We start from the raw sequence: 224,154 nt of genomic DNA on the forward strand, positions 1-224,154 counted from the left end.
GCCCAGGCCGGCGGCAGGGCGGGGCGGCCGGTGAGCGCGGTGTAGCGTCGCAGGATCTCCTTCGGGGTCGGGCCGTAGACGAGGAAGTATTCCAGCGTCTGGTCCTCGACGCTGAACTGCACCTGGCCCACCGATTCGGAGCCGACCTCGTAGGAGACCTTGCCGGGGTGGTTGACGAAGACGCCGTAGCCGCGGTTGGTCAGGTGGAAGGGGATGTTCTTGTAGGCCTGCTCGCTGCTGGTGCCGCCGTCGGCCTGCCAGATGTCCACCACCTGGCCGTTGCGCACGAACGGCGTGAACCGCTCCCCCAGCCCGTACACCAACTCCCCCACACCCAACGCCAGCTGGCCGAGCATGTGATGCCCGCCCGCCTCGTCGGTGACGAATCCGGTCCCCCGCTCACCGGCCGAGGTCAGCACCCGCCCGCCCGCGGTGAACTCCAGGCGCCAGGGCTGGGAGGTGTCGACCCGCAACGCCAGCTCGCCGGCGACGAGTTCCGCCACGGCCCCGTCCCGCCGGACCTTTCCGGCGCCCTGCTCCGTGCCGGGCAGGGCGAACTCCGGTCCGCGGCGCACCGATCCGGCGTGGTGGGTGGTGCGCACCCCGATCACGCCCTCGGCCGGGGACCAGCACTCCACGGTCAGCAGCGGGCTGTTGAGCGTGTCACCGCGGCCCCGCACCTGCTTCACCGGCGCGTACAGGGTCATCCGGTGCTCCTCGGCCCGCACGTCCGCGACCTCCGCGGCATAGCGCACGGTGAAGCCGGGGCGCATCAGCCAGTAGCCGTCGGTGAACTTCATCGGGCGGCTTCCTCCGTCCGCGCACGGTGCGCGGTGATCAGGCCCCGGTACCAGTGATAACTGTCCTTGGGCGTGCGGGTCAGGGTGTCGTAGTCGACGTGCACCAGGCCGAAGCCGATCCGGTCGGGTTCGTGGACCGCGCCGTCGGGCGTGACGGTGTCGGCCTCGGCGGAGCCGTTCCCGGTGATCCACACCGGCGGCAGGTCCGGGTAGCGGGCGGCGAGCCCGCACAGCAGCCCGGCGAACGCGGCCTCCTCAGGACGAGTCGGCCCGGTCATTCCGCCGGCACCAGCCCGCGCTCGGCCAGCCAGGCCAGTTGGGTGGGCGGGGTGGAGCCGCAGCCGCTGCTGTGGTCGGCGAAGGGCCAGACGGTCATGCTCCGGTCCTCGCCCGCGTAGCTGTTGTAGGCGGCGTAGACGGTGAGCGGCGGGCAGGTCTGGTCCATCAGGGCGACGCCGAACTGGGCCGGCACGGTGGCGCGCCGGGCGAAGTGCACCGCGTCGAAGTAGTCGAGCGTGGCGAAGGTCTGCTCCACCTTGTGGCGGCTGTGCCAGCGCAGGTAGTTGACCAGCTCCGGGTAGGGACCCTCGGAGGCGAGCCGCACGGCCTGCCGGAAGTGGCTGAGGAACGGGACGTCTGCCAGCACCGCCGCGAGCTTGTCGCCCGCCAGCGCGGCCACGGCCAGCGCCAGTCCGCCGCCCTGGCTGCCGCCGGCCACCACCACCCGCCCGAGGTCCAGGCCGGGCAGCTCCTCGAGCGCGTCCACGGCCCGTACGCAGTCGCTGATCACCCGCCGGTAGTAGTACTCCTCCGGCGAGTTGATGCCGCGGGTCATGAAGCCCTCGCTCCACTGGGTGCCGCTGCCGGTCCACGGGTCCGGGGTGTCGTGGCCCTGGCCCCGGGTGTCGACCACCAGTTGGGCGAAACCGGTGGAGGGCCAGAAGAGGTGCTCGCTGGGCTCCCCGCGGCCGCTGCTGTAGCCGAGGCAGCTGACGAGGACCGGCAGCGGACCGGTCGCGCCGCGCGGGCGCAGCAGCCAGCCGGCCACCGGCTCGCCGTTCCAGCCGGGAAAGCGCACGTCGTCCACCTCGACGGTGCGCAGCCCGTACTGGGCGGTGACCCGTTCGGCCTTGACCGGCGCGGCGTGCGAGCGGGCCTCGGCGAGGGTGCGCTGCCAGAACGCGTCGAAGTCCTGGGGCACCGTCACCTCCGGCCGGTAGGCGGCGTACTGGTCCTGCCCGAAGTCGGCGAGCGACATGAGTGGTTCTCTCCGGTGGTGCGAGTGCGAGTTGGGGGTGGGACGCGGGCCGGTGGCCCGCCCCGGGCGGGACGGGCCGCCGGCCCCCGGGAGGCGGCCTCAGTCCGCGGCGGCGAGCCGGAAGCCGGCCAGGCGGAAGGCACCGCGCAGGGTCAGCACCAGGTCGTGCACGCCGTCCAGCGGGGTGGCGAACTCCGCAGCGGAGGTGGTCCAGGCGTACCGGTCACCGCTGACGGGGATCTCGATCGCGGCCAGCAGCCTTTTCCCGGCGCGCAGTTCCAGCACGGCCGGAACCTCGCCGGCCTCGGCCCGGGCGGTCTCGGCCTCGATCCGGACGGCGCCGGTGAGGTCGGCCTCGCGGAACAGCAGGGTCGCCATGCGGTGCGGATCGGTGGGCGTGACCGCATCGCCCTCGACCAGGGTGGCGTCGACGATGGTGATGTCGGTGTGGTCGTCGAAGTCGACCGCGCGGGTGCGGCCGCCGACCAGCGCACGCGGTCCGGGGGCCGCACCGGTCACGGTGACCGGAGCGCTGAGGACCGGGTGGCCGGCGGAGCGGCCGACGATCACCTCGTAGGCGCCGGGGTCGACGGTGAAGGCGCCGGTCGCCACGTCCCAGTGGGCGAACCGCTCGGCCGGCAGACGGAAGGTCAGCTCGCTCTCCTGGCCCGCCGCCAGGCGGACCTTGCGGAAGTCGGCCAGTCGCAGGAGCGGCGCCTCGTACCGGGCGTCCACGGCCCGCAGGTAGAGCTGGACCACCTCGGCGCCGGGCCGCGAGCCGGTGTTGGCCAGGGTCACGGTGGCCTCCACCGTGCCGTCCCGGTCGATCCCGGACTGTGCGAGGGCCAGGCCGCGGTAGGAGAACTCGGTGTAGGAGAGGCCGTGGCCGAACGGGTAGAGCGGCGCGGTGCGGTGGTACTGGTAGGTCCAGCCGGCCTTGATGATGTCGTAGTCCAGCGGCTGCGGCAGCCGGTCGTCGCCGCGGTACCAGGTCTGCGGCAGGCGGCCGGCCGGCTCGGCGTCGCCGAGCAGCACGGCGGCCACCGCGTGGCCGGTCTCCTGCCCGCCGTGCGAGGTCCACAACACGGCGGGCAGGTGCTGGTCGGCCCAGTCGACGGCGTAGGGGTAGCTGCTCACCAGCAGCAGCGCCGTCTCCGGGCGGGCGGCCGCGACCGCGCGCAGCAGCGCGTCCTGCGAGCCGGGCAGCGCGGTGTCCAGCCGGTCCTCGGTCTCCCGGCCGTTGACCATCGGGTGGTTGCCGAGGACGACCACGGCCGCGTCGGCCTCGGCCGCTGCGGCCACCGCCTCGGCGAGGCCGTCCCGGAGCAGCTCGCGCTGCCAGCGCTCGGCCTCCTGCGCGGTCTCCGCGGTGACCGTGACGAGCCCGTCCGCGTCCACGGCGGCGTAGCGGCCGGTGCGCACCGCCTGCAGCAGCACGGTGCCGTCCTCGGCCTCGGTGAGCCGGAAGGTCTCGTTGACCTCCCAGCTCTTCAGCTGCGCCTGGTCGGCCGCCAGGGTGGCGTCCTGCTGGACGCAGAGGAAGAGCCCGGTGTCGGCGTCGTTCAGGGTCAGCACGCCGTGGCCCCACTCGGCCACGTCGAACTCGGTGCCGCCGAGCAGTTCGCCGGTGCTTCGCGAGCGCAGGGTGATCCGGTCGGTGCCGGGCACCCGGACCACCTGGCCGCCGTGCGGACCGGCGGCGGTGGCGAGGCCGTCCGCGACGGTGACGCGGTACGGCATGGTGCCGCTGTACCAGTCCTCGTAGAGGGTGTCGGCCAGCGGGCCGATCACCGCGATCCGGCGGGTGCGCTCCGGCTCGATCGGAAGCAGGCCGGAGTTCTTGAGCAGCACCACCGACTCGATCGCCGCCTCGCGCGCCAGGTCGCGGTGCTCGGGGCAGTCCACGACCTCCGCGCCGATCCCGGCGTAGGGGTCCAGCTCGGGGTCGAACTCGCCGAGCCGGAAACGCAGTTCGAGCTGGCGGCGGATGGCCCGGTCGACGTCCTCCTGGTCGGTCAGGCCGCGCTCCAGGGCCTCGCGCAGCCGGCCGAGGACCGTCTCGCTGTCCTCGCCGTGGTCGGTGAAGCTGTCGATCCCGGCCTTGAGCGCCGCCGCGTGCGAGGCGGCGTGGTCCTCGTAGTAGTGCTCGGGGTCCACCAGGTTGGACGGCGCCTCGGCGTCGCTGACCACGAAGAGCTCGTGGCCGGTCGGCCGGGCCCAGCGGCGCAGCTCCTCCTCGATCAGCGGACTGACGTGGCAGGGACGGCCGTTGACCAGGTTGTAGGCGGCCATCGCACCGGTCGCGGCGCCCGACTCGACCACGGGGCGGAAGGCCGCCAGGTCGTACTCGTGCAGCACCCGCGGGCGCAGCCCGGAGGAGGTGGTGCAGCGGTCGTCCTCGTTGTTGTACGCCAGGAAGTGCTTGAGCACCGGGGCCGCCCGCAGGTAGTCCGGATGGTCGCCGGCCAGGCCGCGGCAGTAGGCCTCGCCGATCCGGGCGGTGTGCACCGGGTCCTCGGAGTAGCCCTCCTCGTTGCGCCCCCAGCGCGGGTCGCGCAGCAGGTTCAGCACCGGCGCCCAGGCCTGCAGGCTGTTGGCCCCCCGGGTCGGGGCGAGGACGGACGGACGGTGGTAGTGGAAGGCGCGCAGCTCGACCGAGACCGCCTCGGCGACCCGGCGCACCAGTTCCTCGTCCCAGCTCGCGCCCAGGCCGACGGCCTGCGGGAAGACCGTCGCCACACCCAGCCAGGAGACACCGTGCAGCGCCTCGCTGCCGGTCCGGAACGACGCGACACCCAGGCGCGGGACAGCCGGCGCGTACTGGTGCAGCATCGCGAGCCGCTCCTCCGGCGTGAGCCGGTCGAGCAGGTCGTCGACACGCTTGCGCAGGGAGAGCGCGGGATCGCGGAACGGCAGCAGTTCGGCTGCGGACGGAGACGCGGAACTCACGTGGGAAACCCTTCGGGCGGGCTGGGCTCGATGGCCGCAGGTCGAAACGCTTCGACGCTGACACGCTCCAGAGAGCCTGTCAACACCCCCTACACAGAACGAATTTGCATTTGTTCAGAGCCTTGCTGAACCGGTAACTCGTCGTTAGTCTCGCCGAAACATCCAAGCGCTTCGACATCCAGTGCGGGGAAAGGCCGGCCATCATGACCTCGGAGCTGAACCGGAGACGGTTTCTGACCACCAGTGCGTCGCTCGCCGGAGCAGCCGCCATGGCGCCGCTGCTCACCGCCTGCGGCGACGGGTCGGCCCACAAGACGGGTGCGAACACCGCCACCGGCCTCAAGGCGGCACTGCCGGCCTTCGTGCCGAGCACGGCCCTCAAGGCGGACATCCCGTCCGTCGAGGGCGCCGCCGGGGCGGCGACGGACCCCGGCTTCCTCAGCTACCCGGCCTCCCCGCTCTCCACCGTGTCCGGCACGCCGGGCAGGGGCGGCAGCTACACGGCGGTCACGCCGCTGTGGGGCACCGTGCCGCAGCCCGGCAACTCGTTCTACCAGGCCATGAACAAGGCCCTGGGCACGAACTTCACCATGAAGCCGGCCGACGGCAACAACTACGACACCATCCTGCCGACCATGACCGCCGCCAAGAAGCTGCCCGACTGGGTCCAGCTGCCGAGCTGGTGGAACTCCAACTTCAACACCGGCGAACTGGTCGGCTCCCAGCTGGCCGACCTGACGCCCTACCTGTCCGGCGACAACATCAGGAAGTACCCCAACCTGGCCGCGCTGCCGACCGGCGCCTGGCAGGTCGGGGTGTGGAACGACAAGCTCTACGGCATCCCCTGCTTCCCCACCAGGTTCGCCGTCGCCGGCATGCTCTCCTTCCGCCAGGACGTCTTCCAGTCCCGCGGGATCACCGCCGACCAGGTGCGATCCGCCGACGACCTGATGAACCTCGGCAAGGAGCTGACCGACGCCAAGCGCGGCGTCTGGGCCTTCGACGACATGTGGACCTACCTCTACACCTCGTTCGGCGCGCCGCTGACCTGGAAGGTCGACAGCGGCAAGCTGGTCCACCTCTTCGAGACCCAGGAGCTCCTGGAGTCCCTGGACTGGTGCTACCGCGCGGCCACCGCCGGCTACGTGCACCCGGACGCCCTCGCGGGCGACAACGCCAACGGCACCACCCGCTTCTACGGTGGCAAGGAGCTCATCACCGGCGCCGGTACGGGTGTCTGGACGCTCAGCGACTACCAGTCCGGCGTCGCCGCCAACCCCGACTACCGGCGCGGCGCCTTCGACTTCTTCGCCGCCGACGGCAAGGGCACGCCCCTGGTCTACATGGGCGCCGCCGCCAGCATGATCAGCTACCTCAACGCCAACCTGAAGCCGGCCCAGATCGAGGAGCTGCTCGCGGTCGCGGACTACCTGGCCGCGCCCTACGGTTCGGCCGAGTACACGATGGTCAACTTCGGCGTCGAGGGCACCCACTACAACCGGGTCAACGGCGTGCCGACCTTCACCGACGAGGGCAAGAAGGACGTCCAGGCGCAGACCTTCCCCTTCCTCTGCTCCACCTCCTCCGTGATCAGCAACCCCGGCTCCGACGTGGTCACCAAGGACTACACGGCCTGGCAGGCCGCCAACGTCAAGTACATGGTCAAGCCGCCGTTCTGGGCCATGAACTACAGCATGCCGCAGGAGATCGCCAGCGCCCAGGCCGCCCAGGCGGTGAACGACACCATCAAGGACTGCTACCACGGCAAGAAGAAGGTCTCCGACGTCCAGGACGCGGTCGCCACCTGGAGGTCCGGCCAGGGCGCGAAGCTCAAGCGGTGGATGACCGACAACGTCCTCGACAAGTACGGCACGGGCCAGTGAGCACGGCGCGGTCGGAGCGCCGGGAGGCGCCGGTGCGGCTGAACTGGCGGATCAGGCTGCGGCGCGACCGGTCGCTGCTGCTGATGACGGTACCGGCGGTCGTCCTCCTCCTGGTCTTCAACTACGCCCCGCTGTTCGGCCTGGCCACCGCGTTCCAGGACTACGATCCGCTGATCGGCGTCTGGCACAGCCAGTGGGTCGGGTTCGACCAGTTCCAGCAGCTCTTCGGGGACCCGCTGTTCTGGGAGTCTCTGAAGAACACGCTGTACCTGAGCTTCGTCCAGCTGGTCCTGTTCTTCCCCGTCCCGATCGCGCTCGCCCTCCTGCTGAACTCGGTGCTCAGCGAGAGGATGCGCAACTTCATCCAGTCCGTGCTCTACCTGCCGCACTTCTTCTCGTGGGTGCTCGCCCTGACGATCTTCCAGCAGATGCTGGGCGGCGCCGGCGTGCTCAACCACTTCCTGCGGCAGCACGACACGGGTACCTGGGACATCATGACCAACCCGCACACCTTCGCCCTGCTGATCACCTCCCAGGCGGTCTGGAAGGAGGCCGGCTGGGGGATCATCGTCTTCCTGGCCGCCCTGAGCGCGATCAACACCGAGCTGTACGAGGCCGCGGCGGCGGACGGCGCGGGGCGGTTCCGGCGGATGTGGCACATCACCCTGCCCGGGCTGCGCGGCGTGATCGTGCTGATGCTGGTGCTGCGCCTGGGCAACGCCCTGTCGGTCGGCTTCGAGCAGTTCCTGATCCAGCGCGCGGCCGTCGGCCACGACGCCGCCGACGTGCTGGACACCTTCTCCTTCTACTACGGCATCGCCACCGGCAACTACAGCTACGGCGCGGCGGCCGGGCTCTTCAAGAGCGTGGTCTCGCTGCTGCTGATCTGGGGGGCCAACCGCATGGCGCACGCCTTCGGCGAGGACGGGCTCTACCGGAAATGACGAACGTACTCAGCATCGGCCGCGGCAAGCGCGCGAGCGACCCGGCGGCCGCCTCCCGACGCTCCGCGCGGACCGCGCGCCCGCCCTGGCAGGAGCCGCCGAGCACCGTCGGCCAGGCCGCCAAGGGGCTGACCCTCACCGGAGTGGTGGGCGTCGTCCTGGTCCCGCTCTGGATCATCGTGCTCACCAGCCTCTCCACCCCCGGGGCGGTCAACCGGGCCGGCGGACTGGTGATCTGGCCGGACGGCCTGACCCTCGAGTCCTACCGCCAGATGCTGGACAACCCGACCGTGATCACCGCGCTGCTGGTGAGCCTGGGCATCACCGGCGTCGGCACGGCGGTGTCGATGGTGGTGTCGGTGCTCTGCGCCTACGGGCTCTCCCGCTCCCGCTCGTTCGGGCACCGCTTCATCCTGCTGCTGCTGGTCGTCACGATGTTCGTCAGCGGCGGCCTGATCCCGAGCTTCCTGGTGGTCACCGGACTCGGCGGCTACGACCAGTGGTGGGCGCTGATCCTGCCCGGCGCGGTCTCGGTCTTCAACATCCTGGTGCTGCGCGCCTTCTACTCCGAGACCTCCGGCGAGCTGATCGACGCGGCCCGGATGGACGGGGCGGGCGACTGGCGGATCCTCTGGTCGGTGGTGCTGCCGACCTCGCGGGCGGTGACGGCGGTGATCGCGCTCTTCTACGGCGTGGGCTACTGGAACTCCTTCTTCAACGTCATGCTCTACATGCCGACGGACAGTCAGAAGTGGCCGCTGCAGTACGTGTTGCTCACCTACGTCAACCGGGGCAACGGACTGCCCGGTTCGGTCAACTCCGGATTCGGCAGCACCCACGCGCAGACCGCGCCGCTCTCGCTGCAGATGGCCGTGGTGGTGCTCACCCTGGTGCCGCTCGTCATGGTCTACCCGTTCGTCCAGAAGCACCTGCGGACCGGGATGCTCACCGGGGCGATCAAGGGCTGACCGGGCCCCGGGCCGGCGGACCCGCACCGAACGGACCGGTCCAGGCACCCGCCTCCTCGCCGAGCGCCGGGACCACTCTCCACCCCGATCCGAAGGAAGCAGGACCGTCGATGGTGACTCTCGCCGACGTGGCCAGACACGCTGGCGTCTCGTCAAGTACCGTCAGCTACGCGCTCAGTGGCAAGCGCCCGATCTCCCAGGAGACCCGGGAGCGGATCGAGCGGGCCATCACCGACCTCGGCTACCACCCCAACGCCGGGGCCCGCGCACTGGCCGGGAAGCGCTCGCACATCATCGCCCTGGTGGTGCCGCTGCACACCGAGGTCTACGTGCCGACCATGATGGAGATCGCCATCGCCGTCACCGTCGCGGCCCGCGCGCACGGCTACGACGTGCTGCTGCTCACCAACGACGAGGGCCCCGAGGGCGTGCTGCGGGTGGCCGCCAGCGGGCTCGCGGACGGGGTGATCCTGATGGACGTGCGCATCGGCGACGACCGCATCGCGGTGCTGCGCGCCCAGGGCACCCCGGCCGCCCTGATCGGCCTGCCCGACGTTCCGGACGGACTCTCCTGCGTGGACCACGACTTCACCGCCGCCGGCGCGCTCTGCGCCGACCACCTGGCGGACCTCGGCCACCGGGACGTCGCCTTCATCGGCTACGGCAGTGCCGTCTACCGGCGGCACGCCGGCTACGCCGAGCGCACCCTGAGCGGATTCGGCGCCCGCGCCGAACTGCGCGGCCTGCGCTTCGTGCACCGGCCCTGCGAGAGCACCTACGAGAGCACCGCCGGCACCCTGTCCCGGATCCTCGCGGACCGCCCGGACACCACCGGCTTCGTGGTGCAGAACGAGGCCGCGATCGGCCCGGTGCTCAATCTGCTGCGGGCCGGCGGGCGCACCGTTCCGGAGGACGCCTCGGTGATCGCCCTCTGCCCCGAGCAGCTGGCCGAGCAGCACTCGCCCCGGCTCACCGCCGTGACCGGCCCGCGCAGGGAGCTAGGGCGGGTGGCCGTGGAGCAGGTGATGGCCCGGATCGCGGCAGTCGCCGCGGGCACCGAGCCGATGGACCAACTCGCCCTGACCCGGCCGGAACTGGTGGTCCGCGAGAGCACCGGACCGGCGCCGGCGCCCGGCCCGCGCCGCTGACGCCACCCCCGAGACGCCCCCCGAGACGTCCCCACGAGAGGAACACTTCCCGATGTCGACCCGTCAGCTCACCGACCGCCTCGGCGGCCTCGCCTTCGGCGGGGACTACAACCCGGAGCAGTGGGACCCGGGGACCTGGAAGCAGGACGACGAGTTGATGCGCCGGGCGCGGGTCAACCTGGCCACCGTCGGCGTCTTCTCCTGGGCCCTGCTGGAACCCGAGGAGGGCCGCTACGCGTTCGACTGGCTCGACGCGCACCTGGACCGCCTGCACGCCAACGGGGTCGCCGTGGACCTGGCCACCCCGACCGCCGCCCCGCCGCCCTGGTTCACCCTGGCCCACGCCGACGCCCTGCCGGTCCGCCCCGACGGCACCCGGCTGGTGCACGGCAGCCGGGACACCTACTGCCTCGCCGCCCCGGCCTACCGCCGGGCCGCCCGCCGGATGGCCGAGGCCCTCGCCGAGCGCTACGGCGACCACCCGGCGGTGGCCCTGTGGCACGTGCACAACGAGTACGCGACGCTCTGCTTCTGCGAGCACACCGCCGCCGCCTTCCGGGTCTGGCTGCGGGCCCGCCACGGCAGCCTCGACGCGCTCAACGAGGCCTGGGGAACCGCCTTCTGGAGCCAGCGCTACGGCTCCTGGGAGGAGATCCTGCCGCCGCGCGCCACCCAGTGGCACAAGAACCCCGGCCAGGCCGTGGACTTCCGCCGGTTCTGGGCGGACGAGGCGCTGGCCGCCTACCGCGAGCAGCGCGACGCGATCCGCGCCCGCAGCGACCGCCCGGTGACCACCAACCTGATGGTGCCCGACTACCAGAACCTGGACCTGTGGGCCTTCGGCCGCGAGCTCGACCTGGTCACCATCGACCACTACCCGGCCGCCGCCGGCGTGGAAGCCGCCGCGGCCGCCGCCTACGACGCCGACCGGGCCCGCTCCTTCGCCGGCGGCGCGCCCTGGCTGCTGATGGAGCAGGGCACCAACACCGTCTACGCCGGCGACCGGGTGCTCCCCAAGGAGCCGGGTGACATCCTGCGGCACAGCCTGGCCCACATCGCCCGCGGTTCGGAGGGCGCGCTGTTCTTCCAGTGGCGCCAGTCCCGGGCCGGGGCGGAGCAGTGGCACTCGGCGATGGTCCCGCACGCCGGGCCGGACAGCCGGACCTTCCGCGAGGTCGCGGAGCTGGGCCGGGCGGTGGCCCGGCTCGGCGAGCTGGCCGGCTCCACCGTGCGCGCCCAGGTCGCCGTGCTGCACGACTCCGATGCCTGGTGGGCCCTGGAGGTGGACGGGCTGCCCTCGGCCGACCTCGACTACCCGGGCACGCTGCGCCGCGCCCACCGGGCGCTCTGGGAGGCCGGCGCCACCGTCGACCTGGCCCACCCCGAGCAGGACCTGAGCCGCTACCGCCTGGTCCTGGCACCGGCGCTGCACCTGCTCACCGACGCCGGCGCCGCCAACCTGCGCGGGTACGTGGCGGGCGGCGGGACGCTGCTGGTGCAGCAGTTCAGCGGCGCGGTGGACGAGCGGATGCACTCCCGGCTGGGCGGCTGCCCGGCGGCGCCGCTGCGCGAGGCGCTCGGCATCCGGGTCGAGGAGTACCGCCCGCTGCCGCGCGAGGAGCGGATCGCCCTCTCCGACGGGTCGCACGCCACCTCCTGGAGCGAGTCGCTGCGCACCGAGGGCGCCGAGACGGTCGCCGCCTACACCCACGGCATGCTCGCGGACGCTCCCGCGCTCACCCGGCACGGCTTCGGCTCCGGCCACGGCTGGTACCTCTCCACCCGCCTGGACGAGGCCGACTACACCGCCCTGGTGGCCCGGCTGCTCGCGGAGGCCGGCGTCGAGCCGGTGCTGCCCGGCCTGCCCGCCGGGGTGGAGGCCGTCACCCGGCACGGTGCGGACGGCCGCCGCTGGCACCTGCTGATCAACCACCTGGACCGGGCCGTGCCGCTGCCCGAACCCGCCCACGACCTGCTGACGGACGCCCGGGCGAGCGAACTCGCGCCCGGCGGCTGCGCGGTGCTGCGCGCGCACTGATCCCCCGCTGTCCGCCGACAGGCCCTCTTCGAAGGGAATTGTGAGCGCTCACACCATCAGCCCGGGGCCGTCGGCTTCAAGGCCGCCCGGTCCCACCCCAGCACACCGGAACCCTCGAAAGGACATGACCGCGTGTCAGGCCGGCACCCGGCGGACGCCACCGTCGCCAACCCCGTGATCCCCGGCTTCCACCCCGATCCCAGCATCTGCCGGGTGGGCGACGACTACTACCTCGTCTGCTCCAGCTTCGAGTACTTCCCCGGCATCCCCGTGTTCCACAGCCGCGACCTGGTGAACTGGAGCCAGATCGGCAACGCCCTGGACCGGCCGAGCCAGCTGCGCCTGCCCCGCGAGATGCCCTCCTCCGGCGGGATCTACGCGCCCACCCTGCGCCACCACGACGGCCGGTTCTGGCTGATCGTCACCAACGTGGGCTCCAGCGGCAACGTGCTCTACACCGCCACCGATCCGGCGGGCCCGTGGTCCGAGCCGCTGCCGCTGCCCGGCGTTCCCGGCATCGACCCCGACCTGGCCTGGGACGAGGACGGCACCTGCTGGTGCACGGTCGCCGGCATCTCCCAGCTCCGCCTCGACCCGGCCACCGGCGAGACCCTGAGCGAGCCGGAGCGGACCTGGTCCGGCGCTCCCGGCGCGCAGGCCCCCGAAGCACCGCACCTCTACCGGATCGGCGAGTACTGGTACCTGCTGATCGCCGAGGGCGGCACCGAGCGCGGCCACAGTGTCGCCATCGCCCGAAGCGAGTCGCCGACCGGCCCGTTCGAGCCGTGCCCGGCCAACCCGATCCTGACCCACCGCAGCACCCATCACCCGATCCAGAACACCGGCCACGCCGACCTGGTGCAGGCACCCGACGGCTCCTGGTGCCTGGTCCTGCTCGCCGTGCGACCGGGCGGCGGCACCCCCGGCTGGCACGTCCTCGGCCGCGAGACCTTCCTCGCACCGGTGAGCTGGGTCGACGGCTGGCCCGTCGTCGGCGAACTCTCCCTGGAGATGCCCGCGCCCGCCTGGCCGCTGACGCCCGTTCAGCCAGTGCCGGAGCGGGACGACTTCGACCAGGCCGAACTGCACCCGCAGTGGATCTCGGTGCGCGAGCGCCGCCCCGAGCTGTGCGGCACCAAGGAGCGCGCCGGCTGGCTCACCCTGCACGCCGCCGGCACCTCACTGGACGAGCCCGACGTGGTGTTCACCGGCCGCCGCCAACAGCACCTGACGTGCAGGGTGCGCGCCCTGGTCGACGCCTCCGCCGGCCGGGGCGGCCTGGCCGTCCGACTGGACGAGCAGCACCACTACGAGATCGAGGCCGACGCCGGCACGGTCAAGGTCCTCGCCCGGATCGGCCCGCTGCGCACCGAGGTTGCGTCCCGACCGCTGCCCGCCGGCCCGGTGGTCCTGGGCCTCGACATCGCCCTGGCCCCACCGCAGGACGCGCGGACCGGCCCCGACCTCCTCTCCTTCGGCGTCGAGGAGCCGGACGGCACGTTCACCGTGCTCGGCACCCTCGAGGGCCGCTACCTGTCCACCGAAGTGGCCGGCGGCTTCACCGGCCGGGTGATCGGCATGTACGCCGCGACCGGCACCGTCCACGTCGACTGGTTCGACTACCGAGCCGCATAGACCTCCCGCCCCCCACCACCCCACGAGAGGCCCCCGTGAACCACGCACCTCGAACCACCGGCCCGCGCAGCCGCCGTCTCACCCGCACCGCGAGCCTCCTGGTGGCCCTGGTCACCACCGGCGGCCTGGCCTGCGGCACCGCCGTCGCCGCCCCGGCCGACGCGGCGACGACGGACGCCGCCTCCACCTGGGTCCCCAACGACCCGATGGAGGCCGTGGCGAAGATGCAGCCCAGCTGGAACCTCGGCAACACCCTGGACGCCATCCCCGACGAGACCTCCTGGGGCAACCCCCTCACCACCAAGGCGCTCTTCGACTTCCTGAGGGCCCAGGGCTTCCACAGCGTCCGCATCCCCGTCACGTGGTACCCCCACCAGTCCACCACCGCCCCGTACACCGTCGACCCGGTGTGGATGGCCCGGGTCAAGCAGGTGGTCGACTACGCGCTGGCCGACGGCCTCTACGTCGACCTGAACGTGCACCACGACTCCTGGCAGTGGATCTCCGCGATCGCCACCGACCACGACAACGTGATGGCCCGCTACGACGCCACCTGGCAGCAGATCGCCGCCGTCTTCAAGGACGAGCCGCGCAAGCTGCTCCTGGAGAGCGTCAACGAGCCGGTGATCTACAACGCCACCGACGTGCAGAAGACCCAGTACCTGAACGAGCTCAACACCGCGTTCTTCACCATCGTGCGGGGCTCCGGCGGCGGGAACAAGAACCGCCTGCTCGTCCTGCCCACCCAGGGCTGCACCCCGTCCCAGCCCCTGATGGACGACCTGAACGGGGAGATCGCCTCCCTGCACGACCCCAACCTGGTGGCCACCGTCCACTACTACGGCTACTACCCGTTCAGCGTGAACATCGCGGGCGGCACCACCTTCGACGCCCAGGACCAGCAGATGCTGGCCGACACCTTCGCCCTGATGCACAGCGAGTTCGTCGCCAAGGGCATCCCGGTCTACCTGGGCGAGTACGGCCTGCTCAGCGAGCCCAACTCGGGCACCGTCGAGCACGGCGAGATGCTGAAGTACTTCGAGGACGTCAACTACCACGCCCGGCTCAACGGCGTCACCAGCGCCCTCTGGGACGACTACAACTACCTGGACCGCACCGCCCTGCAGTGGCGCGAGCCCGACCTGTTCGCTCTGATCAAGTCCTCCTGGAAGGTCCGCTCGGGCACCGCCTCCAGCGACAACGTCTTCGTGCCCAAGGGCGGCCCCTTCGCGGCCCGGACCCTCACCCTCAACCTCAACGGCACCACCTTCAAGGGCCTGTGGAACGGCCACACCAAGCTGGCCGAGGGCCCCGACTACACCGTCGACGGCGACCAGCTGACCCTCACCGCGCAGGCCCTCGCCCGCCTCAGCGGCAACCAGGCCTACGGGATCGACTCGACCATCAAGGCCGAGTTCTCCACCGGCGTCCCCTGGCAGATCAACATCCGCACCGCCGACAAGCCGGTGGCCTCCGGCGCCACCGGAACCACCACCGGGCTCACCATCCCCACCCGGTTCAACGGCGACCTGCTGGCGACCATGAAGGCCGTCTACGCCGACGGAACCAACGCCGGCTCGGCGAGCTGGACCGCCTACCAGGCGTTCAACTCGGCCTTCGCGCCGGACTACGCGAACAACGCCCTGATCCTCAAGCCCGACTTCCTGAACGCGCTCAAGGACGGCATCCCGGCGACGCTCACCTTCCAGTTCTGGACCGGCGCCACCGTCAGCTACCAGGTGACCAAGTCCGGCACCACGGTGACCGGCACCGCTTCCTGACCCGACCCCGCCCCGAGGTGCACCCATGTTCCCGCTGCCCGACCGCGTCCTGTTCGGCGCCGCCTACTACCCCGAGTACCAGCCGTACGAGCGGCTGCAGGAAGACCTCGACCTGATGGCGGAGGCGAAGTTCACCGTCATCCGGGTCGGCGAATCCGTCTGGTCCACCTGGGAGCCGGAGGACGGCCGGTTCGAGCTGGAGTGGCTGCAACCGGTGCTCGACGCCGCACACGAGCGCGGCATCTCCGTCATCCTCGGCACGCCCACCTACGCCGTACCGCCGTGGCTGGTGCGGCAGTACCCGGAGATCGCCGCCGAGCAGTCCACCGGGCAGCGCGTGGGCTGGGGCGCCCGGCAGGAGGCGGACTTCACGCACGCCGCCTTCCGCTTCCACGCCGAACGGGTGATCCGCGCGATCCTCGCCCGGTACGCGGCGCACCCGGCCGTCATCGGCTTCCAGCTCGACAACGAGCCCGGCCTGCGCCTCCCGCACAACCACGCCGTCTTCCAGCGGTTCACCGACCACCTGCGCGCCGAGTACGGCGACGTGGAGACCCTCAACCGCGAGTGGGGCCTGGTCTACTGGTCGCACCGGCTGAGCACCTGGGCCGACCTGTGGACGCCCGACGGCAACCAGCAGCCGCAGTACGACGTCGCCTGGCGCGCCTTCCAGGCACGCCAGACCACCGAGTTCATCGCCTGGCAGGCCCGCATCGCCCGCGAGTACACCCGGCCCGACCAGTTCGTCACCACCTGCCTCGCCTACGGCTACCCGGCGCTGGAGGACGACGAACTGACCGACGCCCTGGACATCACCGCGGCCAACCCGTACTACGACATGCAGGACGGCCTGACCCTGCCCGACCTGGAGCTCAACCCGTCGTGGATGGGCACCGGGGTCTGGTCGGTGTTCCAGAGCGCGGACCGGATCTTCTCCTCCCGGCAGGAGCCGTTCCTGGTCACCGAGACCAACGCCCAGGCCATCAGCGGCACTTCGGAGAACCGGCCGGCCTTCGACGGCCAGTGGCGGCAGGCCGCCTGGGCGATGGTCTCCCGGGGCGCCCGGATGATCGAGTACTGGCACTGGCACACCCTGCACTTCGGCACCGAGACCTACTGGGGCGGGATCCTGCCGCACAGCGGCCGTCCGGGCCGGGTGTACGCCGAACTGGCCCGGCTGGGAGCCGAGTTCGAGACCGCCGGGGCACTGGTGGCCGGACTCGACCCCGATGCCGACATCGCCATGGCCTACTCGATGCCCAGCAAGTGGCTGATGCAGAAGTACCCGCCGCTGGGCGGCGCGAACGGTGAGGCCGACGGCGGCTCCTACCACCGGATCTTCGACTCCTTCTACCGCGGCGCCTTCGACTCCGGCCGCCAGGTCCGCATCCTGCACGTCCGCCAGTTGCACGACCCGCGCGGCGACCGGGACGGCACGGCCCCCGAGGCGGCGGCCCGGCGCCACCCCGTGCTGGTGGTCCCCGGCCTCTACCTCGCCGAGGACTCCACCCTGGACTGGCTGGAGGCCTACGCCCGGGCCGGCGGCCACCTGGTCCTCGGCCCCCGCACCGGCTACGCCGACCAGGAGGCCCGGGCCCGCCACGAGCCGACCCCGGCCCGCCTCACCGACGCCGCCGGCGCGCACCACGAGGAGATCAGCAACCTGTCGGCCCCGCTCGCGCTGCGCACCGCCCCCGACAGCCCGCTGACGCTCCCCCAGGACGCCACCGCCACCCACTGGGTGGAAGGGCTGAACAGCACCGGCGCCACCGTGCTCGCCGGGTACGACCACCCGCACTTCGGCCGCTGGGCCGCCGCCACCACCCACGCCCACGGGGCGGGCCGGGTCACCTGTGTCGGCACCGTGCCCGGCCCCGGCTTCGCCCGTGCCCTGGCCGCCTGGCTCGCCCCGGCCCCGGTCAGCGGCTGGCACGACCTGCCCGCCTCCGTTACCGCGACCACCGGCACCAGCCCCGACGGGCGCCGCGTCCACGTGGTCCACAACTGGAGCTGGGAGCCGGCCGAAGCCCCCGCTCCTGCCGACCTGACCGACGTCCTGACCGGCACCGCGGCCGCGGCCGGCAGCCCGGTCCGGCTGGGGCCCTGGGACGTGCGGGTCTTCGTCGCCGGCTGACCACCACGTCGGTCCGACCGTCCGTCCGTCAATGATCCGACCTCCCGGAGGAGCCGAGCCGCCCGCACCCGCGAACCAGTGCGACCCGCGTCCCGCCGCCCCCGCCCCGCCACCGCCCGGGGACCGCCCGAGGACCCACGCCGGCGGTACGACCGGCGGCGCTCACTGGGCCGAGAAGCGGTACACCGTGGTCGAGCGGTACTCCTCCCCCGGGTTCAGCAGGGTGGAGGGGTACTCGGGGTGGTTGGGCGAGTCCGGGAAGTGCTGGGTCTCCAGCGCGATCCCGGCGTGCGCGCGGTACGGGGTGCCGTAGCGGCCGGTGAGCGAGCCGTCGAAGTGGTTGCCGGTGTAGACCTGCAGGCCCGGTTCGGTGGTCAGGCACTCGATCCGCCGGCCGTTGCCGGGGTGGCTCAGCACGGCGACCTGCCGCAGGCCGGCGCCGTCGAGCACCCAGTTGTGGTCGAAGCCGCCGCCCGCCCGTCTGAGCTGCGGGTGGCCGGCGGCGATCCGGCCGCCGATCTCCCGGGCCTCGCGCAGGTCGAACGGCGTGCCGGCGACCGGTGCGGGGGCGCCGAGCGGGATCAGGTCGCGGTCCACGGGGCTGTACTGCTCGGCGTTGACCTGGAGCAGGTGGTCGAGCACCGACGAGCGGCCCTCGCCCGCGAGGTTGAAGTAGGCGTGATTGGTGAGGTTGACGACCGTCGGGGCGTCCGTGGCCGCCCGGTAGTCGATGGAGAGGTCGCCGTCCGGGCCGAGCAGGTAGGTCACCTCGGCCGACACGGCTCCCGGGAAACCCTGGTCGCCGTCCGGGCTGTGCAGCCGCAGCCGGACGCCGACCTGCCGGCCCGCGCGGACCAGCGCGCCGTCCCAGAGCCGGGTGGCGAACCCGTCCGGTCCGCCGTGCAGGGTGTGCCCGGTGGGCTGGATGGCCAGCCGGTGCACCCGGTCCCCCAGGGGCAGCATGCCGTGCGCGATCCGGTTGGCGTACCGGCCGACCGTCGCGCCGAAGTACGCGGCCTCGCCGAACAGATCGGGCACCTCGTCGCTGCAGAGGACGACGTTGGCCCGCATCCCCTCCCGGTCCGGCACGTGGACGGCCTGCAGCCGGGCGCCGAGGCTGAGCACCTCCACCGTGACGCCCTCCGGGAAGCCGAACGTCCAGCGGGTGATCCGCCGCCCGTCCGGGTGTGCTCCGGCGATCTCCTCGGTGACCTTGGGTTCAGCGGCGGATTCGCGTGTGTATCGCGACACGGGACACTCCGTTCGGCACTGTGCGGAAAGCGAAACGCCCGCCCTGGGGGCGGGCGTCGTCGGTTCGGGGTCGGTGGGGCGCCGGTTCGGTCCCGGCGGTCCCCGCCACTGGCGCGCCCCCGTCCGGGGCAGGGCGGGACACACCGGCGGCGGGATCGCGATGCCGAGAAGTTCAAATCCCAACTATCGCGCAAGCCTGATTGTTAACGCTCACAATGGTCCTGTCAAGTCAGCTGGATCTTGCCGCTGTCAACCATCCGTTCGAAGAGGAATTCGTGCTTGAGGAAGGAGACGTCGTACTCGTGGCCCGGGTACGGCGGGATCAGCTGGGCCGCCTGGAAGAGCCGCCAGCCGTCCTGGAGCGCCGCCACCCCCGAGCTGTAGGGCGGCTCGTCGCTGTCGCCCGTGGTGGGCGAGGTGCGGCCGGTGCCGTCGTACAGCGACCAGCCGACCACCCAGGAGTCGAGCGCCGAGTCGGACAGGTAGAGCACCAGCACCTGCTGACGGAGCGCCGTGCGCTCCTCGGCGGCCGGGTCGGTGGTGGTCATACCGCGGCCTCCCGGGGGCGGTTGGAGACCCTGGTCACCCAGTGGTCGAGGTCGAATCCGTGGTCGCCGGTCAGCTCCCGCCAGAGCAGGATGCGGTTGTACCGCTCCAGTCGGCCGGTCGCCTGCTCGTACCAGGGGAACATCACGTCCAGCTCGGCGGCCACCCGCGGGTCGGCGAGGTCCGAGGTGTCCCAGAGGCGCTGCTGGCGGACCCTGGGGTTGAACCGGATCTTGTACATGTAGCGGAGCGTGTCGCTGTCGTTGCGCCGGCCGCCGTGCCAGAGGCCGTGGTGCAGAAACACCACCGTCCCGGCCGGGCAGACCAGCCGGTCCTGCCCGCGCAGGTTCTGGTAGCGGCCGGTGTCCGTCTCGTTGATCCGCCGCAGGTGGCTGCCCGGCACGCTGAGCGTGCCGCCCATCTCCAGCGTCACCGCCTGCGGGTAGTACATCAGCTGGACGTCGAAGGCGTCCGGCCGGACGTCGATGATGGCGTCCCCGTGCAGCGGCTGCGCCGCACCGCCGCGGGGCTCCCGGGTGTGCACGTGGTGGTGGTCCACCCACGGGTCCGGGCCCACCAGGCTGTACAGGGCTCCCGCCACCTGCGGCAGTTCCAGCAGCCGGCGGACGAAGGAGCCCTGCGGGTAGGCCTCGGAAACCGGCGTCCCGTACGGCACCGACGGCACCCCGTCCGCCAGCACCGCCAGGCCCTCGGCGTTCAGCTCCGCCGGGACCACCGCGTCCAGCCGCAGCGAACCGCGCGCGACGAAGCGCGCCATCCGCACCGAATCGAGCAGTTCCATCCTGTTCTCCATGACCGCCACGCTAGGTCCGGCCGCCGCCCCGCCGCGTGGGCCGCAGTCACCCTCCGCTGGTCGATTTCCACCATCCGCCGCGCCCTCGCCGGCCGCCGGCCGCCGTGGTAGAACCTGCGACCATGCGCTCAGCACTCGCCCGTCTGGACGAGCCCCCGGTCCTGGCCACCGTCGGCATCGGCGTGCACGGGCTGGCCGGCCCGGTGGACGTGTTCTCGCTGCCCGAGCTGTGGCAGCTCCATCTGTACGGCTACCAGGCCGAGTTGACGGTGGACGGCACCGAGCACCCGGTCCGCCCCGGCACGGTCAGCCTGGTGCCGCCCGGCGCCGAGGTCCGCTACCGCTACCGGGGCCGCTCCCAGCACCTCTACGTCCACCTCCGGCTGGGCTCGGCCGGCGCGCCCCGGAGCATCCCGGTGGTCCAGCAGGCCGGCGCCGAACTCGACCTGCTCACGGCGCAGTTCCGCCAGGCGCTGGCCGCCTGGCCGCACACCCCGGCCCAGGCCACGGCCGAGGTGTGGTCCGCCCTGTGGCGGATCGCCGAGCTGGCCCCCGGCACCAGGCGAACCGCGCCGGCGGCCCACCCGGCCGTGGCGGCCGCGATCGCCCTGATCGAGGCGCGCCTGGCCGAGCCCCTGACGGTGCCGGAGATCGCCCGGGCGGCCGGCCTCTCCCACAACCACCTGACCCGGCTGTTCCGCAGCACCACCGGGACGACGGTGGTCGGCTACATCCGGGCCCGCCGGATGGCGCGGGCGCGGCACTTCCTGCGGGCCACCACCCTCTCCATCCCGGCCGTCGCGGCCTCCGTCGGCATCCCCGACCTGCAGGCGTTCAACAAGGCCTGCCACCGCGAACTCGGCGCCTCCCCGCGCGGCGTCCGCGCCGGCCGGGCGGTCGGGGGCCTGCCGGTCACAGAGCCGTGAAGGCCCACTGCAGGTTGGTGCTGCCGTCCCAGGTCCACTGCTTGGTCGGCGCGCCGGAGGCGACACCGCCGCCGCCGTCGAGGACCAGGCCGGTGGCGCGGTTGGCGATGCTGCAGTAGCCGTTGCCCCGGTCGGTGATCAGCCACTGCTGGGCGGTGCCGCCGTTCCACGGGTTCTCCACGGCGGCGGAGCCGTTGGCGGTGGCGCCCGCGCCGTCGGCGACCAGGCCGTTGGTGCGGTTGACCAGCCGGTAGTAGCCGGTGCCGAGGTCGACGGCCTGCCACTGGAGGTTGGTGCTGCCGTTCCAGGTCCACTGCTTGAGGCCGGAGCCGGCCGCGACGTTTCCCCCGCCGTCCAGCACCAGTCCGTCGGTGAGGTTGGTGATCCGGAAGTAGGCGGCCGGGTTGAAGGTCACCTTCAGCGAGACGATGGCGTCGTTGTTCCCGCTCGGCCGCAGGTCGGCGCTGTCGCTGGTGAAGGTCCAGGCGGTGCCGGTGAGGTTGTCGCCGGAGTAGCCGACCAGCTGGTAGCCGGGCGGGACTTGGAGCGAGGAGATGCTGCTGGGGGCGAGCCCGGCCGCCTGCAGTTGCGCCGAGGTGTAGCTGCCGAGGAGCAGCTTGGCGCCGGCACCGGAGTAGTCGACGTCCTGGTAGACGCTGACGGTGTTGCCCGGGCGCAGCTGCGGGATCGGGCCCGAGAAGCTGAGCTTGACCACGTAGGCCTGGGCGGGGAAGGGCGCCGTGGCCGAGGGCAGGGTCACGTGCAGGCCGGTCGCGTCCTGGGTGTGGCCGGTCAGGGTGGTGTAGGTGCCGGCGGTCGGACCGAGCAGCTGCACCGAGGCCAGGGTGCCCAGGTCGATCCGGACCGAGCTGAGGGTGGTGATCGGCAGGCTGCTGCCCGGCCAGCCCAGCACGGTGGCGTAGAGGGTGGTGCCGGCCTTGTCGCGGGTGAACCGGATGTCCTGCGGGGTGCCCGCGGTGGGCGTGGTGAAGGAGCCGCCGCCCATCTTGGTGGGTCCCTCACCGTAGACGGTCCAGGCCCGGGTGGCGTAGATGGACTCCCCGAAGGCCCCGAGGTAGGCGCCGATGCCGAGCAGCAGGTCCTGCTGGCCCTGCGGGATGGTGCCGTCGGCCATCGGGGCGATGTTGAGCAGCATGTTGCCGTTCTTGCTGACCCGGTCGATCATCGAGTGCAGCAGCTGCGGGAGCGTGTAGTAGCCGATGCCGGTGGTGTAGCACCAGCTGGAGCTGCTGATGCTGTCGTCGGTGAGCCAGTAGGGGCTGGTGATGTCGGCCGGGCCGCCGCGCTCGTAGTCGAAGACCTCGCCCTTGTTGTCGTAACCGTCCTTGTAGGTGGCGACCACCTCGGTGCCCCAGGTCTGCGCCTGGTTGTAGTAGTACGAGAGGAAGTTGAGGCGCTGCCCCTCGTCGACCTTCGACAGGTCGAAGTCCTCCCAGAGGATGTCCGGCCGGTAGCCGTCCACGACCTCCTTGAGCTTGTCGTACCAGAGCTGGTTCTCCGCGGTGGTGCCGAGCTGCCCGAAGAGCTTCTGCAGGGTGGGGGTGCTCTGCGCGGGGACGTGGTCGTAGTAGCCGTTGAAGTGGTACGCGTGGTGCATGGCCACCAGCAGCTTGAGGCCCTGGCCGCGGATGGCGTCGGCGTGCAGCCGGAGCAGGTCCAGGCGCGGGCCCCGGCCGACCGAGTTCCACTCGTTGACCTTGCTGTCCCACATGGAGTAGCCGTCGTGGTGCTCGGCGACGGGGCCCGCGAACCGGGCGCCCGCGGCCTTGAAGAGCCGGGCCCAGGCGACCGGGTCGAAGCCGCCGCCCGCGGAGGCGAGCTTCGGGGCGAACTGCACGTGGTTGCCGGCCTTGTCGTAACCGCCGTCGATGAAGTTCTGGTACGGCCACGCCGAGGGGTCGCCGAAGGTGGCGAGGTGGTGGGTGTTGACGTCGTCCCCGCTGATGTACATCCGGCGCGGGTACCACTCGTTGCCGTAGGCGGGCACGCTGAACGCGCCCCAGTGGAAGTAGATCCCGAACTTGGCGTCCTGGAACCACTCGGGGGCCGGGTTGTGCTGGTCGACCGAGGGCCAGGACGGCGTGTAGGTGACCGTCGCGGCCCGGGCGCCGGGCGCGCCGAGCACACCGGCCGCGGTCACCGCGGCGGCCACACCGGTGGCGCCGGACAGGAAGGTTCGCCTGCTGATGGGCATGAGCCGTCTCCTCGGGGTGGGGTGGAGTGTCATGCATATGCCAGAGCAGTCGACGCCCGACGCCCAAGACATGGGATCGATTCTTGATGCGCCGTTACTCGCTTGTCCAGAGGCGTGCCGGAACTGCCGAGAAGTGCCTGGTGAAGCGAGGCAGTTGCCGAACGCCGTTCGCCGCCGGCCGTGAGGCCCGCAGCGAACTCATCGCATTCATAGGATGTCTGACGGTCAGCCTGCGGACTCGGTGCGGGTGCGCAGCGTCACGCCGAACTCGGCGGGGGCCACCGCCAGGCGGTGCTGCGGCAGCACGTCCGGGCCGCAGGAGGCGGAGCCGATGCCGTGCTGGGCCAGGTCGAGGTTGACCCAGACGCGCTCGCCGGGGACCAGGTCGGTCGTGTGGCGGGCGGCGTCCAGCTGCTCCGTGGTCCAGCGGCGGGCCGTGAGCGCGAAGAGCGGCGCTCCCTCGACCCGCAGGGTCTCGCCGGAGGCCGCGGCGAACTCGGCCCAGCGGACGTCGATCCGGCTGCCGTTCTCCTGCGGGAGCACGTACGGGGTCTGCATCGCGTCCACCGAGCGGGAGTAGCGGCCGATCCGGGCCGCCTCGCGGGTGTCGGGGTAGGCCTCCCCCGGGCCGCCGCCGAACCAGGTGACCCGGTCCAGCCGTGCGGGCAGGCCCAGCCGGAGCCCGAGGCGCGGCAGCGGGCCGGGCCACTCCCCCTCGGGCCGCACGGCGACGGTCAGCCGCAGGCCGCCGCCCGGGGCCCCGTCCGCGGTCCACCGGTAGGTCACCGCCAGGCCGAGGCCGATCGCGGCGGCCGTCAGCCGGGTCCGCACCGTCAGCGAGCTGCCGTCGGTGGCGACTTCGTCGATGCGGTGGCGCATCCGGTCCAGCCCGATGCGCCGCCATCCGGCCGCGACCGGGGCGTAGGGTTCCCAGCTCGGCCCGTTGTCGTTGTCCGTGGGCGCGCGCCAGACGTCGAGCTGCGGGCCGTCCAGCTCGAGTCCGCCCAGCCGCAGCAGCCTGCCCGTGGCGGCGTCGAACTCGCCCGTGCCGAGCGTGATCCGCGCGCCGTCGGCGACGGGGGCGAGGCGGCCGGCCGGGGTGACGGCGGCCGGGGCCTCGGCACTCGTGGCGGGGAACTGGGTCCAGGCGACCTCGTGGCCCTGCTGCGCCCACTCCGTCGGCGCGGCGAGGCAGGCGCGCACCGTCCACCAGCGCTCGCCGGCCGGGAGCCCGTCCGGCAGGGCGGGCAGCTTCACCGCGGCCGACTCCCCCGGCCCGAGCGGCGGCACCTCGAGCACACCGGCCGCGGCCTCGACGCCCTCGCACTCCACGGTCCAGCCGAAGGCCAGGTGGTCCAGACCGGCGAAGTCGTGGCCGTTCGCCACGGTCAGCAGCCCGGTCGCCGCATCGCCGCTCAGCCGGACGGGTTCGATGACCTTCTTGTACTCCAGCAGCCCCGGCGACGGGCTCCGGTCGGGGAAGAGCAGGCCGTCGCAGACGAAGTTGCCGTCGTGCAGCTCCTCCCCGAAGTCGCCGCCGTAGGCGAAGAACGGCCGCCCGTCGGCGGTGCGCTGCGCGAGGCCCTGGTCGATCCACTCCCAGACGAAGCCGCCCTGGCAGCGCGGGTGGCGCTCGAACAGCCGCTGGTACTCCGCGAGTCCGCCCGGCCCGTTGCCCATGGCGTGGGCGTACTCGCAGAGGATGAACGGCATGGCGCGCCGCCTGGCGTCCAACTCCGGGTCCTCCAAGGGTGGTTCGGCACGGCGGCCGATGAGCTCCAACTCCTCGTGGGGGACGTACATGCGGCTGTACACGTCCGCGTCGCGGCAGCTGCGGTCGCCCTCGTAGTGGATCGGGCGCTGCGGGTCGCGCGCACGGATCCAGTCGGCCATCAGCCCGAGGTTGCGGCCGGTCCCGGCCTCGTTGCCGAGCGACCAGAGGATCACCGAGGGGTGGTTCTTGTCGCGTTCGACCATCCGGCGCGCCCGGTCGAGCAGCGCGTCGGCCCAGCGGGGGTCGTCGGACGGGTTGCCCCGCCAGCCGGCCCCCTCGAAGCCGTGGGTCTCGTAGTCGCACTCGTCGATCACCCACAGGCCGTAGCGGTCGCAGAGCTCGAGGAAGGCCGGGTGCGGCGGGTAGTGGCTGGTGCGCACGGCGTTGATGTTGTGCTGCTTCATCAGCAGCACGTCCGCCAGCATGGTCTCCGCCGGCACCGCGCGCCCGTGCTCGGGGTGGAACTCGTGCCGGTTGACGCCGCGCAGCAGGATCGGGCGCCCGTTGACCTTGAGCAGGCCGTCCTCGACCAGGACGGTGCGGAAGCCGATCAGCAGCGGCACCCGCTCGCCGGCGGTCACCAGCTCTCCCTCGTACAGGTGCGGGGTCTCGGCGGTCCACGGCCGGACCGGGACGACCGCCTCCGTTCCGGTGGCGACGTCGATCCCGAGCGCGGGGACCAGGACGCGCCCTTCGGGGGTGGCGGTCACCCTCAGGCTGCCGTGGCCGGTGCGGTGGTCGTAGGAGGCGTGGACGAAGTGGTCCGCGACCGATCCGGCCCGGCGGTGCAGCAGGGTGACGTCGCGGAAGATCCCCGGCAGCCACCACATGTCCTGGTCCTCCAGGTAGCTGGCGGCGGACCACTGGTGGACCCGCACGGCGAGCACGTTCCCGCGCTCGCCCAGCACCGGGGTCGCGTCGAACTCGACCGGCAGGCGGCTGCCGCTCGAGGTGCCCAACTCGCTGCCGTTGAGCCAGACCCGGAACCAGGACTCCACGCCGTCGAACCGCAGGACCGTCCGCGCCCCCTCCTCCGGTCCTGCCCCGGGCCAGCCGGCGGGCAGGTCGAAGAGCAGGCGGTGGTCCCCGGTCGGGTTCTCGGTCGGCACCCGGGGCGGGTCCAGCGGGATGGGGTAGGCGATGTTGGTGTACCAGGGGGAACCGTGGCCCTGGAGCACCCAGTGGGAGGGGACGGGCAGCTCCGCCCACCCGCTGTCGTCGTGCCCCGGCTCGGCGAACTCCTCCGGCGCGTCCGCCGTGGCGGACAGCCGGAACCGCCAGGTGCCGTTGAGCGAAAGCGCGGGCGCGTCCGACCGGTGCCAGGCCCGGGGCGCGAGGGCGTTCCGGCCGGGCGCCGGGTCCTCGTGCTCGTTCCGGCGGCGGGGGGCGGCAGGGCGAGGTAAGTACTCGGACATCTGTGAACGCTAACATTCACCGCTCGGCGCTTCAATCACGCGAGGCCTGAACGGGGTTGCACCATCCGACCGGGAGACCGGGAGAGCCGAGTGGAAGGTGACCGGCAAGCGGGACACGCCGGCAGCCCGTCGGTGCGCGGCACCGTGGTGGCGGGGATCGCCGGATTCGGGGCCCGGCGCTCCCTATGATCGAGTGGTCCCTGCGACAGCGGACCGGGAAGGGTGAGGGCATGGCCGACGGAGTGGTCTTCGAACGAGTGGAACCGGTGGTGCCGGTACGGGACTTGGCGGCCGCCCTGGACCGGTACCGCCGGCTGGGCTTCAGTGTCAGGGCCTACCAGGGCGAGGCCCGGTACGGGTTCGTCTCGCGCGGCGCCGTCACGCTGCACGTCTCGGAGTGGGCGGAGCACGACCCGAAGGTGTCGGGAGCGGTGGTCTACCTCTACGTCTCCGACAGCGACGCGTTGCACGCCGAGTGGGCCGCCGCCGACCTGCCCGGCCGCCTGACCGAGCCCACCGACACCGACTACGGCCTGCGCGAGTTCGGCTACGTGGACCCGGACGGCACGCTGCACCGGGTCGGTTCGCCGCTCTAGGGAGTCTCCTCCCGATCACACCGGCCGGTCGCGACCCGGCGTCAGCCCGACGAGCCGTCGAGCACCAGCTCCTCGAAGGCGGTCAGGGTGCGGAACCCGAGGCGCCGGTAGAGGTCGATCGCACCGGGGTTGTCGGCCCGGACGTTGAGGCCGATGGTGTCGGTGCTCGCGGCCAGCCGGCGGCACAGCGCCGTCACGCAGGCGGCCGCCGCGCCCTGGCCGCGCAGGGCGGGCAGGGTGGTGACGTTGCCGAGCGCGGCCACCCGCTGGTCGGCGCTGTGCGCGTGGATGCCGGCGGTGGCGATCAGCCGGCCGTCCTGGCGGATGCCGACGTAGTGGCCGGTGGCCAGCATCCGCTCGTCGAACCAGTTGCCGGGGTAGGCCTCGGCGAACAGTGCGAGCAGGTCGGCCAGGTCGCCGGGGCCGAGCGGGGCCGGGTGCCAGTCACCGGTGGCTCCGCTGAGCGAGGTCAGCGCCATCCGCAGCATCGGCACCCGGTGCGCTACCCGGTAGTCCGGCGCGAGCGCGTCGGCCGCCCGCTCCGGCAGGTGGGCGAGGAACCGCCTGGGGAGCACCGGCAGCATCGCCCGCAGCAGTTCGGCCACCCCGGGGGCGTGCGGGCCGGGCGCGGAGAGCAGCACCGTGGGCAGCTCGCCCACCGCGTAGAGCAGGGCCACCGGGCCCCGGTCCGCGAGCGTGTACCAGCTGGTGTGCGGCCACAACAGGTCGTCGAGGTCGCCGAGTTCGAACAGGTGTAGCGCGGGGGCGGTCCGGAACCGGGCCGCCAGGCCGGCGCGGTCGTGCAGGCTGGTCAACTGGGGCATCGCGCCAGCTTAGGGCGTGCCCTTCGGAGCGCGGCGCCCGGCCGGGGCCGGGACGCCCGCGCTCCCTCCCGGCCGCGCACCGGACCGGAATTCGCCCGCCGCCCGCGCGGCTCCCGTTCAGGCAGTGGCGGGAGCCGCACCGGCGGCAGGCCTCGTCCCGCTCCCCACCCTCGGGAGGAGCGGAACCCTGGGCCGCCGGCCGGAGGTGTGGGCCTGGGGGCAGTCACCTCGGGCCGGCGGAGTTCTCACTTGACAGCAAGAAGATTGTTAACGCTCACAATTGGGCTGTCAAGCCATCTGGCGTCGGCTTCAGCCGAGGGACCACTTCTGGTTGCTCTGGCCGCTGCAGGTCCAGAGCTGGGCGAGGGTGCCGTTGGCGGTGGCGGCTCCGGTGACGTCCAGGCACAGGCCGGACTGGACGCCGGTGATGCTGCCGTCGCCGTTGAGGTGCCACTGCTGGTTGCTCTGGCCGTTGCAGGTCCACACCACGACCTTGGTGCCGTTGGTGGTGCCCTTGCCGGAGGCGTCCAGGCACAGCTGGCTGCTGCCGCTGTAGACGGTCAGCTGGTCCGAGGAGGTGTGGGTCCAGGTCTGGTTGGTACCGCCCCAGCAGTCGTAGATCTGCACCTGGGTACCCGCCGTGGTCGAGGCGTTCGGCACGTCCAGGCACTTGCCCGCACCCACCGCATGCAGCTCACCCGTCGCACCGGCACTGGTGGAGGTGGTGTAGCCGGCGGCGGTGATGTTCGCCTGGACGGCGTTCTCGGTGGCGTCGCTCGGATAGCCGGAGGTCATCACGCCTTCGTAGAAGGTGCCGGCCGCGCCGTTGCTGTTGTCGCCGCCGATGCCGAGGATGATCGCGCCCTCCTTGTGCATCGGGTTGTAGCCGTTGACGTTGGGGCGCGGGCCGCTGTAGTCGGTGGCCAGGCCGCCGGACTGGGCGTTGCCGGAGCGGATCGCCCACTGGTTCGGCCCGCCCTTGACGATGGCGGTCAGGAAGCGGTCGTTGACGCTCGGGTCGTTGGCGTTGTAGCCGGCGTTGACCCCGGAGAACAGGCCGTTCTCCTGGTCCGCCATCACCCACGGCCCGTTGCCGGAGCCGTAGCCCCAGACCTTGATGTTGCCGAAGTAGATGGCCTCCATGGTGCCGTTGCCGTCGTCGTGGTTGGTGGTCTCGGCGTTGCCGTAGTCGAAGCAGCAGCCGCCGTTGTAGTGGCTGCCGTCCAGCACGGCGTACATGCCCTCCGGCTGGTCGCCGGTGGCGATGCCGTTGGTGTGGTCGTCGCGGTAGCCGGTGCCCTGCGGGATGAAGACGCCGTACGCCGCGTGCCCGCCGACGGTGACGGGCGCGGAGGTGGCGTTGGCGAGGTTGTCCGGGTTGGGGGCGGCACCGCCGCCGGGGGCCTGGGTGAGGTTGTTGCCCTTGCCCGACTGGTCGTAGATCACGGTGATCACGCAGCTGGTGCCGGAGCAGAAGGAGTCCTGCGCGGCCGCGTTGGCGTAGCCGCCCGCGGCCAGCAGGCCGATGTCGGCCGTGCTGCCGTCGGAGGCGCGCCGGACCTGGTAGAGCGGGCCGTTGTACGAGCCGTACAGCGCCCGGGTGGTGGAGTGCGCGGCCACGCAGGGCGTGCCGCCCGCCGCATAGAGGTCGCACGGGCCCTGGGTGGCGGCCTGGGCCGGCCCGGCCGCGGTTCCGGCGGTCACCAGCGCACCGAGCAGGATGACGACCGCGGCGCCCGCCCGGGCGGGCGTGGTGCTTCGCAGTGACCGCCGCAGGCGGCGCCAGACATGGGGGATTTTCATCCGGACTTCTCCCTGAAGCGCGAACGGGGGGTGGGGTGTTAGCGCTAACATCCTGGGCCCCGGGATGCCGGTCCACGGGGAGGACGTCACGGGAAGAGACGGTGCAGCGCGCCCGGCCGACTGTCAAGGGAGCGCGCAGAAAAGGGTTTTGGGCCCGGCGGGCGGTCGGACCGGCCCTGCCCTGGTCAGCGGCCGATCGGCACCCCTCGCCGGGGGTAGAACTTTCGAAATACCGCCGAAACTTTCAACCTCGTATTGACGCCCGGATCGGCCTGCGGCTTTCCTGGCCACGGGAGCCGACCCGCCGAGTGCCGTTGCCGGACGGCCAGCGCCGTTGCCGGACGGCCTGTGCCGCGCCTGCCGGCTCGGCCGCTGGGCGGTGGTCGCCGTTCCCACTCCCCCACACCCCTTTCCGTGCGCACCCATGAGCCGCCGGCCGTACACCGGCGACCTCGGCGTGCGCCCCCACCCGGAACGACCGCTGGAGGTCGAAAGATGCATCCCGAAACGGCGCGGAGGGCACTGCACCGTGCCCGCTCCGTCCTGCTGACCGCCGCCCTGGCGACCGCGATCGGCCTGCCGGCCGCGGCCACCGCCACCCCCGCCGCGGCGGCCGGCACGACGCTCAAGGCCGCGGCCGAGGCCGACTCCCGGTACTTCGGCACCGCGCTGACCGACGGCGATCTCGGTGTCAGCGGCGAAACCTCCATCGCCGGAGCTCAGTTCGACATGGTGACCCCGGGCAACGAGATGAAGTGGGACACCACCGAACCCTCCAACGGCAACTACAACTTCGGGCCCGGCGACCAGATCGTCTCGTTCGCCAAGGCCAACGGCATGCGGGTGCGCGGCCACAACCTGGTCTGGCACAGCCAGCTGCCCGGCTGGGTCAGCAACCTGCCCTCCAACCAGGTGAAGGGCGTGATGGAGTCCCACATCACCACCGAGGCCACCCACTACAAGGGCCAGGTCTACGCCTGGGACGTGGTCAACGAGCCGTTCAACGAGGACGGTTCGCTGCGCCAGGACGCCTTCTACAACGCCATGGGCAGCGGCTACCTGGCCGACGCGCTGCGCACCGCGCACGCCGCCGACCCCAACGCCAAGCTCTACCTGAACGACTACAACATCGAGGGCGAGAACGCCAAGAGCAACGCGATGTACAACCTGGTCGCCTCGCTCAAGTCCCAGGGCGTGCCGATCGACGGCGTCGGCCTCGAGAGCCACTTCATCGTCGGGCAGGTACCCAGCGACATGAAGGCCAACATGCAGCGCTTCACCGCGCTCGGCGTGAACGTCGCGGTCACCGAGCTCGACGACCGCATCCAACTCCCGGCCAACAGCGGCAGCCTGGCCCAGCAGGCCACCGACTACAGCACGGTGGTGAACGACTGCCTCGCCGTCACCGGCTGCGTGGGCGTCTCCCAGTGGGGCATCGACGACGGGCACTCCTGGATCCCCGGGACCTTCCCCGGCTACGGCGCGGCCACCATGTACGACAACAACTACCAGCCCAAGCCCGCCTACGGAGCCGCGCTGGCGGCCCTCGGCGGCTCCCCCGGCGGGGGTGGTGGCGGCGGCGGAACCACCGGTGAGCTGCATGCGGTGGGTGCGGGCAAGTGCCTGGACGTGCCGAACGCCTCGACCACGGCGGGTACCCAGGTGCAGATCTACGACTGCTGGGGCGGTACCAACCAGACCTGGACCCACACCTCCTCGGACCAGCTGACCGTCTACAGCGGCAGCAGCCAGCTGTGCCTGGACGCCTCCGGCAAGGGCACCACCAACGGCACCAAGGTCGTGGTGTGGACCTGCAACGGCCAGAGCAACCAGCAGTGGCACCTCAACGGCGACGGCAGCATCACCGGCGTCCAGTCCGGCCTGTGCCTGGACGTCACCGGAGCCGCCACCGCCAACGGCACCCTCGCCCAGCTCTGGACCTGCAGCGGCCAGAGCAACCAGAAGTGGTCCCTCGGCTGACCGGCTGACCCGGCCCCGCTGAGGGCCGTGGACGGGCTCGGGCGGCGCGGCGCAAGACGCCGTCCGGGCCCGTCCACGCGCGGGAGCTCCTGCTACGGGCTCCCGCGGACCGGGGGTTGTCGACAGCTCCTAGAAGCCCTGGGCCAGGCGGTGGTAGGCCTGGTTCCAGCGCAGCTCCCGGGTGAACCGGCGCAGCGTGGTGTCGGCGTCGATCACCAGCAGCTCCACGGCCAGCATCTCCGCGAGGTCGTCCAGCTCCTCGGTGCCGACCGCGCTGGAGAGCACGGTGTGGTGCGGGGCGCCGGCGGTCAGCCAGGCCTCCGCGGAGCCGGCCAGGTCGGGGCGGGGCCGCCAGACCGCCCGGGCGACGGGCAGGTTGGGCAGCGGTGCCGGGGGCTCGACCACGTCGATCTCGTTGGCGACCAGCCGGAACCGGTCGCCGAGGTCGGCCAGGCCGACCACCACGGCCGGGCCGGGGGCGGCGTCGAAGACCAGCCGCACCGGGTCCTCCCGGCCGCCGATGGAGAGCGGGTGGATCTCGCAGGAGGGCGTGTCGGCGGCGATGCTCGGGCAGACCTCCAGCATGTGCGCGCCGAGCACCAGCTCCTCGCCCGCCGCCAGGTGGTAGGTGTAGTCCTCCATGAACGAGGTGCCGCCGGGCCGGCCGGCGGACATCGCCTTGAGGGTGCGCAGCAGCAGCGAGGTCTTCCAGTCGCCCTCGCCGCCGAAGCCGTAGCCGTCGGCCATGAGCCGCTGCACGGCCAGGCCGGGCAGCTGGCGAAGCCCGCCCAGGTCCTCGAAGTTGGTGGTGAACGCCTTGAAGCCGCCCGCGTCCAGGAAGCCGCGCAGGCCGAGTTCGATCCGCGCCGCGTAGCGCAGCGACTCGTGCTGCTCGCCGTCCGCCCGCAGCTCGGGGGCGAGGCGGTAGCTCTCCGCGTACTCCTCGACCAGCTCGCCGACCTCCTTGTCGGAGGTCGAATCCACCGCTGCCACCAGGTCGTTGACGCCGTAGGTGTTGACCGAGACGCCGAACCGCCGCTGTGCCTCGACCTTGTCGCCCTCGGTCACCGCGACATCGCGCATGTTGTCGCCGAACCGGGCCAGCCGCAGGCTGCCGAGCTCGGCGCGACCGGTGGCGGCCCGGGCCCAGGCCGCGATCCGGGCGGTCACGGCCGGGTTGCTCACGTGGCCGGCGACGGTCTTGCGGGCCACCCCGAGCCGGGTCTGGATGAAGCCGAACTCGCGGTCGCCGTGGGCGGCCTGGTTCAGGTTCATGAAGTCCATGTCGATGGACTGCCAGGGCAGGTCGACATTGGCCTGGGTGTGCAGGTGCAGCAGCGGCTTGCGCAGCGCCGACAGGCCGGTGATCCACATCTTCGCCGGGGAGAAGGTGTGCATCCAGGTGATCAGGCCGATGCAGCGGTCCTCGGCGTCGGCCTCCAGGCAGATCCGGCGGATCGCCGCGTCGCCGGTGAGCACCGGCTTCCAGACGATCCTGGCCGGCAGCTCGGCGGAGTCCGCCAGCAGGTCCGCGATCGCCCGGGACTGCTCGGCGACCTGGCGCAGCGTCTCCTCGCCGTACATCTCCTGACTGCCCGTCAGGAACCAGATCTCGGGTCCCTCGGTGGTCCGGTTCACTGCTGGCTCCTTACTGGGCCGCGGGGCGCTGGCCGTAGACGTTCTGGTAGCGGAAGTTGAGGCTGTCGATGTCGGCCTGGGCGATCGGCAGGGGATCGCCGAGCTGGCGGGAGATGTGCACGGTACGCGCCACGTCCTCGCACATCACGGCGGCCTTGACCGCCGCCTTGGCGTCCTTGCCGATGGTGAAGACGCCGTGGCTCTTCATCAGGACGGCGGGCGAGCGGTGCCCCTTCAGGGTCTCCACGATCCCGCGGCCGATCGAGTCGTCGCCGATCAGGGCGAACGGGCCGATCGGGATCTCGGCGCCGAACTCGTCGGCCATCGCGGTGAGGACGCAGGGGACGGCCTCGCCGCGGGCCGCCCAGGCGCAGGCGTAGGTGGAGTGGGTGTGCACCACGCCGCCCACCTCGGGCAGGTGGCGGTAGACGTAGGCGTGCGCGGCGGTGTCGGAGGAGGGCGAGTGCCCGCCCTCCACCACGTTGCCGTCCAGGTCGCAGAGGATCATGTTCTCGGGCGTCAGCTCGTCGTAGGAGACGCCGCTGGGCTTGATCACCAGCAGGTCCTCGCCCGGGACCCGGGCGGAGACGTTGCCGGCCGTCCAGACCACCAGGCCGTAGCGCACCAACTCCTGGTGCAGGTCGCTGACCTGGCGGCGGATCGCGTCGATGGTCGTGGTCACGGTGCCTCGCTCGGGGCGGTCGGGGCGGCGCCGGCGGCGGCCAGCGCGGCGTTGCGGATGCGGCGCAGCCGGTGCAGCGCGCCGTCGGTGCCGAAACGGTCGTGCAGTTCGCGGTACTCGGCGTAGAGCAGGTCGTAGGCGTCGGCCCGGGCCGGGTCCGGCTGGTACACCGCCTTGCGCACCCGGCCCATCGCCGCCGAGGCGGTCCGCACGTCGGGGTGGGCGCCGGCGGCGACGGCGGCGTGGATGGCGGAGCCGAGGGCCGGTCCCTGCTCGGAGACGGCGAGCGAGACCGGGCGGCGCAGCACGTCGGCGTGGATCTGCATCAGCAGGGCGTTCTTGCCGAGCCCGCCGGTGACGATGTACTCGGTGACCGGCACCCCGCCCTGCTCCAGCGCCTCCACGATGACCCGGGTGCCGAAGGCGGTGGCCTCCAACAGGGCGCGGTAGACCTCCTCCGGGCGGGTCGCCAGGGTGAGGCCGACGATCACGCCGGAGAGGTCGTGGTCGACCAGGGTGCTGCGGTTGCCGTTCATCCAGTCCAGCGCCACCAGGCCGTGTCCGCCCACGGGTTGGCCCGCGGCCTTGCGGGTGAGCAGCTGGTGCGCGTCCTCGCCGGCGGCCTCGGCCTCGGCCAGGTAGTCGGCGGGCAGGCCCTGGCGCAGCCACCAGGCGAAGATGTCGCCGACGGCGCTCTGGCCGGCCTCGTAGCCGTAGCTGCCGGTGACGATGCCGTTCTCGACCACGCCGCAGATGCCGGGCACCTCGGCGAGCACGGGCCCGTTGACCACGTGGCAGGTGGAGGTGCCCATGATGGCGAGCAGCTGGCCGTTCTCCACGGCCCGGGCGGCGGGCGCGGCGACGTGGGCGTCCACGTTGCCGGCGGCGACCGCGATGCCCTCCGGCAGGCCGGTCCAGGCGGCGGCCTCGGCGGTCAGCGAGCCGACCCGGGAGCCGAGCGGGGCGAGCGGGTGCTCCAGCCGGGTGCGGGCGAAGTCGGCGAACCCGGGGTGCAGCGCGGCCAGGTAGTCCTCGCCGGGGTAGCCGCCGTCCTGGTAGATGCCCTTGTAGCCGGCGGTGCACGCGTTGCGGCTCTCGGCGCCGGTGAGCTGCCAGACGATCCAGTCGGCCGCCTCGATCCAGCGCTCGCACGCGGCGTAGACCTGCGGGTCCTCCTCCAGCACCTGCAGCGCCTTGGCGTACTGCCACTCGGCGGAGATCTTGCCGCCGTAGCGGGCGATCCACTTCTCGCCGCGGGCGTGGGCCAGGGCGTTGATCCGGTCGGCCTGCTCCTGCGCGGCGTGGTGCTTCCACAGCTTGGGCCAGGCGTGCGGGCGCTCGGCCCACTGGGCGGTCTCGGCGAGCGCGGTGCCGTCGGCGCGGGTGGGCAGCACCGTGCAGGCGGTGAAGTCGGTCGCGATGCCGATGATCCGGGCCGGGTCGATGCCCGCCGCGGCCACCGCGGCGGGGACGGCGGTCTGCAGCACCTCGCGCCAGTCGGCGGGGTGCTGGAGCGCCCAGTCCGGGGGCAGCGCCGCGCCGGTGCCGGGCAGCCGCTGCTCGATGACGGCGTGCGGGTACTCGTGGACGGCGGTCCCGAGCTCCTCGCCGTCCCGGACGCGGACCACCACGGCTCGACCGGAGAGGGTGCCGAAGTCGATGCCGACGACGTAGCTCTCCGGGTCCGGACTGGCAGGCGGCACGGTCACGTGATGGTCCTTCGCTTCGAGATTCGAGAGGAGTGCGCTGTCGCGGCCGGTCGCCGACGCGTCCCCGCGCCATCGCGGGGGTCGGCGACCAGCCGTCCGCTCCGCGCTTCCGGGGAAGGCGGAGCAGGGCCGCCGACGGCGGGAAGCGGGATCCGGTGCCGTTCGGCGGAGTCGGGGGCTGAGGTGGCCGGCAGCAGCCGGCGAACCGATTGTTAGCGCTAACAATTGGCCTGTCAAGACCTGTGTCCGACTGCGCGGCCACGGCTTGATCCGCCGTGGTCAGCGGGGGGTCGGCGCGGGGTCAGCGGGGTGCTCCGCGCCGGCGGGCGCGGCACCGCGCGGCGCGGAAGGGCGGCGTGCGGCGTCCGGCGCGGAGGGGGGGCATACGGCGTGCGGCGCGGAGGGCGGCGTGCGGTGGACAGCGGACGGAGAGCGGGGCGCCGTACGCCGGAGTGCCGCGCCGCACGGCCCCCACCGCGCGAACGCGCCGTCATGTCACGGTCCGGGCCCGCCGGTTCAGCCGCGGGCGGCGGGCCCTGTGCTGCGGCGCAGCACCGTCTCGGGCGAGATCCGGACCTCGGCCGGCGTCCGGACCGCCCGGCCGACCGTCAGTTCCGCGACGAGCAGTTCGAGGGCCCGCCGACCCAGCTCCCCGAAGTCCTGCCGCAGGGTGGTCAACGGCGGGGTGAAGTAGGCCGCCTCCGGGATGTCGTCGAACCCGACCACGCTGATGTCCCCGGGGATCGACCGGCCCGCCTCGTGGAAGGCGCGGAGCAGGCCGAGCGCCATGTGGTCGTTGGCACAGAAGACCGCGGTGACCCCTTCGGCCCGGGCGATCCGCAGTCCGGCCTCGTAGCCGGAGCGCGCGCTCCAGTCGCCGGTCTCGGCCTTGGGCACCTCGGCGCCGGCCGCCTCCAGGGTGGCGCGCCAGCCGGCCTGGCGGTCCTCGCTCTCCATCCAGCCCGCCGGTCCCGCCAGGTGGTGCACCGTGCGGTGCCCGAGGTCCAGCAGGTGCCGGGTGGCGGCCTCGGCGCCCGCCCGGTTGTCCACCGAGACCATCGGCACCCGGGCCTGGGCGCCCGAGCCGACCGCCACCACCGGCACCGAACTGGACAGCCTGGCGACCGCGCTGGTCGCCGAGGTCTGCGGCGCGATCACCACGACGCCCTCCACGCCCTGGTCGCGCAGCCGGTCCACCGCCTCCTGGACCGAGCGGGTGTCCAGCGAGCGCAGGCTGGCGACGCTGACGAAGTATCCGGCGCTGCGGGCCGCCCGCTCGAGGCCGTCCAGCATCGAGGCCGGCCCGTACAGCGTGCTGTCGAAGCTCACCACGCCGAGCGTCTGCGACCGCCGGGTCACCAGCGCGCGGGCGGCGGAGTTGGGCCGGTAGTCGAGCTCGCGGATCGCCGCCAGCACCCGCTCCCTGGTGTCGGGACGCACGTGCGGCGCGCCGTTGAGCACCCGGGACACCGTCTGGTGGGAGACCCCGGCCAGCTTCGCGACGTCCGCCATCACCGGCTGGCGCTGCTCCGTGCCGTCGGCTGCTGTTCCCACGGGCGCTCCCTCGTCGATGCCTGGACACGGCTGCTCCCAGGTCGGGGCATTCTATCGATGCGCGCGGATATGAGCGTTCACACCTGCGCGGCGGCCGGAACCGCCGCGCACCTTCGGTCAGCCGCCGGACTCCGGTGGCACCAGCCCGACCCGGTAGGCGAGGGCGACCGCCTGCACGCGGTCGCGCAGGCCGAGTTCGGCCGGGATATCGGCCAGGCGCAGGCCCAGTTCACGGGGGGTCAGCACCCGCACCACGTCCCGCCCCCGGGCAGTTCGCAAAAGGGGAAGCCCGACCGCCCGTCAGGAGCCGGGCGGCTGCGGGGAGTCGCCGGTCAGTGCGTCCGCGGTCCGGGTGAGGTGCCGGACCAGCACCTCCGCCGCGGTGTCGGCGTCGCGGGCCAGTGCCGCCTCCTCCAGCCGCCGGTGCTCCTCGATGCCGTCCCGTCCGGGCGTGCGGCGCGCCGACCAGCGCCGGGCCAGCTCGCTCGCGGTCCACAGCCGGTCGAAGGTCTCCAGCAGCACGGGGTTGCCGCACCCCTCCAACAGGGTGCGGTGGAACACCCGGTGGGCCTCGGCCCAGGCACTGCCGTAGTGCTCGCCCTCCCCGGGCAGGTAGGCCGGGGTGCGGGCCAGGCGGTGGTGGGCGGCCCGCACCCGCGCCTCCCAGTCGACGTCCCCGCGCTCGACGGACATCCGCAGCACCGCCGGCTCGACGGTCCCGCGGGCCTCCGCCACCTCCTGCCAGCGGCGGTCCGAGAAGGCCGGGAGGGCGAAGCCCCGGTTGGGCAGCCGGTCGGCGAGGCCCTCGCCCACCAGCCGGACCAGCGCCTCGCGCACCACGGCCAGGCTCACCCCCTGCTCCCTGGCGAGGTCCTGGGGCCGCAGGGGGTCGCCGGGGGCGTACTCCCCGCGCATGATCGCCTCCCACAGGTGCGCGTGGACCTGCTCGGAGAGCGTGCTTCCTCCGGGCGAGGACGGGCCGTGGGTCGTTCGAGTCATGGGGTGAGCATAGACAGCAGGGCAGATAATCGATTATCTGTCCTATGATCGATCGACACTCTCCGGGTCGGCTGCCGGCCCGGTCGCGTCATGCCTGCCCATCTCCCGAAGGGGTCAACCGAGATGCACCCTGACGCCGTCCGCGAGGCCGCCCGAGCTGTGAGCGCGGCCCACCTGTTCATCTACCTCGTCCCCGAAGCCGCCGAGGAGGCCGCCGAGTTCGGCGTGACCGACCGCGCGCCCAGGTACTTCGCCCTCCGGTCGGCCGCCCTTGGCGCGGTCCCCTGGCAGGTCACCCTCGCCGCCTTCTACAACTTCAGCCCGCGGGCCGTGCAAACCATGGTGGGCGTCTGGGACGCCGCCCCGCCCGCCCAGTGGCAGCAGGCCCGCTTCCGCGCGGCCGAGCGGGCGATGCGGCGCGTCGGCGTGCCCCTCACCGCCGACCGGATCGAGGAGGCGCGATCGCTGATCGACCCGGTCGTCGCCGGCGCCGACTACGCCGGCAAGGTCCTGGCGGCCGCGAACGCCTCCGTCCCGCTGCCCTCCGACCCGCTCACCGCCCTCTGGCAGCAGATCACCGTGGTCCGGGAGTGGCGCGGCGACGCCCACCTCGCCGTCCTGGCCGCCCACGACCTCGGCCCGTGCGACTGCCTCGTCCTGCACACCGCGACGGGGGGCCTCTCCGAAGCCCTCACCAAGGCCACCCGCCACTGGACCGAGGAGGAGTGGGCCGCGGCCGCGGCACGCCTGGTCGCCCGCGGATGGCTGACCCCCGACGGCGCCGCGGTCACGGAGTCCGGCCGCGCGGCACGGGAGCGGATAGAAGCGGAGACGGACGAGCACTGCACCGCCCTCTGGTCCCCGATCGGCGAGGCGGGCGCCCGCCGCTTCGCCTCGCTGATCGCGCCGATCGCCGAGGCGTTCGCTGCGGCGGGGACCTTCCAGGCCCTCGGTGCGGCCCGGCCGTGAGACGGCGCCCCGCCGGCCAGGAGGCTTAATTCACGCGGTCTCTGTCGACCCATCACGTATCGTCACGCCGAACCGGCCTGCCAGCCCGACCGGCCGGACGAGCGAGAGATGGAGATGCCACAGATGGTGAACCGACCCCGCCTGGTGCTGCTCACCGGTGCCGCCGGCCGTATCGGGAGCAGCCTGCGGGAGCTGCTGCCCGGCTACGGCTACCGGCTGCGGTCCTTCGACCTCCTGCCGGTGCCCGGGGATCCCGGGGCGATCACCGCCGACCTGCTGGACGCCGGGGCGCTGGCCGCGGCGATGGAGGGGGTCGACGCGGTGGTCCATCTGGCCGGGATACCGGGGGAGGCGCCGTTCGCCGACATCCTGGCCGCCAACATCGAGGGCACGTACCGGCTCTACGACGCCGCGCGGGCGGCGGGGGTGCGGCGGGTCGTGTACGGCAGCAGCAACCATGCGGTCGGCTTCACCGAGCGGCCCGCGGAGGGCGGCTCCGTGCCGGCCGATACCCCGCAGCGGCCCGACACCTACTACGGGGTCTCCAAGTGCTTCGGCGAGAACCTGGCCTCCCTCTACGCCGACCGGCACGGCATCGAGACGGTCTCGCTGCGGATCGGGTCCTTCGCCCCGGCGCCGCGCAGCGTGCGGATGCTCGGCAGCTGGCTCAGCCCAGGTGACTGCGCCCGGCTGGTGGACGCCGCCCTCAGCGGGCCGGTCTCCGGCCACACCGTGGTCTACGGGATCTCGGCGAACACCCGGGCCTGGTGGGACCTCTCCTCGGCCCGGGCACTGGGCTACCGGCCGCAGGACGACGCCGAGGCCTTTGCCGCCGGGCTGCTCGCCGAGCTCGGCGAACTGTCGGCCGACGACCCGGAGTTCCGCTACCTCGGGGGCAGCTTCACCCAGTCCGGGCGCTGATCCGCCCGGTGTGCGCCAGGTGGGTGGTCCGCGGCGGCGTGCCCGCGAGATGACCGGGGTCGGCGACGGAGACGGCTAGCTTCGTCCGTATTCCAACTTGTCGTACTTCGCGGGAAGGCCCGGTTGCTGATGGAGTATCACGAGCGGCGCCGCGCCACCGCCTGGTCGGCCGAGGCAGCGGCGGAGGCGGAATCCGAGGCCGTCCCGCCCGGCGCGCCCGCGAACGACGGGTGCGGCGCCGGCCCGGTCGGTCTCGGCGCCGGGCAGCTCTACCGCAGGGTCAGCGGCGTCGACGCGCAGGCCGTGCCGATGGACCCGCAGCAGCTGGCCGGGCTGGGCGATCCGATGGCGGTGCTGTTCTTCCGCAAGGGCGTGTTCCCGATGACGGTCCAGGACCTGCTCGCCGGCCTGCCGCAACCGCCCGGACCGCTGCCGAACGCCGTCTACCTGATCGGCGAGGCCGGCCAGATCCCGCCGACCGCCTCCCCCGCCCCGCTGCGCGACTTCCGCTGGGCGATCACCCGGACGGCCCTGCAGCCCAAGGACGTGGACCTGCTGATCAGCACCGGCGCGGGCGAGGACCCGGCCACCACCTTCCTCCAGGTGGCGGCCTGGGATCCGGGCGCCGGGGTGTTCAACTACTACTCGCGGATCAGCCCGAGCTGGGTGTGGGCCGGCGACTCCTGGTCCGCGCTCGCGCCGGCCTCGCGCGGCCGGGGCTGCTTCGACAGCCACATCAACGGCAGCGTGGTGATGAAGGAACTGACCCTGCCCTGGAGCAACTGGCAGTCCCAGTCGGCCACCATCCACCTGCCCGCCGGCAGCCCGGTGTCGGCCGACCCGCTGCTCGCCCAGTTGGTCGGCGCGGAGAACCTGGAGCTGACGGTCCGTTCGCTGGTGGCCCGCTGGACCACGGCGCGGCTGGCCGCCGTCACCAGGACCGGGACGGTCGACCACCCGGACCACCTGCTGCGCCAGCTCTTCACCACCACCTCGGTCAACCTGGCCAGCAGCGCCGTGCAGAGCGCCACCGTCACGGCCGCCGGCCCCGACTTCCCGCTGCCGGTCGGCTTCTGGCTGAACGGCGACGCGCTGATCAACGACCTCGCGCTGCCGGTCACCGCCGACCTGCCCAAGGCCCCGGCGGCCGAGTACCTCGCCGCTCTGACCACCTTCGGCTTCCACCTCCGGGAGCGGGTCAGCGGCTTCAGCCAACCCGGCGACACCTTCTTCGCCTTCGTGGTGCCCGAGCCGGCGCTGGAGGACAACGACGTCGTCCGCCAGATGGTGCAGACCGGGCTGATCACGGCGAAGTTCGCGGCCTGCGCGCTGATGGTCGACTTCGCCAACCCGGTCTTCAGCGCGGACCGCGCCCACCTGCTGACCTATGTGCCGACCACCCCCACCCCGGCCGCCACCCTGACCGAGCAGGTCGCCCAGGCCATCACCACGGCCGCGGGAATCCTGCCGCCCACCAGCCCCGAGGCCCGCTTCGCCGCCGACTGGGCGCTGCCCGACACCGCCTGGCAGCAGGCCTTCGCCACCCGCATCGACGGCTACCTCGGCCGGGTGGCCGCCCGGATCGCCACCCGGGCGGGCTTCGAGGAGTACGTGCGGCTGGCCGAGTCCCGCCGCCGGGAGTTCAAGGCGATGCGGCTCAACGAGTTCGAGCTCACCCTGCCGGCCACCACCATCCCCGCCTCGGCGCACCGCCTCCGGATGCTCGAAGACGCCACCGTCACCTCCTGAACCCCCCTCCACCGCAAGGGAGCCCCCGCATGAGCACGCTGCCCTCGTACGCCCCGCCCGGCAACCTCACCGACCTGGACGCCAACGGGAAGGCGGCCTGGAACACCTTCATCAGCGACAGCGTCGACCAGGCCGTCAAGGGCCCGGACCCCGGCCAGGCCCTCAACGACAGCCCGCGTGGCCAGTTCTACGACCTCACCAAGACCGACACCGCCGCCGACGCCACCCAGGCCACCGTCACCTGGACCGCCTTCCCCCGGATCATCAAGGTCAACTCGATCAGCGACCCGCAGCGCTGGCAGCGTGCCGACGCCAGCCGGGACGTCCAGGACGAGTACTGCGAGTGGAGCGTCTTCCGCGACACCAGCGGCAAGATCACCAAGGTCACCTTCACCTGCGAGGGCCCCGAGTACTGGTCGCTGCTGGCCCAGACCGACCCCGCCGCCGTCCTGGCGCTCTACCGGACCCACATCGACCCGGGCGTGCAGCACGGCGACCTGTTCACGGTGGCCGGCGAGTACAAGCCGCGCAACCGCTGGAACGACTCGACCACCAACGGCGCGATGCACCTCGTCCAGGCCAACAACACCCTCGGCGCCGAGATCGAACTCGCCGCGGCCGCCAGCATCGTGCGCGTGATCAACGGACAGCCGCTCAGCACCGAGCAGGAGCTGATCCAGTGCGGCAAGTACGGGCAGGCCGAGCGCAACAGCGACCCGCACATCGGCGGCGCCGTCAACGCCCTGGCCCGGCAGAAGGCCGACATCTCGCTGGCCGACCCGGTCGGGCTCTACTTCAACGACCTGGCCACGGACGGCTGGGCCACCCCTGACGGCTCCGACCCGAAGAGCTACTGGAGCTACCAGCGCGGCGACGCCACCCATCCGGTGCGCGCCGTCTACGAGGTGCCGCAGGGCCGGAACTTCACGGTCGGCGACATCACCATCAACGGCCGGCCGATCCGGTTCGGCGCCCAGATCGCCGACTTCATCACCATCAAACTCACCGCCACCGCCTGCCGGTTCGGCCTGAGCACCGCCGCACCGCAGACGGCCTGCGTGCAGTTCCCGCAGCCCTCCCCGGTGCCCGTCCCCGCGCACACCTCGGTCCCGGCCCGGCCCTCGCGGCGCTGACGGCGCTGACGGCGCGCGCCCCCGCCACCGTGGGACGGTGGCGGGGGCGCGCACTGCAGGCGGTCCGGGCGTCAGCTCCAGGGCTGGGCGACCAGCCAGCTGGTGTCGTCGGCCCAACTCGAGGCGGCGTCCCAGGCATTGCTGCCGCCGTTGCTCGCGATGTAGACGGTGTAGGAGTAGTGGCGCAGGTACCTGGTCGGGAAGTTGACCGACTGGAAGGAGTACCCCGTGCCGCTGTTTCCGGCCTTCGGGCAGAAGGTGGCGTCCTGCCCGAAGGTGCCTCCGCCGTCGTCAACGCTCGAGTAGAGCTCGTAGTTGGAGTGCCGCAGGAACTTGCCGGGCTGGTTCGCCGACTCGAAGGTCAGGCAGGAGGAGTTCGCCAGGCCGGCCCGCACGATCCAGGAGGCGTCCCCCTTCAGGGTCGCCGAACTCGCCGAGGTCACGGGCGAGATGACGACCTTGCTGTCGGCGTCGTCATGGGTGACGTAGTCGCCGGTGCAGCAGGCGGTGGTGGCCTTCAGCGAGACCCGCGAGCCGGGCGTGAGCGCCGTGCCGGCCGTGCTGGTGCTGGCGTAGCCGACGGCGGCGATGTTGGCCTGGACGGCGTTCTCGGTGGCGTCCGAGGGATAGCCGGCGGTCATCACGCCCTCGTAGAAGGTGCCCGAGGAGCCCTTGCTGTTGTCGCCGCCGATGCCGAGGATGATCGCGCCCTCCTTGTGCATCGGGTTGTAGCCGGCGGCGTTCGGGCGGGCGCCGCTGTAGTAGGTGGACAGCCCGCCCGACTGGGCGTTGCCGGCCCGGATCGCCCACTGGTTCGGCCCGCCCTTGACGGCGGCCGTGACGAAGCGGTCGGAGATGCTCGGATCGTTGGCGTTGTAGCCGGTGCCGGCACCGGAGAACAGGCCGTTCTCCTGGTCCGCCATCACCCACGGCCCGTTGCCGGAGCCGTAGCCCCAGACCTTGATGTTGCCGAAGTAGATGGCCTCCATGTGGCCGTTGCCGGTGTCGGTGTCGCTGGTCTCGGCGTTGCCGTAGTCGAAGCAGCAGCCGCCGTCGTAGTGGGTGCCGTCCAGCACCGCGTACATGCCCTCGGCCTGGTCGCCGGTGGCGATGCCGTTGGTGTGGTCGTCGCGGTAGCCGGTGCCGGGGGCGATGTAGACGCCGTAGACCTGGTGGCCGCCGACCGTGACGGGGGCCTCCACCGCGTTGGCCAGGTTGTCCGGGCCGCCCGCCGCGCCGCCGGCGGGGGCCTGGGTGAGGTGGTTGCCCTTGCCGGACTGGTCGTAGATCACGGTGATCAGGCAGCTGGTGCCGGCGCAGAAGGCGTCCTGCGCCGCCGCGTTGGCGTAGCCGCCGGCGGTCAGCACCCCGATGTCCTTGGTGCTGCCGTCGGAGGCCCGCTTCACCTGGTAGAGCGGCCCGTTGTAGGCCGCGTAGAGCGCCCGGGTGCTGCTGTGCGCGGCCACGCACGGCGTGCCGCCGGCCGCGTAGAGGTCGCAGGGGCCCGAGGCGGCGGCCTGGGAGGTGCCGGCGGTGCCGGCGAGCAGGCCGGCGGCCAGGGCGATGGCCGCCCCGGCCCCCAGCAGTGTGCGCCGGGCTCGGTGGAGCCAGGTGCTCTTCGACATGGTGAACTCCCTCGGTGGGTGGGGGGGTCGCCCGAGCGTTGGTAGGGACGCTCCGGCGACCATCGGGAGGTGGAACTCGGTGAAAGGTGGAACCCGGCTCGGGGTCAGCTGCGCTTGGCGACGGCCTTGGCCCGCAGGCGGTCGGCCAGGATGGCGATGCCGAGCACGCCGCCGAGCACGATCTGGGTGTAGTTGGAGTTGATCTGCAGGGTGGTCAGGCCGTTGCTGATCAGCTCCAGCAGCACGGTGCCCGCGACGATGCCGATGATCCGCCCCTGCCCGCCGGTGAGGCTGACGCCGCCGATCACGGCCGCCGCGATGGCCTGGAGCTCCCAGCCGACCCCGACGCCGCTGGCCGAGCCGACGCCCATCCGGCCGAGCACCAGCATCGCGCCGATCCCCGAGAGCAGCGAACTGGTCACGTACATCGACACGATCCGCCGGTCGCCGCGGATGCCCGCCAGCCGGGCCGCCTCCGGGTTGCCGCCGACCGCGTAGACCTGGCGGCCGGCGAAGGTGCGCTCCAGGAAGAACCAGCCCGCCACCACCACGATGACGAACAGGATCAGCGGAACCGGTATCTGCGCCAGGTACGACTGCCCGATGTCGCCGAAGAAGCCGGAGATGCCCACGATCGAGGTGCCCGAGGTGATCGCCAGGGTGACGCCCTGGGCCACCGTGTAGGTCACCAGCGTGACCACGAACGGCGGCATCTTCAGCCGGGTCACCGCGAGGCCGTGCCACAGGCCGATCAGTCCGGTGATGGCCAGGGTGGCCAGCACCGCGACGCCGGCCGGCAGGCCCGCCCGCACGTTGAACCAGGAGATCAGGATCACCGAGGTGCCGAGCAGCGCGCCCACCGACAGGTCGATCCCGCCGGTGAGGATCACCAGCGACTCGCCGATCGCGATCATGCCGTACTGGGCCAGGTCGAAGCCCATGCCCTGCAGGTTGACCGCGCTGGCGAAGGTGTCCCGGGCCAGGGCGAGGGCGATGAACACCGCGACGCACGCGACGACGACGCCCACCTCGGGTGTCTCGACCAGCGTCCGCAGCCAGCTGCGCGAGGGCGCGCCCACTCCCGGCTTGACTTGGGTGGTCTGGGTGGTCATGCCGTTGCCTCCGAGCCTGCGATCAGCGGCTGGGTACCGGCCGCCGCTGTCATGATCCGTTCCTTGCTGAACTGCTCGCGCGGCAGGTCCGCGACGATCCGCCCGTGGGCCATGACCACGATCCGGTGGCACATCCGCAGCAGCTCCTCGAGTTCCGAGGAGGCCACCAGGACGGCCAGTCCGTTCGTCGCGGCCCGGTCGATGAGCTGGTAGATCTCGGCCTTCGCCCCGACGTCCACGCCGCGGGTGGGCTCGTCCAGCAGCAGCAGGTCGGGCTCGGCGTGCAGCCAGCGCCCGAAGACCACCTTCTGCTGGTTGCCGCCGGAGAGCGACCCGATCGGCTGCTCCTGGGAGTGCATCCGCACGCCGAGGTCCTTGACGATCTGCTGCGAGCGCTCCTTGTCACCGGCCGGGGTGAGCACGCCGTGCCAGGAGTCGCGGCGCAGCGTGGCCAGGGTGGCGTTCCACCGCACCGGGTGCTGGAGCAGCAGGGACTGCTCCTTCCGGTCCTCGGGGACCAGCCCGATCCCGGCCGCCACGGCCTCGGCCGGGTGCTTCGGGTGGAACGGCCTGCCGTTGAGCCCGGTCTCGCCGCCGGTCCGGGGCTGGGCGCCCATGATGGTGTGCAGCAGCCGGCTGCGGCCCGAGCCCATCAGCCCGGCCACACCGACGATCTCACCGGCCTTCAGCTCCAGGTCCACCGGGCCGAGTCCGTCGGCGGTGAGCCCGCGGGCGGTCAGCACGGTGCGGTCGGTCGTGGAGTCGGGCGGAGCGGTGTCGCTGTGGGCGAGTTCGCTGCCGACCATCTCGCGGATCATCCGCTCCTCGGTGGCCTGTTCGGGGGTGAGGTCGGCGACCAGCCGGCCGCCGCGCAGCACCACCACGCGGTCGGCGATGTCGCGTACCTCGTCCAGCCGGTGGCCGATGAAGAGGACCGCGCCGCCGTTGGCGGTGTGCCGGCGGGCCAGGTCGAGCACCTTGCCGGCCTCGACCGGGCCGAGCGAGGAGGTCGGCTCGTCCAGGATCAGCACCAGCGGCCGGTTGCCCCAGCCCTTCGCGATCTCGATCATCTGCCGCAGCGGGACCGGGAGTTGCGAGACCGGGCGGTCCACGTCGATGCCGTGCACGCCGATGTCGGCGAGCAGGTCCCGGGCCTCCTCGCGGGTGCCGGATCGGTCGAACAGCGCCCGGCGCAGCGGGCCCGCCTTCGCGCTGGCCCGGGTGTGCCGGCCCAGCAGCAGGTTCTCCGCCACGCTGAGCCCGCCGACCAGCGGGAACTCCTGGGCCACCATGCTGACGCCGAGCGCCTTGGCGTGGTCGGGCCGTCCCGGCTGCAGGGCCTGACCCGCGATCAGCACCTCACCCCGGGTCGGGGAGACGGTGCCGGAGAGCACACCCATCAGGGTGGACTTTCCCGCACCGTTCTCCCCGACCACGCAGGTGATCTGACCACGCTTCAGCTCCAGCTCGGGGATGTCCAGTACGGTGACCGGCCCGTAGCTCTTCTGCACCGCGCGCAGGACCGCGGCCGGTCCGGCGCCGGTGGGGGAAGCGTTGCTGGTCACGACATCACCCCGTGATGCCGAGCTGCATCTGCTTGGCCGAGAAGTCGCTCTGGTTGGCCTGGGTGACGACGCCGACGCCGGAGCTCAGCGTGGTGCCGTCGGACTCCAGGTAGGGCTTGACCAGGGCGAGGGTCGCGTCCTTGCCGAGCACCTTCAGGGCGGCGAGCAGGTAGGCGCCGGTGTAGCCCTGCTGGTAGGGCGACTGGACGATGGTGGCCTGGATGACGCCCTGCTTGATGAAGGTCAGGGTCTGCGGGTCGGAGTCGTCCGAGATGACCTTGACCTTGCCGGACTTGCCGGCCGCCTGCACGGCCTGCGCGGCGGACGGGCCGTCGTAGGAGTAGACGCCGTACAGGCCGGTCACGTTGGGGTCGGTCTGGATGGCGGTCTGGGCGTTGGTCAGCGCCTTGGAGGCGTCCATGTTGTCGGCGAGCTTGTTGATCACCTTGATGTCGGTGCCCTTGAGCGAGTCCTCGAAGCCCTGGATGCGCTCGACGGCGTTGGAGGCGGTGAGCGAGCCGACCAGGACGACGACCTCGCCCTTGCCGCCGAGCGCGGCCTTCATCGCCTCGCCGGCCTTCTGCCCGGCCTGGTAGTTGGGGGTGCCGAGGTAGAGCGCGGCGCCGTCCTCGGCCGGCAGCGGCGAGTCGATGGCCAGCACCGGCACGCCGGCGCCGGCGGCGTCCTGGATCGGCGCCTTGATCGCGCTGGGGTCGATCGCCGAGACCGAGAAGGCGGAGATGTTCTGGCCGCGCATGGTCTGGATCATCGACAGCTGCTGGTCCAGCCGGCCGTTGGCCGGGGCCTGGAAGGTGCCCTGGACGCCGAGGTCGGCCAGGCCCTTGTTGAAGCCGACCTTGCCCGCGTTCCAGTAGTCCACCGAGACGTTGACCACCATGGCCAGGTCCAGCTTGGACAGGTCCTTGCCGGCCAGCGCGCCCTTCAGCGCGTCGTCGAGCTTGCTCAGGTTGGCGTCGTTGAAGGTGATGTCGCCCTGGACCACCGGCGCGGCCGCGGCGCCCGAGGAGCCGGAGCCGCTGTTCGAGCTGCTGCTGCCGGCGCCCTGCTTGGAGCAGGCGGTCACGGCCAGCGCCAGCGAGGCGACGGCCGCGATGGCGGCCAACCGGAGGCTTCTGGTGGAACGGGTGGGGGTGACGCTCATGTGTCTGTCCTCTTCCGGAATCTGCTGAGCTGTGCGGAGTGGTGCAAAGACATGCGGGGAACGGAAGTTTCTTGCGGATGCGCAATTCCGGGCTGCGGTGGAATCACGCCGGTTCGGGTGGGCTGCGGCCTTTCAGTGACGGGGCGGCCCGCTGCTGGTCCTGACGACCAGTTCGGGGGCGACGGTCGCGTTCCGGTGGCCGCCGCCGGTTTTCGCGGCGGGCGGATCGGCGGAGCGGATTCCGGCCAGCAGGAGTTCGAGGCCCCGGCGTCCGAGTTCGCCGAAATCCTGCCGGACGGTGGTGAGCGGCGGGGTCAGGAATCCGGCCTCGGGGATGTCGTCGAATCCCACCACGCTGACGTCCTCGGGGACGCGGATGCCCTTTTCGTGGAGCGCCCGGACGACGCCGAGGGCCGTGTGGTCGTTGGCGCAGAACACCGCGGTCACCGCCGGGTTCCCGGAGAGCCGCAGTCCGGCCTCGTAGCCGGACCGGGCCGACCAGTCCCCCGCCAGGCTGTGCGGGATCGGCCGGGCCCGGGCCTCCAGGGCCCGCCGCCAGCCGGCCCGGCGGGCGTCGGCCTCCAGCCAGTCCCCCGGTCCGGCGACGTGGTGGACGGTCCGGTGCCCGAGGTCGAGCAGGTAGCGCACGGCCTCCTGGGCGCCCGCCTCGTTGTCCACCCCGGCCCCGGACAGCTGCTGCCCGGGGTCGATCGGACCGACCGTCACCAGCGGTACCGGGGCGTTCTCGCGGGCCAGCGCCGCCACCGTGGAGGCCCGCGAGGCGATGATCGCGATGCCCTCGACGGCCTGGTCCCGGAGCCGGTCCACGGCTTCGTGGACCGAGCGGGCGTCCTGGCTGCGCAGGCTCGCGATGCTGATGAAGTAGCCGGCTCCGCGGGCGGCCTGCTCGATTCCGTGGAGCATCTGCGAGGGCCCGTAGAGGGTGCCGTCGAAGGTGATCACCCCGAGGGTCTGGGAACGGCGGGTGACCAGGGCGCGAGCGGCGGTGTTGGGACGGTAGTCGAGTTCGCGGATTGCGGCCAGGACCCGCTGCCGGGTTTCGGCACGCACATGGGGACTGCCGTTCAGAACACGCGAGACCGTCTGGTGGGAAACGCCGGCCAGCGCGGCCACATCAGCCATCACCGGCTGGGCGGCACTGGTGGTCCTGCCTTCCGGCATGGCGGCTCCCGAATCGGATCGTGCATGGGTGGATGACGACGGCGGCAAGGGACTCGGCCGACGGTGGCCGAGTGCGGCGTCGAGGTATTGTTAGCGCTAACAACTGTGACGGTCAATGGGGCGTGCGGGTCACGATTGGGTCTCCGGGAGCCGGACCGCGTGGCCGTACCGGTCGGCCCAGGTGGGCGGAGGTCGGCCGTCCCATTGGCTGGATCTGCTCATGCCAGGCCGCTGCCAACTCTGCCACCATGAGCTGAAACGGATGGACCGTCAGGTCACATACATATCCGTCTACAAGCTACGGCGTGCACCCACGTGCACTCGGACCTGGAGGCTGACTTGAGGAGTCTGCGACACCACGTCATGCGACTGCTGGCGGGCGCGGCCCTGCTGCTCGGCGCACTGATCGCCACCACGGGCCCGGCCCAGGCGGCGCCGGCGGCCCCGACCTACACGGGTCCGCTGACCGTCTGCGGCAACTCGCCGATCCCCGCGGGCTACGTCATCACCGACGAGGAGACCACCAACAGCTGCGGCGGCTACCGGCTCTACTACCTCACCCAGGTCACCACCCAGACCAGCCTGCTGGTCTGCGGCAACTCCCCCATCCCCGGCGGCTGGGTGATCACCGACGAGGAGTCCTGGAACACCTGCGGCGGCTACCTGCGCTACACCATCCAGAAGGTCGCCAACCAGGCCAGCCTGCTGGCCTGCGGCAACTCCACCGTCCCGGCCGGCTACGTGATCACCGACGAGGAGTCCTGGAACACCTGCGGCGGTTACCTGCGCTACGTCCTCCTGCTGGTCAACGGCCAGAGCAGCCTCCAGGTCTGCGGCAACTCCCCGATCCCCGCGGGCTACGTGGTCACCATGTCGAACTCCTGGAACACCTGCGGCGGTTACCAGCTGCTCTCGCTGGCCAAGGTCGGCTGACCGGGCCGGCGGGCCGGGGCACGGGGGCGGCCGCCCCCGTGTTCCGCCCCGGTTGAGTAGTCTGCGGTGTACAGGCGGTTCACCGGCACCGCAGGGGAACGGACCCGTGGAGGGGCACGTGAGCGAGGGCGCCGACCGGCGGGCACCGACGATGGCGGACGTCGCCAAGGTCGCGGGCGTCTCGCACCAGACGGTGTCCCGGGTGCTCGGCGACCATCCCAACGTGCGGGAGGCGACCCGGACCCGGGTGCGCGAGGTGATCGCGGAGCTGGGCTACCGGCCCAACCCGGCCGCGCGGGCGCTGGTCACCAAGCGCTCCCGCACGCTCGGGGTGGTCGCCGCCAACACCACGCTCTACGGACCCGCCAGCATCCTCTCCGCCCTCGAGCACGCGGCCCGGGAGGCCGGCTACCTGGTCGCCGCCGTCAGCCTGGACGAGCTGAGCGAGAGCGCCCTGCGCAAGGCCGTCGACCACCTCGCGGCCTGGGGCGTGGAGGGGGTCGTGGTGATGACCCCGCACCAGCGGACGGTCACCGCGCTGCTCCGGCTGGAGGCGCCGTTCCCGATCGTCACCGTGGAGGGCGGCCACGACCTGGACCTGCCGGGCGTGGCGCTGGACCAGTACAGCGGGGCGCGGCTGGTGACGGAGCACCTGCTGGCGCTCGGTCACACCGCCGTGTGGCACGTGGCGGGCCCGCGCCAGTGGCTGGAGGCCGAAGGGCGGTTCGAGGGCTGGCGCGCGGCGCTGGAGGCGGCCGGCCTCCCGGTCCCCCGGCACCTGGACGGGGACTGGAGCGCCGCCTCCGGCTACCGGGCGGGCAGGCTGCTCGCCGAGGCCCGCGCCGGCCTGGCCGACGCCGCGCGGCCGACGGCGGTCTTCGTCGCCAACGACCACATGGCGCTCGGCGTGCTGCGGGCCCTGCGCGAGGCCGGGCTGAGGGTGCCGGCGGACCTCGCCGTGGCGGGGTTCGACGACCTCCCGGAGTCGGACTACTTCGTCCCGCCGCTGACCACCGTGCGGCAGGACTTCGCGGCCATCGGCCGCGCCGGGGTCGACCTGCTGCTCGCCCGGATCGAGGAGCCCGCGGCGGCCGCGGTGCACGTCACCGTCCCGCCGGAGCTCGTGGTGCGCGCCAGCACGGTCGCCGGCGGGTGACCGGCGCGGGCGGTTCCGCCTGTCCACGTGTCCTCCGGTGGTCGTCCTGGTCGGCGGCGGGAGCGTCGGCCCCACCCGTTGAACGGCTGCCGCACCGGAAGTGGTTCAGACCACCTGGCGGAATCCGCGGCTGGCTGCGGCTAGATGTAGCCCTCGCGCAGCGCGTAGGCCACCGCGTGGGCGCGGTTGCGCAGGTGGAAGCGGGTGGTGACGGTGTGGATGATGTTCTTGATCGTCCGCTCCGAGTAGAGCAGTTTGACCGCGATCTCCCCGGTGTCCATGCCGTCCGCGACCAGGCGCAGGACATCGACCTCGCGCGGCAGCATGCCCTCCTCCCCGGGGAGGCTCTCCTGCGCCGTGCCCTCGCCGCCGCGCCGGCGGCCCATGCTGCCGATCAGCCTGCCCAGCAGGTCGGGGGGCAGGTCGCCGTGGCCCCGGTCGGCGGTCAGCACGGCCTGGCGCAGGCGCTCCCCCGTGACCTCGCGGCGCCACAGGATGGTGGTCACGCCGAGCGAGACCACGTTGAGCAGTTCCAGCTCCTCGATCCGCTCCAGGACCAGCACCGCCCGCGTCCGCTCGGCCCGGACCAGCCGGGAGAGGCTGGTCAGGGCCGTCTCGTCGAAGGTGTCGGCGATCAGCACGACCACGCCCGCGCCGTCCCGCGGGCCGTCGTCCACGACCGAGAGCTCCGGGCACTGCCGGAGGAAGCTCACCGCTCCCGCCCGGGCGAGCGGGTCCAGGCCGTGGACGGCCACCGGGATCGTCCGGGTGGTACGAACCTCGTCGGCGTACTGCAGCACGACGGCGGTCTCCTTTCGTTGCGCTTGACAGCGCGCCCGCCCCCCAGCCGCGGCGCCCCGTCGGAGCCGGTCGGTCGGCACGGCACCGCTCGCACGCGACGCCCTGCTTCCTCCGGCGGCCCGGCTGACACCGCGGGAGGCCCCGTCACCGCCGAGGGTTCGGCGGGCGGGTGCACCGAGCGCAAGCTAGCTCCTGCCGATCAACAAATGATTGACGGATGTGCACCCGCTCGCGGTTCCCTTCGGGCGCGGCTTGCGTTCCCGGCCCCCCGCGGAGGACGATCCGTGGCGTGACGGTATCCGTACGTGAGTGCGGCAGAGCGAATGCGCGAGGACGAGTGGCGGACAGGACCCGGCCGGCCGCGGCCGGCGCGCGGCGGGCCCGGCGCCGCGGTCCGTCCGGCTGCCCCGGCCGCTCCGCCCGCGCTGCCGTCCGGCGGTGATGGGCGGCGGTGGCGGAGCACGGCACCTCGATCCCCGGCCGGCTGCGGCTGGGCCTGCTCGGGCCGGTGCAGGCCTGGCTCGGGGAGACCGAGCTGGACCTCGGCCCGCCCCAACAGCGCGCGCTGCTGGCCGCGTTGGCGCTGCGGGCGCGCCGGATCGTCTCCGTGGACGAGCTGCTGGACGCGCTCTGGGAGGAGCCGCCGGCCCGCGCCGCCACGGTCGTGCGGACCTATGTCTCGCGGCTGCGGCGGGTGCTGGAGGCGGACCGGGTGCGCCCGGCCGTCCTGGTCTCCGCCGGCAGCGGCTACGTGCTGCGGCTGCCCGCGGAGTCGGTGGACGTGGAGGTGTTCGAGGAGCGGGTCGCGGCGGCCGGCCGGGCCCGGGCACTGGGGGACACGGCCGGTGCGGCCGAGCTGCTGAAGGATGCCTGCGAGCTGTGGAGCGGCGAGCCGCTGGCCGGGCTCCCGGGGCCGTTCGCCCAGGCGCACCGGGCCCGGCTGGTCGAGCGGCGGCTGAACGCCGTCCAGACCTGGCTGGAGACCGAGCTGGCGGCGGGCCGGCACGCGGGCGTCATCGGTGAGCTGACCGTCTGGGTCAGCCAGTACCCGCTGCTGGAGCCGATGCGGGAGCTGCTGATGCTGGCGCTCTACCGCGGCGGCCGGCAGGCCGAGGCGCTGGGCGTCTATGCCGACACCCGCCGCACGCTGCTGGAGCAGCTGGGGGTGGACCCGGGTCCGCGGCTGCGCGAGCTGCACCACGCGATCCTGGCGGGCGATCCGGGGCTGGCCGCGCCGCCGGTGCTGCCCGCGCCGGCCCCGGCGGTGGGCGGCTCCGCCGCGTTCCCGCCCGCGCAGCTGCCCGCCGACATCGCCGACTACACCGGCCGGGACGAGCTCGGCGGGCTGCTCCGCGCCGACCTGCTCGCCGGGGGCCCGGCGATGCCGGTGGTGGGGCTCTCGGGCATGGGCGGGGTGGGCAAGTCCACGCTCGCCGTGCACGTCGCCCACGCCGTCGCCGAGCGGTATCCGGACGGCCAGTTGTACGTGAACCTGCACGGGGCCGGCGCCTTTCCGGCCGATCCCGGCGAGGTGCTGTCCGGCTTCCTGGGCGCGCTGGGCGTGGCCGATGCGGCGATCCCACCGGGGACGGCGGACCGGGCCGCGCTCTTCCGGTCCCGGGTGGCGGGCCTGCGGGTGCTGATCCTGCTGGACGACGCCCGCGACACCGCCCAGCTCGCGCCGCTGCTGCCGGGCAGCCGTTCCTGCGCGGTGCTGGTGACCAGCCGGGCCTGGCTCGCGGGGCTGCCGATGGTCCGTCAGGTGGGCCTGGAGCCGCTGAGCCTGGCGGAGTCGGTGCGGCTGCTCGCGGCGATCGCCGGGCAGGCCCGGGTGGCCGCCGAGCCCGAGGCGGCCACCCGGCTGGCGGAGGCCTGCGGGTTCCTGCCGCTGGCGGTGCGGACGGCGGCCTCCCGGCTGGCCGCCCGCCCCGGCTGGCGGCTGGGGCACATGGCGGAGCGGCTGGCCTCCGAGCGGCGGCGGCTGGCCGAGCTGGAGACCGGCGAGCTGGCTGTCGCCGCCTCCTTCCGGCTCAGCTACGACCAGCTCGACGCCGGGACGGCCCGCGCGTTCCGGCTGCTCTCACTGCCGGACGGCCCGGGCGTGTCGGCGGCGGCCGCCGCCGTGCTGCTCGCGCTGCCGGAGCCGGAGGCGGAGCGGCTGGCCGAGTCGCTGACCGATCTGGGCCTGCTCTCCTGCCCGTACCCCGGCCGCTACCAGTACCACGACCTGCTGCGGCTGTTCGCCCGCCAGCTGGTCCGGGAGGAGGACGGCGCCGCGGCCGGGCGGGCGGCCGTCGAGCGGCTCCTGCGGCACTACCTGGCGACGGTGGCCGGGCTGTACCGGGTGGTCAGGCCCGGCTACCCGTTCCCCGACCTGGTGGCCTCGGAGCTGCCCGAGGCGAGGTTCGACGGACCGGCCGAGGGGCTGCGCTGGATCGAGCAGGAGGTCGGCGCCGTCCTGGCGGTCGCCGGGCAGGCGGTCCGCGACCCGGACGGCCCGCTGGCGCTGGTCGCGGATCTGACGCTGGTGCTGATCCAGCTGATCGACCTGGGCACGGCCGTACCGGATCTCTGCGACCTGGCCGGGCGCCTCGCCGAGGCGGCGCGCGCGGCCGGTCTGCCGCGCAGCGAGGCGCGTGCCCGCTACACGCTGATGTGGGCCCAGCGGGAGCTGCAGCGCACCCGGGAGGCCCGGGCCGAGGCGACCCGGGTGATCGCACTGGTGCGGCGGACGGGGCAGCCGGAGCTGCTGCCGCCCGCGCTGGCGGCGCTCGCGCTGACCAGCGTGCCGCAGTGCGGCGAGGAGGAGGTGGCCGCCTGGTGCGAGGAGGCGGTGAGCCGCAGCGCCGAGCTGGGGAACCGGTCCCTGCACGCCTTCGTGGAGGGGATGGCGGCGCTGGCCGAAGTCGCCGTGGGCCGGCCGGAGTCGGCGCGGCGGCGGGCCGAGCGCAGTCTGGCGGCCTTCCGGGAGCTCGGTGACTCCGTCGGCCGGATCCACATGCTCTACGCCCGGGCGCTGGCGCTGCACGGGCTGGGCCGGTTCGAGGCGGCCTGCGCGGACTTCCGGGAGTGCGTCGGTGCCCTGCGCAGGCTCGGGTCCTGGGACCGGATGCCCGGGGTGCTGGTGGGCCTGGCCGAGTCCTGCCGGGCCGCCGGGCTGCCGACCCAGGCCCTGGAGGCGGCCGAGCAGGCCTTGGCGATCGCCCAGAAGGTGGGCCTGGAACACCGCAGGGCCAATGCGCTGACCGCCCTCGGCCACGCCCTCCAGGACCTCGGGCAGCACCACCGCAGCCGGGCCTGTCTGGCGTAACTCCCGGCGGGGGCAGGGATTTCCTGCCCGATCGGGCAGGGTCGGCGCGGGCCGGCCGATCCCCGCCGGCACCGTGTTGACACCCCAGTTGGTCTAGTCCACTGTGATGACACAGGGTCATCCCGCCGGCCGGTGCCGCCGGAGCCGTCGCGGACGCCAGGGGTGCCGCCCCCGCCGGACCCGCCGCAGCTCTCCGACCCCGCCGGCGCACCCGTCCGCGCCGCCGCGAGGGGACTGGCCAGAGCTGCCGCAGGGCGCCACCCCTCCATCAACCGACAGCTGCTGCAACGAATCTGACGAACAGACGGAGAATCCCACCGATGCAACGAGTCTGCCTCGCCCTGCCCACCATGCGTCCCTGCCCCGGCACCATCGTGGACCTCGCCGAGGAGGCGGCCTACGCCGTCGCGACCTTCGGGGCGGAGGTCCACCTCCTCATCCTCGACACCACCACGGCCGCCGACTTCGCGAAGAACGCGGACGCCGTGGCCTCGCTGGCCCCCGTGCCCGGCGTCTTCGTCCACCACCTGGGCAACGAGCAGCAGCGGGCCTTCCTGCTCGGGGTGGCCCGGCGCTCCGGCGCCGCCGACCCCGAGCTGCTGCTGGACCTGATGCTCCCGCAGGCCGTGGCGTACGGCTCCTGCGTCAACCGGCTCTTCCTGGGCGCGACCGCGCTCGGCTGCACCTCGGCGCACCTGCGCAACGACGACTTCGACTACCAGGTGGTCGACGGCGAGAAGATGTTCCCGATCCACCACGAGCTGCTGTCGATCGGCAAGCCGGCCGGCGAGGCACTGGCGGGGGTGTCCTCCTCCACTCTCGACCCGGCGGACGCGGACAAGCCGGTGATGCTGGTCAGCGCCGCCTTCATGGGCGAACTCAACGTGGACATCGGCGAGATCAACGAGCTGGACCCGGAGGTCTACCGGGATCTGGTGCGGCTCTGGACGCCCCGGGTGTGGACCCGGGAGGAGCAGGACGCCATGGTGGACATCTCCTTCAAGGGCGCCGGGACCGAGACCTTCGACAGCGCCGGATCGGTGCTCGGCGTGCCGGACATCTGGGACGTCTACATGTGCAACGTCGCCCTGGACCACCGGAGTTACGAGGTGCTGCCGCTGGTTCCCGCGCTCCGCACGATCGGCAGCGACTACGCCCTGCTGCACGCCCTGGTGCACGCCAAGCTGCCCGCCGTCATCCACCGGCGGCACATCGTCAACTACTACACCCCCGAGCGCCGGATCGGTGCCGGGTTCGTCGCCTACCAGCTGCGCTTCGTGAAGATGCTGCTCTCGATGCTGTACCTGTACCCGGTCTACGGCCAGATGATCGACCTCGGTCCGAGCGGACTGCTGGACGAGCGGCACGAGTTGAAGGTCGAGCCGATCCTCGGACTGGTGCGGAGCACCATCGACCTGGACCGGGACGTGAACGAGCAGTGCCTGGACGAGGTGGACCGCCTCTACCGCAAGCTGGGCGGCAAGTACGTCGAACTGGCGGACGCGGTGGCCGCGCAGCGGCAGCAGCTCCTGGACGAGGCCCGCGAGGACGCCGAGCGCTGGGCCGTGCTGATCGAGGCCTGGGCCCCGATGGTGGCCGCCGCCCGCGAGCGGGGGCTCGGCGGGTGAGCGGGGAGTTCCTGATCCGGCAGCTGGCCGACCGCGACTGGGAGGCCGTGGTCGCACTGGAACACGACGCCTACGCGGCCGACGGCCTCTCCGAGGGCCGGGAGGCGCTGCAGTCCCGGGTCCGCTGCTCGCCGCAGACCTGCTACGTGCTGGAGCAGCACGGCACCGTCCGCGGCTACCTGCTGAGCCTGCCGTACCCGCCGCTGCGCTGCCCGGACCTCGCCGTGGCGGAGGACGGGGCGTTCGACTCGGACAACCTGCACCTGCACGACCTGGTGCTGGCCGAGGACCTGCGCGGCCGGGAGCTCGCCTCGGTGTTCATGGACCACGTGTCCGCGCAGGCGGTGGAGCGGGGCTTCGCGCAGATCTCGATGGTCGCGGTGCGCGGCTCCGACATCCTGCTGCGGTTCCTCGGCTACCGCGCGCACCGGGAGGTGGCCCTGCCCGCGTCCTACGGGCGGCGGGCGGTCTACATGTCGAAGCCGGTGGGCTGAGAGCGCTACGCGTGGGGCCCGGCCGGCTGCTGCCGGCCGGGCCCCGTGCATGGCCGGTCAGGCCCATTGGTGTCGGCGGACGGTGAAGGGGCGGTCCCCGTCGGCGGCGACCGCCGCGCGGAACGGGCCTGGGACGGGGACGTCGGCCAGGCGGACCGGGCCGGGGCCGAGCGGGCCCGCGTCGGGCAGCCGCAGCGGGGAGGGGCCGGTCAGCGGGAGGCCGAGGCCCTGGACGAGCCGGCCGCCGTACACCTTGACGCAGGCCTCGCGGCGGCACCAGAGCCGGGTGAAGCGGTCGGCGCTGTCGGCCGGGGTGGGTGCGTCGAGGACGTGGGCCGCGTCGGCGGGCGGGAAGTAGGCGCCGGCGATCCGGATGCCGACTACGGCCGGGCGGAGCTCCTCGACGTCCGCGCCGACCCGGCGCCCCGCCGCGAGGGCGAGCAGTCCGAGGGCGCCCGAGGCGGACCAGTTGACCTCGATCCCGCTGCCGCCCGCGGGGCCGGGCTTGCCCTGCGGGCCGCGCCGCCACACCAGCTCGGCGGGCGCGGCGTCGAGCCGTTCGGCGACCAGCAGCCGGACGGCGCCGCGCACCACCGTGAAGCGCTCGCCCTGCCGCGGGTCCTGGGCCCGGTCGGCCCGCGCCCGCTCCTCGGCGTCGAGCAGTGCGTACAGCCGGCGGACCACGGCCGGGGGCTGATCGGTCGGGATGGTCCAGACGTCGATGACGTCGGGGCCGGTCATGGCAGGGTCAGGGTGCTGAGCCGGCCCAGGCGCCGGTCGTGGTCGGCGACCAGCAGCGGGCCCTCGGCAGGGCGGCCGGCCAGCCGGTCGGCGAGCAGGCTCCAGACGCCGGTGAAGGGCTGCCCGGGGCGGGCCGCCTCGGCGCCTTCGGGGAGGTCCCCGTGGGCCAGGTCGGCGGCGAGCAACAGCCCGGCGCCAGGCCCGAGTCGGCGGTGTTCGTCGAGGACGCTGCGCAGCGCCTGCCCGCCGTCCGGCTCGGCCTGCTGACGCACCCGCATCCCCTCTCCCGGGGCCTCCTCGCAGACCAGGACGACGGCCCGGTGCTCGGCGGGCAGTTCGACGGGCTCGGCAGGCCGGTAGTGCAGGGCGCTCTGCTCGGCGAGCACGATCACGGCCCGCCGGCAGCCGCCGGTGCGGTGGTGGGCGGCGGCGATCCGCAGCGCGGCGTGGGCGGCGGCACTGCCCTGGTCGCAGACGGCGAAGGCGGTCGGCTGCCCGGGGCAGTGGCGGCTGAGCTGGAGCGAGGAGGGCGCGGCGGGCCGGACGTCCGGGGAGGAGAAGGCGAGGATCAGCAGGTCCGCGGGCTCGCCGCCGGGCAGCGCCCGGTCGAGGAGGCCGGCGGCCATCTCGCCGTAGTCGTGCCCGGCGCCTCCGGCCAGCAGGTCCTCGCGCAGCGGCAGGCCGTACGGGCGGACCAGGTCGGCGGTGAAGACGCGCAGGTCCGGGTGGAGCGCGGCGGCGCAGTGGCCGTCGAATCCGGCGGCGACCGCCCTGGTCACGCGCAGGCCGCGGGTCTCGGAGGGCAACGGGGGCCTGCCTTTCGGGTCGGGTCGGATAGTGGGCGTCGTTCGGGCGTCGTCGGGGTGCGTGCCCGGCGGCGACCGCCCGGCGTGATCCGAGAGGCAGGCCCCTACTCCTCGTCGGTGTGGTGTCCGACGACGTAGGCGGTGAGGCTGTCGAGGGTGCGGACGTCGTCGACGACGAGCTGCTCGACGTCGATCTGGATGGCGAGCTGCTCCTCGATCTCCAGGACCAGTTCGACGATACCGGAGGAGGTGAGGCCGAAGTCGTCCAGGAAGCAGGCGTTCTCGGGGATGTCGGCGAGTTCGACCTGGAGGATCCGCGGCAGCACCTCCTCGATGCCGCGCCGGATCCGCCCGCGCACCTCGGGGTCGGCCGACTGCGTTGCGGGAAGGGAGGTTTCTGACATGGCTGGACCGTCCAGTGCTGGATGGGGAGGAACGGGGAGGTGGCGGCGCGTCAGTGCCGCAGGACCATGGCCGCGAAGGTGGCGCCCATACCGGCGGCGGCGATCAGGTAGTGGTCGCCCGGGCGGAGCGCTCCGTCGTCGATGGCGGTGCGGAGGTTGATGAAGGCGTCCGCCGCGAAACTGTGTCCGACCGAGGGCACGTTGCCCAGGACCACCTGCTCGAAGGGATAGTCGAGATGGCGGCAGGTGGTCCGCCAGGAGGCCTGGTTGACGTTGTGCGGGAGCAGCAGGGCGATGTCGGACAGCTCCAGACCCGCCTGGTCGAGCGCGGCCTGCACGGTCTCGACCAGGGTGGGCTGGAACTCCCGCTGGTAGCGGGCCATCAGCTCCGGGTCCTCGGCCGGTCGGCCGTAGAACTCGGGGCGTTGGCGGACCGCGTAGGAGAGCACGCGGTTCCGGTCGCCGCCGGGGCTGACCAGGCAGGCCGTCGAGGCCTCGGCGAAGAGCGAGGTCTCGGGGAGGAGCTGGGCGTCCCGGGTGAAGGTCTTCTCCCCCGCCAGCACCAGGGCCAGGGCCGACGGGTCGCCGTCGTCCGCGAGCAGTCGCCCGGCCAGGTCGACGGCCAGCAGTGAGGCGGCGCAGGCCTGTTGGGTGACGGTGAAGGCGTCGGCATGGATCAGGCCGAAGCGTTCCCGGAGCTGGTGCAGGGGGTTGATCGGGTAGGGCACGGCGACCGGCGTGCTGCGGGCGTGCAGCAGGTACCGGATCCGGTGTTCGTTGCCGCGCAGTTCGGGCAGCGCCCGGACGGCGGCGTCCAGCAGGTCGAGCAGCGTCCCGTCCGGGTCCAGGCGCACCTGGTCCAGGCCGTGGAAGCGGCGGAAGAGTCGGAGTTCACGTTTGGTCAGGCCGATCCGCGCACCCACGTCTTCGACCGATTCGATCCGTGGGGGGAGGTGAACGGCCACTGCCTCCAGTGCGGTCACGCCGGTTAGTATTCCCACACTCCGCGGGTCGCACAAGCGATCACCGCCCTGGAGCCCCCTCCCGCACTCCCGTTGCCGTCGAGCCGGTGGAGCCTTCCGATGACTGATTCCCAGCATTCCTCCGCATACCGAGAAACCGCTTCCTCCCTGGCCTCCGGGCCGCCCGCCGCACTCGATCCGGGGCTGCTGGCCGCGCTGGCCGAGGCCGCCGACGCGCTGCCCGAATGGGCAGACTCGCTCGCCCCCGAGGACCGGCTCGACGGTGATCTCGCCCTGGACGAGACCGAGTTCGCCGCCCTGGACGCGCTGCTGCGGGAGCGCTTCGGCGCCGATCTGGGCGCGCTGCGGGCCGGCCTCGACCTGGCCGGACTGGCCGCGCTGACCGTCGGCGACCTGGCGGAGCTGGTGCGCCGATGAGCCGCTTCCTGTGGGTGGTGCCCCCGCTGGCCGGGCACGTCAACCCGGCGGCCGGGATCGCGGACGAGCTGGTCGCGCGCGGCCACGAGGTCGCCTGGAGCGGCACCGAGACGATGCTGCGCCCGCTGCTGGGCCCGGAGGCCCGGATCTTCGGCACCGGCAACCGGGCGTTCCGGGCGATGGGGGGCCACGGCCTGGCCTCGCTGCGCTCGCTCTGGGAGGGCTTCGTCGTCCCGTACGCCAAGTTCACCCTGAAGCCGCTGGACGCCGTGGTGCGGGAGTTCCGGCCCGATGCGCTGCTGGTGGACCAGCACACCCCGGCGGGCGCGCTGGTCGCGCACCGGCACGGACTGCCGTGGGCGAGCCTGGCGCCGGGCGCGCTGGAGCTGGGCCGCCCATACCGGGCGCTGCCGCAGGTCGAAGGCTGGATGACGGGCCTGCTGGAGGGTCTGTGGCAGCGGGCCGCGCTGCCCGCCGCCGAGTTCACCGATCCGCGGTTCTCGCCGCACCTGGTGGTGGCCACCACCGGCCGGCCGCTGCTCGGCGACCTGCCGGAGGCACCGCACCACGCCCTGGTGGGACCGGTGCTGACGGAGCGTCCGGCCGATCCGGCGTTCCCGTGGGAGCGGCTGGACCCGGACCGGCGCACCGTCCTGGTCACCATGGGCACCATGTCGGACGCGGTCGGCGCGGACTTCCTGCACCGCACCGTGCGGGCGCTGGCCGAGGACGGCGAGGGCGTGCAGGCCGTGATCGCGGCGCATCGCGGGGCAGTTCCCGCTGCCCTTCCGGACAACGTGCTGGTGGTCGAACGGGCACCCGTGCTGGAGCTGCTGGCGAAGGGCGCGGTGGACGCGGTGCTCTGCCATGGTGGAATGAACACCGTGGTCGAGTCGCTGGCCCACGGCGTGCCGCTGCTGATCGCGCCGATCCGCAACGACCAGCCGTTCGTGGCGCAGCGGGTCGCCGAGGCCGGGGCGGGCCTGCGGGTCCCGTTCGCCCGGGTCACCCCGGCTGTCATCGCCGAGCGGCTCCGACAGCTGCTCGGCGATGCCTCCCACCGCACGGCGGCCGAGCTGATCGGACGTCAACTGCTGGCCGGTGGCGGGGCGGTGACGGCAGCCGACCGGATGGAAGCACTGGTCACGGGCTCGCCGCCCGCCGCCTGAATTGGTCTAGGCCATTGTCTCCTGAGTGGCCGGGCCTCTAGGCTGAGGCCGCGGCACCGGCCCCCAGGAGCCCCCGCATCCCATCCCAGCTCGGGAGTTCTGGTTGATCGAGACCATAGGACTGCGCAAGTCCTACCCCTCCGGAAAGCGCGGCCAAGCCGTGGTCGATGCCGTCCGCGGCATCGACCTGGACGTCCGCGCGGGCGAGATCTTCGGATTCCTCGGCCCCAACGGCGCCGGGAAGACCACCACCCTGCGCATGCTCGCCACCCTGATCCGCCCGGACGGCGGCGAGGCCCGGGTCGCCGGCGCCGACCTGCTGGCCGACCCGGCCGGGGTCCGGCGGCGGATCGGCTACGTCGCCCAGGGCGGCGGCACCACCGACGCGATCACCGCCCGCGAGGAGCTGGTGATGCAGGCCAGGATGTACGGCAGCCGGAAGAGCGAGGCCCAGCGGCACACCGAGGACGCCCTCAAGGCCTTCGAGCTGGCCGAGTTCGCCGACCGCCCCTGCAGCACCTACTCCGGCGGCCAGCGCCGGCGGGTGGACATCGCCCTCGGGGTGATCCACTCACCGCGGGTGCTCTTCCTGGACGAGCCGACGGTGGGCCTCGACCCGGCCAGCCGCGGCCAGGTCTGGGCCGAGATCAAGCGGCTGCGCACCGAGGGCATGACGGTGGTGGTGACCACCCACTACCTGGACGAGGCCGACGCGCTCTGCGACCGGGTCGCGATCGTCGACCACGGCCAGGTCGTCGCCGAGGGCACGCCCGAGGTGCTCAAGCGCGAGATCTCCGGCGACGTCCTGCTGCTCGGCGTGCCGCCGGAGCAGTGCGCGGCCGCGGCCGACGCACTGCGCGACCAACCCGCCCTGCACCGGCTGGAGCAGGGCGAGGAGGGCCTGCGGCTCTACCTGGACGACGGCGCCGCGGCCATCCCGTACCTGCTGCGCGCGCTGGACGGGGCGGGCGTCGTCCCCGGCACCGTCCAGCTCCAGCGGCCGAGCCTGGACGACGTCTTCCTGGCCCGCACCGGCCGCTCCATCGAACAGTCCTGACGATCCCTGGGGTTCCTTCCGTGAAGCTCGCCCGTGACACCTGGCTGGTCTTCCAGCGGCAGTTGCTGCTGATGTGGCGCACACCGATCTGGATCGTCGTCGGGGTGACCCAGCCGGTCTTCTACCTGGTGCTGTTCGCCCCGCTGCTGCGCAAAGTGCTGGAGCCGCTGGGCGCCACCAGCTATGCCCAGGCCTACCAGATCTACGTCCCCGGCCTGTTGGCGGTGCTCTGCATCTTCGGCGGGCTCTACACCGGCTTCAGCCTGCTCGGCGAGCTGAAGGCGGGCATCATCGAGCGCTCCCGGGTGACCCCGGTCAGCCGGCTCGCCCTGCTGCTGGGGCGGGCGCTGCGCGAGACGGTGGGCCTGCTGGTCCAGGCGGTCATCATCACCCTGGTCGCGCTGCCGTTCGGCCTGCGGGTGGATCCGCCGAGCCTGCTGCTGGCCTACCTGCTGCTCGCCCTGCTGGCCCTGATGACCTCGGCGATCTCCTACGGCATCGCCCTCGCGCTGCCCGACGATGCCGCGATGGCGCCGGTGGTGAACACCATCGCCCAGCCGATCGGCCTGCTCTCCGGGGTGCTGCTGCCGCTGGCGCTGGCGCCGATGTGGCTGCGGACCGCGGCCAAGTGGAACCCGTTCTACTGGGCGGTGGAGGGCATGCGCGCGCTCTTCTCCGGCCACCCCGGCGCCGGCGTGGTCTGGCAGGGGCTGCTGATCGTCGCGGTGATGACGACGGCGGCGGTCGCCTGGTCGGCGCGGCTCTTCTCGGCCCGGATCCGGTAGCGCTGCGGGGAGAAAAGGGGGAGGGGCCGGGTCCGAGACCCGGCCCCTCCCCCCTTTTCTCCTGCGCGGGCACCCGAGCGGAGTACGTGCAACCGGGCTCAGCAGGTTCAACGATTCTCGCGAACTGCCTTTGCGGGCAGGCCTTGTTCGGCCCGAGCGGGCCAACGGTGCCGAAAGGTGCGAGACCAATGGTCTAGACCTTGATTCCGGTCGAGCCCCTGTGTAATCGTCAGGAGCCGGGCCGAATCGACTGATTGCGCCCGACCTCCCTGCAACCTCCCCGTCGTGGAGCTGCGTTGACCGCTACATCCTCCTCTCCGTCCCGGCTGTCCGGGGCCCCGCACGACTGGGTGGACCGCTGCCTGCTGGCCGGCCCCGACGACCAGGAGTGCCTGCGCTTCGGTGCCCCCGTGGCCCGCGGCGCGCTGCGCGCCCTGGTCGCCGAGCAGGCCGAACGGCTCACCGCCGCCGGCCTGTCGGGCGGCGGCACGGCCGCGCTGCGGCTGGCGCCCTCGCTCGGCTACACCGCCGCCCTGCTCGCCTGCTGGCGACTGGGCGTCCAGGCCGTGCTGCTGGACCACCGGCTGACCGCCCACGAGGTGGCACTCGCCGTCGAGCGGCTGGCGCCCCAGGTGCTGGTGGAGTCGGCAGACCGTCCCGGCGGGGCGCTGCGCGGCTTCGCCGAGACCGACCCCGTGCCGAAGGCGCTGCCGGGCGGCCGTCCGGCCGCGACCGGCCACGCCCTGGTGCAGTTGAGCTCGGGCTCCACCGGTCCGGCCAAGGTGATCGCCCGCACGGCCGCCGACCTGCTGCGCGAACTCGACTGCTACCGGCGGCTGAAGCTCTTCCCGAAGGCCGGGGAGCGGGTCGTGCTGCTCTCCTCGATGGTCCATGTGCTGGGCCTGGTCGGCGGGTTGCTCAACAGCCTGCACGCCGGGGCACCGCTCACCGTCCCCGAGCGGACGACCACGGCGGGCATCCTGGCCGCGATCGCCGGGGACGACCGGCCGACCACCCTGATCGGCGTGCCGTTCCACGCCGAGCTGCTGGCGGCGGCCGCTCCCCCGCCGCTGCCGCAGCTGCGCCGGATGATCGTGGCCGGCGAGCTGGTCCGCCCCGGCCTGCCCGCCGCCTTCACCGCCCGCTACGGCGTACCGCTGGGCACCATGTACGGGATGACCGAACTCGGCGTCATCGCCACCGACCTGGACGGCACCCTGCATCCCGAGGCCGCACCGGTCCACGGCATGGAGCCGCACGAGGAGGGCGGCGAACTGCACCTCGCCATGGCCGCCTCCCCGTACCCCGGTCTCGCCGACCCGACCCGCTGGTCGGACGGCCGGCTGCACACCAGGGACGCCGCCCGGGTCGACCCGGCGACCGGCCGGGTCACCGTGCTCGGCCGGCGCGACTCCCAGGTCTCGATCGGCGGCCTGAAGGTCGACCTCAACGAGGTCGAGCACACCCTCGCCGCCCTGCCGGAGGTCCGGGAGGCCGTGGTGGTCTTCGCGGACGGCGCCATCGAGGCCTATCTCGCCGCCGAAGGGGAGGCCGCGCCGACCGCCGTCCAGGACGCGCTCACCCGCGAACTGGCCTCCTTCAAACGGCCCCGCCGGCTCTCCTTCCTCCCGGCGCTGCCCCGCACCACCACCGGCAAGCTCGTCCGCGACACCACGGCGCTGCGCGCCGCCGCGGGTGCGGCGGCCACGCCCGCCCGCTGACCCACCGCGCCCGAAACCCCGACACAGCACGAGGAGCACCACCATGCAGGAGCGCATCCACGAGTTCATCCTCGCGGCCCTCACCGAGATGAGCTACGACGTCTCCGAGGTCACCGGCGAGACCGACCTCGGGCCGGCCGGACTCGACCTCGAGTCGCTGGCCCTCGCCGACCTGTCGGCCCAGGTCGAGGACGAGTTCGGGGTCAGGTACGGCCTCGACGAGGCGGAGACCACCGCGCAGATGACCCTCGACCAGTTCATCGCCGACGTGGCCCGGCGGATCGCCGACAAGCCGGCCGAGACCGCCCCGACCGCCGCCGGCAGCCCCGCGTGAGCACGCCCGTGCTGCCGGACCGGGCCGAGGTGGTGGGGATGCTCGCGGCCTTCGGGCAGCGTGCCGCGAGCAGCGTCCCCGAGGCCCTGGGGTCACTCGAACTCACATGGCTGGTAGCCGAGTTCGAGCAGCGCTACGCGGTCGAGCTGGAGCTCTCCGACGAGCGGTTCGCGGCCGTGCGCACGGTGGACGACGCCGTCGCCGTGCTGCGCGCGGCCGTGCTCGCCGCCGACCGCTCCGTCGACCCCTCCGCCGGCCCCTCCGCCGGACCTGGTGGGGCCGCACGGTCATGAGCACCAGCGCACCGCCGGCCGCACGGCCGGTCCTCACCGGCCTCGGGGTGCTCAGCGCCTTCGGCCCCGGGCTCGCCCCGCTGGCGGCCGCGACGGCCCGGGCCGGGACCGGCTTCACCGAGGTGGCCCGCTTCGACGTGAGCCGGCGCGGCACCCGGCGGGCGGCCCTGCTGCCCGACCCGCCGCCGCTCGACCGGGCGGTGCTCGGCGCCGTCGCCGACGCCTGCCGGCAGTCCGGGCTGCCCGCCGGGCCCGGCGACACGCCGCTGCTGCTCGCCCTGCACAGCGGTCTGAACACCGGCGCGGTGGCCGAGGCCGTCGCCGGCGGAGCCCGCGCCCTCGGCCTGGCCGGGGTGGGCCGGGTCTACACCGGCGCCTGCGTGGCGGCCGCCACGGCGGTGGCCGACGCCGCCGCCCTGGTGGTCTCCGGCCGGCACCCCCGGGTGGTGGTCGCGGCCGGCCACCTGGTGGAGCCGGGCGTCTTCGCGGCCTTCGACGCGGGCCGGGCACTGGCCCGGGACGGGGAGCTGCGGCCGTTCAGCAGCGGGCGGACCGGCACCCTGCTGGGCGACGCCGCCGCGGCCGTGGTCATCGAGTCCGACACCGCCGCCGGCGAGCGCGGCGCCCGCCCGCTCGCCCGGCTGGCCGGCTGGGGCCGGGCCGGGGACGCCCACCACGTCTGCCGCCCGCGGCCCGACGGCGCGGGCGTGGCCCGGGCCGCCCGGGCCGCGCTGGCCCGGGCGGGCGTCGCCCCGGCCGAGGTGGGCTACGTCAACGCCAACGGCACCGGCTCGCCGATCTCCGACCTGGCGGAGGCCCGGGCGCTGCGCGCGGTCTTCGGCGAGGCGCTGGACCGACTCCCCGTCAGCTCCAGCAAATCCGTCCACGGCCATGCCCTGGAGGCCTCGGCGCTGCTCGAACTCCTCGTCACCGTCGCGGCGTTGGAGAGTGACCGACTGCCGGTCAACGCCGGCTGGCTGGGACCGGATCCGGAGATCGGCCTCAACCTGGTACTGACGGACCGTCAGCCGAGCCGCCCCCGCTACGCGCTCAGCCTCAACTCGGCCTTCGGCGGGGCCAACACCGCGCTGCTGGTGGCCGCCGCATGACCGGACTGCGCACCCTCGCCGCCGCGAGCTGGCCGGGCGGTGAGCCGCCCGCGCTGCCCGGCTTCACCGCCTCGACCTTCAACCCCCTGGTCGCGGCCGTCGCCGAGCTCTGCCTCACCCGGTACCAGGGCCCCGACCGGGCCGACCGCACGGGCCTGCTGCTCGCCAGCGCCGGCGGCGACCGCGCCACCGCGCTGGCCATCGAGACCGCCGCCGCGGGGCACCGGATGCCGCCGCTGCTCTTCTTCCAGTCCAACCCCAACGCCGTCCTCGGGCACCTCGCGAGCCGCTGGGGGCTGGCCGGCCCGGTGGTCGCCATCAGCCCCCGGGAGGCCGCCGCACCCGGCCGGATCCCGGGGGACGCACTGGAGCTGGCCGCGCTGCTCCTCGCGGACGGCGACGCCGACCAGGTGCTGGTGATCGCCGCCGAGCAGGCCGGAGTGGAGGGCGGCACCGACCACGCCATCGCCGTCCTGGTCGCCGCCGGCTGACCGCACCCCGTCCGTCCCCGCCCGCACCCGTCCCCGCCACCGCATACCGCACACCGCATCCGCATGGCCAGCGCCATGGGAGGGATCCATCACCGTGAGCATCCGCAGCATCCGCAGTCTCCTGGCGGCCGATCCGCAGGTCGGCGCCGGAAACGTGCTGACCAGCAGGATCGCCCTGGGCACCGGCCTCGACGACCCGCTGTTGACCTTCGACACCCCGGTGGACGGGCGCGCCGCCCGGGAGCCCTTCACCCTGCGCGAGCTGGACCGCGCCGTGCGGGCCCGGGCGGCCGCGCTGCACGCCCTCGGCGTCGGCCGGCGGGATCCGGTGGCGGTGTACACGACGGCCGCCGCCGACCAGGTGCTCTGCTTCCTGGCGCTGACCCGGCTCGGCGCGATCCCGGCGCTGCTCAACCCCGGGGTGGAGGGCGAACGCGCGGCCCGCTACCTCGCCCGCCTCGGCGCCGTGGGCATCCTCACCGACCCCGGGCACCGGGCCGCACTGGCCGGGTACGACCCGGCGGCCCCGGTGCTCGCCGACGCCGCCGAGCTCGGCTCCGGCGACCCGGACGCGGCGCCCGCGCCCTACCGGCACGCCGCGGACGACCCGGTGGCGATCACCCACTCCTCCGGCACCACCGGGATGCCCAAGGCCGTGGTGCACTCGCACCAGAGCCTCTACGCCTCGATCCGGCACCGCGCCGCCCTGCCCCGGCCGCAGGGCATCGACCGGGTGCTCAGCGCGCTGCCCGCCGCGCACGCCGCGACGCTGATCGCCCTCAACCTGGCGCTCAGCTTCCACGGCCGGCTGCACCTGATCTCCCGGCAGACCGGACCGGCCGTGCTGGAGGCGATCGAGCGCTGGCAGCCGCTCGCCGTCTTCGGCTTCGCCACCACCTGGGCCGACCTGGCCGGGCAGGACCTCTCCGCCCGCGACCTGTCCTCGGTCGGCCTGTGGTGGAACACCGGGGACTGCGCGCACGAGGCGCACATCCGCCGGCTGATCGCCGCCGGCTCGCACCAGACCGTCGTCCGCGGGCGCCGCGGCCGCCTGCCGGGCTCGGTCTTCGTCGACGGCCTGGGCTCGACCGAGATGGGCCACTCGCACTTCCACATCACCCACGCCCCCGGCACCGAGCGGTACGGCCGTTGCGTCGGCCGCCCGCACACCTTCGTCGACTGCGAGGTGGTCGGCCCGGACGGCGAGCCGCTCGGCCCCGGGGAGGTCGGCGAACTCGCCACCGCCTCACCGACCCTGGCGCTCGGCTACTGGAACGACTCGGTCACCACCTACCGCACCCGGTTGCGCGGCCGGTTCCTCACCGGCGACCTGATGTACCGGGACGAGGAGGGCTTCTACTACCACGTGGACCGGCTGGTCGACTCGGTCGACCTCGGCGGCGGCCGGCGGCTGTTCACCGCGATGTCCGAGGAGCGGGTGCTGGCCCGGCTCCCCGAGGTGCTGGACTGCACGGTGGTCGCGGTGAGGCACGGCGACCGGGTGGTCACCGACGTGCTGCTGATCCTCGCGGACGGCGCCGACCCGGCCGCCGACCGCACCGCGCAGGTGCTCGCCGCGCTCGAGGAGCACACCGCGGCCACCGTCCGCTCGGTGCTGGTGGTCGACGGCGACGACCTGCCGCTCGGCCCGACCGGCAAGGTCCGCAAGATCCTGCTGCGCGAGCGGCACCTCGCCTCGGTGGGTGCCCGGTGAGCCGGGGCACCGGCCGCCCGGGCGCCGTCGTCACCGGGATCGGCCTGGTCACCCCGCTGGGGCGCAGGCCCGGCGAGGTCTTCGAGGCGCTCACCGCCGGGCGCAGCGGCATCACCGCCGTGCCGGAGGACCACGTCGCGCACGGCTGGCTGCCCGCCGCCGGGATCGCCCCGCACATCGAGGGCCAGGAGGTGCTGCCGCCGACCGAGACCCGCTGCGTCGACCGGTTCGTGCTGCTGGCCATGGCCGCCGCGGACGACGCGCTGGCCGACGCCGGGCTGCTGGTCGGCCGCGACGTGGACGCCCGCCGCACCGCCGTGGTGCTGGGCACCGGCGGCGGCGGCCTGGAGACCTACGAGCAGCAGGCCCGGCGCCGCCAGGAGCGCGGCCGCCCGGCCGTCAACCCGTACCTGCTGCCGGGGATGCTCTCCAACATGGCGACCGCCCGGGTGGCGATCAAGCACGGCATCCGGGGTTTCAGCAGCGCGATCGTGACGGCCTGCGCGGCCGGCGCCCAGTCGGTGGCCGAGGGGCTGCGGCTGATCCGGGCCGGTGACGCGGAGGTGGTGGTGTGCGGCGGGACGGATGCCTCACTGCACCCGACGATCGTCGCCGCCTTCGCCAACGCCCGCGCGCTCTCCCATGGTTGGGACGACCCGAGGCAGGCGAGCCGGCCGTTCGACGCCCGCCGCAACGGGTTCGTGCTGGGCGAGGGCAGCGGCGTGCTGGTGCTGGAGAGCGCCGAGCACGCGCGGGCCCGGGGTGCGGCCGGCTACGCGGAGCTGATCGGCTGGGGCTCGACCACCGACGCCCACCACCCGACCATGCCCCGCCCGGACGGCGAGGGCGCGGCCGACGCCATGCGCCACGCCCTCGCCAGTGCCGGCCTGGACGCCGCCGAGATCGGCTACGTCAACGCCCACGGCACCGGCACCAGGCTCGGCGACCTCGCCGAATCGGCCGCGCTGAACGCGGTGTTCGGCGCGCACCGGCCCGCCGTCAGCTCCACCAAGGGCGCCACCGGCCACCTGCTGGGCGCGGCCGGGGCGGTGGAGGCCGCGTTCACCGCGCTGGCCGTGGCCCGCGGCCTGCTCCCGCCCACCCTCAACCTGGGCGATCCCGACCCGGCCTGCGACCTGGACCACGTCCGCGGCGCCGCCCGGCCGGCCGTGCTGCGGGCCGCACTGAGCAACGCCTTCGCCTTCGGCGGCCACAACACCAGCCTGGTCTTCGGCCCGACCCCGACCGAAGCCGTCCGGTAACCCGCCCCACCTCCCCGACCGCACCTGCCAGGAGCCCCGTTGTCGATCCAGACCATCACCCGTGTCGAGTACCACTGCGCCGACGCCGTGCAGACCGCCGCCGAGTTCCAGGCCGGCTACGGCTTCCGGCGCGCGGCCGAGCAGCCCGCGGCGCGGCCCGGGGTGCGGACCGTGGACCTCCGGCAGGGCGGCATCCGGCTGCGGCTGGACTCGAGCGAGCGGGCCGACCACCCGGTGGCCCGCTACGTCGAGCGGCACGGTGAGGGCGTGGCCGTGCTGGCGCTCGGCTGCACCGACCCGGGGGCGGCGCTGGAGCGGGCCGAGCGGCACGGCGCCGCGGTGCTGGACCGGGCGGGCGGGCTGATCGCCGGCTTCGGCGACACCGCGCTGCGGTTCGTCCCGCTGCCGGAGCCGGCGGAGCGCACCGGTGGCGAGCTGCTGGAGGCGCTGGACCACGTCGCCGTCTGCGTGCCCGCCGGGCAGCTCGCGGACGCCGTGCGGTTCTGCGAGGCCGCCCTCGGCCTCCACCGGATCTTCGGCGAGTACATCGAGGTGGGCGAGCAGGCGATGGACTCCGGCGTGGTGCAGAGCGCCTCCGGGGAGGTCACCTTCACCCTGATCGAGCCGGACACCAGCCGCCGGGCCGGCCAGATCGACACCTTCCTCGCGCAGCACGACGGCCCGGGCGTCCAGCACCTGGCCTTCCGCACCGCGGACATCGCCACCGCCGTGCGCACCGCCCGGTCGAACGGCGTCGGGTTCCTGAGCACCCCGGGCACCTACTACGACGGCCTGGCCGAGCGGCTGGGCGGCACCGCGATCCCGGTGGGGACGCTGCGCGAGCTGGACGTGCTGGTCGACCAGGACCACGGCGGCCAGCTGTTCCAGATCTTCGCCCGCTCGACCCACCCCCGGCGGACCTTCTTCCTGGAGCTGATCGAGCGTCAGGGCGCGGGCACCTTCGGCACCGCCAACATCAAGGCGCTCTACGAGGCCGTCGAGCGCCAGCGGGCCGCCACCGCTGCCGTCTGACCCGTCCGCGCCGCCCGTCCGGCCTCCGAGGAGGAACACCCCATGACCACCGCACCCGAGTTCGTCCTGAGCGCGGCCGAGCGCGCCGCGCTGCCCACGCCCGAGGAGGTGGCCGGCTACCGCGAGCACGGCTGGTACCTCTCCGGCCGGCTCTTCACCGACGAGGAGCTGGACACCCTCCAGGCCGCCACCGAGAAGTACTACGAGGGCCACCGCGACCGCACCCTGGCCGTCCGGCCGCCGCAGCTGGCCGCCTGGGAGCCCTCGCACGGACCGGTCCAGCGGCACAACGACTACGTGCACTACGAGAGCGACGCGATCGCCGCGATCCTGCGCAAGCCCCTGGTCGGCGCGGTCGCCGCGCTGCTCGCCGGGGCCGAGGAGATCCGGGTCTTCCAGTCGACCCTGATCCTCAAGCCGCCGGTGCCCGGGGAGCCCTCCAACCAGGTGCCGTGGCACTTCGACAAGCACTACTGGCACACCTCCTCCTCGGAGGAGATGCTGACCGCCTTCATCCCGTTCCACGACTGCGGGGTGGAGAACGGCACCATCACCATGGTCGACGGCAGCCACCGCTGGCGGGAGCTCCCCTCCGCGGAGGACTCCACCCGGCACTTCGCCCGGCGCGACCGCTCCGAGCTGGAGTCGATCCTCGCCGCCAACGCCGCGCACAACGGCGCCCGGGTGCACAAGGTCCCGGTCGTCATCCCGCGCGGGCACGTCAGCTTCCACCACTGCCGCACCTACCACGGCAGCGGCGCCAACCTGGCCGACACCCCGCGCCGGGCCGTCTCGCTGCACCTCCAGGACGGCGCCAACCAGTACCGCGGCGCCACCCGCCCGGACGGCACCGCCGCCGTCTACAACCACGACGCGGTGGTGCGCCGCACCGCCGACGGCCGCCCCGACTACGCCGATCCGGAGATCTGCCCCGTGATCTGGCGGGAGTCCCGGTGACCGGCTTGCCCGATCTCGGCTCCCCCGCCGGGCGCTACCGGATGCTGCGGCTGATCCGCGGCTTCGAGGAACTCGCGCTCGCCCTGGTGAAGTCCGGGGAGATCGCCGGCGGCATCCACCCCTACATCGGCCAGGAGGCGGTGGCGGTCGGCGTCTGCGCCGCGCTGCGCCCGCGGGATCTGATCGCCTCCACCCACCGGGGCCACGGCCATGTGCTCGCCAAGGGCGCGGCCCCGGACCGGCTGCTGGCCGAACTGCTGGGCCGCAGCACCGGGTTGAACCGGGGCCGGGGCGGCTCGATGCACGCCGCCGACTTCTCCCTCGGCATCCTGGGCGCCAACGGCATGGTCGGCGCCGGCGGCCCGATCGCGGTCGGCGCCGCCTGGTCCGCCCAGCAGGCCGGCGAGGACCTGGTCGCCGTCGCCTTCTTCGGCGACGGCGCGCTCAACCAGGGCGTCCTGCTGGAGTCCTTCAATCTGGCCGCGATGTGGCGGCTGCCGGTGCTCTTCGTCTGCGAGAACAACGGCTACGCCACCACGCTGCCGGCCGCCACGGCGGTGGCCGGCAGTGCCACCGGCCGGGCCGCCGCCTTCGGCATCCCCGCCGCCGAGGTGGACGGGATGGACACCGAGGCCGTCCGCGCGGCCGCCGCCGAGGCCGTCGGCCGGGCCCGGGCGGGCGGCGGCCCCGGCTTCCTCGAGTGCCGCACCTACCGCTTCGAGGGACACCACACCATGGAACGGCTGATGAAACCGCGCTACCGCACCCCGGAGGAGATCGCCGACTGGCGCACCCTCGACCCGCTGCCGCGCGCCGCGGCCCTCCTGCCGCCCGGCCTGGCCGCGCAGCTGGACACCTCGGTCGCCGAACGGCTGGCCGCTGCCCGGCAGTTCGCGCTCACCTCCGAACTCCCGGACTCGGCAGGGGCGTTGGACCACCTCTACGCCGACGGGCTGCGCCCGAGGACGGGGACCGGGGCATGAGGCTCTCCTACACCAAGGCGCTCAACCGGGCCCTCACCGACGCCCTCGCCGAGGACCCGGCGGTCTGCGTCCTCGGCGAGGACATCGGCGCCGGCCTGGCCGGCCCGACCCTCAACCTGCTCAAGCGGTTCGGCCCCGGCCGGATCGTCGACACCCCGCTCTCCGAACAGGCCTTCACCTCGATGGCGATCGGCGCCGCGCTGACCGGGCGGCGGCCGGTGATCGAGTTCCAGATCCCCTCGCTGCTCTTCCTGGTCTTCGAGCAACTGGTCAACCAGGCCCACAAGTTCTCCCTGATGACGGGTGGTCAGGCGGGTGTCCCGCTGACCTGTCTGGTGCCGGGCTCCGGCTCCCGGGACGGCTGGGCCGGGCAGCACTCCGACCACCCCTACAGCCTCTTCGCCCACGCCGGGCTGAAGACCGTCGTGCCGGCCACCCCCACCGACGCCTACGGGCTGCTGCGCTCGGCGATCGCCGACCCGGACCCGGTGGTGGTCTTCGCCCCGGCGGCCGCCCTGCCGGTGCGCGAGACGGTCACCTGGGAGCTGGCACCGATCCCGCTGGGCTCGGCCCGGATCCACCGCGAGGGCACCGACGTCACCGTGGTCGCCGTCGGCCACCTGGTGCACGACGCCCTGGCCGTCGCGGAGGAGCTGGCCCCGGAGCTCTCCGTGGAGGTCTTCGACCCGCGCACCCTGTACCCCTTCGACTGGCCCGCGCTGGCCGCCTCGCTGGACCGCACCGGCCGCCTCGTCGTCATCGACGACTCCAACCGCAGCTGCGGCATCGGCGCCGAGGTGCTCGCCACCGCGGCCGAGCGGATGCGCCTGGTCGCCCCGCCCCGCCGGATCACCCGCCCGGACGGCGCCGTGCTGCCGTTCGCCCCGGGGCTCGACCGTGCGCTGCAGCCCGGGCGCGACCACCTGCGGGATGCCGTGCGGGCGGTGGTGGAGTAGACCCCCCTCCGCTACCGGTCGACGCCGCCCATCACCGGGTCGATGCTCGCCACCGCGACGACCACGTCCGCGACCTGCCCGCCCTCGCACATCGCCGCCATCGCCTGCAGGTTGGTGAAGCTGGGGTCGCGGAAGTGCACCCGGTACGGGCGGGTGCCGCCGTCGCTCACCGCGTGCACGCCGAGCTCGCCCCTGGGCGACTCGACGGCCGCGTAGACCTGCCCCGGTGGGACGCGGAAGCCCTCGGTCACCAGCTTGAAGTGGTGGATCAGCGCCTCCATGGACTCGCCCATGATCTTCCGGATGTGGTCCAGCGAGTTGCCCAGCCCGTCGGGTCCGACGGCGAGTTGGGCCGGCCAGGCGATCTTCTTGTCCGCCACCATGACCGGCCCCGGGGCCAGCCGGTCCAGACACTGCTCGACGATCCGCAGCGACTGGCGCATCTCCTCCAGCCGGATCAGGAACCGGCCGAAGGAGTCCGCGGTGTCGGCCACCGCCACCTCGAACTCGTAGTCCTCGTACCCGCAGTACGGATCCGTCCGGCGCAGGTCCTGCGGCAGGCCGGTCGCGCGCAGGATCGGGCCGGTGGCGCCCAGCGCCAGGCAGCCGGCCAGGTCCAGCCGGCCGACGTCGACCAGCCGGGCCTTGAAGGCCGGGTTCCCGGTCGCCAGCCGGTCGTACTCCGGCAGCCGCGAGCGCAGCAGCTTCACCCCCTCCCGGACCAGGTCCAGCGCGCCCGGGGGCAGGTCCTGCGCCAGCCCGCCGGGGCGGACGTAGCCGTGGTTCATCCGCAGGCCGGTCACCAGCTCGAAGATGTCGAGGACCACCTCGCGGTCCCGGAAGCCGTAGACCATCAGCGTGGTGGACCCGATCTCCATCCCGCCCGCGGCCAGCGCCACCAGGTGCGAGGAGATCCGGTTGAGCTCCATCATCAGCACCCGGATGACGGTGGCCCGGTCCGGCACGTCGGCGGTGATCCCGAGCAGCTTCTCCACCGCCAGGCAGTAGGCGGTCTCGTTGAAGAGCGGCATCAGGTAGTCCATCCGGGTCACGAAGGTGGTGCCCTGCACCCAGTTGCGGAACTCCATGTTCTTCTCGATGCCGGTGTGCAGGTAGCCGATCCCGCAGCGTGCCTGCCGCACCGTCTCGCCGTCGATCTCCAGGATCAGCCGCAGCACCCCGTGCGTGGACGGGTGCTGCGGACCCATGTTGACGATGATGCGTTCGTCGTCGGCCCGGGCGGCGGCGTCCAGCACCTCGCCCCAGTCACCGCCGGTGACGGTGTAGACGGGGCCCTCGGTGGTGTCCCGCGCCGCTGCCGACTCGCGCTCGTTGTCATGCTCGTGCTCGTGCTCGCTGCCGCTCATCAGGCCTCTGACCTCCGCTCGGGTCCGCCGGTCGCACGGACACCTCTTGGCGGTGTGGCTGCACGAGTCCAGGATCCCGCAGATCGGCCGCGAGCACCCGCGTGGGCCGTGCGGGCAGGTCGGCGCGGCCCGGACGCGCCCGGGCCGGCAGCGAGGGCCGGCCGGGCAGACCCCTCCCCCGATGGCGCACAGCGCAGCAGCGCCTCCCGGCGGCCGCGCCGCCCGGTCGGTATCGTCCGCCGCAGCGCCCCCGCCCGGAGGAGGATCCCCACCATGGCCCACAGCGGTTCCGCACCGCGGTCGCCGCAGGCTCACCAGCCGGACTTCCACGACAGTGCCCGCCTGGCCCTGGTGGTCGGGGCGCTGGGCGTGGTCTTCGGGGACATCGGGACCAGCCCGCTCTACACCCTCCAGACGGTCTTCGACCCGGGCGACCCGCACCCCGTGCCGGTGAGCACCGAGAACGTCTACGGGGTGGTCTCGCTGGTCTTCTGGTCCGTGGTGATCATCGTCCTGGTCACCTACGTGCTGCTGGCGATGCGGGCCGACAACGACGGTGAGGGCGGCATCATGGCGCTGATCACCCTGCTGCAGCGGTCCAGCTCGCGGCGGAGCCGGCGCACCACCGCCGTGCTGGCCGCGCTGGGAATCTTCGGCGCCTCGCTCTTCTTCGGCGACAGCATGATCACCCCGGCGATCTCGGTGCTCTCCGCGGTGGAGGGGCTGAAGGTGGTGGAGCCCTCGCTGGAGAGCGTGGTGGTGCCGGCCACGGCGGCGATCATCGTGGTGCTCTTCCTGGTGCAGCGGCGGGGGACGGCGACGGTGGGCCGGATGTTCGGGCCGGTGATGATCCTCTGGTTCACCGTGATCGGCGCCTGCGGGCTCCGCGGGATCGTCGACCACCCGCGGATCCTCCGGGCGCTCTCGCCGAGCTATGCGCTGGGGTTCCTGGCCGGGCACTTCGGCACCGCGTTCTTCGCCCTCGCCGCGGTGGTGCTCTCGGTCACCGGCGCCGAGGCGCTCTACGCCGACATGGGCCACTTCGGCCGCCGCTCGATCACCCGCGGCTGGCTCTTCCTGGTCTTCCCCGCCTGCGTGCTGAGCTACCTGGGGCAGGGGGCGCTGATCCTCGGCGACGCGCGCAACATCAGCAGCCCGTTCTTCCTGCTGGTGCCCGGCTGGGGGCGGGTGATGATGGTGATCCTGGCGACGGCGGCCACCGTGATCGCCTCCCAGGCCGTGATCACCGGCGCCTACTCGGTGGCCTCGCAGGCGGCCCAGCTCGGCTACCTGCCGCGGCTGCGGATCGCCTACACCTCCGAGTCGACGATGGGTCAGATCTACGTCCCGTGGATCAACTGGCTGCTGATGGTCTCGGTGCTCACCCTGGTCTTCGCCTTCCGCAGCTCGGCCGCGCTGGCCTTCGCCTTCGGCATGGCGGTCACCGGCACCATCACCATCACCACGCTGCTCTTCTTCTACGTCGCCCGGGACCGCTGGCACACGCCCGTCTGGCTGATCGCGATCGGCGCGAGCCTGCTGCTGGCGGTGGACCTGCTCTTCGTGGCCGCCAACGCGACCAAGCTGGTGCACGGCGCCTGGCTGCCGCTGCTGATCGGCTTCACCGCCTTCACCGTGATGACCACCTGGCAGCGCGGGCGCGAGGTGGTCACCGCCGAGCGGGAGCGGCGGGAGGGGCCGCTGCGCGAGTTCGTGGACCGGCTGCACTTCCGGGAGATCCGGGCGGCCCGGGTGCCGGGCACCGCCGTCTTCCTGAACCGCGGCAAGGAGACCACCCCGCTGGCCATGCGGGCCAACGTGGAGCACAACCACGTGCGGCACGAGCACGTGGTGATCCTCTCGCTGGAGACCGAGACGGTGCCCCGGGTGCCGGCGGCGGAGCGGATCGCCGTCGACAACCTCGGCTACTCCGAGGACGGCATCCTCCACGTCACCGCCCGCTACGGCTACATGGAGACGCCCGACGTGCCGGCGGCGCTGGCCCTGGTGGACCCGGCGCTGGCCGAGGGGGACCTCGAACTCGACCAGGCCTCCTACTTCCTGTCGAAGATCGACCTCCAGCGCGGGAAGGCGCCGACCATGGCGCCGTGGCGCAAGCGGCTCTTCATCGCCACCTCGTACATCACGGCCGACGCCGCCGAGTACTTCGGCCTGCCCGGCAACCGCACCGTGATCATGGGCGCGCACATCGACGTGTGAGGGGCCTACTAATATGTCACATGTGCCATTACAGTAGGCGCTCGGCGACTCCCCGTGACGGCCGCACCGGGGTCACCGACCGCTGATCAGCACCTCCGCATGGGCACCTCCCCACCGTCGTCGTGAGGACTCCACCGTGAAGACCGTGCACCGCCGATCGCCGCTCCGGGCCCTGGCCGCCACCGTGGCCGCCGCCGCCCTCGGCCTCGCGGCCACCGCGCTCCCGGCCGCCGCCGCCCAGCCCGCGCCACCGCCGGCACCGGCGCAGCTCTACCCGCGCACCGGCATCGTCCCCCTGCGCACCGGGAGCCCCGGCGCGGCCGCCGTCCTGCCGTCCGACGCTCCGGCCGACGGGCTGCGCTACCGCTCGGGCCCGCTGGCGAAGGCGCCCAAGGTCTACCTCGATTTCTGGGGCAGCCAGTGGTACGCCGACGACCCGGCCGAGAACGCCGCCGAGGGCTACCTGCAGGGCCTCTTCCTCGGCCTCGGCTCCTCCAACGACACCTGGTCCACCATCACCAGCCAGTACGCCGGCGCCGACGGCAGCGCGCCGGTCTTCGACGGCCCGGTGCTGGCCGGCGTGCTGGTCGACTCCCGCGGGCCCGCCCCGGCCCGGTCCGAGCAGCCGGACATCGCCGCCGAGGCGCAGTACGCCGCGCAGTACTTCGGCGTCTCCGGCCCCGACGTGGACATCGTCGTGGTGAGCCCCAGCGGCACCCATCCGGACGCCTTCCCCGACCACGGCTTCTGCGCCTGGCACAGCTGGACCGGCAGCGTGGCCTACACCAACCTGCCCTTCCTCCCCGACGTCGGCTCGCTCTGCGGCGCCGGCACGGTCCAGGGCCCGATGGACGGCTTCGGCATCGTGGCCGGCCACGAGTACGCCGAGGCGATCACCGACCCGGTGCCGTTCAGCGGTTGGACGGACCCGAACTACCAGGAGATCGGCGACCTGTGCGCCTGGAGCGGCCTCGCGATGGTCGGCCTGGGGCCCTGGCGCTTCCCGATGCAGCCGCTGTACAGCAACCGCGCCGGCGGGTGCGTGCTCTCCTCCTGACGGGCCTACAGGGTCGGCGCGGGCGGCGTCCAGCGGCGGGCCTGCGGGACGGTGTGGGAGATGCCGTAGTCGGGCTTGAGGTGCTCGGGGATGGCGTAGTGCATCACCCGTCCCCGGGTCAGCGAACCGAGTTCGAAGCGGGTGACCAGCCCGCCCAGGGCGTCCAGCGCCCAGGTGGCGAGCGGGGAGCGGTCCTCGATGCCCTCCAGCGCGCCGAGCAGGGCGGGAGCCGCCTTGACCAGGGTGTCCCAGTTGGTGCGCGGCACCTCCAGCCAGTCGGCGCAGGTGTCGCCGACCAGGTAGCGGATCAGGGCGCCGACCACCGGGTCGAGCAGGCTGCCCGGGACCACCTGCTCGTACATCTCGGTCAACTGGGCGGTCAGCCGGGCGCCTTCCGCGCTGGGGCCGAGGTGCCGGGAGAGGTAGAGGTCGAGGTAGCGGCGCGCGCCCTCCAGGGTGGTGGGCGCGTGCCGCTGGTCGACGCCGAGCATGGCGCCGACCACCCGCCAGGCGTAGAAGTACGCGTCGGCGCCGTCGGTGGTCATGTGGACGTTGAGGCGGTGCAGGCTGTCCAGCACCAGCAGTGAGAAGAGCAACTGGCCGCCGATCATGTCCTCCTGGCAGATCGGCGTGCCCAGCGCGGCGGTGTCCCAGCTGTCCTCGCGGCGCAGGTGGTGGCGGATGGCGGCGTGCAGCAGCCGGACCTTCTGCGCGGCCGGGACGAACCGGCCGCCGGCCTCGAAGGCGTCCGGCTGGAGCAGGTAGACGGTGAACTGGCCGGTCTCGGCCATCCGCCGGGAGGGGTAGTCCAGCGCGTGGGTGGCGCTGAGCAGCCGGGCCACCCGCGGAACGGCGTAGCAGGCGGGCATCGAGGCGAAGGAGAGGGCGGTGGAGATGTGCATGCTGTTGTGCAGGAAGAACAGCCGGGCCTTCTCCATCTCGCCCCAGTCGACCCAGTCCGGCGCCGTCCTGGTGGCGTGCAGGTACTCGCGGGCGACCTCGGGCAGGCCCTCGGGCAACTCCTGTCCCACGGTGGAGAAGTAGCGCATCAGAGTGTTGAACTTGCCGACCTCGCCGCGGGCGAACAGGGTGTCGACGGTGGCGTCGGCCAGTTCGTCGCCCGCCTCGCGCAGGCTGTCCAGTACGGCCGGGGTGTAGGTCATCGGGGTTCCTGACGGGTCGGAGGGTGGGTGCGGCCGGGTCTCAGTGGTGCCGGCTGGTCGCCGTGCGGGCCAGGTCGGTCAGGGCCTGGGCGGCCTGGCGGGGCAGGCTCGCCCGGTCCAGGGCCTCGGTGGCGGTGCGGACCCGCTCGTCGATCATCCGCTCGATCCGGGCGGGGGCCCGGGTGCGCCGCATGATCTCCCGCGCCCGGTCCAGCGCCGCGGTGTCCTGGGCCGCGCTGCCCAGCAGCCGGCGCAGTTCGGCGCGTTCGGCGGGGGTGGCGCAGCGCCAGGTCTCGGCCAGCAGCGCGGTCGGGCGCCGGGCGGTGAGGTCGTCGGCGTTGGCCTTGCCGGTGCGCGCGGGGTCGCCGAACAGGCCCAGCAGGTCGTCGCGCAGCTGGAACGCCTCGCCCAGCGGCAGGCCGTAGCCGGTGAAGCAGTCCCGGAGTCCGGGGCTCGCCCCGCCCAGGGCGGCGCCGATCAGCAGCGGCTGCTCCACGGTGTACTTGGCGGTCTTGTAGCGGACCACCTTCAGCGAGGTGGCGGTGTCGGGCGGCGCCCCGGTGTGCAGGATCTCCAGGCACTCCCCCGCGACCAACTCCCTTGCCAGCGCGGCCCAGAGCGCCCGAGCCCGGGAGAGGTAGGCGGCGGGCAGGCCGCAGTCGGTGAAGAGTTGCCCGGCCCAGGCCGTCAGCAGGTCCCCGACCAGCATCGCCAGCGCCTCGGCGGCCGCCGCCCGCCGCGGCAGTCGGGGCAGCGCCTCGCGCAGCGCCCACTGGGCGGTGGGGCGGCCGTGCCGTATTCGGCTGCGGTCGATCAGGTCGTCGTGCACCACGGCCGCCGCGTGCACCAACTCCATCGCGGCACAGGCCCGGACCAGCGCCTCGCTGTCCGCCTGCCCGGCGGCGCGCCAGCCCCAGTAGCAGAACGCCGCCCGCAGCCGCTTGCCGTGCCGGGTCGCCGCCCGCAACTGTTCGGCGACCGGCGCCAGTTCGGCATCGATTTCGAGCAGCAGGCCGACCTCCTGCTCGACGAACGCACGCAGCGCCCCGTCCACCCGCTGCTTGAGGGCGGCGTGCGGCGGGCCGTCAGCCATCGGCGCGGCCGGCTCGGGCGACCACCTGACGGGCCACCACCTCCAGGTAGGCGGGCGGCACCGCGAACCGGTCGAGCAGCACCTGCCCGCGCGCCCGGATCTCCTGGTGCCCCTGCCCGGCCAACTCCCCGACATCGGACCGCCCGAGCACCGCCCGCCCCTTGGCGAGCACCTCGCCCACGCCTTCGGCCACCGCCCCGGCGACCCCGGCCGCCAGCAGCACCGCCTCCCCGAGCAACCCGCGCCGCCCCGAACCCGTCATCCGCCCGCTCCCCCTCCCGGGCCGCTGCGCCTCAGGGCCCCACGGAGCTCTGCCCGCCCACCCCGCCGGGACACCCACCGAACGGGTGAACCGAGCGGCGCGAGGTTGACGCACGGCGGCCGTCGGGCGTCGGGCGGCCGGACGGGAGACGCGGATCCGGGTGATCTCGTGCCTCGGCGCGGTCCCCGCCGGGCAGCTGCTCCGGCGGGCCGGTACCGGTATACGAAGAGCGGCACGACATGCCCCGCGACAGCAACGGCTCGCGCCGACCGATGCCGGGCAGGCGCGGCGACGGATCAACTGGGCATTCTCCGGGGCGGGTTCGGGCCAGATCAGCGCACCCGGCCGGACCAGAACGGCTCGACCTGGGCCCAGTCCGGTTCCCAGGCCCGCTCGGCCCGGCGGTCCAGGGCGCGGCGGCGCAGCAGGTAGCCGGTCTGGGCGGCGACGGCGACCAGCAGGGCGGCGCCCGTGCCGTCCAGCGCGGCGCCGGTGACCATGGCGGTCTCGGTGGGCGGGGCGCCGGCCGGGCTGCCCGAGTCGCCCACCCAGACCGGCACCCGGCTGCCCGCGGCGGCGTCCCCCGGGACGGAGACGGTGCCGCTGTGACGGTCGGCCCCCGGGTAGCTCCAGGCAGCGGACGCGGCGGCCGCGGCGTCGGTCGAGTCGGCCACGGGCCGGCCGGTCACGGTCGCGGTCACCTGGTGCAGGTGGGCGCCCGCCCGCTGCGCCTCGGCCCGCCGGACGCCCAGCAGGGCCAGCGCGACCACCGTGCCGGCCACGGCGGCCAGCACCACCCCCGCCCAGAGCGCCAGCAGCAGGCGGCTGCGTGCGCGGTCGACCGGGCGGCAGAGCGGATTGCGGTCCCGCCCGAGGGCCCGCCCCAGGTGCCGCCGCAGCGGGGACGGGGCGGACGGGCGCGGTGCTGCGGTGCTGGCGGACATGGCAGCTCTCCCTGGATCGACGGTGGCTCCTGTGGGTCGTGGTCGTGCTACCAGTCTGGACCGGCACACCTCGCGGATCGCTGGGCCGGGCGCCGGAGCCGGCCCGCACCCCTGGTCAGGGAAACGGTCCTGGCCCGCGGCCCGCCCGGCTGGCGGGCCGGCGGCATGAGCGAGACTGCGGCTCCGACGCCTTCGTCGGGGCCGCCGCCTCGACCGCCCGAGCCCGGCAGCGCTCGCGGACCGGTGCGGCGGGTGCCCAGGATGGAGGGGCGGCGCCGCGGGCGCCGGGAGCGGAGGCACAGCCGTGGCGAGCGATGCGATCATCACCGGATTCGACCTGTCGGACCAGTCCCGGGCCGCCGCCCGCTGGGCCGCCCGGGAGGCGGTGCGGCGCCGGGTGCCGCTGGAGGTGCTGCAGGCCTGGCCGGGGCGGGACGAGCAGCGGGGGCGGGAGCAGCTGGCCGGCGAGGTGGCCGCGCTGCTCGCCCGCCACCCCGGCCTGGAGGCCCGGGCCGTCCAGGTCGCGGACGACCCGGTCGCCGTGCTGCTCGCCGCCGCGGCCCGGGCGGAGCTGCTGGTGCTGGGCTCGCGGGCACTCGGCACGCTGCGCGGGTTCCTGACCGGCTCGGTGAGCCAGCAGGTGCTCGGCGCGACCGGTTCCCCGGTGGTGCTGGTCCGGGCCGGTGAGGATGAGGAGGAGGAGCCGCCCGGCGTCACCGTCGGCCTGGACCACGCGCACCCGTACGACGCCGTCCTCGGGTTCGCCTTCGAGGCCGCCGCGCGGCGCGGCGCCCCGCTCACCGTGGTGCACGCCTGGCTGCCGCCGGCCGGCAGCGAGTACCTGCACTTCGGCTCGCTGGACGACCGGACGGAGGAGGGCTACCAGGCGGAGCAGCAGCGCGCGTTGGACGCGGCGCTGGCCCCCTGGCGGGCGCGCCACCAGGGCCAGGCCGTCACCGCCGAGCTGGTGCTCGGGCGGGCCGGGCAGGTGCTGGCGGAGGCGGCCGCCCGGACCGGCCTGCTGGTGGTCGGCGCCCGGCACCGCCGCAACCCGGTCGGTGCCCACCTCGGCCCGGTGACCCACGCGGCGATCCACCACGCGCCCAGCGCCCTGGCCGTCGTCCCGGTGCGCTGACCGGCTATCCGCGGGCGGCCGTGTCGCGGACCAGGGCGGCGACCCGGGCAACCGTGGGCTCGGCGAGCAGCTTGGGGAGCTCCGCCATGAACCGTGGCTCCTGCTCCGGGGTGAGCAGTTCCCGGCAGACCGCCGCCAGCATGCCCAGCAGCGAGACCGAGTCGCCGCCCAGCTGGTGGAAGTCGGACTGCGGCTCCAGCCGGGCGCGGTCCGCGCCCAGGGTGCGGGCCCAGATCCCGGCGACGGCCTCCTCCGTCGGGTCCAGGGGAGCGGACGCGCCCGCGGCGCCCGGCTCGCCGAACGGGTCGGGCAGCGCCTTGCCGTCGACCTTGCCGCTCACCGTGTACGGCAGCTCGTCCAGCAGCAGCACGGCGGCCGGGACCATGTAGGCGGGCAGTACGGCGCCCAGGTGCACGGTCAGCTCCTCGGGCGTGGTGGGCGCGGTGGTCAGCGCGTAGCCGTAGAGCGCCTTGCTCCGCTGCCCGGGCCGGCTGCGGGCGACCACCACCGCGCGCTCGACGGCCGGGTGGTCCTCCAGCGCCCGGGCCACCTCGGCGGGTTCGACCCGGTGGCCGCGCACCTTGACCTGGTCGTCGATCCGGCCCACGCACTCCAGCTCGCCGGAGGGCAGCACCCGGGCCAGGTCTCCGGTGCGGTAGGCGCGGCTGCCGTCGGCGAGGCGCACGAAGCGCTCGCGGTCCAGCTCGGGGCGGCCGAGGTAGCCGCGGGCGAGCTGGGCGCCGCCGAGGTACATCTCGCCGGTCTCGCCGGGGGCGACGAACCTGCCGTCCGGGTCGAGCAGGTGCACCGTGGTGTTGTCGGCGGGCAGGCCGATCGGCACCACGGCGGTGGCGGCGTCGAGTTCGGGGTCGAAGGTGTGCGCGGTGCAGCCGATGGTGGCCTCGGTCGGACCGTACTCGTTGATGATCCGGCAGGCGGGACCGAACATCCGCTGGGCCCGGGCGGCGACCTCGGTGCGCAGCTGCTCGCCGATCACCAGGACGGTGCGGTAGCCGGTGGGCGCGAGGTCGAGCTGGCCGATCAGGTCGAGGTGGGAGGGCGTCAGGTTGAGCGCGTTGGCGCCGGATTCCGCCAGCAGCCGGCGCAGCGAGAGGTGGGTGGGGTCCTCCGGCATCAGGATCACCTGACCGCCCGTCAGCAGCGGCAGGTGGACGGAGGTGCCGGTGACGTCGAAGGAGGGCGAGGTGATCAGCGGCAGCCGGGTGTCGGCGTCGATGCCGAAGGCGCGCAGGCCCCAGTGCACGTAGTTGGCCAGGTTGCGGTGTTCGATCTGGACGCCCTTGGGCCGCCCGGTCGAGCCGGAGGTGTAGATGACGTAGGCCAGGTCGTCCGGCGCGGGGGCCGCGTCCTGCCAGGCCTCGGCGGCGGGCAGGTCGTCCAGGACCACCGGCGTGCAGGCGTCCGCCTCGCAGAGGCGCAGGTCGTAGGGCTTCTCGACCAGGCAGTGGGTGCTGCCCGCGTCGGCCAGCAGGTCGCGGATCCGGGCGTCGGGGTGGCGGACGTCCAGCGGGAGGTAGGCCGCCCCGGCCCGCAGCACGCCCCAGAGGGCGGCGATGCCGGCCACGGTGCGGCCGGCCAGGATGCCGACCACGTCGCCGGCGCCGACGCCGCGGTCGCGCAGCGCGGCGGCGACGGCGTCCGCGCGGCGGCTCAGCTCGGCGTAGCCGACCTCGCCCTCGGGGCCGCTGAGCGCGGTCCGGTCCGGGGTGCGCTCGACCTGGGCGCGGAAGAGCTCGACCACCGAGCGGTCCGAGGGCAGCGGGCGGGCGGTGCGGTTGCCGGCCCACTGCCGGTGCTCGCGCGGCGAGAGCGCTTCCTCGAGGGTGTCCAGCACGGCCTCGGCGCGTTCGGCCAGGCCGGGGCCGTCGTGCCAGGCCACGGTGAGCTCGGTGCGGCCGGCGTGCTCCAGCAGGTTGACCTCCAGCGGACCGCCCGGCCCGGTGGTGCCCAGCGGGTAGACGGCGTCCGCGTGGAACTCCCCGGCGCGGAAGTCGGCGAGGTCGGCGGTGCCCAGGTGGGAGAGGTAGGCGAGGCTGTTGTAGCGGTTCTTCCTGGACGCCAGGTAGGAGATCACGCCGTTGGCCGCGCGCATCACCGGTAGCGGGGTGCGCAGGATCGAGTCGGCGAACTGCGGGGCGAGTTCGGCGTCGGCGGCGAGCAGGGCGAGCAGCCGCTGCTGCACCTGCGGCCAGTCCTCGCCGGCCCCGACCGGCAGTTGCAGGGCCCAGGCGAGCGAGGCGGTGGAGCGCAGCTCGGGCCGGTGCCGACGCAGGTCGACGGGGACGAAGAACCGCGCGTCCCCGTCGGCCCGGGTGCGGGCCAGGGCGGCGGCCAGCTTGGCGGTCGCGGCCGGGTGGCGGCCGTCGACGGCGCGGCGGCGCCAGAGCACGCCGCGGGAGCCGCGCGGGCGGGCGCCGAGCAGCGGCGGCCACTCCAGCTTCGGGGCGGCCTGGGCGGGCGGGCGCTCCAGGCCGGCGGTGAACTCGGCGTCGTTGAGCGGGCAGTCCGCGCCCAGCAGCGGTTCGCCGCGCAGCGCCCGGAAGACGTCGGCGGACCACTGCAGCAGGCCGCGCCCGTCGGTGACGCCGTGGAAGGCGCGGAAGACCACGGTGGAGCGCTCTCCCGGCAGCAGCAGCACCTCGCAGGTCGGGCCGCTCGCGGGCAGCGGGCGCTGCAGGGCGGTCCGGCGCAGCAGGTCGCCGCCGTCGCCGTCGAGCACGGTGACGACGGGCGCCGTGCCGCTGTCCACCCAGCGCTTGCCGCGCCGGACCAGCCGCATCCCGGGCGAGGCCTCGGCGGCCCGCTCGACGGCGAGGGCCAGCTGATTCCCCGTCAGCTCGCCCTCGCCCTCCACCACCTGGGCCACGCAGTGCCCCGCACCGATGCCCAGGAACACCCAGTCCATGGGCGAGACGGCACGGCTGTAGGGCGATGGGTCGGCAGGGCTGCTGCTGCCGGGTCTCACGTTCACCATTGGTCACACTCTCCGATCCCCTGGCTCGGTCGTCTCGGAGGCTATGACCTGTCGCGCGAACCTGAGTACCCCTCAACACCCCTAGGTCATCAGGCGTTGAGGTAGGCGAGCACCGCGAGGACCCGGCGGTTGCTGTCGCCGTCCGGCGGCAGCATCAGCTTGGCGAAGATGTTGGAGATGTGCTTGGCGGCGGCTCCCTCGGTGATGAAGAGGCGTTGGGCGATGGCGGTGTTGGAGCAGCCCTCGGCCATCAGCTCCAGCACGCCGCGCTCGCGGGCGGTGAGCGCGCCGAGCGGCTGGTCGCGGGAGTTGCTGACCATCAGCTGGGAGACCACGGCCGGGTCCATGGCGGTGCCGCCGGCGGCGACCCGGCGGATCGCGTCGATGAACTGCTCGTTGTCGAAGACGCTGTCCTTGAGCAGGTAGCCGATGCCGCCGGTGCCGTCGGCCAGCAGCTCCCGGGCGTACATCTGCTCGACGTGCTGGGAGAGCACCAGGATCGGCAGCTTGGGGATCTCCCGCCTGGCCTGCAGCGCGGCCTTCAGGCCCTCGGTGGTGAAGGTCGGCGGCAGCCGGACGTCGACGATCAGGATGTCGGGGCGGTGCTCGGCGGCGGCCGCCAGCAGGTCGGGGCCGTTGTCGACGGCCGCCACGGTCTCGAAGCCGTAGGCGTCCAGGAGTTGGATGAGCCCCTGCCTCAGGAGGAAGAGGTCTTCGGCGAGGACAACACGCACGGTATCTCCATGGTGATCGCGGTCGGGCCGCCCGGTGGGCTGCTGATGTCGAGGGTTCCGTCGAAGGTGGCCAGCCGGCGGCGGATGCCGTGCAGGCCGGTGCCGCCGGCCGGGTCGGCACCGCCGCGGCCGTCGTCGGCCACCCGGGCGTGCAGGGCGGCGCCGTCGTGCCAGGCGGTGACGTCGACCCGGTCGGGGTCGGCGTACTTCAGGGCGTTGGTCAGCAGTTCGGAGACCGCGAAGTAGAGCGCGGACTCCAGCGGCGGCGGCAGCTCGCCGGGGATCTCCACCGCCACCTCGACCCGCAGCGGGCTGGCCAGGCCGAGGGCCCGCAGCGCGTCGGCCAGGCCGCGCTCGGCGAGCACCGGGGGGTGGATGCCGCGCACCAGGTCGCGCAGCTCGCGCAGGGCGGAGACCGAGGAGGTGCGGGCGTCCTTCAGCAGCCGGCGGGCCTCCGGCGATTCGCTGCCGAGGTGGCGTTCGAGCGCCCCGAGGGTCATGCCGAGGCTGACCAGCCGGGCCTGGGCGCCGTCGTGCAGGTCGCGTTCGATCCGGCGCAGCTCGGCGGCGGCCGCGTCCAGCGCGCCGGTGCGGGTCTCGGCGAGGTGCTGCACCCGCTCGGTGAGCTCGGAGCCCTTGGTCGGGCCGAGCAGCAGCCGGGTGAAGTGGGCGTGCGCGGTGAGGAAGACCGGGCTGTACCAGACCCAGGCGAGGAAGAGCGCGGCCGCGGCCAGCGCGCCGAGCGCGGCGGTGGGCTGGCTCTGGATCGGCACGAAGAAGTACTCCCGCCCGCTCCCCCGGGCCCGCAGGATCGGCTGCCAGAGGCCGCCGGCCAGCGCCAGCCCCTCCAGCACGTAGTAGAGCACCGCGGCGGGCAGGAAGCCGATCATGCCGACCACCGAGTTGAGCAGCAGCCAGAGCAGGTCCCGCCAGCTGGCCGGGTCGGTGAGGATCCACTTGCAGCGGCGGATCCAGCCGACGATGTCCCGCTCGAACTCCTTGGGCTCCGGCCGGTACGGCACCGGGACCGGCACTCCGGAGCGCCCGGCCGCCCGCCGGTTGGCGTTGCAGAGCCAGCGGACCCACTTGGTGGTGATCGGCAGCATCACGGCGCCGATGCCGATCACGAAGAGGATCACGAAGTAGGCGGTGACCAGGAAGAGGCAGACCGAGAGCATCGCGCCCAGCGCGATCAGCACCCCGACCACCAGGTCGCCACCGGCCCGGCGCAGCCGGGCGGGGAACTCGCGCAGCACGGCCCCCGGGCTCACCGGGGAGCGGTCTGACGCACTGAGGCCTCCGGGCAGGAGGCGGCTCTGACGGCGGAAGGACGGTAGGCGAAGCACATCTGGTCCAGGGTACTAAATCCGACTCGGCTTCATGGAGTTGACGGACATGCAGCTGCGGGGCCGCGCTCCGTCCGGGGGTGACGGAGGGCGGCCCCGCGTGCCGGTCAGGCGGGGGACCTGGCCGTTTCGATCGGCGGCGTCCGCATGCCCCGCCAGGACGGGAACAGGGTCGCGCCGAAGATCAGGGCGAGCGCACCGCCGACGATCGCCAGGTAGATGCCGATCGAGCCCTTCGGCAGGACCGAGTCGGCCTTCACCAGGCTGTACGGCACGATCGTGGTGGCCGAGGCGACGGTGCCCAGCAGGGTCGCGATCACCGCGACCAGGGCGCCCTCGACGCTGAGCATGCCCAGCACCTGGGCCTTGGTGGCGCCGGTCAGGCGCTGCAGGCCGAACTCGCCCTGCCGCTTGCGGGTCACCGCCACCAGGGTGTTGATCACGGTGATCGCCGCGTAGCCCACGATCATCGCGACGATGGTGTAGTTGGAGGAGACCAGGATCTGCTGGATCTGGTTGTTGGAGGCGGTCAGGGCTGAGCGGTCGGCGACCGTGGTGCCGGGCGCTGCGGCCGCGACGGCGTTCAGGCCGGAGCGGATCGCGGCCGGGTCGGCGCCGGCGGCGGCCCGGACCAGGATCTTGGCGGGCAGGCCGGCGGTGGTGTGCGGGGCGAGCACGTCGGCGGGCAGCAGCAGGTACTCCTGCTGCGGGTCGTCGGCGTAGGTGGCGACCACCCTGGGGGCGGCGGCGGTGCCGTCACCGAAGTGGATCTTCAGGGTGTCCCCGAGCCGGACTCCGTAGTCCTTCGCCTGCTTGTCGGAGAGCGCCACGGTGTCACCGTGCAGGTCGCCGATCGAGCCGTGCGGCGAGTTCAGCGCCAGGGTCTGCCGGACGCCGTCGGCCGAGACCCCGCGCAGGTCCGTGGTGCTGCCGCCGGCCGCGTCCACGAAGCCGATGGAGCTGACCAGTTCGGAGGCGCCGGCCACACCGGGGACGCCCCGGACCGAGCCGATCACGCCCGGCCCGAAGCCGCCGGTCGCGGAGGTCAGCTGGTAGTCGGCGAGCACGTCCTCGGCGTAGCTCCGGGCCGAGACCTGGTCCTCGGTGGACTGCATGTAGAGGGTGCCGGTGGCGATGCCGATCAGCAGCACGATGGGCGCCACCGCGCCCGCCATCCGCACGTTGTTGGTGCGGGCGTTGCGCAGCGCCAGGTAGCCGGAGAGGCCGGAGAGCGCCCGGACCGGCCAGCCGACCACCACGGTGACCGCCTTGGTGATGCCCGGGGCGAGCAGCGCCAGGCCGATCGCGAAGAGCACCGAGGCCGGTCCGGCGGTGCTCGCCAGGGTCGGGCCGTCGGTCATCACGGTGGCCGTGATCACCGACAGCATCACGCCGTTGACCATGAAGAAGAGCGCCAGCACCAGCCGGGTGGTGGTCAGCCACCTGGTCTGCAGGGTGCTCTCGGCCAGCGCCGCGACCGGCTTGGTCCTGGCGGCCTTGCGGCCGGCGAAGAGCGCCGCGCCGAGGGCGGCGGCGACCGCGGCGACGGCGCCGACGGCGATCGGGATCCAGCCCTCGTGGAAGGTGATCTCCTTGGAGACCACGCCGTTGCCGGTCAGCTGGCCGTAGAGCAGCTTGCCGATCAGGTAGCCGGGGCCGATCGCCAGCGCGGTGGCCAGCACCGAGAGCACGGCGGTCTCGCCGAGGATCATCCGGCGCACCTGCCGGGAGGTGGTGCCGATCGCCCGCAGCAGCGCCATCTCGTGGGCCCGCTGCTGGAGCGAGAGGCCGAGCGTGGAGGCGACGCCGAACATCACGATCAGCACCGCCCAGCTGCCGAAGATCGCGGCCAGGATGGTCACGGTCTGCCGGCTGGCGAGCGTGCCGGGCAGGTCGGCCAGGCCGCGCCGCTCACCGGTGAGCACCGTCGCCCGGCCGCCGACCGCCGAGCCGAGCGCCTTGGCCAGCGCGGCGGGCTGGGTGCCGGGGGCGGGCAGCACCCCGATGTTGTCGTAGCTCCCGCCGGCCCCGGCCAGTTGGCGGGCCTGGGCGTCGGCGAAGAAGAGGCTCGGCTTGAGCGGGGCGCCGGTGTTCTGGCGGACGATGCCGGAGACCGTGAAGCTCCGTTCGGTGCCGCGCACGGTCAGCTGCACCACGGAGCCGACGGTGGCGCCCGTGTCGGCGGCCAGCTTGCCGTCCAGCGCCACCTGGCCGCCGCCGGGGGCGGACCCCTCGGCGAGCGCGTAGGGGGTCAGTCCGGCGCTGCTCCAGGTGTGGCCGGCCGAGCCGGCGTCCACCGCCTTGCCGCCCACCACCACGGTGGCGGGGAAGGAGAGGTCGGGGAGGGCGCTGCCGACGCCGGGGACGGCTTTGACGGAGTCCAGCACCCCCTGGTCGATCCGGTTGCGCTCGGTCAGCGCGGTCGAGTCGTGGGTCTGCTGACCGGTGACCACGATCGGCACCCCGGCCAGGCGCTGCGGCGGGGCGGCCATCCGGACGCCGGTCTCCATCAGTCCGCCGCAGGCCATCACGATCGCGGCGCCCAGGAACATCGCCACGAAGGTGGCGATGAAACCGGTCTTGCGGAACTTCAGTGTGCGCAGGGCGAGCAGCAGCATCAGCGGGCACCCCCTGACAGGGCGGAGCTCTCGTCGTCCCAGGCGCCGAGCCGGGTCATCCGGGCGGCGACGGCCTCGGCGGTCGGCCGGTGCAGCTCGCCGACGAACCGGCCGTCGGCGAGGAAGACCACCCGGTCCGCGTAGGAGGCCGCCACCGGGTCGTGGGTGACCATCACCAGGGTCTGCCCGCCGGCTGTCACCGACTCGCGCAGCAGGCCCAGCACGGCGGCCGCGGTGCGGGTGTCCAGGGCGCCGGTCGGCTCGTCGGCGAAGACCACGGCGGGCCGGGTCACCAGGGCACGGGCGATCGCCACCCGCTGCTGCTGGCCGCCGGAGAGCTGGCCGGGCAGGTGGTCCAGCCGGTCGGCCAGGCCGACCCGGTTGACCACCATCAGGATCTGGTTCCTGTTCGGCCGCTTGCCCGCCAACTGGAGCGGCAGCACGATGTTCTGCATCACCGTCAGGGCGGGCAGCAGGTTGAAGGACTGGAAGATGAAGCCGATCCGGTCGCGGCGCAGCTTGGTCAGCCGCACCTCGTCCAGCTCCGCGAGGTCGGTGTCGCCCACCATGACCGTGCCCGAGGTGGGCTGGACCAGGCCGGCGGCGCAGTGCAGGAAGGTGCTCTTACCGGAGCCGGAGGGGCCCATCACCGCGGTGAAGCTGCCGGTGGTGAAGGTCATGCTCAGTCTCTTGAGCGCGGCGACCTCGTTGTCGCCCTTGCCGTAGAGCTTCTCCACCGCTTCCAGCCGGACGGCCGCGGTCTGCGTGCCGTTCTCTCGAGTCTGCACGGGAACTCCCACCGGTCTGTCACGCACCCCGCGTGAACTGGTACCAACGCTAGATTTCGGCGGGTGCGGGCACACTGGCACTGCTTGGCGTATCCGGGGTAGAGGTTTCTCCACCTCGGTGGGGAACGTTCCTCGACCTGGCCGTGCGGTGTCCGGGCAAGGCGGAGGGCGCGGAGCCGCCGGCTCCGCGCCCTCCGCGGACCGCTACAGCGTGGCGAGCCACTCCTCGACGGCCTCGGCCGCCGCCGGGGCGGACTCCTCCAGGACGGTGAAGTGGGTGCCGGGCACCTCGCGCAGCCGGTGCTCGGCCCGCCAGCGGGCGCGCCAGTCCTCCGTGCCGGGGGCCTCGGTGAAGGGCTCGGCGGGGCGGACGAAGAGCAGGGGGGCGGCCAGGGCGCCGGGCAGGCAGTCCACGATCAGGTCGCTGTAGCGGCTCATCGCGGCCAGCCGGGCGGCGCTGAACCGGCCGAAGGAGGACTCCCGGTCGAGCATGCCGTGGAACATCTGCGGCCAGAGCGCGTCCTGGCCCTCGCCGTCGGGCAGGTAGGTGTCCAGCAGCACCACGCCGGCCGGCGGAGTGCCGGCCTTCTCCAGCGCCTCGGCGGTGGCGTGCGCGAACTGGCCGCCGGAGGAGTAGCCGAGCAGCACGAAGGGCTCCCCCGCCGCCACCGCGCGGACCGACCGGGTGAAGACCTCCACGGCGGCCGCCACCGAGCGCGGCAGCGCCTCCCCCGGGCCGAACCCGGGCACGGGCGGGACCACCACCTCGCGGCGGCCGCGGAAGGGCGCGGCGAACCGGGCGTACTGCTGGGCGCCGCCGAGGGCCATCGGGGAGGGGAAGCAGATCAGCTTGGGCCCCTGCGGCCCCGTGGCGAGGCGGACGGGGTCGGCGAGCCGGCCGAGTTCGGCGGCGGAGTCGAAGGCGGGCAGGATCTCGGCGACGGCGCCGAGCAGGGCCATGCCGGTCATCATCCGGCCCTCGCCGGCGGCCCGGCGCAGCAGGCCGCTGATCGACTCCAGGTCCTCGGGGGCCTCCGGCGCGCCGCCGGCGGCGAGTTCGGCACGCAGGTGGGCGGCCAGCTCGGCCGGGGTGCGGTGGTCGAAGACCACGCCGGCGGAGAGCGTCAGGCCGGTGGCGGCGGAGAGCGCGATCCGCAGCTCGGTGCCGGAGACGGAGTCCATGCCGGCCTCCAGGAAGCCGACCTCGGGCTCGATGGCCTCCGGGGACGGGTGGCCGAGGACGGCGGCGCTCCGGACCCGGACCAACTCGACCAAAAGGGCGAGCTGTTCGGCCCCCTCCAGGGCGGCGAGCCGGGTGCGCAGCGGGGACGCGCCGGCCGGCTGCGCCAGGTCAGGGGCGTCCAGCGCGCCGACGGTCAGCGGGACGTCGGCGGCCAGCCAGTACCGCTGGTGCTGGAAGGCGTAGGTGGGCAGCTCCGCCTTCCGAGTGCCGGGGAAGAGCGCGGGCCAGTCGGGTGAGAGGCCGTCGACGTGGAGCCGGGCCAACCCGGTGAGCAGGGTGGTGTGCTCGGCGCCGAGCCGGCGGCCGAGCGGGACGAAGACGGCCTCGGGCGCCTGCGCGCTCTCCCGGGCCAGGCCGGTGAGCACGGCGTCGGGCCCGAGTTCCACGTACCGGGTGACTCCGGCGGCCTCCAGCGCGCGGATGCCGTCATGGAAGCGGACGGCCTCGCGGACGTGGCGGACCCAGTACTCCGGGTCGGCGAGCTCGCCGGCGGCGAGGCGGCCGGTGAGGTTGGAGACGATCGGCAGGGCGGGCTGCTGGAAGGCCAGTTCCCCGATGCTCGTGCGGAACTCGGCGAGCATCGGCTCCATCAGCGGCGAGTGGAAGGCGTGGCTGACCGCCAGCCGCTTGGACTTCTCGAACTGCGCGGCGACCCGCAGGACTTCGGCCTCGCCGCCGGAGATCACCAGCGAGCGCGGGCCGTTGACCGCGGCGATGCCGACGCCCTCGATGAGCTGCGCCCGCACCTCCTCCTCGCTCGCCTGCACCGCCACCATGGCTCCGCCGGCCGGCAGCGCCTGCATCAGCCGGCCGCGCGCGGCGACCAGGCGGCAGGCGTCGGCGAGCGAGAGGACCCCGGCCACGTGCGCGGCCGCCACCTCGCCGATCGAGTGCCCGGCCAGGAAGTCCGGGCGGACGCCCCAGGACTCCAGCAGCCGGAACAGCGCCACCTCGTAGGCGAAGAGGCCGGTCTGGGCGTGGACGGTCCGGTCGGCCTGCTCCGCGTCTGCGGCCGGGCCGACCCCGATCCGGCGGGTCAGCTCCTCGAAGGCCTCGGCGAACACCGGGTGCCGGGCGCACAGTTCGGCGCCCATGCCGAGGCGCTGGGCGCCCTGGCCGGTGAACAGGAAAGCCGTCTTCGCGCCAGGTCGGGCCCGGCCCCGCAGCACGGTCGGCGCCTCCTGGCCGGCGGCCACCCGCGCCAGCCCGTCGAGCAGGCGCTCGCGGTCCGGGCCGAGGACGGCGGCCCGGTGGTCGAAGGCGGTGCGCTCGGTGCCGAGCGCACGGGCCACCGCGCCCGGGTCCAGCTCGGGGCGCTCGGCGGCGAAGGCGCGCAGTCGTTCGGCCTGCGCGGGCAGGGCCTGCGGGGTGCGGGCGGAGAGCGGCCAGAGGGCGAGCGGCGGGGCGGGCTCGGGGGTCCGGGCCTCCGCTTCTGCCGCCTCTGCCCCCTCTGCCGCTTCTGCCGCCTCAAGGATGACGTGGGCGTTGGTGCCGCTGATCCCGAAGGAGGAGATGCCGGCCCGGCGCGGCCGGTCGGCCGCCGGCCACTCCTGATGCTCCGTCAGCAGGCGTACCTCGCCCGCCGACCAGTCCACCTTGCCGGAGGGCTCGTCCACGTGCAGGGTCTTGGGCAGCAGGCCGTGCCGCATCGCCTGCACCATCTTGATCACGCCCGCGACGCCCGCGGCGGCCTGGGTGTGCCCGATGTTGGACTTCACCGACCCCAGCCACAACGGCCGCTCGGCCGGACGGTCCTGGCCGTAGGTGGCCAGCAGCGCCTGCGCCTCGATCGGGTCGCCGAGGGTGGTGCCGGTGCCGTGCGCCTCCACCACGTCCACCTCGGCAGCCGACAGCCTGGCCTGGGCCAGCGCCGCGCGGATCACCCGCTGCTGGGAGGGGCCGTTGGGAGCGGTGAGCCCGTTGGAGGCGCCGTCCTGGTTGACGGCCGAGCCGCGCAGTACGGCGAGCACCCGGTGGCCGTTGCGGCGGGCCTCGGAGAGCCGTTCCAGCACCAGCACGCCGACGCCCTCGGCGAAGCCGGTGCCGTCCGCGCCGTCCGCGAAGGCCTTGCAGCGGCCGTCGGGGGCGAGTCCGCGCTGGCGGCTGAACTCCACGAAGGTGCCGGGCGAGGCCATCACCGTCACCCCGCCGGCCAGCGCGAGGGTGGACTCCCCGCCGCGCAGCGACTGGGCGGCCAGGTGCATCGCCACCAGCGAGGAGGAACAGGCCGTGTCGATCGACAGCGTCGGCCCCTCCAGCCCCAGCGTGTAGGCGACCCGACCCGAGACGATACTGCCGCTGCCGAAAGCACCGAAGTAGTCGTGGTACATCACCCCCGCGAACACCCCGGTCCGACTGCCCTTCAGCGAAACAGGGTCGATGCCCGCATGCTCCAACGCCTCCCAGGAACTCTCCAACAGCAGCCGCTGCTGCGGATCCATCAACAGCGCCTCACGCGGCGAGATGCCGAAGAAACCGGCATCGAACTCGCCCGCCTGATGCAGGAATCCGCCCTCGGCGGTGTAGGACCTGCCCTCCAGGCCGGGTTCGGGGTGGTGAAGGTCGGCGTCCCAGCCCCGGTCGGTCGGGAAGGGCGTGATGCCGTCCCGGCCCTCGGTGACCAACTCCCAGAGCTGCTGGGGCGATTCCACCCCGCCCGGGTAGCGGCAGGCCATGCCGACGATGGCGATCGGCTCGCGCGGGGCCGCGGTGAGCTTGCGGTTCTGCTCGCGCAGCCGCTCGGTCTCCTTCAGCGCGGCGCGCAGCGCGTCGACGACCCTGGCGTCGGGACTCGTCATCGGTTCTCCCCCTCCTGGTCGTCGCTGCTCTCCAGGGCCAGGCTCATCAGGCTCTCCAGGTCCATCGCGTCGATCGACCCGCCGTCGGCCGCCGCCGGTTCGGCGGTGGACTCGGCGGCCAGGCCGGCCAGTTCGAGCAGGCTGTCGAGCAGGCCCGCGTCCCGCAGCCGGGCCAGCGGGATGCTGCCGATCGCCTGGCGCACGGCCGTCTCCCGGCTCTGCTCCGCTGCTCCCCCGGCCGGTGCGAGTTCGGCCGCCAGGTGCTCGGCCAGTACGGCCGGGCTCGGGTAGTCGAAGATCAGCGTGGCCGAGAGCCGGAGGCCGGTGGCCTCGTTGAGCTGGTTGCGGAACTCCACCGCCGTCAGCGAGTCGAAGCCCAGTTCGCTGAACGCCCGGTCCAGCGCCAGTTCGGCGACGCCGAGCACCCCGGCGGCCTGGCTGCCGACCAACTCCAGCAGCAGCGCGGTCCGTTCCGCGCCGCCGAGCCCGGCCAGGCTGCGCCGCAGCGCGGCCGAGGCCGTGGAGGCGGCCTGCGCCGTCCGCCGGGCCGCGCCGGGGCGGACCAGCCGGGCGAGCAGCGGCGGGATCCGGTTGCCCCGGGCCAGTGCGGCCGGGTCGAGCCGGGCAGGCAGCAGCACGGTCTCGGCCCGGCCGACGGCGGTGTCGAAGAGTTCCAGGCCGGTCTCCTCGCTGAGGCTGCCGATGCCGGACTGGGCCAGCCGGCGGCTGTCGGCCTCGCCGAGCCGGTCGGCCATGCCGCCCTCGCCCGACCAGGCGCCCCAGGCCAGCGAGGTGGCCGGCAGGCCGACCGCCCGCCGGTGCAGGGCCAGGCCGTCGAGGTAGGCGTTGGCGGCGGCGTAGCTCGCCTGCCCGGGGCTGCCGAGCAGGCCGGCCGCCGAGGAGAAGAGCACGAAGGCCGACAACTCCCGGTCCTTGGTGAGCTCGTGCAGGTGCCAGGCGGCGTCCGCCTTGGGCCGCAGCACGGCGGAGAGCCGCTCGGGGGTGAGCGAGGAGAGCATCCCGTCGTCCAGCACGCCGGCGGCGTGCACCACCGCGGAGACGGGGTGGCGGGCCAGCAGGCCGGCCAGCTCCTCCCGGTCCGCCAGGTCGGCGGCGACGATGGCCACCTCGGCACCCAGGGCGGTGAGTTCGGCCTGCAGCCGGTCGGCGCCGGGTGCGGCCGGGCCGCGCCGGCTGAGCAGCAGCAGGCTCCGCACCCCGTGCTCGGTGACCAGGTGGCGGGCCACCAGCCGGCCGAGCGCCCCGGTGCCGCCGGTGAGCAGCACCCGGCCGCTCCACTCGACGGGAGCCTGCGACCCGGCCTTGGCGGCGCGGACCAGCCTGGGTGCGTGCAGCGCGCCCGCGCGGACGGCGAGTTGGTCCTCGCCGCTGGCCAGGGCGGCGGGCAGCAGCCGTTCGGCGTCCTGGTCGTCCAGGTCCACCAGCACGATCCGGCCCGGGTGTTCGGACTGCGCGGTGCGGATCAGTCCCCAGGCGGCCGCGGCGGCCAGGTCGGTGACCTCCTCGCCGGCCGCCGAGACGGCACCGCTGGTGGCGACGGCCAGGGTGGTGTGCGCGAACCGGTCGTCGGCCAGCCAGGTCTGCAGCCGGCCGAGCAGCGCGGCCAGGCCCTGGTGGACGGCCCGGGGGTCGTCACCGCCGGACCAGGGCAGCACCAGCACGTCCACCGGGTCGGCGGACGGGGTGAGGTCGCCGAGCCCGGCGACCGTGCTGACCACGGCGACCCGGGCCGCCAGGGCGTCCAGCAGCCGCCGGTTGGCGCCCAGGGCCGCGTCGGGCAGGCTTGGCCCGTCAAGGAGCGGCGCGAAGGCCGTCTGACGCGGCACCAGCACGGCCCAGTGCCCGTCGGCGTGGGCCTCGGCGGTGGCGAGGCGCTGCCAGTCCAGGGCGAAGAGCGCGTCATGGCCGCCGGCCGCGGCCAGCCGGTCCACCGCGACCTCGCGCAGCGCCAGCGACTCCACCCGGGCGACCGGGGTGCCGGTGCCGTCGGCGAGTTCGATCCGCACCGCCTCCGGGCCGGCCGGGCTGATCCGCACCCGCAGGGCGCGGGCGCCCACCGCGTACAGCTCGACGCCGGTCCAGGCGAACGGCAGGCGCATCCGCCGTTCCTGGCCCGCCCGCAGGCCGATGGCGTGCAGCGCGGCGTCGAAGAGCGCCGGGTGCAGGCCGAACCGGTCCTCCGGCTGCGGGAGTTCGACCTCCGCGTAGACCTCGTCGGCGAGCCGCCAGGCGGCCCGCAGGCCCTGGAAGGCGGGGCCGTACCCGGCACCCAGCTCGGCCAACTCCTGGTAGGTGCCCGCCAGGTCGAGCGCTTCGGCGCCCGCCGGCGGCCAGGCCTGCGCCGCGCCGGCGGACGGCGGCGGCGCAGCCGCGGCGGCGCGCAGCCGGCCGGTGGCGTGCGCGGTCCAGGGGTCGCCGTCGGACGGGCGGGAGTGCACCTGGAAGCTCCAGCTGCCGGGGCCGGACGGGCGCACCGCGCACTGCAGCCGGACGGCGCCCTGCTCGGGCAGCAGCAGCGGTTCGGCGATGGTCAACTCCTCGACCGCGCCCGCCCCCAGCTCGGCACCGGCGGCCAGCGCCAGCTCGACGAAGCCGGTGCCGGGCAGCAGCACCGCGCCGCCGACGGCGTGGTCGGCCAGCCAGGGGTGGCTCTGCAGCGAGAGCCGCCCGGTGTACAGCATGCCCTCGCCGTCGGCGAGTTCCACGGCGGTGCCGAGCAGCGGGTGGTCGGCGCCGGCCCGGTGGCCGGCCGGCTCGCTGACCATCCAGTAGCGGCTGCGCTGGAAGGCGTAGGTCGGCAGCTCGACCGCGGCGCCGCCGGGCAGCACCCGCGCCCAGTCCAGCTCGCCGCCGTGCACGTGGTAGGCGCCGAGGGCGGTGAGCAGGGCCGCCGCCTCGGGCCGGTCCCTGCGCAGCAGCGGGACCAGGGCAGCCTCGCCGCCCAGGGTCTCGGCGGCCAGCGCGGTCAGCACCCCGCCCGGCCCGATCTCGAGGAACCGGCGCGCACCGGCCCGCTCCAGGGCCCGCACGCCGTCGGCGAACCGCACCGCCTCGCGGACGTGGCGCACCCAGTACTCGGGGTCGCACAGCTCCTCGGCGGTGGCGGGCGCGCCGGTCAGGGTGGAGACCAGGGCGAGCCGCGGCGGCCGGTACTCCAGCCCGGCGGCGACCTCGCGGAACCCGGCGAGCACCGGGTCCATCAGCGGGGAGTGGAAGGCGTGGCTGACCGCCAGCTCCCGGGTGCGCTCGAAGCGTGCGGCGATCGCCCGGACGGCCTCGGCCTCGCCGGAGAGCACCACCGACTCGGGCCCGTTGACGGCGGCGATGCTCACCCGTCCGGTGAGCAGCGGGGCGAGCTCGGCCTCGGTGGCCTTGACCGCCACCATCGCCCCGCCGGCCGGCAGCGCCTGCATCAGCCGGCCGCGCGCGGCGACCAGCCGGCAGGCGTCCGGCAGCGACCAGAGGCCGGCGACGTGCGCGGCGGCCAGCTCGCCGATGGAGTGCCCGGCCAGCAGGTCGGGGCGGATGCCCCAGGACTCCAGCAGCCGGAAGAGCGCCACCTCCAGGGCGAAGAGCGCGGGCTGGGTGTACTCGGTGCGGTCCAGCAGCTCCGCCGATTGGACGGCCTCGCGCAGCGGCCGGTCGAGCAGCGGGTCCAGCTGCGCGCAGACCTCGGCGTGGGCGGCCGCGAAGGCCGGGAAGGCCTCGGCCAGCTGCTCCCCCATGCCGGCCAGTTGCGAGCCCTGGCCGGCGAAGAGGAAGGCGGTGCGGCCGCCCGCCGCGGTGCCCAGCGCCACGCCGGGCGTGCTCCGGCCCTCGGCCAGCGCCCGCAGGCCGCGCAGCAGTTCGTCCCGGTCGGCGCCGCCCACCGCGGCCCGGTGGCCGTGCCGGGAGCGGGTGGTGGCCAGCGCGGCCGCGGCCTGGCGCGGATCGAGCTCGGCGTGCGCGACGAAGTGGTCCAGCAGCCGCCCGGCCTGGGCCCGCAGCGCCTGCGGGCTGTGGCCGGAGAGCAGCAGCGGTGCCTGCGCCGGCGCCTGCGGTGCCGGTTCCGCGGGCGGCTCGCCGGGCGCGGCCTCGATCACCACATGGGCGTTGGTGCCGCTGATCCCGAAGGAGGAGATGCCGGCCCGGCGCGGGTGCTCGTAGGCGGGCCAGGCCCGGGACTCGGTGAGCAGCCGGACGTGGCCGTCCGTCCACTCCACGTGCCGGGACGGCTCGTCCACGTGCAGGCTCTTCGGCAGCACCGCGTGCCGGATCGCCTGCACCGCCTTGATCACCCCGGCCACGCCGGCGGCGGCCTGGGTGTGGCCGATGTTGGACTTGATCGAGCCGAGCCAGAGCGGGCGTTCCTCGGTGTGCTCGCTGCCGTAGGTCGCGATCAGCGCCTGGGCCTCGATCGGGTCGCCGAGGGTGGTGCCGGTGCCGTGCGCCTCCAGCAGGTCGACCTCGCCGCCGGGCACGCCCGCGGCGGCCAGCGCCCGCCGGATCACCCGCTGCTGGGCGGGGCCGTTGGGCGCGGTGATGCCGTTGGAGGCGCCGTCCTGGTTGACGGCGGTGCCGCGGACCACGGCCAGCACCCGGTGGCCGTTGCGGCGGGCGTCGGAGAGCCGTTCCAGCAGCAGCACGCCGGCGCCCTCGCCGAAGCCGGTGCCGTTGGCGGAGTCCGCGAACGGGCGGCAGCGGCCGTCGCGGGAGAGGCCGCGCTGCCGGCTGAACTCGACGAAGGTGCCCGGGGTGGCCATCACCGTCACGCCGCCGGCCAGCGCCAGCGTGCAGTCGCCCTGGCGCAGCGACTGGACGGCGAGGTGCAGCGCGACCAGCGAGGAGGAGCAGGCGGTGTCCACCGTCATGGTGGGCCCCTCCAGGCCGAGGGTGTAGGCGATCCGGCCGGAGACCACGCTGCCGGAGCCGTAGCTCTCGAAGTAGTCGTGGTACATCACACCGGCGAAGACCCCGGTTTGGCTGCCGCGCAGCGCCGCCGGGTCGATGGCGGCGCGCTCCAGGGCCTCCCAGGAGGTCTCCAGCAGCAGCCGCTGCTGCGGGTCGGTGACCAGGGCCTCCTCGGGGTCGAGGCCGAAGAACTCGGCATCGAACTCGGCCGCGTCGTAGCGGAAGGCGCCGTGCTTGGCGTAGCTGGTGCCGGGGCGGTCCAGGGTCGGGTCGTAGAGCGCCGCCAGGTCCCAGCCGCGGTCGGTGGGGAACTCGCCGACGGCGTCCACCTCGCCGGCCACCAGCTGCCACAGCTCCTCGGGCGAGTCGACGCCGCCGGGGTAGCGGCAGCCCATCCCGATGATCGCGATCGGCTCGCTGTCGCTGACGGTGGCCACGGGCCGCGGGGCGGCCGCCAGGGTTCCGGTCAGCTGGTCGAGCAGGTGGCCCGCCAGGTCGCGGGAGGTGGGGTAGTCGAAGACCAGGGTGGCGGGCAGCCGCAGGCCGGTGGCCGCCGCCAGGCCGTTGCGCAGTTCGACGGCGCCGAGCGAGTCGAAGCCCAGCTCGCGGAAGGCCTTGTGCGCCTCGACCTGCTCGGCCGAGCGGTGCCCGAGCACCGAGGCGGCCTGGGTGCGCACCAACTCCACCAGGAAGGGAGCCCGTTCGTCCTCGGGGAGGGCGGCCAGCCGGCCGCGCAGCGAGTCGCCGCCGGCCGCGGGCCGCCCGGTGGCGGCCTGGCGCCGGGTGCGCACCAGGGAGCGGAAGAGCGGTGCCAGGGCCTCGCCCTGGGCCCGCAGGCCGGCCGGTTCCAGCTTCATCGGCAGGACGGCGGTGGGCTGTTCGCGCAGCGCCTGGTCGAAGAGCGCCAGGCCCTCCTCGGTGGCCAGGGCCGCCACGCCGCCCCGGGAGATCCGGGACAGGTCCGTCGCGTCCAGCGTGCCGGTCATCCCGCTGGCCTGCGCCCACAGGCCCCAGGCCAGCGACTGGCCGGGCAGGCCGAGCCGGCGCCGGTGGGCGGCCAGTGCGTCCAGGTAGGCGTTGGCGGCGGCGTAGTTGGCCTGGCCGGGCGAGCCCAGGGTGGCGGCGGCGGAGGAGAAGAGCACGAAGGCCTGGAGGGGCTGATCGGCCGTCAGTTCGTGCAGGTGCCAAGCGGCGTCCACCTTTGGGCGCAGCACGGTGTCCAGCCGCTCGGCGGTGAGCGAGGAGAGCACGCCGTCGGCGAGCACCCCGGCCGCGTGCACCACGGCGGTCAGCGGGTGCCCGGCCGGGATCCCGGCCAGCACCGCGGCGAGCGCGGTGCGGTCGGCGGCGTCGCCGGCGGCGGTGGTGATCTCGGCGCCCAGCGCGGTGAGTTCGGCGACCAGCTCGGCGTCGGCGCCGCGCCGGCTGAGCAGCAGCAGGTGCCGCACGCCGTGCTCGGCGACCAGCCGGCGGGCGATCAGCCCGCCCAGCGCGCCGCTGGCACCGGTGAGCAGCACGGTGCCGTTCGGGTCGAGTGCCAACGGCTCCCGGCCGGCGGCCGGTTCGGCCCGGACCAGCCGGGGCACCAGCAGCGCGCCGTCCCGGATGGCCACCCGGGGTTCGCCGACGGCCAGGGCGGCGGGCAGCAACTGCTCGCCCTCCGGGGCCGCCAGGCCGACCAGCACGATCCGGTCGGGGTTCTCGGACTGAGCCGAGCGGACCAGCCCGCCGACGGCCGCGCCGGCCGGGTCGTCACCGGTGACGACCAGCACGGTGGCCTCGCCGGCCAGGGGTTCGCGCAGCTGCTCCAGCACGGTGTGCAGGGCGGCCCGGACCTCCTCGGCGCTGCTGCCCGCCGGGCTGCGCAGCAGCACGGGCCGCTCGGCGGGTTCGGCGGCGGCCGGGGCCGGCACGGGGAGCCAGTCGACCTGGTAGAGCGCACCCGCGCGGGCCGAGCCGGCCGCGGCGGCCAGCTGCTCGGCGGGGATCGGGCGCAGGGCGAGCGAGCCGACGCTCGCCACCGGTGCGCCGGTGCCGTCGGCGAGGGTCAGCTCGACGGCGCCGCCCCGGCCCAGCGGCCGGACCCGGACGCGCAGTTCGGTGGCGCCGGTGGCGTGCAGGCCCGCCTCGGACCAGGCGAACGGCAGCAGCGCCTCGTCCTGGGCGGCGCCGGTCAGGCCGATGGTGTGCAGGGCGGCGTCGGCGAGGGCCGGGTGCAGGCCGTAGCCGTCGACCGACTGGGTGAAGGCGGCCTCGGCGTAGACCTCCTCCCCCACCCGCCAGGCGGCGCGCAGGCCTTGGAAGGCGGGGCCGTAGCCGAGGCCGGCCTCGGCCAGGCCCTCGTAGAGCCCGTCCAGGTCGATCGGCTCGGCGCCGGCCGGCGGCCAGGCGGCGAGCGCGGGCCCGGCGGGTGCGGGGCCGGCGGCGAGCAGGCCGTCGGCGTGCTGGGTCCAGGGCTGGTCCCCGGCCCCGCTCTCGGGCCGCGAGTAGACCGCCACCGGTCGGCCGGTCTCCGCCACCGGGCCGACCACCACCTGGAGTTGGACGGCGCCGTGGGCGGGCAGGATCAGCGGGGCGTGCAGGGTGAGGTCGGCGACCCGGTCCAGGCCGACCTGGTCGGCGGCCCGCAGCGCCAGTTCGAGGTAGCCGGTGCCGGGGAAGAGCAGCTCACCGCCGACCAGGTGGTCGGCCAGCCACGGGTGGGTGGAGAGCGAGAGGCGGCCGGTGAGCACCGTGCCGTCCGTGTCGGCGCGGGTCAACGCGGCACTGAGCAACGGGTGTTCGGTCGGGGTGAGGCCGGCCGAGGTGACGTCGGCCTGGCCGGCGGCGCTGTCCAGCCAGTACTGCTCGTGCTGGAAGGCGTAGGTCGGCAGCCCGAGCCGGCTCGGGCCGGTGAACAGGGTCCGCCAGTCGACCGCGACGCCGTGCGCGAAGGCCTCGCCGAGCGCGGCGGCGAACCGCTCCCGGCCGCCCTCCTCGCGGCGCAGCGAGCCGACCGCCCGGACCCCGTCGAAGGTCTCCTCTAGGCCGACGGTGAGCACCGGATGCGGGCTGCACTCGACGAAGACGCCGTGGCCGTGGGCGACGGCCGCGCCGGCGGCCTGCTCGAAGAGCACGGTGCGGCGCAGGTTGGTGTACCAGTACTCGGCGTCCAGGCCGGTGGTGTCGAGCGGTTCGCCGGTGACGGTGGAGTAGAACGGCACCTCGGCGGGGCGCGGCGCGACCTCGGCCAGGGTCTCCAGCAGCCGGGTGCGGACCGTCTCGACCTGCGCGGAGTGCGAGGCGTAGTCCACCGGCAGCCGCTTGACCCGCACCCCCTCCTCCTTGAGCTGGGCCTGCAGCCGGTCCAGTGCGTCGGCGAAGCCGGAGACCACGACCGAGCCGGAGCCGTTGCGGGCGGCGATGGAGAGCCGGCCGTCCCAGTCGGCCAGCCGCTCCTCGACCTGCTCGACGGGCAGCGCCACGGAGAGCATGCCGCCCCCGCCGGAGAGGTCCTGGGCGATGGCCTGGCTGCGCAGGGTGACGATCCGGGCGCCGTCCTCCAGCGAGAGCGCGCCGGCCACCACGGCGGCCGCGATCTCGCCCTGGGAGTGGCCGATCACGGCGGCGGGGCGCACCCCGTGCGCCATCCAGGTCCGGGCCAGCGAGACCATGACGGCCCAGAGCAGCGGCTGCACCACGTCCACCCGGTCCAGCGGGCCGGTCAGCTCGGTGAGCTGGTCCCAGTCGGTGAACGGCGCGCAGGCGGCGGCGCATTCGGCCATGCTGGCGGCGAAGACAGGTGAGGTGGCGAGCAGTTCGGTGGCCATGCCGGTCCACTGGGAGCCCTGGCCGGGGAAGACGAAGACCGGGCGGGCGCCGGCGGCGGTGCCCTCGACCAGCCCGGGGGCGGTCCGGCCGGCGGCCAGCGCGGCCAGCGAGTCGCGCAGTTCGGCGCGGTCGGAGCCGGTGATGGCGGCGCGGTGCTCGAACTGGGCGCGGGTGGTGGCCAGCGCGCGGGCCAGCTCGGCGGGCGCCAGCTCGGGGTTGGCGTCCACGAGGGCCAGCAGCCGGGCGGCCTGGGCGGGCAGGGCGGCCTTGGACTTCGCGGAGAGCAGCCACGGGGCCGGGCCGGTGGCACCCGACTCGGCGGCGGGCTCGGCGGCGGCCTCGATCACCACGTGGGCGTTGGTGCCGCTGATGCCGAAGGAGGAGATGCCGGCCCGGCGTGGGCGGTCAGCCTCCGGCCAGTCCTGACGCTCCGTCAGCAGACGCACCTCGCCCGCCGACCAGTCCACGTGGCCGGAGGGCTCGTCCACGTGCAGGGTCTTCGGCAGCACGCCGTGGTGCATCGCCTGCACCATCTTGATCACACCGGCGACGCCCGCGGCGGCCTGGGTGTGGCCGAGGTTGGACTTCACCGAGCCCAGCCAGAGCGGGCGTTCGGCCGGGCGGTCCTGGCCGTAGGTGGCGATCAGTGCCTGGGCCTCGATCGGGTCGCCGAGGGTGGTGCCGGTGCCGTGCGCCTCCACCACGTCGACCTCGGCGGGCGCCAGGCCGGCGTTGGCCAGGGCCTGTTCGATCACCCGCTGCTGGGAGGGGCCGTTGGGGGCGGTGAGCCCGTTGGAGGCACCGTCCTGGTTGACGGCGGTGCCGCGGACCACGGCCAGCACCTGGTGGCCGTTGCGCCGGGCGTCGGAGAGCCGTTCCAGCACCAGCACGCCGACGCCCTCGCCCCAGACCGTGCCGCCGGCGGCGGTGGCGAACGGGCGGCAGACGGCGTCGGGGGCGAGCGCGCCCTGGCGGCTGAACTCCACGAACGGGTCCGGGGTGGACATCACCGCGACGCCGCCGGCCAGCGCGAGGGTGGACTCCCCGCCGCGCAGCGACTGGGCGGCCAGGTGCATCGCCACCAGCGAGGAGGAACAGGCCGTGTCGATCGACAGCGTCGGCCCCTCCAGCCCCAGCGTGTAGGCGACCCGCCCCGAGACGATACTGCCGCTGCCGAAAGCACCGAAGTAGTCGTGATACATCACCCCCGCGAACACCCCGGTCCGACTGCCCTTCAGCGAAACAGGGTCGATGCCCGCATGCTCCAACGCCTCCCAGGAACTCTCCAACAACAGCCGCTGCTGCGGATCCATCAACAGCGCCTCACGCGGCGAGATGCCGAAGAAACCGGCATCGAACTCGCCCGCCCGATGCAGGAATCCGCCACGCCGCACGTAGCTGGTGTCGGGGCGCTCCCTGGTCGGGTCATAGATCCGGTCGATGTCCCAGCCCCGGTTGTCCGGGAACTCGCTGATCGCGTCGCGCTCTTCGAGCACCAGCTCCCACAGCCCCTGCGGGGAGGTGACCCCGCCGGGGTAGCGGCAGGCCATGCCGACGATGGCGATCGGCTCCTCGGTGCGGACGGCGGCCGCCCGGACGGCCTTGCGCGGCCCGGCGGCGGTGTCGCTGAACCGGGTGGCCAGGTAGCCGGCCAGCGATTCGGGCGACGGGTAGTCGAAGACCAGCGTGGCGGGCAGCCGCCGGCCGGTGGCGGCGGTGAGCGCGTTGCGCAGCTCGACGGCGGCCAGCGAGTCGAAGCCGAGGTCCTGGAAGGCCCGGCCGGGGTCGATCGCGGCGCCGGAGGCGTGGCCGAGCACGGCCGCGACCTGGGCCCGGACCAGTTGCAGGAGTGCGTCGGCCCGTTCCTGCGCGCCGAGTCCGGCCAGCGAGGCCTCCGCGCCGTCCAGGGCCGTGGCGGCCTCCCGGCGCACGGTGCGGCCGGCCAGGGTGCGGAACACCGGCGCCAGCGCGGCGCCTTGGCCGCGCAGGGCGGCCAGGTTCAGCCGCACCGGCGCGAGGGCGGGCGCCCCGGTGGCCCGGGCCAGGTCGAAGAGCGCGGTGCCCTCCGCGGCGGAGAGCTCGGCCATGCCGCCGCGGGAGATCCGCGCGCGGTCGGCGGCCGCCAGGCCGCTGGTCATCCCGCCGACCGGCGCCCAGGGGCCCCAGGCCAGCGAGAGGCCGGGCAGGCCGAGGGCGTGGCGGTGGGCGGCCAGCGCGTCCAGGAAGGCGTTGGCGGCCGCGTAGTTGCCCTGGCCCGGGGCGCCGACCAGGCCGGCCACCGAGGAGAAGAGCACGAAGGCCTTGAGGTCCTGACCGGCCGTCAGCTCGTGCAGGTGGAGCGCGCCGTCCACCTTGGGCCGCAGCACGGCGTCGATCCGCTCGGGCGTCAGCGCGGCCACCACGCCGTCGTCGAGCAGCCCGGCGGCGTGCACCACGGCGGTCAGCGGGTGCTCGGCCGGAACCTCGGCCAGCACCTCGGCGAGCGCGGTCCGGTCGGCCACGTCGCAGGCCCGCACCGTCACCTCGGCGCCGAGCTCGGCCAGTTCGGCGGTCAGCGCGTCCGCGCCGCCGCGCCGGCTGAGCAGCAGCAGGCGGCGGGCGCCGAGCGCGGTGACCAGGTGCCGGGCGATCACCGGGCCCAGGCCGCCGGTGGCGCCGGTGAGCAGCACGGTGCCTTCGGGGTCGAGTGCGGCCGCCGGGCCCTCGCCGGGCTCGGCGGCGGTCAGCCGGGCCGCGTGGGCCTGGCCGGCGCGCACCGCCAGCTGCGGTTCGCCGCTGGCGAGCGCGGGCCCGGCCAGCGCCTCCGCGCGGGCCTGCGGGTCCAGGTCGAGCAGCACGAACCGGTCGGGGTTCTCGGACTGCGCCGAGCGCAGCAGGCCCCAGACGGCGGCGCCCGCCAGGTCGGCCACCGGCTCGCCGTCGCGGGCGACGGCGCCGCGGGTGACCACCACCAGCGGGCGCGGGTCCTCCTGCTGCACGGCGGCGAGCGCGGTGTGCACGGCCGCCCGGACGGCCTCGGCGTCCCGGCCGGGCACGCTCTCCAGCAGGCGGTAGTCGGCCTCCTGGGCCGCCTCGGGCAGCGGGACCGGGCTCCAGCCGAGCCGGTACAGCGCGTCGTCCGCCGGGCCCTGCGGGCGGCGCAGGTTGGTCAGCGGGCGGGAGGCCAGCGAGGCCACCGTGGCGACCGGGGCGCCGGTGGCGTCGGCCAGGTCGAGGGCGAAGGAGTGCGCGCCGGTGGCGCGCAGCCGCACCCGCAGCACGGCGGCGCCGACCGCGTGCAGCGAGACGCCGCTGAACAGGAAGGGCAGCCGGGCGGTCTCCTCGTCGGAGCCGTCGCCGAGCAGCGCGAGGGCGTGCAGGGCGGCGTCGAAGGCGGCCGGGTGCAGGCCGAACCGGGCCGCGTCGGCGGCCGGGCGCTCGGCGAGCCGGACTTCGGCGAAGAGCTCCTCGTCGCGCTGCCAGGCGGCGTGCAGGGCCTGGAAGACCGGGCCGTAGTGCAGGCCGGAGGCGGCGTGCCGCTGGTAGAGGCCGGCGGTCTCCAGCGGTTCGGCGCCGGGCGGCGGCCACTCGTCGAGGCGTTCGCCGGTGCCGGCGGGGGTCCGGCCGAGCAGGCCGGAGGCGTGCAGGGTCCACGGCTGGTCGGCGGCGGCGCCCTCGGCCCGGGAGTGGATGCCGACGCTGCGGCTGCCGGCCGCGTCGGGGGCACCGACGGCGACCTGCACCCGAATGCCGTCCTGCTCGGGCAGGACCAGCGGCACCTCCAGGGTGAGCTCCTCCAGGTGTCCGCAGCCGACCTGGTCGCCGGCCCGGACGGCCAGTTCGACCATCGCCGTGCCGGGCACCACCACCCGGTCGCCGACCACGTGGTCGGCCAGCCAGGGGTGGGTGGCGAGGGCGAGGCGGCCGGTGAGCACGGCGCCGTCGGAGTCCGCCAGCAGGGTGGCCGCGCCGAGCAGCGGGTGGCCGGTGGAGTCCAGGCCGGCGGAGGCCACGTCGCCGACCGTCAGCGGCGCCTCGACCCAGAACCGCTCGCGCTGGAAGGCGGTGGTGGGCAGCTCCACCCGGGCGGCGCCCGGGAAGAGGGCGGACCAGTCGGGCGAGCTGCCGGCGATGTGCAGCCGGGCCAGCGCGCCGAGCAGGGTGGCCGTCTCGGGCCGCTCGCGCCGGGTGCAGGCGGCGAACACGGCCTCCTCGGCGTCCAGGCAGTCACGGGCCATCGCGGTCAGCACCGCGTCGGGGCCCAGCTCGACGAACCGGGTGACGCCGGCCGCCTCCAGCGCCCGGACGCCGTCGTGGAACCGGACGGCCTCGCGGACGTGCCGCACCCAGTACTCCGGGTCGCCCAGTTCGCCGGTGGCGAGCCGGCCCGTGACGTTGGAGACCACCGGCACCACGGCCTGATGGAACGTCAACTCGTTGACCACGGAGCGGAACTCGGCGAGCATCGGCTCCATCAGCGGCGAGTGGAAGGCGTGACTGACCGCCAGCCGCTTGGACTTCTCGAACTGCGCGGCGACCCGCAGCACTTCGGACTCGACGCCGGAGACCACCACCGAGCGCGGGCCGTTGACCGCCGCGATGCCCACGCCCTCGGCCAGCAGCGGCGCCACCTCGGCCTCGCTCGCCCGCACCGCCACCATCGCGCCGCCGGCCGGCAGCGCCTGCATCAGCCGGCCACGCGCGGCGACCAGCCGGCAGGCGTCCGGCAGCGAGAGCACCCCGGCCACGTGCGCGGCCGCCACCTCGCCGATCGAGTGCCCCGCCAGGAAGTCCGGGCGCACGCCCCAGGACTCCAGCAGCCGGAACAGCGCCACCTCGAAGGCGAAGAGCGCGGCCTGGGTGGTCTCGGTCCGGTTCAGCGGCTCGGCGTCCGTGCCGAGGACCAGGGCGCGCAGCCCGCCGCCGAACTGGCCGCAGACCTCGTCGAAGGCCTGCCGGAAGGTCCCGAACTCCTGGTACAGCTCCCGGCCCATGCCGGGCCGCTGCGCGCCCTGGCCGGTGAAGAGGAAGGCCGTCAGGCCCTTGCCCGTTCGGCCCTGGAGCACCCCGGGCGCACCCTCGGCCAGCGCGGCCAGGCCCGCGCGCAGCTGCTCGCCATCCTGGCCGAGCAGCACGGCCCGGTACTGCTGGGCGGTCCTGGTGGTGGCCAGCGAGTAGGCGGCGTCCACCGGATCCAGGGTGTCCGCGACGGCGGCCAGCCGCCGGGCCTGCGCGCGCAGCGCCTCGGGGGTGCGGCCGGAGAGCAGCCAGGGCACGGTGGAGGGCGCCCGGACCGGCTCGCGCTCGGCGGCCGGCTCCTCCTCGGCGGGGGCCTGCTCGATGATGGTGTGCGCGTTGGTGCCGCTGGCGCCGAAGGAGGAGATGCCGGCCCGGCGCGGGTGCTCGTAGGCGGGCCAGGCCCGGGCCTGCGTCAGCAGCCGGACCTCGCCGGCCGTCCAGTCCACCTTGCCGGCCGGCTGGTCCACGTGCAGGGTCCGGGGCAGCACGCCGTGGCGCATCGCCTGCACCATCTTGATCACGCCCGCCACACCCGCGGCGGCCTGGGTGTGGCCGATGTTGGACTTGATCGAGCCCAGCCACAACGGCCGCTCCGCAGGCCGGTTCTGACCGTAGGTGGCGAGCAGCGCCTGGGCCTCGATCGGGTCGCCGAGGGTGGTGCCGGTGCCGTGCGCCTCCACCGCGTCCACCTCGGCGGCCGACAGTCCGGCGCTGGCCAGCGCGGCCCGGATCACCCGCTGCTGCGAGGGGCCGTTGGGCGCCGTCAGCCCGTTGGAGGCGCCGTCCTGGTTCACCGCCGAGCCGCGCACCACGGCGAGCACCCGGTGGCCGTTGCGCCGGGCGTCGGAGAGCCGCTCCAGCAGCAGCATCCCGGCGCCCTCGCCCCAGCCGGTGCCGTCGGCCGCCTCGGCGAAGGACTTGCACCGGCCGTCCGCCGAGAGCCCGCGCTGCCGGCTGAAGGCGATGAACGCGCCGGGCGTGGACATCACCGAGACGCCGCCGGCCATCGCCAGCGTGCACTCGCGCTGGCGCAGCGCCTGCACCGCCAGGTGCAGGGCGACCAGGGCGGAGGAGCAGGCGGTGTCGATGGTGACGGCCGGCCCCTCCAGGCCGAGGGTGTAGGAGATCCGGCCGGCCATCACGGCCGCCAGCACTCCGGTGCCGAGGGCGGCCTCCGGCTCCTCGGTCAGCCCGGCCAGCACCTCCCGGTAGTCCTGCCCGTTGGTGCCCGCGAAGACGCCGATCCGGGCGCCGCGCACCGAGTCCGGCGCGATCCCGCCGCGCTCCAGCGCCTCCCAGGCGACCTCCAGCAGCAGCCGCTGCTGCGGGTCCATCAGCAGTGCCTCGCGCGGCGAGATACCGAAGAAGTCCGGCTCGAACTCGGCGGCCCCGTCCAGGAACCCGCCGCGCAGCACGTAGCTCTTGCCGGCCGCGTCCGGGTCGGGGTCGTAGAGCGCTGCGCCGTCCCAGCCCCGGTCCGCCGGGAAGTCCGTGATGGCGTCGGTGCCCTCGTCGACCAGCCGCCAGAGCTCCTCGGGGGACGTCACGCCGCCGGGGAACCGGCAGCTCATCGCCACGATGGCGATCGGCTCCTTCTCCTCGGTCTCCACCTCGCGCAGCCGCTGCCGGGTCTGCGCCAGATCGGCGGTGACCCGCTTGAGGTAGTCGAGCAGCTTGTCATCGTTGGTCATCGAGTGTCGCCACTTCTGTGCGAGGAATTCAGCCTGGCGTGCGGGGCGTGGTCGGCGGGGGTGTTCACGTCGTCACGCCGTGCCGAGCTCGTTGTCGATGAAGGCGAAGATGTCGTCGGCGGAGGCGTTCTCCAGCCGCCCGGCGACGGATTCGCCGCCCGCCGCGGAGAGCGTCCCGTTCAGCCCGTTGAGCAGCGCCTGCAGCCGGGCGGTGAACCGGCCCTGCTCGATCTCCTCGGCCTTGAGGCCGGCGAACGCCGCCTCCAGCCGGTCGAGTTCGGCCAGCAGGGCGTCGGCGGAGGCGCCCTCCGGGCCGTCGCCCAGCTCGCTGCCCAGGTGCTCGGCGAGCGCGGCGGGCGTCGCGTAGTCGAAGATCAGCGTGGCGGGCAGCGCCACTCCGGCGGCGGCGCTGAGCCGGTTGCGCAGGTCCACCGAGGTCAGCGAGTCGAAGCCGAGGTCGCGGAAGGCGGTGCTGGGCTCGATGCCGCCGGCCGCGCCGTAGCCGAGCACGGTGGCGGCCTGGGTGCAGACCAGCTCCACCAGGGCGCGGCTGCGCTCGCCGCCGGTCAGCCCGGCCAGCTTCTGCGCGAAGCCGTCGGGGACGGCCTGCTCGCCGCCGCCGGCCGCGGCCGGCGCCTGCACCTCGGGCAGGTCGGCGAGCAGCGGGCTGGGCCGGGCGGCGCCGAAGGCGGGCGCGAACCGGGTCCAGTCCACGTCGGCCACGGTGAGCGTGGTCTCGCCGCCCTCCAGGGCCCGGCGAAGCGCGGTCAGCGCCTTGTCGGGGTCCATGGCGCCGATGCCGAGGCTGCGGCCGGCGTCCAGCACGGCGCCGTGGTCGGCCATCCCGCCGCCGCCCCACAGGCCCCAGGCGATCGAGCAGGCGGCCAGGCCGGCGCCGCGCCGGTGCTCGGCCAGCGCGTCCAGCACGGCGTTGGCGGCCGCGTAGTTGGCCTGGCCGGCGCCGCCGACGGTGGTGGTGAGCGAGGAGAAGAGCACGAACGCCGAGAGGTCCAGCCCGGCCGTCAGCTCGTGCAGGTTGATCGCGGCCTGGGCCTTGGGCCCCAGCACGGTGGCGAACCGCTCGGGGGTGAGGGCGTCGAGCACGCCGTCGTCCAGCACGCCGGCCAGGTGGACCACGGCGGTCAGCGGGCGGTCGGCGGGGATGGTGGCGAGCAGGCCGGCCAGCTGCTCGCGGTCGGCCGCGTCGCAGGCGGCGAAGGTGGCCCGGGTGCCGGCGGCGGCCAGCCGCTCGCGCAGCTCGGCGGTGCCGGGGGCGGCCTCGCCGCGGCGGCTGGTGAGCAGCAGGTGCTCGGCGCCCTGCTCGGCCAGCCAGCCCGCGACCCGGGTGCCGACCGCGCCGGTGGCGCCGGTGACCAGCACGGTGCCGGTGGGCTGCCAGGGGGCGCCGGGGCGGACCGGGGCGTGCTGCAGGCGGCGGCCGAAGAGGCCGGACTCGCGCAGCACCAGCTGGTCCTCCTCGCCGGAGCCGGTGAGCGCGGTGGCGAGCCGGGCCAGGGTGAGCGGGCCGGGGTCGTCGGGCAGGTCGAGCAGGCCGCCCCAGCGGTCGGGGTGCTCCAGTGCGGCGACCCGGCCCAGGCCCCAGACGGCGGCCTGGCGGTAGCCGCCGGGGCGGGCCGCGGACTCGTGGGCGATGGCGTCCCGGGTGACGGCCCAGAGCCGGCCCCCGGTCCCGGCGTCGCCGTGCGCCTGGACCAGCGCGGCGGTCACCGCGACCGGGGTGTCCAGCGCCAGCAGCGAGAGCACGCCGTCCACTGCGCCGTGGCCGGCCAGCAGTTCGGCCAGGGCGACCCGGTGCCGGGCGTCGGCGGGCACGGCCAGCGGCTCGACCCGGTGGCCGCGCTCGCGCAGCGCGTCGAGCACGGCCCCGACCCACGGGTCGGCGGCCAGCTCCGCGGAGACCACGGCCAGCCAGTGGTGTGCGCCGGCCCGCTCCTCGCTGCCGGGCAGCATCCGCCAACCGATCCGGTAGCGCCAGCCGTCCACCGTGGAGTTGGCCTGCTGCTGGTCGTACCAGGAGGCCAGCGCGGGGACCAGCGCGGCCACCGGGGCCGGGTCGGCGACGCCGAGCGTGGCGGCCACGGCGGCCACGTCCTGCTCGCGCACCAGCTGCCAGAACTCGCCCCCCTCGTCGGCGCGTTGCGCCGGGGCGGCGGCCGCGGTGACGGACGGGGCGTGCTCCCAGTGCCGGTCGCGGCGGAACGGGTAGGTCGGCAGGTCGACCACCCGGGCGCCGGCGAAGAGCGCCTGCCAGTCCGGGCTGAGGCCGCCGGTGTGCAGCCGGGCGACGGCGGTGAGCAGCGCCCTGGCCTCGCCCTGGTCGCGGCGCTGGGCGGCGACGGCCTCGGGCAGCAGGTCCTGGGCCAGGCCGGCGAGCACCGAGTCGGGGCCGATCTCCAGCAGCCGGGTGACGCCCTCGGCGGCCAGCGTGCCCAGCCCGTCGTGGAACCGGACGGCCTCGCGGACGTGGCGCACCCAGTACTCGGGCTCGGCCAGCTGGTCGGCGAGCGCTCCGGTGAGGTTGGAGACCACCGGCAGCTCGGCCGGGTGGAACTCCAACTCGGCGAGCACGGACCGGAACTCGGCCAGCATGCCGTCCATCCGGTGGGAGTGGAAGGCGTGCGAGACCTTCAGCCGGGTGGTCTTCTCGAACTTCGCGGCGACCGCCAGCACGGCCTCCTCGTCACCGGAGACCACCACGGCGCGCGGGCCGTTGACGGCGGCCAGGTCGGCGCCGCCGCCGAGCAGCGGGGCGACCTCCTGCTCGCCTGCCCGGATCGCGACCATGGCCCCGCCGGCGGGCAGCGCCTGCATCAGCCGGCCGCGCGCGGCGACCAGCTTCACCGCGTCGGGCAGCGTCAGCACCCCGGCGACGTGGGCGGCGACCACCTCGCCGATCGAGTGCCCGCCGAGCAGGTCGGGGCGGATGCCCCAGGACTCCAGCAGGCGGTAGAGCGCGACCTCGAAGGCGAACAGGCCGGCCTGGGTGTAGGCGGTCTGGTGCAGCAGCTCGGAGTCGGCGTCGAGTACCAGCTCGCGCAGCGGCCGGTCCAGGTGCGGGTCGAACTCGGCGCAGACCTGGTCGAAGGCGCGGGCGAACTCGGGGAAGGCGTCGACCAGTTCGCGGCCCATGCCGGGGCGCTGGGAGCCCTGGCCGGAGAACACCACGGCGAGCCTGCCGGGCCCGGCGACGACCTGCGGCAGCTCCCGGCCCTCGGCCACCGCCCGCAGCCCGTCCAGCAGTTCGGCGGTGTCCCGGCCGACCACCGCGGCGCGGTAAGTGAGTTGGGCGCGGGTGGTGGCCAGCGAGAAGCCGGTGTCCAGCGGGTCCAGGGTGCCGGCCACGGCGAGCAGCCGGTGGGCCTGGTCCCGGACCGCCTCCGCGGTCTTGCCGGAGAGCACCCAGGGCACGGCCGGCAGGGCGGCGCGCGGCGCGGGCTCCGGCTCCGCCTCGGCGGGGGCCTGTTCCAGGATGGTGTGCGCGTTGGTGCCGCTGATGCCGAAACCGGAGACGGCGGCCCGGCGCGGCTGCCCGTGCTCCGGCCAGGGCATGGCCTCGGTCAGCAGCTCGACCTCGCCCGCGGACCAGTCCACCGCCGAGGTGCGGCGCTCGGAGTGCAGGGACTTGGGCAGCACGCCGTACCGCATCGCCATCACCATCTTGATCACGCCCGCGACGCCGGCGGCGGCCTGCGGGTGGCCCATGTTGGACTTGATCGAGCCCAGCCGCATCGGCCGCCCCGCGGGCCGGTCCTGCCCGTAGGCGGCGAGCACGGCCTGGGCCTCGATCGGGTCGCCGAGCCTGGTGCCGGTGCCGTGCGCCTCGACCACGTCGATCTGGTGCGGCGCCAGCTGGGCGTCGGCCAGTGCGGCCCGGATCACCCGGACCTGCGCGGGCCCGCTGGGCGCGGTCATGCCGTTGGAGGCGCCGTCCTGGTTGACCGCGCTGCCCCGGACCACGGCGAGCACCCGGTGGCCGTTGCGCCGGGCGTCGGAGAGCCGCTCCACCAGCAGCACGCCGGCGCCCTCGGACCAGGCGGCGCCGTCGGCGTCCTCGGAGAAGGACTTGCAGCGCCCGTCGGCGGAGAGCGCCCGGCGCTCGCTGAACTCGACGAACATCTCCGGGCTGGCCATCACGGCCGCGCCGCCGACCAGCGCGTAGTCGCACTCGCCGCGGCGCAGCGACTGGGTGGCCTGGTGCAGCGCCACCAGCGAGGCGGAGCAGGCGGTGTCCATGGTGACGGCCGGGCCCTCCAGGCCCAGGGTGTAGGCGATCCGGCCGGAGACGATGCTGCCGGAGATGGTGCCGCCCACGTAGTCGTGGTGCATCAGGCCGACGAAGACGCCGGTGCTGCTGCCCTTCATCGACTGCGGGTCGATGCCGGCCCGTTCGAAGGCCTCCCAGGAGGTCTCCAGCAGCAGCCGCTGCTGCGGGTCGGTGCCGGGCGCGTCCTTGGGGCTGATGCCGAAGAAGGCGGGGTCGCACTCGGCGGCGTCGTGCAGGAAGCCGCCGTGCCGCACGTAGCTCTTGCCGGGCTTGCCGACCTCGGGGTCGTAGAGGTCGTCCACGTCCCAGCCGCGGTCCACCGGGAAGCCGGAGACCACGTCGGTGCCTTCGCTGACGATCCGCCACAGGTCCTCGGGGGTGCGGATGCCGCCGGGGTAGCGGCAGGCCATCCCGATGATCGCGATCGGCTCGCGGTGCAGCTCCTCCAGCTCGCGCACCCGCCGGCGGGTGCGCTCCAGCTCGCTGGTGGCCCGCTTGAGGTAGTCGCGGAGCCTGTCGACGTTGGCCGGGTCTGCCATCACTGGACTCCAGATTCGTTGTCGATCGTCGCGAAGAGTTCTTCGTCGGTGGCGGTGTCGAAGCCGTCCGGCACCGCGCCGCCGGTGGTGTGGGTGTCGCGCCAGGTCCGCAGCAGCGCCTCCAGGCGGGCGGTGATCCGGGCGTGCGAGCCGTCCTGGTCGGGCAGGGCGGTCAGCGCGGCCTCCAGCCGGTCGACCTCGGCGACGGCCAGCCGGACCCGGTCGGCCGGTCCGGGGACCAGGGCGGCCTTGAGATAGGCGGTGAGCACGGCCGGGGCGGGCTGGTCGAAGACCAGGGTGGCGGGCAGCGCCAGGCCGGTGGCGGCGCCGAGCAGGTTGCGCAGCTCGACGGCGGCCAGCGAGTCGAAGCCCATCTCCTGGAAGGCCCGGCCGGGGTCCAGCGCGCGGGCCGAGCCGTGGCCGAGCACGGCGGCGGCGCCGTCGAGCACCAGCTCCAGCAGCAGCCGGTCGCGGTCGGCCTCCGGCAGCGGGGCCAGCCGCTCCCGCCAGCCGCCGAGCGGGTCGGCGCCGGTGGCGGCCGCGGCACCGGCGGCCCGGCGCGGGGCGGCCCGGACCAGGCCGCGCAGCAGCGCCGGGACGCCGTCGGCGCGGGCCCGCACCGCGGCGGTGTCCAACCGCATCGGCACCACCAGGGCGGGTTCGGCGCCCAGCGCGGCGTCGAACAGCTCCAGGCCCTGGGCGGCGGGCAGCGGGGGCAGGCCGAGGCGGCGCATCCGCTCCAGGTCGGCGGCGTCCACCTGGTCGGCCAGGCCGCCGACCTCGGACCACAGGCCCCAGGCCATCGAGACGGCGGGCAGTCCGGCCGCCCGGCGGTGGGCGGCCAGGCCGTCCAGGAAGGCGTTGGCGGCCGCGTAGTTGGCCTGGCCGCCGCCGACCAGCAGGCCGGCGGTGGAGGAGAAGAGCACGAAGGCGCTGAGCGGGAGCTCCCGGGTGAGCTCGTGCAGGTGCCAGGCGGCGTCCACCTTGGGCCGCAGCACCCGCTCGACCTGCTCGGGGGTGAGCGTGCCGAGCAGTCCGTTCTCCACCACGCCGGCCGCGTGCACCACGGCCCCGACCGGGTGGCGCTCCAGCAGGTCGGCGAGCGCGGTGCGGTCGGCGGCGTCGCAGGCGGCGGTGACCGCCTCGGCGCCGAGGGCGGCGAGTTCGGCCCGCAGCTCGGCGGCGCCCGGGGTGTCCGGGCCGCGACGGCCCGTCAGCAGCAGCCGGCGGACGCCGTGCGCCTCGGCGAGGTGACGGGCGATCAGCCTGCCCAGTCCGCCGAGGCCGCCGGTGATCAGCACGAAGCGCTCGGGGTCGAAGCGCGGCGGTTCGGCCGGCTCGGTGCGGGCCAGCCGGGGCACCTCCAGCGCTCCCCCGCGCACGGCCACCTCGGGCTCGCCGCAGGTCAGGGCCGCTTCGAGCCCGGCTACGCCGTCGGTGTCGACCAGCTGGAAGCGGCCGGGGTGCTCGGCCGCGGCGGCCCGCAGCAGTCCGGCCAGCGGGGCGTGGCCCAGCTCGCCGGCCCGGGTCAGCACGGCCAGCCGGGCGCCCGCGAAGCGCGGCTCGGCGAGGAAGGCGGCGAGGGCGGCGAGGGTGTCGCCGACGGTGCGGTGCACGGCGGCGGGCAGCTCGCCCTCGGTCACGGGCACCGGCAGCACGATCAGCTCGGGGGCGGAGTCGATCGCGGCCGGCTCCGGGTGGACCGGCACGCCGAGCCCCAGGCCGTCGGGTCCGCAGACCACGGTGGCGGCGGGCAGGGCGGCGGCCGGGGCGGGGTCGAGCGGGATCCGCTCCAGCCGGAACAGCGACTCCCCCGGCCCGGCGGCCAGCTGACCGGCCGTCACCGGCCGGGCCACCAGCGAGCGGACGGTGGCCACCGGCGCGCCGGTGGCGTCCGCCACGGCCAGCGAGACGGCGTCCGGCCCGGCCTTGGCCACCCGCAGCCGCAGTTCGCCGGCCCCGCCGGCGTGCAGGGTGACGCCGCCCCAGCTGAACGGCAGCACCGCCTGGCCGTCGGCCAGGTCGAGCAGGTTGACGTGCAGCGCCGCGTCCAGCAGCGCGGGGTGCAGGCCGAAGGCGCCGGCCGCGGCACGGGCGACTTCGGGCAGCGCGGCCTCGGCGAACAGCTCCTCGCCGCGCCGCCAGGCCGCGCGCAGCCCCTGGAACGCCTCGCCGTAGCCGTAGCCGGCCGCGGCGAGCCCGGGGTAGAGCCCGGCCAGGTCGATCGGCTCGGCGCCCTCCGGCGGCCAGGCCCGCAGGTCGAAGGCGGGCGGCTCGGCGGCCTCGGCCAGCAGGCCGGTGGCGTGCCGGCTCCACGGCGCCTCCGGCGCGTCGGCGGGCCGGGAGTAGACGGCGACGGTGCGCCGCCCGTCCTGCTCGGCGCCGACGGCGACCTGCACCGCCACCGCGCCCTGCTCCGGCAGCACCAGCGGCGCCTGGAGGGTCAGCTCCTCCAGCGCGGCGCAGCCGGCCCGGTCGCCGGCCTGCACGGCCAGCTCCACCAGGGCCGTGCCGGGCAGCAGCACCGTGCCGTGCACGGCGTGGTCGGCCAGCCAGGGCTGGGCCGGGCGGGAGAGCCGCCCGGTGAGCAGCAGCCCGCCGGAGTCGGGCAGTTCGGTGGCGGCGGCGAGCAGCGGGTGCGCGACGGGCTGCTGCCCGAGGCCGCCCGGGTCGCCGCCGGCCGCGGTGGCGTCCAGCCAGAGCCGGGTGCGCTGGAAGGGGTAGAGCGGCAGGTCGACCCGGCGCGGGCGGCGGCCCTCGAAGAGCGCGGACCAGTCGACCGGCACGCCGTCGGCGTGCAGCCGGCCCAGGCCGGTCAGCAGCTCCCGGGTCTCGGGCGCGTCGCGGCGCATGGTCGCGGCGGCCACCGGGGCACCGTCGACGCAGTCGGGTGCCAGCGCGGTCAGCACGGCGTCCGGGCCCAGCTCCAGGAACCGGCGCACGCCGAGTTCGGCGAGGGTGCGCAGCGCGGGCTCGAACCGGACGGGGCGGCGGACGTGCTCCACCCAGTAGTCGGGCGAGCCCAGCTCCTCGGCGCCGGCCAGCGCGCCGGTCAGGGTGGAGACCATCGGGATGGTCGGTGTGCCGTACTCCTGGGCCTTGGCGACCAGGGCGAAGCCGTCCTGCATCGGTGCCATCAGCGGGGAGTGGAAGGCGTGGCTGACGGTGAGCCGGGTGGTCCTGCCGAACCGGGCGGCGAGCGCCAGCACCGCCTCCTCCTCGCCGGAGAGCACCACCGAGCGCGGCCCGTTGACGGCGGCCAGGCCGACCCGCTCGTCCAGCAGCGGCAGCACCTCGGCCTCGCTCGCCCGGACGGCGGCCATCGCCCCGCCGGCCGGCAGCCGGCTCATGCCCCGCCCGCGCGCCAGCACCAGGGCGGCCGCGGCGGGCAGCGGGAGCACGCCGGCCACGTGCGCGGCGGCCAGTTCGCCGACCGAGTGGCCGACCACGTAGTCGGGGCGCACGCCCAGCGACTCCACCAGCCGGAAGAGCGCCACCTCGACGGCGAAGATCGCCGCCTGGGCGTAGTCGGTGCGGTTCAGCAGCTCCGGCTCGGCCTCGGTCACCCGGGCCAGCGGAATCTCCAACTCCGGGTCCAGCAGGGCGGCGACCTCGTCGAAGGCGGCCGCGAAGACCGGGAAGGCCCGGTGCAGCTCGCGGCCCATGCCCGGGCGCTGCGAGCCCTGCCCGGTGAAGAGGAACGCCAGCTTCCCGTCGCCCACCTGGGTGCCGGGGCCGAGGGCGGCCAGCAGTTCCTCGGCGCTGCCGCCGACGGCCACGGCGCGGTGCTCCCAGTGCGAGCGGGCGGTGGCCAGGGCATAGGCCGGCTCGGCCGGGTCCAGGCCGGGCCGCTCCGCCACCCAGGCGCGCAGGCGGCGCTGCTGCTCGGCCAGCGCCTCGGGGGTGCGCGCCGAGAGCAGCCAGGGCACGGCGTCCAGCGGCGGGGCGGTGGGCGGCTCCGGGGGCTCGGGCTCCGGGGCCTGTTCGAGGATGACGTGCGCGTTGGTGCCGCTGATGCCGAACGAGGAGACCGCCGCCCGTCGCGGCCGGTCCAGCTCCGGCCAGGGCTGATGCTCCGTCAGCAGCCGTACCCCGCCCGCCGTCCAGTCCACCCGGGCGGACGGCCGGTCCACGTGCAGGGTGCGGGGCAGCACCCCGTGCCGGATCGCCTGCACCATCTTGATCACGCCCGCGACGCCGGCGGCGGCCTGGGTGTGGCCGAGGTTGGACTTGACCGAGCCGAGCCAGAGCGGGCGGTCGGCCGGACGGCCCTGGCCGTAGGCCGCGAGCAGGGCCTGGGCCTCGATCGGGTCGCCCAGCGAGGTCCCGGTGCCGTGTGCCTCCACGGCGTCCACCTCCGCCGGGGCGAGCCCGGCGCCGGCCAGCGCCTGCTTGATCACCCGCTGCTGGGCGGGGCCGTTGGGCGCGGTGAGCCGGCTGCTGGCGCCGTCGGAGTTGATCGCGCTGCCCCTGACCACGGCCAGCACCCGGTGGCCCAGCCGCTGGGCGTCGGCCAGCCGCTCGACCAGCAGCATCCCGGCGCCCTCGCCCCAGCCGGTGCCGTCGGCACCCTCGGCGAAGGCCTTGCAACGGCCGTCGGGGGCCAGGCCGCGCTGGCGGCTGAAGTCCACGAAGGTCTCGGGGGTGGACATCACCGTCACGCCGCCGGCCAGGGCCAGCGTGCACTCGCCGGCCCGCAGCGCCCGGACCGCCCAGTGCAGCGCCACCAGCGAGGAGGAGCAGGCGGTGTCGACGGTGACGGCGGGCCCCTCCAGGCCGAAGGTGTACGCCACCCGGCCGGAGGCCACGCTGGCGGCGCTGCCGTTGGCGAGGTAGCCGTCCAGGTCGTCGGGGACTGAACCCAGCCGGGTGCCGTAGTCGTTGTACATGACGCCGACGAAAACGCCGGTCCGGGAGCCGCGCAGCGCGGCGGGGAGGAGGCCGGCATCCTCGAACGCCTCGTGGCTCGTCTCCAGCAGCAGCCGCTGCTGCGGATCCATCGCCAGCGCCTCGCGCGGCGAGATGCCGAAGAAGTCCGGGTCGAAGTCGGCCGCGTCGTGCAGGAAGGCCCCGGTCCGGGCGTAGGTCCTGCCGGGCCGGGCGGGGTCGGGGTCGTACAGCGACTCGACGTCCCAGCCCCGGTCGGCGGGGAAGTCGGTGACCGCGTCGGTGCCGGCGGCCACCAGGTCCCAGAGCTGCGCGGGTGTGGCGACCCCGCCGGGGTACCGGCAGGCCATCCCCACGATGGCGATCGGTTCGTGTGCGCGGTGCTCCGATTCGCGCAGCCTGCGCCGGGTCTCGCGCAGATCCGAAGTGGTTCGCCTGAGATAGTCCAGCAGTCGGTCCTCGTTGTTCGCCAACGTAGCCATCCGATCGGGATCGATGCCTTCGGAAACGCGGGATCCCGGCTCGTCGGTCCATGCCCCCGCCTTTGGGAGGCTAGGCAGCAGGGGTGTCGGGGTCACCCCCTACCGCCCCCTGGACCGGCCCGCGTCACTATCCGGCGGTTCCGATTCCCGCGACCAATGGCGGTGGCACTGACGCTGCGTCAGAGTGCGCCGGGCCGGGGCGGATCGCGGCACGGGGGTGGTCACCGATGGCGATGTTGACAACGTTGGCTGGCCCAACATACCGTCAAGTCGGGCCCGGGAAACGGAAAAGGGCCCCTGAGCAGCCACAAGTCCACGATCGGCCGACGGGTCCGGGCAAGCCGGCCGTTCCCGAGAGGTCTGGACCCATCCGAGAATTCCAGAGGGTGACGCCTGCCCCGCCAATCGACCCGAACATCGGCGCGGGCGGGCAGTGAAATTGATGACATGTACATGACTTGCAAATGACGAGAAGATTTCATCGCCGCTTTTCCACTGACTGCACCAGTGCGGCGAATGCATTCTCCTTGGAGACCCGCGGGGGCGGCGGACCCTGCGAGGTCCTATTGCGGTTTCCATTCAAGAATACTGGCCATGGGGGGTCATGGTGCGCCTTTTCGAACGCCACCGAGAGCTTGCTGCCCTGCACGACGCGTTCGCCGACTGCGTCTCCGGAGCCGGACAGCTCGTCATCGTCACCGGTGGCCCGGGTATCGGTAAGACCGAGTTGCTCCACGAGTTCGCGAACGACGCGACCGGAGCCGGTGCCCGGCTGCTGACCGTCGCCGGCTGCCCGCGAGAGCGTTCCCTGCCGATGCGGGCCCTGCGCGAACTGCTGAACAGCGGGGAACTCCCGACCGACGCGTTGGAATGCCCGTTGCCGCCCGGCAGCAGATTCGCCCCCGAAACCGTTCTCCGGTCCGTCTCCGAGACCATCCTGGGACTGGCCCGCTCGCGGCCGCTGGTCCTGCTGGTCGACGACGCCCACCTGCTGGACGCTCCGTCCCTGCACACCCTGCTCTTCCTGCTGCGCCGGATCCGGACCAAGCGGATCACCATGGTGCTGGCCGGCTGGGAGCAGTCCGCGCTGCCGGACCCGCTGCTGCACACCAACCTCAGCCGGCAGCCGCACCGCCGGGTCCGGCTGGCACCGCTCTCCGAGCAGGGCGTGGCCGGGATCCTCGCCGACCAGGCCGGCCGGCCGGTGCCCGCCGGGCTCGCCGCCCGCTACCACCGGGCGACCGGCGGCAACCCGATGCTGGTGCACGCCCTGTTGGACGACGGCGCCCAGTTCGGCGCCGAGCCGGCCGAGCCCGTCCCGGGCGTGGCCTACCAGCAGGCGGTGCTGGCCGGGTTGCGCGGCGGCGAGACCCGCCACCTCTGCGTGGCCCGGGCGGTGGCCGCGCTGGGCGAGCACGCCGACGCCCGCAACGTCGCCCTGCTGCTCTCCACCGGGCCCGACGCGGTGCAGGTGGTGGTGGACCTGCTCTGCGCCACCGGCCTGCTGGAGGGCTACCGGTTCCGCCTGCCCGCCGCGGCCGAGGCCGTGCTGAGCAGCCTGGACGCCGCCGACCGCTCCGCCCTGCACAGCCGGGTCGCCCGGCTGCTCTACCTGGACGGCGCACCCGTCCACCAGGTGACCGACCATCTGATGGCGGCGGGCCAGGTCGACGAGCCCTGGGGCCTGTCCGTGCTGCGCCAGGCCTCCGAGCAGGCGCTGGCCGCGGACCGGGTCGAGCAGTCCACCAACTACCTGCGCCTGGCGATCCGGGAGTCCCCGGACGAGCAGGAGCGGCACACCCTCTCCACCGCGCTGGCCCGGGCCGAGTGGCGGGTCAACCCGGCCGCCGTCACCCCGCACCTGGAGCCGCTGCACCACAACGTGCTCGGTGAGGAGCTGGACGTCCGGGACGCGGCCACCGTGGTGCGGCACATGCTCTGGCAGGGCGAGACCGGCCTGGCCGACCAGGCCGTGACGGCGCTGGCCGCCTCGCTCGACCCGGCGGACGCCCAGGTGCTGGCCGAGGTGGAGTTCGTCCGGCACTGCTTCTACGGGGTGCCCCGGGTCAGCCACCGCGGCGACCTGGCCAAGCTGGCCGCCCTGGAGCGGGCGACGACCGGCCCGGCCAGCTCGCTGTGGGCCACGGTGGCCCTGATGATGAGCGGCGACCTGAGCGCCGACGCCGTCTCGCAGGTGACCGAGGCGCTGCAGAGCGCCCAGGTCAGCGATCTGAAGCTGGAACTGACCCTCACCTCGCTGCTGGTGATCGCGCTCACCGGCCAGCCCGGGACGGCGATCGAGGTCTGCGAGGCGCTGCTGGCCGACACCGCCCAGCGGGGCTGGACCACCTGGCAGGCGCTGCTGCTCGGCACCCGGGCCCGGATCGCCCTGCTGGAGGGCGACCCGGCCACCGCGGCGGCCAAGGCCACCGAGGCGCTGGAACTGATGGACCCGCGGGCCTGGGGCGTGCTGATCGGCATGCCGCTGTCGACGGCGGTCTTCGCCAACACGGCGCTCGGGCGGCACGAGGCGACCGCCGAGCTGCTGCGGCGCAAGGTGCCGGACGGCATGTTCAACACCGTCTTCGGCGTGCACTACCTGCGCGCCCGGGGGCACCACTACCTCTCCACCGACCGGCCGTTCGCCGCCCTGAACGACTTCGAGACCTGCGGGCACCTGATGCGCGAGCGCAACCCGTACCTGCAGCCGCTGGTGCCCTGGCGCACCGACCTGGCCCAGGCCAACCTGCGGATCGGCCGGACCCGGGCGGCCAAGGAGCTGGCGGAGGAGCAGGTCGGCCAGCGCCACCCGCTGGGCACCCGGCTGCGGGCGATCGCCCTGCGGGTGCTGGCCGGCACCAGCCAGCCGCGGCACCGCACGGCACTGCTGCGGGAGTCCATCGACCTGCTGCAGGCCTGCGGGGACCGGCTGGAGCTCGCGCTGGCCTTCGCCGACCTGTCGGCCACCCACTACGAGCTGGGCGACTACGCGCGGGCCCGGCTGGTGGCCCGTCAGGCGGCGCAGGAGACGGGCGAGGCCGAGGCCCGCGCACCGGAGTCCGCGTCCGCCTCGGCTCCCGAGCCCGAGCCCGAGGCGCTGCCGGCCGCCGTGGCGGTCACCGACTCGGTCGCCGCGCTGCTCAGCGACGCGGAGAGCCGGGTCGCGGTGCTGGCGGCGCTCGGCTACACCAACCGCGAGATCAGCGGCCGGATCCACGTGACGGTCAGCACGGTCGAGCAGCACCTCACCCGGGTCTACCGGAAGCTGAACGTCACCCGCCGCACCGAGCTGCCCTCGAAGCTGCTGGGCCGGGAGATCCCCGCCCTCCCGGAGCAGCGCCCGGCGAGCGACGGGCGGGCCCGGCCGGCCGCGCTGTCGATCAGGGAACTGCCGCCGCTGTGGCGCCGGCTGGCGCTCTGACGGCTCGGGGACGACCCGCCCACCGGCGGGCCCTTTCGCTCTGTCCGGGAGCGGGGCGCTGTGCCCGGGAGCGGGGCGAGGGGTGCCGGCGCCGGCACCCCTCCCCGGCCTAGTCCAGTTTCCCCAGCTCCTCGTCGAGCAGCTCGAACAGCTCGTCCGCCGTCGCCGTGGCCAGCCCCGCCGTCCCGTCCGCCGCGGGCTCCGGGCCGGTCTCGCCGGCCCACCTCGCCGCCAGGGCGCGCAGCCGCATCCCGACCCGCGCCCGGTGGTCCTCGTCCACCGGGCCGGCCTCCTCCAGCAGCGACTCCAGCCGCATCACCTCCGCCTCGACGTCGAGTGCGCCGGCCTCCTCCCCCACCAGCTCCGCGAAGAGGTGCTCCGCGATCGCGGCCGGGGTCGGGTAGTCGAAGGTGAGCGTCGAGGAGAGCCGCAGGCCGGTGTCGGCGCTGATCCGGTTGCGCAGTTCCAGCGCCGAGAGCGAGTCCACGCCCAGTTCGCCGAAGCCGCGCGCCGGGTCCACCGCCTCGGCGCCGGCGTGGCCGAGCACCTCGGCGACGTGGCCGCGCACCGTCTCCAGCAGCAGCGGCCGGGTCCACACCCGCGGGCCCGCCGCGGCCGGTGCCGCCTGGGCGGCCGTGCGGCGCACCACGCCCCCGGCGCCCAGTGCGCGGACCAGCGGGGGCGCCTGCTCCGTCGGCCGGACCCGCATCGGCAGCAGCAACGGCCGGTCCGAGCCGAGCGAACGGTCGAAGAGGGCGAGCGCCCGGTCCACCGGCAGCGGCTCGACGCCGTCCCGGGCGAGCCGGCGCAGCTCGGTCTCGCCGAGCGAGCCGGCCATCCCGGAGCCGGTGTCCCACAGGCCCCAGCCGAGCGAGAGCGCGGGCTGCCCGGCCGCCCGGCGGTGCGCCGCCAGGGCGTCCAGGAAGGCGTTCGCGGCCGCGTAGTTGCCCTGTCCGGCGGCGCCCAGGGTCGCGGCGGCCGAGGAGAAGAGCACGAAGGCCCGCAGGTCCTGGCCGGCCGTCAGCTCGTGCAGGTGCCAGGCCGCCGCCGCCTTCGGCCGCAGCACCGCGTCCAGCCGCTCCTCCGTCAGCGCGCCGACCAGCGCGTCGTCCAGCACCCCTGCGGCGTGCACCACGGCCGTCAGCGGGTGCTCGGCCGGGATGCCGTGCAGCAGCTCGGCCATCGCCGCCCGGTCGGCCGCGTCGCAGGCGGCCACCGTCACGGTCGCGTCCAGCTCGGCCAGCTCGGCCGGCTCGGCCGGCTTCCCGCCGGTGCGGCTGGTCAGCAGCAGGTGCCGCACGCCGTGCTCGGCGACCAGGTGCCGGGCCAGCAGCCGGCCCAGGCTCCCCGTTCCGCCCGTGATCAGCACGGTGCCCTCCGGGTCCAGCCCGCCGAAGGCCTCGCCGCCCGCCGCCGGGGCCAGCCGCGGGACGTACGCCCGGCCGGCCCGCAGCGCCAGCTCCGGCTCCCCGGTGGCCACGGCCGCCGCCAGCGCGGCCGCGGAGGCCGGGTCCCCGTCGAGGTCCACCAGCACGAACCGGCCGGGGTGTTCGACGGCCGCCGCCCGCACCAGGCCCCACACGCCGGCCTGGGCCAGGTCCGGCAGGTCGCCGTCCAGCCCGACCGCGCCCCGGGTGACGACCACCAGCGGCCCGTCCCCGGCCGACCGCTCCCGCAGCACGGCCAGCGCCCGGTGCGCGGTCCGGCGCGCTCCTTCCACCGGGTCCGGGCCGGGCTCGGCCTCGATCGCCACGGTCTCCGGCGCGAGCCGCACGCCGTCCGCCGCGAGCGGCGCCAGCGGCTCCCAGTGCAGGGCGAAGAGATCGCCGGAGCCGCCGGCGGCGGCGTTCAGCTGCTCCGCCGTCACCTGACGGATCCGCAGCTCCGCGACCGCCGCCACCGGCGCGCCCGTGCCGTCGAAGAGCTGCAGGCCCAGCTGCTCGGGGCCCTGCTGGGTGAGCCGCAGCCGGACCGCACAGGCGCCCGCCGCGTACAGGGTGACGCCCTCCCAGGAGAACGGCAGGGTCATCACCGTCGGGTCCTGTCCGTCCAGCAGGTCGATGGCGTGCAGCGCGGAGTCCAGCAGCGCGGGGTGCAGGCCGAACCCGTCGGCCACCGCGCCCTCCGGCAGCGCCAGTTCGGCGTAGACCTGGTCGCCGAGGCGCCAGGCGGCGCGCAGGCCGCGGAAGAGCGGGCCGTAGCCGTAGCCCTGCTCGGCGAGCCGGTCGTAGCTGCCGGCCAGGTCGACCGGCACGGCGCCGGCCGGCGGCCAGTCCGCCAGTGCGGCGGGCTCGGGCGCGGTGGCCGGCGCGAGCACGCCGTGGGCGTGCCGGGTCCAGGCCGCGCCGCTCTCCTCGCCGCGGGCGTGCACGGTGACCGGCCGGCGCCCGGCCTCGTCGGCGGCGCCGGTGACCACCTGGAGCTGGAGGCCGCCCCGGGCGGGCAGCACCAGCGGGCGTTCGATGGCCAGTTCCTCGAGCAGTCCGGCGCCCACCCGGTCGCCCGCCTGCACGGCCAGCTCCACGAAGGCGCTGCCCGGCAGCAGCACCACGCCCGCGACGGCGTGGTCGGCCAGCCACGGATGGGTGCTCAGCGCGAGGCGTCCGGTGAGGGCCGTGGTGTCGCCCTCGGCCAGCCGGAGTTCGGCGCCGAGCAGCGGGTGCCCGGCGGCCGCCTGTCCGACTCCCGCCGGCGAGCCGACGGCTGACGGTCCGTCGTCCAGCCAGAGCCGCCGCCGCTGGAAGGCGTAGGTCGGCAGGTCGATCCGGCGCACGGCCGTGCCCGCGTAGATCCGCTCCCAGTCGATCGGCACGCCGCGCACCTGCAGCGCCCCCAGGGCCGCCGCCAGCGCGACGGGTTCCTCCCTGTCCCGGCGCAGCACCGGCACCAGCTCGGCCCGCCCGGGGTCGGCCAGGCAGTGCGCGCCCATCGTGGCGAGCACCGCGTCGGGGCCCAGCTCCAGGTAGGTGCCGACCTGCTCCTCCTCCAGCACCCGGATCGCGTCGGCGAACCGGACGGCCTCGCGGACGTGCCGCACCCAGTACTCGGGCGAGGTCAGCTCGGCCGCGCCGGCCCGCTCGCCGGTCAGCGTGGAGACGATCGGCAGCCGCGGCTCGGCGAACCGCACCGTGCGCGCGACCTCGGCGAACTCCGCCAGCATCGGGTCCATCAGCGGCGAGTGGAACGCGTGGCTGACCGGTAGCCGCTTGGTCCTGCGGTGGGCGAAGGCGGCTTCGACCGCGGCCACGGCCTGCTCGGTGCCCGAGACGACCACGGCGTTCGGCCCGTTGACGGCGGCGAGCCCGGCCTCCGGGCCGAGCTGCTGCAGCACCTCCTGCTCGGCCGCGTCCACGGCCAGCATCGCGCCGCCCTCGGGCAGTTGCTGCATCAGCCGGCCGCGGGCCGCGACCAGCCGGCAGGCGTCGGGCAGCGAGAGCACCCCGGCGACGTGCGCGGCGGCGAGCTCGCCGATGGAGTGGCCGGCCAGGAAGTCGGGCCGGATCCCCCAGGACTCCAGCAGCCGGAAGAGCGCCACCTCGATCGCGAAGAGCGCGGCCTGGGTGGTCCGGGTCCGGTTCAGCGGTTCGGCGTCCGCGCCGAAGACCAGCTCGCGCAGCCCGTCCTCGAAGTGGGCGCAGACCTCGTCGAAGGCGCGCCGGAAGGCCTCGTGCTGCTGGTACAGCTCCCGGCCCATGCCGGGGCGCTGGGCGCCCTGGCCGGTGAAGAGGAAGGCCAGTTTGCCGGCCGCCGGCCTGCCGCGCAGCAGTCCGGGCGCCGTTCCGCCCGCCGCCAGTGCGGCCAGTCCGGCCGCCAGTTCCTCGCGGTCGCGGGCGACCAGGGCGGCCCGGTGCGCGAACTCCGAGCGGCCGGTGGCCAGCGAGTAGGCGAGGTCGGCGATCGGCGCCTCCGCCCGCTCCGCCAGCTTGGCGGCCTGGGCCGCCAGCGCCTCCGGGGTGGCGCCGGAGAGCAGCACGGGCAGCAGCGGCGGCGCGGTGCCGGCCGGCTCCGCGGCGGGCTCGGCGGCGGACTCGATCACCAGGTGGGCGTTGGTGCCGCTGATACCGAAGGAGGAGATGCCGGCCCGGCGCGGCCGGTCGGTCTCCGGCCACTCCTGATGATCCGTCAGCAGCCGGACCTCGCCGGCCGTCCAGTCCACCTTGCCGGAGGGCCGGTCCACGTGCAGGGTCTTGGGCAGCAGGCCGTGCCGCATCGCCTGGACCATCTTGATCACGCCCGCGACGCCCGCGGCGGCCTGGGTGTGGCCGAGGTTGGACTTGACCGAGCCCAGCCACAACGGCCGCTCGGCCGGGCGGTCCTGGCCGTAGGTGGCGAGCAGCGCCTGCGCCTCGATCGGGTCGCCGAGGGTGGTGCCGGTGCCGTGCGCCTCCACCGCGTCCACCTCGGCGCCGGTCAGCCCGGCCTGCGCCAGTGCGGCGCGGATCACCCGCTGCTGCGAGGGCCCGTTGGGCGCGGTGAGGCCGTTGGAGGCGCCGTCCTGGTTGACGGCCGAGCCGCGGATCACGGCCAGCACCCGGTGGCCGTTGCGCCGGGCGTCGGAGAGCCGTTCCAGCAGCAGCATGCCGGCGCCCTCGGAGAGCGCGGTGCCGTCCGCGCCGTCGGCGAAGGACTTCGCCCGGCCGTCGGCGGCCAGGTTGCGCTGGCGGCTGAAGTCCACGAAGGTGTCGGCCGTCGACATCACCGAGACGCCGCCGGCCAGGGCGAGCGTGCACTCGCCGCCGCGCAGCGCCTGCGCGGCCAGGTGCATCGCCACCAGCGAGGAGGAACAGGCGGTGTCCACCGAGAGGGTGGGGCCCTCCAGGCCGAGGGTGTAGGCGACCCGGCCGGAGGCGACGCTGCCCAGGCTGCCGTTGCCCAGGTAGTCCCGCACGTCCTCCGGGGCGTTGCTCAGCCGGCTGCCGTAGTCGTGGTACATCACCCCGGCGAAGACGCCGGTGGCGCTGCCGCGCACGGCGTGCGGGTCGAGGCCGGCCCGCTCCAACGCCTCCCAGGAGGTCTCCAGCAGCAGCCGCTGCTGCGGGTCCATGGCCAGCGCCTCGCGCGGCGAGATGCCGAAGAAGTCCGGCTCGAAGTCGGCGGCGTCGTGCAGGAACCCGCCCTCGCGGGCGTAGCTGTGGCCGGCCTTGCCCGGTTCCGGGTCGTAGAGCCGGTCCAGGTCCCAGCCGCGGTCGGCCGGGAACGCGGAGATGCCGTCGCCGCCGTCGGCGAGCAGCTGCCACAGCTCCTCGGGGGTGCTGACGCCGCCGGGGAACCGGCAGGCCATGGCCACGATGGCGATCGGCTCGTCCGCGGACTGCCCTGTGCCGCCGGCGGGTTCGGCGGGCTGGTCGGTGCCGAAGAGCTCGGTCCGCAGGTGGCCGACCAGCGCGGTGGGGTCCGGGTAGTCGAAGACCAGGGTGGCCGGCAGCCGCAGCCCGACCGCCTGGCCGAGCCGGTTGCGCAGTTCCACGGCGGTCAGCGAGTCGAAGCCCCAGTCACGGAACGCCCGCCGCGGCTCGAGCACCAGGTCCGGGCCGTGGCCCAGCACGGCGGCGACCTGGCCGCGGACCAGCTCGAACAGCGCGGCGTCGCGCTCGGCCGGGCCGAGGGCCGCCAGGCCGGTCGGCGCACCGCCCGGGGCGGCCGCGGCCGCGCGCCGGGCGGCGGCGGGCGGCAGCAGGCCGCGCAGCAGCGGGGCGGGCGGGCCGGCCGAGCGCAGCGCGGGCAGGTCCAGGCCGATCGGCAGCAGCAGCGCCCGGTCCCCGGCGAGCGCCCGGTCGAAGAGCGCCAGGCCCTCGGCGGTGGCGATCGGCCGGACGCCGGCCCGGGCCATCCGCGCCACGTCCGCCTCGCTCAGGTGGGCGGTCATGCCGGTGCGCTGCTCCCAGAAGCCCCAGGCCAGCGAGAGTCCGGGCAGGCCGAGGGCCCGGCGGTGCAGGGCGAGGCCGTCGAGGAAGGCGTTGGCGGCGGCATAGCCGGACTGGCCGGCGCCGTCCAGGGTGCCGGCGGCGGAGGAGAAGAGCACGAAGGCCTTCAGGTCCAGGCCGGCGGTGAGTTCGTGCAGGTGCCAGGCGGCGTCCGCCTTGGGCCGCAGCACGGCGTCCAGCCGCTCCGCGGTGAGGGCGGTGGCCAGGCCGTCGTCCAGTGCGCCGGCCAGGTGCAGCACGGCGGTCAGCGGGCGGTCGGCGGGGATGGCGGCGAGCAGGTCGGCCAGCTGCTGGCGGTCGGCGGCGTCGCACTTGGCGACGGTGATCTGCGCGTCCAGGTCGTCGAGCCCGTCCTGGGCGATGCCGCTGCGGCCGGCCAGCAGCAGGTGCCGCACGCCGTGTTCGGCGACCAGGTGGCGGGCCAGCAGGCCGCCGAGCACGCCGGTGCCGCCGGTGATCAGCACGGTGCCCTCGCCGCCGAGCGGGCCCGCGGTGCCGCGCGGCGCGCTCCGGGCCAGCCGGGGGACGTGCACCCTGCCGTCGCGCAGCGCGAGTTGGGACTCGCCCGAGGCGGCGGCGGCGTACACCTGCTGCTCGGTGCTCGCCGGGTCGGCGTCGACCAGCACGATCCGGCCGGGGTGCTCGCCCTGCGCGGCGCGGACCAGGCCCCAGACGGCGGCCGCCGGCAGGTCGGTGACGGCCTCCGTGTCCACCGCCACCGCTCCCCTGGTGAGCACCACCAGGCGGGCGGCGTCGGCCGGTTCGCCGTCCAGCCACTCGCGCAGGGCCGCCAGTACCTCGCCGCAGACAGCCCTGGTACCGGCGGCCGGGTCGCCCTCGATCCGACGGACCGTCAGCAGCTCGAACTGCGCGCCGTCCAGGGAGGGCTCCGCGGCGAGCACCGGCCAGTCGAGCCGGAACAGCGCGTCCGGGCGGCCCGCCGCGCCGAGCGCGGCGGGGTCGACGGCGCGGCTGGCCAGCGCGTCCACCGAGGCGACCGGGGTGCCGGTGCCGTCGCCGAGTTGGATGCTCGGCGCCTCACCGCCGGTGATCCGCACCCGCAGCGCCCGGGCGCCCGTGGCGTGCAGCGAGACGCCGGTCCAGACGAACGGCAGCCGGGCCTGCCCGGCCTCCTCGGCGCCGAGGCCGGCGGCGTGCAGGGCGGCGTCGAAGAGCGCCGGGTGCAGGGCGAACCGGTGCTCCTCCAGCGGGAGTTCGATCTCCGCGAAGACCTCGTCCGCGCGCCGCCAGGCGGCCCGCAGGCCCTGGAAGGCGGGGCCGTAGTGGTAGCCCTGCTCCGCCAGCCGCTGGTACACGCCCGCCACCGGGAGCGGGACGGCGCCGGCCGGCGGCCAGGCCGCCAGGTCGAAGCCGGGTTCGGCGGTGTCCGGCTCCAGCAGGCCGCCGGCGTGCCGGGTCCACTCCCCCGCGCCGTCCTCGGGGCGGCTGTGCACGGTCAGCGGACGGCGGCCCGAGCCGTCCGGTTCGCCGACCTGGAGCTGGAGTTGGACCGCGCCCCGCTCGGGCAGCAGCAGCGGTGCCTCCAGGGTCAGTTCGGCCACCCGGCCGCAGCCGACCTCGTCGCCGGCCCGGACGGCCAGCTCGACGAAGGCCGTGCCGGGCAGCAGCACGGTGCCGCCCACCGCGTGGTCGGCCAGCCAGGGCGCGGTGGCGGTGGCGAGCCGGCCGGTGAAGAGCACGCCGCCGCCCTCCGCGACGGCCACCGAGGCGCCGAGCAGCGGGTGCCCGGCGGCGGTCAGGCCGGCCGCCGCCACGTCGCCGACCGCCTGCGAGGTGCCCAGCCAGTACCGCTCGCGCTGGAAGGCGTAGGTGGGCAGGTCCACGGTGCGCACCGGGGTCCCGGCGAAGACGGCCGCCCAGTCCAGCGCGAGGCCGTGCACGTGCGCCTCGGCCAGCGAGGTGAGGAACCGCTCCGGGCCGCCCTCCTCGCGGCGCAGCGAGCCGATCCCGGCCACCTCGGCCCCGGCCGCCTGCGCGGTCTCCTCCACGCTGTGCAGCAGCGCGGGGTGCGGGCTGCACTCGACGAAGACGCCGTAGCCGCTCTCCAGCAGCGCCCGGGTGGTGGACTCGAAGAGCACGCTCTGCCGCAGGTTGGTGTACCAGTACTCGGCGTCCAGGCCGGCGGTGTCGAAGGGCGCGCCGGTGACGGTGGAGTGGAACGGCACGTCGGCGGTGCGCGGGCTCAGCCCGGCGAGTTCGCCGAGCAGCCGCTCGCGGATGGTCTCCACGTGGGCGGAGTGCGAGGCGTAGTCCACCGGCAGCCGCTTGGCCCGGACCTCCTGCGCGCGCAGCGCCTGCTGCAGCCGGTCCAGCGCGTCTCCGTCGCCGGAGACCACCACGGAGGCCGCGCCGTTGACGGCCGCCACCGAGAGCCGCCCCTCGTATTCGGCCAGCCGCTCGCGGACCCGCTCGGCGGGCAGCGCCACCGACATCATGCCGCCGCCGAGGCCGGAGAGGCCGTCGGCGATGGCCCGGCTGCGCAGGGCGACCACCTTGGCGCCGTCGGCGAGCGAGAGCGCGCCGGCCACGCAGGCGGCGGCGATCTCGCCCTGGGAGTGGCCGATCACGGCGGCCGGCCGCACCCCGTGGGAGCGCCAGAGCTCGGCCAGCGACACCATCACGGCCCAGAGCGCGGGCTGCACCACATCGACCCGCTCCAGCGGGTCCCCGTCGCGGATGGCCGCGAGCAGGTCCCAGTCGGTGTGCGGCGCCAGCGCCTGTCCGCACTCGGCCATCCGCTCGGCGAAGACCGGTGCGGAGTCGAGCAGTTCGGCGGCCATGCCGATCCACTGCGAGCCCTGGCCGGGGAAGACGAAGACGGTCCGGGCCTCGGTCTGCCGGCCGCCGCGCACCACGTTCGCGACGGGGCCGCCGGCCGCCAGCCCGGCCAGGCCGGCGGTGAGCGCGGCGCGGTCGGCGCCGATCACCACCGCGCGCTCGCCGAGGGCGGCGCGGCCGGTGGCCAGGGTCCAGGCGAGGTCGGGCAGCGGGGCGTCGTCCAGGTGGTCGAGCAGCCGTTGGGCCTGGGCGGCCAGCGCCCGTCCGTCCTTCCCGGACAGCACCAGCGGCAGCGGCCCGGCCGTCTCGCGCTCCCGCGGCGGGAGTTCGGGCTCGGTGACGGCCTCCAGGATGACGTGGGCGTTGGTGCCGCTGATGCCGAAGGAGGAGACGGCGGCCCGGCGCGGCCCGCCGTGCTCCGGCCAGTCCCGGGCCTCGGTGAGCAGTTCGACCGCGCCCTCGGTCCAGTCCACCTGCGGGGTGGGCCGGTCGACGTGCAGGGTCTTGGGCATCCGGCCGTGCCGCATGGCCATCACCAGCTTGATCACGCCGGCCACGCCGGCCGCGGCCTGGGTGTGGCCGATGTTGGACTTGATCGAGCCGAGCCACAACGGGCCCTCCCCGGACCGGTCCTGGCCGTAGGTGGCGAGCAGCGCCTGGGCCTCGATCGGGTCGCCGAGCGGGGTGCCGGTGCCGTGCGCCTCCACCAGCTGCACCTGGTCGGGGGTGAGCCGGGCGTTGGCCAGGGCCTGGCGGATCACCCGCTGCTGGGAGGGGCCGTTGGGGGCGGTGAGGCCGTTGGATGCGCCGTCCTGGTTGATCGCGGAGCCGCGGACCACGGCCAGCACCCGGTGCCCGTGCCGCTCGGCGTCCGAGAGGCGCTCCAGCAGCAGCATGCCGACGCCCTCGCCCCAGCCGGTGCCGTCCGCCGAGGCGGCGAAGGACTTGCACCGGCCGTCCAGCGAGAGGCCGCGCTGCCGGCTGAAGTCCACGAAGGTGTCGGGGGTGGACATCACGGTGACCCCGCCGGCCAGCGCGTAGGCGCACTCGCCGGTGCGCAGCGCCTGCACGGCCAGGTGCAGGGCGACGAGGGAGGAGGAGCAGGCGGTGTCCACGGTGACGGCGGGGCCTTCCAGGCCCAGGGTGTAGGAGACCCGGCCGGAGGCGACGCTGCCCAGGTTGCCGTTGCCGAGGTAGCCCTCGACGCCCTCCGGCACCTCGGCCAGCCAGCTGCCGTAGTCGTGGTACATCACCCCGGCGAAGATGCCGGTCCGGCTGCCGCGCAGGGTGTGCGGGTCGATGTTGGCGCGCTCGAAGGCCTCCCAGGAGACCTCCAGCAGCAGGCGCTGCTGCGGGTCCATGGCGATCGCCTCGCGGGGCGAGATGCCGAAGAAGGCGGCGTCGAACCGCGGCGCGTCGTGCAGGAACCCGCCCTCGCGGACGTGGGTCCTGCCCGGCGCGTCCGGGTCGGGGTCGTACAGCCCCTCGACGTCCCAGCCGCGGTCGGCGGGGAACTCGCCGACCGCGTCGACGCCTTGGTCGACCAGCTGCCACAGCTGCTCGGGCGAGGCGACGCCGCCGGGGTAGCGGCAGCTCATCGCGACGATGGCGATCGGCTCCTGGGCGGCGGCCTCGATCCGGGTGTTCTGCAGGCGCAGTCGTTCGTTCTCCAGCAGGGACTCGCGCAGCGCCTCGACGATCTGCTCGACTGGTGTGTCCACGGTCGGTGTCGCTCCCTGGTTACTTGGCGTCGCTTCGGTCGAGCGCGGTGCGGATGAGGTCGTTGATGTCCATCGCCTTGATGGCCGAGGCCCGGTCGTCGCCGGTTCCGGCCGGCTTCGGGGCGGCCGGGGCGGGCGTCCCGGAGAGCTGCAACAGGCGGTCCAGCAGCCCGGATTCGCGCAGGGCGGCGACCGGGATGGCGGCCAGCAGCCGGGCCACCCGGGCGTCGTCGGGCCCCTCGGCGGGCGGGGCGGCGGCCGGGGCGGCGGGCTCGGGGCGCAGCCGGCCCAGCAGGTGGCCGGCCAGGGCGGCCGGGGTGGCGTAGTCGAAGATCAGCGTGGAGGGCAGGCGCAGGCCGCTGACCGCGTTGAGCTTGTTCCGCAGTTCCACGGCGGCCAGCGAGTCGAAGCCCAACTCGGTGAAGGCCCGCCGGGGTTGGACGGCGGCCGGGCCGTCGTGCCCGAGCACGGCGGCCACCTGGGCACGGACCGCCTCCAGCACCGCGTGCTCGTGGTCGGCGGGCGGCAGGGCGGCCAGGCGCTGGGGCAGGGCGGCCGCGCCGCCGGTGGCGGCGGCCGGGTCGCGGCGGGCGGCGGGCCGGACCAGCGCGCGCAGCAGGGCGGGCACCGGCTCGCCGCGCCCGCGCAGCGCCGCCAGGTCCAGCCGGGCCGGGACCAGGGCGGGGCGGCCGGTGCGCAGGGCGGCGTCGAACAGGGCCAGCCCCTCGGCGGGTTGCAGGGCGCCGATGCCGGAGCGCTGGATCCGCTCCAGGTCGGCGGCGCCGAGCTGGCCGCCCATGCCGCCCGCGCCCGCCCAGAGGCCCCAGGCCAGGGCGGTGGCGGGCAGGCCGGCGGCGGCGCGGTGCGCGGCCAGGGCGTCCAGGACGACGTTGGCGGCCGCGTAGTTGCCCTGCCCGGTGGCGTCCAGGGTGCCGGCCGCCGAGGAGAAGAGTACGAACCGGCTGATCTCCTGATGGAGCGTCAGTTCGTGCAGGTGCCAGGCTCCGTCCACCTTGGGCCGGAGCACGGTGTCGATCCGCTCGGGGGTGAGCGAGCCGATCAGCGCGTCGTCCAGGACGCCGGCGGTGTGCACGATGCTCCGCACCGGGTGCGCGGCGAGCAGCGCGGCCACGGCGGCCCGGTCGGCCACGTCGCAGGCCACCACGGCCACCTGCGCGCCCAGTTCGGTGAGTTCGGCGGCGAGTTCGGGGGCCGAGCCGCGGCGGCCGGCCAGCACCAGGCTGCGCACGCCGTGCTCGGCGACCAGGTGGCGGGCCAGCAGCGCGCCCAGGCCGCCGGTGCCGCCGGTGATCAGCACGGTGCCCCAGTCGGGGTCCGCCGCGCCGGCCGGCGGCTCGGCCCGGGTGAGCCGGGGCAGTCGCAGGCCGCCCTCGCGCAGCACCAGTTCGGGTTCGCCCGAGTCCAGGGCGCCGGCCAGCAGCTCCGGGGTGAGCGGGTCGCCGCCCGCCAGCTCCAGCTGGACGATCCGGCCGGGGTCCTCGGCCTGCGCCGCGCGGACCAGGCCGCGCACGGCGGCGTCCGCCAGTCCGCCCGAGGTCAGCACCACCAGCGTCGCCTTGGCGTAGCGCTCCTCGGCCAGCCACTGCTGGACGGGGGCGAGGACGGCCCGCAGGGCGGCCCGCACGGCCTCCGGCACCCGCTCCTGCGGGCCCGCGGGCACGGGCAGCAGCACCACCTCGGGAACGGCCTCGCCGAGCGCGGCCAGGTCCGGGTGCACGGGCAGGCCGAGGCCCAGGCCGTCCGCGCCGAGCACCGCGACCCGCCGGCCCTCCAGGCTGCCGGCGACCGGCCCCGGCACCAGCTCGACGGTGAACAGCGAGTCCTGCTGGGCGCCGAGCTGACCGGCCGTCACCGGGCGGGTGACGAAGGAGTCGACGGTGGCCAGCGGGGTGCCGTCGGCGTCCGCCAGCTCGATCCGGAGGGCGCCGCCTTCCTCCCGGGTCAGCCGCACCCGGGCGGCGGCGGCGCCGGTGGAGTGCAGCCGGACGCCGTTCCAGGCGAACGGCAGCAGCACCCTGCCGTCCGCCGGCTCCTCCTCCAGCAGCGCGCTGACGTGCAGGGCGGCGTCCAGCAAGGCGGGGTGCAGGCCGTAGCGGGCGGCGGCGGGCCGTTCGGCGGCGGGGAGTTCGAGCTCGGCGAAGACCTCCTCGCCGTGCCGCCAGGCGGCCTTGACGCCCTGGAAGACCGGGCCGTACTCGTAGCCCTGCTCCCGCATCCGGGCGTAGAGGCCGGTGACGTCGAGCGCGGTGTCCTGGGCGGGCGGCCACTGGGTGGGCGGCTCGGGCGCGGCGCCGCCGGGCTCGGCGAGCCGGCCGGTGGCGTGGGTGGTCCAGTCGGCCTCCCCGGCGTCCGCCGGGCGGGAGAAGATCCGCACGGCGCCGTCGCGCCCGGCCGCCACCTGGAGCTGCACGGCCGTGGACCCGGGCAGCGGCAGCGGCGCCTGGAGGGTCAGCTCCTCCAGCACGGGCAGGCCGAGCTCCTCGCCGGCCCGGATCGCCAGGTCGACCAGCGCGGTGCCGGGCAGCAGCACGGTGCCGAGCACGGCGTGCTCGGCGAGCGCCGGGTGGGTGGCCCGGGAGACCCGGCCGGTCAGCACCACCTCGTCCGAGGCGGCGAGCCGGATGCCGGCGCCGACCAGGGGGTGGTCCACCGGGGCCTGGCCGAGGCTGCCGGGGTCGCTCCTGGCGGCCGGGGCGTCCAGCCAGAACCGGCGGTGCTGGAAGGCGTAGGTGGGCAGCTCGACCGGGCGGGCGGCGTAGTCGCCGTACAGCGCCGTCCAGTCGACCTCCGCGCCGCGGGTGTGGGCCAGCGCGAGCGCGCCCAGCAGCTCCGCCGTCTCGGGCTTCTCCCGGCGGGCGACGGGGGCGAAGACCGCGGGCGAGTCCTCCGGCAGGCAGTCGGGGCCCAGGGCGCTCAGCACGGCGTCCGGGCCGAGCTCCAGGAAGGTGCTGACGCCCTGCCCGGCCAGCGCGGTGACGGCGTCGGCGAACCGCACGCCCTCGCGGACGTGCCGGACCCAGTACTCGGGCGTGCCCAGCTCCGCGGCGCCCGCCGGGCGGCCGGTCAGGGTGGAGACGATCGGGATGGCGGGCTCGCCGTACGCCAGCCCGGCCAGCACGGCGCCGAACTCGGCCAGCATGCCGTCCATCCGGGGCGAGTGGAAGGCGTGCGAGACGGTCAGCCGCCTGGACCGCTCGAACCGCCCGGCCACCGCCAGCACGGCCTCGGTGTCGCCGGAGAGCACCACCGAGCGCGGGCCGTTGACGGCGGCGATGCCGACCCGCCCGTCCAGCAGCGGCAGCACCTCGGCCTCGCTCGCCCGCACCGCGACCATCGCGCCGCCCTCGGGCAGCGCCTGCATCAGCCGGCCCCGGGCGGCCACGGCCGTGGCCGCGTCGGCCAGCGACCAGACGCCGCTGACGTGCGCGGCGGCCAGCTCGCCGATCGAGTGCCCGGCCAGGAAGTCCGGGCGCAGGCCGAAGGACTCCAGCAGCCGGAAGAGCGCCACCTCGGTGGCGAAGAGCGCGGCCTGGGTGTAGGCGGTGCGGCCCAGCAGGTCGGCGTCGGTGCCGAAGACCACCTCGGCCAGCGGCCGGTCGAGCGCCGGGTCCAGGTGGGCGGCGGCCCGGTCGAAGTGCTCGGCGTAGACCGGGAACGCCTGGTACAGCTCGCGGCCGGCGCCGGGCCGTTGCGAGCCCTGGCCGGAGAACAGGTAGGCCAGGCCGCCCTCCTCGGCGGTGCCGGTGACCAGCCCGGGGGCCTCGCCGCCCGCGCGCAGCGCGGCCAGGGCGGCGTCGAGTCCGGCCCGCCCGGCGGCCAGCACCACGGCGCGGTGCGGGTGCGCGGTGCGGGTGGTGGCGAGCGCGTGGCCCAGGTCGGCCAGCGGCGCCTGCAAGGGTGCCAGCCGCTCGGCCTGGGCGGCCAGCGCCTCGGGGGCGCGGGCCGAGAGCGGCAGCGCGACCAGCGGCGGCGGGGTGCCGGCCGGGGTCTCCACGGCGGGCGGCGCCTGCTCCAGGATCACATGGGCGTTGGTGCCGCTGATGCCGAAGGAGGAGACGGCCGCCCGGCGCGGCCGGTTCGCCTGCGGCCACGCGCGGGCCTCGGTGAGCAGTTCGACCGCGCCCGCCGTCCAGTCCACCTGGTCCGAGGGGGCGTCCACGTGCAGGGTCTTCGGCAGCACGCCGTGCCGCATCGCCTGCACCATCTTGATCACGCCCGCCACGCCCGCCGCGGCCTGGGTGTGGCCCAGGTTGGACTTGATCGAGCCCAGCCACAACGGGCGTTCCGCGGGCCGCTCCCGGCCGTAGGTGGCGAGCAGCGCCTGCGCCTCGATCGGGTCGCCCAGGGTGGTCCCGGTGCCGTGCGCCTCCACCGCGTCCACCTCGGCGCTGCCGAGCCCGGCCTGGGCCAGCGCCGCGCGGATCACCCGCTGCTGGGACGGCCCGTTGGGCGCGGTGAGCCCGTTGGAGGCGCCGTCCTGGTTGATCGCGGAGCCGCGCAGCACGGCCAGCACCCGGTGCCCGTTGCGCTCGGCGTCCGAGCGGCGCTCCAGCACCAGCACGCCGACGCCCTCGCCCCAGCCGGTGCCGTCCGCCGCGGCCGCGAAGGACTTGCAGCGCCCGTCGGCGGCCTGGCCGCGCTGGCGGCTGAAGTCGATGAAGGTGTCGGGGGTGGACATCACGGTGACCCCGCCGGCCAGCGCCAGCGAGCACTCGCCGCCGCGCAGCGCCTGCGCGGCCAGGTGCAGGGTGACCAGCGAGGAGGAGCAGGCGGTGTCCACGGTGACCGCCGGGCCCTCCAGCCCGAGCGCGTAGGCGACGCGGCCGGAGAGCACGCTGCCCAGGGTGCCGTTGCCGAGGTAGGCGGCGACCTCCTCGGGTGGTTCGGCGCCGAGCCAGCTGCCGTAGTCGTGGTACATCACTCCGGCGAAGACTCCGGTGCTGCTCCCCCGCACCGCCGCCGGGTCGATGCCCGCGCGTTCGAAGGCCTCCCAGGAGACCTCCAGCAGCAGGCGCTGCTGCGGGTCCATCGCGACGGCCTCGCGCGGGCTGATGCCGAAGAAGTCGGCGTCGAACTCGGCGGCCCGGTAGAGGAATCCGCCCTCGCGGGCGTAGGTCCTGCCGGGGGTGCCGGGCTCCGGGTCATAGATCGCCCCGGTGTCCCAGCCCCGGTCGGCGGGGAACTCGGCGATGGTGTCGACGCCCTCGGCGACCACCCGCCACAGGTCCTCGGGCGACTCGACGCCGCCGGGGTAGCGGCAGCTCATCCCGACGATCACGATCGGGTCCTCGCTCAGGGCGGCGGGTGCCGGTGCGGCCTGCTGCCGGGCCGGGCCGCCGAACAGGGTCTCGCGGAGGTGCGCGGCCAGCGCCTTCGGTGACGGGTGGTCGAAGACCAGGGTGGCGGGCAGCCGCAGCCCGGTCGCCGTGGTGAGGCGGTTGCGCAGCTCGACGGCGGCCAGCGAGTCGAAGCCGATCTCGGTGAAGGCCCGGGTCGGGCTGATCGCCGCCGCGCCCTCGTGCCGCAGCACGGCGGCCACCTCGGTGCGGACCAGCTCCAGCAGGGCGCGGTCCCGCTCGGCGGCGGGCAGCGCGGCCAACGCGCTGCCGGCGGCCCGGTCCTGGCTGCCGCGGGCGGCGGCGGAGCGGCGGGTGACCGGGCGGACCAGGCCGCTGAGCAGGGCGGGGATGCCGTCGGGGCGGCCGCGCACGGCGGCGGCGTCCAGCTCGACGGGGACCACCCTGGGCTCGCCGGTGCGCACGGCCGCGTCGAAGAGGCGCAGGGCGTGGGCCGGGTCCAGGCCGGGCACCCCGTAGCGGGCGATCCGGTCCAGCGCGGCCCGGTCCAGCGCGGCGCCCATGCCGGCCCCGCCGGTCCACAGGCCCCAGGCGAGGGCGGTGGCGGGCAGTCCCTGGGCGGCGCGGTGTTCGGCGAGCGCGTCCAGGTAGGCGTTGGCGGCCGCGTAGTTGCCCTGTCCGGCGCCGTCGAGCACGGCGGCGAGCGAGGAGAAGAGCACGAAGGCCGTCAACTCCCGGTCGGCGGTGAGCTCGTGCAGGTGGCGGGCGCCGTCGGCCTTGGCCCGGAACACCTCCGCCAGCGCCTCCTCGGTGAGCGAACCGATCACGGCGTCGGCCACCGTGCCGGCGGCGTGGATCACCGAGTCGACCGGGTGGGCGGCCAGCAGCGCGGCCACCGCCTCGCGGTCGCCCACGTCGCAGCCGACCACGGCCACCTCGGCGCCCAGCCCGGTGAGTTCGGCGGCGAGTTCGGGCGCGGAGTCGCGCCGGCCGGCCAGCACCAGGCGGCGCACGCCGTGCTCGGTGACCAGGTGGCGGGCCAGCAGCCCGCCCAGGCCGCCGGTGCCGCCGGTGATCAGCACGGTGCCCCAGTCGGGCGCCGGGTTCGCCGCCGGTGGCAGCACGGCCAGCCGGGGCACCGTCAACCGACCCTCCGTCAGCGAGAGCTCCGGCTCGCCGGTGGCCAGCGCGGCGGCCAGCTCGGCCTCGGTGGGCAGCCCCGCGTGCTCGATCAGCACGAACCGGCCGGGGTGCTCGGCCTGCGCGGAGCGGATCAGGCCGCGCACCGGCGCGCCGGCGAGGGCCGACGGCGGGGTGACCACCACCAGCACGGCCTCGGCGAACCGCTCCCCGGCCAGCCACTCCCGCACCACCCGCAGCACCCGGGCGGTCTCCGCCAGCGGCTCGGCGCCGGCCGCCGCCGGCAGCACGACGGCCTGCGGCACCGGGCCGTCGAGCCGGTCCAAGGCGTCGTCCAGCACGGCGGTCCGCAGCGGCTCCACCGGCCCGTCCGGCAGCGCCGCCGGCGACTGCCGCACGGCGTAGAGCAGTTCGCCGTCCGCGACCGGCCGGGAGACCAGCCCGCGCACGGTGGCCAGCGGTGCGCCGGCGGTGTCGGCGAAGTCCAGCGCGAGGGTGTCCTTGCCGGGCCGGGAGATCCGCACCCGCACGGCGGCCGCCCCGGCGGCGTGCAGCGACACCCCGGTCCAGGCGAACGGCACCAGCAGGTCGCCGCGCGGTTCGGCGTCCAGGTCGGCGGCGTGCAGCGCGGCGTCCAGCAGCGCCGGGTGCAGGCCGAACTCGGCGGCCTCAGCGGCGAGTTCCTCGGGCAGCGCGACCTCGGCGTACACCTCCTCGCCGTGCCGCCAGGCCGCCCGCAGGCCCTGGAACGCGGGGCCGTAGCCGTAGCCCTGGTCGGCCAGGGCCTGATACACGCCGGCCAGGTCGATCTGCGCGGCGCCCTGCGGCGGCCAGCTCTCCGGCGGCTGCCCCGGCTGCTCGGCGGCGGGCGCCAGCGCCCCGCTGGCGTGCTGGCGCCAGGGACCGTCGGCCGTGCGGGAGTGGATGGTCAGCGGCCGGCGCCCGCCCGGGTCCGGCTCGCCCACCGCGACCTGGATGCCGACCCCGCCGTCGGCGGGCAGCACCAGCGGTGCGCCCAGGGTGAGTTCCTCCACCGCGCCCGCGCCGACGTGGTCGCCGGCCCGGACGGCCAGCTCCACGAAGGCGGTGCCGGGGAAGAGCACCCGCCCGCCGATCACATGGTCGCCGAGCCAGGGCCGGGCCCGCAGCGAGAGCTGTCCGGTGAGCACCACACCGTCCGCGCCGACCGCCACCACGGCGCCCAGCAGCGGGTGGTGGGCCGGGAGCTGGCCGAGGTCGGCGAGGTCGGCGCGGGCCGAGCCGGGCTCCAGCCAGAACCGCTTGCGCTGGAACGGGTAGGTCGGCAGGTCGATGGTCCGGCCGCCGCGGCCGGCGTGGAACCGGTCCCAGTCGACGGCAACGCCGTTGCAGTATGCGGCCGTCAGTGCGAGCAGCGCCTGCCGCTGCTCGCCGTGCTCGCGGCGCAGCAGCGGGGCGAGCACGGCGGTCGGGTCGGCCAGGCACTCCTGGGCCATGGCGCAGAGCACGCCGTCCGGCCCGATCTCCAGGAAGGTCTCCACCCCGGCGCCGGCCAGCCACTCCACCGCCGCCGCGAACCGCACCTGCGCGGCGATGTGCTCCACCCAGTACTCGGGGGTGGCGATCCGCTCCCCGCAGAGCTCGCCGGTGACGGTGGAGACGATCGGGATCTTCGGCGCGGCGTAGTCCAGCACCCTGGCGATCCGGCGGAACTCGGCGAGCACCGGCGCCATCAGCGGCGAGTGGAAGGCGTGGCTGACCTTGAGCCGCTTGGACTTGCCGAAGGCCGCCGCGATCCGCAGCACCTCCTGCTCCTCCCCGGAGAGGACCACCGAGCGGGGGCCGTTGACGGCCGCGATCCCGACCCGCGCGGTGAGCAGCGGCGCCACCTCGGCCTCGGCGGCCTGCACGGCGGCCATCGCACCGCCGGCCGGCAGCGCCTGCATCAGCCGCCCGCGCGCGGCGACCAGGATGGCGGCGTCCTCCAGGGTGAGCACCCCGGCCACGTGCGCGGCGGCCAGCTCGCCGATCGAGTGCCCGGCCAGGTAGTCGGGGCGCAGGCCCCAGCTCTCGGCCAGCCGGAAGAGCGCGACCTCGATCGCGAAGAGCGCCGGCTGGGCGTACTCGGTGCGGTGCAGCAGCTCGGCCGCGGGCGTGCCTTCGGCGGCGAACAGCACCTCGGTGAGCGGCCGGTCGAGCTGCAGGTCGAGGTAGCCGCAGGCCTTGGCCAGGGCCTCGGCGAAGACCGGTTCGGCGGCCAGCAGTTGACGGCCCATCGCGAGCCGCTGGCTGCCCTGGCCGGTGAAGAGGAAGGCGAGCTTGCCGGCGCCGGCCGAGCCGGCGGGGACCGCTCCGGCGGCGATCGCGGTCAGGCCGGCCCGCAGCTCGGCGCGGTCCTCGGCGGCGATCGCCGCGCGGTGGCTCAGCCCGGCCCGGGTGGTGGCCAGCGAGTGGGCGAGGTCGGCGAGCCTCAGCCCCTCCCGGTCCAGCAGCGGCAGCAGATCGGCGGCCCGCCGCCGCAGCGCCTGCTCGCCGCGGGCCGACAGCACGAAGGGCAGCACCCCGGACGGGGCGTCGCCGGCGGCCGGCTCGGGCTCGGGCTGGTGCTCCAGCACCACGTGCGCGTTGGTGCCGCTGACGCCGAAGGAGGAGACGCCGGCCCGGCGCGGCGCGCCGGTCTCCGGCCAGGGCCGCCCCTCGGTGAGCAGCTCGACGGCGCCGGCCGCCCAGTCGACGTGCGGGCTGGGGGCGTCGATGTGCAGGCTCTTCGGCAGATAGCCGTGCCGCATGGCGAGCACCATCTTGATCACCCCGGCCACGCCGGCCGCGCCCTGGGTGTGGCCGAGGTTGGACTTGGCGGAGCCGATCAGCAGCGGCGCGTCGGCGGGCCGGTCCTGGCCGTAGGCGGCGATCAGGGCGCCGGCCTCGATCGGGTCGCCGAGCGTGGTGCCGGTGCCGTGCGCGTCGACGGCGTCCACCTCGGCGGCCCGCAGGCCGGCGTTGGCCAGCGCCTGCCGGATCAGCCGCCGCTGCGAGCTGCCGCTGGGGGCGGTGAGCCCGTTGGAGGCGCCGTCCTGGTTGACGGCGGAGCCGCGCACCAGGGCGAGCACCCGGTGCCCGTTGCGCTCGGCCTCGGAGAGCCGCTCCAGGACCAGCACGCCGGCGCCCTCGGCGAAGCCGGTACCGTCCGCGGCGGCGGCGAAGGCCTTGCAGCGGCCGTCGGGGGCCAGGCCGCGCTGGCGGCTGAAGGCGGTGAAGACGCCGGGCCCGCCGAGCACGGCGACGCCGCCGGCCAGCGCCAGCGAGGACTCGCCCGCCCGCAGCGACTGGCAGGCCAGGTGGATCGCGACCAGCGAGGCCGAGCAGGCGGTGTCCACGGTGACGGCGGGGCCGGTGGCGCCGAGCACGTAGGCGACCCGGCCGGCGATCACGCTGGGCGCGTTGCCGGTCATCAGGTAGGCGTCCAGGCCGTCGGGGGCCTCGTGCAGGCGGGGGCCGTACTCCTGCACCTCGGCGCCGAAGAACATCCCGGCCTCGGTGCCGCGCAGCGCCAGCGGGTCGACGCCGGCGTGCTCCAGGGCCTGCCAGGCGGTCTCCAGCACCACCCGCTGCTGGGGGTCCATGGCCAGCGCCTCGCGGGGGCTGATGCCGAAGAACTCGGCGTCGAACCCGGTGGCCGTGTCCAGGAAGCCGCCGCTGCGGACGTAGCTGCTGCCGGGGGTGTCCGGGTCCTCGTCGAACATCCGGTCCAGGTCCCAGCCGCGGTCCTCGGGGAAGGCGGAGAGCACCTCGCCGCCCTCGCGCAGCAGTTGCCAGAGCGCCTCCGGGGAGTCGAGGCCGCCGGCGAAGCGGCAGCCGATGCCGACGATGGCGATCGGCTCGTCGGCGGCACCGGGCCCGGCGGCCGGCTCGGGCGCTGCGGCCGGCTCGCCCAGCGCCTCGGTGAGCAGCCGCTCGGCCAGCGCGGCGGGGGTCGGGCAGTCGTAGACCACGGTGACCGGCAGCGCCAGGCCGGTGGCGGCGACCAGGCGGGCCTGGAGGTCGACGGAGGCCAGCGAGTCGAAGCCGAGCGCGGTGAAGGCCTGCGCGGGGTCCAGGGTGTCGGGCGCCTCCGGGCGGGCGGCCCGGAGCGCCGCCAGGGCGGTGTCGCGCACCAGGTCGAGGACCAGCCTCCGGTGCTCCGAGGGCGCGGCGGCGGCCAGCAGCCGGGCCAGGTCTGAATCGGAACGTGCCTCGTTCATCCGCGGATCTCCCACAGTCGGCCAAGCTCGAACAGTTATCCGGGGGCCGGTCCGGCTCAGCCCGTGCTGCCGGGGAGCGCGCGGCCCGTCCCGGCGGTGATCGCGTCCTCGTCGTACTTCCAGCGCAGGTAGGACAGCGCCGCCAGCAACTCGCCGGAGGTGACGCTGTGCGACGTCCCGGCCGCCACCACCCCGGCCAGCGGCAGCCGTCCGGTGTCCGCCCAGCGCAGCCGGCCCTCCCGGTCCAGGTAGCTGCGGGTGCGCCCCTGGTTGTCGGGGTGCAGGCAGTACGGGATGTCCAGGTAGCCGCGGCGGAACGCCAGCAGCATCGCCCGGCCGACGTCGGCGTCCAGGTCGAGCACGGCGGCGACCAGGGCCGCGGCCTCGGCGTAGGTCTGCGAGTCGGCGCCGTCGTCGGCGATCCGCGCGGTGCGGGCCGCCCGGGCGGCCGCGTGCTCCAGCGCGTCGACGTTCTCCGCGACGGTCGGGATCCGCACCGACTCGGCGACGGTCTTCACGATCAGCCGCTCCGAGCCGGTGGCGGCGGCCAGTTCGGCCGCCTCGCCGAGCAGCGCCAGCGAGCCGCGCGGGGTGGTCGGGTAGACGCCCATGTAGGCGTAGACGACCACGTGCCAGTCGGCGCCGGGCAGCAGCTCGGCGCAGAGCCGGCGCAGCGCGAAGACCGCCTCCATGTCCTGCTGCCGGTGGGTCTGCTGGGCGTAGCTGGCCGAGATGGAGCGCAGCCCGTGCTGGTGGAAGAACAGCGCCTCCAGCGCGCTGATCGCCACCAGCTGGCTGGGCGGGCAGAGTTGGCCGAGCATGCAGCCGCCGAAGGTCTCCAGGTGCGGTTCCAGGCCGAGTTCGCGCAGCCGGCTGAAGAGCTCGCAGGAGCGTTCCCAGTTGGCCATCGACTGGTGCAGCGGGATCCGCCCGTAGGGCAGGCAGTAGGAGACCGGTCCGCCCTCGGAGGCGTCCAGGCCGACGGCCATCAGCGCCCGGAAGATGTCCAGCGGCGCGGCCGAGCCGTGCCGCACCTGCACCGGGAACTCGGCGCCGTGGATGCCGTCCAGCACCTGCCTGGTGGTCCGCAGGTCGTGGCTGACGATCGGGTAGCCGTTGAGCGGTACGCCTTCCAGCAGGGCGAGTTCGGCGGACTCCAGGTCGTTCACCCGGGTGTAGCTGTCCAGGGTGACGGTTCCGACCGTGCGCCCGGCGGCACCCTTGGTGGCCAGCAGTCCGGCCCGCATCTGCGCCGGATCGCTCATCCCCATCCGGGGCTGCACCACGAGTTCGCCGGCCTGCCGCGCCCGGCGGACGAATGCGCCGAACCCGCCCCCGCTCACGTCAGCACCCGCTGCGGGAGCGAGTCGAGCAGCCGCCGGAAGGACGCGATTCCCTCCGCCCCGTCGTCGAAGACCGCGTCGTAGCCGGCGGCCGCCAACTCGGCCAGCTGCTCGGTGCTCTGGGCGCCCGAGATGCCCAGCTTGCCGCCGATCACGGCCGGGACGGAGTCCAGCTCGGCCCGTTCGCGCAGCTTGCCGATCATCCGGATGCCGTCCTGGTAGCCGTGCCCGTTGACGCTGCTGACCACCAGCAGCGCCGGGCGGCGGGCCAGGCACTCGTCCACCAGCAGCTCGGTGGGCACGCACGGGCCGAGGTTGACCACCTCGAACCCCAGCTCCTCCAGCAGCAGTTGCAGGAAGACCAGGTTCCAGGTGTGCGAGTCGGAGGTGCCGCCCGCGACGACCACCGTCCGGTTGGGCGCGGCCTGGGCCGGCAGCGGGCTCACAGCTGCTCGCCGAGCTGGTAGGCGCGGTGGTGCTCGATCCGGGAGACCGAGACCAGTTCCTCGCCGCGGACCAGGATCTCGGTCGGGGCGGGGCGGCCGAGGAACATCAGCAGGCTGGCGGTCGGCCCGTAGGCGCCCGCGTTGGGGATGCTCACCACGTCGCCCGGGGCCAGCGCGGGCAGTTCGATGTCGCGGCCGAGCACGTCGCCCGGGGTGCAGAGCGGGCCGACCAGGCTGGCGATCTGCGCCAGCGGGATTCCCTCCTCGTCCAGCCGGACCGAGACCGGCATGATCCGGCCCAGGCCCGACATGCCGCCGAAGGTGTTGATCCCGCCGTCCAGGATGACGAAGCGGCGCCCGCGGCTCTCCTTGAGGTTGACCACGCCGACCACCAGGGTGCCGCTGTCGCCGACCAGGTAGCGCCCGGACTCGACGGCGATCCGCACCTCACCGCTGCGCCAGCCGGGGAAGGACTCGTCCAGCGCCTCGGCCAGCGCGGCCCGCAGCTCCCGGTAGACCGGCCGGGGGCCGCGGACGGCGTACGGCACCGAGAAGCCGCCGCCGATGTCCACGAACCGGAACCGGGTGCCGAGTTCGGCCTGTACCCGGGCCGCCGTCCCGATGGTGTGCCGGAACTCGCCGATCAGGCTGGCCTCGTCCTTGGCGTTGCTGAGCGGGAAGAAGTGCGCGCCCACCACCTCGGTGCCCGGCACGTCGAACAGCTGCTCGCGCACTTCGGGCAGGGTCTCGCTGTCGAAGCCGAACTGGGAGGGCACGCCGGTCATCCGGATGCTCGAGGTGGCGCTGGCGCCGGCGCTGTTGACCCGCAGCAGGCAGCGGGCGACGACGCCCAGCCGGGTGGCGGCGGCGCCGATGTTGCGCAGGTCGCCCAGCGACTCCACCGAGAAGTGCCGCACCCCGGCGGCCAGCGCCTCGGTCAGCTCGCCGTCGGTCTTGCCGGGGCCGGTGTAGAGGATGTCGGCCCCGGGGTACCCGGCGGCCAGCACCGCGGCCAGCTCGCCGGTGGAGCTGATCTCCGCCCGGCAGTGCCGCCCCCGGCCGGACCGCAGCTCGCGCAGCAGTTCGGGGTGCGGGTTGGCCTTGGCCGCGTAGAACAGCTCGACCTGCTCGGGCAGCGCGTCGAACAGGTCACCGCGGGCGGCCGCGATCCGGTCCAGATCGTAGACGTAGCACGGGGTGCCGAAGCGCTTGGCGAGGTCGGTGTGGCCGGTCACGGGGTGCTCCCTTCGAAGAGCAGGGCGAGCTTGCGGCGCTCGTGCTTGCCGTGCAGGGTGAGCGGCAGTTCGTCGACCACCCGGCACAGGCCCGGCACCTTGGCCGGCTCCAGCCGCAGCGACAGCTCGCGCAGCACCGTGTGCGGGGCCAGCTCGCCGACCACGCAGACCGCCAGGTCGCGGCCCTCGACCGGCGGCAGCACGGCGGCGGCCTGCACGCCGGGGATGTCCATGGCGGCGGCCTCGATCTCGATGGTGCTCATCCGCACGCCCTTGCGCTTGAACATGTCGTCCCGGCGGCCCTCGTAGTAGAGGAAGCCGTCCTCGTCGACGCTGCCGAAGTCGCCGGTGTGCAGCCGCCGTTGCCCGCTCACCGGGTCGGTCCTGAAGGCCTTGGCGGTGAGTTCGGGCGCCCGCCAGTAGCCGGGCATCACGTGCGGGCCCTCCACCACGATCTCGCCGGCCTCGCCGGTGGGCAGCTCGTCGCCCTGCTCGTCCAGGATCAGCACCCGGGTGCCGGGCAGCGGGCGGCCCACCGAGGTGGGCTTGCTGTCCTCGAACTCCGGTGGCAGCACCGAGATCCGCTTGCACTCGGTCTGGCCGAACTGGCGGATCACCTCGGCGCCTGGGAAGGCCGCGCGCAGCGCGTCGGCGGTGGCCTTGGGCAGCGCGGCACCGGTGTTGGTGAACATCCGCACCTTGGAGGCGGCGGCCGGCTCGCGTTCGGCCAGCGAGCAGATCATCGCGGCCAGCGAGGGCACGATCGGCACCACGGTGGCGCCGCTCTCCCGGATACGCCGCAGCAGCACCAGGTCGGAGTCGGTGTCGGCGAGCACCAGTTCGCTGCGGCCGAGGGCGGCCAGCAGGACCTTGTAGAGGCCGTAGTCCCAGGAGATCGGGAACCGGCAGAACACCACGTCGTCGGGGCGGTAGCCGAGTTCCCGGTTGATCGCGCGGGAGGCGAAGACCATCTGGCGGTGCGGGCAGATCACCCCCTTGGGCGCCGCGGTGCTGCCGGAGGTGTAGACCAGCACGGCGACCTCGTCGGGGTCCACCGGCTGCTCGGCCGGCCGGGCGCCCGCCTCGTGCAGTGCGGTCACCTCGGACCAGGCCTCGCCGAACGGCAGCACCTCGGCCGGGGAGAGGCCGGCCACCCGCGGCGCCGCCTCGTCGGCGACGATCACCAGCCGGGGCTCGGCGTTGGCGAGCACCGAGCGCAGGTGGTACTCCTTCATGCCCGGGTTGAGCGGCACCAGCACCGCGCCGCGCCGCGCGGTGCCGTAGAGCAGCGCCACCAGGGCGCGGTTGCTGGGCAGTTGGACCAGCACCCGGTCGCCGGCCCGGACCCCGCGGGCGTCCAGCCAGGCGTTGACGGCGTGGCTGTGGGCGCTCAACTCCCGGTAGGTCCAGCGCCCGTCCCGGTCGCCGACCGCGATGGCGCCGGGCGCGGCCTCGGCCGTCGCCTCGTCGAGCACTCCGTGCACCAGCACGGCCTGCCCGGCCTGCGGTATCGCGTTACGACTCACGGTGTGTGTCCGTCCTCTCCATGGTGAGCCTCACTCGGCTGGCGGAGCCGCCTGGGCGGCGAGTTGCTTGCGGTCGATCTTCCGGTTGGGGTTCAGCGGGAACTCGGCCACGTGGCAGTAGCGTCTGGGGATCACGGCGGCGGGCAGCACCGCGCGCAGCTCGCGGGCCAGCCGGGCCGCCGGCACCGGCTCGCCGGTGTGGAAGACCACCAGCTCCACCGAGCCCCGGGCGGGCACGGCGACGGTGACGGCGTCCTGCACGCCCGGGCAGCCGCGCACCGCGGCGTCCACCTCGGCCAGCTCCACCCGCACCCCGAGCACCTGCACCTGGGCGTCGTCCCGGCCCAGGTAGAGCAGTTCGCCGCCGGCGGCCCGCCGCACCCGGTCCCCGGTGCGGTAGAACCGGCGGCCGTAGCGCTCGAAGAACCGTCCCGCGTCGTCGGCCGGGTCCAGGTAGCCGGCGGTCAGCTGGGGTCCGGCGATGCAGAGTTCACCTTCGGTGGCGCTCTCCTCGCCGCCGGGGCCGAGCAGCAGCACGGCGTGCCCCGGGTGCACGGCGCCGGTCGGCACCATGCCGTTGGGCGCGTCCTCGCCCGCCCAGCGGTGGACGGCGACGGTGATGGTCAACTCGGTCGGGCCGTACAGGTTCTCCAGCACCGACTCCGGCGCCGCGGCCCGCCAGTCGCCCGCGTCCCGGCAGCTCAGCGCCTCGCCGGCGAAGAAGCTCCAGCGCAGCGAGGGCATCGCGGCGGGCCGCAGACCGCCGGTTCGCCGCACCAGCGCGATGGCGCTGGGGGTGGAGAACCAGACCGTCACGCCGTGCTCGGCGAGGAACCGGGGCATGTCCCGGTAGGCCTGCGGCGGCGGCACGGCCAGCGTGGCACCCGCTCCCCAGGCGCAGAACAGGTCGAAGACGGCGCAGTCGAAGTTGAGGTCGAAGTTCTGGGTGAAGACGTCCTCGGGGCCGAAGTCGTAGCGCTCGTCCAGCAGTCCGAAGTAGTGCCGGGTGTTGGCGTGGGTGACCGGAACGCCCTTGGGGCGGCCGGTCGAGCCGGAGGTGAAGAGCACGTAGGCGGTGTCCTCGGCGCGCACCGGCACCGGCGCGCCCAGCGCCCGCCGCACCAGCACGGGTACGGCCGGCTGGGGTTGGCCGCCGGGGGCGAAGAGCACCGGGAGGTCGACGCCCTCGGCGTGCAGCGCGGCCAGGGCCGGCAGCGCGTCGTCGTCGGCGACCAGCGCGGCGACCCCGCTCGCCTCGATCATCTGCCGGGTCCGGGCGGCCGGGAAGCCCGGCTGCAGCGGGACCACGGTGCACCCGGTGTAGAGGCCGGCCAGCAGCGACGGGTAGGCCGTCAGCCCCTTGCCCGCCAGCACGCCGACCGCCGCGGGCCGGGCCGGCAGCGCGGCCAGCAGCGAGCCGGCCAGCAGCAGGGCGCGCTCGTGCAGCTCCTGGTAGCTCAGGCCGCTGCCGCCGGCCAGCACCGCGGGGCGCTCGGCCGACTTGGCGAGTCCGCGCAGGAACCGCCCGTACAGCGCGTGATCCACGGCTCTCCTCCCCTTCTCGTCTGCTGACGGTGCGTCAGATGGCGGAGCCGGGCAGCAGGCCCGCCACGGTCTTCCAGAGCACGGCCGGGGTGGCGAAGGTCTCCGGGGTCAGCGCGTCGTCCAGGAAGCGGACGTCGTAGGCGCCCTCCAGGTTGCCCAGCAGCTCGACGGTGCCGAGCGAGTCCAGGCCCAGGTCGCGCAGCGGGGTGTCCTCGGCCAGCTCCTCCCCCGGCGGCAGGAACGGCAGGAAGCGGCGCAGGGTCTCTTCGAAGGTCTGGTCCCACATGGTGACTCCCTCAGGTTGGTGTTCGTCGCCGGGTGCGGTTGGTCGGCAGGTGTCTCAGCCGGCGGTGGTGCGGCGCCTCGGGGTCATCGCCAGCCGGGGGTTGGCCGGCAGCACCTCGAAATTGGCGGTGGTGCAGGGGACTCGGCCGAACAGGCTGTCCGGCCCGGCCACGCAGACCCGCTCGATCTCCAGCCGCCGCAGCCCGGCCACCGCCGCCGGCCAGCGCAGCGGGCGGACGATGCTGTCCAGCAGCATGGTGCGCACCTGCTCGGCCGTGGTGAGCAGCGCGCCGTCCTGGTCGGCCACCACCGGCAGCTTCGGGTCGGTGAACTCCAGGGTGGCCAGCACCTCGCGCTCGGCCTTCTCGCGCAGCCCCGTGAAGGCGCCCGAGTGCAGCGGCGGGCGCATGGTGTAGAGCGGCATCCCGCCGACCGCGCGCAGCCGCTGCTGCAGCCACTCCACCCGGGATTCGCGCAGCGAGAGCATGTAGAAGCCCTCGTCGATGTAGCAGGAGATGTCGTGCCACTCGCCCTGCTCGTCCAGTTCGGCGAGGATGGTCCGCAGCTCCGGCTCGGGGGTGCGGACGAAGGACTGCACCACGATGTCGGTGTGCTCGCGGCTGAAGTAGTCGTCCATGCAGCGGGCCAGTTCGGCAGTCATCCGGACGGCCTCGGGCACCGGCAGCGCCTGGGCGTAGGCGACGGCCGCCTTCTCGCCGAAGCTCGGGCCGAGCACCGCCTCGGCCGCCACGCCCAGTTCCTCGCGCGCCCACTCGGCGCTGGCCAGGCAGTTGACCAGGAAGGCCACCTGGGCCGCCTCGGAGTAGTCGCCCTCGGCCTCGCGGAAGGCGTCCACCAGGGAGTAGCCGAGCACCTCGTCGGCCACCGCCACCAGCGCGCGGGCCTGCCGGTTGGCCACCATGAACCGGCCGGCCTCCCGGAAGGCGGCCGGGCCCATGCCGGGGAAGACCATCGCCGTGCGCTTGGTCACGGCCGCACCTCCGCGGCCGGCTGGGCCAGTTCGGCGAGGAAGCCGGCCATCACCTCGGTGAACCGGGCCGACTCCTCCAGGTGCGGGCAGTGGCTGGAGTTCTCGAAGACCTCCCAGCGCACGGTGGGGATGCGGTCGAAGTAGGGCTGCATGGTGACCGGGGTCGCCTCGTCGTACCTGCCGCTGATCAGCAGGGTCGGGGTCCGGATCCCGTCCAGCTCCTCGATGATCGACCAGTCCTTGAGGGTGCCGATCACATGGAACTCGTTGGGCCCGTTCATCGTGTAGTACACGGTCGGGTCGTTGTAGATCTCCATGAAGGAGGAGAGGAAGTCCCGCGGCCAGGGCAGGATCCGGCAGACGTGGCGGTCGTAGAAGACCCGCATGGCGGCCAGGTACTCGGGCGAGTCGAAGGTCTCGGCTGCCTCGTGCCTCAGCAGGGTCTGCTGCACCTCGGGCGGCAGCTGGGCCCGCAGCACGGCCATCTCGCTGAGCCAGAGCGGGTAGGACGCCGGCGAGTTGGCCACCACCAGGCCGCGCAGCCCGGTCGGCCGGGCCATCGCGTGCTTGGCGGCCAGCAGGCCGCCCCAGGACTGGCCGAACAGCACGTAGTCGTCCGCGATGTCCAACTCGGCCAGCAGGTTCGTCAGTTCGGCGGCGAAGAGGTCGACCTTCCAGAACTCGGCGCCCTTGTGCGGCAGGTGGGTCGAGCCGCCGTTGCCGAGCTGGTCGTAGTGCACCACCGGCCAGCCCAGCTCGGCGAGTTCGGACAGCTGCAGCAGGTAGTCGTGGGTGCTGCCGGGGCCGCCGTGCACCACCACCACGGCCGGTCTGCCGGACTTCAGGTCGCCGGTGACCCGGTACCAGGTCCGGTACTCCCCGAACGGGACGGTTCCCTTCGCGCTGGGCTCCAGGGGCACGGCAACCACCTCAGTCGACGGACGGGTTCGGGAGGGCACGGAATCGTGATCCGGCCCCGACGCTAACCCGCTGCGACGGCCCGGCCGCACCCCTAGCCGCCCCTAGCACCCGGGGGCGGAGAGCCGCTGGAGAGCAGCCTGAACGGTAGGGGTGGGCAGGGGTACTTCGGGCCCGGCGGGCCGCCTAGCGTGCGCACCATGACCCAGACAGCCGACCAGCACCGTCCGGCCGACGAGCCGCCCGCCTTCCCGATGCCGCGCGCCTGCCCGTTCACCCCGCCGGCGCGCTACGCCGAGCTCCGCGCGAAGGAGCCGGTCTCCCGGGCCGTGCTCAAGGTCAACGGCAAGCCCGCGTGGCTGGTCAGCACCTACGAGGGCCTGAAGAAGGTGCTCGGCGACTCCCGGGTGAGCGCCAACCTCAAGCTGCCCGGCTACCCGCTGCAGGTGCCGGTGCCCGAGGAGTTGCTGCAGTCCGTGCCGCTCACCTTCCTCTCCATGGACCAGCCCGAGCACACCGTCCAGCGCCGCCTGCTGGCCCCGGAGTTCAGCCTGCGCCGGATGCGCGCGCTGCGCCCCGGCATCCAGCAGATCGTCGACGAGCGGATCGACGCGATGCTGGCCGCGGGCGGCCCGCTGGACCTGGTCGGCGCGCTCGCGCTGCCGGTGCCCTCGCTGGTGATCTGCCGGCTGCTCGGCGTCCCCTACGAGGACCACCCGCGCTTCGAGCACTGGGCCGGCCAGATCATGAACCAGCAGATCAGCGACGCCGAGCGCGGCCTGGCGCACTACGAACTCGACCAGTACGTCGACCAGTTGGTCACCGCCAAGGAGTCCGAGCCGGGTGACGACATGATCAGCCGGCTGATCGCGGCCAACCGGGCCGAGCCCTCGGTGGAGCACGCCGACATCGTCAGCATGGCCCGGCTGATGCTGGTCACCGGCCACGAGACCACCGCCAACATGATCGCGCTGGGCACCCTGGCTCTGCTGGAGCACCCGGAGCAGCTGGCCGCCCTGCGCGCCGAGCCCGAGCTGCTGCCCAAGGCCGTCGAGGAGCTGCTGCGGTTCTTCTCCATCTCCGACTCCGGCACCGCCCGGGTGGCGCTGGAGGACATCGAGCTGGACGGCGTCACCATCAGGGCCGGCGAGGGCATCCTGCCGCTCAACAACTCGGCCAACCACGACGAGTCGGTCTTCCCCGACCCCGACACCCTGGACATCCGCCGCGAGGCCCGCAGCCACCTGGCCTTCGGCTACGGCATCCACCAGTGCATCGGCCAGAACCTGGCCCGGATCGAGCTCGAGATCGTCTACGAGACCCTGTTCCGCCGCATCCCCGAGCTCCGGTTGGCCGTCCCGGTGTCCGGGCTCACCTTCAAGGACGACGCGATCGTCTACGGCATGTACGAACTGCCCGTCACCTGGTGACCCAGGCGGACCGACCCCGAGAGGGCACCATGACCCAGGACCAACCGGCCGCCGCGCTGCCGGACTTCCCCATGACGCGCACCTGCCCCTTCCGCCCGCCGGCGCGGTACGCCGAGCTGCGCGCGGAGCAGCCGGTCTCCCAGGCGGTGCTGAAGGTCACCGGCAGCCCCGCCTGGCTGGTCACCACCCATGAGCAGGTCAGGGCGGTGCTCGGCGACGACCGGGTCAGCTCCAACCTCAAACTGCCGGGCTACCCGCACCAGTTCCCGATCCCCCCGGAGATGCTGCGGGAGGTCCGGCTGATGATGCTCTCGATGGACCCGCCCGAGCACACCGCCCAGCGCCGCTACCTGATCCCCGAGTTCACCGCCCGCCGGATGCGCGCGCTGCGGCCCCGGATCCAGCAGATCGTCGACGAGCGGATCGACGCGATGCTCGCCAAGGGCGGCCCGGTCGACCTGGTGGCGGCGCTGGCGCTGGCCGTGCCCTCGCTGGTGATCTGCGAACTGCTGGGCGTCCCCTACGAGGACCACCCGCAGTTCGAGGAGTGGTCGGCGACGATGATGAGCCACGGCATCAGTCCGGAGGAGTACGGCGCCGCGGTGGTGGCCCTGGACACCTACCTGGACAAGCTGATCACCGCCAAGGAGAACGAGCCCGGCGACGACCTGATCAGCCGGTTCATCGAGAAGAACCGCGAGGAGCCGATCGCCGACCACACCGACATCGTCACGATGGCCCGGCTGATGCTGGTCGGCGGCCACGAGACCACCGCCAACATGATCTCGCTCGGCGTGCTCGGCCTGCTGGAGCACCCGGACCAGCTGGCGGCGGTCAAGGCCGACCCCGAGCTGCTGCCGGGCGCGGTGGAGGAGCTGCTGCGGTTCTTCTCCATCTCCGACTCCGGCACCGCCCGGGTCGCCCTGGCCGACATCGAGCTGGGCGGGGTGACCATCAAGGCGGGCGAGGGCATCCTGCCGCTCAACAACGCCGCCAACCACGACGAGGCCGTCTTCCCGGACCCGGACACCCTGGACATCCGCCGCGAGGAGGCCCGCAGCCACCTGGCCTTCGGCTACGGCATCCACCAGTGCATCGGCCAGAACCTGGCCCGGATCGAGCTGGAGATCGTCTACGGCACGCTGTTCCGCCGGATCCCGGGCCTGCGGCTCGCCGTCCCGTTCGACGAGCTGGGGTTCAAGGACGAGGCGCTGGTCTACGGCGTCCGCCGGCTCCCCGTCACCTGGTGAGGGGGGCCGCCGCCATGCGCGTCAGCGTCTCCCCCGACCGGTGCGTCTCGGCCGGCCAGTGCGTGATGCTCGCCCCGGAGGTCTTCGACCAGGACGAGGACGGCATCGTGACGCTGCTCCAGGAGCAGCCGCCGGCCGAGCTGCACGCGGCCGTCCGGCAGACCGCCTCGCTCTGCCCGGTGCGGCTGATCCGGCTCTCCGAGTAGCCGGCCCGTTCGCGACACCGCTGCCCCTGGTCCGCTCCGGACCAGGGGCAGCGGTCGTCAGCGCAGCGCCTTCGCCGTCCGGGCGACCAGGTCGGTGATCTCGCCCTGGTGGTGGCTCAGGTAGAAGTGGCCGCCGGTGAAGACCCGCTGGTCGAAGGCGCCGGTGGTGTGCTCGGCCCAGGCCCCGGCGTCCGCCACCGCGGTCATCGGGTCGGCGTCGCCGACCAGCACGGTGACCGGGCTCTCCAGCAGCGGCTCGGCGGTGTGCCGGTAGCGGCCGAGCGCGGTGTAGTCGGCCCGGATGGCCGGCAGGATCATCGCCAGCAGCTCGTCGTCGCCGAGCAGCCGCGCGTCGGTGCCGCTCAGCGCCTTCACCTCGGCGAGCACCCCGGCGTCGTCGCGCAGGTGCACCGTCTCGGGGACGCCGCGGCTGGGCGCGCGGCGGCCCGAGAGGAAGACCGCGCCGGGCGCCGCGCCGCGCTGCTGGAGCAGCCGGGCCAGCTCGTAGGCCACCAGGGCCCCCATGCTGTGGCCGAAGAGCACCAGCGGCCGCCGGTCCGCCGGGTCCAGGGCGGCCGCCACCTGCGCGGCCAGTTCGGTGATGCTCTCCAGCGGCTGCTCGGTCCGCCGGTCCTGCCGGCCCGGGTACTGCACCGCGAAGGTCTCCACCTCCGGGGCGAGGGCGGCGGAGAGCGGGAAGAAGAAGCTCGCGGAGCCGCCCGCGTGGGGCAGGCAGAGCACCCGTACCCCCGCGTCCGGCCCTGGGTGGAAGCGCCGGATCCACTGGTCGTCGTTCATCTGTGCACTCCTCTGCTTGCGTCGCTGAGATCGCGGAACGCCCGTTGAGGGAGAGAGGCCGCCGGCGGCCGGGTCGCACTGCCGCGAACTCCTCGCGGCGCCTGGCCGGGCTCCAGCCCATGGCAGGGCGTGTCTCTCGGGCGGTCTGACAGCCTATCAGCCGGGCGCTGCGATGATCAGCTCAACAGTGCCTCACTCCTCGCTGAACTCGTAGTCGGTCAGGCCCCAGTAGACCCGCAGTCCGGTGATCTTCCCCTCGTCGTCGAGTTCGAAGACGTCCACGCAGTCGATGCTGACCCGGCGCTGGGCCGGGTCCGCGACGGCGGTGAGGTGGCCGGTGACCGGGATGGCGACGGAGCTGCCGTCCTGGGCGCCGACCGGGTGGCCGACGGTGACCTCGACCTTGGACTGCTGCAGGGTGATCTCGTAGTACTCGCGCAGCGCCTCGGTGCCCTGGCGCGGCTCCTGGCCGACCGGGTCCTCGATCACGGCGTCCGGCGCGAACAGCTCCAGCACCCGGTCGACCTCGCCCGCGTTGACCCGGCGGAAGTACTCCAGCACGGCCGCCTTGCGGCTGCGGTCGTCCACGGTGCCCGCGCCGGTGCGCTCGCGCTGGACGGTGCCGGTGCCGTCGGCCAGCCAGTAGCGCTCGCGCTGGAAGGCGTAGGTGGGCAGGTCGGTCAGCCGGGCGCCGGAGCCGGTGAAGAACGCGGGCCAGTCCACGTCGGCGCCGCGGGCGAAGGCTGCGCCGACGGCGCGCAGCAGCGCGCGCTGGGTGGCGAGCCGCGGCGGGTCCAGGGTGAGCAGCGGGTCGCCGTCGGCCGGGGCGTGCTCGGCGGTCCAGAACTCCGGGTCGGCGAGCCGCTCGGCGCCGGCCTGCTCGCCGCCGGCCAGCAGCGGCACCTGGGCGGGCCGCCAGTGCAGCCGGCCCAGCGCGCCCGGCCCGGCGGTCAGCAGCTCCACCGCCTCGGGCAGTTCCAGCACCCCGGCGGCGCAGGCCGCGGCGACCAGCCCGGCGCCGCTGCCGGAGACCGCCTCCGGCCGCACGCCCCAGGTGCGCAGCAGCCCGTGCAGCGCGAGCTGGGCCGCGAAGGAGGCCGCCTCCACCAGCGCCAGGTCCACCGGCCCCTCGGCGAACAGCGCGTCGCGCAGTGACAGTTCGAGGCTGCCGTCCAGGTGCGAGCAGACCGCGTCCCAGGCGTCGGCGTAGCCGGGCAGCGCCTGGTACAGCTCCCGGACGTCGGCGAGCGGGCCGGCCGCCGGGAAGTGCAGCACGAGCCGCGCCTCGCCGGCCGCCGGGCCGTCCGCGGTCAGCGCCGCCAGGCCCGCCAGCAGCTCCGCCGTGCCGTGGGCGGCCAGCACCGCCCGGTAGGCGAAGACGGCCCGGCCGGCCGCCAGCGAGTAGGCGAGGTCCAGCGGGGCCGCGGCGCCGGTGCGAAGCTGGGCGGCGAGCCGCCGGGCCTGGCCGCGCAGTGCCTCGGGCGTGCGGCCGGAGAGCACGAACGGCAGCACCGCGCCGGCCGCGGGTTCCGGCCGCGCGGGCACGGGCGGCGCCTCCTCCAGGATCAGGTGCACCTTGGTGCCGCTGCCGCCGAAGGAGGAGACGCCGGCCCGGCGCGGCCGCTCCCCCGCCGGCCAGGGCACGTCGGCGTCCAGCAGCCGCACCGTGCCTGACGACCAGTCGACCAGCTCGGTCGGCCGGTCCAGGTGGAGCATCGCGGGCTGCAGCTGGTGGCGCAGCGCGAGCACGGTCTTGATCACGCCGACCGCGCCGGAGGCGGCCTGCGGGTGGCCGATGTGCGACTTGACGGTGCCCACCAGCAGCGGCCGCCCGTCCGGCCGCTCCCGCCCGTAGGCGGCGAGCAGCGCCTCGGCCTCCACCGAGTCGCCCAGCGGCGAGCCGGTGCCGTGCGCCTCGACCACGTCGATGTCGGCGGGGCGCAGGCCGGCGTCGGCCAGCGCGGCCTGGATCACCCGCTCCTGGGAGGGGCCGCTCGGGGCGGTCAGCCCGTTGGTGGCGCCGTCGTGGTTGACGGCGGTGCCGCGCAGCACGGCGAGCACCGGGTGGCCGTGGCGGCGGGCGTCGGAGAGGCGTTCCAGCAGCAGCATGCCGGCGCCCTCCCCCCAGCCGGTGCCGTCGGCGGCGGCGGCGAACGGCTTGCTGCGGCCGTCCGGCGCCGCGCCGCCGCCGAGCGAGGGGAAGGAGACGGGGTGCGAGAGCACGGTGACGCCGCCGGCCAGCGCCAGCGAGCAGTCGCCCGCGCGCAGCGCCCGGGTGGCCAGGTGGAGGGCGACGGCGGAGGAGGAGCAGCCGGTGTCGACGGTGAAGGCCGGGCCCTCCAGGCCGAGCGCGAAGGCGATCCGGCCGGCCGCGATGGCGGGCGAGCTGCCGCCGGCCAGGTAGGGCCGGGTGGCCTTGGGCGCCTGCCGGTTGGTGAAGCTGTAGCCCTGGAAGAAGGTGCCGAGGAAGACGCCGGTCCGACTGCCGCGCAGCGCCGTGCCGTTGAGACCGCCGCGCTCGAAGGACTCCCAGGACAGCTCCAGCAGCAGCCGCTGCTGCGGGTCCATCGCGGCGGCCTCCTCGGCGGTGATGCCGAAGAACTCGGCGTCGAAGTCGGCGACCCCGGTGAGGAATCCGCCCTCCTCGAGGAAGGCGAGCTGGTCGGGGGCGGCGAGGATGCGGGCCAGGTCGAGCCCTTCCCAGCCGCGGTCCTTGGGGGCTTCGCCGACCACGTCCACGCCGTCGGCCAGCACCTGCCACAGCTCCTCGGGTGTGCCGATCCCGCCGGGCAGCCGGCAGGCCATGCCGACGATGGCCACCGGGTCCTCGTCCACCCGGACCGGCGCCTCGGTCGCGACATTCTCCTGATGCCCCGTCAGTTCGCCGAGCACGTACCGTGCCAGGGCCGCCGGGGTGGGGTGGTCGAAGACCAGCGAGGCGGGCAGCCGCAGGCCGGTGGCGGTGTTCAGCCGGTTGCGCAGCTCGACGGCGACGATGGAGTCGAAGCCCAGCTCGCGGAAGACCCGGCCGGGCTCCACCGCCTCGGCGGAGGCGTGGCCGAGCACGGCGGCCACCTGGGCGCGGACCAGCGCGAGCAGGGTCCGCTCCTGCTCGCGCGGGTCCAGCCCGGCCAGCCGCCGGGCCAGGCCCTCCTCGCCCTCCGCGGCGGGCGGTTCGGCGGCCGCGGCGGCGGCGGTCTCGCGCAGCGCGGGCAGGTCGGCGAGCAGGGGCGCGGGGCGGCGGGCGGTGAAGCCGGGGGCGAACCGCGGCCAGTCCATGGCGGTGACGGAGACGAAGGTCTCGTCCTGCTCGACGGCCTGCACCAGGGCGGCGACGGCCAGTTCGGGCTCCATCTCGAGGATGCCGCGCCGCTGCAGCATGTCCCGCACGGTGGCGTCGGCCATCATGCCCGCGCCGCCGCCCCAGCCGCCCCAGGCGATCGCGGTGGCGGTCAGGCCGCGGGCCCGGCGCTGTTCGGCCAGCGCGTCCAGGAAGGCGTTGGCGGCCGCGTATCCGGCCTGGCCGCCGCTGCCCCAGACGCCCGCGTTCGAGGAGTAGAGCACGAAGGCGTCCAACTCCCGGTCGCCCAGCAGCTCGTCCAGGTGGACGGCGCCGGCGGCCTTGCCGGCGAACAGCTTCGCGGTCTCGGCCAGGTCCAGCTGGTCGACGGTGGCGGCCTGTCCGACCCCGGCGGTGTGCAGCACGGCGGTCGGCGGGTGGGCGTCGAGCAGCGCGGCCAGCGCCGCCCGGTCGGCGAGGTCGCAGGCGGCGAGCGTGACCCGGGCTCCGAGCGCGCCGAGCTCGGCCGCCAACTCGGCGGCCCCCGGGGCCCGCTCGCCCTGACGGCTGGTCAGCACCAGGTGCTCGGCGCCGTTGGCGGCCAGCCAGCGGGCGGCGTGCGCGCCGAGCGCCCCGGTGCCGCCGGTGACCAGCACGGTGCCGCGCGGGCGCCAGGGTCGCACGGCGGGCGCGCCGTTCAGCGGGGCGGGCACCAGGCGGCGGGCGAAGACCCCGGAGGGGCGGACGGCGAGCTGGTCCTCGCCGTCCGGACCGGCCAGCACGGCGGCCAGCCGGTCCAGCGCGCGCCGGTCGGGCGCGGCGGGCAGGTCGATCAGGCCGCCCCACAGCTCGGGCTGCTCCAGTGCCACCACCCGGCCCAGGCCCCAGACCTGGGCCTGCGCCGGGCTGCTCGCGCGTTCGGCGCGGGCCACCGAGACGGCGCCGCTGGTCAGGCACCAGAGCGGGGCGGGGCTTCCGGCGGCGAGCAGCGCCTGCACCAGCGCGACGGTGCCGGCCAGCCCGGTGCTGAGCAGCGGGTGCTCGGGGTGCGGGCGCTCGTCCAGCGCGAGCAGCGAGAGCACCCCCGCGAGGGGCGTGTCGGCGGGCAGCGGCCCGGCGGCGCCGGTCACGGTCAGCACCTCGGCGCCGTGCCCGATGAGCATCTCCCGGACGGACTCCAGCAGTTCCGGGTCGGCCTGCTCCGGCGCGACCAGCAGCCAACTGCCGTGCAGCGCCGGGCCGCGCTCGGTCCCGACCGGCTTCCAGGCGATCCGGTAGCGCCAGGAGTCCAGCCGCGCCTGTCGCCGCTGCCCGCGCCGCCAGGCGGCCAACTCGGGCAGCACGGCGGCCAGTCCGGCCCCGCCGCCGCCCATCGCGGCGGCCAGCGCCGCCGGGTCCTCCCGCTCCACGGCCTCCCAGAACGCGCCCTCCACGGGGTCGACCGCCCGGTCGGCCCCGGCGGGAGCCGCCTCCAGCCAGTACCGCTGCCGTTGGAAGGCGTAGGTCGGCAGCTCGACCGTCCGGGCCCGCGCCGGGAAGGCGGGCCGCCAGTCGACGGCGACGCCGTTGGCCCAGGCCTCGGCGAGGGAGAGCAGGAACCGCTCGGGCCCGCCCTCCTCGCGCCGCAGCGTGCCGACGGCCGCCGCCCGGACACCGGCCTGCTCGGCCGTCTCCGCGATCGCGGGCACGACCACGGGGTGCGCGCTGACCTCCACGAAGGCGCCGAACCCGTCCGCCAGCAGCCGGCCCACCGCGTCGGCGAACCGCACCGGGCTGCGCAGGTTGGCGTACCAGTACTCGGCGTCCAGGGTGGCGGTGTCGACCGGGCCGGCGGTCACCGTGGAGTAGAACGGCACGGCGGCGGTGCGCGGCGCCAGTCCGGCCAGCGCGGTCAGCAACTCCTCGCGGATCGGCGCGACATGGGCGGAGTGCGAGGCGTAGCCCGCGTCGGTGCGGCGGGCCCGGACGTCCTGGCACTCCGTCAGGAAGCTCTCCACGGCCGCGACCTCGCCGGAGACCACGGTGGCGGACGGCCCGTTGACCACCGCCACCGAGAGCCGGTCGCCGTAGCCGGCGATCCGCCGCTCCACCTCGGCGGCGGGCAGCTGCACCGAGGCCATCGCCCCGGTGCCGGCCAGCGCCAGCACGGTGCGGCTGCGCTGGGCGACCACCCGGGCGCCGTCCTCCAGCGAGAGCGCGCCGGCGACCACGGCCGCCGCGATCTCGCCCTGCGAGTGGCCGACCACGGCGGCCGGTTCGACGCCGAAGGAGCGCCACAGCCCGGCCAGCGAGACCAGCATCGCCCAGTTCACGACCTGCACCGTGTCGATCTGCTCCAGCCCCGGGCCGCCGCGCAGGATGTCGGTCAGCGACCAGTCCACCCAGGGCGCCAGCGCCGCCTCGCACTCGGCGATCTTCGCGGCGAACACCGGCGCGGTGTCGAGCAGTTCGGCGCCCATGCCGATCCACTGGGAGCCCTGTCCGGGGAAGACGAAGACCACCCGGCCGCCGGTGTCGGCGGTGCCGCCGGTGCCCTCGGCGGCCAGCTCGTCCAGCCGGGCGAGCAGCCCGTCCCGGTCGGCGGCGGCCAGCGCCGCGCGCTGCTCCAGCGCGGCCCTGGTGGTGGCGAGCGAGAACCCGAGCTCGGCGGGGCCGAGTTCGGGATGCGCCCGGAGGTGGGCGGCCAGCCTGGCGGCCTGGGCCCGCAGTCCGGCGGTGCCGCGCGCGGAGAGCGGCACCGGCACGGCGGGCGTGCGGAACACCGGCTCGACCGGGTCGGCTTCGGCGGCCTCCTCGGCCGGCGCCTCCTCCACGATCACATGGGCGTTGGTGCCGCTGATGCCGAAGGCCGAGATCCCGGCCCGGCGCGGCTGCCCGCCGCGCGGCCAGGCGGCGGGCTCGGTGAGCAGCGAGACCGCGCCCGCCGACCAGTCCACGTGCGGGGTCGGCCGGTCGACGTGCAGCGTCTGCGGCAGCAGTTCGTGCCGCAGCGCCATCACCATCTTGATCAGCCCGGCCATGCCGGCCGCCGCCTGGGTGTGGCCCAGGTTGGACTTGACCGAGCCGAGCCGCAGCGGCCGCTCGGCGGGCCGGCCGCGCCCGTAGGTGGCGAGCAGCGCCTGCGCCTCGATCGGGTCGCCGAGCGCGGTGCCGGTGCCGTGCGCCTCCACGGCATCCACTTGGTCGGCCGACAGCCGGGCGTTGGCCAGCGCGGCGCGGATCACCCGCTGCTGGGAGGGGCCGTTGGGGGCGGTGAGCCCGCTGCTGGCGCCGTCCTGGTTGACGGCCGTCCCGCGCACCACGGCCAGCACCCGGTGGCCATGGCGCCGGGCGTCGGAGAGCCGTTCGACCAGCACGGTGCCGACGCCCTCGGCGAAGCCGGTGCCGTCGGCGGCGGCCGCGAAGGCCTTGCACCGGCTGTCGCCCGCCATCACCCCGACCCCGCTGAAGCCCAGGAAGGCACCGGGGATGGCCATCACGGCCGCGCCGCCGACCAGCGCCAGCGAGCACTCCCCCGCGCGCAGCGCCTGCACGGCGAGGTGCAGGGCGACCAGCGAGGAGGAGCAGGCGGTGTCCACGGTGACCGCCGGGCCCTCCAGGCCGAAGGTGTAGGCGAGCCGTCCGGAGATCACGCTGGCGGAGATGCCGGTGACGGCGTAGGTGGCCACGCCCTCGGGCAGTTCGCCGACGCCGTCGCCGTAGCCGGTGTGCGAGGCGCCGACGAAGACGCCGGTCGGGCTGCCCTTGAGCGTCGCCGGGTCCAGCCCGGCCCGTTCGAAGACCTCCCAGGAGGTCTCCAGCAGCAGCCGCTGCTGCGGGTCCATGGCCAGCGCCTCGCGCGGCGAGATGCCGAAGAAGGCGGGGTCGAACTCGGCGGCGCCGGCCACGAAGCCGCCCTGGGGGGCGGGCCCGGCGCCGGGCGGGGCGAGCGCGTCCAGGTCCCAGCCGCGATCGCCGGGCAGGCCGGAGAGCGCGTCGCCGCCCTCGGCGACCAGCTGCCACAGCGCCTCCGGCGAGTCCGCGCCGCCGGGGAAGCGGCAGGCGGCGGCGACGATCGCGACCGGCTCGGCGGCGGCCGCCGCGAGCTGCTGGTTCTGCCGGCGCAGCCGTTCGTTCTCGCTGAGCGAGCTGCGCAGGGCTTCGACGATCCGTTCGTTGGGTGTGGTGGTCATCTGTCAGCTCCGTTTCGCACGCCGGTCAGGTGTCCTGCTGACCGAGCGCCAGCTCGACCAGCTGGTCCACGTCCATGCCGGCGATCGCGGCGGACGGGTCCTCGTCATCGGTGGGGGCGGGCCCGGCGGCGGGGTCGGCGAGCCGCAGCAGGGCCGCCAGCAGGCCCGACTCGCGCAGCCGGTCCACCGGGACGGCGGCCAGCGCCTGCCGGATCTCGGCCTCGGCGACGGGGGCCGGGGCGGCCTCGGTCGCGCCCTCGCCGGGGGCCAGCTCCGCCAGCAGGTAGCGGGCCAGCGCGAGCGGCGTCGGGTAGTCGAAGACCAGGGTGGCGGGCAGCCGCAGCCCGGCCGTCGCGCCGAGCCGGTTGCGCAGCTCGACGGCGGTCAGCGAGTCGAAGCCCAGGTCGACGAAGCCGCGCTCGGGGTCCACGGCCTGCCCGGTGGCGTGGCCGAGCACGGTGGCGACGTGGCGGCGCACCACCTCCAGTGCGGCGGGCTGCCGCTCGGCCTGCGGCAGCCGGGCCAGCCGCTCGGCGAGCGCGGCGGCGCCGCCCTCGGTGCCGGCCTCCACGGCCCGGCGGGCGGCGGGGCGCACCAGGGCCCGGTAGAGCGGCGGCACGGGGGCGTCGCCGAGCTGGGCGCGCAGGCCGGCCAGGTCGAGCCGGATCGGCAGCTGCAGCGGCTGGTCCAGGCCGAGCGCGGTGTCGAAGAGGGCGAGGCCCTGCTCGGTGGAGAGCGGCAGGGCGCCGCCGCGGTTCATCCGGGTGACGTCGCCCGCGCCCAGGTGGCCGGTCAGCGCGCTGGCCTCGGCCCAGTAGCCCCAGGCGAGCGAGTGGGCGGGCCGGCCGTGCGCCCGCCGGTGCGCGGCGAGCGCGTCCAGGGCGGTGTTGGCGGCGGCGTAGTTGGCCTGCCCGGGGGTGCCGAAGACGCCGGAGGCCGAGGAGAACAGCACGAACAGCGCCAGGTCCTGATGGAGCGTCAGCTCATGCAGGTGGCGGGCCGCGTCGAGCTTGGGGCGGAGCACGCCGGCCAGCCGCTCCGGGGTGAGGGCGGCGAAGACGCCGTCGTCCAGCACGCCGGCCGCGTGCACCACGCCGGTCAGCGGGTGCGCGGGCGGGACGGCGGCCAGCAGCCCGGCCAGGGCCGGGCGGTCGGCGGCGTCGCAGGCGGCGACGGTCACGGTGGCGCCGAGCCCGGTCAGCCGGTCCGCCAGCTCGCCGGCGCCGGGCGCCTGCGGGCCGCTGCGGCTGGTGAGCAGCAGGTGGCGGACGCCGTGCGCGGTGACCAGGTGCTCGGCGAGCAGCGCGCCCAGGGTGCCGGTTCCGCCGGTGACCAGCACGGTGCCCTCGGGGTCGAGGGCGCGCGGCATGGTGAGAACCAGCTTGCCGGTGTGCTTGGCCTGGCTCATCCGCCGGAAGGCCTCGGGGGCGCGGCGGACGTCCCAGCTGCGGCGCGGGTGGGCGGTCAGCGCGCCCTGCTCGAAGAGGGCCAGCACCTCGGTGAGGATGGCCCCGATCCGCTCGGGGCCGGCCTCGGCCAGGTCGTAGGCGCGGTAGGCGACCCCGGGGTGGTCGGCGGCCACCTGTCCGGGGTCGCGGACGTCGGTGCGGCCGAGTTCCAGGAAGCGTCCGCCGCGCGGCAGCAGCCGCAGCGAGGCGTCGACGAACTCGCGGGCCAGCGAGTCCAGCACCAGGTCCACGCCCCGGCCGCCGGTGGCCGCCGTGATCCGCTGTTCGAAGGCCAGGTCGCGGGAGGAGGAGATCCGCTCCTCGGGGACGCCCAGGGCGCGCACGGCCGCCCACTTGGCGGGGCTCGCGGTGGCGTACACCTCGGCGCCCAGGTGGCGGGCGAGTTGGACGGCGGCCATGCCGACGCCGCCGGCGGCCGCGTGCACCAGCACCGTCTCGCCGGGCCGCAGGCCGCCCAGGTCGACCAGGCCGAACCAGGCGGTGGCGAAGGCCACCGGCACGGCGGCCGCCTGCTCGAAGGTCCAGTCGGCGGGCATCCGCACCACCATCCGGCGGTCGGCGACGGCGGTCGGCCCGAAGCCGCCGGGGACCATCCCCATCACCCGGTCGCCCGGCACGAAGTCCGTGACGTCCGGAGCGGCTTCGGTGACCACGCCGGCCGCCTCGTTGCCCAGGAAGGCCTCGCCCGGGTACATGCCGAGCGCGACCAGCACATCGCGGAAGTTCAGGCCGGCGGCGCGGACCGCGATCCGCAGCTGGCCCGGCGCCAGCGGGGCGAGCGCCTGCGGGTGGGGCAGCAGCGCCAGGTTCTCCAGGGTGCCCGCGCCGGTGGTGTCCAGCCGCCAGGCGGGCGCCTCCGGCACCGGCAGCGCACCGTCGTTGCCGGGCCTGGCGAGCCGGGGCGCAAGCAGCACGCCCTCGCGCAGCGCGGCCTGCGGTTCACCGGCGGCGAGCGCGGTGGCGACGGCCAGGGCGTGCTGCAGCGGGTCCGGGGTGTCGGTGTCCACCAGCAGCAGCCGGTCGGGGTGTTCGGACTGGGCCGACCGCAGCAGCCCCCACACACCCGCGTGCGCCGGGTCGGTGACGTCCTCGCCGGGACGGGTGGCGAGGGCGCCCCGGGTGACCACGGCGAGGCGGGCCCCGGCGAGGCTCGGGTGAGCGAGCCAACGCTGGGTGAGCGTCAGGATGGTGGAGAGCGCGCCGTGGGCGTCCTCGGCCGGGGCGAGCGGGAGCAGCACCAGTTCGGTGTCGGCGGGCAGGGCGTCCAGGTCCGGCGTGGCGCCCTCGGGCAGGATGGTCCAACGGCCGCTCTCGGCGGGCCGGGCCTCCACCGGGGTCCAGTCCAGCCGGAACAGCGCGTCCGCCCGGACGGCCGCACCAGCAGCCGCCAACTGGGCGGCGGAGACCGGGCGCAGGGCCAGCGATTCGACGGCGGCGACCGGCTGCCCCGCCGCGTCCGCCGCCTGCACGGTGATCGCGTTCGCTCCGGCGGCGGCGATCCGCACCCGCAGCGCGGGCGCGCCGGCGGCCAGCAGCGTCACGCCCTGCCAGGCGAACGGCAGCAGCTGGGCGCCGCGTTCGGCGAACTCGCCGAAGCCCATCGCCTGCAGGGCGGCGTCGAAGAGCGCGGGGTGCAGGCCGAAGCCGGCGGCCTGCTGGGCGTGGCCCTCGGGCAGCGCCACCTCGGCGAACACCTCGGTGCCGCGCCGCCAGACGGCGCGCAGGCCCTGGAAGGCCGGTCCGTAGCGGTAGCCGGCGTCGAGCATCGCCGGGTAGAAGGCCTCGATCTCGACGGGCTCCGCGCCGGGCGGCGGCCAGGCGGCCAGGTCGAAGGCGGCAGACGCCGCACCGGCGGCCAGCAGGCCGGTGGCGTGGCGCTGCCAGCTGCCGCCCTGCTCGGCGCGGGAGTGGATGCCGAATCCGCGCCGGCCCTGCGCATCCGGTGCTTCGACGCGCAGTTGCAGCAGCACCGCCTCGCGCTCGGCGAGCACCAGCGGGGCCTCCAAGGTGAGTTCGTCCAGCCGCTCGCACCCCGCCTCGTCGCCGGCCCGGATCGCCAGCTCCACGAAGGCGGTGCCGGGCAGCAGCACGGAACCGCCCACGGCGTGGTCGGCGAGCCAGGGGTGGGTGCGGAGCGAGAGGCGGCCGGTGAACAGGTGCTCGCCGCTGTCGGCGACCGCGACGGCGGCGCCGAGCAGCGGGTGCTCGGCGGCGGCCAGCCCGAGGCCGGCCGGGTCGCCGGCCGTCGCGCCGTCGCTCTCCAGCCAGAAGCGTTCGCGCTGGAAGGCGTAGGTGGGCAGGTCCACGGGCTTGGCCTCGGCCGGCAGGACGGCCCGCCAGTTGACGGGGGCGCCGGCGGTCCAGGCCTGGGCGAGGGCGAGCAGGAAGCGCTCGGGGCCGCCCTCCTCGCGGCGCAGGGTGCCCAGGGCGACGGCGCGGGAGGCGGCGTGCTCCAGGCACTCGGCGATGCCGGTGGTCACCACGGGGTGGGCGCTGACCTCGGCGAAGACGCCGTAGCCGCGCGCCGCCAGCGTCTCGATGACGGGGGCGAATCGGACGGGGTTGCGGAGGTTGGTGTACCAGTATTCGGCGTCCAGGGCGGTGGTGGTGAGCAGTGAGCCGGTGACGGTGGAGTGGAAGGGTACGTCGGCCGCGCGCGGGGTGATGCCCGCTAGGGCGGTCAGCAGCTCCTCGCGGATCGCTTCGACGTGGGCGCAGTGCGAGGCGTAGTCCACCTCGATCCGCCGGGCCCGCTCATGTGCGGCGAGGAACTGCTCCAGCGCGTCGACATCACCGGAAATCACGGTGGAGGAAGGGCCGTTGATCGCGGCGATCGAGATCCGGCCCTCGTACTCCTCGATCGACAGCTCATCAGCTCCCAGCGGCACCGAGACCATGCCGCCCCTGCCCGAGAGCGCCAGCAGGGCCCGTGCGCGCAGGGCGACGACCCGCGCACCGTCCTCCAGCGACAACGCCCCCGCCACGCACGCCGCCGCGATCTCCCCCTGCGAATGCCCCACCACCGCCGCCGGCTCGACCCCGACCGACCGCCACAGCGCCGCCAGCGACACCATCACCGCCCACAACACCGGCTGCACCACATCCACCCGCTCCAACCCCTCGCCGCCGCGCAGCACTTCGGACAGCGACCAATCGACATACGCCGACAGCGCCCGCTCACACTCCGCAATACGGGCCGCGAACACCGGCGAGCAGTCCAGCAGTTCCGCCCCCATCCCCACCCACTGCGACCCCTGCCCGGGGAAGACGAACACCACCCGCCCATCCCCCGCCACACCCGACACCAGCCCCGCCGCCGGCTCACCCTCCGCCAACGCACGCAACCCCTCCGCATCGAACACCACCGCCCGATGCTCCAACGCCGCCCGCCCCGCGACCAACGAGAACGCCGGGTCCGCCCCCGCCCACTCGCCCAACCGCCGCGCCTGCCCCGCCAGCGCAACCCCGCTCCTCGCCGACACCACCCACGGCAGCACCGGCGACACCAGCACGGGCTGCTCGACGGCCGCCACCGGCTCGACCTCCGCCGCCGCCTGCTCGAGGATCACGTGCGCGTTCGTCCCGCTCCCCCCGAACGCCGACACCCCGGCCCGGCGCGGCCGGTCGACCTCGGGCCAGGCCCGCTGCTCGTCCAGCAGCCGCACCGTGCCCGCCGACCAGTCCACCTCGGGCGTCGGCTGTTCGGCGTGCAGGGTGCGCGGCAGGATGCCCTGGCGCAGCGCGAACACCGTCTTGATCACCCCGGCGATCCCGGAGGCGGCCTGGGTGTGGCCGATGTTGGACTTCAACGCGCCCAGCCAGAGCGGCCGTTCGGCGCTGTGCGCGCGCCCGTAGGTGGCGATCAGCGCCTGCGCCTCGATCGGGTCACCGAGCGTGGTGCCGGTGCCGTGCGCCTCCACCGCGTCGACCTGATCGGCCGTCAGCCGCGCGTTGGCCAGCGCCTGGCGGATCACCCGCTGCTGCGACGGACCGTTGGGCGCGGTCAGGCCGTTGGAGGCGCCGTCCTGGTTGGTTGCGGTGCCGCGGATCACGGCGAGCACCGGGTGCCCGTTGCGCCGGGCGTCCGAGACCCGCTCCAGCAGCAGGGTGCCCACGCCCTCGCCCCAGCCGGTGCCGTCGGCATCGGCGGAGAAGGGCTTGCACCGCCCGTCCCGGGCCAGTCCGCGCTGGCGGCTGAAGGCGACGAAGACGCCGGGCGAGACCATGATCGCGGCGCCCGCCGCCAGCGCCATCGAGCACTCGCCCGTCCGCAGCGCCTGGCAGGCCAGGTGCAGCGCGACCAGCGAGGAGGAGCACATGGTGTCGACGGTGACCGCCGGGCCCTCCAGGCCGAAGGTGTAGGCGACCCGGCCCGAGGTGACGGCGGAGGAGCCGCCGAACAGCAGGTGGCCTTCGACGCCGTCGGGCACCTGGCTCAGCCCCTCGCCGTACCCGGGGTGGGCCGCGCCGACGAAGACTCCGGTCGGGCTGCCCTTCAGCCGGCCCGGGTCGATGCCCGCCCGCTCGAACGCCTCCCAGCTGGTCTCCAGCAGCAGCCGCTGCTGCGGGTCCATCGCCAGCGCCTCGCGCGGCGAGATGCTGAAGAAGTCGGCGTCGAACCGGGAGGCGTCGGTGAGGAAGCCGCCCTCGCGCACATAGGACTTGCCGGGCCGGTCGGGGTCGGGGTCGTAGAAGCCCTCGAGGTCCCAGCCCCGGTCGGTGGGGAACTCGCCGATCGCGTCGCGCCCGTCCAGCGCGACCTGCCACAGCTCCTCGGGCGTGCTGACCCCGCCGGGGTAGCGGCAGGCCATGCCGACGATGGCGATCGGCTCGTCGTCCACGCCGGTGGCGGCGGTGGCGGGCAGCGGCGCGGCCGGCTGCAGGCCGAGCAGCTCCTCCCGGAGGAACCGGGCCAGCGCGAGCGGCGTCGGGTAGTCGAAGACCAGGGTGGCGGGCAGCGGCAGCCCGGCGGCGGTGCGCAGCCGGTTGCGCAGGTCGACGGCGATCAGCGAGTCGAAGCCGAGGTCCTTGAACGGGCGCCCGGAGTCCAGCTCTTCGGCCGAGTCGTGGCCGAGCACGGCCGCGACCTCGGTGAGCACCAGCTCGAGCAGCAGTCGCTCGCGCTCGCCCTCGGGGGTGTCGGCCACGGTCCTGGCCAGCTCCGAGTCGGCCACCACCGGGACCTGCTCGGCCTCGCCCAGGGCGGCGCGCACCTCGGGCAGTTCGCCGAGCAGCGGGCTGCGGCGGCGGGTGGTGAAGCCGGGCACGAACCGGGCCCAGTCCACGTCCGCGACGGCGAGGAAGGTCTCGTCCTCGGCGACGGCCCGCAGCAGGGCCGTGATCGCCAGCTCCGGGTCCATCTCCAGCACGCCGCGCCTGCGCAGCTGTTCGGTGGCTCCGTCGGTGGCGGTCAGGCCGCCGCCGCCCCAGGCACCCCAGGCGACCGAGGTGGCGGTGCGGCCGCGCGCCCGGCGGTGTTCGGCGAGCGCGTCCAGGTAGGCGTTGGCGCCCGCGTAGGCGCCCTGGCCGCCGCTGCCCCAGACTCCGGCGTTCGAGGAGAAGAGCACGAAGGCGTCCAGCTCCCGGTCCCCGAGCAGCTGGTCCAGGTGGGCGGCGCCGATCGAGTTGCCGGCCAGCACGGCGGCGTGCTCGGCGGGGCCGGTCTCCTCGATCGGGCTGGCCTGGGTGATGCCGGCGGTGTGCACCACGGCGGTGAGCGGGGTGTCCTCGGGCACGGCGTCGAGCAGGGCGGCCAGCGCCGCCCGGTCCGCGACGTCGCAGGCGGCGAGGGTGACCCGGGCGCCGAACGCGGCGAGCTGTTCGGCCAGTTCGGCCGCGCCGGGGGCGTGGGGGCCGCGCCGGCTGGTCAGCAGCAGGTGCTCGGCACCCCGGGCCGCGAGGGCACGGGCGACCCGGGCGCCGAGCGCGCCGGTGCCGCCGGTGACCAGCACGGTGCCGCGCGGGTGCCAGTCCCGGGGCGGCCGGCTCCGGGTCTCGCCGGCGGGGGCGTGCACCAGTCGGCGCGCGTACACGCCCGAGGCGCGGACGGCGAGTTGGTCCTCGGTGCCGTCGGCTCCGGCGATCCCGCCGAGCACGGCGCAGAGCCGGGCGGCGGCGCGCGGGTCGAGGGCGGCGGGCAGGTCCACCAGGCCGGCCCAGTGCGCGGGCTGTTCGAGTGCCGCGACCCGGCCGAGACCCCAGACGTGGGCCTGGACGGGGTGGTCGAGCGGGTCGCCCGCCTCGGCGCGGACGGCGCCGCTGGTGGCGCTCCACAGTCCGGCCTCGATGCCCGCGTCGCCGAGCGCGAGCACGGCGGCGGCGGTTGCGGCGACTCCGGCGGGCACCAGCGGCTGCTCGGCCCGGGGTTGCTGGTCGAGGCCGAGCAACGAGAGCACCCCCGCGACCGGCTGCCCGTCGCCGGCCGCGCGCAACTCCCCGGCCAGCACGGCCCGGTCGGCGGTGGCGGCGTCCACCGGCACCGGTACGGGCTCGGCGCCGTGGGCGGCCAGCGCGTCCAGGCAGCCGACGGCCAGGGCGGACTCGGCCTGCGCAAGGGGCAGCAGCACCAGCCAGCGGCCGGCCAGTCCGGGCCGCGCCGGCTCGGCGACGGGCCGCCAGGCGATCCGGTAGCGCCAGCCGTCGACGACCGAGGCCTGCTTGCGGGCCCGGCGCCAGGCGGCGAGCGCGGGCAGCACGGCCTCCCAGCTGTCCTGGGCGCCGGTCACGTCGATGTCGGCGCTGCTGATCAGCGCCTGCACGTCCTGGCTCTCCACGGCGGCCCAGAACGCGCTCTCGCCGGGGTCGGCCGCCGCTGCGGCGGTGGCAGCCGGCTGCTGGGCGGGCGGGGCCTCCAGCCAGTAGCGGCGGCGCTGGAACGCGTAGGTGGGCAGCTCGACGGTGCCGCCGCTGCCGAGCAGCCCGGCCCAGTCGACGGGGGCGCCGTGCACCCAGGCCTCGGCGAGCGAGCGGGTGAACCGCTCGGGGCCGCCCTCCTCGCGGCGCAGCGTGCCGATGGTCACGGCGGAGCTGCCGGCCTGCTCGATCGCCTCACCGATGCCGACGGTGAGCACGGGGTGCGCGCTGGTCTCGACGAAGAGGCCGAAGCCGTCCTCCAGCAGCCGCCGCACCACGGGGGCGAACCGCACGGGGTTGCGCAGGTTGCGGTACCAGTAGTCGGCGTCCAGGCCGGTGGTGTCGATCGGCGCGCCCACCAGCGTGGAGTAGAAGGGCACTTCGGCGGTGCGCGGGGCGATGCCGTCCAGGGCGGTCAGCAGCTCGCCCCGGATCGCCTCCACATGGGTGCTGTGCGAGGCGTAGTCCACCTCGATCCTCCGCGCCCGCTCCTGTTCGGCGAGCAGGTGCTCCAGGGCGTCGGCGTCGCCGGAGACCACGGTGGCGGACGGGCCGTTGAGCGCGGCGATCGAGATCCGGCCCTCGTAGGGGGCGAGCAGTGCGGACACCTCGTCGGCGGCCAGCGGCAGCGAGACCATGCCGCCCTTGCCGGAGAGCGCCAGCAGCGCCCGCGACCGCAGCGCCACCACTCGCGCGCCGTCCTCCAGCGACAGCGCGCCCGCCACGCACGCCGCCGCGATCTCGCCCTGCGAGTGGCCCACCACGGCGGCGGGTTCGACGCCGCACGAGCGCCAGAGCGCGGCCAGCGAGACCATCACCGCCCACAGCGCCGGCTGCACCACGTCCACCCGGTCCAACCCCGCACCGCCGCGCAGCACTTCGGTCAGCGACCAGTCGACGTACGGCGCCAGCGCCGCCGAGCACTCCGCGATGCGCGCCGCGAACACCGGCGAGCAGTGCAGCAGTTCCGCCCCCATCCCGACCCACTGCGACCCCTGGCCGGGGAAGACGAAGACCACGCCCGCGTCCTGCAGCACCGCGCCGCGCACGGCCGCGCCCCGTCCGCCCGCCAGCGCCTCCAGCCCGGCCACGGCCTCGGCGCGGTCGGCGGCGAGCAGCACGGCCCGCCGATCCAGCGCGGCCCGGGTGATGGCCAGCGAGCGGGCCAGGTCGGCGGGCGCCAGCTCGGTGCGCTGCGCGAGGAAGGGCGCCAGCCGGGCGGCCTGGGCGCTCAGCGCGGCCTCGCTGCGGCCGCTGACCAGCCAGGGCAGCACGGCCGTCCGCAGCGGCGCCGGCCCGCTGCCGGCCGGCTCCGGGGCCGGCTCGGCCGGGGCCTCCTCCAGGATCACATGGGTGTTCGTCCCGCTGACGCCGAACGCGGAGACGCCGGCCCGGCGCGGCTCCGCCCCGCCCTTCCACTCCTGGCGCTCCGTCAGCAGCCGCACCGTGCCCGCCGACCAGTCCACCTCGGGCGTCGGCTCGTCCACGTGCAGGGTGCGCGGCAGCAGGCCGTTGCGCAGCGCCAGCACCATCTTGATCACACCCGCCACACCCGCCGCCGCCTGGGTGTGGCCGATGTTGGACTTCAACGCGCCCAGCCAGAGCGGCCGTTCCTCGCTGTGCGCCCGCCCGTAGGCGGCGATCAGCGCCTGCGCCTCGATCGGGTCGCCCAGGGTGGTGCCCGTGCCGTGTGCCTCCACCACGTCGATCTGACCGGCCGTCAGCTTGGCGTTGGCCAGCGCGGCCTCGATCACCCGCTGCTGGGACGGCCCGTTGGGCGCGGTGAGGCCGTTGGAGGCGCCGTCCTGGTTGATCGCCGAGCCGCGCACCACGGCCAGCACCGGGTGCCCGTGGCGCCGCGCGTCGGTCAGCCGCTCGACCAGCAGCATGCCCGCGCCCTCGGCGAAGCTGGTGCCGTCGGCGGCGGCCGCGAAGGCCTTGGAGCGCCCGTCGGCGGCCAGTCCGCGCTGCCGGCTGAACTCCATGAAGAGGCCGGGCGTGGCCATCACGGTGGCGCCGCCGGCCAGCGCCATGGTGCACTCGCCGGCCCGCAGCGCCTGGCAGGCCAGGTGCAGGGCGACCAGCGAGGAGGAGCAGGCGGTGTCCACGGTGACCGCGGGCCCCTCCAGGCCCAGGGTGTAGGCGACCCGGCCGGAGATCACGCTGGCGGCGCTGCCGGTCGCCAGGTAGCCCTCCACCGACTCGGGCACCCGGTCCAGCCGGCTGCCGTAGCCCTGGGCGACCATGCCGACGAACACGCCGGTCAGGCTCCCGCCGAGGGAGAGCGGGTCGATGCCGGCCCGCTCCAGGGCCTCCCAGGAGGTCTCCAGCACCAGCCGCTGCTGCGGGTCCATCGCCAGCGCCTCGCGCGGCGGGATGCCGAACAGCTCGGAGTCGAACGCGTCGGCCTCGTAGAGGAACCCGCCCTCGCGGGTGTAGGAGGTGCCGGCCCGGTCGGGGTCGGGGTCGTAGAGCGCGTCCAGGTCCCAGCCCCGGTTCGGCGGGAAGCCGGCGATGGCGTCGCCGCCCTCGGCCACCAGCCGCCACAGGTCCTCGGGCGAGGCGACCCCGCCGGGGTAGCGGCAGGCCATGCCGACGATGGCGATCGGCTCGGTCTCCTCCAGCTCCTGCACCCGCCGGCGGGCCTTGCGCAGGTCGGCGGTGGCGCGCTTGAGGTAGTCGCGGAGCTTGGCTTCGTTGTCGGTGGTCACGGCTCGGTCACCCGTCTCCTTCAGCTGCGGATCCGTCGGCTGGGGTGTGCTGCGCGCGGGCGGGCCGGCCGTCACGGCGACTCCAGTTCGTTGTCGAGGAGGTCGAAGAGCTCCGCGTCGCTCGCCGCGTCGAGGTCGTCGGCCGGTGCGGCCTCCGGGCCGTGGCCGGCGTGCCACTTGGCCAGCAGGGCGTTGAGGCGGTTGGTGATCCGGGTGCGCGCCGCCTCGTCCTCGGGGACCGCGGCCAGGGCGGCCTCCAGCTGGTCGAGTTCGGCCAGGCCGGGCAGCACCGCCGCGCTGTCGGCGAGGAGTTCGCCGCGCAGGTGGCGGGCCATCGCGGCAGGGGTGGGGTGGTCGAAGACCAGGGTGGCCGACAGCCGCAGCCCGGTGGCGGAGTTGAGCCGGTTGCGCAGCTCGACGCCGGTCAGCGAGTCGAAGCCGAGCTCCTTGAACGGCCGGGCGGGCGCCACGGCCCGCTCGTCGGCGTGCCCGAGCACGGCCGCCACGTGCGAGCGGACCAGCTCCAGCAGGATCCGGTCCCGCTCCACCTCGGGCACCCCGGCCAGGCTGCGCCGCAGTTCCGACGGTGCGTCGGTATCGGTGGCGGTGGCGCGCCCGGCGGTCTCGACGGCCTCCCGGGCCTCCGGGATCTCGTCCAGCAGCCGGCCGGTGCGCTCGGAGGCGAAGACGGCGGCGAACCGCTCCCAGCGCACGTCGATCACCACCGAGCGGGTCTCCTGGTGGTCCAGGGCGTCGCCCAGCGCCTCGGTGGCCAGGTCGGGGTCCATCTCGTGCAGGCCGTGCCGGCGGGCCCGTTCGCCGATGCCGCCGGCCGCCATGCCGCCGCCGGCCCAGGTGCCCCAGGCGATCGCGGTGGCGGGCAGGCCGTCGGCCCGGCGCTGCTCGGCCAGCGCCTCCAGGAAGGCGTTGCCCGGTGCGTAGTTGGCCAGGCCGGGGGCGCCGAAGGTGGCGGCGAAGGAGGAGAAGACCACGAAGGCGGTCAGGTCCAGCCCGCGGGTGAGCTCGTGCAGGTGCAGCGCGCCGTGCACCTTCACCCGCAGCACCCGGTCGACCTGGTCGGGGGTGAGCCGGTCGATCACGGCGTCGTCCAGGATCGCCGCCGTGTGCACCACGGCGGCCAGCGGGTGGGTGGCCGGGATGCCGGCCAGCAGCTCGGCCAGTTCGGCGCGGTCGGCGACGTCGCAGCGGGCGATCACCGTTTCGCTGCCCAGCCCGGTCAGCTCCTCGCGCAGCGCGGCGGCGCCGGGGGCGTCTGGGCCGCGCCGGCTGACCAGCAGCAGCCGGGGCGCGCCGTTGCGGGCCAGCCAGCGGGCGGTCTGGGCGCCGAGTCCGCCGGTGCCGCCGGTGATCAGCACGGTGCCGGTGGGCCGCCACTCCCGGGCCGCAGTGCGGCCGGCCAGCGGGGCGCGGACGATCCGGCGCAGGTGCAGGCCGTCGGCGCGGACCGCCGTCTGGTCCTCGCCGGGGCCGGCGGCGCTGGCCAGCACGGTGGCGAGGTGGCGCAGTTCGGCGGGCCCGGGGCCTGCGGCGGGCAGGTCCACCAGGCCGCCCCAGAGCTTGGGGTGCTCCATCGAGGCGACCTGTCCGAGCCCCCAGTAGAGCGCCTGGAACGGGTTGCCGAGCCGGTCGCCGTCGCCGACGGTGACGCCGCCCCGGGTCGCGCACCAGAGCGGGGCGCCGAGTTCGGCGTCGCCGGCCGCCTGGATCAGCGTGACGGTGGCCGGGAGGCCGGCCGGCACGGCCGGGTGGGCGGGGTGCGGCGCCTCGGCCAGAGCGAGCAGCGAGAGCACGCCGCCGACGGGCTGCCCGGCGGCGGCCGTGCGCAGCGCCTCGGCGAGCCCGGCGCGGTCCGGTGCGCCGGCGGTGTCCACGGCCACGGTGGTCACGGTGGCGCCGGCGGCCGTCAACTCCCGCCGGTAGGCCTCGGTCGGCTCGCCCTGGTCGGCCACCAGCAGCCAGTGGCCGGCGAGTTGTGGTGCACCGGCGGAGTCGGGCCGGCGGCGCCAGGCGATCCGGTAGCGCCAGGAGTCGAGTTGGGCGCGCTCGCGGCGCTCGCGCCACCAGGCGGCGAGCCCGGGGAGCACCTGGCTCCAGGCCTCGGGGGTGACGGCGGCCGGGAGAGCAGCGAGGTCGGCGTCCGCCACGGCGCTCCAGAACGCGGCCTCGGCCGGGTCCGCGGCGGTGGGCGCGTCCTCGCCGACCTCCAGCAGGAACCGCTGCCGCTGGAACGGGTAGCAGGGCAGCTCGACCAGCCGGCCGCCGCCGAGCACGGACCGCCAGTCCACCGGCGCGCCGTGCGTCCAGGCGTCCGCGAGCGAGCGCAGCACCCGCTCGGACCCGCCCTCGTCGCGGCGCAGCGAGCCGACGGCGGCGGCGCTGGCACCGGCCTGCTCGACGGCCTCGCCGATGCCGACGGTGAGCACGGGGTGCGGGCTCGCCTCGACGAAGACGCCGATGCCGCGCCGGGCCAGGCTCTCGATCACGGGGGCGAAGCGGACGGTCCGGCGCAGGTTGGTGTACCAGTACTCGGCGCCCAGGGCGGTGGTGTCGATCGACTCACCGGTGACGGTGGAGTGGAACGGCACCTCGGCCTCGCGCGGGGTGATCCCGGCGAGCGCGGTCAGCAGTTCCTCGCGGATCGCCTCCACGTGGGCGGAGTGCGAGGCGTAGTCCACCTCGATCCGGCGCGCCCGCTCGTGCTCGGCGAGGAACTTCTCCAGGGCGTCGACGTCGCCGGAGACCACCGTGGCGGAGGGGCCGTTGAGCGCCGCGATCGAGATCCGGCCTTGGTACTGCTCGATCGACAGTTCCTCGGCTCCCAGCGGCACCGAGACCATGCCGCCCTTGCCGGAGAGCGCCAGCAGCGCCCGCGACCGCAGCGCGACCACCCGCGCGCCGTCCTCCAGCGACAGCGCCCCGGCCACGCACGCCGCCGCGATCTCACCCTGCGAGTGGCCCACCACGGCGGCGGGTTCGACCCCGTGGGAGCGCCAGAGCGCGGCCAGCGACACCATCACCGCCCACAGCGCCGGCTGCACCACGTCCACCCGGTCCAACCCCGCACCGCCGCGCAGCACTTCGGTCAGCGACCAGTCGACATACGGCGCCAGCGCCGTCGAGCACTCCGCGATGCGCGCCGCGAACACCGGCGAGCAGTCCAGCAGTTCCGACCCCATCCCCACCCACTGCGACCCCTGGCCGGGGAAGACGAAGGCGACCTTGCGGGCCGCGCCCGCCGTGCCCGTGACCAGGTCGGCGGACGGCTGGCCGGCGGCGAGCGCGCGCAGCGCCCGGCGGGCCGCCTCCTGGTCGGCGGCCAGCACCACGGCGCGGTGGTCGAGCACCGCCCGACCGGTGGCCAGCGACCAGGCCACGTCCCCCGGCCGCGCCGCCGGATCGAGTCCGGCCGCCAGCCGGGCACCCTGCGCGGCCAGCGCGGGCGCGATCTTCGCCGAGACCACCCAGGGCACGACACCGTCGGACACCGGCGGCTCGGGCTCCTCCGCCGGCTCCGGCGCCTCCTCCAGGATGACGTGGGCGTTGGTGCCGCTGATTCCGAAGGAGGAGACCCCGGCCCGGCGCGGCTCCTCGCCCCGCGGCCAGTCCTGACGCTCCGTCAGCAGCCGCACCGTGCCCGGGGACCAATCCACCTCGGGCGTCGGCTCGTCCACGTGCAGGGTGCGCGGCAGCACGCCGTTGCGCAGCGCCTGCACCATCTTGATCACGCCCGCCACCCCGGCGGCGGCCTGGCTGTGCGCGAGGTTGGACTTCACCGAGCCCAGCCAGAGCGGCCGTTGGGCGGTGTGCGCCCGCCCGTAGGTGGCCAGCAGCGCCTGCGCCTCGATCGGGTCGCCGAGCCGGGTGCCGGTGCCGTGCGCCTCCACGGCGTCCACCTGGTCCGCCGTCAGCCCGGCGTTGGCCAGCGCGGCCCGGATCACCCGCTCCTGCGCCCGGTCGCTGGGCGCGGTGAGCCCGTTGGAGGCGCCGTCCTGGTTGACCGCCGAGCCGCGCACCACGGCCAGCACCCGGTGCCCGTTACGCCGCGCCTCGGAGAGCCGTTCCAGCAGCAGCACCCCGACGCCCTCCGACCAGCCCGCCCCGTCGGCGGCCGCGGCGAAGGACTTGCAGCGCCCGTCCGCCGCCAGCCCGCGCTGGCGGGAGAACTCCAGGAAGGCGCCCGGGTTGGCCATCACGGTGACCCCGGCGGCCAGCGCGAGCGTGCACTCGCCCGCGCGCAGCGACTGGGCGGCCCAGTGCAGCGCGACCAGCGAGGAGGAGCAGGCGGTGTCGACGGTCACCGCCGGCCCGTGCAGCCCCAGCGCGTACGCCACGCGGCCGGAGGCGATGCTCGCCATGTTGCCGGTGCCGAGGTAGCCCTCCACGCCCGCCGGGGGCTGCCGCAGCCGGACCAGGTAGCCGGAGGAGATCGCACCGGCGAAGACCCCGGTCGCACTGCCGGCCAGCGAGGCCGGGTCGATGCCGGCCCGCTCCACCACCTCCCAGCAGGCCTCCAGCAGCAGCCGCTGCTGCGGGTCCATCACCAGGGCCTCGCGCGGCGAGATGCCGAAGAAGTCCGCGTCGAAGTCGAAGGCGTCGTGGACGAAGCCGCCTTCGGTGGCGTAGCTCTTGCCGACGGCGTCCGGGTCCGGGTCGTACAGCCCCTCGACGTCCCAGCCCCGGTCGGTGGGGAAGCCGCCGACCGCGTCGCGCTCGGCCGCCACCAGCTGCCACAGCTCCTCCGGCGAGGATACCCCGCCGGGGTAGCGGCAGGCCATGCCGACGATGGCGATCGGCTCGCCGCCGGCCTCCTCCAGCTCGCGCAGCCGCTGCCTGGTCCGGCCGAGGTCGGCCGTGACGCGCTTGAGGTAGTCGCGGAGCCGGTCTTCGTTGCTTGACATGGTGTGCACTCCCCGCACGGTCCGCTGGGTGGTCGGCGTCAGGAGGCGCCGAGTTGCCGGTCGATCAGCTCGAACATCTCGTCGTCGGTGGCGGCGTCCAGCGCCGCGTGGTCGATCTCCTCGCCGCTGCCGCCGTCCTCGCCGCGCCAGCGCCGCAGCAGCGCCTCCAGGCGCCGGCCGACGGCCGCCCGGGTCGGCTGGTCGGGCCGGCAGTCCGCCAGGGCGGCCTCCAGCCGGGCCAGTTCGCCGAGCACCGAGGGGGCCTCGGCGGCGTCGGTGCCGATCTCGGCGTCCAGGTGCCGGGCCAGCTCGGCCGGGGTCGGGTGGCTGAAGACCAGGGTGGCGGGCAGCCGCAGTCCGGCGGCCGCGTTCAGCCGGTTGCGCAGCTCGACCGCGGTCAGCGAGTCGAAGCCGAGCTCCCGGAACGCCCGGTCGGGCTCGACCGACTCGGGCGAGCCGTGGCCGAGCACCACGGCGACGTGGCCGCGCACCAGGTCGAGCAGCAGCTCCTCGCGGGCCGCCGTCGCCAGGCCGGCCAGCCGCCGGGCCAGGCTGCTGCCCTCGGTCTCGGCCGCCATGCCGGCGGCGGCCCGCCGGGCGGGGGCCCGGACCAGGCCGCGCAGCGCGGCGGGCAGGCCGGCCGCCTGGGTGCGCAGCGCGGCCAGGTCGAGGCGCACCGGCAGCAGGTAGGGCTCGTCCCGTCCGGTCGCCGCGTCCAGCAGCGCCAGGCCCTGGTCGGTGGCCAGCGGCAGCACGCCCAGCCGGGCCATCCGGCCGACGGTGCCCTGCCCGAGGTGGCCGGTCATGCCGCTGGCCTCGGCCCAGAAGCCCCAGCCGAGCGAGGTGGCGGGCAGGCCCCGGCTGCGCCGGTGCGCGGCCAGCGCGTCCAGGAAGGTGTTGGCGGCGGCGTAGTTGGCCTGGCCGGGGTTGCCGAAGGCGCCGGTCATGGAGGAGAAGAGGGCGAACACGGCCAGGTCCTGATGGGCCGTCAGTTCGTGGAGGTGGACGGCCGCGTCGATCTTGGGCCGGAGCACCCGGTCCAGCCGGTCGGGGCCGAGCGAGGCGATCACGCCGTCGTCCAGCACGCCGGCCGCGTGCACCACGGCGGTCAGCGGGTGGGCGGCCGGCACGGTGGCCAGCAGCACGGCCAGCGCGGTGCGGTCGGCGGCGTCGCAGGCGGCGACGGCCACGGTGGCGCCCAGCGCGGTGAGTTCGGCGGCCAGCTCGACCGCGCCCGGGGCGTCGGCGCCGCGCCGGCTGGTCAGCAGCAGGTGGCGGATGCCGTGCGCGGTGACCAGGTGGCGGGCGACGGCGGAGCCGAGCGTGCCGGTGCCGCCGGTGATCAGCGCGGTGCCGGCCGGGTCGAGCGGGCGCGGCACGGTGAGCACCAGCTTGCCGGTGTGCCGGGCCTGGCTCATGAACCGGAACGCCTCGGGTGCGCGCCGCACGTCCCAGCCGCGCAGCGGCAGCAGGCGCAGCACCCCTCGCTCGACCAGCTCGACCACCTCGCGCAGGATCTCGCCGATCCGCTCGGGCGCCGGGTCCACATGCGGCTGGTACCGCACGCCCGGGTACTCGAGGTCCACCTGCTCGGGGTCGCGCAGGTCGGTCTTGCCCATCTCCAGGAAGCGTCCGCCGCGCGGCAGCAGCCGCAGCGAGGCGTCGACGAACTCCCCGGCCAGCGAGTTGAGCACCACGTCCACGCCCGCGCCGCCGGTGGCGGCCAGGAACTCCGTCTCGAAGCCCAGGGTGCGGGAGTTGGCGATCCGGTCCGCCGGCAGGTCCAGCGCGGGCCACTTGCCGGGGCTGGCGGTGGCGTACACCTCGGCACCCAGGTAGCGGGCCACCTGCACGGCGGCCATGCCGACGCCGCCGGCCGCCGCGTGCACCAGCACCGACTCGCCGGGCCGGACCCGGGCCAGGTCGACCAGGCCGTACCAGGCGGTGAGGAAGACCACGGGCAGGCCGGCCGCCTCGGCGAACGACCAGTTCGGCGGGATCCGCACCAGGGTGCGCTGGTCGGCGACGGCGAGCGGGCCGAAGCCGCCGGGCACGATCCCGGTGACCCGGTCGCCCACGGCCAGCCGGTCCACGCCCGGGCCGGCCTCGACGACCACGCCGGCCGCCTCGCTGCCCATGCCGACCTGGCCGGGCACCATGCCGAGGCCGACCAGCACGTCCCGGAAGTTCAGCCCGGCGGCCCGGACGGCGATCCGCACCTGCCCGGGGGCGAGCGGCGCGGCGGCCTCGGGGTACGGGAGCAGGGCGAGCGCGTCCAGGGTGCCGGGGGCGGTGGTGTCCAGCCGCCAGGCCGGCACGCCCTCGGGCGTGGCGAGCAGCCCGCTCGGCTCGGCCCGGAGCACCCGGGGCACCAGTGCCCGGCCCTGGCGCAGGGCGAGCTGCGGCTCGCCGGTGGCGACGGCCTCGGCGAGCCGGGCGGCGGAGTCGGGGTGCCCGTCGGTGTCGACCAGCAGGAACCGGTCGGGCTCCTCCGCCTGCGCCGCGCGCAGCAGGCCCCAGAGGGCCGCCTGGGCGAGGCCGTCGGCGTCCTCCCCGGGCGCGGTGCTGACGGCCCCTCGGGTGAGCACCAGCAGGCGGGAGCCGGCGAGCCGGTCGTCCCCGAGCCAGCCCTGCACCGTGGCGAGCAGCTCGGAGGCGGTGGCCCGGGCGGCGGCGGCCAGGTCCTCGCCCGGGTCGGCCGCCACCGGCAGCACCACCAGCTCGGGCGCCGCCTCCCCCGCCGCCAGCGCCGCGCCGAGCGCGCCGAGGTCCGGGTACCGCCGGGCGCCCTCGAGGTCGCCGCCGAGCACCGCCCAGCGCTCGACCGGGCCCGCCTCGCCGCCCGCGACCGGCTGCCACTCCATCCGGTACAGCGCGTCGCCGGCCGCAGACCGCGTCAGCGCGCCCGCCGCCACCGGCCGCATCACCAGGGCGTCCACCGCCGCCACCGCACGCCCCTGCGCGTCGGCGACCTGCACGGCGACGGCGATCGCGCCCTCGTCCGCCCCGCCGCCCTGGGCCGGCGCGATCCGCACCCGCGCGCCGGTCGCGCCGACGGCGTCCACCCGCACGCCCGTCCAGGCGAACGGCAGTCGCAGCTGTCCGCCGTCCCTGACGAACCCGGCCAGGCCGACGGCGTGCAGCGCCGCGTCCAGCAGCGCGGGGTGCAGGCCGAACCGCTGGGCCTCGCCGTGCTGCTCGGCCGGCAGGCCGACCTCGGCGAACACCTCCTCGCCGCGCCGCCAGGCCGCCCGCAGGCCGCGGAAGGCCGGGCCGTAGCCGTAGCCGGCGGCGGCCAGCCCGTCGTAGTAGCCGTCCAGCTCCACCGGCTCGGCGCCGGCCGGCGGCCACTGCGCCAGGTCGAAGTCCTCCCCCGCCGGCTCCGGCAGCAGCGTGCCGGTGGCGTGCCGGGTCCACGGCACCTCCGCGCCCGTCCGCGAGTGCACGGCCACCGCGCGGCGGCCGGTCCCGTCCGGCGCGCCGAGGCCGACCTGCACCTGCACCGCCTCGCCCGGGTCGAGCACCAGCGGCGCCTCCAGGGTCAGTTCCTCCAGCCCGGCCGCGCCCGCCTCCTGGCCGGCCCGCAGCGCCAGTTCGACGAAGGCCGTGCCGGGCAGCAGCACCGTTCCGGAGACCGTGTGGTCGGCGAGCCAGGGGTGGGTGCGCAGGCCGAGCCGGCCGGTGAGCAGGTACTCGCCGCTGTCGGCGACGGCCACCGCCGCCGAGAGCAGCGGGTGGTCGGCGGCCGCCAGGCCGAGGCCCGCCGGGTCGCCGGGCGCGGCGCCCGCCTGGTCGGGCCAGTAGCGGCGGCGCTGGAAGGCGTAGGTGGGCAGGTCCAGCGGCGCGGCCGCCGGGAAGACCGCCGCCCAGTCGACGGCGGCGCCCTGGGTCCAGGCCTCGGCGTAGGAGGCGGCGAACCGCTCGGGGCCGCCCTCCTCCCGGCGCAGCGTGCCGACCACGGCCGCGCGGACGCCCGCCTGCTCGACGGTCTCGCCGATGCCGACGGTGAGCACCGGGTGCGGGCTGCTCTCGACGAAGAGCGCGAACCCGTCGTCCAGCAGGCGCCGCACCACGGGCGCGAAGCGGACCGGCTCGCGCAGGTTGCGGTACCAGTAGTCGGCGTCCAGTGCGGCGGTGTCGACCGGCTCGCCCAGCAGGGTGGAGTAGAAGGGCACTTCGGGGCGGCGCGGGGTGATGCCGGCCAGCGCGGTCGCCAACTCCCCGCGGATCGCCTCGACGTGGGCGCAGTGCGAGGCGTAGTCCACGTCGATCCGGCGGGCGCGCTGGTGCTCGTGCTCGGCGAGGAACTGCTCCAGGGCGTCGACGTCGCCGGAGACCACGGTCGAGGAGGGGCCGTTGAGCGCGGCGATCGAGATCCGGCCTCCGTACTCCTCGATCGACAGCTCGTCGGCTCCCAGCGGCACCGAGACCATGCCGCCCTTGCCGGAGAGCGCCAGCAGCGCCCGCGACCGCAGCGCGACCACCTGAGCGCCGTCCTCCAGCGACAGCGCCCCCGCCACGCACGCCGCCGCGATCTCGCCCTGCGAGTGGCCCACCACGGCGGCGGGTTCGACCCCGACCGACCGCCAGAGCGCGGCCAGCGACACCATCACCGCCCACAGCACCGGCTGCACCACATCCACCCGCTCCAACCCGCCGCCGCGCCGCAGCACTTCGGTCAGCGACCAGTCGACGTACGGCGCCAGCGCCGTCGAGCACTCCGCGATGCGCGCCGCGAACACCGGCGAGCAGTCCAGCAGTTCCGACCCCATCCCGGCCCACTGCGACCCCTGGCCGGGGAAGACGAAGACCGCGCCGGCCTCCGGCAGCGCCGTGCCCCGCAGCAGCCCCGCCATCGGCTGGTCGGCCGCGAGCCCGCGCAGCCCGGCCAGCGCGGCCGCCCGGTCGGCGGCGAGTAGCACGGCGCGGCTGGAGTGCCCGGTGCGGGTGGTCGCCAGCGCCCGGCCGAGCCGGGTCAGCCCGACGCCCTCCGGCGCCTCGGCCAGGAACTCGGCCAGCCGGGCGGCCTGCCCGCGCAGTCCGGCCTCGCCCCGGCCGGAGAGCACCAGCGGCACCACCGGAAGCCGGGACGCCTCCACCGGCTCCGGCTCCGGCTCCGGCTCCGCGAGCGGCGCCTCCTCCAGGATCAGGTGCGCGTTGGTGCCGCTCACGCCGAAGGAGGAGACCGCCGCCCGGCGCGGCTGCTCGCCGGGCGCCCAGTCGGCCGGCTCGGTCAGCAGCGAGACCGCACCGTCGGCCCAGTCGACTTTCGGCGTCGGCTCGTCCACGTGCAGGGTGGGCGGCAGGGTCTCGTGGCGCAGCGCCTGCACCAGCTTGATCACCCCGGCGACACCGGCGGCGGCCGCGCTGTGGCCGAAGTTGGACTTGATCGAGCCGAGCCGCAGCGGGCGGTCCGCCGACCGGTCCCGGCCGTAGGTGGCGAGCAGCGCCTGGGCCTCGATCGGGTCGCCGAGGGTGGTGCCGGTGCCGTGCGCCTCCACCGCGTCCACCTGGTCCGCCGTCAGCCCGGCGTTCGCCAGCGCCGCCCGGATCACCCGCTCCTGTGCCAGGTCGTTGGGCGCGGTCAGGCCGTTGGAGGCGCCGTCCTGGTTGATCGCCGAGCCCCGGATCACCGCGAACACCCGGTGCCCGAGCCGCTGCGCGTCGCTCAGCCGCTCGACCAGCAGCATGCCGACGCCCTCGGCCCAGCCCGTGCCGTCGGCGGCGGCCGCGAAGGACTTGCACCGCCCGTCGGTGGCCAGGCCGCGCTGGCGGGAGAACTCGATGAACGCGCCCGGCGCGGGCATCACCGACACCCCGCCGGCCAGCGCCATGGCGCACTCGCCGGTGCGCAGCGCCTGGACGGCCCAGTGCAGGGCGACCAGCGAGGAGGAGCAGGCGGTGTCGACGGTGACGGCCGGGCCCTCCAGGCCGAAGGTGTAGGAGACCCGGCCGGAGACCACGCTGGTCATGTTGCCGGTGCCGAGGTAGCCCTCGACGCCCTCGGGGATCGGGGTGAGGGTGGCCAGGTAGTTGGAGGAGACGGCGCCGATGTAGACGCCGGTCCGGCTGCCCCTGAGCCCGGCCGGGTCGAGTCCGGCCCGCTCGAACACCTCCCAGGCGGTCTCCAGCACCAGCCGCTGCTGCGGGTCCATGGCCAGCGCCTCGCGCGGCGAGATGCCGAAGAAGCCAGCGTCGAACTCGGCGGCGCCATCCAGGAATCCGCCCTCGCGGACGTAGGAGGTGCCCGGGTGGTCGGGGTCCGGGTGGTAGAGCGCGTCCAGGTCCCAGCCCCGGTCGGTCGGGAACCGGCCCACCGCGTCCACGCCTTCGGCCACCAGCCGCCACAGCTCCTCGGGCGAGGAGACCCCGCCCGGGTAGCGGCAGGCCATGCCCACGATCGCGATCGGCTCGTCGGCGGCGGCCTCCACTTCGCGCAGCCGTCGGCGTGCCTGGCTGAGGTCAGCGGTGACGCGCTTGAGGTATCCGAGGAGCTTTTCCTCGTTGTTCGCCATCGTCGGTTCTCCCGAGGAGCGCTGGGCAGGGACTTGGTCGGGGTGCGGGTGGGTCATGACTCGCCCAACTGCTGGTCGATCAGCTCGAACATCTCCTCGGCGCTGACCGAGTCGAGCGCCTCGGCGTCCAGCACCACGGTGCTCGCGGCGTCGCCGGCCGAGCGCCGCCAGCTGCGCAGCAGCGCCTCCATCCGGTGCACCAGTTCGGCCCGGCCGTCCTCCGAGGCGGCGGCCAACGCGGCTTCCAGCCGGTCGAGTTCACCGCCCAGCGGGACGGCCGGCGCGGTGCCGGCCGTGACCTGGCCGCGCAGGTGGCGGGCCAGCGCACCGGGGTTGGGGTGGCTGAAGACCAGGGTCGGCGGCAGTCGCAGGCCGGTCGCGGCGCCGAGGCGGTTGCGCAGTTCGACGGCGGTGAGCGAGTCGAAGCCGAGGTTCTTGAAGGCGGAGTCGCCCGCGATGCCGGCGGGTTCGTGGTGGCCGAGCACGGCGGCCACCTGGGCGCGCACCAGGTCGAGCAGGATCCGGTCCTGCTCCGCCTCGGACCGCCCGGCGAGCCGGCCGGCCAGCGCGGCGGCCCCGCCGCCGTCGCCCGCCTGCGCCGAACGGCGGACGATCCTCGTGGGCCGGGCCGCCTGCTCCGTTGACACGTCAGTGAGTTGACCGACCGTCACCGAGCGCATGGCCAGCGAGCCGACGGCGGCGACCGGTGCGCCGGTCGGGTCGGCGAGCAGCAGGCTGAGCGCGTCCGGTCCGGCCGGGCCGATCCGCACCCGCAGCCGGGTCGCCCCGGTGGCGTGCACGGCGAGGTCGGACCAGGCGAAGGGCAGCCGCACCGTGCCCTCGGGCGCGTCCTGGCCACCGGCGAATCCGGCGGCCTGCACCGCCCCGTCCAGCAGCAGCGGGTGCAGCAGGTAGCGGGCGGCGTCGCGGCGCTGCTCGGCGGGCAGCGCCAGTTCGGCGAACACCTCGTCACCGCGCCGCCAGGCGGCTTCCAGGGTCCGGAAGGCGGGTCCGTAGCCGTAGCCGGAGGCGGCCAGCGACGGGTAGAAGCCGTCCAGCGGCAGCGGTTCGGCGCCCTCCGGCGGCCAGGCGAGCAGTTCCTCCGCCGGCTCGGCCGCGCCCGCCGCGAGCAGGCCGCCGGCGTGCCGGGTCCACCGCGCCTCCGGGTCGCCGTCGGGACGGGAGAGGACGGCCAGCCCGCGCCGGCCCTCGGCGTCGGCCGGCTCCACCGAGACCTGGAGCTGCACGGCGCCCCGCTCCGGCAGGGTCAGCGGCGCCTCCAGCACCAGCTCCAGCAGCTGCCCGCAGCCCACCTGGTCGCCGGCCCGCGCGGCGAGCTCCACCAGCGCGGCGCCGGGCAGCAGCGGCCGGCCCGCCACGGTGTGGTCCGCCAGCCACGGCTGGGTGCGCGGCGAGATCCGCCCGGTCAGCACGGCCGCGCCGGTGTCGGCGACGGCGACGGCGGCGCCGAGCAGCGGGTGGTCGGCCGCCTCCAGGCCGAGCCCGGCCGGGTCGCCCCCGCCGGGGTCGGCGGCGAGCCAGAACCGCTGCCGCTGGAAGGCGTAGGTCGGCAGCTCCACCGCCCGGCCCGGCGCGTCGCCGAGCACCCGCCGCCAGTCCACGGCCACGCCGTGCACATGCGCCTCCGCCAGCGAGCGCAGGAACCGCGCCCAGCCGCCCTCTCCGCGCCGCAGCGTGCCGAGCGCCACCGGCACGGTGTCGCCGTCGCCGATCGAGGCGGCGAGCACCGGGTGCGCGCTGACCTCGATGAACACCTCGTGGCCGGCCGCCAGCAGCTGCTCGGCGGCCGCGCCGAACCGCACCTCGCGGCGCAGGTTGGTGTACCAGTACTCGGCGTCCAGTGCGGCCGTGCCGATCAACTCGCCGGTCACGGTGGAGTGGAACGGCACCTCGGCCGCGCGCGGGGTGATCCCGGCCAGCGCGGCCAGCACCTCCGCGCGGATCCGCTCGACCTGCGGGCCGTGCGAGGCGTAGTCCACGTCGATCCGGCGCGCCCGCTCCTGCTCCGCGAGCAGCTGCTCCAGCGCCTCGACCTCGCCGGACACCACGGTGGCCGAGGGCCCGTTGAGGGCCGCGATCGAGATCCGGCCCTCGTACGGGGCGATCAGCTCTGCCACCTCCTCGGCCGGAAGCGTCAGCGAGACCATCCCGCCCTGCCCGGAGAGCGCCAGCAGCGCCCGCGAACGCAACGCGACCACCTGAGCGCCGTCCTCCAGCGAGAGCGCGCCCGCCACCACCGCCGCGGCGATCTCGCCCTGCGAATGGCCCACCACGGCGGCGGGTTCGACGCCGCACGAGCGCCAGAGCGCGGCCAGCGAGACCATCACCGCCCAGAGCACCGGCTGCACCACGTCCACCCGGTCCAACCCCACACCGCTGTTGAGCACTTCGGCCAACGACCAGTCGACGTACGGCGCCAGCGCCGTCGAGCACTCCGCGATGCGCGCCGCGAACACCGTTGAGGAGTCCAGCAGTTCGGCACCCATCCCGACCCACTGCGACCCCTGGCCGGGGAAGACGAAGACCACCCGGCGTTCGCCGCCGTCGCCGAACCCCTGCACCAGCGCGGCGGGTTCGCCGCCCGCCGCGAACTCCCGCAGTGCCTCCCGGGGATCGGCGGCCAGCACCACCGCGCGGTGGTCCAGCACGGCCCGGCGGGTCGCCAGCGCCTGCGCCACCTCGGCGGGCGCACCGTCCGCCAGGTGTTCGGCCAGCCGCCCGGCCTGGGCGCGCAGGCCCGGCTCGGTGCTGCCGGAGAGCAGCCACGGCAGCACCGCCGTGGGCTCCGAGGACGGCGCGCCGGGCAACCGGTCCGCGGGGTCGGCCTGTTCCAGGATCACATGGGCGTTGGTGCCGCTCACCCCGAAGGCCGAGACCCCGGCCCGGCGCGGCCGGTCCAGCTCGGGCCAGTCGGTCTGGTCGGTGAGCAGCGCGACCGCGCCCGTCGACCAGTCCACCTGGGCGGACGGCCGGTCCACGTGCAGGGTGCGCGGCAGCACGCCGTGCCGCAGCGCCTGCACCATCTTGATCACGCCCGCGACGCCGGCCGCGGCGGCGCTGTGGCCGATGTTGGACTTGATCGAGCCGAGCAGCAACGGCCGTTCGGCGGGCCGTCCCCGGCCGTAGGTGGCGAGCAGCGCCTGGGCCTCGATCGGGTCGCCCAGCCGGGTGCCGGTGCCGTGCGCCTCCACCGCGTCGATCTGATCCGCCGCCAGACCGGCGTTGGCGAGCGCGGCGCGGATCACCCGGCGCTGCGAGGGGCCGTTGGGCGCGGTCAGGCCGTTGCTGGCGCCGTCCTGGTTGACGGCCGAGCCGCGCAGGACGGCCAGCACCTGGTGTCCGTTGCGGCGCGCGTCCGACAGCCGTTCCAGCAGCAGCAGCCCGACGCCCTCGGACCAGCCGGTGCCGTCGGCGGAGTCGGCGAAGGACTTGCACCGCCCGTCGGCCGCCAGGCCGCGCTGCCGGGAGAACTCGATGTAGCCGGCCGGCGTGGCCATCACGGCCACCCCGCCCGCCAGGGCCATCGTGCACTCGCCCGCGCGCAGCGACTGGGCGGCGAGATGCATGGCGACCAGGGCGGAGGAGCAGGCGGTGTCGACCGTAACGGCGGGGCCCTCCAGGCCGAACGCGTAGGAGAGCCGGCCGGAGAGCACGCTGGCGACGGTGCCGGTCAGCGAGTAGCCCTCCACGCCCTCGGGCAGGCGCTGCACGCCGCCCAGGTAGCCGGAGTTGCCCGCGCCCACGAAGACGCCGGTGGGCGTGGCCCGCAGGGCGGCCGGGTCGAGTCCGGCCCGCTCCAGCGCCTCCCAGCCGGTCTCCAGCAGCAGCCGCTGCTGCGGGTCCATGGCCAGCGCCTCGCGCGGCGAGATGCCGAAGTGCGCGGGGTCGAACTCGGCGGCCCCGGAGAGGAATCCGCCCTCGCGGGTGTAGGAGGTGCCGGGGTGGTCAGGGTCCGGGTGGTAGAGCGCGTCCAGGTCCCAGCCGCGGTCGGTCGGGAAGGCGCCGATCGCGTCCACCCCGTCCACCACCAACTGCCAGAGGTCTTCCGGCGAGTTGACGCCGCCCGGGTAGCGGCAGGCCATGCCGACGATGGCGATCGGCTCGTCGGCGGGCACGGCGGCGGGCGCGGCCGGCGGAGCTCCGGCCGGGTCGCCGCCGGTCAGTTCGGCCAGCAGGTGCCGGGCGAGCGCGGCGGGGGTGGGGTGGTCGAAGACCAAGGTGGTGGGCAGCCGGGTGCCGGTCTCGGCGGTCAGCCGGTCGCGCAGCTCCACGGCGGTCAGCGAGTCGAAGCCCAGGTCGTTGAACGCCCTTGCAGCGTCTATCCGTTCGGCCGTGCCGTGGCCGAGCACGGCCGCGACCTGCCCGCGCACCAGGTCGAGGACGGCGCGCGGGCGGTCGGCCGGCGGGAGCGCCGCCAGGCGGTCGGCGAAGGCGGAGGCCGCTGCCGTGGCGGGGGCCGGCTCCTGCTCGCGGGCCTCGGGGAGGTCGGCGAAGAGCGGGCGCTGCCGGGCGACGCTGAAGGCGGGCAGGAACCGGGCCCAGTCCACGTCCGCGACGGTGACGGCCGTCTCGTCGTGCGCCAGGGCCAGGGCGAGGGCGGCGACGGCGGGTTCGGGCTCCATGGCGGCCAGGCCGCGCCGGGCCAGCTGCTGGTCGGCGCGGCCCTCGGTGGCCATCCCGGCCCGGGCCCACGGGCCCCAGGCGATCGAGGTGGCGACGGCGCCCCGGCTGCGGCGAGCCGCGGCCAGCGCGTCCAGGTGGGCGTTGGCGGCGGCGTAGGCGCCCTGGCCGCCGCCGCTGCCCCAGACCGCGGCGATGGAGGAGAAGGTGACGAAGGCGTCCAGCGCGTCGCCCGGGAAGAGCCGGTCCAGGTGGTCGGCACCGGCCGTCTTGGCGCCAACCACGGCGGCCAGCTCCGCGGTGGTCGTGTCGACCAGCGGGGTGCTCTGGCCGACGCCGGCCGCGTGCACGACGGCGCGGATCGGCTCGCCCGCGGCGGCCAGGCGGTCGGCGAGGGCGGTCAGGCCCGGCGCGTCGGCCGCGTCGCAGGCCGCGAGGGTGACGGTGACGCCGGTGGCGCGCAGTTCGGCGGCGAGTTCCCCGGCGCCCGGCGCGGCCGGACCCCGGCGGCTGGTCAGCACCAGGTGCCGCGCGCCCTCGCGGGCCAGCCAGCGGGCCACCTCCGCACCGAGCGCGCCGGTGCCACCGGTCACCAGCACCGTGCCGCGCGGCGTCCAGCCGGCCGGCGACGGTTCGGCGGGCAGCGGCGCGCGCAGCAGGCGGCGGGCGAAGCCGCCCGACTCCCGGAGCGCCAGCTGGTCCTCGGCGCCGTCACCGCCCAGCACGGCGCAGAGTTGCGCGAGCGCGCGCTCGCCGGGCTCGGCGGGCAGGTCGAGCAGGCCGCCCCAGCGCTCGGGGTGCTCCAGCGCCGCCACCCGGCCGAGGCCCCAGGTCTGCGCCTGGACCGGACGCACCGGCGGGTCCGCCGGGCCGACGGCCACCGCGCCGGCCGTGGCGCACCAGAGCGGCGCGGCGAGGCCCGCGTCGCCGAGCGCCTGAACGAGCGTCAGGGTGGCGGCGAGGCCGGCGGCCAGCTGCGGGTGGGCGGGGTGCGGGCCCTCGTCGAGGGCGAGCAGCGAGAGCACGCCGGTGACCTCCGCCGATGCCTCGGTGAGGCGGGCGGTGAGCGTGGCGCGGTCCTCGGTGGGCGCGAAGGCGAGAGGGCGGACCTGGGCGCCGTGCGCGGCGAGGGCGCGGGCGCAGGACTCGGCGACGGGGTGGTCGTCCGGGCCGACGACCAGCCAGGTACCGTGCAGCGGCGCGCTGGTGGCGTGCTGGACGGGCTTCCAGACGACGCGGTAGCGCCAGCGGTCGGCGGTGCTGCGCTCGCGGCGGGCGCGGCGCCAGCCGGCGAGCGCGGGAAGCAGGTCGTGCAGGGCGTCGCGCCGGTCGTGCAGGGCGAGGGTGTCGGCGAGGGTGCCGAGGTCCTGCTGCTCCACGGCCTCCCAGAACCGGGCTTCGACCGCGTCGGCCTGATCGGCGCCGGCACGGCGGGGGCGGCGGTTGGTGGAGTCCAGCCAGTAGCGCTGGTGGTCGAAGGCGTAGCCGGGCAGTGCCACCCGCCGGGCGCCCGGAAAGGCCTGCGTCCAGTCGACGGCGGCGCCGCTGACGTAGAGCTGGGCGACCGCCGACCAGAACGACTCGGGCTCCGGCCGGTCCTTGCGCAGCGCGGCGGCCGTCACGGGCTCGTCGAGCATCGCCAGCAGCGCCTGGCCGCCCAGTTCCAGGAAGCGGACCACGCCCAGCTCACGCAGCGCCGCCACATCGTCGGCGAACCGCACGGCCTGGCGGGCCTGGCGCACCCAGTACTGCGGGGAGCAGGCCTCCTCGGGCGTCAGCAACCCGCCGGTCACGTTGGAGACGACGGGCAGCTGCGGCGGGTGGAACTCCACGCCTGCGAGCACGCCCTCGAACTCGGCCAGCATCGGGTCGATCAGGTGCGAGTGGAAGGCGTGCGACACCTTCAGCTGCTTGCAGCGCAGGCCGTCGGCCTCCAGCTCGGCCACGAGCGCGTCCACGGCCGCCTCCTCGCCCGACAGCACCACCGAGCGCGGGCCGTTCACCCCCGCGATCCCGACACCGTCCCGGCCTGCCAGCCGCTCAACGGCCTCCGCCTCCGACAGGCGCACCGCCACCATCGCACCACCCGCCGGCAGCGCCTGCATCAGACGACCGCGCGCACCCACCACCCGACAGGCATCCTCCAACGACCACACCCCCGCGACATGAGCCGCCACCAACTCACCCACCGAGTGACCGCCCACCGCATCAACGCCGATACCAAGCCACTCCAGCAGCCGCCACAGCCCCACACCCACCGCGAACAGCCCGCGCTGCGTGAACTCCGTCTGGTCCAGCCGCTCGTCCTCGCCGAACACCACCTCCCGGAGCCCGTCGCCGAACTCCGCGCACACCTCGTCGAACGCCTCCCGGAAGACCGGGAACGCCTCGTACAACCCGCGCCCCATCCCCGCCCACTGCGCACCCTGCCCCGAGAACAACACCGCCGTCTTCCCCTGGACGGGAATTCCGCCCACCACCGCCTTCAGCCCCGCCACCAGCTCACCGCGCTCGGAGCCGAGCACCACCGCCCGCCGCTCGAACCCCGACCCGACCGAGGCCAACGACAACCCCACATCTGCCAGGGGTAGTTCGCCCACGCGCGACGCCAACCGCTCCGCCCGCCCCCGCAACGCCCCCTCCGACCGCGCCGACACCACCCACGGCACCACCGCCGGCTCCGCCACCCGGTCCGCCGCCACCACCAACTCCGGCTCCTCCAGCACCACGTGCGCGTTGGTCCCGCTGATCCCGAAGGACGACACCCCCGCCCGCCGAGGCTCCACCCCGCGCTCCCACGCCACCTCCTCCCGCAGCAGCTCCACCGCGCCGGCCGACCAGTCCACCTCCCGACTCGGCGCAGCCACATGCAGAGTCCGCGGCAGCACCCCCGCCCGCATCGCCATCACCATCTTGATCACACCCGCCACACCCGCCGCCGCCTGCGCATGCCCGATATTCGACTTCACCGACCCCAGCCACAACGGCCGCTCCGCCGGGCGCCCCTGCCCATAAGTGGACAGCAACGCCTGCACCTCGATCGGGTCCCCCAACGCCGTCCCCGTCCCGTGCCCCTCCACCGCGTCCACCTGACGGCCCGTCAGACCAGAGGCGCTGAGCGCCGCCTCGATCACCCGCTGCTGCGAGGGCCCGTTCGGCGCCGTCAGCCCGTTCGACGCGCCGTCCTGGTTCACCGCCGAGCCCTTCAGCACCGCCACCACCGCATGCCCCAACCGCCTTGCGTCCGAGAGCCGTTCCACCACCAGCACGCCCACCCCCTCCGCCGGGCCGAAGCCGTCGGCGTCGGCGGCGTAGGCCTTGCAGCGCCCGTCCGCCGCCAGCCCGCGCTGGCGGCTGAACTCCACGAACAGCCCGGGCGTCGGCATCACCGTCACCCCGCCCGCCAGCGCCAGGTCGCACTCCCCGGCCCGCAGCGCCTGCGCGGCCAGGTGCAGCGCCACCAGCGAGGACGAGCACGCCGTGTCCACCGTCACCGCCGGACCCTCCAGCCCGAGCGTGTAGGAGATCCGGCCGGAGATCACGCTCCCCGAGGTGCCGATCCCGAGATAGCCCTCGACCTCCGCCGGCGCCTCGTCCCAGTTGCCCCCGTAGCCCGAGGCGACCGCCCCCGCGAAAACACCGGTCCGGCTGCCCTGGAGCCGCACCGGGTCCAGCCCGGCCTGCTCCAGCGCCTCCCAGGAGACCTCCAGCAGCAGCCGCTGCTGCGGGTCCATCGCCAGCGCCTCGCGCGGCGAGATGCCGAAGAAGTCCGCGTCGAACCCGGCCGCGTCCGCCAGGAACCCGCCCGCCCGGGTGTAGGTCGTCCCCGGCCGCACTCCGTCCGCGTCGTACAGCTCCGCGAGGTCCCAGCCCCGGTCGTCCGGCAGGTCGCCGATCGCATCCACGCCGCCCGCGACCAGTTGCCACAGCTCCTCCGGCGAGGAGACCGCGCCCGGGAAGCGGCAGGCCATGCCCACGATCACCACCGGATCGTCGGACACCGCCAACGGCGGCTTCGCCGCCGCCTCCTGTCGGGGCTCGGCCCCGCCCAGCCGGGCGAGCAGGTAGCGGGTCAGCGCGAGCGGGTTGGGGTAGTCGAAGACCAGCGTGGCGGGCAGCCGGAGCCCGGTCGCGGCGCCGACCCGGTTGCGCAGTTCCACCGCCGTCAGCGAGTCGAAGCCGAGGTCGCGGAACGCCCGCCCGGCCTCCACCGCATCGCCGCTGGCATGCCCGAGCACCGTGGCGGTGTGGCTGCGGACCACCTCCAGGAGCAGCGCCTCGCGATCCGCCCCCGCGCTCTCGGCGAGCTTGCGCGCGAGCGTCGACCCGCCCGCCTGCGGCTCCCCGGCGGCGGTGCGCCGGGCGCCCGTCCGCACCAGCCCGCGCAGCAGCCCGGGCACCTCCGCGCCCCGGGCCTGCGCCCGCAGCGCGGGCAGGTCGAGCCGGATCGGCAGCAGCAGCGGCTGGTCCAGCCCGATCGCCGCGTCGAAGAGCGCCAGGCCGTGCTCGGCGGAGAACGGCAGGACACCGCCGCGCCGCATCCGGGCCAGGTCGTCGGCGCCGAGGTGCGAGGTCATGCCGCTGGCCGTCTCCCAGTGCCCCCAGGCCAGCGAGTGGCCCGGCAGCCCGGAGGCCCGCCGGTGCGCGGCGAGCGCGTCCAGGAACGCGTTGGCGGCCGCGTAGTTGCCCTGCCCCACGCCGCCCAGCACGCCCGCGCCGGAGGAGAAGAGCACGAACAGGGCCAGGTCCTGATCGCTCGTCAGTTCGTGGAGATGGAGTGCCGCGTCCACCTTCGGCCGCAGCACGGCCGACAGCCGCTCGGGCGTCAGCGCGGCGATCGTCCCGTCGTCCAGCACGCCCGCCGCGTGCACCACGCCGGTCAGCCGGCGCCCCACCAGCAGGCCCGCCAGCGCCGCGCGGTCGGCCGCGTCGCACGCGGCCACCGTCACCGTGGCGCCCAGCGCTTCCAGCTCCGCCACCAGCTCGCCCGCGCCCGGGGCACCTGGACCCTGACGGCTCGTCAGCAGCAGCTCGCGCACCCCGTGCGCCGTCACCAGGTGCCGGGCCAGCAGTCCGCCCAGCGTGCCCGTTCCGCCGGTGATCAGCACCGTGCCGGCCGGGTCGAGAGCGCGCGGCAGGGTGAGGACAAGCTTGCCGGTGTGCTTGGCCTGGCTCATGAACCGGAAGGCCTCGGGCGCACGCCGCAGGTCCCAGCTGCGCAGGGGTGCGGGCTTGAGCACGCCGCGCTCGAACAGGTCGACGATCTCGGCGAGCAGTTCGCCCACCCGCTCGGGGCCGGCCTCGATCAGGTCGAAGGCCCGGTAGCGGACGCCGGGGTACTCCAGCTCGACCTGCTCGGGGTCGCGGACATCGGTCTTGCCCATCTCGATGAGCCGGCCGCCGCGCGGCAGCAGCCGCAGCGAGGCGTCCACGAAGTCCCGGGCCAGCGCGTCGAGTACCACGTCCACGCCCGCGCCCTCGGTGGCGGCGAGGAGGGCGGGCTCGAAGTCCAGGCTGCGCGAGGAGGCGATCCGCTGCTCCGGGAGGCCGAGCGCGCGCAGCGCCTCCCACTTGCCCGGGCTCGCGGTGGCGTACACCTCGGCGCCGAAGTGGCGGGCGAGTTGGACGGCGGCCATACCGACGCCGCCCGCCGCCGCGTGCACCAGCACGGACTCGCCGGGGCGCAGGCCGGCCAGGTCGGCCAGGGCGTAGTAGGCGGTGAGGTGGACGACCGGCACGGCGGCCGCCTGCTCGAAGGTCCAGCCGGCCGGAATCCCGGCGAGCATCCGGGCGTCGGCCACGGCGGCCGGGCCGAACGCGCCGGGGATGATGCCCAGCACCCGGTCCCCGACGGCGAAGCGCGTCACGTCGGGGGCGGTCTCGGTGACCACGCCGGCGCCCTCCGTGCCGAGCACCACCTCACCGGGGTACATGCCGAGGGCGCCGAGGACGTCCTTGAAGTTGAGCCCGGCGGCGCGCACCGCCACCCGCACCTGCCCGGGCGCGAGCGGGGCGAGCGCCTGCGGGGCGGGCAGCAGGGCCAGGCCCTCCAGCGTGCCCGGCTCGGCGGTGTCCAGCCGCCAGGCGGTCCCGGCGGGCGGGGTGAGGGCGGAGTCGGCGGCACGGGCCAGCCGGGGAGCCAGCACCAGGCCCTCCCGAACGGCCAGTTGGGGTTCGCCGGTGGCCAGCGCGGCGGCGAGCTCGGCGGGTGCGGCGGCCTGGTCCAGGTCCACCAGCTGGAACCGGCCGGGATGCTCCGCCTGGGCGGACCGCAGCAGGCCCCAACCCGCGGCCTGCGCGAGATCGCTGACGTCCTCGCCGGGACGGGTGGCGACGGCGGACCGGGTGATCACGGCGAGCCGGGCCGCCGGCAGCCGCTCCTCGGCCAGCCAGCGCTGGGCCAGCTCCAGCAGGCCGCGGGTGGCCGCGTGGGCGTCGGCGGCCGGGGCGAGCGGGAGCAGCACCAGCTCGGTGTCCTCGGGCAGTTCCGCGAACTCCCGGTACTGCGGAACACCCAACTCGGCGGCGGGCCCCGCCGCTTCCCCGGCCACCACCGCCCAGCGGGACCGGTCGGGGTGCTCCGGCCCCGCGACCGGTGTCCAGTCCAGCCGGTACAGGTCCTCCTGCCCGCCGGTCATCGCCCCGAGCGGCCGGGAGAGCAGCGAATCCGCGTAGGCGACCGGTCGACCGGCCAGGTCGGTGACGGCCACCCGCACTCCATCGCCGCCGACCGGGGCCAGGTGCACGCGCAGCGCGGCCGCGCCGGTGGCGAGCAGCGTCACGCCGTTCCAGCAGAACGGGAGGCGCAGCCCGTCGGCCGGCTCCGGGGCGTCGGCGGCCAGGCCGTGCAGGGCGGCGTCCAGCAGCGCGGGGTGCAGGCCGAACCGGCGGGCCTCCTCCCGTACCGGCTCGGGCAGTTCGACCTCGGCGAAGACCTCCTCGCCGCGCCGCCAGACGGCGCGCAGGCCCTGGAAGGCGGTGCCGTAGCCGTAGCCGGTCGTCGCCAGCCGCGGATAGAAGCCCTCGAGGTCGACGGGTTCGGCACCGGCGGGCGGCCAGGCCCCGAGGTCGAACTCGGGGGCGCTGCCGGCGGCCGCGACGGTGGCGCTGGCATGGCGGAGCCAGCTGTCGGGGTCGGCGCTCTCGGTGCGGGAGTGGATGGTCAGTGCGGCGCGCCCATCGGCCTCCGGTGCTTCGACCCGGACCTGCAGCAGGACCGCCTCGCGGTCGGCGAGCTGCAGGGGTGCTTCCAGGGTGAGCTCTTCGAGGTGGCCGCAGCCGACCTCGTCGCCGGCCCGGATCGCCAGCTCGACGAACGCGGTGCCGGGCAGCAGCACGCGGCCGGCCACGGCGTGGTCGGCGAGCCAGGGGTGGGTGCGCAGCGACAGACGGCCGGTGAGCACCAGGCCGTCGCCGCCGGCGAGGCGGGTGACCGCGCCGAGCAGCGGGTGGTCGGCGGCGGCGAGCCCGAGCCCGGCCGGGTCCCCGGCCGCCGTGCCGCCGCCGGCAAGCCAGTAGCGGCGCCGCTGGAAGGCGTAGCCGGGCAGCTCGACGGCGCGGGCGTCGGCGGGGAAGGCCTGCCGCCAGTCCACCGGGACGCCGTGCGCCCAGGCCTCGGCTAGCGAGCGGGTGAACCGCGCCGGCCCGCCCTCCTCGCGGCGCAGCGTGCCCAGCGCGACGGCGGCGGCCCCGGCCTGCTCGATGGCCTCGCCGATGCCGACGGTCACCACGGGGTGCGAGCTGACCTCCACGAACGCCCCGAACCCGGCCGCCAGCAGCTCGCCGATCACCTCGGCGAACCGCACCGGCTGCCGCAGGTTGGTGTACCAGTACTCGGCGTCCAGCCCGGCGGTGTCCAGCCGGCCGCCAGTCACCGTGGAGTGGAACGGCACGGCCCCCGGCCTCGGCCGGATGCCCGCCAGAGCCGTCAGCAGCTCCTCGCGGATCGCCTCCACATGCGCGGAGTGCGAGGCGTAGTCCACCCCGATCCGCCGGGCCCGCTCATGCTCCGCCAGGAACTGCTCCAGCGCATCGACGTCCCCGGAAATCACCGTCGACGAAGGACCGTTGACCGCCGCGACCGAGATCCGACCCCCGTACCGGTCAACCGGCACCTCCGCCACCGGCAGCGGCACCGACACCATCCCGCCCTTGCCCGACAGCGCCAGCAACGCCCGCGACCGCAACGCCACCACCCGCGCGCCGTCCTCCAACGACAACGCCCCCGCCACCACCGCCGCCGCGATCTCCCCCTGCGAATGCCCCACCACCGCCGCAGGCACCACCCCGAACGAACGCCACACCTGCGCCAACGACACCATCACCGCCCACAACACCGGCTGCACCACATCCACCCGCTCCAACCCCACACCGCCGCACAGCACTTCGGTCAGCGACCAGTCGACATACGGCGCCAGCGCCGTCGAGCACTCCGCGATGCGCGCCGCGAACACCGGCGAGCAGTCCAGCAATTCCGCCCCCATCCCCACCCACTGCGACCCCTGGCCGGGGAAGACGAAGACCGCCTCGGCCCGTCCGGTCGCCGTGCCCTGCACCACCAGCGGTGACGGCTCGCCGTCGGCGAGCGAGCGCAGCGCGGCCGCCGGATCGTCGGCCACCACGACGGCGCGGTGCTCCAGTTCGGCACGGGTGGTGGTCAGCGCGTACCCCACGTCCGCCGGCGAGGCCTCGGGGTCGAGCGCTTCGGCGAGCCGGGCCGCCTGGGCGGCCAGGGCGGGCGCGGTCCGGCCGGAGAGCACCCAGGGCCGCACCGGCCAGTCCGGGCGGGCTTCGGTCTCGCCCTCCTCCGGGGTGAACTCCGGTGCCTGCTCCAGGATCAGGTGGGCGTTGGTGCCGCTGATGCCGAAGGAGGAGACGCCGGCCCGGCGCGGTTCCCCGCCCTGGGCCTGCCACTCCACCGCCTCGGTGAGCAGCTCGACGGCGCCCGAGGACCAGTCCACGTGCGGGGAGGCGTTCCGCGCGTGCAGGGTGGCCGGCAGCACGCCGTGCTGCAGGGCGAGCACGGTCTTGATCACGCCGGCGGCCCCGGCGGCGGCCTGGGTGTGGCCGAGGTTGGACTTGACCGAGCCGAGCAGCAACGGCCGCTCCGCCGGCCGCCCCTGGCCGTAGGTGGCGAGCAGCGCCTGCGCCTCGATCGGGTCACCGAGCGCCGTCCCGGTGCCGTGTGCCTCCACCGCGTCGACCTGGTCGACCGTCAGGCGGGCGTTGGCGAGGGCGGCCTCGATCACGCGCTGCTGCGAGGGCCCGTTGGGCGCGGTCAGCCCGTTGCTGGCCCCGTCCTGGTTGACGGCCGAGCCGCGTACCACGGCGAGCACCCGGTGGCCGTTGCGCTGGGCGTCGGAGAGCCGCTCGACCAGCAGCATCGCCACGCCCTCGGACATCCCCATGCCGTCCGCCTCGGCGGCGAAGGCCTTGCACCGCCCGTCGAGCGCCAGGCCGCGCTGGCGGCTGAACTCGACGAACCCGGTGGGGCTGGCCATCACGGTGGCCCCGCCGGCCAGCGCCAGGGTGCACTCGCCGGCCCGCAGCGCCTGCACGGCCAGGTGCAGGGCGACCAGCGAGGAGGAGCAGGCGGTGTCGATGGTGACGGCCGGGCCCTCCAGGCCGAAGCTGTAGGCGATCCGGCCGGAGAGCACGCTCGCCGCGTTGCCGGTGCCCAGGTAGCCCTCGATGTCCTCGGGCGCGCCCTGGACGGCCCAGATGTAGTCGAGTTGGTTGGTCCCGACGAAGGTGCCGGTCCGGCTCCCCTTGACGGCGGCCGGGTTGATGCCGGCCCGCTCGAAGACCTCCCAGGAGGTCTCCAGCAGCAGCCGCTGCTGCGGGTCCATGGCCAGCGCCTCGCGCGGCGAGATGCCGAACAGATCGGCGTCGAACTCGCCCGCCTCGTGCAGGAATCCGCCGTGCCGGGCGTAGCTGGTGCCGGGGTGGTCGGGGTCGGGGTGGTGCAGGGCGGCCAGGTCCCAGCCGCGGTCGGCGGGGAACTCGCCGATCGCGTCGCCCTCCTCGATCAGCAGGCGCCACAGCTGTTCGGGCGAGTCCACGCCGCCGGGGAACCGGCAGGCCATGCCGACCACGGCGATCGGCTCCTGGCCGGCCGCCTCCACCTCGCGCAGGCGCTGGCGGGTCCTGGCCAGGTCGGCCGTGACCCACTTGAGGTAGTCGCGCAGCGACTCTTCCTTCGCCATCTTCAACTCCCGTAGCGGAACCGCGGAACGGATCGGATCGGTCAGCCCGCGGCGGGGCGGCCGAACTCCTTGTGGATGAACTCGAACAGCTCGTCGTCGCTCGCTCCGTCGAGCGCGTCGGCGACGGTTTCCGCCCCGGTCGAGTCCCGGGCCCCGTCCCATCTGTCGAGGAGGTCGTGCAACTGGGCGGTGAGTCCCGCCCGTTCGTCGTCACTCAGGGTGGCACCGGCCACCGCGTCGTCCAGCGCCTTGAGTTGGGCGCGCAAGGTGCCGGCGGTGACCCGGTCACCGGTGCCCAGCCGCTCGGCGAGATGGGCGGCGAGGGCAGCGGGGGTGGGGTGGTCGAAGACCAGGGTCGGGGACAGCGGCACGCCGGTGGCGGCGGAGAGGCCGTTGCGCAGCTGGACGGCGATCAGCGAGTCGAAACCCAGCTCGCGGAAGGGCCGTTCGGCGGCGACGGCGCCCGCACCGGTGTGCCCGAGCGCGGCGGCGGCGTGGCCGCGGACCAGCTCCAGCAGGATCCGGTCGCGCTCGGCGGCGCCGGCGGCCGCCAGGCGCTGCCGCAGGTCGGCGGCCTGCTCGACCGCCTGCTGCTCGGGCACCGCGGTCGCCGCGGCTTCGGGCAGCTCGGCGAAGAGCCGGGTGGGCCGGGCCGAGCCGAAGACCGGTGCGAACCGGGCCCAGTCGACCTCGGCGATCACGACGCCGCGCTCGCCCCGGGCGGTGACCTCCGCGAGAGCCGCGAGCGCCCGGTCCGGGTCGAGCAGCGGTACGCCGTGCCGGGCCGGGCGGTCGACGGCCGCGGCGGTCTCGGGGTTCAGGGTGTCCCAGACGCCCCAGGCGATCGACACCACCGGCGCCCCGGCGGCGCGGCGCTGCTCGGCGAGCGCGTCGAGCTGCGCGTTGGCGGCGGCGAAGGCGGCGTGCTCGCCGGTGCCCCAGACGCCGCTCACCGAGGAGAAGAGCACGGCGGCGGTCACCTCGGGCAGCAGGTCGAGCGCCTGGAGGGCGGGCGCGACGGTGGCGGCGACAGTGGCCGCGAGGTCCGCGGGCGTGGTCCGCAGCAGCGGCGCGAGCGTGGTGCCGGCGGCGGCGTGCACGAGGGCCCGTGCCGGGCGGCCCTGGTCGGCGAGACGCGCGAGCAGCGCGGCGGTGGCCTCGCGGTCGTCGGGGGCACCGCCGGAGCAGCTGATCCGGTCGCCCAGGTCGGAGAGGTCGGCCCGGTCCGCCTCCGGCCCGCCGACCGGGCCGGCCAGCGCGACGTGGTCGGCGCCCTGGTCGAGCAGCCGGCGGGCGACCCGGGCGGCGACCGTACCGGTGCCGGTGACCAGCACGGTGCCGCTGGGCGTCCAAGGGGCGATCGCGCCCTCGGCCTCGGCCAGCGGCGCGCGGATCAGGCGGCGGACGTGGACGCCGGTGGGGCGGATGGCGAGCTGGTCCTCACCCTCGGCCTCGGCGGCGGCGAGGACAGCGGCCAGATCCTGCCCGGCGTCGGGCGCGAGGTCGATCAAGCCGCCCCAGCGGCGCGGGAGTTCCAGCGCGGCGACGCGGCCCAGGCCCCAGAGCTGTGCCTGCTCGGCATCGGTGACCGGGTCCTGGGCGCCGACCGAGACCGCGCCGCGCGTGACGCACCAGAGCGGGGCGTCGAGTTCGGCGTCCGCCATGGCCTGGAGCAGGGTGAGCGCGGCGGGCGCGGGGAGCAGCGAGACGACGCCGGTGACGGTCTCGGCGGCTTCGAGCAGCAGACGCGCCAGCTGCTCGCGGTCGGCGGTCGCGGCGTCCAGCCGGAGTACGTGCTCGGTGAACAGGCCGGCGCCTTCACCGGGCGGCGCGACCAGCAGCCAACGGCGCCGCGCAGGAGTGCGATCGGCCTCGGGCAGGCGGCGCCACTGGACGCGGTAGCGCAGGCCGCGCTCGTGCCGGCCACGGCGCCAGGCGGCGAGCCCGGGCAGGACGGACGGCCAGGCGGCGCCGTCCAGCGGGACCAGCCGGTCCAGGGCGGCCGGATCCTCGCTCTCCACGGCGGCCCAGAACTCCGTCTCACCGGCGCCCGCGACGGGCAGGGGGTCGAGCCAGAAACGGGTGCGCTGGAAGGCGTAGGTGGGGAGGTCGACGGGCTTGGCATCGGTGGGCAGAACGCTGAGCCAGTTGACGGGGGCGCCGGCGGTCCAGGCCTGGGCGAGAGCGTGCAGGAAGCGTTCGGGTCCGCCCTCCTCGCGGCGCAGGGTGCCCACCGCGACAGCCCGGGAGCCGGCGTGCTCGATGCACTCCGCGATCCCGGCGGCCACCACCGGGTGGGCGCTCACCTCGAGGAAGACGCCGAGCCCCTGCCCGGCCAGGGCCTCGACGACGGGAGCGAAGCGGACGGGGTTGCGCAGGTTGGTGTACCAGTACTCGGCGTCCAGGGCGGTGGTGTCCAGCAACCCGCCCGTCACGGTGGAGTGGAACGGCACCTTGGCCTCAAGCGGCGTGATCCCCGCGAGTACCGTCAGCAACTCCTCGCGGATCGCCTCCACATGGGCGCAGTGCGAGGCGTAGTCCACCTCGATCCGCCGCGCCCGCCCGTGCTCCGCGAGGAACTTCTCCAGCGCGTCGACATCACCGGAAATCACCGTGGACGAAGGACCGTTGAGCGCCGCGACCGAGATCCGGCCCTGGTACTCCCCGATCGACAGCTCATCGGCTCCCAGCGGCACCGAGACCATGCCGCCCTTGCCGGAGAGCGCCAGCAGCGCCCGCGACCGCAACGCGACCACCCGCGCACCGTCCTCCAGCGACAGCGCGCCCGCCACCACCGCCGCCGCGATCTCGCCCTGCGAGTGGCCCACCACGGCCGCCGGCTCCACACCGACCGACCGCCAGAGCGCGGCCAACGACACCATCACCGCCCACAGCACCGGCTGCACCACATCCACCCGGTCCAACCCGGCACCGCCGCGCAGCACTTCGGTCAGCGACCAGTCGACATGCGCCGACAGCGCCCGTTCGCACTCCGCGAGGCGCGAGGCGAACACCGGCGAGGCGTCGAGCAGTTCGACCCCCATGCCCACCCACTGCGACCCCTGCCCGGGGAAGACGAACACCACCCGGCCGTCCCCCGCCACACCCGACACCAGCCCGGCCGCCGGCACCCCGTCCGCCAGCGCCCGCAACCCCTCGGAGCCGAAGACCACCGCCCGGTGCCCCAGCTCGGCCCGCCCCGCGACCAGCGAGTACGCCGGGTCCGCCCCCGCCCACTCGGCCAACCGCCGTGCCTGAGCAGCCAGCGCGGCCCCGCTCCTCGCGGACACCACCCACGGCAGCACCGGCGACACCAGCACCGGCTCGGCGGCCGCCACCGGCTCGACCTCCGGCGCCTCCTCCAGGATCACGTGGGCATTGGTCCCGCTCCCCCCGAACGCCGAGACCCCCGCGCGCCGGGGCTCCGCCCCGGCCGGCCAGTCCCGCGCCTCCGTCAGCAGCCGCACCGTGCCCGCGGACCAGTCCACCTCGGGCGTCGGCACCTCCGCGTGCAGGGTGCGCGGCAGCACCCCGTGCCGCAGCGCCAGCACCGTCTTGATCACGCCCGCGACCCCGGCCGCCGCCTGGGCGTGCCCGATGTTGGACTTCACCGAGCCGAGCCAGAGCGGCCGTTCGGCGCTGTGCGCGCGTCCGTAGGTGGCGATCAGCGCCTGCGCCTCGATCGGGTCGCCGAGGGTGGTGCCGGTGCCGTGCGCCTCCACCGCGTCGATCTGACCGGCCGTCAGCCGGGCGTTCGCCAGCGCGGCTTCGATCACCCGGCGCTGCGAGGGCCCGTTGGGCGCGGTCAGCCCGTTGCTGGCGCCGTCCTGGTTGATCGCCGAGCCGCGCACCACGGCGATGACGGGGTGCCCGTTGCGCCGGGCGTCGGAGAGCCGTTCGACGAGCAGCATGCCCGCGCCCTCCGACCAGCCGGTGCCGTCGGCCGAGGCGGCGAACGCCTTGCACCGCCCGTCCGCCGCCAGCCCGCGCTGCCGGCTGAACTCGACGAACTCGCGCGGCGTGGTGATCACCAGCACGCCGCCGGCCAGGGCGAGCGAGCACTCGCCCGTCCGCAGCGCCTGCACGGCGAGGTGCAGGGCGACCAGGGAGGAGGAGCACATGGTGTCGAGGGTGACGGCCGGGCCTTCGAGGCCGAAGGTGTAGGCGAGGCGCCCGGAGAGGATCGCGGGGGCGCCGCCGGTCAGCGCGTGGCCCTCGATCAGCGGGGAGCCGGCGTGGTCGGCGCCGTAGCCGGAGTAGGCGGCGCCGACGTAGACGCCGGTCTGGCTGCCCTTGAGGGTCGCGGGGTCGATGCCGGCCCGCTCGAAGGCCTCCCAGGTGGTCTCCAGCAGCAGCCGCTGCTGCGGGTCCATGGCCAGCGCCTCGCGCGGGGAGATGCCGAAGAAGTCCGCGTCGAAGTCGGCGACGCCCGTGCAGAAGCCGCCCCGGTCGGAGTAGGAGGTGCCGGGGTGGTCGGGGTCCGGGTGGAAGAGGGTGGCCAGGTCCCAGCCGCGATCGGTCGGGAAGGGACCGATCGCGTCGCGGCCGTCGCGGGCCAGCTGCCACAGCTCCTCGGGCGTGCTGACCCCGCCCGGGTAGCGGCAGGCCATGCCGACGATCGCGATCGGCTCGCCGGTTCCGGCCGCCTCCGCCTCCTGCAGCCGCTGCCGGGCCTGCTTCAGCTCGGCGGTGACCCAGCGCAGGTGGTCGAGCAGCTTCTGTTCGTCGCTCACTGCCGCACGCTCCCCGTGCTGGTGGTGGTCGTCGGGAGCCGCCGCGCGCGGGCGGCGCGCGCCTGCCAGCGGTGTGCGCCCTCCGGCTTCGCCATCGCGCTCATGCCTTGCCCAGCTCCTTCTGGATGAAGTCGAAGATCTCGTCCGCGCTCGCTCCCGCCAGCTCCTGGTGCGCGTCCCCGGCGGCGTCGCCGCCGTGCTCCTCGGCGCCCCACTTCGCGGCCAGCACCCGAAGCCGCCCGGCGATCCGCCGCCTGGCGCCGCCGTCCCAGTCGCCGTCCGCCAACGTGGCGTCCAGCCGGTCCAGTTCGGCGAGCACACCGGACTCGCTCGCCTCGTCCTCCGCCTGGGCCGCGCGCAGGTGCCGGGCCAGCGCCTCGGGTGTCGGGTGGTCGAAGACCAGGGTCGCGGGCAGCGTGAGCCCGGTCTCGGCCGCCAGCCGGTTCCGCAGCTGGACGGCCGCCAGCGAGTCGAACCCCAGCTCCTTGAAGGCTCGTTCGGCCGGCACCGCGTCCGTTCCGGCGTGCCCGAGCACGGTGGCCGCGTGCGCCCGCACCAGCTCCAGCAGCGTGCTCAGCTGCTGCGCCTTGGGCAGGCCGCGCAGCGCGGCGCCGGGCGACGCGGGCGCGGGCTGCTCGGCGGGCTGGGCCTCCGGGAGTTCGGCGAGCAGCGGGCTGGGCCGCATCGCCGTGAAGGAGGCGGCGAACCTCGGCCAGTCGACGTCCGCGACGGCCAGGCAGCCGTCACCCTCGTCCAGTGCGCGTTGCAGCGCGGCGATCGCCGGCTCGGGCGCCATGCCCCGGACGCCGCGCCGGTCCAGGTAGGCCCGCTCCGCCGCCTCGGCGGCGAGGCCGCCCTGCGCCCAGGCACCCCAGGCCACGGAGGTGGCGGGCAGGCCGCGTGCCCGGCGCCGCTCGGCCAGCGCGTCCAGGTGGGCGTTGGCGGCGGCGTAGCCGCCCTGCCCGCCGCTGCCCCAGACGCCCGCGTTGGAGGAGAAGAGCACGAAGGCGCTGAGCGGCAGCTCGGCGGTGAGCTCGTCCAGGACGTCGGCCCCGCCGACTTTCGCGGCGAGCACCCTCGCCAGCTGGGCCGGGTCGGCGCTGTCCAGCAGCTCGTTGTCGAGCACCCCGGCGCAGTGCACCACGGCGCTCACCGGCCGCTCGGCGAGCAGCTTCGCCATCGCCGCCCGGTCGCCGGCGTCGCACCGGGCGATGGTGACGGTGGCTCCGAGCGCGGTCAGCGTGGCCGTCAGCTCCTCCGCGCCGGGGGCGTCCGGCCCGCGCCGGCTGGTGAGGAGCAGGTGCTCGGCGCCGCCCCGGGCCAGCCATTCGGCCACCCGGGCCCCGAGCGCGCCCGTCCCGCCCGTGACCAGGACCGTGCCGCTCGGCCGCCACGGAGCCGCCACCGGGCCGGCCGCACCGGCCCGGACCAGCCGGCGGGCCGTCAGCCCGGTCTCGCGCAGCATCAGCTGGTCCTCGCCCGTACCGCCCGCGAGGGCGGCCGCCAGCGGGGTGCCTTCGAACCGCCCGGGCAGGTCGATCAGTCCGCCCCAGCGCTGCGGGTGCTCCAGCGCGGCCACCCGGCCCAGGCCCCAGACCTGCGCCTGACGGGGACGGAGGGCGCCCTCGCCGACCGCGCCCCGAGTGGCGCACCAGAGCGGCGCCGCGACACCCGCGTCCCCGAGCGCCTGCAGCAGCGCGAGGGTGGCGGCGAGCCCGGCGGGCACCTCCGGCGCGTCGGGCCGGGGCCGCTCGTCCACGGCGAGCAGCGAGAGCACGCCGTCCACGGCGAGGCCGGCCAGCCGCGCGGCGAGCGCTCCCCGCTCGACGGCGGCCGCGTCCACCTCCAGCACCACCACCTCGGCCCCGGCCGCGCTCAAGGCCGCGCGGCAGGCCTCGGCCCACTCCGTTTCCCGGCCCTCCGGTATGACGAGCAGCCAGCTGCCCGGCGCGGGCCCGGCGGCCGGCTCGGGCACCGGCCGCCAGGCGATCCGGTAGCGCCAGGAGTCGACGAGCGCCCGCTCGCCCCGGCTCCGCTGCCAGGCGGCGAGCACGGGCAGCGCGGGTGCCAGGGCCGCGCGTGCGGCCTCGTCGGCGGTGACGGCCGTCGCGACCGCCGCCAGGTCCCCGGCGGCCACGGCCGCCCAGAACTCCTCCTCCACCCGGTCGCCCCTCGGCGCCTCGGCATCCGCCTCCAGCCAGTACCGCCGGTGCTGGAACGCATAGGTGGGCAGGTCCACGGTCGGCGTGCCGGGCGGGAACGCACCCCGCCAGTCGACGGGCACGCCGTGCACCCAGGCCTCGGCCAGCGCGAGAGTGAGCCGGCGCGGCCCGCCCTCCTCGCGGCGCAGCGTGCCCAGGGCGACGGCGGCGGCCCCGGCCTGCTCGATGGTCTCGCCGATGCCGACGGTGAGCACCGGGTGCGCGCTGACCTCCACGAAGGTGCCGAAGCCCTCCGCCAGCAGCCCGCCGATCACCTCGGCGAACCGCACCGGCTGCCGCAGGTTGCGGTACCAGTAGTCGGCGTCCAGTCCGCCGGTGTCGATCGGCTGGGCCAGCAGCGTGGAGTGGAAGGGCACTTCGCCCCGGCGCGGCGCGATCCCCGCCAGCGCCACCGCCAGCTCCTCGCGGATCGCCTCCACGTGCGCGGAGTGCGAGGCGTAGTCCACCCCGATCCGCCGGGCCCGCTCATGCTCCGCCAGGAACTGCTCCAGCGCATCGACGTCCCCGGAAATCACCGTCGACGAAGGACCGTTGACCGCCGCGACCGAGATCCGGCCCCCGTACCGGTCAACCGGCACCTCCGCCACCGGCAGCGGCACCGACACCATCCCGCCCCTGCCCGACAGCGCCAGCAACGCCCGCGACCGCAACGCCACCACCCGGGCACCGTCCTCCAACGACAACGCCCCCGCCACCACCGCCGCCGCGATCTCCCCCTGCGAATGCCCCACCACCGCCGCAGGCACCACCCCGAACGAACGCCACACCTGCGCCAACGACACCATCACCGCCCACAACACCGGCTGCACCACATCCACCCGCTCCAACCCCACACCGCCGCACAGCACTTCGACCAACGACCAGTCGACATACGCCGACAACGCCCGCTCGCACTCCGCAATACGAGAAGCGAACACCGGCGAGCAGTCCAGCAGTTCCGCCCCCATCCCCACCCACTGCGACCCCTGACCCGGGAACACGAAGACCACCCGACCGTCCCCGCCGGCCACCCCGCTCACCACCTGCGGAGCAGGCCGCCCCTCCGCCAACGCCCGCACCCCGTCGGCGTGGTCGCCCACCACCACCGCCCGGTGCGGCAGCGCGGCCCGGGTCGCGAGCAGCGAGTACCCCGTCTCCGCAGGCGCGCCCGCGCAGTCCCGCAGTCGCCCGGCCTGCGCCCGCAACGCCTGCTCCGACCGCGCCGACACCACCCAGGGCAGCGGCCCGACCGGGGAGCCCCCGGCCTCCGCCTCCTCCTCGACCGCCGGCGCCTCCTCGAGGATCACGTGTGCGTTGGTCCCGCTGATCCCGAACGAGGAGACGCCCGCCCGCCTCTGCCGCTCACCGCCGCCCGGCCACTCCAACGCCTCCGTGAGCAGCGAGAGCGCGCCCGCCGACCAGTCCACCTGCTCGCTCGGCCGGTCCACGTGCAGGGTGCGCGGCAGCCGTTCCCGCCGCATCGCCATGATCATCTTGATCAGCCCGGCCACGCCCGCCGCCGCCTGGGTGTGGCCGAGGTTGGACTTGATCGAGCCAACCAGCAACGGCCGCTCCACCGGCCGTCCTTGGCCGTAGGTCGCGAGCAGCGCCTGCGCCTCGATCGGGTCGCCCAGGGTGGTGCCGGTGCCGTGCGCCTCCACCGCGTCGACCTGATCGGCCGTCAGACCGGCGTTCGCCAGCGCCTCGCGGATCACCCGCTGCTGTGACGGGCCGTTCGGCGCGGTCAGCCCGTTCGACGCGCCGTCCTGGTTCACCGCCGACCCGCGCACCAGCGCCAGCACCTGGTGCCCGTTGCGCCGGGCGTCGGCCAGCCGTTCCAGCACCAGCACGCCCACGCCCTCGGCCAGGCCCATGCCGTCGGCGCTCGCCGCGAACGGCTTGCACCGCCCGTCGGGTGCCAGGCCGCGCTGCTCGCTGAACCCGACGAACTCGGAGGGCGTGGCCATCACCGCCACCCCGCCCGCCAGCGCCAGCGCCGACTCGCCACTGCGCAGCGACTGGCAGGCCAGGTGCAGGGCGACCAGCGAGGAGGAGCAGGCGGTGTCCACCGTCACCGCCGGGCCCTCCAGCCCGAGTGCGTAGGCGATCCGGCCGGAGACCACCGCGGCGGCGCTGCCGGTGGTCAGGTAGCCCTCGTAGCCGGCCGGGATCCGCGGGACGTTCCAGCAGTAGTCCAGCTGGTTGCAGCCCATGAAGGTACCGGTCCGGCTGCCCGCCAGCGCGGTCGGGGCGATCCGGGCGTGTTCCAGCGCCTCCCAGCCGGCCTCCAGCAGCAGCCGCTGCTGCGGGGCCATCGCGGTCGCCTCCCGGGGCGAGATGCCGAAGAAGTCAGCGTCGAAGTCGCCCAGGCGGTCCAGGAATCCGCCGTCGGTCACATACGTGTGGCCGGCCCGGTCCGGGTCCGCGTCGTAGAGGCCGGCCAGGTCCCAGCCCCGGTCGGTGGGGAAGGGGGTGATGGCGTCGCGGCCGTCGGCGACCAGTTGCCACAGCTCCTCGGGCGAGCGGACCCCGCCGGGGTAGCGGCAGGCCATGCCGATCACGGCGATCGGCTCGCCCTCGGCCGCCTCCACCTCGCGCAGCCGCCGCTGCGTCTGGCGCAGGTCGGCGGTGACCCGCTTGAGGTAGTCGAGGAGCTTCGCCTCGTTCTCGGCCATTGCCGCCCCTCGCTGGGAGTTCTCGATGCCGGTCACGGGTTGCCCAACTCCCGGTCGATCAGGTCGAAGATCTCGGTCAGGCCGGCCGCGCTGAGGTCCTCGTCGCCGCCCGGCGCCTGCTCCTCGGCCGGGTCGCCGGTGTACTGGCGCAGCAGGGTGCGCAGGCGTTTGGCGATCAGCGGGCGGTCGCCGCTGCCCGGGCCCTGCTGGGCCAGGGCCAGTTCCAGGCGGTCGAGTTCGGCGAGCACGGGCAGCGGGGCCCGGTCCTCGGGCGCCAGCGCGGTGAGCAGGTGGGCGGCGACGGCGGCCGGGGTCGGGTGGTCGAAGACCAGGGACGGCGGCAGCGGCACCCCGGTCGCGCCGGAGAGGCTGGTGCGCAACTGCACGGCCAGCAGTGAGTCGAACCCGAGCTCGCGGAACTGCCGGTCGGCCGCCACCGCGCCCGCGCCGCCGTGCCCGAGCGCGGCCGCCGCGTGGCTGCGCACCAACTCCAGCAGCAGCCGCTCGCGTTCGGTGCCGGGCAGACCGGCCAGCCGCTCCCGCAGGCCCGCGTCCTGCGGAGCAACCGGAGTCGGCTGAGCAGCCGTTCGGGCGTCGGGCAGAGCGGCGAAGAGCCGGGTCGGGCGGGCGGAGGTGAAGAGGGCGAGGAACCGGGACCAGTCGATCTCGGCGACCACGGTCACCGGGTGGTGGCCGTGCGGCGACCGGCCCAGCAGGCGGCCGAGTTCGGCGCAGCCGAGGGCCGGGTCGGTGGGCGGCAGGCCCCGGGCGCCGGCCCGCTGGTTGGCGGCGCGCCGGCGCTCGGTGACGGCCGGGTCGTCGTGCTCGTTGACGATGTCCCAGACGCCCCAGGCGATCGACAGTGCGCGCCGGCCGTCCGCGTGCCGCCGCTCGGCCAGCGCGTCCAGGTGGGCGTTGGCGGCGGCGAAGGCGCCGTGGTCGCCGCTGCCGGTGACGGCGGTGACCGAGGAGAAGAGCACCAAGGTGGCGGCCGGGTCGAGGAGTTCGTCCAGGTGGTCGGCGCCGTCGGCCTTGCCGGCGACGATCTCGGCGAACCGCTGCGGCGCAGTGTCGGTGAGCGGTTCGAGGGCGACGGCGGAGGCGGTGTGCAGGGCGGTGCGGACCGGGGTGCCGGCGGCGGCCAGCCGGGCCAGCTCTGCGGCCAGCGCCTCCCGGTCGGCCACGTCACAGGCCACCAGCTCCACCCGGGTGCCCGCCTCCCGGAGTTCGGCGAGCAGCCGGTCGGCGCCCGGGGCGGCCCGGCCCCGGCGGCTGAGCAGCACCAGGTGCTCGGCACCCCGCTCGGCCAGCCAGCGGGCCACCCTCGCGCCGACCACGCCGGTGCCGCCGGTGACCAGCACGGTCCCGCTGGGGGTCCACTCGGCGGGCGGCGCCCCGGCCGGGACACCCACCAGGCGGCGGACGAAGGTGCCGCAGGAGCGGACCGCGAGCTGGTCCTCGCCGTGCGCGGCGGCCAGCGCCGCGACCAGGGCCGGTTCCAGATCCGGGCCGCCGTCCGGCGGCAGGTCCACCAAACCGCCCCAGCGGCGCGGCAGTTCCAGGGCAGCCACCCGCCCGAGGCCCCAGATCTGGGCCTGCTCCGGGCTCACCAACCGGTCCCCCGCACCGACCGAGACGGCACCGCGCGTGACGCACCAGAGCGGGGTCTCGACCCCGGTGTCGGCCATCGCCTGCAGCAGGGCCAGCACGCCCGGCGCGTCCAGCAGCGAGACCAGGCCCGCGACACCCTCGGCGGACTCGCGCAGGACGCGCGCGAGGGTGTCCCGGTCGGCGGTGTCCACCTCGATCCGCTCGGCGTTCTCCGGCAGCAGGTCCTTGCCCCCGCCGGTCGGTGCCAGCAGCAGCCAGCGGCCGGGCAGTTCGGTCCGGGGCGGCTCGGTCAGCCGGTGCCACTCGATCCGGTACTGCCGGGACCGCTCGCGCCGGCTGCGCCGCCAGGCCGCCAGGCCGGCGGCCACCGGGCCCCACGCGTCCTCGGCCCCGGGCACCACCCGGGACAGCTCGGCCAGGTCGGCGCGCTCCACCGCCGCCCAGAACTCCGCCTCCGCCGGATCCGCCGCCGTCTGCGGCGCCAGCCAGTACCGCTCGCCCTGGAAGGCGTAGGTCGGCAGCTCCACCGGCCGCGCACCGGCCGGCAGCACCCGCCGCCAGTCCACCGCCGCGCCCTGCACCCAGGCCTCGGCGAGCGACCGCAGGAACCGCTGCGGGCCGCCCTCCTCGCGGCGCAGCGTACCGAGGGCGGCAGCCGGGCTCCCGTGCCCGGCGATCACCTCGCCGACGCCCACGGTGACCACGGGGTGGGCGCTGGCCTCGACGAAGAGGCCGTAGCCGTCCTCCAGCAGCTTGCCGATCACCTCGGCGAAGCGGACGGGGTTGCGGAGGTTGGTGTACCAGTACTCGGCGTCCAGGGCGGTGGTGGTGAGCAGTGAGCCGGTGACGGTGGAGTGGAAGGGTACGTCGGCCGCGCGCGGGGTGATGCCCGCTAGGGCGGTCAGCAGCTCCTCGCGGATCGCTTCGACGTGGGCGCAGTGCGAGGCGTAGTCCACCTCGATCCGCCGGGCCCGCTCATGTGCGGCGAGGAACTGCTCCAGCGCGTCGACATCACCGGAAATCACGGTGGAGGAAGGGCCGTTGATCGCGGCGATCGAGATCCGGCCCTCGTACTCCTCGATCGACAGCTCATCGGCTCCCAGCGGCACCGAGACCATGCCGCCCCTGCCCGAGAGCGCCAGCAGGGCCCGTGCGCGCAGGGCGACGACCCGCGCACCGTCCTCCAGCGACAACGCCCCCGCCACGCACGCCGCCGCGATCTCCCCCTGCGAATGCCCCACCACCGCCGCCGGCTCGACGCCGCACGAGCGCCAGAGCGCGGCCAGCGAGACCATCACCGCCCACAACACCGGCTGCACCACATCCACCCGGTCCAACCCCGCACCACCGCGCAGCACTTCGGACAGCGACCAGTCGACATACGCCGACAGCGCCCGCTCACACTCCGCGATGCGGGCCGCGAACACCGGCGAGCAGTCCAGCAGTTCGGCGCCCATGCCCACCCACTGCGACCCCTGCCCGGGGAAGACGAACACCGTCCGCCCATCCCCCGCCACACCCGACACCAGCCCCGCCGCCGGCTCCCCCGCCGCCAACGCACGCAACCCCTCCGCATCGAACACCACCGCCCGATGCTCCAACGCCGCCCGCCCCACAACCAACGAGAACGCCGGGTCCGCCCCCGCCCACTCGCCCAACCGCCGCGCCTGCCCCGCCAGCGCAACCCCGCTCCTCGCCGACACCACCCACGGCAGCACCGGCGACACCAGCACGGGCTGCTCGACGGCCGCCACCGGCTCGACCTCCGGCGGCTCCTCCAGGATCACGTGCACATTGGTCCCGCTGATCCCGAACGAGGACACCCCGGCCCGACGCGGCTCCGCCCCGCCCGGCCACTCCACCGCCTCCGTGAGCAGCGACACCGCGCCCGCCGACCAGTCCACCTCCCCCGTCGGCCGGTCGACGTGCAGAGTGCGCGGCAGCAACCCCTCCCGCAGCGCCAGCACCATCTTGATCACCCCGGCCACACCCGAAGCCGCCTGGGTGTGCCCGATGTTCGACTTCACCGAACCCAGCCACAACGGCCGCTCCGCCGCCCGCCCTTGGCCGTACGTCGCGAGCAGCGCCTGCGCCTCGATCGGATCACCGAGCCGGGTGCCCGTCCCATGCGCCTCCACCGCATCCACCTGACCGACCGTCAGCTCGGCATTGGCGAGCGCCTGCTCGATCACCCGTTGCTGTGCCGGTCCGTTCGGGGCCGAGAGGCCGTTGGAGGCGCCGTCCTGGTTGGTCGCAGAGCCCCGGACCAGCGCCAGCACCCGGTGGCCGTTGCGCCGCGCGTGCGACAGCCGCTCCAGCAGCAGTACGCCCACGCCCTCGGCCAGCCCCATGCCGTCGGCCCCGTCCGCGAACGCCTTGCACCGCCCGTCCGCCGCCAGCCCGCGCTGCCGGCTGAACCCGATGAACGCGGTCGGCGTGGCCAGCACCGCCACCCCGCCGGCCAGCGCCAGCTCGCACTCCCCGGCTCGCAGCGACTGCGCGGCCAGGTGCAGGGCGACCAGCGAGGAGGAGCAGGCGGTCTCGATGGTCACGGCCGGGCCCTCCAGGCCCAGCGTGTAGGCGACCCGGCCGGAGACCACGCTCGCGCTGGCGCCGGTGAGCAGATGGCCCTCGTGCTCGGCGGGCAGCGCCTGCCCGGCCACGCCGTACTCGGGCTGGTTGGCGCCGACGAAGGTGCCCGTGCGGCTGCCGCGCAGGCTGCTCGGGTCGATCCCGGCCTGCTCGACCGCCTCCCAACTCGTCTCCAGCAGCAGCCGCTGCTGCGGGTCCATCGCCAGCGCCTCGCGCGGCGAGATGCCGAAGAACTCGGCATCGAACCGGTCCGCGTCGGCCAGGAAGCCGCCGGTGCGCACATAGCTGCGGCCGGTCCGGTCCGGGTCCGGGTCGTAGAGCGCGTCCAGGCTCCAGCCCCGGCCCTCGGGCAGCGGGCCGATCGCGTCCCCGCCTTCCGCCAGCAGCCGCCACAGCGCGTCCGGCGACGCCGCGCCCGGGTAGCGGCAGGCCATGCCGACGATGGCGATCGGCTCGCCGCTCACCACCTGCACGGCCGGGGCCGGGGCGGTGGCGCCGGCCTGCGTGCCCAGCAGCAGGGCCGCGATCCGGGCGGCGACAGCGGCCGGCGTGGGGTGGTCGAAGACCAGGGTCGCGGGCAGGGCGAGGCCGGTGGCCTCGGCGAGCCGGGTGCGCAGCTCGACGGCGGTCACCGAGTCGAAGCCGAAGTCGCGGAACGGCCGGTGCGGGTCGACCGCCCCGCCGCTCTGGTGGCCCAGCACGGCGGCCGCGTGGCTGCGGACCAGCTCACGCAGCTCGTGCTGCTGCCCGGCGGCGGGCAGCGCGGCCAGCCGGCCGCGCAGCGCCGCCGTCCGGCCCGGCTCGGCGGCGCGCGGGGCGGCGGGCTGCTCGGCCTCCGGCAGCTCGGCCAGCAGGCGGGTGGGCCGGGCGGAGGTGTAGAGGGCGGTGAAGCGCGGCCAGTCGACCTGGGCGACGGCGACCGTGGCGGCGTCCCGGTCGAGCGCCTGCTGCAGGGCGGCACAGGCGAGCGCGGGGTCCATCAGCGGCAGGCCCCGGTCGCTGGACCGGGCGGTGACGGCGCGTCGGCGGGCGGTGTCCTCGGCGTCGCGGTCGTTGTAGGCGTCCCAGACGCCCCAGGCGATCGACACGGTGTGCCGGCCTGCCGCGTGCCGCCGCTCGGCCAGCGCGTCCAGGTGGGCGTTGGCGGCGGCGTACGCGCCGTGGTCGCCGCTGCCCCAGACGCCGGTGATGGAGGAGAAGAGCACCAGGGTCGCGTCCGGGTCCAGCAGTTCGTCCAGGTGCTGGGCGCCGGTCGTCTTGGCGGCCACGATCGCTCGGTACTGGGCGGGGGTGGTCTCGTGCAGGGCGGCCAGCTCGATCCGGGCGGCGGTGTGGACGGCGGTGCGCACCGGGGTGCCGGCGGCGGCCAGGCGGGCCAGCTGGGCGGCGAGCGCGTCCCGGTCGGAGACGTCGCAGGCCGCGATCTCGGCCTCCGCGCCGTCCGCCCGGAGGTCGGCGAGCAGTTGCTCCGCCCCGGGGGCGTCCGGGCCGCGGCGGCTCAGCAGGAGCAGGCGCCCGGCGCCGCGCGCGGCCAGCCAGCGGGCCACCTGGGCGCCGACCACGCCGGTGCCGCCGGTGACCAGCACGGTGCCGCTGGGCGTCCAGGCGCGCACGGGCCGGTCGGCGGCGGCGCGGACGAGGCGGCGCACATAGCTGCCGGACGGGCGGATCGCGACCTGGTCCTCGCCGCCCGGGTCGGCCAGCACCGCGGCCAGCGCCTCGTCGGCCGGCGCCTCGGCGCCCTGCGGCGGGAGGTCGACCAGGCCGCCCCAGCGCTGCGGGTACTCCAGGGCGGCCGTCCGGCCGAGCCCCCAGAGCTGGGCCTGCTCGGGGGCGGTGACGGGGTCGCCCTCGCCGGTCGAGACGGCCCCGCGGGTGACGCACCAGAGCCGGGCGTCGAGGCCGACCTCCGCCATGGCCTGGAGCAGCACCAGGGTGCCCGGCGCATCCAGCAGCGAGACCAACCCCGTGGCGCCCTGGGCCGCTTCGCGCAGCAGGCGGGCGAGTGCGCCACGGTCGGGCGCGTCCACCTCGATGCGGGTGACGGTCTGGCCGGTGAGCAGGTCGCTTCCGCTGCCCTTCGGCGCCAGCAGCAGCCAGCGGCCCGGGAGTTCGGCGGGCGCGAGCGGTCCGGGGGCGGCGGGGCGCCAGAGCACGCGGTAGCGCCAGGAGTCGAGCACCGACCGCTCGCGCCGCCCGCGCCGCCAGGCGGCCAGCTCGGGCGCCACCTCGGCCCAGGCCGCGCCGTCCAGCGGCAGCAGCTGGTCGAGGGCGGCGAGGTCCCCGGTGTCCACGGCGGCCCAGAACTCCGCCTCGGCGGCATCGGCGGCGGCTCCGGGGGCGACGAACGGCGCGGTGATCCAGTAGCGGGTGCGCTGGAAGGCGTAGGTGGGGAGGTCGACGGGCTTCGCGTCGGCCGGCAGGACGGCCCGCCAGTCAACGGGGGCGCCGGCGGTCCAGGCCTTGGCCAAGGCGTGCAGGAAGCGCTCGGGTCCGCCCTCCTCACGGCGCAGGGTGCCCAGGGCGACGGCGCGGGAGGCGGCGTGCTCCAGGCACTCGGTGACGCCGGCGGTGACCACGGGGTGGGCGCTGACCTCGACGAAGACGCCGTAGCCGCGCGCCGCCAGCGCCTCGATGACGGGGGCGAAGCGGACCGGCTCGCGCAGGTTGGTGTACCAGTACTCGGCGTCCAGAGCGGTGGTGTCGATCAACTCGCCGGTCACGGTGGAGTGGAACGGCACCTCGGCCTCAAGCGGGGTGATGCCCGCGAGGGCGGTCAGCAGCTCCTCGCGGATCGCCTCCACGTGCGCCGAGTGGGAGGCGTAGTCCACGTCGATCCGGCGGGCGCGCTCGAGCTGCGCGAGGAACTGCTCCAGTGCCTCCGGGTCGCCGGAGATCACGGTGGAGGAGGGGCCGTTGAGCGCGGCGATCGAGATCCGGCCCTGGTACGGCGCGAGCGACACCTCCTCAGCCGGCAGCGGCACCGAGACCATGCCGCCCCTGCCCGAGAGCGCCAGCAGCGCCCGCGACCGCAACGCGACCACCCGCGCACCGTCCTCCAGCGACAACGCCCCCGCCACGCACGCCGCCGCGATCTCGCCCTGCGAATGCCCCACCACGGCCGCCGGCTCCACACCGCACGACCGCCACAGCGCCGCCAGCGACACCATCACCGCCCACAGCACCGGCTGCACCACATCCACCCGGTCCAACCCCTGGCCACTGCGCAGCACTTCGGTCAGCGACCAGCCCACGTATGCGCTCAGCTCTTGCTCACACTCCGCGATGCGTGCGGCGAACACCGGTGAGGCATCGAGCAGTTCGGACCCCATCCCCACCCACTGCGACCCCTGCCCGGGGAAGACGAACACCGTCCGCCCATCGCCCGCCACGCCCGACACCAGGCTCGCCGCCGGCTCGCCCTCCGCCAGCGCCCGCAGCCCGGCCTCGTCGAAGACCACCGCCCGGTGACCCAGTTGCGCCCGCTGAGCCGCCAGCGAGTACGCCGGGTCGTCGCCCGTCCACCCGCTCAGCCGCCGCGCCTGGCCCGCCAGCGCCGCACCGCTCCTCGCCGACAGCACCCAGGGCAGCACCGACGCCCGCACCACCGGCTCAGCGCCCTCCGGCAGCTCCTCGGCCTCCGGCGCTTCCTCCACGATCACATGGGCGTTGGTGCCGCTGATCCCGAACGAGGACACCCCGGCCCGGCGCGGCTCCGCACCGCGCGACCACTCCTGGGGCTCCGTCAGCAACCGTACCGTGTCGCCCGACCAGTCCACCTCGGGCGTCGGTTCGTCCACGTGCAGCGTGCGCGGCAGCAGGCCGTTGCGCAGCGCCTGCACGACCTTGATCACGCCCGCCACTCCGGCGGCCGCCGCGCTGTGGCCGATGTTGGACTTCACCGAGCCCAGCCAGAGCGGCCGTTCGATGCTGTGCGCACGCCCGTAGGTGGCGAGGAGTGCCTGCGCCTCGATCGGATCGCCGAGCGCGGTGCCGGTGCCGTGCGCCTCCACGGCGTCGACCTGATCGGCCGTCAGCCGGGCATTGGCCAGCGCGGCCTCGATCACCCGCTGCTGCGACGGACCGTTGGGAGCGGTGAGGCCGCTGCTGGCACCGTCCTGGTTGGTCGCCGAGCCGCGCAGCACGGCCAGCACCCGGTGGCCGTTGCGCTGGGCGTCGGACAGCCGCTCCAGCACCAGCACGCCCGCGCCCTCGGCCCAGCTGGTGCCGTCCGCTCCTGCGGCGAACGCCTTGCAGCGCCCGTCCGGTGCGAGTCCGCGCTGCCGGCTGAAGTCCACGAAGAGGCGCGGCGTCGGCAGCAGCGTGACCCCGCCCGCCAGGGCGAGGCCGCACTCGCCGGCGCGCAGGGCCTGCCCGGCCAGGTGCATCGCCACCAGCGAGGAGGAACAGGCGGTGTCGGCGGTGATCGCCGGACCCTCCAGCCCGAGGGTGTACGCCACCCGGCCGGAGAGCACGCTCGCCGCGTTGCCGGTCAGCGAGTACGTCTCCACGCCATCGGGCAACGGCTGCATGCCCACCAGGTAGCCGGAGTTGCCCGCGCCGAGGTACACACCGGTCGGGCTGCCCCTGAGCGCCGCCGGGTCGATGCCGGCCCGTTCGAACGCCTCCCAGGAGGTCTCCAGCACCAAGCGCTGCTGCGGGTCCATGGCCAGCGCCTCGCGCGGCGAGATGCCGAAGAAGTCCGCGTCGAACTCGGTTGCTCCGTCCAGGAATCCGCCCGCGCGCACATAGCTGGTGCCCTGCCGGTCCGGGTCCGGGTCGTAGAGCGCGTCCAGGTCCCAGCCGCGGTCGGTGGGGAACTCGCCGATCGCGTCCACCCCGTCGGCCACCAGCCGCCACAGCTCCTCCGGCGAGCTGACGCCGCCCGGGTAGCGGCAGGCCATGCCGACGATCGCGATCGGCTCGTTCACCCGTGCTTCGACCGCCTGGAGGCGCTGGCGGGTCTGCCGCAGGTCGGTGGTGACGAGCTTCAAGTACTCGCGGAGCTTGTCCTCGTTGCTAGCCATCGAGAGCAACCCTCTTCCCTGAGCACTTCGCGGGGACTGGACGGTTCACTGGAGCCCGAGCTCCTTGTCGATCAGGGCGAACATCTCGTCGTCGCTGGCCGCGCCGAGTCCGCCACCGTCGGCCCCGCCGTCCGGGACCGGGTCACCCTCCAACTTCCAGAGCAGGGACTGGATCCGCTTGGCGAGCCGACCCCGGTGGTCGCTGTCGGCGGCCAGTTCGGCGACGGCCGCCTCCAGGCGGTCCAGCTCGTCCAAGCCGGGTGCGGCGGGAGCCGTATCCGCCGGCCGCAACTCCTCGTGCAGGTGGCCGGCGAGCGCCGCCGGGGCCGGGTAGTCGAAGATCAGCGTGGTGGGCAGGCGGACGCCGGTGGCCTGCTGGAGGCGGTTGCGTAGTTCGACGGCCGTCAGCGAGTCGAAGCCCAGCTCCAGGAAGCCCCGCTGCATCTCGACCGCCTGCGGATCGCCGTGGCCGAGGACGGTGGCGGCGTGGGTACGGATCAACTCGTCGAGCAGTTCCCGCTGCTGGGCCTCGGGCAGAACGGTGAGGCGCTGGGCGAGCGTGGTGGGCGACTCGATCGCGCTAGCGGTCCGGCGCCGGGGGGCGCGGACCAGGGCACGGAAGATCGCGGGCAGATCGTCCACCTGCGCCAGGGCCCGCAGGTCGAACCGGGCCGGGACCAGCACGGGTTCGTCGCGCTGGAGAGCCGCGTCGAGCAGAGCGAGGGCTTCGGCGGGCCGCATCGCGCGGATACCCGCACGGGCCATCCGCGCCAGATCCACCTCACCCAGCGTGCCCGCCATCCCGGCCGCATCCCACTGCCCCCACGCAAGCGACAGACCAGGCAGACCCTGCGCACGCCGCTGAACCATCAACGCATCCAGCTCCGCATTCGCAGCCGCATACGCGGCCTGCCCCGCCGTTCCCACCACCCCGGCCACGGAGGAGAAGACCACGAACGCGGCCAAGTCCAGTCCGGCGGTGGCATGGTGCAGATGACGCACCGCGTCCACCTTCGGCCGCATCACCCGGGCCAGCCGCTCCGCCGTCAAGCCGGCGAACGTGCCGTCATCCAGCACCCCGGCCGCATGCACCACCACCGCCAACCGCTCGCCGATCCCCTCCACCAACCCGCGCACCGCCACCTCATCCGCCACATCACACGCCACCACACTCACATCCGCACCCAGCGCACCCAACTCCGCCACCAACTCAGCAGCACCCGGCGCACCCAGACCCCGACGGCTCGTCAGGACGATATTGCCGACCCCGTGCGCGGTCACCAGATGACGGGCCACCAACCCACCCAGCGCACCCGTCCCACCCGTGACCAACACCGTCCCAGCCACCGGAAGAGCACGCGGGACCGTCAGAACCACCTTGCCGACATGCCGGGCCTGCCCCATGAACCGCAACGCCTCCACCACCCGCCGCACATCCCACACCCGCACCG

100 protein-coding genes and 3 pseudogenes are annotated in these 224,154 nt (G+C 75.1%); 42 read left to right on the top strand and 61 right to left on the bottom strand.

Annotated elements, in window-relative coordinates; translation table 11 throughout:
* From ACFYNO_RS21770 to ACFYNO_RS21785, 4 genes and pseudogenes are all read right to left on the bottom strand, one after another.
* Positions 1-800: pseudogene (locus ACFYNO_RS21770) on the bottom strand (alpha-xylosidase); the annotation flags it as partial.
* A complete protein-coding gene (locus tag ACFYNO_RS21775) occupies positions 797-1,078 on the bottom strand; it encodes a family 1 glycosylhydrolase (RefSeq protein ID WP_388014693.1) in 282 nt (93 codons plus the stop codon). The gene ACFYNO_RS21775 and the pseudogene ACFYNO_RS21770, both read right to left, overlap by 4 nt.
* Entirely contained in the window at positions 1,075-2,058 is a 984-nt protein-coding gene (locus tag ACFYNO_RS21780; protein ID WP_388014696.1) for an acetylxylan esterase, read from the bottom strand. The genes ACFYNO_RS21775 and ACFYNO_RS21780 overlap by 4 nt, the downstream gene beginning before the upstream one ends.
* A gap of 99 nt (positions 2,059-2,157) precedes the next feature.
* Positions 2,158-5,007: a glycoside hydrolase family 3 C-terminal domain-containing protein gene (locus ACFYNO_RS21785; RefSeq protein WP_388014699.1), complete on the bottom strand. Its 2,850-nt coding sequence runs from the start codon at positions 5,005-5,007 to the stop codon at positions 2,158-2,160.
* 203 nt (positions 5,008-5,210) lie between these two features.
* Between ACFYNO_RS21785 and ACFYNO_RS21790 the strand changes: the two genes are divergently transcribed.
* The 8 genes from ACFYNO_RS21790 to ACFYNO_RS21825 all read left to right on the top strand — a co-directional run bounded on the left by ACFYNO_RS21790 (position 5,211) and on the right by ACFYNO_RS21825 (position 17,538).
* Complete coding sequence (locus ACFYNO_RS21790; RefSeq protein WP_388014702.1) at positions 5,211-6,890, top strand: ABC transporter substrate-binding protein; 1,680 nt, start codon at positions 5,211-5,213, stop codon at positions 6,888-6,890.
* Complete coding sequence (locus ACFYNO_RS21795) at positions 6,887-7,834, top strand: ABC transporter permease (protein ID WP_388014705.1); 948 nt, start codon at positions 6,887-6,889, stop codon at positions 7,832-7,834. The genes ACFYNO_RS21790 and ACFYNO_RS21795 overlap by 4 nt, the downstream gene beginning before the upstream one ends.
* The gene (locus tag ACFYNO_RS21800; protein ID WP_388014708.1) at positions 7,831-8,802 is read left to right on the top strand and encodes a carbohydrate ABC transporter permease; all 972 of its coding nucleotides are present in this window, start codon (positions 7,831-7,833) and stop codon (positions 8,800-8,802) included. Before ACFYNO_RS21795 ends, ACFYNO_RS21800 begins: the two co-directional genes overlap by 4 nt.
* 110 nt (positions 8,803-8,912) lie before the next feature.
* Positions 8,913-9,950 (top strand): LacI family DNA-binding transcriptional regulator, encoded by a 1,038-nt coding sequence (locus ACFYNO_RS21805; RefSeq protein WP_388014711.1) that lies wholly within the window; start codon positions 8,913-8,915, stop codon positions 9,948-9,950.
* A gap of 52 nt (positions 9,951-10,002) precedes the next feature.
* Positions 10,003-11,988, top strand: a complete 1,986-nt coding sequence (locus ACFYNO_RS21810; RefSeq protein ID WP_388014714.1) for a beta-galactosidase — start codon at positions 10,003-10,005, stop codon at positions 11,986-11,988.
* 132 nt (positions 11,989-12,120) lie between these two features.
* A complete protein-coding gene (locus ACFYNO_RS21815; protein ID WP_388014717.1) occupies positions 12,121-13,623 on the top strand; it encodes a glycoside hydrolase family 43 protein in 1,503 nt (500 codons plus the stop codon).
* Positions 13,624-13,658: 35 nt separating this feature from the next.
* A complete protein-coding gene (locus ACFYNO_RS21820) occupies positions 13,659-15,404 on the top strand; it encodes a cellulase family glycosylhydrolase (RefSeq protein ID WP_388014720.1) in 1,746 nt (581 codons plus the stop codon).
* Between the two features lie 25 nt (positions 15,405-15,429).
* A complete protein-coding gene (locus ACFYNO_RS21825) occupies positions 15,430-17,538 on the top strand; it encodes a beta-galactosidase (RefSeq protein WP_388014723.1) in 2,109 nt (702 codons plus the stop codon).
* A 162-nt stretch (positions 17,539-17,700) separates the two neighbouring features.
* Here the strand turns inward: ACFYNO_RS21825 and ACFYNO_RS21830 are convergent, their stop codons facing one another.
* The 3 genes from ACFYNO_RS21830 to ACFYNO_RS21840 all read right to left on the bottom strand — a co-directional run bounded on the left by ACFYNO_RS21830 (position 17,701) and on the right by ACFYNO_RS21840 (position 20,149).
* Positions 17,701-18,789, bottom strand: a complete 1,089-nt coding sequence (locus tag ACFYNO_RS21830; RefSeq protein WP_388014726.1) for an aldose epimerase family protein — start codon at positions 18,787-18,789, stop codon at positions 17,701-17,703.
* 224 nt (positions 18,790-19,013) lie between these two features.
* The gene (locus ACFYNO_RS21835) at positions 19,014-19,337 is read right to left on the bottom strand and encodes a hypothetical protein (RefSeq protein ID WP_388014729.1); all 324 of its coding nucleotides are present in this window, start codon (positions 19,335-19,337) and stop codon (positions 19,014-19,016) included.
* Positions 19,334-20,149, bottom strand: a complete 816-nt coding sequence (locus tag ACFYNO_RS21840; protein ID WP_388014732.1) for a phytanoyl-CoA dioxygenase family protein — start codon at positions 20,147-20,149, stop codon at positions 19,334-19,336. The genes ACFYNO_RS21835 and ACFYNO_RS21840 overlap by 4 nt, the downstream gene beginning before the upstream one ends.
* 122 nt (positions 20,150-20,271) lie before the next feature.
* Between ACFYNO_RS21840 and ACFYNO_RS21845 the strand changes: the two genes are divergently transcribed.
* Entirely contained in the window at positions 20,272-21,075 is an 804-nt protein-coding gene (locus ACFYNO_RS21845) for a helix-turn-helix domain-containing protein (RefSeq protein WP_388014735.1), read from the top strand.
* Here the strand turns inward: ACFYNO_RS21845 and ACFYNO_RS21850 are convergent.
* Both ACFYNO_RS21850 and ACFYNO_RS21855 read right to left on the bottom strand, forming a co-directional pair.
* The gene (locus ACFYNO_RS21850) at positions 21,062-23,290 is read right to left on the bottom strand and encodes an alpha-L-fucosidase (protein WP_388014738.1); all 2,229 of its coding nucleotides are present in this window, start codon (positions 23,288-23,290) and stop codon (positions 21,062-21,064) included. The two genes, ACFYNO_RS21845 and ACFYNO_RS21850, sit on opposite strands and share 14 nt — an antisense overlap.
* Before the next feature lie 225 nt (positions 23,291-23,515).
* Positions 23,516-26,479 (bottom strand): glycoside hydrolase family 2 TIM barrel-domain containing protein, encoded by a 2,964-nt coding sequence (locus ACFYNO_RS21855; protein ID WP_388014741.1) that lies wholly within the window; start codon positions 26,477-26,479, stop codon positions 23,516-23,518.
* Between the two features lie 230 nt (positions 26,480-26,709).
* On the opposite strand from ACFYNO_RS21855, the gene ACFYNO_RS21860 reads away from it, so the two are divergent.
* On the top strand, positions 26,710-27,075 hold the full coding sequence (locus ACFYNO_RS21860; protein WP_388014744.1) for a bleomycin resistance protein: 366 nt from the start codon (positions 26,710-26,712) through the stop codon (positions 27,073-27,075).
* Positions 27,076-27,116: 41 nt separating this feature from the next.
* Here ACFYNO_RS21860 and ACFYNO_RS21865 read toward each other — a convergent pair whose 3' ends face one another.
* Both ACFYNO_RS21865 and ACFYNO_RS21870 read right to left on the bottom strand, forming a co-directional pair.
* Entirely contained in the window at positions 27,117-27,899 is a 783-nt protein-coding gene (locus ACFYNO_RS21865) for a GNAT family N-acetyltransferase (protein WP_388014747.1), read from the bottom strand.
* A gap of 309 nt (positions 27,900-28,208) precedes the next feature.
* Positions 28,209-29,702: an arabinofuranosidase catalytic domain-containing protein gene (locus ACFYNO_RS21870; protein WP_388014750.1), complete on the bottom strand. Its 1,494-nt coding sequence runs from the start codon at positions 29,700-29,702 to the stop codon at positions 28,209-28,211.
* Positions 29,703-30,197: 495 nt separating this feature from the next.
* Here ACFYNO_RS21870 and ACFYNO_RS21875 point away from each other — a divergent pair, with 495 nt between their 5' ends.
* Complete coding sequence (locus ACFYNO_RS21875; RefSeq protein ID WP_388014753.1) at positions 30,198-31,682, top strand: endo-1,4-beta-xylanase; 1,485 nt, start codon at positions 30,198-30,200, stop codon at positions 31,680-31,682.
* A 129-nt stretch (positions 31,683-31,811) separates the two neighbouring features.
* On the opposite strand, the gene araA is transcribed toward ACFYNO_RS21875, so the two are convergent.
* The 6 genes from araA to ACFYNO_RS21905 form a co-directional block, all read right to left on the bottom strand.
* A complete protein-coding gene (araA, locus tag ACFYNO_RS21880) occupies positions 31,812-33,320 on the bottom strand; it encodes an L-arabinose isomerase (protein ID WP_388014756.1) in 1,509 nt (502 codons plus the stop codon).
* 10 nt (positions 33,321-33,330) lie between these two features.
* Entirely contained in the window at positions 33,331-34,002 is a 672-nt protein-coding gene (locus ACFYNO_RS21885) for an L-ribulose-5-phosphate 4-epimerase (RefSeq protein ID WP_388014759.1), read from the bottom strand.
* The gene (locus ACFYNO_RS21890) at positions 33,999-35,711 is read right to left on the bottom strand and encodes a ribulokinase (protein WP_388014762.1); all 1,713 of its coding nucleotides are present in this window, start codon (positions 35,709-35,711) and stop codon (positions 33,999-34,001) included. The genes ACFYNO_RS21885 and ACFYNO_RS21890 overlap by 4 nt, the downstream gene beginning before the upstream one ends.
* A 516-nt stretch (positions 35,712-36,227) precedes the next feature.
* Complete coding sequence (locus ACFYNO_RS21895; protein WP_388014971.1) at positions 36,228-37,223, bottom strand: LacI family DNA-binding transcriptional regulator; 996 nt, start codon at positions 37,221-37,223, stop codon at positions 36,228-36,230.
* 159 nt (positions 37,224-37,382) lie between these two features.
* Complete coding sequence (locus ACFYNO_RS21900; RefSeq protein WP_388014765.1) at positions 37,383-37,511, bottom strand: hypothetical protein; 129 nt, start codon at positions 37,509-37,511, stop codon at positions 37,383-37,385.
* Positions 37,512-37,565: 54 nt separating this feature from the next.
* The gene (locus ACFYNO_RS21905) at positions 37,566-38,264 is read right to left on the bottom strand and encodes a GntR family transcriptional regulator (protein ID WP_388014768.1); all 699 of its coding nucleotides are present in this window, start codon (positions 38,262-38,264) and stop codon (positions 37,566-37,568) included.
* 123 nt (positions 38,265-38,387) lie between these two features.
* Here ACFYNO_RS21905 and ACFYNO_RS21910 point away from each other — a divergent pair, with 123 nt between their 5' ends.
* From ACFYNO_RS21910 to ACFYNO_RS21925, 4 genes are all read left to right on the top strand, one after another.
* Positions 38,388-39,233: a hypothetical protein gene (locus ACFYNO_RS21910; RefSeq protein WP_388014771.1), complete on the top strand. Its 846-nt coding sequence runs from the start codon at positions 38,388-38,390 to the stop codon at positions 39,231-39,233.
* A 126-nt stretch (positions 39,234-39,359) separates the two neighbouring features.
* A complete protein-coding gene (locus tag ACFYNO_RS21915) occupies positions 39,360-40,154 on the top strand; it encodes an NAD-dependent epimerase/dehydratase family protein (RefSeq protein ID WP_388014974.1) in 795 nt (264 codons plus the stop codon).
* A gap of 129 nt (positions 40,155-40,283) precedes the next feature.
* Positions 40,284-41,903: a hypothetical protein gene (locus ACFYNO_RS21920; protein ID WP_388014774.1), complete on the top strand. Its 1,620-nt coding sequence runs from the start codon at positions 40,284-40,286 to the stop codon at positions 41,901-41,903.
* A gap of 29 nt (positions 41,904-41,932) precedes the next feature.
* Positions 41,933-43,036 (top strand): hypothetical protein, encoded by a 1,104-nt coding sequence (locus ACFYNO_RS21925; protein WP_388014777.1) that lies wholly within the window; start codon positions 41,933-41,935, stop codon positions 43,034-43,036.
* Positions 43,037-43,107: 71 nt separating this feature from the next.
* Here ACFYNO_RS21925 and ACFYNO_RS21930 read toward each other — a convergent pair whose 3' ends face one another.
* The 5 genes from ACFYNO_RS21930 to ACFYNO_RS21950 form a co-directional block, all read right to left on the bottom strand.
* Positions 43,108-44,661 carry an alpha-L-arabinofuranosidase B gene (locus ACFYNO_RS21930; protein WP_388014780.1) on the bottom strand — a complete coding sequence of 518 codons (1,554 nt, stop codon included), beginning with the start codon at positions 44,659-44,661 and terminating at the stop codon, positions 43,108-43,110.
* A gap of 104 nt (positions 44,662-44,765) precedes the next feature.
* The gene (locus ACFYNO_RS21935; protein WP_388014783.1) at positions 44,766-45,773 is read right to left on the bottom strand and encodes an ABC transporter permease; all 1,008 of its coding nucleotides are present in this window, start codon (positions 45,771-45,773) and stop codon (positions 44,766-44,768) included.
* Positions 45,770-47,338, bottom strand: coding sequence for a sugar ABC transporter ATP-binding protein (locus ACFYNO_RS21940; protein WP_388014786.1), 1,569 nt, complete (start codon positions 47,336-47,338; stop codon positions 45,770-45,772). The genes ACFYNO_RS21935 and ACFYNO_RS21940 overlap by 4 nt, the downstream gene beginning before the upstream one ends.
* A gap of 4 nt (positions 47,339-47,342) precedes the next feature.
* Complete coding sequence (locus tag ACFYNO_RS21945) at positions 47,343-48,500, bottom strand: substrate-binding domain-containing protein (RefSeq protein ID WP_388014789.1); 1,158 nt, start codon at positions 48,498-48,500, stop codon at positions 47,343-47,345.
* A gap of 132 nt (positions 48,501-48,632) precedes the next feature.
* Positions 48,633-49,682, bottom strand: coding sequence for a LacI family DNA-binding transcriptional regulator (locus tag ACFYNO_RS21950; RefSeq protein ID WP_388014792.1), 1,050 nt, complete (start codon positions 49,680-49,682; stop codon positions 48,633-48,635).
* 339 nt (positions 49,683-50,021) lie between these two features.
* Between ACFYNO_RS21950 and ACFYNO_RS21955 the strand changes: the two genes are divergently transcribed.
* Both ACFYNO_RS21955 and ACFYNO_RS21960 read left to right on the top strand, forming a co-directional pair.
* Positions 50,022-50,615, top strand: coding sequence for a hypothetical protein (locus ACFYNO_RS21955; RefSeq protein WP_388014795.1), 594 nt, complete (start codon positions 50,022-50,024; stop codon positions 50,613-50,615).
* A gap of 151 nt (positions 50,616-50,766) precedes the next feature.
* Positions 50,767-51,771 carry a LacI family DNA-binding transcriptional regulator gene (locus ACFYNO_RS21960; protein WP_388014977.1) on the top strand — a complete coding sequence of 335 codons (1,005 nt, stop codon included), beginning with the start codon at positions 50,767-50,769 and terminating at the stop codon, positions 51,769-51,771.
* Positions 51,772-51,911: 140 nt separating this feature from the next.
* On the opposite strand, the gene ACFYNO_RS21965 is transcribed toward ACFYNO_RS21960, so the two are convergent.
* The gene (locus ACFYNO_RS21965) at positions 51,912-52,571 is read right to left on the bottom strand and encodes a LuxR C-terminal-related transcriptional regulator (protein WP_388014798.1); all 660 of its coding nucleotides are present in this window, start codon (positions 52,569-52,571) and stop codon (positions 51,912-51,914) included.
* Positions 52,572-53,023: 452 nt separating this feature from the next.
* Here ACFYNO_RS21965 and ACFYNO_RS21970 point away from each other — a divergent pair, with 452 nt between their 5' ends.
* The 3 genes from ACFYNO_RS21970 to ACFYNO_RS21980 all read left to right on the top strand — a co-directional run bounded on the left by ACFYNO_RS21970 (position 53,024) and on the right by ACFYNO_RS21980 (position 58,004).
* Positions 53,024-55,882 carry a BTAD domain-containing putative transcriptional regulator gene (locus tag ACFYNO_RS21970; RefSeq protein WP_388014801.1) on the top strand — a complete coding sequence of 953 codons (2,859 nt, stop codon included), beginning with the start codon at positions 53,024-53,026 and terminating at the stop codon, positions 55,880-55,882.
* A 320-nt stretch (positions 55,883-56,202) separates the two neighbouring features.
* Entirely contained in the window at positions 56,203-57,510 is a 1,308-nt protein-coding gene (locus ACFYNO_RS21975) for a DUF6271 family protein (protein ID WP_388014804.1), read from the top strand.
* Complete coding sequence (locus ACFYNO_RS21980) at positions 57,507-58,004, top strand: GNAT family N-acetyltransferase (RefSeq protein ID WP_388014807.1); 498 nt, start codon at positions 57,507-57,509, stop codon at positions 58,002-58,004. The genes ACFYNO_RS21975 and ACFYNO_RS21980 overlap by 4 nt, the downstream gene beginning before the upstream one ends.
* A 57-nt stretch (positions 58,005-58,061) precedes the next feature.
* On the opposite strand, the gene ACFYNO_RS21985 is transcribed toward ACFYNO_RS21980, so the two are convergent.
* From ACFYNO_RS21985 to ACFYNO_RS22000, 4 genes are all read right to left on the bottom strand, one after another.
* The gene (locus ACFYNO_RS21985) at positions 58,062-58,745 is read right to left on the bottom strand and encodes a 4'-phosphopantetheinyl transferase family protein (RefSeq protein ID WP_388014810.1); all 684 of its coding nucleotides are present in this window, start codon (positions 58,743-58,745) and stop codon (positions 58,062-58,064) included.
* Entirely contained in the window at positions 58,742-59,551 is an 810-nt protein-coding gene (locus tag ACFYNO_RS21990; protein ID WP_388014813.1) for a hypothetical protein, read from the bottom strand. Before ACFYNO_RS21990 ends, ACFYNO_RS21985 begins: the two co-directional genes overlap by 4 nt.
* Positions 59,552-59,655: 104 nt before the next feature.
* On the bottom strand, positions 59,656-59,955 hold the full coding sequence (locus ACFYNO_RS21995; RefSeq protein ID WP_388014816.1) for an acyl carrier protein: 300 nt from the start codon (positions 59,953-59,955) through the stop codon (positions 59,656-59,658).
* Between the two features lie 50 nt (positions 59,956-60,005).
* Positions 60,006-60,938: a 3-oxoacyl-[acyl-carrier-protein] synthase III C-terminal domain-containing protein gene (locus ACFYNO_RS22000; RefSeq protein ID WP_388014819.1), complete on the bottom strand. Its 933-nt coding sequence runs from the start codon at positions 60,936-60,938 to the stop codon at positions 60,006-60,008.
* A 99-nt stretch (positions 60,939-61,037) separates the two neighbouring features.
* On the opposite strand from ACFYNO_RS22000, the gene ACFYNO_RS22005 reads away from it, so the two are divergent.
* The 15 genes from ACFYNO_RS22005 to ACFYNO_RS22075 all read left to right on the top strand — a co-directional run bounded on the left by ACFYNO_RS22005 (position 61,038) and on the right by ACFYNO_RS22075 (position 75,218).
* A complete protein-coding gene (locus ACFYNO_RS22005; RefSeq protein WP_388014822.1) occupies positions 61,038-61,355 on the top strand; it encodes a hypothetical protein in 318 nt (105 codons plus the stop codon).
* Positions 61,352-62,524, top strand: a complete 1,173-nt coding sequence (locus ACFYNO_RS22010) for a glycosyltransferase (RefSeq protein WP_388014825.1) — start codon at positions 61,352-61,354, stop codon at positions 62,522-62,524. The genes ACFYNO_RS22005 and ACFYNO_RS22010 overlap by 4 nt, the downstream gene beginning before the upstream one ends.
* A gap of 103 nt (positions 62,525-62,627) precedes the next feature.
* Positions 62,628-63,581, top strand: coding sequence for an ATP-binding cassette domain-containing protein (locus ACFYNO_RS22015; protein ID WP_388014828.1), 954 nt, complete (start codon positions 62,628-62,630; stop codon positions 63,579-63,581).
* A 20-nt stretch (positions 63,582-63,601) separates the two neighbouring features.
* The gene (locus ACFYNO_RS22020) at positions 63,602-64,366 is read left to right on the top strand and encodes an ABC transporter permease (RefSeq protein ID WP_388014831.1); all 765 of its coding nucleotides are present in this window, start codon (positions 63,602-63,604) and stop codon (positions 64,364-64,366) included.
* A gap of 296 nt (positions 64,367-64,662) precedes the next feature.
* Complete coding sequence (locus tag ACFYNO_RS22025) at positions 64,663-66,087, top strand: class I adenylate-forming enzyme family protein (protein WP_388014834.1); 1,425 nt, start codon at positions 64,663-64,665, stop codon at positions 66,085-66,087.
* Positions 66,088-66,130: 43 nt separating this feature from the next.
* Positions 66,131-66,421 carry an acyl carrier protein gene (locus tag ACFYNO_RS22030; RefSeq protein WP_388014837.1) on the top strand — a complete coding sequence of 97 codons (291 nt, stop codon included), beginning with the start codon at positions 66,131-66,133 and terminating at the stop codon, positions 66,419-66,421.
* Positions 66,418-66,714 carry an acyl carrier protein gene (locus tag ACFYNO_RS22035; protein ID WP_388014840.1) on the top strand — a complete coding sequence of 99 codons (297 nt, stop codon included), beginning with the start codon at positions 66,418-66,420 and terminating at the stop codon, positions 66,712-66,714. Before ACFYNO_RS22030 ends, ACFYNO_RS22035 begins: the two co-directional genes overlap by 4 nt.
* A complete protein-coding gene (locus ACFYNO_RS22040) occupies positions 66,711-67,823 on the top strand; it encodes a beta-ketoacyl synthase N-terminal-like domain-containing protein (RefSeq protein WP_388014843.1) in 1,113 nt (370 codons plus the stop codon). The genes ACFYNO_RS22035 and ACFYNO_RS22040 overlap by 4 nt, the downstream gene beginning before the upstream one ends.
* Positions 67,820-68,314 carry a hypothetical protein gene (locus tag ACFYNO_RS22045; RefSeq protein ID WP_388014846.1) on the top strand — a complete coding sequence of 165 codons (495 nt, stop codon included), beginning with the start codon at positions 67,820-67,822 and terminating at the stop codon, positions 68,312-68,314. Before ACFYNO_RS22040 ends, ACFYNO_RS22045 begins: the two co-directional genes overlap by 4 nt.
* A gap of 94 nt (positions 68,315-68,408) precedes the next feature.
* A complete protein-coding gene (locus ACFYNO_RS22050; RefSeq protein ID WP_388014849.1) occupies positions 68,409-70,028 on the top strand; it encodes a class I adenylate-forming enzyme family protein in 1,620 nt (539 codons plus the stop codon).
* Complete coding sequence (locus ACFYNO_RS22055) at positions 70,025-71,290, top strand: beta-ketoacyl-[acyl-carrier-protein] synthase family protein (protein WP_388014852.1); 1,266 nt, start codon at positions 70,025-70,027, stop codon at positions 71,288-71,290. The genes ACFYNO_RS22050 and ACFYNO_RS22055 overlap by 4 nt, the downstream gene beginning before the upstream one ends.
* 39 nt (positions 71,291-71,329) lie before the next feature.
* A complete protein-coding gene (locus tag ACFYNO_RS22060) occupies positions 71,330-72,322 on the top strand; it encodes a VOC family protein (protein ID WP_388014855.1) in 993 nt (330 codons plus the stop codon).
* Positions 72,323-72,364: 42 nt separating this feature from the next.
* Positions 72,365-73,279, top strand: coding sequence for a phytanoyl-CoA dioxygenase family protein (locus tag ACFYNO_RS22065; RefSeq protein WP_388014858.1), 915 nt, complete (start codon positions 72,365-72,367; stop codon positions 73,277-73,279).
* 41 nt (positions 73,280-73,320) lie between these two features.
* Complete coding sequence (locus ACFYNO_RS22070) at positions 73,321-74,262, top strand: thiamine pyrophosphate-dependent dehydrogenase E1 component subunit alpha (RefSeq protein WP_388014980.1); 942 nt, start codon at positions 73,321-73,323, stop codon at positions 74,260-74,262.
* A complete protein-coding gene (locus tag ACFYNO_RS22075; protein WP_388014861.1) occupies positions 74,259-75,218 on the top strand; it encodes an alpha-ketoacid dehydrogenase subunit beta in 960 nt (319 codons plus the stop codon). Before ACFYNO_RS22070 ends, ACFYNO_RS22075 begins: the two co-directional genes overlap by 4 nt.
* A gap of 11 nt (positions 75,219-75,229) precedes the next feature.
* Here ACFYNO_RS22075 and ACFYNO_RS22080 read toward each other — a convergent pair whose 3' ends face one another.
* Positions 75,230-76,585 carry an NADH-quinone oxidoreductase subunit D gene (locus ACFYNO_RS22080; RefSeq protein ID WP_388014864.1) on the bottom strand — a complete coding sequence of 452 codons (1,356 nt, stop codon included), beginning with the start codon at positions 76,583-76,585 and terminating at the stop codon, positions 75,230-75,232.
* A gap of 273 nt (positions 76,586-76,858) precedes the next feature.
* Between ACFYNO_RS22080 and ACFYNO_RS22085 the strand changes: the two genes are divergently transcribed.
* Entirely contained in the window at positions 76,859-78,805 is a 1,947-nt protein-coding gene (locus ACFYNO_RS22085; protein ID WP_388014867.1) for a potassium transporter Kup, read from the top strand.
* Positions 78,806-78,941: 136 nt separating this feature from the next.
* A complete protein-coding gene (locus ACFYNO_RS22090; protein ID WP_388014870.1) occupies positions 78,942-79,862 on the top strand; it encodes a hypothetical protein in 921 nt (306 codons plus the stop codon).
* A gap of 5 nt (positions 79,863-79,867) precedes the next feature.
* On the opposite strand, the gene ACFYNO_RS22095 is transcribed toward ACFYNO_RS22090, so the two are convergent.
* From ACFYNO_RS22095 to ACFYNO_RS22110, 4 genes are all read right to left on the bottom strand, one after another.
* Positions 79,868-81,025 carry an oxygenase MpaB family protein gene (locus ACFYNO_RS22095; RefSeq protein WP_388014873.1) on the bottom strand — a complete coding sequence of 386 codons (1,158 nt, stop codon included), beginning with the start codon at positions 81,023-81,025 and terminating at the stop codon, positions 79,868-79,870.
* Positions 81,026-81,065: 40 nt separating this feature from the next.
* Positions 81,066-82,118 (bottom strand): polyprenyl synthetase family protein, encoded by a 1,053-nt coding sequence (locus tag ACFYNO_RS22100; RefSeq protein ID WP_388014876.1) that lies wholly within the window; start codon positions 82,116-82,118, stop codon positions 81,066-81,068.
* Positions 82,111-82,380 (bottom strand): polyprenyl synthetase, encoded by a 270-nt coding sequence (locus tag ACFYNO_RS22105; protein ID WP_388014879.1) that lies wholly within the window; start codon positions 82,378-82,380, stop codon positions 82,111-82,113. The genes ACFYNO_RS22100 and ACFYNO_RS22105 overlap by 8 nt, the downstream gene beginning before the upstream one ends.
* 332 nt (positions 82,381-82,712) lie before the next feature.
* The gene (locus ACFYNO_RS22110; RefSeq protein ID WP_388014882.1) at positions 82,713-83,324 is read right to left on the bottom strand and encodes a hypothetical protein; all 612 of its coding nucleotides are present in this window, start codon (positions 83,322-83,324) and stop codon (positions 82,713-82,715) included.
* A 304-nt stretch (positions 83,325-83,628) separates the two neighbouring features.
* Between ACFYNO_RS22110 and ACFYNO_RS22115 the strand changes: the two genes are divergently transcribed.
* A complete protein-coding gene (locus ACFYNO_RS22115; protein ID WP_388014884.1) occupies positions 83,629-84,459 on the top strand; it encodes a universal stress protein in 831 nt (276 codons plus the stop codon).
* A 4-nt stretch (positions 84,460-84,463) separates the two neighbouring features.
* Here ACFYNO_RS22115 and ACFYNO_RS22120 read toward each other — a convergent pair whose 3' ends face one another.
* From ACFYNO_RS22120 to ACFYNO_RS22160, 9 genes are all read right to left on the bottom strand, one after another.
* Positions 84,464-87,385, bottom strand: coding sequence for an amino acid adenylation domain-containing protein (locus tag ACFYNO_RS22120; protein WP_388014887.1), 2,922 nt, complete (start codon positions 87,383-87,385; stop codon positions 84,464-84,466).
* A 158-nt stretch (positions 87,386-87,543) separates the two neighbouring features.
* Entirely contained in the window at positions 87,544-88,188 is a 645-nt protein-coding gene (locus ACFYNO_RS22125) for a response regulator (protein WP_388014890.1), read from the bottom strand.
* Positions 88,152-89,366 (bottom strand): sensor domain-containing protein, encoded by a 1,215-nt coding sequence (locus tag ACFYNO_RS22130; RefSeq protein WP_388014983.1) that lies wholly within the window; start codon positions 89,364-89,366, stop codon positions 88,152-88,154. Before ACFYNO_RS22130 ends, ACFYNO_RS22125 begins: the two co-directional genes overlap by 37 nt.
* 275 nt (positions 89,367-89,641) lie before the next feature.
* Positions 89,642-92,152, bottom strand: a complete 2,511-nt coding sequence (locus tag ACFYNO_RS22135) for an FtsX-like permease family protein (RefSeq protein WP_388014893.1) — start codon at positions 92,150-92,152, stop codon at positions 89,642-89,644.
* Positions 92,152-92,940 carry an ABC transporter ATP-binding protein gene (locus tag ACFYNO_RS22140; protein ID WP_388014896.1) on the bottom strand — a complete coding sequence of 263 codons (789 nt, stop codon included), beginning with the start codon at positions 92,938-92,940 and terminating at the stop codon, positions 92,152-92,154. The genes ACFYNO_RS22135 and ACFYNO_RS22140 overlap by 1 nt, the downstream gene beginning before the upstream one ends.
* 204 nt (positions 92,941-93,144) lie before the next feature.
* Positions 93,145-96,981, bottom strand: a complete 3,837-nt coding sequence (locus ACFYNO_RS22145) for a type I polyketide synthase (protein ID WP_388014899.1) — start codon at positions 96,979-96,981, stop codon at positions 93,145-93,147.
* Positions 96,978-112,373, bottom strand: a complete 15,396-nt coding sequence (locus tag ACFYNO_RS22150; protein WP_388014986.1) for an SDR family NAD(P)-dependent oxidoreductase — start codon at positions 112,371-112,373, stop codon at positions 96,978-96,980. Before ACFYNO_RS22150 ends, ACFYNO_RS22145 begins: the two co-directional genes overlap by 4 nt.
* A 90-nt stretch (positions 112,374-112,463) precedes the next feature.
* Positions 112,464-117,218, bottom strand: a complete 4,755-nt coding sequence (locus ACFYNO_RS22155) for a type I polyketide synthase (RefSeq protein WP_388014902.1) — start codon at positions 117,216-117,218, stop codon at positions 112,464-112,466.
* Positions 117,215-122,575, bottom strand: coding sequence for an SDR family NAD(P)-dependent oxidoreductase (locus ACFYNO_RS22160; protein WP_388014989.1), 5,361 nt, complete (start codon positions 122,573-122,575; stop codon positions 117,215-117,217). Before ACFYNO_RS22160 ends, ACFYNO_RS22155 begins: the two co-directional genes overlap by 4 nt.
* Before the next feature lie 613 nt (positions 122,576-123,188).
* Here ACFYNO_RS22160 and ACFYNO_RS22165 point away from each other — a divergent pair.
* Entirely contained in the window at positions 123,189-126,005 is a 2,817-nt protein-coding gene (locus tag ACFYNO_RS22165) for an AAA family ATPase (protein WP_388014905.1), read from the top strand.
* A 109-nt stretch (positions 126,006-126,114) separates the two neighbouring features.
* Here the strand turns inward: ACFYNO_RS22165 and ACFYNO_RS22170 are convergent, their stop codons facing one another.
* From ACFYNO_RS22170 to ACFYNO_RS22215, 10 genes are read right to left on the bottom strand one after another with little or no spacing between them, the layout of a single operon-like run.
* Entirely contained in the window at positions 126,115-136,449 is a 10,335-nt protein-coding gene (locus ACFYNO_RS22170) for an SDR family NAD(P)-dependent oxidoreductase (protein ID WP_388014908.1), read from the bottom strand.
* 19 nt (positions 136,450-136,468) lie between these two features.
* Entirely contained in the window at positions 136,469-147,127 is a 10,659-nt protein-coding gene (locus ACFYNO_RS22175; RefSeq protein WP_388014911.1) for an SDR family NAD(P)-dependent oxidoreductase, read from the bottom strand.
* A 56-nt stretch (positions 147,128-147,183) separates the two neighbouring features.
* Positions 147,184-148,470, bottom strand: coding sequence for a methylaspartate mutase (locus ACFYNO_RS22180; protein WP_388014914.1), 1,287 nt, complete (start codon positions 148,468-148,470; stop codon positions 147,184-147,186).
* Positions 148,467-148,916, bottom strand: a complete 450-nt coding sequence (locus tag ACFYNO_RS22185; RefSeq protein ID WP_388014917.1) for a cobalamin B12-binding domain-containing protein — start codon at positions 148,914-148,916, stop codon at positions 148,467-148,469. Before ACFYNO_RS22185 ends, ACFYNO_RS22180 begins: the two co-directional genes overlap by 4 nt.
* Positions 148,913-150,151, bottom strand: a complete 1,239-nt coding sequence (locus tag ACFYNO_RS22190) for a type III PLP-dependent enzyme (protein WP_388014920.1) — start codon at positions 150,149-150,151, stop codon at positions 148,913-148,915. The genes ACFYNO_RS22185 and ACFYNO_RS22190 overlap by 4 nt, the downstream gene beginning before the upstream one ends.
* Positions 150,148-151,677 (bottom strand): AMP-binding protein, encoded by a 1,530-nt coding sequence (locus tag ACFYNO_RS22195; RefSeq protein ID WP_388014923.1) that lies wholly within the window; start codon positions 151,675-151,677, stop codon positions 150,148-150,150. The genes ACFYNO_RS22190 and ACFYNO_RS22195 overlap by 4 nt, the downstream gene beginning before the upstream one ends.
* Positions 151,678-151,707: 30 nt before the next feature.
* The gene (locus ACFYNO_RS22200; RefSeq protein ID WP_388014926.1) at positions 151,708-153,222 is read right to left on the bottom strand and encodes an AMP-binding protein; all 1,515 of its coding nucleotides are present in this window, start codon (positions 153,220-153,222) and stop codon (positions 151,708-151,710) included.
* 34 nt (positions 153,223-153,256) lie between these two features.
* A complete protein-coding gene (locus tag ACFYNO_RS22205) occupies positions 153,257-153,508 on the bottom strand; it encodes a phosphopantetheine-binding protein (RefSeq protein WP_388014929.1) in 252 nt (83 codons plus the stop codon).
* A 54-nt stretch (positions 153,509-153,562) separates the two neighbouring features.
* Positions 153,563-154,498 carry an ACP S-malonyltransferase gene (locus ACFYNO_RS22210; RefSeq protein ID WP_388014932.1) on the bottom strand — a complete coding sequence of 312 codons (936 nt, stop codon included), beginning with the start codon at positions 154,496-154,498 and terminating at the stop codon, positions 153,563-153,565.
* Entirely contained in the window at positions 154,495-155,418 is a 924-nt protein-coding gene (locus tag ACFYNO_RS22215; RefSeq protein ID WP_388014935.1) for a proline iminopeptidase-family hydrolase, read from the bottom strand. Before ACFYNO_RS22215 ends, ACFYNO_RS22210 begins: the two co-directional genes overlap by 4 nt.
* 198 nt (positions 155,419-155,616) lie before the next feature.
* Between ACFYNO_RS22215 and ACFYNO_RS22220 the strand changes: the two genes are divergently transcribed.
* The 3 genes from ACFYNO_RS22220 to ACFYNO_RS22230 are packed head-to-tail and all read left to right on the top strand — an operon-like array spanning position 155,617 to position 158,302.
* Complete coding sequence (locus ACFYNO_RS22220; protein WP_388014938.1) at positions 155,617-156,846, top strand: cytochrome P450; 1,230 nt, start codon at positions 155,617-155,619, stop codon at positions 156,844-156,846.
* Between the two features lie 29 nt (positions 156,847-156,875).
* A complete protein-coding gene (locus ACFYNO_RS22225; protein WP_388014941.1) occupies positions 156,876-158,096 on the top strand; it encodes a cytochrome P450 in 1,221 nt (406 codons plus the stop codon).
* A 14-nt stretch (positions 158,097-158,110) separates the two neighbouring features.
* Complete coding sequence (locus ACFYNO_RS22230) at positions 158,111-158,302, top strand: ferredoxin (RefSeq protein ID WP_388014944.1); 192 nt, start codon at positions 158,111-158,113, stop codon at positions 158,300-158,302.
* A 57-nt stretch (positions 158,303-158,359) separates the two neighbouring features.
* Here the strand turns inward: ACFYNO_RS22230 and ACFYNO_RS22235 are convergent, their stop codons facing one another.
* From ACFYNO_RS22235 to ACFYNO_RS22280, 10 genes and pseudogenes are all read right to left on the bottom strand, one after another.
* Positions 158,360-159,100 (bottom strand): thioesterase II family protein, encoded by a 741-nt coding sequence (locus ACFYNO_RS22235; protein ID WP_388014947.1) that lies wholly within the window; start codon positions 159,098-159,100, stop codon positions 158,360-158,362.
* A gap of 192 nt (positions 159,101-159,292) precedes the next feature.
* Positions 159,293-166,525 (bottom strand): annotated as a pseudogene (locus ACFYNO_RS22240) (type I polyketide synthase); the annotation flags it as partial.
* 52 nt (positions 166,526-166,577) lie between these two features.
* Positions 166,578-177,584 carry a type I polyketide synthase gene (locus tag ACFYNO_RS22245; protein WP_388014950.1) on the bottom strand — a complete coding sequence of 3,669 codons (11,007 nt, stop codon included), beginning with the start codon at positions 177,582-177,584 and terminating at the stop codon, positions 166,578-166,580.
* Positions 177,585-177,655: 71 nt separating this feature from the next.
* Positions 177,656-182,512: a type I polyketide synthase gene (locus ACFYNO_RS22250; protein ID WP_388014953.1), complete on the bottom strand. Its 4,857-nt coding sequence runs from the start codon at positions 182,510-182,512 to the stop codon at positions 177,656-177,658.
* 29 nt (positions 182,513-182,541) lie between these two features.
* Positions 182,542-189,018, bottom strand: coding sequence for an SDR family NAD(P)-dependent oxidoreductase (locus ACFYNO_RS22255; protein ID WP_388014956.1), 6,477 nt, complete (start codon positions 189,016-189,018; stop codon positions 182,542-182,544).
* Between the two features lie 53 nt (positions 189,019-189,071).
* On the bottom strand, positions 189,072-203,864 hold the full coding sequence (locus tag ACFYNO_RS22260) for a type I polyketide synthase (protein ID WP_388014959.1): 14,793 nt from the start codon (positions 203,862-203,864) through the stop codon (positions 189,072-189,074).
* A 41-nt stretch (positions 203,865-203,905) separates the two neighbouring features.
* Positions 203,906-208,597: pseudogene (locus ACFYNO_RS22265) on the bottom strand (type I polyketide synthase); the annotation flags it as partial.
* A 100-nt stretch (positions 208,598-208,697) separates the two neighbouring features.
* Positions 208,698-213,509: a type I polyketide synthase gene (locus ACFYNO_RS22270; RefSeq protein WP_388014962.1), complete on the bottom strand. Its 4,812-nt coding sequence runs from the start codon at positions 213,507-213,509 to the stop codon at positions 208,698-208,700.
* Positions 213,506-222,703 (bottom strand): type I polyketide synthase, encoded by a 9,198-nt coding sequence (locus tag ACFYNO_RS22275; protein WP_388014965.1) that lies wholly within the window; start codon positions 222,701-222,703, stop codon positions 213,506-213,508. The genes ACFYNO_RS22270 and ACFYNO_RS22275 overlap by 4 nt, the downstream gene beginning before the upstream one ends.
* A gap of 45 nt (positions 222,704-222,748) precedes the next feature.
* Positions 222,749-224,154 (bottom strand): beta-ketoacyl reductase (locus ACFYNO_RS22280; protein ID WP_388014968.1); only part of this gene is annotated, 1,406 nt, incomplete at its 5' end.

This window comes from Kitasatospora sp. NPDC006697 (genome assembly GCF_042869935.1).
Taxonomy (GTDB): domain Bacteria; phylum Actinomycetota; class Actinomycetes; order Streptomycetales; family Streptomycetaceae; genus Kitasatospora.

Coding starts and splice junctions, on each gene's coding strand:
- ACFYNO_RS21775 (WP_388014693.1), bottom strand. CDS start 1,078: ATGACCGGGCCGACTCGTCCTGAGGAGGCCGCGTTCGCCGGGCTGCTG.
- ACFYNO_RS21780 (WP_388014696.1), bottom strand. CDS start 2,058: ATGTCGCTCGCCGACTTCGGGCAGGACCAGTACGCCGCCTACCGGCCG.
- ACFYNO_RS21790 (WP_388014702.1), top strand. CDS start 5,211: ATGACCTCGGAGCTGAACCGGAGACGGTTTCTGACCACCAGTGCGTCG.
- ACFYNO_RS21800 (WP_388014708.1), top strand. CDS start 7,831: ATGACGAACGTACTCAGCATCGGCCGCGGCAAGCGCGCGAGCGACCCG.
- ACFYNO_RS21805 (WP_388014711.1), top strand. CDS start 8,913: ATGGTGACTCTCGCCGACGTGGCCAGACACGCTGGCGTCTCGTCAAGT.
- ACFYNO_RS21810 (WP_388014714.1), top strand. CDS start 10,003: ATGTCGACCCGTCAGCTCACCGACCGCCTCGGCGGCCTCGCCTTCGGC.
- ACFYNO_RS21825 (WP_388014723.1), top strand. CDS start 15,430: ATGTTCCCGCTGCCCGACCGCGTCCTGTTCGGCGCCGCCTACTACCCC.
- ACFYNO_RS21835 (WP_388014729.1), bottom strand. CDS start 19,337: ATGACCACCACCGACCCGGCCGCCGAGGAGCGCACGGCGCTCCGTCAG.
- ACFYNO_RS21840 (WP_388014732.1), bottom strand. CDS start 20,149: ATGGAGAACAGGATGGAACTGCTCGATTCGGTGCGGATGGCGCGCTTC.
- ACFYNO_RS21845 (WP_388014735.1), top strand. CDS start 20,272: ATGCGCTCAGCACTCGCCCGTCTGGACGAGCCCCCGGTCCTGGCCACC.
- ACFYNO_RS21850 (WP_388014738.1), bottom strand. CDS start 23,290: ATGCCCATCAGCAGGCGAACCTTCCTGTCCGGCGCCACCGGTGTGGCC.
- ACFYNO_RS21855 (WP_388014741.1), bottom strand. CDS start 26,479: ATGTCCGAGTACTTACCTCGCCCTGCCGCCCCCCGCCGCCGGAACGAG.
- ACFYNO_RS21860 (WP_388014744.1), top strand. CDS start 26,710: ATGGCCGACGGAGTGGTCTTCGAACGAGTGGAACCGGTGGTGCCGGTA.
- ACFYNO_RS21865 (WP_388014747.1), bottom strand. CDS start 27,899: ATGCCCCAGTTGACCAGCCTGCACGACCGCGCCGGCCTGGCGGCCCGG.
- ACFYNO_RS21870 (WP_388014750.1), bottom strand. CDS start 29,702: ATGAAAATCCCCCATGTCTGGCGCCGCCTGCGGCGGTCACTGCGAAGC.
- ACFYNO_RS21875 (WP_388014753.1), top strand. CDS start 30,198: ATGCATCCCGAAACGGCGCGGAGGGCACTGCACCGTGCCCGCTCCGTC.
- ACFYNO_RS21895 (WP_388014971.1), bottom strand. CDS start 37,223: ATGGCGGACGTCGCGAAGCTGGCCGGGGTCTCCCACCAGACGGTGTCC.
- ACFYNO_RS21905 (WP_388014768.1), bottom strand. CDS start 38,264: ATGACTCGAACGACCCACGGCCCGTCCTCGCCCGGAGGAAGCACGCTC.
- ACFYNO_RS21910 (WP_388014771.1), top strand. CDS start 38,388: ATGCACCCTGACGCCGTCCGCGAGGCCGCCCGAGCTGTGAGCGCGGCC.
- ACFYNO_RS21920 (WP_388014774.1), top strand. CDS start 40,284: ATGGAGTATCACGAGCGGCGCCGCGCCACCGCCTGGTCGGCCGAGGCA.
- ACFYNO_RS21925 (WP_388014777.1), top strand. CDS start 41,933: ATGAGCACGCTGCCCTCGTACGCCCCGCCCGGCAACCTCACCGACCTG.
- ACFYNO_RS21930 (WP_388014780.1), bottom strand. CDS start 44,661: ATGTCGAAGAGCACCTGGCTCCACCGAGCCCGGCGCACACTGCTGGGG.
- ACFYNO_RS21935 (WP_388014783.1), bottom strand. CDS start 45,773: ATGACCACCCAGACCACCCAAGTCAAGCCGGGAGTGGGCGCGCCCTCG.
- ACFYNO_RS21945 (WP_388014789.1), bottom strand. CDS start 48,500: ATGAGCGTCACCCCCACCCGTTCCACCAGAAGCCTCCGGTTGGCCGCC.
- ACFYNO_RS21950 (WP_388014792.1), bottom strand. CDS start 49,682: ATGCCGGAAGGCAGGACCACCAGTGCCGCCCAGCCGGTGATGGCTGAT.
- ACFYNO_RS21960 (WP_388014977.1), top strand. CDS start 50,767: ATGGCGGACGTCGCCAAGGTCGCGGGCGTCTCGCACCAGACGGTGTCC.
- ACFYNO_RS21975 (WP_388014804.1), top strand. CDS start 56,203: ATGCAACGAGTCTGCCTCGCCCTGCCCACCATGCGTCCCTGCCCCGGC.
- ACFYNO_RS21985 (WP_388014810.1), bottom strand. CDS start 58,745: ATGACCGGCCCCGACGTCATCGACGTCTGGACCATCCCGACCGATCAG.
- ACFYNO_RS21995 (WP_388014816.1), bottom strand. CDS start 59,955: ATGTCAGAAACCTCCCTTCCCGCAACGCAGTCGGCCGACCCCGAGGTG.
- ACFYNO_RS22005 (WP_388014822.1), top strand. CDS start 61,038: ATGACTGATTCCCAGCATTCCTCCGCATACCGAGAAACCGCTTCCTCC.
- ACFYNO_RS22010 (WP_388014825.1), top strand. CDS start 61,352: ATGAGCCGCTTCCTGTGGGTGGTGCCCCCGCTGGCCGGGCACGTCAAC.
- ACFYNO_RS22030 (WP_388014837.1), top strand. CDS start 66,131: ATGCAGGAGCGCATCCACGAGTTCATCCTCGCGGCCCTCACCGAGATG.
- ACFYNO_RS22040 (WP_388014843.1), top strand. CDS start 66,711: ATGAGCACCAGCGCACCGCCGGCCGCACGGCCGGTCCTCACCGGCCTC.
- ACFYNO_RS22045 (WP_388014846.1), top strand. CDS start 67,820: ATGACCGGACTGCGCACCCTCGCCGCCGCGAGCTGGCCGGGCGGTGAG.
- ACFYNO_RS22065 (WP_388014858.1), top strand. CDS start 72,365: ATGACCACCGCACCCGAGTTCGTCCTGAGCGCGGCCGAGCGCGCCGCG.
- ACFYNO_RS22070 (WP_388014980.1), top strand. CDS start 73,321: ATGCTGCGGCTGATCCGCGGCTTCGAGGAACTCGCGCTCGCCCTGGTG.
- ACFYNO_RS22075 (WP_388014861.1), top strand. CDS start 74,259: ATGAGGCTCTCCTACACCAAGGCGCTCAACCGGGCCCTCACCGACGCC.
- ACFYNO_RS22080 (WP_388014864.1), bottom strand. CDS start 76,585: ATGAGCGGCAGCGAGCACGAGCACGAGCATGACAACGAGCGCGAGTCG.
- ACFYNO_RS22085 (WP_388014867.1), top strand. CDS start 76,859: ATGGCCCACAGCGGTTCCGCACCGCGGTCGCCGCAGGCTCACCAGCCG.
- ACFYNO_RS22095 (WP_388014873.1), bottom strand. CDS start 81,025: ATGACCTACACCCCGGCCGTACTGGACAGCCTGCGCGAGGCGGGCGAC.
- ACFYNO_RS22100 (WP_388014876.1), bottom strand. CDS start 82,118: ATGGCTGACGGCCCGCCGCACGCCGCCCTCAAGCAGCGGGTGGACGGG.
- ACFYNO_RS22105 (WP_388014879.1), bottom strand. CDS start 82,380: ATGACGGGTTCGGGGCGGCGCGGGTTGCTCGGGGAGGCGGTGCTGCTG.
- ACFYNO_RS22110 (WP_388014882.1), bottom strand. CDS start 83,324: ATGTCCGCCAGCACCGCAGCACCGCGCCCGTCCGCCCCGTCCCCGCTG.
- ACFYNO_RS22120 (WP_388014887.1), bottom strand. CDS start 87,385: ATGGACTGGGTGTTCCTGGGCATCGGTGCGGGGCACTGCGTGGCCCAG.
- ACFYNO_RS22130 (WP_388014983.1), bottom strand. CDS start 89,366: ATGCTCTCGGTCTGCCTCTTCCTGGTCACCGCCTACTTCGTGATCCTC.
- ACFYNO_RS22135 (WP_388014893.1), bottom strand. CDS start 92,152: ATGCTGCTGCTCGCCCTGCGCACACTGAAGTTCCGCAAGACCGGTTTC.
- ACFYNO_RS22145 (WP_388014899.1), bottom strand. CDS start 96,981: ATGACGAGTCCCGACGCCAGGGTCGTCGACGCGCTGCGCGCCGCGCTG.
- ACFYNO_RS22165 (WP_388014905.1), top strand. CDS start 123,189: ATGGTGCGCCTTTTCGAACGCCACCGAGAGCTTGCTGCCCTGCACGAC.
- ACFYNO_RS22175 (WP_388014911.1), bottom strand. CDS start 147,127: ATGAACGAGGCACGTTCCGATTCAGACCTGGCCCGGCTGCTGGCCGCC.
- ACFYNO_RS22205 (WP_388014929.1), bottom strand. CDS start 153,508: ATGTGGGACCAGACCTTCGAAGAGACCCTGCGCCGCTTCCTGCCGTTC.
- ACFYNO_RS22220 (WP_388014938.1), top strand. CDS start 155,617: ATGACCCAGACAGCCGACCAGCACCGTCCGGCCGACGAGCCGCCCGCC.
- ACFYNO_RS22225 (WP_388014941.1), top strand. CDS start 156,876: ATGACCCAGGACCAACCGGCCGCCGCGCTGCCGGACTTCCCCATGACG.
- ACFYNO_RS22230 (WP_388014944.1), top strand. CDS start 158,111: ATGCGCGTCAGCGTCTCCCCCGACCGGTGCGTCTCGGCCGGCCAGTGC.
- ACFYNO_RS22235 (WP_388014947.1), bottom strand. CDS start 159,100: ATGAACGACGACCAGTGGATCCGGCGCTTCCACCCAGGGCCGGACGCG.
- ACFYNO_RS22255 (WP_388014956.1), bottom strand. CDS start 189,018: ATGGCGAACAACGAGGAAAAGCTCCTCGGATACCTCAAGCGCGTCACC.
- ACFYNO_RS22260 (WP_388014959.1), bottom strand. CDS start 203,864: ATGGCGAAGGAAGAGTCGCTGCGCGACTACCTCAAGTGGGTCACGGCC.
- ACFYNO_RS22275 (WP_388014965.1), bottom strand. CDS start 222,703: ATGGCTAGCAACGAGGACAAGCTCCGCGAGTACTTGAAGCTCGTCACC.